The sequence below is a fragment of the Paraburkholderia bryophila genome, from assembly GCF_013409255.1.
GTDB lineage: Bacteria > Pseudomonadota > Gammaproteobacteria > Burkholderiales > Burkholderiaceae > Paraburkholderia.
Genome location: NZ_JACCAS010000001.1, coordinates 3,680,882 through 3,911,567 on the forward strand (window position 1 = coordinate 3,680,882; position 230,686 = coordinate 3,911,567).

General features: G+C 63.0%; 202 protein-coding genes, 6 tRNA genes and 1 other annotated feature (1 of these 209 only partly in view). Of the genes, 106 read left to right on the forward strand and 102 right to left on the reverse strand.

All coding sequences use genetic code 11. The features are described from left to right. Positions 1–412: 412 nt before the first annotated feature. Both GGD40_RS16505 and GGD40_RS16510 read left to right on the forward strand, forming a co-directional pair. Positions 413–1,867 carry a hypothetical protein gene (locus GGD40_RS16505; RefSeq protein WP_179744264.1) on the forward strand — a complete coding sequence of 485 codons (1,455 nt, stop codon included), beginning with the start codon at positions 413–415 and terminating at the stop codon, positions 1,865–1,867. Continuing rightward, the gene (locus GGD40_RS16510; protein WP_179744265.1) at positions 1,864–3,345 is read left to right on the forward strand and encodes an ATP-binding protein; all 1,482 of its coding nucleotides are present in this window, start codon (positions 1,864–1,866) and stop codon (positions 3,343–3,345) included. The genes GGD40_RS16505 and GGD40_RS16510 overlap by 4 nt, the downstream gene beginning before the upstream one ends. Before the next feature lie 10 nt (positions 3,346–3,355). On the opposite strand, the gene GGD40_RS37355 is transcribed toward GGD40_RS16510, so the two are convergent. Continuing rightward, a complete protein-coding gene (locus tag GGD40_RS37355; protein WP_373565290.1) occupies positions 3,356–3,901 on the reverse strand; it encodes a TnsD family Tn7-like transposition protein in 546 nt (181 codons plus the stop codon). Here GGD40_RS37355 and GGD40_RS16520 point away from each other — a divergent pair. Continuing rightward, positions 3,795–5,026 (forward strand): IS3 family transposase gene (locus tag GGD40_RS16520; RefSeq protein WP_179703322.1). Its coding sequence is split into 2 segments (ribosomal slippage): positions 3,795–4,083 and positions 4,083–5,026, totalling 1,233 coding nucleotides; the frame shifts between segments, so codons are not numbered across the junction. The genes GGD40_RS37355 and GGD40_RS16520 overlap by 107 nt on opposite strands. Continuing rightward, positions 4,073–4,189 (forward strand) — a sequence feature (AL1L pseudoknot). (Overlaps the previous gene by 117 nt.) Here GGD40_RS16520 and GGD40_RS16525 read toward each other — a convergent pair. Continuing rightward, a complete protein-coding gene (locus tag GGD40_RS16525) occupies positions 5,023–6,180 on the reverse strand; it encodes a TnsD family Tn7-like transposition protein (protein WP_179744267.1) in 1,158 nt (385 codons plus the stop codon). The two genes, GGD40_RS16520 and GGD40_RS16525, sit on opposite strands and share 4 nt — an antisense overlap. Before the next feature lie 41 nt (positions 6,181–6,221). Between GGD40_RS16525 and GGD40_RS16530 the strand changes: the two genes are divergently transcribed. From GGD40_RS16530 to GGD40_RS16575, 10 genes are all read left to right on the forward strand, one after another. After that, the gene (locus GGD40_RS16530; protein ID WP_179744268.1) at positions 6,222–6,578 is read left to right on the forward strand and encodes a helix-turn-helix domain-containing protein; all 357 of its coding nucleotides are present in this window, start codon (positions 6,222–6,224) and stop codon (positions 6,576–6,578) included. Continuing rightward, on the forward strand, positions 6,578–7,549 hold the full coding sequence (locus GGD40_RS16535) for a TniQ family protein (RefSeq protein ID WP_179744269.1): 972 nt from the start codon (positions 6,578–6,580) through the stop codon (positions 7,547–7,549). The genes GGD40_RS16530 and GGD40_RS16535 overlap by 1 nt, the downstream gene beginning before the upstream one ends. Positions 7,550–8,313: 764 nt before the next feature. Beyond that, a complete protein-coding gene (locus GGD40_RS16540; RefSeq protein ID WP_257030420.1) occupies positions 8,314–11,679 on the forward strand; it encodes a DEAD/DEAH box helicase family protein in 3,366 nt (1,121 codons plus the stop codon). Between the two features lie 13 nt (positions 11,680–11,692). Next, the gene (locus GGD40_RS16545) at positions 11,693–13,237 is read left to right on the forward strand and encodes a type I restriction-modification system subunit M (protein WP_179744271.1); all 1,545 of its coding nucleotides are present in this window, start codon (positions 11,693–11,695) and stop codon (positions 13,235–13,237) included. Next, positions 13,234–14,385: a restriction endonuclease subunit S gene (locus tag GGD40_RS37360; protein ID WP_179744272.1), complete on the forward strand. Its 1,152-nt coding sequence runs from the start codon at positions 13,234–13,236 to the stop codon at positions 14,383–14,385. Before GGD40_RS16545 ends, GGD40_RS37360 begins: the two co-directional genes overlap by 4 nt. Positions 14,386–14,430: 45 nt before the next feature. Next, positions 14,431–16,086 (forward strand): AAA family ATPase, encoded by a 1,656-nt coding sequence (locus GGD40_RS16555; RefSeq protein WP_179744273.1) that lies wholly within the window; start codon positions 14,431–14,433, stop codon positions 16,084–16,086. Then, positions 16,086–16,946, forward strand: a complete 861-nt coding sequence (locus GGD40_RS16560) for a hypothetical protein (protein ID WP_179744274.1) — start codon at positions 16,086–16,088, stop codon at positions 16,944–16,946. Before GGD40_RS16555 ends, GGD40_RS16560 begins: the two co-directional genes overlap by 1 nt. Positions 16,947–17,109: 163 nt before the next feature. After that, complete coding sequence (locus GGD40_RS16565) at positions 17,110–18,375, forward strand: SIR2 family protein (protein WP_179744275.1); 1,266 nt, start codon at positions 17,110–17,112, stop codon at positions 18,373–18,375. Next, entirely contained in the window at positions 18,372–20,105 is a 1,734-nt protein-coding gene (locus GGD40_RS16570) for an ATP-binding protein (RefSeq protein ID WP_179744276.1), read from the forward strand. Before GGD40_RS16565 ends, GGD40_RS16570 begins: the two co-directional genes overlap by 4 nt. Positions 20,106–21,021: 916 nt before the next feature. Further along, positions 21,022–23,481: a tetratricopeptide repeat protein gene (locus tag GGD40_RS16575; RefSeq protein ID WP_179744277.1), complete on the forward strand. Its 2,460-nt coding sequence runs from the start codon at positions 21,022–21,024 to the stop codon at positions 23,479–23,481. Between the two features lie 264 nt (positions 23,482–23,745). Here GGD40_RS16575 and GGD40_RS16580 read toward each other — a convergent pair whose 3' ends face one another. Next, the gene (locus GGD40_RS16580; RefSeq protein ID WP_179703232.1) at positions 23,746–24,030 is read right to left on the reverse strand and encodes a hypothetical protein; all 285 of its coding nucleotides are present in this window, start codon (positions 24,028–24,030) and stop codon (positions 23,746–23,748) included. 390 nt (positions 24,031–24,420) lie between these two features. Between GGD40_RS16580 and GGD40_RS16585 the strand changes: the two genes are divergently transcribed. Both GGD40_RS16585 and GGD40_RS16590 read left to right on the forward strand, forming a co-directional pair. Continuing rightward, positions 24,421–24,990 (forward strand): glycine zipper family protein, encoded by a 570-nt coding sequence (locus GGD40_RS16585; RefSeq protein WP_179703233.1) that lies wholly within the window; start codon positions 24,421–24,423, stop codon positions 24,988–24,990. A gap of 371 nt (positions 24,991–25,361) precedes the next feature. Beyond that, positions 25,362–27,062, forward strand: coding sequence for a PQQ-binding-like beta-propeller repeat protein (locus tag GGD40_RS16590; RefSeq protein WP_257030520.1), 1,701 nt, complete (start codon positions 25,362–25,364; stop codon positions 27,060–27,062). A 221-nt stretch (positions 27,063–27,283) separates the two neighbouring features. Here GGD40_RS16590 and GGD40_RS16595 read toward each other — a convergent pair whose 3' ends face one another. Together GGD40_RS16595 and clpP are read right to left on the reverse strand one after the other, a co-directional pair. Then, complete coding sequence (locus tag GGD40_RS16595) at positions 27,284–28,792, reverse strand: NYN domain-containing protein (protein ID WP_179703235.1); 1,509 nt, start codon at positions 28,790–28,792, stop codon at positions 27,284–27,286. Between the two features lie 174 nt (positions 28,793–28,966). Beyond that, complete coding sequence (gene clpP / locus GGD40_RS16600) at positions 28,967–29,614, reverse strand: ATP-dependent Clp endopeptidase proteolytic subunit ClpP (RefSeq protein WP_179703236.1); 648 nt, start codon at positions 29,612–29,614, stop codon at positions 28,967–28,969. 279 nt (positions 29,615–29,893) lie between these two features. Here clpP and GGD40_RS16605 point away from each other — a divergent pair, with 279 nt between their 5' ends. Further along, positions 29,894–30,919, forward strand: a complete 1,026-nt coding sequence (locus GGD40_RS16605) for a sigma-70 family RNA polymerase sigma factor (protein WP_179744279.1) — start codon at positions 29,894–29,896, stop codon at positions 30,917–30,919. On the opposite strand, the gene GGD40_RS16610 is transcribed toward GGD40_RS16605, so the two are convergent. The 3 genes from GGD40_RS16610 to GGD40_RS16620 form a co-directional block, all read right to left on the reverse strand. Further along, complete coding sequence (locus GGD40_RS16610) at positions 30,875–32,149, reverse strand: EAL domain-containing protein (protein WP_035548158.1); 1,275 nt, start codon at positions 32,147–32,149, stop codon at positions 30,875–30,877. The two genes, GGD40_RS16605 and GGD40_RS16610, sit on opposite strands and share 45 nt — an antisense overlap. A gap of 284 nt (positions 32,150–32,433) precedes the next feature. Further along, complete coding sequence (gene mdtD, locus GGD40_RS16615) at positions 32,434–33,924, reverse strand: multidrug transporter subunit MdtD (RefSeq protein WP_179744280.1); 1,491 nt, start codon at positions 33,922–33,924, stop codon at positions 32,434–32,436. Between the two features lie 99 nt (positions 33,925–34,023). Further along, positions 34,024–35,442 carry an aminotransferase-like domain-containing protein gene (locus GGD40_RS16620; protein WP_179744281.1) on the reverse strand — a complete coding sequence of 473 codons (1,419 nt, stop codon included), beginning with the start codon at positions 35,440–35,442 and terminating at the stop codon, positions 34,024–34,026. A gap of 173 nt (positions 35,443–35,615) precedes the next feature. Here GGD40_RS16620 and GGD40_RS16625 point away from each other — a divergent pair, with 173 nt between their 5' ends. Beyond that, positions 35,616–35,921: a DUF2917 domain-containing protein gene (locus GGD40_RS16625; protein WP_179744282.1), complete on the forward strand. Its 306-nt coding sequence runs from the start codon at positions 35,616–35,618 to the stop codon at positions 35,919–35,921. 14 nt (positions 35,922–35,935) lie between these two features. Here GGD40_RS16625 and GGD40_RS16630 read toward each other — a convergent pair whose 3' ends face one another. Further along, complete coding sequence (locus GGD40_RS16630; RefSeq protein ID WP_179744283.1) at positions 35,936–37,159, reverse strand: citrate/2-methylcitrate synthase; 1,224 nt, start codon at positions 37,157–37,159, stop codon at positions 35,936–35,938. A gap of 128 nt (positions 37,160–37,287) precedes the next feature. Here GGD40_RS16630 and GGD40_RS16635 point away from each other — a divergent pair, with 128 nt between their 5' ends. After that, the gene (locus GGD40_RS16635) at positions 37,288–38,676 is read left to right on the forward strand and encodes a CoA transferase (RefSeq protein WP_179744284.1); all 1,389 of its coding nucleotides are present in this window, start codon (positions 37,288–37,290) and stop codon (positions 38,674–38,676) included. 31 nt (positions 38,677–38,707) lie between these two features. Here GGD40_RS16635 and GGD40_RS16640 read toward each other — a convergent pair whose 3' ends face one another. Beyond that, positions 38,708–39,454, reverse strand: coding sequence for a GntR family transcriptional regulator (locus GGD40_RS16640; RefSeq protein ID WP_111929571.1), 747 nt, complete (start codon positions 39,452–39,454; stop codon positions 38,708–38,710). A gap of 141 nt (positions 39,455–39,595) precedes the next feature. Between GGD40_RS16640 and GGD40_RS16645 the strand changes: the two genes are divergently transcribed. Further along, positions 39,596–40,441, forward strand: a complete 846-nt coding sequence (locus GGD40_RS16645) for an aldo/keto reductase (protein WP_179744285.1) — start codon at positions 39,596–39,598, stop codon at positions 40,439–40,441. A 12-nt stretch (positions 40,442–40,453) separates the two neighbouring features. Here the strand turns inward: GGD40_RS16645 and GGD40_RS16650 are convergent, their stop codons facing one another. Continuing rightward, positions 40,454–40,945 (reverse strand): hypothetical protein, encoded by a 492-nt coding sequence (locus GGD40_RS16650; RefSeq protein ID WP_179703243.1) that lies wholly within the window; start codon positions 40,943–40,945, stop codon positions 40,454–40,456. Between the two features lie 293 nt (positions 40,946–41,238). Then, positions 41,239–41,886, reverse strand: coding sequence for a hypothetical protein (locus tag GGD40_RS16655; protein ID WP_218900908.1), 648 nt, complete (start codon positions 41,884–41,886; stop codon positions 41,239–41,241). A 20-nt stretch (positions 41,887–41,906) separates the two neighbouring features. Between GGD40_RS16655 and GGD40_RS36680 the strand changes: the two genes are divergently transcribed. Continuing rightward, positions 41,907–42,131, forward strand: a complete 225-nt coding sequence (locus GGD40_RS36680) for a hypothetical protein (RefSeq protein ID WP_218900910.1) — start codon at positions 41,907–41,909, stop codon at positions 42,129–42,131. A gap of 503 nt (positions 42,132–42,634) precedes the next feature. Here GGD40_RS36680 and GGD40_RS16660 read toward each other — a convergent pair. The 9 genes from GGD40_RS16660 to GGD40_RS16700 form a co-directional block, all read right to left on the reverse strand. Beyond that, on the reverse strand, positions 42,635–44,860 hold the full coding sequence (locus GGD40_RS16660; RefSeq protein ID WP_179744287.1) for an ABC transporter ATP-binding protein: 2,226 nt from the start codon (positions 44,858–44,860) through the stop codon (positions 42,635–42,637). Continuing rightward, on the reverse strand, positions 44,857–45,732 hold the full coding sequence (locus tag GGD40_RS16665) for an ABC transporter permease (protein ID WP_179703246.1): 876 nt from the start codon (positions 45,730–45,732) through the stop codon (positions 44,857–44,859). Before GGD40_RS16665 ends, GGD40_RS16660 begins: the two co-directional genes overlap by 4 nt. Further along, entirely contained in the window at positions 45,729–46,766 is a 1,038-nt protein-coding gene (locus tag GGD40_RS16670) for an ABC transporter permease (RefSeq protein ID WP_179703247.1), read from the reverse strand. Before GGD40_RS16670 ends, GGD40_RS16665 begins: the two co-directional genes overlap by 4 nt. Positions 46,767–46,796: 30 nt before the next feature. Beyond that, positions 46,797–48,461, reverse strand: coding sequence for an ABC transporter substrate-binding protein (locus GGD40_RS16675; RefSeq protein ID WP_179744288.1), 1,665 nt, complete (start codon positions 48,459–48,461; stop codon positions 46,797–46,799). A 263-nt stretch (positions 48,462–48,724) separates the two neighbouring features. Next, entirely contained in the window at positions 48,725–49,240 is a 516-nt protein-coding gene (locus GGD40_RS16680; protein ID WP_179703249.1) for a cupin domain-containing protein, read from the reverse strand. Positions 49,241–49,471: 231 nt separating this feature from the next. Continuing rightward, a complete protein-coding gene (gene fusA / locus GGD40_RS16685) occupies positions 49,472–51,577 on the reverse strand; it encodes an elongation factor G (protein ID WP_179744289.1) in 2,106 nt (701 codons plus the stop codon). A 322-nt stretch (positions 51,578–51,899) separates the two neighbouring features. Further along, positions 51,900–52,406: a DUF192 domain-containing protein gene (locus GGD40_RS16690; RefSeq protein WP_111929581.1), complete on the reverse strand. Its 507-nt coding sequence runs from the start codon at positions 52,404–52,406 to the stop codon at positions 51,900–51,902. 142 nt (positions 52,407–52,548) lie between these two features. Beyond that, entirely contained in the window at positions 52,549–52,746 is a 198-nt protein-coding gene (locus GGD40_RS16695; protein WP_179703250.1) for a hypothetical protein, read from the reverse strand. A 459-nt stretch (positions 52,747–53,205) separates the two neighbouring features. Further along, a complete protein-coding gene (locus tag GGD40_RS16700; protein ID WP_179744290.1) occupies positions 53,206–53,775 on the reverse strand; it encodes a pseudouridine synthase in 570 nt (189 codons plus the stop codon). A gap of 371 nt (positions 53,776–54,146) precedes the next feature. Between GGD40_RS16700 and icd the strand changes: the two genes are divergently transcribed. Next, positions 54,147–55,403, forward strand: a complete 1,257-nt coding sequence (gene icd / locus GGD40_RS16705; RefSeq protein WP_035548103.1) for an NADP-dependent isocitrate dehydrogenase — start codon at positions 54,147–54,149, stop codon at positions 55,401–55,403. A gap of 238 nt (positions 55,404–55,641) precedes the next feature. On the opposite strand, the gene GGD40_RS16710 is transcribed toward icd, so the two are convergent. Next, complete coding sequence (locus GGD40_RS16710; RefSeq protein ID WP_179703253.1) at positions 55,642–55,848, reverse strand: cold-shock protein; 207 nt, start codon at positions 55,846–55,848, stop codon at positions 55,642–55,644. Between the two features lie 547 nt (positions 55,849–56,395). On the opposite strand from GGD40_RS16710, the gene clpS reads away from it, so the two are divergent. Both clpS and clpA read left to right on the forward strand, forming a co-directional pair. Further along, positions 56,396–56,710, forward strand: coding sequence for an ATP-dependent Clp protease adapter ClpS (clpS, locus tag GGD40_RS16715; protein WP_012434130.1), 315 nt, complete (start codon positions 56,396–56,398; stop codon positions 56,708–56,710). Then, a complete protein-coding gene (gene clpA, locus GGD40_RS16720) occupies positions 56,707–59,004 on the forward strand; it encodes an ATP-dependent Clp protease ATP-binding subunit ClpA (protein ID WP_179703254.1) in 2,298 nt (765 codons plus the stop codon). The genes clpS and clpA overlap by 4 nt, the downstream gene beginning before the upstream one ends. A gap of 112 nt (positions 59,005–59,116) precedes the next feature. Here clpA and dut read toward each other — a convergent pair whose 3' ends face one another. The 6 genes from dut to GGD40_RS16750 all read right to left on the reverse strand — a co-directional run bounded on the left by dut (position 59,117) and on the right by GGD40_RS16750 (position 66,538). Next, positions 59,117–59,563: a dUTP diphosphatase gene (dut, locus tag GGD40_RS16725; RefSeq protein WP_035548097.1), complete on the reverse strand. Its 447-nt coding sequence runs from the start codon at positions 59,561–59,563 to the stop codon at positions 59,117–59,119. Between the two features lie 35 nt (positions 59,564–59,598). Further along, on the reverse strand, positions 59,599–60,603 hold the full coding sequence (locus tag GGD40_RS16730; protein ID WP_179744291.1) for an LLM class flavin-dependent oxidoreductase: 1,005 nt from the start codon (positions 60,601–60,603) through the stop codon (positions 59,599–59,601). Positions 60,604–60,687: 84 nt separating this feature from the next. Then, positions 60,688–61,902: a bifunctional phosphopantothenoylcysteine decarboxylase/phosphopantothenate--cysteine ligase CoaBC gene (gene coaBC / locus GGD40_RS16735; protein ID WP_179744292.1), complete on the reverse strand. Its 1,215-nt coding sequence runs from the start codon at positions 61,900–61,902 to the stop codon at positions 60,688–60,690. A 125-nt stretch (positions 61,903–62,027) separates the two neighbouring features. Further along, entirely contained in the window at positions 62,028–62,537 is a 510-nt protein-coding gene (gene lspA / locus GGD40_RS16740; protein WP_035548088.1) for a signal peptidase II, read from the reverse strand. Further along, complete coding sequence (gene ileS, locus GGD40_RS16745) at positions 62,537–65,374, reverse strand: isoleucine--tRNA ligase (protein WP_179744293.1); 2,838 nt, start codon at positions 65,372–65,374, stop codon at positions 62,537–62,539. Before ileS ends, lspA begins: the two co-directional genes overlap by 1 nt. A 168-nt stretch (positions 65,375–65,542) precedes the next feature. Continuing rightward, positions 65,543–66,538, reverse strand: a complete 996-nt coding sequence (locus GGD40_RS16750) for a bifunctional riboflavin kinase/FAD synthetase (protein WP_179703258.1) — start codon at positions 66,536–66,538, stop codon at positions 65,543–65,545. Between the two features lie 116 nt (positions 66,539–66,654). On the opposite strand from GGD40_RS16750, the gene purN reads away from it, so the two are divergent. The 6 genes from purN to nadC all read left to right on the forward strand — a co-directional run bounded on the left by purN (position 66,655) and on the right by nadC (position 73,578). Then, positions 66,655–67,308 carry a phosphoribosylglycinamide formyltransferase gene (purN, locus tag GGD40_RS16755; protein WP_105512087.1) on the forward strand — a complete coding sequence of 218 codons (654 nt, stop codon included), beginning with the start codon at positions 66,655–66,657 and terminating at the stop codon, positions 67,306–67,308. Further along, on the forward strand, positions 67,305–68,564 hold the full coding sequence (locus tag GGD40_RS16760; protein ID WP_179703259.1) for an RsmB/NOP family class I SAM-dependent RNA methyltransferase: 1,260 nt from the start codon (positions 67,305–67,307) through the stop codon (positions 68,562–68,564). Before purN ends, GGD40_RS16760 begins: the two co-directional genes overlap by 4 nt. A gap of 78 nt (positions 68,565–68,642) precedes the next feature. Further along, positions 68,643–69,998 carry a mechanosensitive ion channel family protein gene (locus GGD40_RS16765; protein WP_179744294.1) on the forward strand — a complete coding sequence of 452 codons (1,356 nt, stop codon included), beginning with the start codon at positions 68,643–68,645 and terminating at the stop codon, positions 69,996–69,998. Positions 69,999–70,200: 202 nt separating this feature from the next. Then, positions 70,201–71,397 (forward strand): DesA family fatty acid desaturase, encoded by a 1,197-nt coding sequence (locus GGD40_RS16770; protein WP_179703261.1) that lies wholly within the window; start codon positions 70,201–70,203, stop codon positions 71,395–71,397. A gap of 130 nt (positions 71,398–71,527) precedes the next feature. Continuing rightward, complete coding sequence (gene nadA / locus GGD40_RS16775) at positions 71,528–72,667, forward strand: quinolinate synthase NadA (protein ID WP_134962004.1); 1,140 nt, start codon at positions 71,528–71,530, stop codon at positions 72,665–72,667. Further along, complete coding sequence (gene nadC, locus GGD40_RS16780) at positions 72,667–73,578, forward strand: carboxylating nicotinate-nucleotide diphosphorylase (protein ID WP_179703263.1); 912 nt, start codon at positions 72,667–72,669, stop codon at positions 73,576–73,578. The genes nadA and nadC overlap by 1 nt, the downstream gene beginning before the upstream one ends. Positions 73,579–73,676: 98 nt before the next feature. Here nadC and nadB read toward each other — a convergent pair whose 3' ends face one another. The 4 genes from nadB to radC form a co-directional block, all read right to left on the reverse strand. Further along, positions 73,677–75,275, reverse strand: coding sequence for an L-aspartate oxidase (gene nadB, locus GGD40_RS16785; RefSeq protein WP_179703264.1), 1,599 nt, complete (start codon positions 75,273–75,275; stop codon positions 73,677–73,679). 259 nt (positions 75,276–75,534) lie between these two features. Further along, on the reverse strand, positions 75,535–75,702 hold the full coding sequence (gene rpmG / locus GGD40_RS16790) for a 50S ribosomal protein L33 (protein WP_006050116.1): 168 nt from the start codon (positions 75,700–75,702) through the stop codon (positions 75,535–75,537). A 10-nt stretch (positions 75,703–75,712) separates the two neighbouring features. Continuing rightward, positions 75,713–75,946: a 50S ribosomal protein L28 gene (rpmB, locus tag GGD40_RS16795; protein WP_035548063.1), complete on the reverse strand. Its 234-nt coding sequence runs from the start codon at positions 75,944–75,946 to the stop codon at positions 75,713–75,715. A 261-nt stretch (positions 75,947–76,207) separates the two neighbouring features. Then, complete coding sequence (gene radC / locus GGD40_RS16800) at positions 76,208–76,972, reverse strand: RadC family protein (RefSeq protein WP_179744295.1); 765 nt, start codon at positions 76,970–76,972, stop codon at positions 76,208–76,210. Between the two features lie 200 nt (positions 76,973–77,172). Here radC and GGD40_RS16805 point away from each other — a divergent pair, with 200 nt between their 5' ends. The 7 genes from GGD40_RS16805 (at position 77,173) to GGD40_RS16835 (ending at position 84,210) form a co-directional block, all read left to right on the forward strand. Then, positions 77,173–77,628, forward strand: coding sequence for an FKBP-type peptidyl-prolyl cis-trans isomerase (locus GGD40_RS16805; RefSeq protein ID WP_105508083.1), 456 nt, complete (start codon positions 77,173–77,175; stop codon positions 77,626–77,628). Between the two features lie 2 nt (positions 77,629–77,630). Next, on the forward strand, positions 77,631–78,590 hold the full coding sequence (ispH, locus tag GGD40_RS16810) for a 4-hydroxy-3-methylbut-2-enyl diphosphate reductase (protein WP_035548057.1): 960 nt from the start codon (positions 77,631–77,633) through the stop codon (positions 78,588–78,590). Positions 78,591–79,129: 539 nt separating this feature from the next. Beyond that, entirely contained in the window at positions 79,130–80,329 is a 1,200-nt protein-coding gene (locus tag GGD40_RS16815) for a branched-chain amino acid ABC transporter substrate-binding protein (protein ID WP_179703266.1), read from the forward strand. 229 nt (positions 80,330–80,558) lie between these two features. After that, entirely contained in the window at positions 80,559–81,509 is a 951-nt protein-coding gene (locus tag GGD40_RS16820) for a branched-chain amino acid ABC transporter permease (protein ID WP_035548051.1), read from the forward strand. An 18-nt stretch (positions 81,510–81,527) separates the two neighbouring features. Then, positions 81,528–82,697 (forward strand): branched-chain amino acid ABC transporter permease, encoded by a 1,170-nt coding sequence (locus tag GGD40_RS16825; RefSeq protein ID WP_179744296.1) that lies wholly within the window; start codon positions 81,528–81,530, stop codon positions 82,695–82,697. Positions 82,698–82,714: 17 nt separating this feature from the next. Next, positions 82,715–83,488 carry an ABC transporter ATP-binding protein gene (locus tag GGD40_RS16830; RefSeq protein ID WP_179703268.1) on the forward strand — a complete coding sequence of 258 codons (774 nt, stop codon included), beginning with the start codon at positions 82,715–82,717 and terminating at the stop codon, positions 83,486–83,488. Between the two features lie 17 nt (positions 83,489–83,505). Continuing rightward, positions 83,506–84,210 carry an ABC transporter ATP-binding protein gene (locus GGD40_RS16835; RefSeq protein ID WP_373565336.1) on the forward strand — a complete coding sequence of 235 codons (705 nt, stop codon included), beginning with the start codon at positions 83,506–83,508 and terminating at the stop codon, positions 84,208–84,210. Positions 84,211–84,325: 115 nt separating this feature from the next. Here GGD40_RS16835 and GGD40_RS16840 read toward each other — a convergent pair whose 3' ends face one another. Next, complete coding sequence (locus GGD40_RS16840) at positions 84,326–84,799, reverse strand: GNAT family acetyltransferase (RefSeq protein WP_179703270.1); 474 nt, start codon at positions 84,797–84,799, stop codon at positions 84,326–84,328. Positions 84,800–84,816: 17 nt separating this feature from the next. Beyond that, complete coding sequence (locus GGD40_RS16845; RefSeq protein ID WP_035548038.1) at positions 84,817–86,001, reverse strand: acetylornithine transaminase; 1,185 nt, start codon at positions 85,999–86,001, stop codon at positions 84,817–84,819. Positions 86,002–86,548: 547 nt separating this feature from the next. On the opposite strand from GGD40_RS16845, the gene GGD40_RS16850 reads away from it, so the two are divergent. Then, a complete protein-coding gene (locus GGD40_RS16850; RefSeq protein WP_179744297.1) occupies positions 86,549–86,788 on the forward strand; it encodes a hypothetical protein in 240 nt (79 codons plus the stop codon). On the opposite strand, the gene GGD40_RS16855 is transcribed toward GGD40_RS16850, so the two are convergent. Continuing rightward, complete coding sequence (locus GGD40_RS16855; RefSeq protein WP_179703271.1) at positions 86,740–87,771, reverse strand: CDP-6-deoxy-delta-3,4-glucoseen reductase; 1,032 nt, start codon at positions 87,769–87,771, stop codon at positions 86,740–86,742. The genes GGD40_RS16850 and GGD40_RS16855 overlap by 49 nt on opposite strands. Positions 87,772–87,850: 79 nt before the next feature. On the opposite strand from GGD40_RS16855, the gene GGD40_RS16860 reads away from it, so the two are divergent. After that, positions 87,851–88,909, forward strand: coding sequence for an NAD-dependent epimerase/dehydratase family protein (locus GGD40_RS16860; RefSeq protein ID WP_179744298.1), 1,059 nt, complete (start codon positions 87,851–87,853; stop codon positions 88,907–88,909). A gap of 19 nt (positions 88,910–88,928) precedes the next feature. Here GGD40_RS16860 and GGD40_RS16865 read toward each other — a convergent pair whose 3' ends face one another. Together GGD40_RS16865 and GGD40_RS16870 are read right to left on the reverse strand one after the other, a co-directional pair. Further along, positions 88,929–89,117 (reverse strand): hypothetical protein, encoded by a 189-nt coding sequence (locus GGD40_RS16865; RefSeq protein WP_179703273.1) that lies wholly within the window; start codon positions 89,115–89,117, stop codon positions 88,929–88,931. Between the two features lie 167 nt (positions 89,118–89,284). Continuing rightward, positions 89,285–89,995: a 16S rRNA pseudouridine(516) synthase gene (locus GGD40_RS16870; RefSeq protein ID WP_179744299.1), complete on the reverse strand. Its 711-nt coding sequence runs from the start codon at positions 89,993–89,995 to the stop codon at positions 89,285–89,287. Positions 89,996–90,090: 95 nt separating this feature from the next. On the opposite strand from GGD40_RS16870, the gene GGD40_RS16875 reads away from it, so the two are divergent. The 10 genes from GGD40_RS16875 to poxB all read left to right on the forward strand — a co-directional run bounded on the left by GGD40_RS16875 (position 90,091) and on the right by poxB (position 103,012). Beyond that, positions 90,091–91,350 (forward strand): MFS transporter, encoded by a 1,260-nt coding sequence (locus tag GGD40_RS16875; protein WP_179744300.1) that lies wholly within the window; start codon positions 90,091–90,093, stop codon positions 91,348–91,350. 180 nt (positions 91,351–91,530) lie between these two features. Continuing rightward, the gene (locus GGD40_RS16880; protein ID WP_179744301.1) at positions 91,531–92,568 is read left to right on the forward strand and encodes a MurR/RpiR family transcriptional regulator; all 1,038 of its coding nucleotides are present in this window, start codon (positions 91,531–91,533) and stop codon (positions 92,566–92,568) included. After that, positions 92,565–93,602, forward strand: coding sequence for an isoaspartyl peptidase/L-asparaginase family protein (locus GGD40_RS16885; protein ID WP_179744302.1), 1,038 nt, complete (start codon positions 92,565–92,567; stop codon positions 93,600–93,602). The genes GGD40_RS16880 and GGD40_RS16885 overlap by 4 nt, the downstream gene beginning before the upstream one ends. Before the next feature lie 94 nt (positions 93,603–93,696). Continuing rightward, a complete protein-coding gene (locus tag GGD40_RS16890) occupies positions 93,697–95,619 on the forward strand; it encodes a dipeptide ABC transporter ATP-binding protein (protein ID WP_179744303.1) in 1,923 nt (640 codons plus the stop codon). A gap of 79 nt (positions 95,620–95,698) precedes the next feature. Then, a complete protein-coding gene (gene gsiB / locus GGD40_RS16895; protein WP_179744304.1) occupies positions 95,699–97,261 on the forward strand; it encodes a glutathione ABC transporter substrate-binding protein GsiB in 1,563 nt (520 codons plus the stop codon). A gap of 115 nt (positions 97,262–97,376) precedes the next feature. Beyond that, entirely contained in the window at positions 97,377–98,297 is a 921-nt protein-coding gene (gsiC, locus tag GGD40_RS16900) for a glutathione ABC transporter permease GsiC (protein WP_179744305.1), read from the forward strand. A gap of 7 nt (positions 98,298–98,304) precedes the next feature. Further along, complete coding sequence (gsiD, locus tag GGD40_RS16905; protein ID WP_179744306.1) at positions 98,305–99,210, forward strand: glutathione ABC transporter permease GsiD; 906 nt, start codon at positions 98,305–98,307, stop codon at positions 99,208–99,210. Continuing rightward, positions 99,207–100,286, forward strand: a complete 1,080-nt coding sequence (locus tag GGD40_RS16910; RefSeq protein WP_179744307.1) for a DmpA family aminopeptidase — start codon at positions 99,207–99,209, stop codon at positions 100,284–100,286. Before gsiD ends, GGD40_RS16910 begins: the two co-directional genes overlap by 4 nt. Next, positions 100,286–101,119, forward strand: a complete 834-nt coding sequence (locus GGD40_RS16915; protein WP_179744308.1) for a M55 family metallopeptidase — start codon at positions 100,286–100,288, stop codon at positions 101,117–101,119. Before GGD40_RS16910 ends, GGD40_RS16915 begins: the two co-directional genes overlap by 1 nt. A gap of 168 nt (positions 101,120–101,287) precedes the next feature. Next, complete coding sequence (gene poxB, locus GGD40_RS16920) at positions 101,288–103,012, forward strand: ubiquinone-dependent pyruvate dehydrogenase (RefSeq protein WP_179744309.1); 1,725 nt, start codon at positions 101,288–101,290, stop codon at positions 103,010–103,012. Between the two features lie 129 nt (positions 103,013–103,141). Here poxB and GGD40_RS16925 read toward each other — a convergent pair whose 3' ends face one another. Beyond that, entirely contained in the window at positions 103,142–104,122 is a 981-nt protein-coding gene (locus GGD40_RS16925) for an alpha/beta fold hydrolase (RefSeq protein WP_179744310.1), read from the reverse strand. 215 nt (positions 104,123–104,337) lie between these two features. Here GGD40_RS16925 and GGD40_RS16930 point away from each other — a divergent pair, with 215 nt between their 5' ends. Further along, positions 104,338–105,723, forward strand: coding sequence for an amino acid permease (locus tag GGD40_RS16930; protein WP_179744959.1), 1,386 nt, complete (start codon positions 104,338–104,340; stop codon positions 105,721–105,723). Positions 105,724–105,742: 19 nt separating this feature from the next. Next, on the forward strand, positions 105,743–106,156 hold the full coding sequence (locus GGD40_RS16935) for an ACT domain-containing protein (protein WP_179744311.1): 414 nt from the start codon (positions 105,743–105,745) through the stop codon (positions 106,154–106,156). Positions 106,157–106,238: 82 nt separating this feature from the next. On the opposite strand, the gene GGD40_RS16940 is transcribed toward GGD40_RS16935, so the two are convergent. Further along, positions 106,239–106,323: transfer RNA gene (locus GGD40_RS16940), tRNA-Leu, on the reverse strand. Positions 106,324–106,431: 108 nt separating this feature from the next. Then, positions 106,432–107,817: an oxygen-independent coproporphyrinogen III oxidase gene (gene hemN / locus GGD40_RS16945; RefSeq protein WP_179744312.1), complete on the reverse strand. Its 1,386-nt coding sequence runs from the start codon at positions 107,815–107,817 to the stop codon at positions 106,432–106,434. Between the two features lie 370 nt (positions 107,818–108,187). Between hemN and GGD40_RS16950 the strand changes: the two genes are divergently transcribed. The 3 genes from GGD40_RS16950 to GGD40_RS16960 all read left to right on the forward strand — a co-directional run bounded on the left by GGD40_RS16950 (position 108,188) and on the right by GGD40_RS16960 (position 110,061). After that, positions 108,188–108,523 (forward strand): YkgJ family cysteine cluster protein, encoded by a 336-nt coding sequence (locus GGD40_RS16950; RefSeq protein ID WP_179708501.1) that lies wholly within the window; start codon positions 108,188–108,190, stop codon positions 108,521–108,523. 28 nt (positions 108,524–108,551) lie between these two features. Continuing rightward, entirely contained in the window at positions 108,552–109,145 is a 594-nt protein-coding gene (locus GGD40_RS16955; RefSeq protein WP_179703286.1) for a DUF1439 domain-containing protein, read from the forward strand. A gap of 79 nt (positions 109,146–109,224) precedes the next feature. Then, positions 109,225–110,061: an undecaprenyl-diphosphate phosphatase gene (locus tag GGD40_RS16960; RefSeq protein WP_179703287.1), complete on the forward strand. Its 837-nt coding sequence runs from the start codon at positions 109,225–109,227 to the stop codon at positions 110,059–110,061. Between the two features lie 106 nt (positions 110,062–110,167). On the opposite strand, the gene trmB is transcribed toward GGD40_RS16960, so the two are convergent. The 7 genes from trmB to GGD40_RS16995 all read right to left on the reverse strand — a co-directional run bounded on the left by trmB (position 110,168) and on the right by GGD40_RS16995 (position 115,643). Continuing rightward, entirely contained in the window at positions 110,168–110,950 is a 783-nt protein-coding gene (gene trmB, locus GGD40_RS16965) for a tRNA (guanosine(46)-N7)-methyltransferase TrmB (RefSeq protein ID WP_179744313.1), read from the reverse strand. A 375-nt stretch (positions 110,951–111,325) separates the two neighbouring features. Further along, positions 111,326–112,705 carry a type II toxin-antitoxin system HipA family toxin gene (locus GGD40_RS16970; protein WP_179744314.1) on the reverse strand — a complete coding sequence of 460 codons (1,380 nt, stop codon included), beginning with the start codon at positions 112,703–112,705 and terminating at the stop codon, positions 111,326–111,328. Positions 112,706–112,715: 10 nt separating this feature from the next. After that, complete coding sequence (locus GGD40_RS16975; protein WP_218900914.1) at positions 112,716–113,057, reverse strand: helix-turn-helix transcriptional regulator; 342 nt, start codon at positions 113,055–113,057, stop codon at positions 112,716–112,718. Positions 113,058–113,358: 301 nt separating this feature from the next. Next, positions 113,359–113,432: transfer RNA gene (locus GGD40_RS16980), tRNA-Gly, on the reverse strand. Between the two features lie 84 nt (positions 113,433–113,516). Continuing rightward, complete coding sequence (locus GGD40_RS16985) at positions 113,517–114,080, reverse strand: YggT family protein (RefSeq protein ID WP_179703289.1); 564 nt, start codon at positions 114,078–114,080, stop codon at positions 113,517–113,519. Between the two features lie 229 nt (positions 114,081–114,309). After that, on the reverse strand, positions 114,310–114,630 hold the full coding sequence (locus GGD40_RS16990) for an EthD family reductase (RefSeq protein ID WP_179703290.1): 321 nt from the start codon (positions 114,628–114,630) through the stop codon (positions 114,310–114,312). 77 nt (positions 114,631–114,707) lie between these two features. Beyond that, complete coding sequence (locus tag GGD40_RS16995; RefSeq protein WP_179703291.1) at positions 114,708–115,643, reverse strand: Rossmann-like and DUF2520 domain-containing protein; 936 nt, start codon at positions 115,641–115,643, stop codon at positions 114,708–114,710. A 244-nt stretch (positions 115,644–115,887) separates the two neighbouring features. Here GGD40_RS16995 and GGD40_RS17000 point away from each other — a divergent pair, with 244 nt between their 5' ends. The 3 genes from GGD40_RS17000 (at position 115,888) to GGD40_RS17010 (ending at position 117,863) form a co-directional block, all read left to right on the forward strand. Further along, entirely contained in the window at positions 115,888–116,049 is a 162-nt protein-coding gene (locus tag GGD40_RS17000) for a hypothetical protein (protein ID WP_176058684.1), read from the forward strand. 380 nt (positions 116,050–116,429) lie between these two features. Beyond that, entirely contained in the window at positions 116,430–116,747 is a 318-nt protein-coding gene (locus GGD40_RS17005) for a hypothetical protein (protein ID WP_179744315.1), read from the forward strand. A 150-nt stretch (positions 116,748–116,897) separates the two neighbouring features. Continuing rightward, positions 116,898–117,863, forward strand: coding sequence for a threo-3-hydroxy-L-aspartate ammonia-lyase (locus GGD40_RS17010; protein ID WP_179703293.1), 966 nt, complete (start codon positions 116,898–116,900; stop codon positions 117,861–117,863). 90 nt (positions 117,864–117,953) lie between these two features. Here the strand turns inward: GGD40_RS17010 and GGD40_RS17015 are convergent, their stop codons facing one another. Continuing rightward, entirely contained in the window at positions 117,954–118,631 is a 678-nt protein-coding gene (locus tag GGD40_RS17015) for a LysE family translocator (protein WP_176058682.1), read from the reverse strand. Between the two features lie 53 nt (positions 118,632–118,684). Next, positions 118,685–120,253 (reverse strand): UbiD family decarboxylase, encoded by a 1,569-nt coding sequence (locus GGD40_RS17020; RefSeq protein ID WP_179744316.1) that lies wholly within the window; start codon positions 120,251–120,253, stop codon positions 118,685–118,687. 606 nt (positions 120,254–120,859) lie between these two features. Here GGD40_RS17020 and GGD40_RS17025 point away from each other — a divergent pair. Then, positions 120,860–122,041, forward strand: a complete 1,182-nt coding sequence (locus tag GGD40_RS17025; protein WP_179703296.1) for a lytic transglycosylase domain-containing protein — start codon at positions 120,860–120,862, stop codon at positions 122,039–122,041. A 114-nt stretch (positions 122,042–122,155) separates the two neighbouring features. On the opposite strand, the gene GGD40_RS17030 is transcribed toward GGD40_RS17025, so the two are convergent. The 5 genes from GGD40_RS17030 to GGD40_RS17050 form a co-directional block, all read right to left on the reverse strand. Then, on the reverse strand, positions 122,156–123,352 hold the full coding sequence (locus GGD40_RS17030; protein ID WP_179744317.1) for a pyridoxal phosphate-dependent aminotransferase: 1,197 nt from the start codon (positions 123,350–123,352) through the stop codon (positions 122,156–122,158). Between the two features lie 98 nt (positions 123,353–123,450). After that, a complete protein-coding gene (gene nusB, locus GGD40_RS17035) occupies positions 123,451–123,885 on the reverse strand; it encodes a transcription antitermination factor NusB (protein WP_179744318.1) in 435 nt (144 codons plus the stop codon). Beyond that, positions 123,882–124,388, reverse strand: a complete 507-nt coding sequence (gene ribH, locus GGD40_RS17040) for a 6,7-dimethyl-8-ribityllumazine synthase (protein WP_054037335.1) — start codon at positions 124,386–124,388, stop codon at positions 123,882–123,884. Before ribH ends, nusB begins: the two co-directional genes overlap by 4 nt. A gap of 51 nt (positions 124,389–124,439) precedes the next feature. Continuing rightward, complete coding sequence (gene ribBA / locus GGD40_RS17045; RefSeq protein WP_179744319.1) at positions 124,440–125,573, reverse strand: bifunctional 3,4-dihydroxy-2-butanone-4-phosphate synthase/GTP cyclohydrolase II; 1,134 nt, start codon at positions 125,571–125,573, stop codon at positions 124,440–124,442. Between the two features lie 210 nt (positions 125,574–125,783). Continuing rightward, a complete protein-coding gene (locus tag GGD40_RS17050) occupies positions 125,784–128,075 on the reverse strand; it encodes an NADP-dependent malic enzyme (RefSeq protein WP_179703300.1) in 2,292 nt (763 codons plus the stop codon). 143 nt (positions 128,076–128,218) lie between these two features. Between GGD40_RS17050 and GGD40_RS17055 the strand changes: the two genes are divergently transcribed. Together GGD40_RS17055 and GGD40_RS17060 are read left to right on the forward strand one after the other, a co-directional pair. Next, positions 128,219–129,196: a LysR family transcriptional regulator gene (locus GGD40_RS17055; protein ID WP_179744320.1), complete on the forward strand. Its 978-nt coding sequence runs from the start codon at positions 128,219–128,221 to the stop codon at positions 129,194–129,196. A 180-nt stretch (positions 129,197–129,376) separates the two neighbouring features. Continuing rightward, on the forward strand, positions 129,377–129,688 hold the full coding sequence (locus tag GGD40_RS17060; protein WP_179744321.1) for a hypothetical protein: 312 nt from the start codon (positions 129,377–129,379) through the stop codon (positions 129,686–129,688). A gap of 56 nt (positions 129,689–129,744) precedes the next feature. Here the strand turns inward: GGD40_RS17060 and GGD40_RS17065 are convergent, their stop codons facing one another. The 3 genes from GGD40_RS17065 to GGD40_RS17075 form a co-directional block, all read right to left on the reverse strand. Further along, positions 129,745–130,764: a D-cysteine desulfhydrase family protein gene (locus tag GGD40_RS17065; protein ID WP_179744322.1), complete on the reverse strand. Its 1,020-nt coding sequence runs from the start codon at positions 130,762–130,764 to the stop codon at positions 129,745–129,747. A gap of 96 nt (positions 130,765–130,860) precedes the next feature. Then, entirely contained in the window at positions 130,861–132,051 is a 1,191-nt protein-coding gene (locus GGD40_RS17070; protein ID WP_179744323.1) for a DUF3443 domain-containing protein, read from the reverse strand. 8 nt (positions 132,052–132,059) lie between these two features. Then, positions 132,060–132,575, reverse strand: a complete 516-nt coding sequence (locus tag GGD40_RS17075; protein WP_184000854.1) for a DUF2844 domain-containing protein — start codon at positions 132,573–132,575, stop codon at positions 132,060–132,062. Between the two features lie 535 nt (positions 132,576–133,110). On the opposite strand from GGD40_RS17075, the gene GGD40_RS17080 reads away from it, so the two are divergent. The 5 genes from GGD40_RS17080 (at position 133,111) to GGD40_RS17100 (ending at position 140,494) form a co-directional block, all read left to right on the forward strand. Next, positions 133,111–133,347, forward strand: a complete 237-nt coding sequence (locus tag GGD40_RS17080; protein WP_179744325.1) for a hypothetical protein — start codon at positions 133,111–133,113, stop codon at positions 133,345–133,347. 70 nt (positions 133,348–133,417) lie between these two features. Then, entirely contained in the window at positions 133,418–136,213 is a 2,796-nt protein-coding gene (locus tag GGD40_RS17085; protein WP_179744326.1) for an autotransporter outer membrane beta-barrel domain-containing protein, read from the forward strand. Between the two features lie 143 nt (positions 136,214–136,356). Then, complete coding sequence (locus GGD40_RS17090) at positions 136,357–138,447, forward strand: tetratricopeptide repeat-containing sulfotransferase family protein (protein WP_373565291.1); 2,091 nt, start codon at positions 136,357–136,359, stop codon at positions 138,445–138,447. Then, positions 138,444–139,598, forward strand: a complete 1,155-nt coding sequence (locus GGD40_RS17095) for a glycosyltransferase family 9 protein (protein WP_179744328.1) — start codon at positions 138,444–138,446, stop codon at positions 139,596–139,598. Before GGD40_RS17090 ends, GGD40_RS17095 begins: the two co-directional genes overlap by 4 nt. A gap of 56 nt (positions 139,599–139,654) precedes the next feature. Continuing rightward, positions 139,655–140,494 carry an alpha/beta fold hydrolase gene (locus GGD40_RS17100; protein ID WP_179744960.1) on the forward strand — a complete coding sequence of 280 codons (840 nt, stop codon included), beginning with the start codon at positions 139,655–139,657 and terminating at the stop codon, positions 140,492–140,494. 122 nt (positions 140,495–140,616) lie between these two features. Here the strand turns inward: GGD40_RS17100 and GGD40_RS17105 are convergent, their stop codons facing one another. The 4 genes from GGD40_RS17105 to GGD40_RS17120 form a co-directional block, all read right to left on the reverse strand. Beyond that, positions 140,617–141,252 (reverse strand): riboflavin synthase, encoded by a 636-nt coding sequence (locus GGD40_RS17105; RefSeq protein ID WP_179744329.1) that lies wholly within the window; start codon positions 141,250–141,252, stop codon positions 140,617–140,619. Positions 141,253–141,267: 15 nt separating this feature from the next. Beyond that, positions 141,268–142,425 (reverse strand): bifunctional diaminohydroxyphosphoribosylaminopyrimidine deaminase/5-amino-6-(5-phosphoribosylamino)uracil reductase RibD, encoded by a 1,158-nt coding sequence (gene ribD / locus GGD40_RS17110; protein WP_179744330.1) that lies wholly within the window; start codon positions 142,423–142,425, stop codon positions 141,268–141,270. 5 nt (positions 142,426–142,430) lie between these two features. Then, the gene (gene hemL, locus GGD40_RS17115) at positions 142,431–143,714 is read right to left on the reverse strand and encodes a glutamate-1-semialdehyde 2,1-aminomutase (protein WP_179744331.1); all 1,284 of its coding nucleotides are present in this window, start codon (positions 143,712–143,714) and stop codon (positions 142,431–142,433) included. Between the two features lie 131 nt (positions 143,715–143,845). Then, positions 143,846–144,379: a hypothetical protein gene (locus GGD40_RS17120; protein ID WP_179744332.1), complete on the reverse strand. Its 534-nt coding sequence runs from the start codon at positions 144,377–144,379 to the stop codon at positions 143,846–143,848. A 326-nt stretch (positions 144,380–144,705) separates the two neighbouring features. Here GGD40_RS17120 and GGD40_RS17125 point away from each other — a divergent pair, with 326 nt between their 5' ends. Continuing rightward, positions 144,706–145,926, forward strand: coding sequence for a Bcr/CflA family multidrug efflux MFS transporter (locus tag GGD40_RS17125; RefSeq protein ID WP_179744333.1), 1,221 nt, complete (start codon positions 144,706–144,708; stop codon positions 145,924–145,926). A gap of 166 nt (positions 145,927–146,092) precedes the next feature. Continuing rightward, positions 146,093–146,323 (forward strand): hypothetical protein, encoded by a 231-nt coding sequence (locus GGD40_RS17130; protein ID WP_179703308.1) that lies wholly within the window; start codon positions 146,093–146,095, stop codon positions 146,321–146,323. Here GGD40_RS17130 and GGD40_RS17135 read toward each other — a convergent pair. Further along, entirely contained in the window at positions 146,313–146,780 is a 468-nt protein-coding gene (locus GGD40_RS17135; protein ID WP_179744334.1) for a hypothetical protein, read from the reverse strand. The genes GGD40_RS17130 and GGD40_RS17135 overlap by 11 nt on opposite strands. A gap of 630 nt (positions 146,781–147,410) precedes the next feature. Between GGD40_RS17135 and GGD40_RS17140 the strand changes: the two genes are divergently transcribed. The 3 genes from GGD40_RS17140 (at position 147,411) to GGD40_RS17150 (ending at position 150,136) form a co-directional block, all read left to right on the forward strand. Then, positions 147,411–147,848: a hypothetical protein gene (locus GGD40_RS17140; protein WP_179744335.1), complete on the forward strand. Its 438-nt coding sequence runs from the start codon at positions 147,411–147,413 to the stop codon at positions 147,846–147,848. Positions 147,849–148,202: 354 nt separating this feature from the next. Continuing rightward, positions 148,203–149,396 (forward strand): tyrosine-type recombinase/integrase, encoded by a 1,194-nt coding sequence (locus tag GGD40_RS17145; RefSeq protein ID WP_179744336.1) that lies wholly within the window; start codon positions 148,203–148,205, stop codon positions 149,394–149,396. 329 nt (positions 149,397–149,725) lie between these two features. Beyond that, a complete protein-coding gene (locus GGD40_RS17150) occupies positions 149,726–150,136 on the forward strand; it encodes a hypothetical protein (protein WP_179744337.1) in 411 nt (136 codons plus the stop codon). Between the two features lie 110 nt (positions 150,137–150,246). Here GGD40_RS17150 and GGD40_RS17155 read toward each other — a convergent pair whose 3' ends face one another. The 10 genes from GGD40_RS17155 to rph all read right to left on the reverse strand — a co-directional run bounded on the left by GGD40_RS17155 (position 150,247) and on the right by rph (position 158,413). Beyond that, positions 150,247–150,831: a hypothetical protein gene (locus GGD40_RS17155; RefSeq protein ID WP_179744338.1), complete on the reverse strand. Its 585-nt coding sequence runs from the start codon at positions 150,829–150,831 to the stop codon at positions 150,247–150,249. Between the two features lie 110 nt (positions 150,832–150,941). Further along, positions 150,942–151,445, reverse strand: coding sequence for a hypothetical protein (locus GGD40_RS17160; RefSeq protein WP_179744339.1), 504 nt, complete (start codon positions 151,443–151,445; stop codon positions 150,942–150,944). Next, the gene (locus GGD40_RS17165) at positions 151,442–153,973 is read right to left on the reverse strand and encodes a DUF3631 domain-containing protein (protein WP_179744340.1); all 2,532 of its coding nucleotides are present in this window, start codon (positions 153,971–153,973) and stop codon (positions 151,442–151,444) included. Before GGD40_RS17165 ends, GGD40_RS17160 begins: the two co-directional genes overlap by 4 nt. Beyond that, entirely contained in the window at positions 153,970–154,260 is a 291-nt protein-coding gene (locus GGD40_RS17170; RefSeq protein WP_179744341.1) for a hypothetical protein, read from the reverse strand. Before GGD40_RS17170 ends, GGD40_RS17165 begins: the two co-directional genes overlap by 4 nt. Beyond that, positions 154,257–154,529 carry a helix-turn-helix transcriptional regulator gene (locus GGD40_RS17175; protein ID WP_179744342.1) on the reverse strand — a complete coding sequence of 91 codons (273 nt, stop codon included), beginning with the start codon at positions 154,527–154,529 and terminating at the stop codon, positions 154,257–154,259. Before GGD40_RS17175 ends, GGD40_RS17170 begins: the two co-directional genes overlap by 4 nt. A 215-nt stretch (positions 154,530–154,744) precedes the next feature. Further along, a complete protein-coding gene (locus GGD40_RS17180) occupies positions 154,745–155,491 on the reverse strand; it encodes a hypothetical protein (protein ID WP_179744343.1) in 747 nt (248 codons plus the stop codon). A gap of 161 nt (positions 155,492–155,652) precedes the next feature. Further along, positions 155,653–155,742 (reverse strand) — tRNA-Ser (locus GGD40_RS17185). A gap of 55 nt (positions 155,743–155,797) precedes the next feature. Next, positions 155,798–157,027 carry a radical SAM family heme chaperone HemW gene (hemW, locus tag GGD40_RS17190; RefSeq protein WP_179744961.1) on the reverse strand — a complete coding sequence of 410 codons (1,230 nt, stop codon included), beginning with the start codon at positions 157,025–157,027 and terminating at the stop codon, positions 155,798–155,800. 5 nt (positions 157,028–157,032) lie between these two features. Next, positions 157,033–157,680, reverse strand: coding sequence for an RdgB/HAM1 family non-canonical purine NTP pyrophosphatase (gene rdgB / locus GGD40_RS17195; RefSeq protein WP_179703343.1), 648 nt, complete (start codon positions 157,678–157,680; stop codon positions 157,033–157,035). Further along, positions 157,673–158,413 (reverse strand): ribonuclease PH, encoded by a 741-nt coding sequence (gene rph / locus GGD40_RS17200; protein WP_179703344.1) that lies wholly within the window; start codon positions 158,411–158,413, stop codon positions 157,673–157,675. The genes rdgB and rph overlap by 8 nt, the downstream gene beginning before the upstream one ends. A gap of 242 nt (positions 158,414–158,655) precedes the next feature. Between rph and GGD40_RS17205 the strand changes: the two genes are divergently transcribed. The 5 genes from GGD40_RS17205 to GGD40_RS17225 all read left to right on the forward strand — a co-directional run bounded on the left by GGD40_RS17205 (position 158,656) and on the right by GGD40_RS17225 (position 163,708). Then, positions 158,656–159,579 carry a YicC/YloC family endoribonuclease gene (locus GGD40_RS17205; RefSeq protein WP_179744344.1) on the forward strand — a complete coding sequence of 308 codons (924 nt, stop codon included), beginning with the start codon at positions 158,656–158,658 and terminating at the stop codon, positions 159,577–159,579. A gap of 18 nt (positions 159,580–159,597) precedes the next feature. Further along, a complete protein-coding gene (gene gmk, locus GGD40_RS17210) occupies positions 159,598–160,278 on the forward strand; it encodes a guanylate kinase (protein ID WP_179703346.1) in 681 nt (226 codons plus the stop codon). 60 nt (positions 160,279–160,338) lie between these two features. Beyond that, the gene (rpoZ, locus tag GGD40_RS17215; RefSeq protein WP_006025620.1) at positions 160,339–160,542 is read left to right on the forward strand and encodes a DNA-directed RNA polymerase subunit omega; all 204 of its coding nucleotides are present in this window, start codon (positions 160,339–160,341) and stop codon (positions 160,540–160,542) included. A 141-nt stretch (positions 160,543–160,683) separates the two neighbouring features. Continuing rightward, positions 160,684–163,041: a RelA/SpoT family protein gene (locus GGD40_RS17220; RefSeq protein ID WP_035547757.1), complete on the forward strand. Its 2,358-nt coding sequence runs from the start codon at positions 160,684–160,686 to the stop codon at positions 163,039–163,041. A 175-nt stretch (positions 163,042–163,216) separates the two neighbouring features. After that, the gene (locus GGD40_RS17225) at positions 163,217–163,708 is read left to right on the forward strand and encodes a phage protein NinX family protein (protein WP_179744345.1); all 492 of its coding nucleotides are present in this window, start codon (positions 163,217–163,219) and stop codon (positions 163,706–163,708) included. Positions 163,709–163,835: 127 nt separating this feature from the next. Here the strand turns inward: GGD40_RS17225 and GGD40_RS17230 are convergent. Further along, positions 163,836–163,912 (reverse strand) — tRNA-Arg (locus GGD40_RS17230). A 79-nt stretch (positions 163,913–163,991) separates the two neighbouring features. Further along, a tRNA-Arg gene (locus GGD40_RS17235) sits at positions 163,992–164,068 on the reverse strand. A gap of 120 nt (positions 164,069–164,188) precedes the next feature. Here GGD40_RS17235 and greB point away from each other — a divergent pair. Next, entirely contained in the window at positions 164,189–164,758 is a 570-nt protein-coding gene (greB, locus tag GGD40_RS17240) for a transcription elongation factor GreB (protein ID WP_179703348.1), read from the forward strand. Positions 164,759–164,893: 135 nt separating this feature from the next. On the opposite strand, the gene GGD40_RS17245 is transcribed toward greB, so the two are convergent. Both GGD40_RS17245 and GGD40_RS17250 read right to left on the reverse strand, forming a co-directional pair. Then, positions 164,894–166,042, reverse strand: coding sequence for a porin (locus GGD40_RS17245; RefSeq protein WP_179708515.1), 1,149 nt, complete (start codon positions 166,040–166,042; stop codon positions 164,894–164,896). Positions 166,043–166,578: 536 nt separating this feature from the next. Further along, positions 166,579–166,851 (reverse strand): hypothetical protein, encoded by a 273-nt coding sequence (locus GGD40_RS17250; protein WP_179708517.1) that lies wholly within the window; start codon positions 166,849–166,851, stop codon positions 166,579–166,581. Positions 166,852–167,292: 441 nt separating this feature from the next. On the opposite strand from GGD40_RS17250, the gene GGD40_RS17255 reads away from it, so the two are divergent. Further along, positions 167,293–167,496: a cold-shock protein gene (locus GGD40_RS17255; protein WP_035547750.1), complete on the forward strand. Its 204-nt coding sequence runs from the start codon at positions 167,293–167,295 to the stop codon at positions 167,494–167,496. 356 nt (positions 167,497–167,852) lie between these two features. Further along, positions 167,853–169,004 (forward strand): exonuclease domain-containing protein, encoded by a 1,152-nt coding sequence (locus GGD40_RS17260; protein ID WP_179744346.1) that lies wholly within the window; start codon positions 167,853–167,855, stop codon positions 169,002–169,004. A gap of 47 nt (positions 169,005–169,051) precedes the next feature. On the opposite strand, the gene GGD40_RS17265 is transcribed toward GGD40_RS17260, so the two are convergent. From GGD40_RS17265 to GGD40_RS17275, 3 genes are all read right to left on the reverse strand, one after another. Beyond that, positions 169,052–169,648: a chorismate mutase gene (locus GGD40_RS17265; RefSeq protein WP_179703350.1), complete on the reverse strand. Its 597-nt coding sequence runs from the start codon at positions 169,646–169,648 to the stop codon at positions 169,052–169,054. A 276-nt stretch (positions 169,649–169,924) separates the two neighbouring features. Beyond that, positions 169,925–170,074, reverse strand: a complete 150-nt coding sequence (locus GGD40_RS17270; protein ID WP_028200145.1) for a hypothetical protein — start codon at positions 170,072–170,074, stop codon at positions 169,925–169,927. Positions 170,075–170,547: 473 nt separating this feature from the next. Further along, on the reverse strand, positions 170,548–173,232 hold the full coding sequence (locus GGD40_RS17275; RefSeq protein ID WP_179744347.1) for an excinuclease ABC subunit UvrA: 2,685 nt from the start codon (positions 173,230–173,232) through the stop codon (positions 170,548–170,550). A gap of 374 nt (positions 173,233–173,606) precedes the next feature. On the opposite strand from GGD40_RS17275, the gene GGD40_RS17280 reads away from it, so the two are divergent. Together GGD40_RS17280 and GGD40_RS17285 are read left to right on the forward strand one after the other, a co-directional pair. Further along, positions 173,607–173,789: a hypothetical protein gene (locus GGD40_RS17280; RefSeq protein WP_179703352.1), complete on the forward strand. Its 183-nt coding sequence runs from the start codon at positions 173,607–173,609 to the stop codon at positions 173,787–173,789. A 51-nt stretch (positions 173,790–173,840) separates the two neighbouring features. Continuing rightward, a complete protein-coding gene (locus tag GGD40_RS17285; RefSeq protein WP_179744348.1) occupies positions 173,841–174,032 on the forward strand; it encodes a hypothetical protein in 192 nt (63 codons plus the stop codon). On the opposite strand, the gene GGD40_RS17290 is transcribed toward GGD40_RS17285, so the two are convergent. The 6 genes from GGD40_RS17290 to pepN all read right to left on the reverse strand — a co-directional run bounded on the left by GGD40_RS17290 (position 174,017) and on the right by pepN (position 180,488). Then, positions 174,017–175,138: a hypothetical protein gene (locus GGD40_RS17290; protein ID WP_179744349.1), complete on the reverse strand. Its 1,122-nt coding sequence runs from the start codon at positions 175,136–175,138 to the stop codon at positions 174,017–174,019. The two genes, GGD40_RS17285 and GGD40_RS17290, sit on opposite strands and share 16 nt — an antisense overlap. 407 nt (positions 175,139–175,545) lie before the next feature. Further along, positions 175,546–175,621, reverse strand: a tRNA-Thr gene (locus GGD40_RS17295). Between the two features lie 56 nt (positions 175,622–175,677). Then, positions 175,678–176,694, reverse strand: coding sequence for a class 1 fructose-bisphosphatase (locus tag GGD40_RS17300; protein ID WP_179703354.1), 1,017 nt, complete (start codon positions 176,692–176,694; stop codon positions 175,678–175,680). A gap of 123 nt (positions 176,695–176,817) precedes the next feature. Beyond that, positions 176,818–177,273 carry a HigA family addiction module antitoxin gene (locus tag GGD40_RS17305; protein WP_105507994.1) on the reverse strand — a complete coding sequence of 152 codons (456 nt, stop codon included), beginning with the start codon at positions 177,271–177,273 and terminating at the stop codon, positions 176,818–176,820. A gap of 16 nt (positions 177,274–177,289) precedes the next feature. Then, entirely contained in the window at positions 177,290–177,571 is a 282-nt protein-coding gene (locus tag GGD40_RS17310; protein WP_179744350.1) for a type II toxin-antitoxin system RelE/ParE family toxin, read from the reverse strand. 220 nt (positions 177,572–177,791) lie between these two features. Beyond that, entirely contained in the window at positions 177,792–180,488 is a 2,697-nt protein-coding gene (gene pepN, locus GGD40_RS17315) for an aminopeptidase N (protein WP_179744351.1), read from the reverse strand. 225 nt (positions 180,489–180,713) lie between these two features. Between pepN and GGD40_RS17320 the strand changes: the two genes are divergently transcribed. The 19 genes from GGD40_RS17320 (at position 180,714) to GGD40_RS17410 (ending at position 199,509) form a co-directional block, all read left to right on the forward strand. Beyond that, on the forward strand, positions 180,714–181,421 hold the full coding sequence (locus GGD40_RS17320) for a DUF4136 domain-containing protein (protein ID WP_179744352.1): 708 nt from the start codon (positions 180,714–180,716) through the stop codon (positions 181,419–181,421). Between the two features lie 638 nt (positions 181,422–182,059). Beyond that, entirely contained in the window at positions 182,060–182,824 is a 765-nt protein-coding gene (locus GGD40_RS17325; RefSeq protein WP_179744353.1) for a beta-ketoacyl synthase chain length factor, read from the forward strand. Beyond that, a complete protein-coding gene (locus GGD40_RS17330; RefSeq protein ID WP_179744354.1) occupies positions 182,808–183,602 on the forward strand; it encodes a lysophospholipid acyltransferase family protein in 795 nt (264 codons plus the stop codon). Before GGD40_RS17325 ends, GGD40_RS17330 begins: the two co-directional genes overlap by 17 nt. Continuing rightward, positions 183,577–183,876: a phosphopantetheine-binding protein gene (locus tag GGD40_RS17335; RefSeq protein WP_035547715.1), complete on the forward strand. Its 300-nt coding sequence runs from the start codon at positions 183,577–183,579 to the stop codon at positions 183,874–183,876. Before GGD40_RS17330 ends, GGD40_RS17335 begins: the two co-directional genes overlap by 26 nt. A 3-nt stretch (positions 183,877–183,879) precedes the next feature. Next, on the forward strand, positions 183,880–184,131 hold the full coding sequence (locus GGD40_RS17340) for an acyl carrier protein (protein ID WP_035547711.1): 252 nt from the start codon (positions 183,880–183,882) through the stop codon (positions 184,129–184,131). Then, positions 184,131–184,826 (forward strand): hypothetical protein, encoded by a 696-nt coding sequence (locus GGD40_RS17345; protein ID WP_179744355.1) that lies wholly within the window; start codon positions 184,131–184,133, stop codon positions 184,824–184,826. Before GGD40_RS17340 ends, GGD40_RS17345 begins: the two co-directional genes overlap by 1 nt. Beyond that, positions 184,823–186,589 (forward strand): AMP-binding protein, encoded by a 1,767-nt coding sequence (locus tag GGD40_RS17350; protein WP_179744356.1) that lies wholly within the window; start codon positions 184,823–184,825, stop codon positions 186,587–186,589. The genes GGD40_RS17345 and GGD40_RS17350 overlap by 4 nt, the downstream gene beginning before the upstream one ends. Further along, positions 186,589–188,340 carry a glycosyltransferase family 2 protein gene (locus GGD40_RS17355; protein WP_179744357.1) on the forward strand — a complete coding sequence of 584 codons (1,752 nt, stop codon included), beginning with the start codon at positions 186,589–186,591 and terminating at the stop codon, positions 188,338–188,340. The genes GGD40_RS17350 and GGD40_RS17355 overlap by 1 nt, the downstream gene beginning before the upstream one ends. Then, positions 188,327–189,940, forward strand: coding sequence for an HAL/PAL/TAL family ammonia-lyase (locus GGD40_RS17360; RefSeq protein WP_179744358.1), 1,614 nt, complete (start codon positions 188,327–188,329; stop codon positions 189,938–189,940). Before GGD40_RS17355 ends, GGD40_RS17360 begins: the two co-directional genes overlap by 14 nt. After that, on the forward strand, positions 189,937–190,368 hold the full coding sequence (locus tag GGD40_RS17365; RefSeq protein ID WP_179744359.1) for an acyl-CoA thioesterase: 432 nt from the start codon (positions 189,937–189,939) through the stop codon (positions 190,366–190,368). The genes GGD40_RS17360 and GGD40_RS17365 overlap by 4 nt, the downstream gene beginning before the upstream one ends. After that, complete coding sequence (locus tag GGD40_RS17370) at positions 190,356–191,063, forward strand: outer membrane lipoprotein carrier protein LolA (RefSeq protein ID WP_179744360.1); 708 nt, start codon at positions 190,356–190,358, stop codon at positions 191,061–191,063. The genes GGD40_RS17365 and GGD40_RS17370 overlap by 13 nt, the downstream gene beginning before the upstream one ends. Next, complete coding sequence (locus GGD40_RS17375) at positions 191,063–193,561, forward strand: MMPL family transporter (RefSeq protein WP_179744361.1); 2,499 nt, start codon at positions 191,063–191,065, stop codon at positions 193,559–193,561. The genes GGD40_RS17370 and GGD40_RS17375 overlap by 1 nt, the downstream gene beginning before the upstream one ends. Next, positions 193,558–194,742: a beta-ketoacyl-[acyl-carrier-protein] synthase family protein gene (locus tag GGD40_RS17380; RefSeq protein WP_179744362.1), complete on the forward strand. Its 1,185-nt coding sequence runs from the start codon at positions 193,558–193,560 to the stop codon at positions 194,740–194,742. Before GGD40_RS17375 ends, GGD40_RS17380 begins: the two co-directional genes overlap by 4 nt. 47 nt (positions 194,743–194,789) lie before the next feature. After that, positions 194,790–195,290, forward strand: a complete 501-nt coding sequence (locus tag GGD40_RS17385) for a hotdog family protein (RefSeq protein WP_179744962.1) — start codon at positions 194,790–194,792, stop codon at positions 195,288–195,290. Then, positions 195,287–196,012: a 3-ketoacyl-ACP reductase FabG2 gene (locus GGD40_RS17390; RefSeq protein WP_179703369.1), complete on the forward strand. Its 726-nt coding sequence runs from the start codon at positions 195,287–195,289 to the stop codon at positions 196,010–196,012. Before GGD40_RS17385 ends, GGD40_RS17390 begins: the two co-directional genes overlap by 4 nt. Further along, complete coding sequence (locus GGD40_RS17395; RefSeq protein WP_179744363.1) at positions 196,012–197,238, forward strand: beta-ketoacyl-ACP synthase; 1,227 nt, start codon at positions 196,012–196,014, stop codon at positions 197,236–197,238. Before GGD40_RS17390 ends, GGD40_RS17395 begins: the two co-directional genes overlap by 1 nt. Further along, positions 197,235–198,488, forward strand: coding sequence for a beta-ketoacyl-[acyl-carrier-protein] synthase family protein (locus tag GGD40_RS17400; protein WP_179744364.1), 1,254 nt, complete (start codon positions 197,235–197,237; stop codon positions 198,486–198,488). Before GGD40_RS17395 ends, GGD40_RS17400 begins: the two co-directional genes overlap by 4 nt. Positions 198,489–198,525: 37 nt before the next feature. Then, entirely contained in the window at positions 198,526–199,014 is a 489-nt protein-coding gene (locus GGD40_RS17405) for a signal peptidase (protein ID WP_179744365.1), read from the forward strand. A gap of 51 nt (positions 199,015–199,065) precedes the next feature. Beyond that, on the forward strand, positions 199,066–199,509 hold the full coding sequence (locus tag GGD40_RS17410) for an excinuclease ABC subunit A (RefSeq protein WP_179744366.1): 444 nt from the start codon (positions 199,066–199,068) through the stop codon (positions 199,507–199,509). 169 nt (positions 199,510–199,678) lie between these two features. Here GGD40_RS17410 and GGD40_RS17415 read toward each other — a convergent pair whose 3' ends face one another. Next, positions 199,679–200,407 carry a class I SAM-dependent methyltransferase gene (locus GGD40_RS17415; RefSeq protein WP_179744367.1) on the reverse strand — a complete coding sequence of 243 codons (729 nt, stop codon included), beginning with the start codon at positions 200,405–200,407 and terminating at the stop codon, positions 199,679–199,681. A gap of 109 nt (positions 200,408–200,516) precedes the next feature. Here GGD40_RS17415 and GGD40_RS17420 point away from each other — a divergent pair, with 109 nt between their 5' ends. Then, a complete protein-coding gene (locus GGD40_RS17420; RefSeq protein WP_373565292.1) occupies positions 200,517–201,788 on the forward strand; it encodes an NAD(P)/FAD-dependent oxidoreductase in 1,272 nt (423 codons plus the stop codon). Between the two features lie 90 nt (positions 201,789–201,878). Here GGD40_RS17420 and guaD read toward each other — a convergent pair whose 3' ends face one another. The 10 genes from guaD to GGD40_RS17470 all read right to left on the reverse strand — a co-directional run bounded on the left by guaD (position 201,879) and on the right by GGD40_RS17470 (position 214,871). Next, entirely contained in the window at positions 201,879–203,243 is a 1,365-nt protein-coding gene (guaD, locus tag GGD40_RS17425) for a guanine deaminase (RefSeq protein ID WP_179744369.1), read from the reverse strand. Between the two features lie 105 nt (positions 203,244–203,348). Further along, positions 203,349–204,401, reverse strand: a complete 1,053-nt coding sequence (locus GGD40_RS17430; RefSeq protein WP_179744370.1) for an adenosine deaminase — start codon at positions 204,399–204,401, stop codon at positions 203,349–203,351. An 82-nt stretch (positions 204,402–204,483) separates the two neighbouring features. After that, positions 204,484–205,500, reverse strand: a complete 1,017-nt coding sequence (xdhC, locus tag GGD40_RS17435) for a xanthine dehydrogenase accessory protein XdhC (RefSeq protein WP_179744371.1) — start codon at positions 205,498–205,500, stop codon at positions 204,484–204,486. Continuing rightward, positions 205,481–207,982, reverse strand: coding sequence for a xanthine dehydrogenase molybdopterin binding subunit (xdhB, locus tag GGD40_RS17440; RefSeq protein WP_218900916.1), 2,502 nt, complete (start codon positions 207,980–207,982; stop codon positions 205,481–205,483). The genes xdhC and xdhB overlap by 20 nt, the downstream gene beginning before the upstream one ends. Further along, entirely contained in the window at positions 207,982–209,529 is a 1,548-nt protein-coding gene (gene xdhA, locus GGD40_RS17445; protein ID WP_179744372.1) for a xanthine dehydrogenase small subunit, read from the reverse strand. Before xdhA ends, xdhB begins: the two co-directional genes overlap by 1 nt. Positions 209,530–209,902: 373 nt before the next feature. Then, a complete protein-coding gene (locus GGD40_RS17450; RefSeq protein ID WP_179703379.1) occupies positions 209,903–210,412 on the reverse strand; it encodes a disulfide bond formation protein B in 510 nt (169 codons plus the stop codon). 102 nt (positions 210,413–210,514) lie between these two features. Further along, a complete protein-coding gene (locus tag GGD40_RS17455) occupies positions 210,515–211,894 on the reverse strand; it encodes an amidase (RefSeq protein ID WP_179744964.1) in 1,380 nt (459 codons plus the stop codon). Between the two features lie 85 nt (positions 211,895–211,979). Then, complete coding sequence (locus GGD40_RS17460) at positions 211,980–212,660, reverse strand: GntR family transcriptional regulator (RefSeq protein ID WP_179703380.1); 681 nt, start codon at positions 212,658–212,660, stop codon at positions 211,980–211,982. 164 nt (positions 212,661–212,824) lie between these two features. Beyond that, on the reverse strand, positions 212,825–214,177 hold the full coding sequence (locus GGD40_RS17465) for an MFS transporter (RefSeq protein ID WP_179703381.1): 1,353 nt from the start codon (positions 214,175–214,177) through the stop codon (positions 212,825–212,827). 7 nt (positions 214,178–214,184) lie between these two features. Then, on the reverse strand, positions 214,185–214,871 hold the full coding sequence (locus GGD40_RS17470) for a DUF2848 domain-containing protein (protein WP_179744373.1): 687 nt from the start codon (positions 214,869–214,871) through the stop codon (positions 214,185–214,187). A 209-nt stretch (positions 214,872–215,080) separates the two neighbouring features. Here GGD40_RS17470 and GGD40_RS17475 point away from each other — a divergent pair, with 209 nt between their 5' ends. The 3 genes from GGD40_RS17475 (at position 215,081) to GGD40_RS17485 (ending at position 219,598) form a co-directional block, all read left to right on the forward strand. Continuing rightward, a complete protein-coding gene (locus GGD40_RS17475; protein WP_179703382.1) occupies positions 215,081–216,838 on the forward strand; it encodes a cation:proton antiporter in 1,758 nt (585 codons plus the stop codon). A 132-nt stretch (positions 216,839–216,970) separates the two neighbouring features. Beyond that, a complete protein-coding gene (locus GGD40_RS17480; RefSeq protein WP_179744374.1) occupies positions 216,971–218,572 on the forward strand; it encodes a gamma-glutamyl-gamma-aminobutyrate hydrolase family protein in 1,602 nt (533 codons plus the stop codon). 300 nt (positions 218,573–218,872) lie between these two features. After that, positions 218,873–219,598 carry a DUF2968 domain-containing protein gene (locus GGD40_RS17485; protein WP_179744375.1) on the forward strand — a complete coding sequence of 242 codons (726 nt, stop codon included), beginning with the start codon at positions 218,873–218,875 and terminating at the stop codon, positions 219,596–219,598. An 80-nt stretch (positions 219,599–219,678) separates the two neighbouring features. On the opposite strand, the gene GGD40_RS17490 is transcribed toward GGD40_RS17485, so the two are convergent. From GGD40_RS17490 to GGD40_RS17500, 3 genes are all read right to left on the reverse strand, one after another. Then, on the reverse strand, positions 219,679–220,080 hold the full coding sequence (locus GGD40_RS17490; protein WP_179744376.1) for a hypothetical protein: 402 nt from the start codon (positions 220,078–220,080) through the stop codon (positions 219,679–219,681). Then, complete coding sequence (locus GGD40_RS17495; RefSeq protein ID WP_179744377.1) at positions 220,077–220,463, reverse strand: hypothetical protein; 387 nt, start codon at positions 220,461–220,463, stop codon at positions 220,077–220,079. The genes GGD40_RS17490 and GGD40_RS17495 overlap by 4 nt, the downstream gene beginning before the upstream one ends. Positions 220,464–220,764: 301 nt before the next feature. Continuing rightward, positions 220,765–221,289, reverse strand: coding sequence for a GNAT family N-acetyltransferase (locus GGD40_RS17500; RefSeq protein WP_179744378.1), 525 nt, complete (start codon positions 221,287–221,289; stop codon positions 220,765–220,767). Between the two features lie 330 nt (positions 221,290–221,619). Between GGD40_RS17500 and GGD40_RS17505 the strand changes: the two genes are divergently transcribed. Further along, a complete protein-coding gene (locus GGD40_RS17505; protein ID WP_179744379.1) occupies positions 221,620–222,921 on the forward strand; it encodes an MFS transporter in 1,302 nt (433 codons plus the stop codon). A gap of 120 nt (positions 222,922–223,041) precedes the next feature. Here GGD40_RS17505 and GGD40_RS17510 read toward each other — a convergent pair whose 3' ends face one another. Beyond that, positions 223,042–224,889 (reverse strand): tetratricopeptide repeat protein, encoded by a 1,848-nt coding sequence (locus GGD40_RS17510; RefSeq protein WP_179744380.1) that lies wholly within the window; start codon positions 224,887–224,889, stop codon positions 223,042–223,044. A 77-nt stretch (positions 224,890–224,966) separates the two neighbouring features. Here GGD40_RS17510 and GGD40_RS17515 point away from each other — a divergent pair, with 77 nt between their 5' ends. The 3 genes from GGD40_RS17515 to GGD40_RS17525 all read left to right on the forward strand — a co-directional run bounded on the left by GGD40_RS17515 (position 224,967) and on the right by GGD40_RS17525 (position 228,345). Beyond that, entirely contained in the window at positions 224,967–225,383 is a 417-nt protein-coding gene (locus GGD40_RS17515) for an ArsR/SmtB family transcription factor (RefSeq protein ID WP_218900919.1), read from the forward strand. Then, positions 225,380–226,528 carry a cation diffusion facilitator family transporter gene (locus GGD40_RS17520; protein ID WP_218900921.1) on the forward strand — a complete coding sequence of 383 codons (1,149 nt, stop codon included), beginning with the start codon at positions 225,380–225,382 and terminating at the stop codon, positions 226,526–226,528. Before GGD40_RS17515 ends, GGD40_RS17520 begins: the two co-directional genes overlap by 4 nt. 92 nt (positions 226,529–226,620) lie before the next feature. Next, a complete protein-coding gene (locus GGD40_RS17525; RefSeq protein ID WP_179744382.1) occupies positions 226,621–228,345 on the forward strand; it encodes an FAD-dependent monooxygenase in 1,725 nt (574 codons plus the stop codon). A gap of 27 nt (positions 228,346–228,372) precedes the next feature. On the opposite strand, the gene GGD40_RS17530 is transcribed toward GGD40_RS17525, so the two are convergent. Together GGD40_RS17530 and fdhF are read right to left on the reverse strand one after the other, a co-directional pair. Beyond that, entirely contained in the window at positions 228,373–228,624 is a 252-nt protein-coding gene (locus GGD40_RS17530; RefSeq protein ID WP_179744383.1) for a formate dehydrogenase subunit delta, read from the reverse strand. 8 nt (positions 228,625–228,632) lie between these two features. Beyond that, positions 228,633–230,686, reverse strand: partial view of a formate dehydrogenase subunit alpha gene (gene fdhF / locus GGD40_RS17535; RefSeq protein WP_179744384.1) — the 3' portion only. 907 nt of this gene lie beyond the right edge of the window; only the last 2,054 of its 2,961 coding nucleotides appear in the window; its start codon lies off the right edge, out of view; it ends in the stop codon at positions 228,633–228,635.

The window sequence follows — 230,686 nt, forward strand, 5'->3', positions numbered from 1 at the left end:
CGAACGACGTGCCAGTGTGCATCGCATATATGAAGTGCTCTACCGCTTCTGGGCGGCTGGGTCCATTCCATCGGCAGTTCTACCGGCGACGTCGCGGTGCGGGGCGCGGGGTAGACCGCGTGCGGGTGGGGGCTTTTCGCTTGGCCGCAAGAAGTTGTTGATCGGGAGTGACTCGGCTGTCGTATCGAACTTCAAGCTTACGGAGAAAGACATCGCACGCCTTCAATTCGGATGGAGGCAATATTTAGAACCAGGGAGCGACGTCTATGACGCGTATAACAAAACGATAACTGCGTTTTACTACAGTCACTTTGAGGACGACGGTGGCACTCCTCGGGCCGTTCAGCTGCCGCCAGAGAAACGGCCATCCGTTCATCAGTTCAGGTACCACGGACCACGCCAGCCTGGTGGTATGTCCGCATCGCGTCAACTGATGGGGCAGCGCGAATGGTTCCTCAACTATCGCCCTCTGGGCGGGTCGCCTCCGAGGGGCTTTAGACACATCGGCGCGGTAGCACAGGCGGACGCGGCTACGAACGATCTCCATCTGTTATCTGTATTTGACCGTTCGAAAAACGTCGGAACGTGTCACTGGATTTTGATGGTCGATGAGTTCACGTCCGTCATTGCGGGAGTACACGTTTGCTGGAACGTGAGCGGCGAAGCAGCGCAGCTCGCAATGCTGAATGCCGCGTCATCGAAGGTCGAGTTTGGTGCTCGATATGGAATCAAGATCACGGACGACGACATTCCGGCCATTGTTTTTTCGCACGTACGATGCGACCGGGGAGAATTCCATAACGATTCGACGCGCAAGAAGTTTGCGGCGATCAATTCTGGACTTGAATATGTGCAAACCGGTCGAGCTGATCTTAAGGGGCTATGTGAAACAGACCACGGTGCCATGCACGGCGCGACAAGTCACAAACTGCCAGGAACGACTCGCGGGCGGCCGCGTAAGCGCGGCGAGCCTGATCCGGCTCTCGACGCCTGCCTCAATATTTACGAGTTCACTGGTGAGCTATTGCGTGCTGTCATCATCCACAATACCGTTGCGACGGTGGAAGATCGCCTGACGACCGAAATGATCCGCGATGGGGTCAAGCCGACACGCATGAGTATCTGGAAGTGGGCAAAGCAGAAGGGATACGTGTCTTCTGCGCCCTGCGATTACGAACACATGATAGTCAACTTGTGTCCACAAGTTGAAGCAGTCGTGAAGCCGAACGGTATCTTTCTTGTTCACTCCAGCGCTGAGTCAGGAGGGTATTCGATCGTAATTAGTCGATTGAGGTACGTTGGGGCGATAGCCGAAAGGCGCGAATGGTTTGAAACATCACGACGTAGCGGCAGCTTCAGGATTACGGTTTTTCACAATCCGTTCGATTTGCGGAAGGTGTGGTTTGTCGATACGGAGTATGGTCTTCAGACTCTGGATCTTGTGACCGACGACCCGTTATTGGGCAGATTGGCGAATCTTCGCGACTTGGTAGTTGCGGAGACTGAGCTCGCAGCAGTCGGTAGGGACATCGATCAGCGCGAGGGTCTTCAATTGCGAGCAGACGCAGAAGCGTATCGCAAAGTAACGGTGAAAAAGGCGCAAGCGGAAAAGAAGGTTGCGCTCGAGAGGTTAGGCAAAGCAGCGAGCAAGAGCGCCCGGCTTCGAGGTCGGCGCGAGAACCGCGTGAGCGAGCTCGCATCTACCGGCAATGCCCCGATGCTCAACCCGGCAAGCAACAACATTCTCGCGCATGAAGGTGATGACGCCGCGTCCACCGTTGTGTCACTGATGTCACGTCAGAAATCCGGGCGAGACCAGTGCAGACAGGCGATCGAAGAGTGGCTTGATTCCGGAGACGATACATGAAGCCGGGCATTCGTATCGTAAGTACGGCGCCGGGCGTCGGTGGCGATTCCGTCGAGATGAATCCCTTGCTGATTGGATTTCCTGATCCTCTGGATGACTCCTCGTTGGTGCAGAGGTTGGCCTTCAACCCGTTTTATAGTCGAACTTGGCGAGAACGCAATCGTGATCCGAGCCGGTTAAGGGACTATCTGCAGAGTGTCTTTGTACCAACGCCGACGACAATTGAAGCAACGCGGCGAATGCTGTTAAGCATTCGCAATGGCTATCTACGCCGCGACCCCGCGCAGCCAAACTGCTGGTCAGAGTATTTCCGTGACGAACGCGGCGCGCCTCCCTCCGTGCAGTTTGATCCAAGACACCCCGCGCCGATTGCGATCATAGGGATCACGGGTGTGGGTAAAAGTCATCTGGTTGGCCGAGCGTTGAGTCTGCTTCCCCCGCCACGCAAACATGAAGCCTTGTCGACGCACCTTGCCTCCGTCGTGCAGATTCCTTTCATTTACATCCACTTGGGGACGGTCGATAGTCTGTTGGGACTGATTGTAGCGATTCTGACCCAGATCGATGAAGTACTGGGTGTGAGCAGCTATGGAGATGTTGGCAGGCAACCAAACGTCGATGTCTTGATCGACCGGGCGATCCGTATACTGAAAACGCATTTTTGCGGAGCGGTTGTCCTTGAGGAAGTACAGTACCTGAATTTCGGCCACACAAGCGCTTCGGCTCGTGTACGCAATTTTATGCTGAAGCTTTCGAACGCTGGGATTCCGTTGATCCTTGTAGGAAATCCGCTTGGATTCCAGTTCAAAGAGAAGAATGGAACCTCGAGTCAACTTCTGCGCCGGTTGAAGGACAACGCAATAAGGCTTGAGCCAGCGGAGGCAGCTAGCGATGACGAGTGGAGGTATTTGATTCGCGGTTTGTGGCCTTGTCAGCTTCTCGAGAATCGCGCTAAGCTGACGGACGAGTGGTACGACCTGTTATATCGCATCACCGGAGGATTTCCCGCCTTTCTTATAAGTTTGCTTGACGCTGCACAGCAGCTGGCAATGCGCCGGGGTCATAGGTCCCTAAGCTCCGAGATAGTCGTCGAGGCAGCTAACGCCGATCGATGGCTCAAGCGTCAAGAGAGAATGATGATCGACGCTTTTGTGGCGAAGGATCCGGTTCGGTTGCGAGAATTTAGCGATATAGATCACCTTTACTATCGCGATAAGTGGACGTCCAACAGCGATCCGCTTCCGCTGGCCGACATGCCACGAACACATGAAACGAGCCAGCGATACGTTGAGGCTGGCAAGATGGAGTTGTCCTTGAAACCCGCTTCGAAAGCGCCGCGGGAAAAAGTTAGCGCTGATCCGGCCGCGGTTCAAACCCGACAGTTTTTCCTGGGCGCGTTAGATCAGATGTTGGGCCAGCACGACGAGTCATCGCTACCGAGCGTCGATGCGACTCCGAAGCGAGATCGAACAGCCTGAGTGAAAGTGTTCACGGAGCACGCGTCAGCCAGAGGCTGGGTAGATTTTCCCCGAGCCAGTCCCTGTCGTGACGGTAGAGCCACATGTATCCGCTACCCCTCATTCGACGCAGTTCTGATCGAGTCGCATGTGGATGGTCCGCGATAAGCCGTAGCATACGAGCCCTATAGTAGTCACGCTGACGCAGAGCAAACTTCGTTCTCCACGCTGCGGCGATGTCGGGGTGGGCCTTGATGAAGTTCGTCACACTTCTTCTGGGTACCCCAACAGTTTGCGCGAGTTCATCAGGACCGGCACCGGCTAGCAGGCCAGCGATTAGGGATCCCATGTTCTGAGGATGAATCGCCCGCGGCCGGCGACGATAAAACACGCCGTCCAGCTTTGCCCAATAGATCGCGGTGAACCGCCCCGGATTTGGTGGAGGCTCCAACTCTTGAGAGAATGGAGCCATGAACAAGTCGAACAAATTTTCTGCTGAAGTCCGGGAACGTGCAGTGCGCATGGTGCAAGAGCATCGGGGCGAGTATCCGTCACAGTGGGCAGCGATCGAATCCATCGCCCCGAAGATCGGCTGCACGAGCCAGACATTGCTGGGGTGGGTCAAACGAGATGAAGTCGATAGTGGCGAGCGCGAGGGCGTGAGCACGTCGGAACGCGAACGTCTTAAAGCACTGGAGCGCGAGGTCAAGGAACTGCGCCGCGCCAACGAGATTCTGAAACTGGCGAGCGCGTTTTTCGCCCAGGCGGAGCTCGACCGCCGCCTGAAGTCCTGAAGGCCTTCATCGATCAGCATCGCGACACCTTCGGGGTCGAGCCGATCTGCAAGGTCTTGCGGATTGCCCCGTCGGGCTACCGGCGCCATGCTGCGCAGCTTCGCGATCCGTCGCGCCGCTGCGCTCGCGCTATACGCGATGAACGCCTGCGGCCCGAGATCCAGCGTGTCTGGCAAGCCAACCTGCGTGTCTACGGAGCGGATAAAGTCTGGAAGCAGATGAACCGGGAGCATATCGCGGTGGCTCGCTGCACGGTCGAACGGCTGATGAAGCAACTGGGTTTGCGTGGCGTAATGCGAGGCAAACGTGCTCGCACGACGATTGCCGATGCGGCGGCCGCTCGCCCGCTGGATCGGGTCAACCGGCAGTTCAGGGCGGACCGGCCAAACGAGCTCTGGGTTTCTGATTTCACCTATGTATCGACGTGGCAGGGCTGGCTCTACGTGGCCTTCGTGATCGACGTGTTCGCCCGACGGATCGTCGGTTGGCGCGTCAGTTCGTCGATGACTACAGACTTCGTTCTGGATGCACTTGAACAGGCACTTTGTGCGCGGCGCCCAGGCGGCGATGGAACGTTGATACATCACTCCGACAGAGGCTCGCAATACGTTAGCATTCGCTATAGCGAGCGACTGGCCGAAGCAGAAATCGAGCCCTCGGTTGGTAGCCGTGGCGACAGTTACGACAATGCACTGGCCGAGACAATCAACGGTTTGTACAAGGCCGAACTGATTCATCGCCGCAACTGGAAAACACGGGAGTCCGTCGAGTTGGCAACGCTGGAATGGGTGGCCTGGTTCAATCATCATCGATTGATGGCACCCCTCGGCTACATCCCGCCTGCTGAAGCTGAGGCAAACTACTATCGGCAACTTGAAACACCGGTCGCCGAACCCGCATTAACTTAAACCAACCAGCCTCCACGATTCCCGGGGCGGTTCACGGTATCCAGATCGAGTCCTATGTTGCGGGCGACCTGAGTGATGGTGGGGCCACTTGGTTTCAAGAGCAATGCCAGTTCCTGGCGACGCGGATCGCTGGCACGCGCTCTTCCTACTCGGATCGTCGGTTCCGAGCCTGGAGCTAAGGACATACTGTGGTATGTGTGTAAAAAATCGTCACAGTCGTTAAAAAGAAATGCCATGAGCAGTATGTGTTTTGCCGGATGTTTGTCTCCGCGTACTGCGCGCAACAGTTCACCGAGAAATCCGCCGTTTTCTTCGTAGACGCCCTGTACGAAATGGAACCCCGGAACAGTCTCGATCCCGCGGACGCAGAAGAGGAAGCTATCGCGGAGCTCTCGCAGACGGATGTTGCCTTTAGGTCGCATCAATCCCATTCTTTTTACGCCGGCCAGATAGGTGAGTCGAAGCAGGTTTCTGTCAAGCCATAGGGCTTCCTGTGCCACGAGCCCCCTTGTGATTGCCTGCATTCGCTCCAGCACAGGACGGGCATCGGCGGCCCGGCCGACATCACGCCAGTGCTCACCGGCTACGGTATTCGGTAAAAGCCATTGCTGACCGAGCACTCCTTTGAGCTTGGCGATCGAGTGCCGCAACCAACAACGATGTCGATGGCAGATCCACACGGATGGCCATTGATGTTCCATGTGCCAAAAGGCATGCCCTAGATGTGTTTGATCCTCGTCAGCGCAAACTGCGCACGCCTTTAATGGATGAACTGCAGAGACTCGGCTTGAGGGCAACCCCAAACTGAATTTTATACGCGCTGCAGACGACCCCGTCATTGCCTCGATTGAACGCGCAACGACCTGATCTTGCTTGAACGGCGCGTAGAACCCCAACAGCGTGTGTTTCATGGCCAACGTGGAAACGTCGCCGAATCGCCCGGCTGTCCGGACGACGAACGAACCGAGATGTGAGGGGAAATCATGAATGACGCCGGAAACTGGTGGGCCGAACAGTTGCAAGGCGGTATCCATGGCCAAACGATTCGCTGTCAGTGCATGATACCGGGCACACCAGCTATACAGCGTTTCGTCCCGGTGCATATCCGGCAACACAGTCAACGCATTGTCGAATAATTCGCCAGACTTTGACACCTTGCCTCCCTTCGATACTTGGTAGCTACGATGATATTTGCATGGTGTATTATGCAAATATGCAAAATGGACTGTCTCCCGGGGAAGTGCAGGCTCTTGACTACTTGCGTCAAGCCGTGGCGCTTCGCACGATAACGCAGTCAGAGATTGCCGCTGCGACTGGAGTCGATCAATCGCAGGTATCCCGTATTCTTGCTGGCCGTATAAAGCGGGCTTCGGCAAACGTGTCGCAGTTATGCAGATTTGCATCGCAGGTGCAAGGCGTCGCGACTGTTGATCCGGCCCGCAACATGATCCTCATGGAAGCTTTGCGCATCGTGTGGGACGGCACCGTTGCGCACGCCGAAGCCATCGCGCAAGTAATTCTCAGCTTGCGCCATTTCAAGGAAAGTCGTTAATGAACGCTACTCGACGTTCGCCGCTTAGCTTCTTTCCAGTTCCCCAGGCAGATGAGCTACTCGATAGCATCGTTTACCGCTTTCACAGGTTGTCTGGAAGAAGGAAGGTCGCGGAGACGTTGAGTGCGCTGTTCGGCGTCAACCAACGGACGCTGCCGCGCCTCATGTGCACTCGACTCAGCCACATGGCCGCGTTGCTGCCGATGAGCGTTTGTCCTGACGCGGAGGAGCTGGTACGTCGCCACACTTTGTTACCGGCGCTGGGGCGGCATTTCAATGGCGAGCAATTCCGTAGTGCAATCACAGGATGCCTCAGTTCCGTCAGCGTCGGCACTCCCAAGATCTGTGCCGGGCACCAGACAGTTTTTCATTCCAATTTTGCCTGTTGCCCGATATGCGTTGCGGAAGAGCAGGAGCAGCTTGGTTTCGCGTACTGGCATCGAAGTCATCAGCTAGACGGTGTCGCGACGTGTCATCGTCACGGCTGTGATCTGATTTCTCGCTGCCAGTATTGTCGCCGAGCGATTCACGCAGCTGGATCGGACGAATTGCCTCAACGCCAATGTCGCGCGTGCGGCAGGAACACGCTACCCGTACACGGTCATGACACGTCGGTCGGACGCCTAGCCCGACTCGCTCATGAGGCCCTGCACGGGCCCTTGCGCGGCACAGATCAGGTCGGCCTGCTGCAGGCTGTCCTCGAGGTGACGGGTGACAACACTGAAGAGGTCTGCCGCGAGATGGCAGATATTTATGGAACCGGCTTTCTGCCAAACGTGGTCAGGGCAGGCTCCGAGGATTGGCTGCGAAGTGGTATACGGTCTGTGCGAAAGAACTGGCGCTATGGACCGCGCCAATTGAGATTTTGGCGATATGCACATACGCTTGCCGTCGCAGATTTCATTTTTGGCTCGTGGGAGTACCTGGATCGCGAGATTCAGAGGGTGGCCGACGTATCAGCAATGCGATGAAACGTCGCTGGCAGACTAATTGGACGCGTGATTCGTTGGGACAGGCCAGTGGACTCTCCGCAAGGCATCGACCCTCATTAACGCATCCTGCAGGCCGATTCCCGGCGCTTATTCGAGCTTTTTGGAGCTTTGCAGCGGCCATAGCTCCAGTTGAATAGCCGATATAATGTGCGAGCCAGTTTTTCGGGTCACCAAGATATGGATATTCGAACCGGGGGTATTCGTGCGTGCTGACCCGGCGTCGTGACGATCATGGACGTGAATACTGGATCGGGCGACTTGTCAGCAACCCGACCTTGAGCACGCTTGGGCCGGCAATGTTCGCGAGCTCTATCACTCGGTGCTGACGGCAGGCAGCCATCTGGTCTCGAAGCGGGTAGATTCGGCTGATGATGTGCGTTCTTCGTTACTGGACTTGAAACCTCAAGCAGATCCCGTTTTCAACAGGCAAGCGGACACAAGGCGTTGATTCGCAGGCGCTTTTTGACGGCGCCGCGCTGCGGTTCTTGCTGACGCATCGAGCCAGACGGATGAGCGCAAGAGTGCGGCAGCCAGGCAACTGGGGTTCAGCGGCCACCAAGCGCTGAGCAAACGGATGGAGAGACTGGGTGTTGAAACCGGTCGGCAGGACTAACACGGGAGGTTGGCAGGGCTTTCGCGGCTAGAAGTACATGTAAAGCGCAAACGCCAGCCAGATAAGGATGCTAGATCTAAAGTCCCTGAACTTCGAACCCCTGCGTTCGTTGGCAGCGGAGCTTGCCAACATGGGCGGCTACGCCGAGCATTACGCACACTCGGATCCGGAAGGATCCTTGGTAAAGTTACGCTCCTTTGCTGAACGTCTGGTCGACCTCCTCTACTTGCGGCTTCGCCTGCCCAAGGCCCCGAACTCCAAGTTCTCGGACCTGCTCGCAAACGGCAGCTTCGAAGTGGTCGTCGATCGTGACGCACGCGACAAGTTACACCTCCTGCGCAAGCTGGGAAACAAGGCGGCTCACGGAGAGTCCGTCAACTCCGCAGACTCCGCACGTGGTGTCTACGAGGCGTGGCAGCTTGCGCGTTGGTTCCACGTCGCCTTCCTCGGTGGAAAGATCGCCGACTTTCAAGACTACAAGGCGGCACCTCCCGAAGGCATCGACAACAAAGCCGAGCTCAAGCGCAAGGTCAAAGATCTGGCAGAACGCAACGCGAACGTCGAGGCACGCCTCAAGCAGAGCCTTGAAGAGCTCGAACAGTTGCGCGCCGCCGATGCCGCCCACGCGAAGCTTGAGAGACTGGTGACTTTGCCGACGGAAGCCCAGACGCAGACCCTAGTTACACAAAGCCACCAAGTCGCTCAACAGCTCCGCTTTACAGAGGACCACACTCGCCGCTGGATGATCGACCGCGATCTGCATGCGGCCGGTTGGGTCGTCCCTGTCAAAGGAAGGAGCAGCGATCAAGTGGGTCAGGAGGTCGAAGTCCAGCACCAGGGTACACCCACAGGTCTGGGTTATGCCGACTACGTCCTATGGGACGATAACAACAAGCCGCTTGCGGTCGTTGAGGCAAAGAAGACCACGATCGATGCTCGCGTCGGCCAGCAGCAGGCTAAGGACTACGCCGACGGATTGGAGAAGATGTACGGGCAACGCCCGATGATATTCTGCACCAACGGTCACGAGATCTGGGTGTGGGACGATGAGCAGGGCTACCCCCCACGCAAGATTTACGGCTTCTATTCGAAGGACACATTGCAGTACCGCGTCGCGTTCCAGCGGCGCGAGCGGAAGGATCTGCTCTGCATTCATCCCGACCCGGCAATCGCGAACCGGCTCTATCAGCTCGAAAGCATTAAACGCGTCACGGAGCGCTTCAGCTCGAGCCATCGCAAGGCGCTCATCGTCCAAGCCACGGGTACCGGCAAGACGCGCGTGGCAATCGCTCTGGCAAAGCTGCTGATTGAGGCCAAGTGGGTCAAACGGGTGCTGTTCCTGTGCGATCGTAGGGAACTTCGCAAGCAGGCCAAGAACGCTTTCAACGAGTTTCTAAAGGAGCCCATCTACGTCATCGGCATGGCCAATGACGTCAGCAAGCTCGACGCCCGCATCTACATTGGCATCTACAACGGGCTGATCAACGACCTAGACAGCTTCGATGTCGGTTTCTTCGATCTCGTCATCGCCGACGAGTCTCATCGCTCGATCTACAATACCTACGGTGACATCTTCAGGTACTTCGATGCGCTGCAGATCGGCTTGACCGCTACTCCAATCGAAATGGTCAGCCGCAGTACCTGCCAGATCTTCGGCTGTGACTACAAATTGCCGACTGCTAACTACCCGCTGGAAGACGCGATTCGAGAAAGGAACTTGGTGCCGTTCAAGGTGATGGCGCATACCACGCTATTCCTCCGCGAAGGCATCAAGGCGTCACGCCTGACCGACCAGCAGATAGCCGAACTTGAGGACCAGGGCGTCGACCCGAACACGCTCGAATTCGAGGCCGCAGCCATCGACGACGCGGTGTTCAACAAGGGCACCAACCGAGTGATCTTGCGCAACCTGATGGACAATGGCATCCGAGATGCCGACGGCCAACTTCCCGGCAAGTCCATCATCTTTGCGCGAAACATCAAACACGCCCGGCTACTGGCCGAGCTTTTCGACGAAATGTATCCGCAGTTCGCTGGCAAATTTTGCCAGGTCATTCACTCCGAGGAGCCACGCGCCGAGCAGCTGATCGACGACTTCAAGGGCGCCGAGAACTGCAAGAACGATCAGCTTCGTATCGCCATCTCGGTCGACATGATGGACACGGGCATCGATGTGCCTGAGGTGTTGAACCTCGTTTTCGCCAAGCCGGTCAGGTCTAAGGTGAAGTTCTGGCAGATGATCGGTCGCGGGACTCGACTGTGCAAGAATCTGTTTGGGCCCGGCAAGGACAAGGTTCAGTTCCTTATCTTCGATCACTGGGGTAACTTCGATTACCACGACGTCCACGCAGACGATGTCGAGCCCAATAATCCCAAGTCGCTGATCCAACGCCGCTACGAGGCGCGGCTGGAGCTGGCGCAGCTTGCCCTAACAGCCCACGAGCCCTCGGTGTTCGATCAATTGATCGTGCAGATCCAGCTCGACGCAGAGACGTTGCCGGACAACAGTATCGCCGTGCGCGACGCATGGAAGGATGTTCAACTGGCACGTGACGCGACGCTGCTGCATCAATATGCGCCCGCTACGCGCCAGACACTGCTCGATCGCGTTGCACCGTTGATGAACGCTGTGGACATGCGCGGGCAGGGCGACGCACTGCGTTGGGATCTGTTGATGCTTAAGGCGCAGCGACATGCACTATTGTCGCCCAAGGCACAAAACGCCTGCCGTGCCGACATAGAGGAGTGGCTGAGGCGCTTGCCCCCGCATCTGAACCCAGTACGCGCCAAAGCCGCGGCGCTGAAGCGGGTCACGAGCAATGACTTCTGGCTGCAACCCTGCCATACCGATCTGGAGTCGGCGCGCTTGGAATTGCGTGATATCGTCCACTTGGCCGCGCGCTCGTTGTACCCGCCCGCACCTTCCCCCACTGTTCTCGACGTGCGCGAGAACGCGGCCGAGATTGAGGCCAATTGGCGCACCACTAAGATCAAAACGGTGGACTATGAGAACTACCGCCGCGCCGCGCAGGCAGTGCTGGAACCCTTGTTCGAAACCAGCGCTGTGCTACAGAAGATTCGCAAGGGCGAGGTGGTGAGCGATGCCGATTTAGATCAGCTCAACAGCCTGATTCACACTCACCATTCAAGCGTCGATCTGAGTACCTTGCGGGAGTTCTACCCGGACACCGCCCTACCACTCGGCCTGATCCTGCGCAGCATCATCGGCATGGACGATGCCGCGGTTACCGATCGCTTTACGGGTTTCGCCCAGAAATACCACCTGAACAGCGATCAACTTCGTTTTCTGTCACTGCTGAAGGACCATATCCGACAGTATGGTGCCATCACGACGGATGCGCTGTTCGGGCCGCCCTTTACCCGAATCCACACGGAAGGCCTGCTCGGCGTCTTCTCCAACGAGGACCAACTCGACGAACTGGTCCAAATCGTCCACACCTTCGGCGAGCCCATTCAGCCGCCGACCTCGAATTGAGAACTAGAATCACATGATTACCGGTGAGCTCAAAAGCCGCATCGACGGCCTCTGGACCGAATTCTGGACCGGCGGCATTACCAATCCGCTAACGGTGATCGAGCAGATCACCTTCTTGATGTACAGCCGCATGCTTGACATGATGGAGCGCCGCGACGAGAAGCGAGCCGAACTCAGCAAGAGAACCTTCGCTAGTCATCGCTTCATTGCCGATGAGCAGAATTGCCGCTGGGAGACTTGGCGCCACTATGGCGCGGAAGAAATGCTGCCCCACGTGCGTGACCACGTATTCGCACACTTCCGAAAGCTGGCTGCACGTAGCACCGGCGAGGACAGCCACTTTGCGTCATTCATGAAGGACGCGCAACTGATGATCCAGAAGCCCTCGCTTCTGGTGAAGGCTGTCAACGCGGTGCAGGCCCTGCCGCTGGACCGCGGTGATATTAAGGGCGACCTGTACGAGTACCTGCTGAGCAAGCTCACCACTGCGGGCATCAATGGCCAATTCCGCACGCCACGCCATATCATCCGTCTGATGGTGGAGCTAATGCAGCCTCAGCCTACCGATCGCATCTGCGACCCCGCCTGCGGCACCGCTGGTTTCTTAGTGGAGGCCTACGACTACCTGTTGCGCCAATACACCAGTTCTGCCGGTCGTCACGTGGAGGTGTTGGACGGCGAAGAGCAGATCACATACGGCGGAGACCTGCTGGCCGGGTACCGCCACCACGTAGACCACGACATGTTCCACGGCTACGACTTCGATGCCACGATGCTTCGCATCGCCAGCATGAACCTGATAATGCACGGTGTGGCCGCACCTGACATCCACTATCAGGACACGCTGAGCCAGAGCTTCGAGGAGCGGCACCCCGAGGGTTCAAAAAATGCATTCGATCTAGTGCTGGCCAACCCTCCTTTCAAGGGAAGCCTAGACGAGCTCGACGTAGCGCCAGACATCCTGCGCACCGTCAAAACCAAGAAGACCGAATTGCTCTTTGTCGCACTGATAATGCGCATGCTGAAGGTTGGGGGGCGCAGCGCCACTATCGTGCCAGACGGTGTGCTCTTTGGCTCCAGCAAGGCGCATTTGCAACTGCGCCGACACCTGATCGAGGACAATCAGCTAGAGGCGGTGATCTCGCTGCCCTCGGGTGTGTTCAAGCCCTATGCGGGCGTGTCCGCGGCCATCATCATCTTCGCCAAGGGTGGGAGGACGGACAGCGTGTTTTTCTACGAGGTGGCATCGGACGGCTACACACTGGATGACAAGCGGGCTAAGATCGGCGACGGGCGGGGCGATCTACCCGACGTTCTGGCGCAGTACGCGCGGTGGCGCGAGGGAAGCGGGGACTTCAGTGAGCGGACAGCGCGGTCCTTTGAAGTGCCGGTGGGCGAGATTCAGAGCTGCGGATACGAACTCTCGATTAACCGCTACAAGCAAGTGAAGAAGTCGCTTGTAGCACATGGCGATCCCCGCGAAATCCTGGTTCGACTGGAGGAACTGCAAGCGCAGATTTCCAGTGAATTGCTCGACCTGAAGGAGTTACTTAAGTGAGTTGGCCTCATGTTCGACTCGGCGATTGTTGTGAGGTCGTCTCCGGTGCCACGCCGAAGACCACCATCGAGGCTTATTGGGGTGGGGAGATATTTTGGGCAACGCCTAAAGACATTTCCAACCTTGACTCATCAACGCTAGTCGACACTCCCGACAAAATCACACACGAAGGCTATCGCAGTTGCTCGACCAAGTTGGTTCCTGTCGGCGCAGTGTTGGTGAGCTCGCGCGCGCCCATTGGATTGGTGGCCATCGCCGGAGTAGAGATGTGTACCAATCAGGGTTTCAAGAGCCTAGTGCCTGGACCGAAGGTTCATTCAGAGTATCTCTACCATTGCATGAAGGTGAATGCTTCCCGCCTCGCCTCACTCGGCAACGGAGCTACGTTCAAGGAAGTCTCAAAGTCTGTTGTCGAGGACTTCGAAATCCCATTGCCGCCGCTGGCGGAGCAAATACGGATCGCTACCATCCTCGACAAGGCAGACGGGGTACGCCGCAAACGCCGGGAAGCCATCCGGCTTGTCGACGAATTCCTGCGGGCGGCCTTTTTCGAGAAGTGTGGCGACCCAGTTTCGAACTCGATGGCGTGGCCAGAGAAACGCATTTCCGATGTTGGGAGCGTAACGACGGGGAACACGCCGTCTCGAGAGGTGGCTGCTTACTACGGCGACGCTATCGAGTGGATCAAATCGGACAACATCAACACACCGAGTCACATTTTGACCAAAGCGCGCGAGGGTCTTTCTGAACTTGGCGTCAGCGTAGGAAGGATCGTGGCCGAAGGGGCGACGTTGATGACGTGCATCGCCGGCAGCCCGGATTGCATTGGAAATGTTGCTATGACCGATCGCCGGATCGCTTTCAATCAGCAGATCAATGCAATCACGCCTGGCCCCGGAATCGAGCGGGAATTCTTGTACACCCTTCTGCTCTTCTCGAAGCCAAGAATTCAAGCGTCGTCTACAAACTCCATGAAGGGCATGGTCAGTAAGGGGGCGCTCGAAAAGGTCAAGCTCATATGGCCTAGCGAGAACACGCAGAACGAGATCGCTGCTTTGTTTCGTCAGGTGCAACAAGTTGTCGGCCACATGGAGGACGCTGACCCAGCGTCTTTGCTGGAGGCGCTTCAGAGCAAGCTGTTCGTATGAGCGGCTCCTCGAAACACCCAAACTTACTTCACTACTCTGCATTCGATGACCGCCTCCATTAGATCGCTCGCCCTCAAGAACTTCAAATGCTTCTCGGATGAAGTCCGCATAGAGCTGCGCCCGATCACCCTGCTTTTCGGCGTCAATAGCGCCGGCAAGAGCAGCGTACTTCAGGCGTTGCAGTACATGCGCGAGATCCTCGATCGCCACAACACCAATGCCGACAGGACACTCCAAGGCGGCGAGGTGGTGGACTTGGGCGGCTTCCTGAATCTGGTCCATGGCCGGGATCTTCAGCGGACCATCGAAATCGAGGTGGGCATGCAGCTGGGCGTCACGTCGATTCCAGAACTCGTGCCTGAATCCTTCGACGAGTGGCAAACCAGCGACGAGGGTGTTTGGGGGGTGTACAACACGCTGCAGTCCGTACGGACCAAGGTTGAGTCGGTAAGCGTGCGACTGAGCGTGGCGTGGAATGAGCAGCGTGAGCAGCCCATTGTGCAGAGCTACCAGGTCATCACCAACGGAGTGTGGTGCGTCCATATCGAGTCATCGGGTGACGGTCGCGACGTGCGGATGCGACTCAACCGCGAGAACCCGATCTTCATGGCCGAAGCCCCGGATCCCGATGCGGAGCTCGCCGAACTACTTGACTTCGTCGATCCGTTGGACCTGGGTGGGGACAGCGATCCGACCTCCGAGCCGGAAGTAGAAGGCAATGCGACGTCGTCCACTTCCGCAGGATTGCGGTCGGTTCTGCCGGACATCTTCTTGGCCGTCGAGGAGGCTGGCATGGAGCGCCCCGGTGATGGTCTTCGGGGATGGCTGAGCGGCTTTCGCGGTGCACTGCCTCAACTGAATCGAGTGCTCAATATCCCTGCTCCAGGCGCGAAGGGTGCGGAGAATGTCTATATTGTCCGGGAGTTCACGGCATTTCTGTCGTGGCTCACTGTTGGCCCGGCTCTGTTGCTGCGGAACGAACTGCGAGAACTTCGATACATCGGCCCGCTGCGCCGCATCCCGCCCCGCGGCTTCGATGTCGCACTCACCAAGAGCGAGTCCGCTTGGTCTAACGGTATGGCCGCCTGGGAAACCCTGTTGACCGGCAGCGAGGACCTGGTGGAGCGGGTTAGCGACTGGATGCAGTCAGCAGACAAGCTGGCCACCGGCTACGCGGTGACGCGTGAACCCGTCCAGGAGTTCAACCCCGCCCAACCAGTGCCACAGCCCGTCGGTCCCGTCCGCAAGCGCACACGGCTGGTGGATGCCGCGGGCCTTGCGCACCAGCCGCAGGACGTGGGCGTGGGTATTTCGCAGGTGTTGCCCGTGGTCGTGGCCGCGCAGGATGGCAACGCGAGCGTGGTATGTATCGAACAGCCGGAACTGCACATCCATCCTGCCGTGCAAGTGGGCTTGGGCGACCTCTTCATAGATGGGGCGATGAATCAGGAACTGTCGTTCTTGATAGAGACGCATAGCGAGCACCTAATCTTGCGTCTGCTGCGCCGCATTCGCGAGGCCGCCGAGGTTACAAGTGAGACATTGGGCCAGCAGCTGACGCCCGAACTGTTGGGGGTGTACTGCCTTAATAAGCGCAACGGCGTCGTTTGGATCGACAAGGTGCCGGTGACCAGCACCGGCGACTTTGCCAAGCCTTGGCCGCAAGGCTTCTTCGATGAGCGCGGCGCGGAGCTGTTCTAATGTTCAAGGAGATTGCGGTCGAGCCTGCAGCGGTAGCGACGTCATATCGGGACTTCAGTTACATCACCGAGAAGTTCGGTATTGCTGAAGGGCGCCTGATCGCGGCCTTTCCGAGCAAATGGAAGCGCTTCGTCTATCAAGAAGCACAGGCAAGGCTAAAGGGGACGGCCGAACTGTCCAGGTTGGAGGTACGGTTAAGGGCGCTGGCCGACGATACGTTCCTGGCACGCGGTCGGCCGGGCGAGGGCTGCGCGGAGAACTGGCTCGCAGCTGCTCTCGCGGAACATCGTCGTGAGCCATTCGACGGAATAATTACTAACGCACAGGTAGACGGGCCATTTTTTGTCGCTGCAATAGACTTAGATGGTGAGCACCCTGTAATGAGGCCTAATCGGCAGTGGCACATCCAGCGCGAAGCAGTCGTGATGGCAGCCTGCTGTGGACCGCTTCTTGCACGGGCTCAGCATGTGAAGCTGGTGGACCCGCATTTCGATCCAGGGACGACGCGATTTCGTCGGCCGTTAGTCGAATTCGTGAAGCTAACGCGCCCAGGGGTTCGAATCGACATCTTCCGCGGAGACAACGCAGATGCTGCCTATATAGAGCAAAAACTCCGAGAGGCGCTCGCAGGAGCATTACCACCTGGGGCTGAAGTACGGGTTTTCATGAGGCCACAGGATGCTCTGCACAACCGATACGTGCTTACCGATGCCGGTGGCATGTACTTTCTGACCGGTTTGGATGACCAAGGACAAGGTGGGCTTACGACTGATGAGGTTGGTCTACTCGAGGCTGACGTGTGGTCTGTGCAATGGAGCAGGTACAGCGGGGACGACCCGATCGCGCGATGGCTTGGCTAAGGCGACGTTGGCATTCGTGCCCACTGTGTGCACTTGTCAATACTTTATTGCTTGGATCGAGGATGATTTGACGCGGTTTCAGTGGGATAGGCATGAGTCTGTAGAGAACCCGTTTCGATAGCTCAGGCAGGTACTCAAAAAATAACGGATCAGAGGGACCAACATGAATGATACGGTGGACAGAATTGTTCCAGAACCGCTCGCTTCTGATTACAGCGGAAAACTGGCCTACCGTCGACCCGGCGATTCGAGGTGGAGGGCCCTCTCTGAAGCCGCATATTGCGTGATCCATCAAGTCGAAAACTTGGAAGAGGCTGCACGTACCCAGATTGCGGAAAATCGGCAGTCAGTGACGGAGTTGCTGTCCGGGGCCCTGCAGTACACGAATTTAGGTTTTTTTGCGGGAAGCGGCACTTCGCTTGGCGCGGCAAACGGACCAAGCATGTGGAAATTGTGGACGAGTGCAATGTGCACCGACGCCAGCGGAAAGGAGCTCACTGCGCAAGGGGAGATGGTCTGTAGCAAGATCCACTATGGTGAGCGCGAGAATCCTAACATCGAGCACTTCCTGTCCCAGTGTGATGCGTATCTCTCGTTCTCGGCCGATGCGGACGTTGGCTCGTTCGTCAACGACGTGAAAGCACAGATACTCGAACTGTGCAGCGCATTCCTCACCCAAGAGGGATCCGATATCTCGGCTTACCGGTATCTGTTACAGAAACTCGCGCGGCGAAGGGTACGTGATCCGCGCCTAAAAGTGTTCACGACAAACTACGACATGTGCTTCGAGATGGCCGCTTCGGATCTCGGGATTACCGTCATAGATGGCTTTTCCTATACGCGCAATCGCCGATTCGACGGACGGCACTTCAATTATGACGTAGTGCGCCGCGACGCGGACCGGCAGGACTTTGTGGAAGGGGTATTTCATCTTCACAAGCTCCATGGATCTGTCAGCTGGGAGCGCGATGGAAATGAAGTCTTCGAAGTCACCAGCCCGACGGCAGACAAGGCCTGCCTGATTTATCCGGCCAAGGGGAAATACCAGCAGGCGTTCCTGCAGCCCCATCTTGAGCTTCTTTCGCGCTTCCTAGACTTTCTACGGCAACCGAACACTTGCCTTATTACCGCGGGTTTCGGCTTCAATGACGATCATCTCTCGGAGCCCATTTTCTCAGCGGTGCAGGCCAATCCAAGCCTCAAACTGATTCTGACAGACCATCGCTGTATCGAACATGTCCACAACGAGGGGCATCACGGGTCGAGTCCCTACTGGGGACGATTTGCAGATCTGGCCGCGCGAGGATTTGATATTCATTTCGTTGGCGGGTCGTTCGCCGACTTGGTCGACATAATTCCCTCGCTTCGGGCCATGTCGCCGGCGGAACAGCTTGCTGAGGCCGTCCGCAGGATAGGGATGCGGACATGACAGACGACGATTTGGGGAAAAACGGGGCGCTTCGGGCCGAACTGCGAGTTGGAGTTGTGTCGAGCGTGCAGGCTCAATCGGTCAAGGTCAATCTCGCCCATGCCGGGGACGTCGGCGGTCAGTACATCCGTTCCCATCGCTACGGCCGTGGCGAAGTAGGCGAGCTGGTGTTGATCGAGGCGCAGCAAGGTCTTCTCTTGGGGCGACTCACGGAAGTGTCTCTCCCCGACCGCGATCGCACAGAGATAACGCAGGATTTCGAAGGATCACGCCAGGTCGACGCGATCGGCTTCATCCGTCTTTTGGGCTCCGTGCATGCTGTGACGTTGCGCATTCAGGCGGGTATAGCGGCATATCCGAGACTTGGCGATCGAGTTTTTTCTGCGCCGGCTGCGTTTGTCGCCCGCATACCCGATCTCACCGACTCGGGACTCGATACTGAGCCGCCTGCCGTCTCCCTAAGACTTGGGCAGGTGTCGGGAGAATCGGGATTTCCTATTGCGGTAACCCCAGAAAAATTGTTCGGGCGACATTGCGCGATCCTCGGATCTACTGGCGGCGGTAAGAGCTGGACCACTGCCCGCATTCTGGAGGAATGCCGGCGATACAGGTCGAAGATAATCCTTCTGGATGCAACTAGTGAATATCGCTCACTTGCGGGCGACGATATGTATCACTGTCATGTGGGAGCGCCGCTCAACACCGCAGATGGCTCCAGAGAGGTGAGCATCCCGCCCACGGATTTTTCGGAGGGTGATCTGATTGCGCTCTTTCAGCCTTCGGGAAAGACGCAGGGGCCGAAGTTGCGAGAGGCAATGAAAAGCCTTCGACTTGCCCGTCTGGTTCCGACTATCGCTACAAACGGTATTGTCAGAAAAGTCAATCAACCGAAGGCCGCATACCGCCAGGCGCTGAACGACGGGAACAACGCGGCTCTGGTGGATGATCCGAACCAGCCGTTCGACGTAGCCGTCTTGCACCGCCAGATCGTGCAGGAATGTTGCTACCCGGATGCAACAAATAGCTCTGACGCATGGGGGGCACCTTCAAACGAACTGTCGTACTGTTCGTCGCTGCTGACCCGTATCATCGGGGTAGTGAACTCACCGTCGATGGCCTGCGTGTTTCGTCCGTCACCGGATACGTTGATGCTTTCGGATGCACTCACTTCATTTCTTTTGGATGAAAACAAAACGATCTTTCGGTTGTGCCTTAGTTCGATCGGTTACGAGTTCAGTGCGCGAGAAGTGATTACAAATGCGATTGGCCGCATGCTGCTTCTGAAGGCGAGACGCGAAGAATTCCGCGAGCGTCCCATCCTTGTTGTTCTCGATGAAGCGCATAATTTTCTTGGCAAGTCAGTCGGCACTGAAGATTACGCAATGAGTCTTGATGCGTTCGAGCTTATTGCGAAAGAGGGCCGGAAATATGGTCTCAACGTCTGTCTTGCAACACAACGTCCTCGAGACATTACAGAAGGGGTCCTCAGCCAGATGGGCACGTTGCTGGTCCATCGTTTGACGAACGACCGCGACCGGGATGTCGTTGAGCGGGCATGTGGCGAAATTGACAGATCCGCTGCTGCGTTTATCCCCAACCTCAAACAGGGAGAAGTGGCGCTTGTCGGCGTTGATTTCCCGATTCCTGTCACCATTCAGATCATTCCGCCGTCTCAACCACCTAAGTCCGATGGACCGAGTTTCCAGAGGTTGTGGCGTCGTGGCGCCTGAATGATTGTTTAACACGGCGATTTGGCTTGGCGTTCAACGTTGCGCAAAGCCGGACGATGCAGCTACGGATTCTCGGCGGGGAGAACGGATATGCCGATCATGACGAGCACCCGTCGCGGCAAGACCTTGACTTGTCAACACTTTATTGTTTGCCTTGCGGATGATTTGAGGCCTTTTTTGAGCTTTGTCAAAAGTTTATGCTTAGCGGAGGTCTCCTTGTTCGCCGATAACTAATTGATTTTAAAGGAATCGTTTTTCAGGACTTTATTGCGATGGAACATTGTAGCGTGAGCAACCAGGTTGGTCACGCTGGTATGAAAGAAAGCCCTCCACTGTGAGGGCTTTTTGTTTTTGCAGCGTGTCGTTTCCCTGTTTCCCTGAACGGATGCCGATGCAAACGTGGCAGGTGGGCATTCCGTCGTATTCCCGCCTCAGTTTGGAACGTCTACACGCACTATCAGCACGGACTATTACTTACGGTTTACCGGGTATTTCTTCCAAAGGGCAAGCTTCGTCAGGCGATCGCATCATGGGGCGTCTCTTGCCGAAAGCCCCGCGTTTCAGCATCGAAAGATTCGTCGCTTCCGACCCCATCGGTTGAGCGAGGCTCGCGCCTTGCTGGCTATGTCCGCAGCGCCTGCTGCCGCTTGCTTGCGATTACCCGCCGCCTGCCGCGTCGCGTGAATTCCGCGCTCCTGTCCTGCTCATCTCTCCGCACCGTCAACCTGTTTCACGATGTTCCCGCCGGTGCGAACCGGTAAACATCGGTAAGAGCCGGCTCGCTATCGTTCCCGAGCGTTCGTCCCCGTTCGCTCAGCCGACGTTTCGTCTCGCTGACGGCATGACGGGGACGCCATCCGGACAACCGTCCGGGTCGACGCGCAATCGATGAAAAAGCGTTACGCCCGGGGGCACGATGGACAGCAAGCAGATTCTGGAACTCGCGACAGCACACCACGTCGCGGGCGAGTTCGGTCCCGCGCGCAAGTTGTACGAAAGCGGGCTCGCCATCGAGCCCGGCAACGCGAACTGGGCGTACCGCCTCGGCGTGCTCGACATGCAATGCGGCGCGTACGACGCCGCGCTCGGCTGGCTCGACAGCGCGTTAAGCCTGGTTCCCGATAACGCGCGTTACCACTTCGTGCGCGGCCAGGTGCTTGCCGGCGCACAACAGTTCACGGCCGCGATTGCCGCTTACCGGCAAGCGCTGGCGCTCGAACAAGAGGCATCGGTCGACGTGCTGTTCGCCTTGGCCGCCGCGCAGCAATCCGTCACCGATTACCCCGCCGCGATCGACACGTACACGTCGGTACTCGCGCTCGATGGCACGCACGCCGACGCGCTCAACAATCTCGGCAACTGTCACCGTCAACAAGGCGACGCGGAGCACGCGGAAGCCGCGTACCGGCGCGCGCTCGACGCACAGCCCGGCGACGCCAACGCGCTGACCAATCTCGGCACGCTGCTCGAAGCGCTCGGCCGTCTCGACGAAGCGCTCGTGCTGCTCGAAGCGGCGGTGCAGGCCGCGCCTGAGTCGCCGTGCGGACTCGTGAATCTTGGCGTCGCGTTGCATCGGCGCGGCGATTTCGCGCGCGCGGTGGACTTGCTGACGAGCGCGATCGAGATCGATCCCGTGTTCCCGGAGGCGTCGTATAACCTCGCCAATGCGCTGCACGCGCTCGGCAAGAAGCGCGAAGCGGTGATCCACTATCAACGCGCCATAGCGCAGGCGCCCGCCCACGCGGACGCGTACAACAACCTGGGCATCGTCTATCAGGAAGCCGGATCGCGTGTCGAAGCCGCCAACGCGTTCATCACGGCGATTCAACTGCGCCCAGGTTTCGTCGCCGCGCTTAACAACGCCGCGACGCTGATGCGCACACTCGGCCGTTTCGCCGATGCCGAAGCGCATCTGCGCGAAGCGCTGGCCGTCGAGCCGCATCATTCCGTCACGCATAACAATCTCGGCAACGTGTTGAAAGACCAAGGGCGTCTCGCGGATGGCATCGACAGTTATCGTCGAGCGTTGACCTGCGACCCCTGCAACGTCGTCGCGCACAGCAATCTGGCGTACGCGCTCACGTTTCAGGCGGAACACTCACAGCCGCTGCTGCACGAATGCCGCCGCTGGTCGGCGCGCCATGAAGCGCCGTTTCGCAGCGCGCATCAGCCGCATTCGAACGACCCGACGCCGTCGCGCCGCTTGCGTATCGGCTACGTATCGCCGGATTTTCGCGATCATTGCCAGACGCTGTTCACGCTGCCGCTGCTGTCGCATCACGATCACGAACGCTTCGAGATTTTCTGTTACGCGAGCGTCGCGCGGCCTGACGGTCTGACGCAACGCGTGGCCAGCCACGCCGACGTCTGGCGCGACGTGCGCAACCTCGACGACGAACAACTCGCGCAGACGATCCGCGACGATCGCATCGACATTCTGGTCGATCTGACCATGCATATGGCGGATGGCCGGCCGCTGTTATTCGCGCGCAAACCCGCGCCGGTGCAGATTGCGTGGCTCGCGTATCCGGGGACGACCGGCATCGGCGCGATCGACTATCGCCTGACGGACCCCTGGCTCGATCCGGTCGGCGCCGACACGATGTATAGCGAGCGTTCGATCCGCCTGCCCGATTCGTTCTGGTGTTACGACCCGTTGACGGATACGCCGGAGGTCAACGCGCTGCCCGCGCTATCGAACGGTTATCCGACGTTTGGCTGCCTGAACAATCCGTGCAAGCTGAGCGACACGACCTTTGCGATGTGGGGCAGCGTGATGCGCGAAGTGGCCGATGCGCGTTTGCTGCTGATGGCGCCGGAAGGGGCGGCGCGCGCGAGTCTGGTCGAGCGGCTCGGCCGGCAGGACATCGCAGCGGAGCGGATCGCCTTCACGCCGTTCCGGCCGCGTGCTGACTACTTGCGCACGTATCACCTGATCGACGTGGGCCTCGACACGTTTCCGTATAACGGCCATACGACGAGTCTCGATTCGTACTGGATGGGCGTGCCGGTTGTCACGCGGGTCGGCGAGACGGCTGTGGGGCGCGCGGGCTTGAGCCAGTCGGCCAACCTCGGACTGCGCGAGCTGGTTGCGGATAGCGACGCGCAGTTCGTCGACATTGCCGTTCGGCTGGCCCGCGATCTGCCGCGTTTGGGCGGTATCCGCGCAGGCTTGCGGGCGCGTCTCGCCGCGTCGCCGTTGATGGACGGCGCGCGCTTCGCGGTGCATGTCGAAGCGGTGTACCTCAAGGTCTGGCACGCGTGGTGCGATCAGTCGCGCCGTCTCGCGCGAAGCAAGCGTGAGCGGGCGGGTGACGTTGAGATCGGCGGTGAGGCGTGGTCGTTGCCGAGCGTCGGGATTCATCGCCCGTATTGAGGGGCGGCGTCTGTTTTTTGCGTTGGGTGGGTCGCGTGCGATGCTAGCCGCTGCATGTGGGGAAAAAGGGCGGCGTCGCCGTTCGGAGCTTTTGCGGAGTGTCAGTCACTGAACGGACTGGCTCGCTCGGGAATTCTGCTGGTTGGCCCTCCGCCGTGCCGCTTTGGGATGCAAGCTTTGTCACAGTTGGTAACTGCGACGCGACGGTCGAACGGCTGCGTGAGAGCGTCTGAGGCTCCGATGCGTACGGACGAGCGCCACGCATTACGGTTGCGTTGACCCGCTGCTGTCCGTGCTGGCATCCGTCGACGTTTGCCGGTGCCGATGGCCGCCACGGCCCCCGCCGCTGGGCGCGACCGCGCTAGCCGGTGCGGGTGCCGGTGGATGATTGATGTATTGGAAGTTCTGCGCGACGGAGGCGCTGGGGAACGTCGTGGTCGTTGCCGGTTGCGCGAACACCGAGTTCTGCAAAGCCGGATTCGACTGCGCGAAGGCCGGCGGAATACAGGCCGCGCAAGCCGTGCCCACTACGAAAACAAGCCGTTTCATCGTGTCGTTCCTGATGTGTCGTTGACGGGTTTCCGTCGAGCCGGAGTTGTGTGTACGCGTGCTGCACGCGACGCGTCCGCAATCTGCACGACGCCGTTCGGATGCGCTTCTGAACGTGTCGCGCCCGCCGCCGTAGCCACGCCATTGCGCGGCACGGCGGAGGCCAGTCTAGGCCGCTCACGTCGCAAACAGGTTGCGGATGCGCTTACAAGCGTTACCCGATATGTCTGCGCAGCACGCGTGTAATGAACCACCCCGCTGTGCTACGCGCGGCCGGTGCGAGGCAACGCCAGGTTGTAAGCGAAAAAACGATCTGTAACGATCCCGTAACCAAGCGTTGCCGCTATTGGCCTAACGTTTAAATTCCCATAGCTTCTGAAGCGCCCCAAGATGATCTCCAGCACTAAATCGATTGGCATCGCGATACCGGTCGCCGTCATGGCGCTTGCGCTCGGTGGATGCGCGGTGATGCCGCCGAGCGGCCCGAGTGTGGTCGCAATGCCGCGCAGCGGTGAGCCGCTCGGCCAGTTCCAGCAGGACGACTACGCCTGCCGCGACTACGCGAACCGGTCCACGGACCCTAACGGCACGGCCTCCCAGGCCGCTACGACGAATAGCGTGAACAGTGCCGCGCTCGGCACGCTCGGCGGCGCCGCGGTCGGCGCGCTGATCGGTGCGGCTGCCGGCAATGCGGGCGCGGGCGCGGCGATCGGCGCGGGTAGCGGTTTGCTGCTCGGCGGCGCGAATGGCGCGAACGGCGCGCAGTATTCCGCGGCGGGCTTGCAGGCACGCTACGACGCCACCTACGCGCAGTGCATGACATCGAAGGGCAATACGATTTCGCAGCCGCAGCCCGCTTATCAGCCGGTGTATGTGCAGCCGCAGCCGTACTATTACGCGCCGCCGCCGAGGTACTACGCACCGCCGCCGGTGATGTACGCGCCTTATCCGTATTACTGATCGACCGACCGCTTCGATCAGCATGCCGGCCCTGTCGAATGGCAGGGTCCGCGCGGCAGAGCGGGCCGGTTTATTGCTGCCAAACATTTGTCAGATCTGGCGGAAAGACGCGAAGGGATGGCGGCAAAGCCGCCGGCAAAACGCCTAGGTTTGAAGGGACGTTTTGCGGCCGCCGGTTGTCTGACGGTCTTGCGTAGTCAGCACCCTTAGTCAGCACCATCAGTCCTTTCCGGCAGGTACATCAGCTTGTTGACTTCGCTACCTTCGTTGCGGAGCGAGCCGGATTTCGCGCGAACGAGGCGAATATGCGGCGACTGCAAACCGGCCTGGTCAATCCGAGCGTGGGGTCGCGCTTGCGCGCGTGGCTGGCGATGGCGTTTGTCACGGCCTGTTTCGTTTCGTGCGGCGGCGGTTCGGGCGGCTCGTCGACGGTGGCGTCGGGCTCGGCGAGCGGTAGCGGTGGCGGTACGACGGGCGGTACCGGTTCGGGATCGGGCAGCACGGGTAGCGGCTCGACCGGCACCACGCCCGCACCCACCACCACGCCCACGGCGACCACGACGATTGCCTTCGCGACCGACGTGCTGATGCATCACAACGACCTCGGCCGCACCGGCCAGATGCTCGCCGAAACCACGCTCACGCCTGCCAACGTCAATTCCACGAGCTTCGGCAAGGTCGCGTTTCTTGCCGCCGACGGCAAAGTCGACGCGCAACCGCTCTTCGTCACCAGCCTGTCGATTGGAGGCACGTCGCACGATGTGGTCTACGTCGCGTCCGAGCACGATAGCCTCTATGCGTACGACGCCAATACCTTCGCGCTACTGTGGCAGGTCTCGCTGACCGGCCGCGGCGAAACCTCCAGCGACAATTTCAGTTGCCAGGACTTCACACCGGAAATCGGCATCACGTCGACGCCGGTGATCGACCGCAACCGTGGACCGAACGGCGTGCTGTACGCGGTGGCGATGACGAAAGACGGCAGCGGTAACTATCACCATCGTTTGCATGCACTCGATCTGGCGACCGGCGCGGAGTTGTTCGGCGGGCCAACGGAGATCGCGGCGAGCTTTCCGGGCAACGGTGCGGGCAGTGTCAACGGCGTCATCACTTTTAGCGCGTCGATGTATACGGAGCGCGCGGCGCTGACGCTGGTGGGCGGCAACATCTATATGGGCTGGACTTCGCACTGCATGTCGGGCGCTTACACCGGCTGGATCATGGCGTATAACGCCGACACGCTGCAGCAGACGGCCTCGCTCGACGTGACACCGAACGGCAGTCAGGGCTCGTTCTGGATGGCCGGTTCGGGGATGTCGTCGGACGGCACGTCGCTGTACGCCGTGGGCGCCAACGGCACGTTCGGCACCACGCTGAACGCGCAGGGTTTTCCGGTGGACGGCGACTATGGCGACTCGGCGATCAAGATGACCTTGGGCACGCTGCAGATCACCGATTACTTCGCGATGGACAACGTCGTAGCCGAGGCAAGCGCGGACAACGATTACGGCTCGGGCGGCGTGATGTTGTTGCCGGATCAGACCACTGCGGCGGGTGTCGTCAAGCACCTTGCGGTGACGGCGGGCAAGGATAACAACATCTATATTCTCGATCGCGATTCGATGGGCAAATTCAGTCCGACCGCGAACAATATCTGGCAGGAGTTGGTCGGGACTTTGGCGGGCGGGATCTGGGGATCGCCGGCTTATTACGGTGGGGTGGTGTACTACGGCGGATGGAACGATAGCCTGAAGGCGTTGCCGATCACGGGTGCGTATCTCGCGACGACGGCAGCGTCGAAGAGTTCGACTATGTTTGCTTATCCCGGGGCGACGCCGGCTGTGTCGGCCAACGGGTCGAGCAATGCGATCGTGTGGGCGGCGGAGAACGGCACGGTCGGCGCTTTGCATGCGTACAACGCCAGGAATCTCGCGAGCGAGTTGTACAACAGCAACCAGGCGGGGACGCGCGATCAATGGGGCGCGGGCAACAAGTTCATCACGCCGATGATCGCGCGTGGGAAGGTTTATGTTGGGGCGACGAATGGGGTGGCGGTGTTTGGGTTGTTGTGAGGGGTTGGGGTTGGCGGGAATTGCTGATGGTGGTTGCTTGGTGGTTTGCTTTGTGGGCCGACTCGCGGGCTGACTCGGAAGAGAAAAGCCCCTGCTCATTGCATGAGCAGGGGCTTTTTTGTTGCCGCTGTTGCCGCTGTTGCCGCGGCGCTCCTATTGCGGCGCTCTTATCGCGGTGAGTAGCGCATTTGGATTTAATGCGCGGCCCCACCGAGATGCGCTTATTCCGCGTCGCTCGCGGCAGCTTTACGCGGACGACGACTACGCGGTGCTGCTTTGCGCGCGGCTTTCTTCGCGGCCGGTTTGGCTGCCTGTTTTGTGGCTTCAGACGCTTCTTCCACTTCAACGCGCTCAACGGGCGCTGCCGATGCTTCAGCAGGCGCGGCGATTGCCGGTACGTCATCAATCGTTCGCGGCGCGCTCTGCTTCGCTTTCTTCGCCGCAGTCTTGCGCGGCGCGCGTGTCTTGCGACGCTCGGTCGGCTTGCCGGTCGGTTCCTGGTTCTTTTCCTCTGCTTCTTCCTCTTCGTTGTCTATGGCGTTCGGGGCAGGCTCAAAGTTCTGCGGGCCGGGCCACGGGAATACCGGCTGCTCGAAGAAGGCCGGCTCGCCGGCGGACAGAGCGTAGTCGTCTGTACTGTCCGCATTGTCCGGATTGTCCACATTGTCCGGTTGAGCTTGCACGGCGACGGTACGTTCGACGCTAGCGCGCTCTTCCTGGGCACCTTCCTGCTGACCACGGCCTGGCTTGCGATTGCCGCGGCCTCGACGACGCGATTCGTGTTTTCCACCTGACTCGGCCGACGCCGTTTCGGCGACCTGCGTTTCATCCAACTGCTCGGCGGACTCGACGATTTCAGCCAGTTCCTGCGCATTTTCGCTCACCGCGTTCGCGGCTGCGCTCCGATACACGTACGCGCCGGACTTCTCGTCGCGACCGAATTCGAGCAGACCGCGCGCATGGGCTTCTTCCAGCAGATTGCCGAAGGCGCGAAAACCGTAGTACGTCTCGTTGAAATCCGGCTTGCGGCGCTTGATCGCATTTTTCAGCACGGACGCCCAGATCTTGCCGCTGTCGCCGCGTTCGGAAGCGAGCGCGTCGAACGTTTGCACGGCGATCTCGACCGCTTTCGTGCGTCGTTTTTCGAGGTCGTCCTTGTTGCGGGTTTTCTCTTCGTCGGGTGCGCGTTTGGCTGTCGGCTGGGCGGCCTGTTGCGGGCGCGACGATTCGCGTTTGTCGACCGCGCGCTGACTCTCGCGCACGAGGTCGTCGTAAAAGAAAAACTCGTCGCAGTTCGCGATCAGCAGATCGGACGTGGATTGCTGCACGCCGACGCCGATCACCTGCTTGGCGTTCTCACGCAGCTTCGACACCAGCGGCGAGAAATCCGAATCGCCGCTGATAATCACGAACGTATTGACGTGCGATTTGGTGTAGCAGAGGTCGAGCGCGTCGACCACGAGCCGGATGTCGGCGGAATTCTTGCCCGATTGGCGCACGTGCGGAATCTCGATCAATTCGAAATTGGCCTCGTGCATTGCGCCTTTGAAACTCTTGTAGCGATCCCAGTCGCAATAGGCTTTCTTCACGACAATGCTGCCTTTGAGCAGCAGACGTTCGAGCACCAGCTTGATATCGAACTTGTCGTACTTCGCGTCGCGCACGCCGAGCGCGACATTTTCGAAGTCGCAGAATAGCGCCATGCTGACGGTTTCGTTGGATGACGCCATGTATATCTCCATTGAAGCGATTCGTCGAATTCGACGAATCGCGACCATGATAGCGATTCCAGCGGAGGTGATCAGCTTTTGTGTTCGTGGCGCACCGATGCGGGACGGGAAAATGTGCGGGTGACTTGGGTTTTTCGGCGGCGTGCCCAGCGCCGCTTCGCACCCGGCGCCGGGCTACATCTCCTGATGGCGGGTCGGACTACCGAGCGCCGCCCGCGTTTCCAGCACTTCATCGACAAGCCCATAGGCCTTCGCGTCATGTGCCGACATGAAGTTGTCACGGTCGGTGTCGTGCTCGATTTCCTCCACGCTGCGCCCGGTGCGTTCGGCCATCATGGCATTCAGTCGACCGCGCTGATAGAGCACCTCTCTAGCCTGAATCTCGACGTCTGCCGCCGTGCCCTGGCTGCCGCCGGACGGCTGGTGAATCATGATGCGCGCGTTCGGCAACGCATAGCGCTTGCCACGTTGCCCCGCGGTCAGCAGAAAGGTGCCCATGCTCGCGGCAAAGCCCGTGCACAACGTGGAGACTTCCGGCTTGATGAATTGCATAGTGTCGTAAATCGCCATGCCGTCGTACACCGATCCGCCCGGCGAATTGATGTAAAAAGAAATATCCTTGTCGGGATTCTCGGATTCCAGAAACAGCAACTGCGCGACGATCAGGCTGGCCGACTGATCGTTCACCGGCCCGACCAGAAACACAATCCGCTCGCGCAGCAGACGGGAATAGATGTCGTAAGCGCGCTCGCCGCGGCCGGACTGTTCGATGACGGTAGGCACGAGGCCGAGACCGGTGATGGAAGGGTAGCTGGATTGCATAGGTGCCTCGTGCTAGGCGGCGCGGCACCGTGGCCCGGTAGCGCGGCGGCTGATTCGTCGAACCGCGCGCCCGATGCGCCGGTTTCTGCTCATATGACGACGGCGCGGCCAGAAGCGTGACAGAAATATTTTTGCGTGCCGCTGTCACATCGGGGATAGCTGGGACGTCAAGCTGAAAAGGATGCCGATTTGCAGCGCGCGCCTGACCATCCCGCAGGCAGGCAGGCAGGCAGGCAGGCGCCGCGCGCTCACCACTACGCACGATCTGGAGGTCCACGCATGACAGAACAAGTAATCGACAAGGCATCCAGCTTCCAGGCCGCCCGCGCCCGCCTGTTCGCGCTGGCGTACCGAATGCTCGGCAGCCGCGCGGAAGCGGAAGACGTGGTCCAGGACGTCTGGCTCAAATGGCATCTCGCCGCCACGCAAGAGGTGCAGACGCCGGCGGCCTGGCTCACCACGCTCACCACGCGCACGGCGATCGATCGGCTGCGGCACGTGCAGCGCGAGCGGGCGTCGCAAGCTACCGGCTGGTTGCCGGAGCCTTGGCTCGACGAGGTGGCGCCGTCGGCGGAGGAGCTGGCCCTGCGCGCCGCTGAGATGTCATATGGCGTGATGCTGCTGCTCGAACGGCTGAAACCCGACGAACGCGCAGCTTTCGTGCTGCACGAGGCCTTCGACTGCGATTACGCGGAGATCGCGAAGATTCTCGAGCGCACGCCGGGCGCCTGCCGGCAGATCGTCCATCGGGCGAAGGAGCGTCTGCGGCGTGCCGGCGCACCGTTGGAGCGACCCGACCCGGCCGCACACGCACAGATCGTCGAGCGGCTGCGTTGCGCGCTGGAGGCGCAAGATCGCGTCGGCTTGCTGCGGCTCTTTGGCGAAGCGCCGGAAGTGGTCAGCGACGCGTACGCGTCGGCATCCGCACCCCAAGGGCTGCCCACATCCACTGCAACCCCTGTGTTCGCAACACGCGAACCAGCGGTGGCGGGTTGGATCGAGAAAGTCACGTCGCTGGCGCGGCACGCACGCCATGCGGAGATCGTGTCGGTGGGCGGCGCCACCTGCATCGCGCTGATCTGCGAGGGTGAGGTGGTCGGCGTGATCGACGTGTCCACGGGCGGTCTGCCGAGCGACTCGCCGAAGATCGTCGCATTGCGCGCGGTGACCAGCGCGACGCGTCTGCAATCGGCCAACCGTGCGCTGGGACGCGCGGCGATCATCCAACTGCTCGCGCGAATCCAGCGGGAAGCGGTGGTGTCAGTTGCGGTGCGCCGCGACTTCCCAGTTGATGTCTACGCATAGCACCTGCGTGCCGTTCGGCGTATGCGCGGCGATCGAGGCGGTCACGCAGAGGTGGGCTTCGTTAATCGACAGGTAAGGCGGCGTCAGATGCACGCGCCCGGGCGCGCGCATCGCCTGGATGAAGTAAGGCCGGCGCTCCCAGCTTGCGCCTTCCGAATGCAGCAGCGGCCGGAATCGCTTCGCGCGTTGCGATGCGCGACCCGGCGGCAGCACGTTGTCGCCGATCTGCCGGCCTGAGCCGTCCAGCACGAAGCAGCGCGCCGTCTCGCCGAGCGTGAGCAGCGGCGCGGTGGCCTGCGCAACCGACTCGCCCGCAACCAGTTGCGCGGCGGCGGTCTCCAGCGCCGTGACATAAGGGGCGAGGCGGGCCGACTGGGCGCGTTCGCGTGCCGCGACGCGTTCGCGCAGCGCTGCGGAGAGCGAGTCCATCAGGCCGGCCGCGGCCTGCGGCTTGACCGGTTCGACGCTCGCGCCCGCGAAGAATGCGCCCTGTACGAAGTCCACGTTGCATTCGAGCGCGATCAGCGCGTCGCGCTCGGTGCTGAGGCCGCCCATCAGCACCAGTTGCCCGGATTCATGCAGCAGCGAGACGAGGCCCGGCAACACCCGCTCGATGTGCGAGTGTTCGCTGGCTTGCGCGAGAATGCAGCGGTCGAGCGTGACGATGTCCGGCCGCAGATTCCACACGCGGTCAATGTTCGAGTGCTTGGCGCCGAAGCCGTCGAGCGCGATCAGGAAGCCGGATTTGCGCAGCGAGTCGATGATTTCGGCAAAGCGCGTGGTTTCGCCGCCGGCCTGCTCCGATACTTCCAGCACGACGCGTTGCGGCGGCAGCCCCAGCGCCTTGAGGCCGGCGAGCAGTGCGTCGCCGTAACTGGTGTCCATCAGCGCGGCCGGGTGCAGGCTCAGAAAGAGCCATTCGTCGTGACTGTCGAACGCGTTGAAGTTGCCCAGATGCAGCGATTCGGCGAGCCGCCCAAGTTCCAGCAGGTCGCCGCGCCGCGCGGCCTGCGTGAAGACTTCGTGCGAAGGCACTTGCTTCGCGTGCTCGTCGTGCGCGCGCAGCGAAGCGTGGTAGCCGATAGCGCGCCGGTGCGACACCGAGAAAACGGGCTGAAACACGCTGAAGACGGTGTAGCCGCCGTACAGAACGGTGCGCCGGGAGCCTTCGTCGCCGGCCATCGGGCGCGGGGGCTGGAAGCCGGGAGGATCGAGTTCGATCATGCTCATCTTGTCAGTCGTGTGGAGGTGGCGGTGCGCCTGCATGCTCGACACGAGTCCGCACGCGCTAAATGGGAGTTTACAGGATAGGCGAGCAAGAACTATGCGCGCGCGGAAACACACTACGCGTGCTCGCTTACCACGGTCTCCAGCGGCGATTGTGCGCCAGCGCGGGCGCGAAGGCCACGATTCGCACTTCGCTGGTGCGGCCCGCGCCCTGTTGCGGGTCGACGCTTCGGCTTTGGCGCCATGCCACGCGGTGCGCTCCCCTCAGGCGTGCTCCGCTTAGCCCCTCAGGTCCGCTCCGAAGGATCCGTCTTTCTCGCCGGCGTGCGAATGTCCGGCGCCAGTTGCGCGAAGATCCACGACGAGCCCGCCGTGATGATCCCCACGCACAAGAAGGTCGCGTGAAACGCGGGCAGCGAATTGGCCGCCGTCACGCGTGGCAGCAAGCCGGTGAAGGTCGCGAGCAGGGCGCCGGCTATCGTCACGCCGAGGCTCATCGACAGCATCTGGACCAGCGAAAACAAACTGTTGCCGCTGCTCGCGCCGCCGGTGCCCAGGTCTTTGAGCGTCAACGTGTTCATCGCGGTGAACTGCATCGAGTTGACGCCGCCGAAGAACGCCAGTTGCACGAGCCGCAGCCATAGCGGCTGATCCGCGCTGGTGAGCGCGAAGCTCGCCATGGTCAGACCGACCAGCACTGTGTTGACGATCAGTACGCTGCGATAGCTGTATTTCACGATCAGCTTTGTTACGAGCCGTTTGGACGCCATGCCCGCAGCCGCCACCGGCAGCATCATCATGCCGGCTTCGAAGGCGCTGTAGCCGAGACTCACCTGCAGCAGCAGCGGGATCAGATAAGGCATCGCGCCGCTGCCGATCCGCGCGAACAGATTGCCGAGCAAGCCGACGCTGAACGTGTGAATCTTGAAGAGGTCGAGCGAGAAGATCGGCGCAGGTTCGCGCACGGCATGCAGGCCATACGCGACGAACGCGGCGAGACTCAGAATCAGCAGCACCAGCACCGTGGCGTGCTGAATGCCGAACTCGGTGCGGCCGTCGAGCGCGAACGAGATGGCGACCATGCCCACCACTAGCAGCAGGTAACCTTTCATGTCGAATTTGCCGACGTGTTCGTTGCGGCTGTCCGGCATGAAGATGAACGTAGTGATGCAACCGACAATACCCACCGGCACGTTGATCAGAAAGATCCAGTGCCACGAGGCGATCTTCACGAGCCAGCCGCCGAGCGTCGGGCCAATCAGCGGTCCGATCAAACCGGGAATCGCCACGAACGACAACGCCGCTAAATAGCGCTCCGCAGGAAAAGTGCGCAGCACCGCGAGCCGTCCGACCGGCAGCAGCATCGCGCCGCCCACGCCTTGCACGATACGGAAGGCCACGAGCTGGTTCAGCGTATGCGCGTTCGCGCACAGCAGCGAGCCGATCGCGAACACGAGGATCGCGCTGAAGAAGACGCGCCGCGTGCCGAGCTTATCCGCAAGCCAGCCTGAGACCGGGATCATGACCGCCATCGTCAGCGAATAGGCGATCACGACCGACTGCATGCGCAGCGGCAATTCGCCGAGGCTTGTCGCCATGGCGGGCAGCGCGGTGTTGACGATGGTCGAGTCCAGCGTCTGCATGAAGAAGCCGGTGGCGACCAGCCACAGCATCACGGTCAGCGAGCGGGGAGAGGGCGAGGGCGAGGGCGAGGGCGAGGGCGAGGGCGACGGTGCAGCGTCGGAAGGGGCGGCGGGCAGGGTCGGCGGCGTGGTCATGGAGAGCGGCTGGGAGCGCGGAGACCCGCTGGAACGGGCAGGGACTCGCTATTCTAGGGAAAAGCGCGGGGCGACGCAGTGGGCATGCCGCACACGGCCTCACTCCGACGCCGGCAACGCCGCTGCCGCGCGAAAAAACGCCTGCGCCAGCGGGTCGTTGCCGAACGCGATATGGATCCGCGTCCACGGACTCATCTCCATACCCGGCCGGAAATAGTGGCCCGGCGCGACCGTCACGCCCATCGTCGCGCCGCACTCCACCAGCCGCTGCGCATTGCCGACATGCGGCACGCGAGCCCAGACGAACTTGCCGCCTACAGGCTTATCGAACAGCTCCCAGCCGGCGCTTTCGAGCGTCTGGATGGTCGAGCCGAGCGCCTCGCGCATGCGGCGGCGCAGACGTTCCAGGTACTTACGGTACGCGCCGCGCTCCAGCAGCGTGGCCGCGACCGCTTCGGCGAAGCGCGAACCGCCGATGGTCGTCAGCATCTTGATGTCGACCAAATCCTTGATGATCGCCGGGCTAGCCACCACGCAGCCGATTCGTAGCGACGACGACAGCGTCTTCGACAACCCGCCTACGTAGATCACATGTTCGAGTTGATCGAGCGTGGCGAGACGATCGGTGATATCAGTTTGAAGATCGGCGTAAATATCGTCTTCGATAATCGAGAAGCCGTGTTCGCGCGCCAGTTGCAACAGCCGGAAGGCGACCGGCGGCGCGACCGTGGTGCCGGTCGGATTGTGGAACACGGTGTTGATGAACAGCAGCTTGGGCCGGTGCAACTTCAACTGCGCTTGCATGACGTCGAGGTCGGGCCCGTTGCGGGTGCGCGGAATGCCGATCAGTTTCACGCCGTGCATCTTCAACAGACCGTACAGATTGTAGTACCCGGGGTCTTCGACAAAGATCGTGTCGCCGGCCTTGAGCAAGTAGCGCATCAGCAGATCGAACGCCTGGCTCGCGCCGTTGGTGATCACGATCTGCGAGGTGTCCGCCTGAATTCCCAACTGGCCGATGCGCGCCTGCAGATGCTCGCGCAAGGCCAGGTTGCCGAACGGGGTGGCGTAGTCGACCATGCTCGCGGGGTCGGTGCGCGAGACGTGGCGAATCGCCTGCGCGATGCTGTCCGTGTCGCGCCACGCTTCCGGAATGAAACCGCTGCCGAGCTTGAGCGTTTCGCCGGGGTGGTTGAACTGCTGTAGCAGGTGATCCGTGTCCTCTTCGGCGCGGCGCGGATCCGAGGTGCCCTGGCAAGACGCGCCCACCGGCTGCCGATCGGCGACATAGAACCCCGAGCCGTGGCGCGAGTCGACATAGCCGAGCGACACCAGCCGGTCATACGCCTCGATCACGGGGAAGCGGCTCACACCGTAGTCGGCAGCGAACTGGCGGATCGACGGCAGTTTCGAGCCGGGATGCGCGGTGCGCGTCCGGATCCACCCGGTAACGCCGGTGACGATCTGCTCGGTCAGCGGCACGCCGTTGTCCCGATCGAGCTGAATGTCGAGTTTCATACGGTTATCTCCTTCACCGTTGGGCGAGGCGATCCTTCGACCTCTCGACCTGACAACTGTCCGGTTTTTTGACTGAACAGTTCCGATGAAAGTGTTCGGAACTGTGCATGGGTATCCGATGATCCTACGTCAATAATCGGTACAACAGAAAAGTTCTTTGAAGGAGAACGGCGATGCGTGAAGTCCGGATTTTTGAATTGGAACAGGGCGAACCCGTGGCGGCCTGGCGTGTCGCGCGTCCGTCGATTTTCAAGGTGATCTCGGGCGAGATCTGGCTGACCGTCGAAGGCGAAACCATGGATCATTGGCTCGCCACCGGCGAATCGGTCGAGTTGCCGCGGCATGCGGTGGCGTGGATCAGCGCCGGTCAGGCCGGCGCGCGTTTCGCAGTGGCGAGCGGCTCGGAACACGTGGCGGCCAAGCTGATTCCGGGGCTGTCGGCGTTCAGTTGGCTGCCGCGCTGGTTGAGCGCGGCTTGATGGGCTGAGCCAGCCTAATAATCCCCAACGTAGCGCGCGCGTGGCCGGATCAAGCGGCCGTCGCGCGCCTGTTCCATGGCGTGCGCGATCCAGCCGACCACCCGGCCCACGGCAAACAACGTGAACGCCGCGCCGGCCGGCAAGCCGAGCACGCGTTCGATCGCGACCAGCGCATAGTCCACGTTCGGTTGCGCGCCAGTCGTGTCGTGCACCGTGCGCGCCAGCGCGAGCACGTCGTCGAGCGGCGAGCGGGCCGGCGCGCAGTCGGCGAGCAGGCTCAGCAGGACGCGCGCGCGCGGATCGCCATCCGGGTACAGCGGATGCCCGAAGCCCGACAGCGTCGGTCCGTGCGCGCCGTGTTCGAGGCGCGCGAAGCGGTTCGCGAGATACCGGTCGAGATCGGGCGCGCGCGACGCTTCTTCGAGCAACGCGGCGATCCGCACGGTCTCGCCGCCATGTCGCGGCCCGGACAACGCGGCGAGTCCCCCACCCACCGCGCCGAACAAATGCGTTCCTGTCGACGTGATGCAGCGCACGGTAAACGTCGACGCATTCAGCTCATGATCCGCGCAGGCCACGAGAGCCGCCCTCAACAACCCGGCCTGCTGACGGTTGCGCACCTGCCACGCCGTCGCGAGTTGCCGGTGCAGCGGTTCGTTCGACGGCGCCGCCGAGATCATCGCGGCGGCCAGCAGCCGCATCACGGCGCACGCGGTGTCGAGTTGCGCATCGCGGCCGAGCGCCCACACGCGCGGCATCTGCGCCGCGGCGGCCGGCAACAGCACGAGCGCGCGGTCGAGCGGCGTGCTGTCGCCCCACAGTTTCAACCATGCGCTCCATTGCGCGGCGGCGAACGGTACCGCTGGCGCCTGAGCGATGCGGCGCTCGCTGCATTCCCATAGCAACGCGGCGACGTCCTCCAGCGACGCGCTACCCGCCAGTTCCATCGCATCACGCCCGCGGTACAGCAGGCGGCCGTCCGCCACCAGCGTGATCGACGATTCGAGCACCGGCACGCCCCAGTCCAGCACCTTCTGCGCGACCTTGCCGGCGCGCTTGCCGTCTTCCTTGCGTTTCGCGAGGCGGCGCACTTCGGCGGCGTCGTAGAGGCGGTGCTTGCTTTGCGCATCCGGCGTCGATTGAAGCATGCCGCGGCTCACGTACGCGTACAGCGTGGGCAGGCTGATGCCGAGCGCGGCGGCGGCTTCCGGTGCGGTCAGAAAATTCGGGGCGGGCATGGGAGCGGGCATGAAAACCGGTAAGAACCGAAGAAATCAATATATATTGATTATCATAATCAAGGTTGATCGCGAAGGGATGAAATTCTAGACTCGGTTTCACTTTCCCTCGCTTCGGTACGAACGCCATGACGCCTGAACTTGCTCTCAAACAGATCTGGACGCTCGCGGGCTGCGACCCGACTGCGCTGCACGCCGTCACCCTGAGCGGTGACGATCCGGGCTTGCCGTCGGTCTTCCGGGTTGGCAGCCTGGCGTCGGCGACCATCGCCGCGACCGGCCTCGCGGCGGCCGAATATCACCGCTTGCGCACGGGCCACCGGCAGCATGTCGCGGTGCAGATGCGGCGCGCGCTCGCGTCGTTTCGCAGCGAACGGTATTTGCGTATCGACGACGGGCCGCCGCCCGCGTTGCGCGATCCGGTGATGGGTTTCTACGAGACGCGCGACGGCCGCTGGATTCAACTGCACACGAATTTCCCGCACCACCTGCAGGGGGTGTTGACGGTGCTCGGTTGCGAGAACAGCCGTGCCGCGGTGGCTGCCGCGATCCACGAGTGGGACGGCGCAACGCTCGACCAGACGCTCGCCGATGCGGGCCTCTGTGCGGCGCTGATTCGCACGCCCGAGGCGTGGGCCACGCTCGACCAGGCGCAGGCCATCGCGGGCTTGCCGCTGTTCGAGATCGAGCGCATCGGCGACGCGCCGGTCGAACCGCCGCGCATCGGCGACGCGAATCGGGCATTGGCGGGGGTGCGGGTGCTGGATCTGTCGCGCATCATCGCGGGGCCGGTGGCGGGCCGCGCGCTTGCGCAACACGGCGCGGACGTGCTGATGATCAACGGTCCGCATTTGCCGAACATCGCGCCGCTGGTGATCGACAACGGACGCGGCAAGCGCTCGGCGCTGGTCGATCTGCGCGAGGCGGCCGGGCGTGAAACCTTGCGCGGCCTAGCCGGCGGCGCCGACGTATTTTTGCAGGCCTATCGCCCCGGCGCGCTGGCGGCGCGCGGCTTCGGTCCCGAAGAACTGGCGCGGATCCGGCCGGGCATCGTGTATGTGTCGGTGTCCGCATATGGACACGAAGGTCCGTGGTCGCAACGGCGCGGCTTCGACAGCCTGGTGCAGTCGGCGAGCGGCATTGCGTCGACCGAGCGGCAGGCGGCGGGCTGGACCGAGCCGAAACATCTGCCGTGTCAGGCGCTCGATCACGCGACCGGCTATCTCGCCGCGTTCGGCGCGATGGTCGCGTTGGCGCGGCGCGCGACCGAAGGCGGAAGCTGGCACGTGCGGCTCTCGCTGGCGCAAACGGGACGCTGGTTGCAGTCGTTCGGGCAGATTGCCGATGGCTGGAAAGCGCCCGATGTGTCGATCGACGACGTGCGCGATTGTCTGGGGACGGTGGCCTCCGACTTCGGCCGCGTGCTGGGCGTGTTGCCCGCAGAAGAGCTGGACGAAACGCCGGCGTTTTTCGCCATGCCGCCGGCCCGGCTAGGCGCGCACGAGGCCAGGTGGTAGGGGCCGCGCTCGGCGCTAACGGTCGCGTGGCCTACTTCCGCAACTCCGCGACGAAGTCGTAGTAATCGTTGCGGCAATACGTGTCGGTCAATTCGATGGCCCGCTGGTCGGCGGTGTAGCCCACGCGGGTGATCAGCAGTAGCGCGTCGTTCGGCGCGATGCTCATTTGCTGCGCGATTTCGTCGCTGGCGTTCACGGCGCGGAAGTGCTGCAGCGCGCGCACGATCGTCAGTCCGCGCTGTTCGAGGTACGTGTACAACGAATCGCCGATAGCTTGCGGATCGGGAATCACCGCGGAAGGGAAAGTGGAATTCTCCACCGCCATCACGATGCCGTCGGCCAGCCGCAATCGCCGCAAACGCGTGACCGCGGCGGCGGGCGACAAGCCGAGCTGAATCACTTCGTCGCGATTGGCCGGCAGGATTTCGCGCGACAGCCACTTCGAACTCGGCGTGAAACCCCGGCGCCGCAGCATTTCGCTAAAGCTCGACAGACGCGACAGCGGATCTTCATAGCGCGGTGTGATGAAACTGCCCGCGCCCTGCGTGCGCCGGATCAGGCCTTGCTCGACCAGCAACGCGATCGCCTTGCGCGACGTGATGCGCGATACGCCGAGCGCTTCGGACAGCACGCGCTCCGAGGGCAGGGCCTCGCCGGCGTTCCAGCGGTTTTCGTGAATCGCGGTGCCGAGCTTGCGGGCAAGTTGCAGATACAGCGGCGTGTCGTTTTCCGGGTCCGGGCGCAGATCGCGCCAGCGGTCTTCCGAGGCAGAGGTCATGGGGCTCACGCAAGAAGGGCAAGCGGCAATTCTATGACATCGGCGCGCTGCGTTATAGCGGGCTTTTGCCTGGTGCCTGATCGAATGCCCGTTCAGCCGCTAAACTCGTCGTGTAATTTCCGGCCACTTCGAGGAGTCAGCATGACGAGCGATATCGCAAGCGTGAGCCTGCCCGACGGCGAACGCATTCCAAAACTGGGGCAGGGCACGTGGGAGATGGGCGAGGCGCCGACCCGGCGCGCGGCCGAAATCGCCGCGCTGCGCTGCGGGATCGAACTGGGCATGACGCTGATCGATACGGCGGAAATGTACGGCGACGGCGCGACCGAACAGCTACTCGGCGAAGCGCTCGACGGCTTGCGCGATCAGGTGTTTCTGGTCAGCAAGGTGTATCCGCATAACGCCAGCCGGCGCGGCGTGATCGCGGCCTGCGAACAGAGCCTCAAGCGCTTGAAGACCGACCGGCTCGATCTGTATCTGCTGCACTGGCGCGGCTCGGTGCCGCTCGCGGAAACCGTCGAAGGTTTCGAGGCGCTGCGTCAGGCGGGCAAGATTCGCCATTGGGGCGTCAGCAATTTCGACACCGACGACATGGAAGAACTGGTCGCGACGCCTGGCGGCGATGCGTGCGCGACCAATCAGATTTTGTATAACGTGGCGCGTCGCGGGCCGGAGTTCGACCTGCTGCCGTGGCTCGCCGCGCACAAGATGCCGGCGATGGCCTACAGCCCGGTCGATCACGCGCGTTTGCCGAAGCGCTCGCCGCTCGACGATATCGCCGACGCGCGCGGCGTCTCGGTGTTTCAGGTGGCGCTCGCGTGGGTGTTGCGCGAGCCGGGCGTGTTCGCGATTCCGAAGACGGGGCGCGTCGAGCATGTGCAAGACAACTATCGCGCGTTGCAACTGCGGCTCGGCGCCGATGAGCTCGCGACGCTCGACGCCTACTTCAAACCGCCGCGCAGCAAGCGGGCGCTCGAAATGCTGTGAGCGCGGCCGTCCTCAATTGCAACTGTGATGCAAGTGCACGGAGCCTAGCACTGCGACTTCCGCGGGGGTGTGCTTGAGCGAATCGTCGCTGACTTGCGCGGCGTCGGCGATGAAATCGTCGACGATCGACGACACCTGCGTGTTGCGCAGGCACAGCGACACGCGCTGGGTTTCATTGGCCGGCAACGCGGAACGCTGACCGAGGAACAGCACGCCGTACTGATAGCCGTGGATGATCCCGCGGATCGCGCCGACACATTGACCCTGCGCGACGTTGTCGTTCTTCTGCTTGCAGGTTTGCGCGAGCGAGTAGGCGGAAAAACTGGGGTCGACCGGCGGCGCGGCTTGTGACAGCGTGGGTGACAGCGGCGCGGCCGCCTGTGCGGGTTGCGCGGGTGTTTGCGCCGGTGTTTGCGCGTGAGCGAGCGATGCGAGGCCCAGCGCGGCGGCCATCAGCAGACCCGTTGCCACGCGTGTTGCGAAGGGGGGGACGTTTCGTTGCATGTTGTGGTGCCCTCATATCGAACGTTGAATCTGATATGAGGCGATCGATGCGGTTTGGTTCCAGGCGGGCGCCGAGTTTGCCTGTTCGGGTTGTTGTCGCCGACGAGCGCACTGGCGTGCCGCGCTGTGCGTGACGAGGCGGATTGCCGGCCGCTTCGCATGGAGGTGCCGCCTGTTTGAACCGGCCTCGTGCGGTGACGCTCGACCGGGGGATCGAGACATCACCGCCGATGCCAGCGGACAGCGCACGGTAGCCGGCCGTGTCGTTGGCGAGAGTAGGGCGCGGGGGCCCCCTACCCGTGAAACGGGCGAATGCTAGTGCCCGCTTCCTCCGCCGTTGCCACCGCCGTTACCGCTGCCACCCTTGCCTCCGTGACCGCCGCCGAAGCCTCCGCCAAAGCCACCGCCGAAACCGCCACCGAAGCCACCGCCAAAGCCACCACCAAAGCCACCACCAAAGCCACCACCGAAACCACCGCCTTTGCCACTGCTTGGGCCGCCGCTGGAGCCGCCGCAACCACAGCCGCCGCTCCCGCTGCCGCTGCTGCCGCCACCGCTGCTGCTTCCACCACTGCTGCTTCCACCGCCACTGCTTCCACCGCCGCTGCTTCCACCGCCACTGCTTCCACCGCCACTGCTTCCACCGCCACTGCTTCCACCGCCGCTGCTTCCACCGCCACTGCTTCCACCGCCGCTGCTTCCACCGCCGCTGCTTCCGCCGCCGCTGCTTCCGCCGCCGCTGCTTCCGCCGCCGCTGCTTCCACCACCGCTGCTTCCGCCGCTATTTCCCTTACCGCCCGTACCGGAAGAACTTCCGCTGCCGCTACCACTGCCCGATCCAGTCGCACCACCCGCCGCACCACCCGCCGCACCGCTACCATTCGCACCCGCGCCGCTGCTGCCGCCGCTCGCCGCACCGTTGCTGCCGCTTCCGCCGCCATGATGGCCGCAGCCGGCAATATTGACGCTCTCGCAGCCTTGCTGCTGGAAGATCGCGGCCGCGTCGTCGGCGGCGGTCGTGTCGCCCGTCGCCGATTCGCCGGCAGCCATGCCGGTCGTCGATTCGCCGGCCGTCGCGCCGTCGGCTTGCGCGAGCGAACGCGTCGTGCCTTGCGTGCCGCTGGCCGGCAGCGGTGCATCGGCGAGTACGATCCACTTCGGGATCACATCGGTCGATGCCGGATAAGCGAGTTGAGTGGCCAACGCGGTGACGCCTGCTACGATTGCCGCGCTCCGCAGGACCCCGAAGTAATACCGGTTATATCTGGTGGTCTTCATCACATCTCTCCCGAGGGAACGCCGGCGCCTCGCTGCCGCCATCTCTCATGCTGATTCCGCGGCGGCGGACCTGTCTGTTGCGGGCTTCGCCGCGCCCCCGAGTCTGTTTTGCCGATACTCGTCAACGGCTCGTTTGTTGTCGTTCGAAGCGCGCGTGCGCAGCCGTTACGCCGAGATGCGCTCGCCGGTTTTTTTATCTGATTGCCCATCGGTTGCCGTGCCCGGTTGCCGGGGCGCTGGCGCTCCTGTGTCTGGACACTACTTAGCGATATCCATGCCACTGACCGCAAAGCCTTGCGGCGACAGGCGTCGAATAGGGGTATGCGATGCCGGCGTTGAAAAAACACCGGAAAACGTTTCGGCGATGAAACGCGCGGCCCCGAAACTCTGGGGACACCGCGCGATGCCGCGTTATTCGCTGCGTCCGGCGCTTTCCGGCGCGCTGTCGGCGCCGTTGCCTGGGAGCGTGCCTGCGTCGTCGCGCGAGGCGGCTTGCAGGGTGCGCAATTGATCGATGGGGATATGACAGCGGATGCGATGCGCGGCCGGTTGTCCACCGTTCACGTCGACGCCGCCGGCATCGACGAACGGCGGGTCCTGCTGTTCGCAGATCGCGCCGAGCTTGCGCGGGCAGCGCGTGTGGAACACGCAACCGGACGGCGGCGAGGCCGCGCTCGGCAGATCGCCGGACAACCGGATACGCGCGCGAGCGGGGCGGCCGGTGCCGTCAGCCTGACCGTCGTGGGTATCGAGCGTCGGCACGGACGACAGCAACGCCTCGGTATAAGGATGATGCGGCCCGTCGAACACCGCGGCCGCCGGTCCGATTTCCAGCAGTCGGCCGAGGTACAGCACGGCGATACGATCGGCCAGATAGCGCACCACGTGCAGATCGTGCGAGATAAAAACGTAACTCACGCCGCGCTCGCGCTGCAAATCGGCGAGCAGGTTGAGGATTGCGGCCTGCACGGAGACGTCGAGCGCGGAGGTGGGTTCGTCGCAGACCACCACGCGCGGTTCGCCGGCAAACGCGCGGGCAATCGCCACGCGTTGTTTGAGTCCGCCGGACAGTTGCCGCGTGCGCGAGCCGAGATAGCGCGCCGGCAAACGCACGGCGGCCGTCAGCGTGGCGAGCCGTTCGTCGATCGCGGGCCCGCGCAACGGCGTGAGCCGCGACAGCGCGCGGCCGATCAAACGCTTGACCGAATGCGCACGATTGAGCGCCGAGTCCGGATTCTGGAACACGATCTGCAGCGACTTGACCTGTTCGTCGTTGCGCCGGGTCACGCGCGCGGCGAGCGGCGTGCCGTCGAGTTCGAGCACGCTGCCGGCGTCCGGCGTGAGCAGCCCGAGCATCAGCTTGGCGAGCGTCGTCTTGCCGCTGCCCGATTCGCCGACGAGGCCGAGCGTCTCGCCGCTCGCGAGGTCGATGGAAACGTCGTCGACCGCGCGCAACGGTGCGCCGCCCACATGAAACGTCTTCGAGAGTTTGTCGGTGCGCAGCACGAGCGGGCGCGCGTTGCCGTCGAGCGACTCAAGACGGCGTTCCGACAACGGGGCCTCGGTGGCCACGACCGCCTCGGCGGCAGCGCGCGGCAATTCAAGCGCGCGTTCGTGGTAATGGCAGCGCGACATCTGATCGCCATGCGCGGCGCTCACCCGGTACGGCGGCGGCGCTTCGCGGCGGCAGCGGTCGTCGGCGAGACGGCAGCGCTCCGCGTAGATGCAGCCCTGCATGACCGAGCCCGGCAGCGGCAGGCTGCCCGCGATCGTATCGAGCCGCTCGCTGTCCTTGCTGCGCCCGGCGGTCGGCAAACAGCGCAACAGCCCGACCGTATAAGGATGACGCGGCCGCGTGAAGACGTCCTGAGTGGCACCTTCCTCGACCAGCTTGCCCGCGTAGAGCACGCCGACGCGCTCGCACATCCGCCCGATCACCGCGAGGTTATGGCTGATGAACAGCACCGCGGTGCCGAGTTCTTCGCGCAACTGCGCGACGAGGTCGAGCACTTCGGCTTCGACGGTCGCGTCGAGGCCGGTGGTCGGTTCGTCGAGAATCAGCAAGGCGGGGTTCGACGCGAGCGCCATGGCGATCACCACGCGCTGTTGCATGCCGCCCGACAGTTGATGCGGATAGCTCTCCATCACGCGCTCGGGCGCCGCGATGCGCACGCGCTGCAGCATCTCGCGCGTGCGTCGCAGCGCTTCGTCGCGCGCGACGCCGGCTGCCTCGAATGCTTCGGAGACTTGCCGCGCGATCGTCAGCGACGGATTCAGCGCGCGCCCCGGGTCCTGATAGACGATCGAAATCGCGTTCGCGCGCAGATGACGCAGCGCGTCGGCGTCGAGCTTCTGCACGTCTTCGCCGGCGATCACGATCTTGCCCGCCTTCACCTTGCCGTTGCGCGGCAGATAGCGCAGCGTGGCCATCGCGACCGTCGATTTGCCGCAGCCCGATTCGCCGACGAGGCCATACGCCTCGCCGCGTCGCACGCGAAACGACACGTCCTGCAGCACTTCGCGATCGCGTCCGCGCATTCGGTATGTCACGGTCAGGCCGACGACGGTCAGCGCGTCGGTGCGGTCGCTCTTCGACACATCGAAGGCGGGGAACGAGGAGGGCGGCGGGCCGTTCATCGGTCGAGCACGCCTTGCACGCTGTCGGCGATCAGATTGACGCCGACCACCAGAGAAGCGATCGCACCCGCCGCGAACACCACGGTCCACCAGGCGCCGCCGGCCATCAGCGTGTACGACTCGGAGAGCGCGAGGCCCCAGTCGGCGGAAGGCGGTTGAATACCGAAGCCGAGAAACGACAGCGTGGCGACCGCGAAGATCGCATAGCCGAGCCGCACGGTGGCCTCGACGATGATCGGCGGCAGCACGTTCGGCAGAATCTCAACGAACATGATGTACGGCGCGCGCTCGCCACGCAGTTGCGCGGCGGCCACGTAGTCGAGATGGCGTTCGGCGAACACGGCGGCGCGCACGGTGCGCGCGGTGATCGGCGTGAAGGTGATGCCGATCACGAGGATCACCGTGAAGTTCGACGCGCCGACCGCGGCCAGCGCGAGCAGCGCGACGATCACGAGCGGCAGCGCGAGCACGGCGTCGATCGCGCGGCCGACCACGTTGTCGACCCAGCCTTCGAAATAGCCGACGATCAGACCCAAGGTCGTGCCCGCCACGGTGCCGAGCAGCGTGGCCAGCGGCGCGATGGTCAGAATGTCGCGCGCGCCGACGATCACGCGCGAGAACACGTCGCGGCCGAGCTGGTCGGTGCCGAACCAGTGCGTGCGGTCGGGCGGCATCAGCGAGTTGAGCGGATCGGACGCATACGGATCGATCCGCACGATCCATTGCCCGGCGAGCGCGCAGACAATCCACCACGCGACGATCACCACGCCCACCACGAAAGTGGGCGAGCGCAGCAGCACGCGCAATTGATCGAAGCGCGGCTCGGCGAGCGCGCGTGGGGTAGAGGGTGTCGGCGGAACGATCGTGCTCATTCGGCGCTCCTCACGCGCAAGCGCGGATTGAGCAGCACGTGCAGTGCGTCGGCGACGAGATTCGCCACCGTGTACACCACGCCGATGGTCAGCACACCCGCTTCGAGCATCGGAAAGTCCTTAGCCTTGGCGGCGTTGTAGATCAGCGAACCGATACCCTGGTAGTGGAACAGCGTCTCGACCACCACCAGCCCGCCGATCATGTAGCCGAGCTGCGTCGCGGCCACGGTAATGGTGGGCAGCAGCGCGTTGCGCAACACGTGCCGCCAGATCACGACACGGCGCGGCAGGCCCTTGAGAATCGCGGTGCGGGTGTAGTCGGCGTCGAGCGCTTCGACGGTGCCTGCCCGCGCCATGCGCGCGATGTAGCCGAAGAACACCAGCACCAGCGGCAGCACCGGCAGAATCAGATGGCGCAGTTGTTCGAGCACGCTCGCGTCGGGCGGATAGGACGCTTCGATCGGCAGCCATTGCAGCCAGATGCCGAACACCAGAATCAGCACGATCGACGAAACGAACTCCGGCACCACGGTCGCCGACAAACCGGCAATGCTGATCGTACGATCGAGCCAACGCCCTGCGTGCATGGCGGACCACACGCCACCCGCAATGCCGAGCGGCACGACCACGATAAAAGCGAGCAGGCCGAGCCTGGCCGAATGCGCGAGCGCGTCGGCGATAAACGGCCCGACCGGTTCACGATACGCGTACGAGAGCCCCATATCGCCGCGCACGAAATGCGAAATCCACTCGACGTATTGCGTGAGCAGCGGCCGGTCCGCGCCGAGCTGATGATTGAGCGCGGCGACCGCGCGCGCATCGGCGAGCGGCCCGAGCACCGCACGGCCGATATCGCCGGGCAGCAACTGGCCGCCCGCGAACACGATCACCGAGAGCAGCCACAGCGTGATCAGCGACAAGCCCACGCGCGTCGCGAGAAAACGCACGACGCGCACCGCGTTGCCGCCGGAGGCTGAACGCGTGGGCGGGGTGGGCGAAGCGGGTGAGGTGGGCGGGGTCACCGTGGTCGACATCGTGAGCTCCTGCCGAAAACGCGCCGGCGCTTACGCGCTCAACACCGCACGGTCGAAATAGAGTTGCGCGAGCGCGGTGAAGCGCACGCCGTTCACGCCCTTACGCATCGCGATCAGTTGATCGTAGAAGAACGGAATAATGACGGGCGTTTCGTCGAGCAACAGCGTCTGGATCTGCCCGGAGATTTTCTTCTGCGTGCCGAGATCGACCGCGGCGACGAATTGCGCGACCAGTTGATCGTATTGCGGGTTCTTGAAGTGGGCGGCGTTCCAGGTGCCGGTACTGGTGAGCGGCGCATTCAGGAACACGTTCGGCACGCCGCGATGACCGTAGTCGGTGATGCCGAGCGGCGAGTCGAGCCAGTCCGATTTTCCCGGCGTGCCGGCGCCGTAATACAGCGACTGGCTCTCGACCTTCAGGTTGATGCGCACGCCGATCGCCTTCGCCGCGTTCTGCACGACGACCGCGAGATCGGGAATCTCCATGTACTTTTCGGTGGTCAGCGTGACGTCGAAGCCGTTTGGCACGCCGGCTTGCGCGAGCAGTTGCTTCGCTTTGGCGACGTCGAGCTTGCGTTGCGGAATGCCCGCGTCCGACGACGGAAACACCGGCGCGAACGGACTGTCGTTGCCGAGTTGCGCGCGACCCTTGAAGAGCCCACGCACCAGCACGTCGCGATCGAGCGACAACGCCAGCGCCTGGCGCACGCGCTTGTCCTTGAACAGCGGACTGTCGTTGCGCATGTGAATCTGCCGGTGCGCGCTCGACTTCACGCCGACGGCCTTGTATTCCGGATTGTTCAGAATGCTGGCGCCGCCCTGCACGGTGAAGGTGCCCATCACGTCCGCCTGATGGCCTTGCAGTGCGAGCAACTGCGCCTGTTCGTCGGCATAGAAGGAGAACTGTACGCGTTGCGGTAACGCTTTATCGCCCCAGTAATCCGGGTTGCGCACGAACGACGCGCCGACCTTGGCCTGATACTTTTCGAGCTTGAACGGACCGGTACCGATGAAGCTCTTTTCATAACCGCCCGCGTAATTGGCGGGCAGGATCACGGCGTTGTAATTGTCCGAGGAAACGTAGTACGGGAAGTTGCCGTTGGGCGCGTCCAGATGAAACGCGACCGTGTGGTCGTCGACCACTTTCGCGCCGCCTTTCGACAGCACGCCCTTGAGCACCGAGAGCGCTGCCGAGCCGCTCGCCGGATCGGCGAGGCGATCGAAGGTGGCGACCACGTCTTTGGCGCCGAACACCTGGCCGTCGTGGAACTTGACGTTGGGGCGCAGCTTGAAGGTCCACACGTCGCCCTTGTCGTTTGCCTTCCACGACAACGCGAGCGCCGGCTTCAGCACGAGTTTCTCGCCGTCGTCGTCGACCAGGAATTCGCCGGTCTGGTTCAGCAGCGCGAGGCTCGCGGCGTCCGTGACGGTGAGCGGATCGACCGCGCCCGCGGGCGTCAGGTGGGCCACGCGGATCGTCTGATTAGATGCGGCCGCATTGCCCTGGGCGCGGGCACGCGGTGCGTTCAGGATGCCGCCGCCCACCAGCGACAAACCGATCACGCTCGCATAGCGCAGCAGTTCGCGGCGCGTCAGGCGGCCGGCGACGAATTCGTCGAGGGCGTGGTGGCCGTACGCGTCGGCGTTTAAGCGGGCTGCGTCGAGGTCGGGGAATCGGTCCGCGGGAGTCTTCATCGATGGAGTGTCCAGTCCGTTTCTGCTGCCGGTTCTGAAGGACCGCACAAGACGCGCGCGCGCGGCGGCGTTAAGGCGGTGAAAAAAGCGCAGCGGCGTACGCGGGGTAGCAAAAAGCTGCGTAAAACGGTTTCAGTGTAAGCGATTGCTCTGCGATCCGGCGCGCTTGCCGCGCTGCCGGGTTGTGGATTGACGGATAAAAGGGCCGCTGTGTATCGCCATCACAACGTTCTGCGAAGCCGCTTGGCGACGGCTGCCGCGAGTCAATGATCGTGGGGATGCTTGTGAATCGGATCGACCCAGAATACGGTTTCCGGCGCTTCCACCGCGTCGATGTTCAGATTGACCACCACCGCCTCGTTGTCGCTGCGTACCAGCACGCATTCGAGCGGGTCGTCGGTGCTCGCGTTGATCTCCTGATGCGGCACATACGGCGGCACGAAGATGAAGTCGCCGGGACCGGCTTCGGCGGTGAACTCGAGGTGTTCGCCCCAACGCATGCGCGCCTGGCCGCGCACCACGTAGATCACGCTTTCGAGCGCGCCATGATGATGCGCGCCGGTCTTCGCATTCGGATGAATCGTCACGGTGCCGGCCCAGATTTTCTGCGCGCCGACCCGCGCGGCGTTGATCGCCGCCGCGCGATTCATGCCCGGCGTCTGTGCGGTATTGCTGTCGAGCTGATCGCCCTTGATGACCTTCACGCCGTGCTCGCGCCAATCGACCGGCGCCGCCGGCTGGTCGGCCTTGTAATGCGGATGTTCGTGATCCTGGCTCATGATGGGTCTCCTCGTGGGCGTCGGTCCCGCCGATCGGCATGGCGCCGTCCTGTATTTTTGCACGTTCGGAAACGTTCGGAAACCGGCGGGTGAATGTGCGGCTGTGCGTGCGTCCATGAATGAAAAAAGCCCGTCCACCTGGGACGGGCTTGTTCGAGTCGTTCGTCTATGAACTGCCCGCTTGGTGCATGGCACGACATAACGCGCACGACGTGCCTGCTAACGCAACGCTTACTTATGCTTCGCGTTGATCACCGCTTCGGCGACGTTGTTCGGCGTTTCGGCGTAATGCTTGAACTCCATCGTGTACGTGGCGCGACCTTGCGTGGCCGAGCGCAGCGACGTGGAGTAACCGAACATCTCCGCGAGCGGCACTTCGGCACGCACCAGCTTGCCGCCGCCACCGGCGATGTCTTCCATGCCTTGCACCAGACCGCGACGGCTCGACAGATCGCCCATCACGTTGCCCATGAAGTCTTCGGGCGTTTCCACTTCGACGGCCATCATTGGTTCGAGCAGCACCGGTTTGGCTTTACGCATGGCTTCCTTGAAGGCCATCGAACCGGCCATACGGAATGCGTTTTCGTTCGAGTCGACGTCGTGGTACGAACCGAAAGTCAGCGTCACCTTCACGTCGACCACCGGATAGCCCGCCAGCACGCCGGCCTTCAGCGTTTCCTGAATGCCCTTGTCCACCGCCGGAATGTACTCGCGCGGAATCACGCCGCCCTTGATCGCGTCGACGAATTCGTAGCCCTTGCCTTGCGCCGCCGGTTCGAGCGTCACCACCGCGTGGCCGTACTGACCGCGCCCGCCCGACTGCTTGACGAACTTGCCTTCGACGTCTTCGACCTTGTTGCGCACCGTTTCGCGATACGCGACCTGCGGCTTGCCGACCGTGGCTTCGACGCCGAACTCGCGCTTCATCCGGTCGACCAGAATTTCCAGGTGCAGCTCGCCCATCCCGGAGATGATCGTCTGGCCGGATTCCTCGTCGGTCTGCACGCGGAACGACGGGTCTTCCTGCGCCAGACGGTTCAACGCAATGCCCATCTTTTCCTGGTCGACCTTGGTCTTCGGCTCGACGGCCTGCGAAATCACCGGCTCCGGGAAGATCATCTTTTCAAGGATGATCACGTGGTTCGGATCGCACAGCGTGTCGCCCGTGGTCGCTTCTTTCAGGCCGACGGCCGCGGCGATGTCGCCCGCGTAAACCTCTTTGATTTCCTTGCGCTCGTTGGCGTGCATCTGCAGGATCCGGCCAAGGCGTTCCTTCTTTTCCTTGATCGCGTTGTAGACCGTGTCGCCCGAATTCACCACGCCGGAATAGACGCGGAAGAAAATCAGCTGGCCGACGAACGGGTCGGTCATGATCTTGAAGGCGAGCGCCGAGAACGGATCGGTGTCGGTCGGATGACGCTCGATCTCCTTGTCGTATTCGTCGTGGCCCTTGATGGCGGGCACGTCGACCGGCGACGGCAGATAGTCGATCACCGCGTCGAGCATGGCCTGCACGCCCTTGTTCTTGAACGCGCTGCCGCACAACATCGGCACGATTTCATTGGCGATACAGCGGGTGCGAATGCCGTGCTTGATTTCCTCTTCGGTCAGCGTCTCGCCGCCGAGGTATTTCTCGAGCAGTTCCTCGTTCGCTTCCGCCGCGGCCTCGACCATCTTGTCGTGCCATTCCTTCGCGGTGTCCGCGAGTTCCGCCGGGATATCGCGGTACTCGAACTTGATGCCCTGGTTCTCTTCTTCCCAGTAGATCGCCTTCATCTTGACCAGATCGACCACGCCCTGGAAGTGATCTTCCGCGCCGACCGGAATCTGAAGCGGCACCGCGACGCCCTTCAGGCGATCACCGATCTGCCGCTGCACGCGGAAGAAGTCCGCGCCGACGCGGTCCATCTTGTTGACGAACGCAATGCGCGGCACCTTGTACTTGTTCGCCTGACGCCAGACGGTTTCGGATTGCGGCTGCACGCCGCCGACCGAGTCGTACACCATGCAGGCGCCGTCGAGCACACGCATGGAGCGCTCGACTTCAATCGTGAAGTCGACGTGTCCCGGCGTGTCGATGATGTTGATCCGATGCTCAGGGTAGTTGCCGGCCATGCCCTTCCAGAAAGCGGTGGTCGCCGCCGACGTGATGGTGATGCCGCGCTCCTGCTCCTGTTCCATCCAGTCCATCGTTGCCGCACCGTCGTGAACCTCGCCGATCTTGTGGGTCACGCCTGTGTAGAACAGGATGCGTTCAGTGGTGGTGGTTTTGCCGGCGTCGATGTGAGCGCTGATGCCGATATTCCGGTAGCGCTCGATGGGAGTCTTGCGGGGCACGTGAACCTCCTTGGAATGGCGCGCCAGAAACACTTGCCGGGGGGCAGTCTTGTGCTACCCGGCAAGCTGGGTGCTGCTTTACTAAGATTACTAGGATAGCGCGTCGGCCCGGCTTTTGCAGGAATCTTGCCAGGCAGGTCAACGGCCTTGCCGGCGGGGTTCCGGCGGTTGCTGTCCAAACGCGTGGCTACGATATGGGGACACGCGGCCAATAAAAAAGCCGGTGCCTGTTTTGCAGGCACCGGCTTTTTCGAAAGCGGTGGGATCGACCGGCGGCGCTAACCACCGCGATCGAGGTAATCGATGTGATCGATCCGGTGGCTTATTGCGCGGCCGGCAAACCCTGGATCTTCATCCCCGGCTTGATGCCCTTCGATGTGAACCAGCCTTTGCTCATTTCCAACGCGTACATGCCGTTGTTCTTCGGGCAGTGATTGTCGGTGGTCTCGGCCTGCATTTCGTCGATGTCGGTGACCGTGCCGTCGGCGCGCATGAACGCGATCGACAACGGGATCAACGTGTTCTTCATCCAGAAGCAATGCACGGCTCGTTCGTTGAAGACGAACAACATGCCTTCGTTCGGCGCGAGGGTCGTGCGATACATCAAACCTTGCTCACGGTCCGCGTCATTCGAGGCGACCGCCGCGTCAATCACGAACATGCCGGCGGTCAGCTTGGCGCGCGGAAATTCGCTGGGCTGCTTCGCACCGGGCGGCATGTCCTGCGCGTGAGCCGGGGCGGCGGTGCTGGCGGCGAACGAAAGCGCGGCGAGCGGCAGTGCAACGGCAACAGCGAAGCGCGCAATCAACGAGCGCATGGGAAATCGCACGGCATGACTCCTTGCTGGAATTTAACCCGCGAATGTTACGCGAGCGCGTCAAAAACAAAAAGGCAGATCGCCTTGCGGTGATCTGCCTTTCAACGCCGTAAGAACGGCAATGAAGCTAGTTCTTGACTGCGTTTTTACAAACTTACTCCGAAGCGCCCGAAGCTGCTGCTGCAGCAGCTGCCTTCTTGTGCGACTTCTTGTGCGTTGCTTTCTTCGTGGTCTTCTTTGCCGACGAAGCAGCTGCTGCCGGAGCTGCCGAAGCTGCCACCGGTGCCGAAGCTTGTGCGAATGCTGCCGTTGCGAAGAGGCCAGCGACCAGAGCGGCGATCAGTTTGTTCATTTTGTGAATCCTCAGCTTTAGTAAATTAACCAAATGACCCGGTTATATGTAGAGTCATGTCGGTAAACGTGCCATCCACCTTTCGGTTGACAGCGCATCGAACAAATTTTTCGACGCGTCTGTTTAGCGCTCAGACTCCCCGCGTCGTCCGCGTGAGCGGCTTGTGCAAAGGCCCTTAAGGCTGAATGCCGGATAGCTTCGGGCGGCATCTGCGTCGAATAACGCGTGAGCTCACAGTGCGGTTGACGTAATTTTTCTGAAAAATTTATAGGCCGTTAAGCTGAAGCAAATAGATTAGCGCGAGCGTGTTGCGAGCTCACTTGTTTCACGCTTTTTTAATGACGGTTTCACGCGATTATTTGTTTGCGGATACAACGAGTTAGTCTTCTTATCCACAGCGTGTGAGTCAGGCTCGATGCGCGGATTCGATGCCTGCGTTCGATGTCCGCGTTCGATGCGTCAGGCGACACCTTCCCATGGCGCCTTCAGCGGCAATTCGACGCTTTGCCCCGGTTGGAGTCCGAGTGAAAGAATGTCGAGCGCGCCGATGCCCACGCGCACGAGACGCAGTGTCGGGAATCCGACCGCGGCCGTCATGCGGCGCACCTGGCGGTTCTTGCCTTCGGTGATCGACAACTCGATCCACGTGGTGGGGATCGCGGCGCGATAGCGGATCGGCGGCGTGCGGGTCCACAGTGTGTCGGTCGGTTCCACGTAGTCGGCGCGGCAGGGCTGCGTCACGTAGTCGCCGAGGTCGACGCCGCGCGCGAGCTTCTTCAACGTGGCGGGGTCCACCGCGCCTTCCACTTGCGCCCAATAACGTTTGACGAGCTTGTGACGCGGTTCGGCGATGTGGGCTTGCAATGCGCCGTCGTCGGTGAGGAGCAGCAGGCCTTCGCTATCGGAATCGAGCCGGCCCGCCGGATAGACGCCCGGCACCTTGACCCAGTCGGCCAGCGACGCGCGCGTCTCGTGAGGGGAAAACTGGCAGATGGTGCCGAACGGTTTGTTCAGAGCGAGCAGACGCATGGAGGGGGCAGGATAAAAGTCACGCTGAGTCACGCGGCGCGAGTGGGGCGGCGGGCCGTGCCGCTTAAGCCTGGCAGGGCGTTTGGCCGGATAGTCAATGGCGGGATGATAATGCATAATGCGCGGCGCTAAGCCTCTTGTCTTATATAAGACATAAGACCTATGCCTCGCCGATTAGCGTGCCGCGAACATACCAACAACGTGCCGTCATGTTGGAAAACCCCGAGCCGCAGCGGCCGTGTTGCGCCGGCTGCGTGGGCTAGAATAACGGCCAGGCCGCTTGCAGGCGTCCGGCATTGCGCGTAGCGAGGAAGCGCCCATTTTCGCAGTCTCCCATCAGCTTTCAGCCTAGCCTTCACTGGAGTCCGATCATGCCGTATCAGCACATCAAGGTCCCCACCGACGGTGACAAAATCACCGTCAACGCCGATTTCTCGCTCAACGTTTCCGACCAGCCGATCATTCCGTTTATCGAAGGCGACGGCACGGGTCTCGACATCACGCCGGTGATGATCAAGGTGGTGGATGCCGCGGTAGAAAAAGCGTACGCAGGCAAGAAGAAAATCCACTGGATGGAAATCTATGCCGGCGAGAAGTCGACCAAGGTGTACGGTCCGGACGTGTGGCTGCCGGAAGAAACGCTGCAGGTGCTCAAGGAATACGTCGTGTCGATCAAGGGGCCGCTCACCACGCCGGTCGGCGGCGGCATCCGTTCGCTGAACGTCGCGTTGCGTCAGGAGCTGGATCTGTATGTGTGCCTGCGGCCGGTGCAGTATTTCAAGGGCGTGCCTTCGCCGGTGCGCGAGCCTGAGAAGACCAACATGGTGATCTTCCGCGAGAACTCGGAAGACATCTACGCCGGTATCGAGTGGGCCGCCGAGTCGGAGCAGGCGAAGAAGGTCATCAAGTTCCTGCAGGAAGAGATGGGCGTGAAGAAGATCCGCTTCCCGAACACGTCGGGGATCGGTATCAAGCCGGTGTCGCGCGAAGGCACCGAGCGCCTGGTGCGCAAGGCAATCCAGTACGCGCTCGACAACGACCGCCGCTCGGTCACGCTGGTGCACAAGGGCAACATCATGAAGTTCACCGAAGGCGCGTTCCGCGACTACGGTTATGGACTGGCGCAGAAAGAGTTCGCCGCGGAACTGATCGACGGCGGCCCGTGGATGAAGATCAAGAATCCGAAGACGGGTAGCGATATCGTCGTTAAAGATGTGATCGCGGATGCGTTCCTGCAGCAGATCCTGTTGCGTCCAGCCGAATACGACGTGATCGCCACGCTGAATCTGAACGGCGACTACGTGTCGGATGCGTTGGCCGCGCAAGTCGGCGGGATCGGTATCGCGCCGGGCGCGAATATGTCGGATTCGGTCGCGATGTTCGAAGCCACGCACGGCACCGCGCCGAAGTACGCGGGCAAGGACTACGTGAATCCGGGTTCGGAAATTCTCTCGGCAGAAATGATGTTGCGCCACCTCGGCTGGTTCGAGGCGGCGGAACTGATCATCAAGTCGATGGAAAAATCCATTCTGCAAAAACGCGTCACCTACGACTTCGCGCGCTTGATGGAAGGCGCGACGCAGGTGTCGTGTTCGGGTTTCGGTCAGGTGCTGATCGAGAATATGTAAGCGCGGTGGGAGCGCCTCGCGCGTTCCGCAGCGGTCCGGCAAACCCCGATGGGCACGATGTGCCGTCGGGGTTTTTGTTTTTCGGGGAGCGGCGGGGCGAGAGGGCGGACTCTAAAGATGCAGCGCGCATCAAAGCGATCAGTCGTCCGATAATTGGGATGCCCGCGACTCGTGCGTCGGCCCCAAAAAAAGAAACCCGGCACGAAGCCGGGTTTCAAAGGACGGGTAACGAACCGTATCAGGCAGGTGCCTGGATGTTCGATGCCTGTTTGCCTTTCGGGCCTTGCACGACCTCGAAGGTCACCTTTTGGCCTTCCTTGAGGGTTTTGAATCCATTCATCTGGATGGCCGAGAAGTGTGCAAACAGATCCTCACCACCTTCGTCAGGCGTGATGAATCCGAAACCTTTTGCGTCATTGAACCATTTGACCGTACCGTTTGCCATTCCAACTTCCCCTGTAACTCATGTCACTACCACGAGCCCTCGAAAAGCTCGACGACCGCGCGAGCAGCCGCTCCCTCCTCACAAGCTCACCATCGGCATTTTTTCGATTTATGGCTCAGTGAAAAAAGTGCCAGCTTGATTGTTGAGGCTCTTTATTCGAGTGTCAAGAAAATTTTGAGACGCTAGCTGAGGCGTTGCAAACAGGCGCTTTCCAGGGTTTTTCCCGCTTTCGTTATGTGCGGTTGCGCAAGCGGGCTGTCTTGAAAAGTCGCATAATCGACTCACATGCTGTTCTGCGGGTCGCCCGCCGCCGATTGGCACGGGGCGAGCCTTCCAGCCAGCTCCGGCAGGTTGTGCGATACTCGATCCGACTGCGGTGCAGCAAGGCCGCGAAGCATCAGGATAGGGGCCGGCTCCGCAAACGGCTCGTCGAATGGCGCACGCATGGCGGGTAGTTACTCATCAGGCGGTGGCGAACGGGCTCACCGGCCGGTCGGCCGGGTTTTGACAGGATTGCGGGCCTGTCCTAGTTGTTTAGAATGGGTGTATGGCGATTATCCCGGACAAGCAGGACGGCACCGTACTGGAGCGGCAGGAGAAGAAACTCAAGCCGCCGTCCATGTACAAAGTGGTGCTGCTGAATGATGACTTCACGCCAATGGAATTTGTCGTGATGGTCGTGCAGGAATACTTCAATAAAGATCGTGAAACCGCAACACAGGTTATGTTGAAGGTGCATCGCGAAGGCAGGGGAGTTTGTGGGGTCTATACGCGGGACATCGCGTCGACCAAAGTCGAGCAAGTCGTTACCCACGCACGGCAGGCCGGGCATCCGCTGCAGTGTGTGATGGAGGAAGCATGATTGCCCAGGAACTGGAAGTCAGCCTGCACATGGCGTTCATGGAAGCACGCCAGGCGCGGCACGAGTTCATAACGGTCGAACATCTTTTGCTGGCACTGTTGGACAATCCGACAGCGGCGGAGGTGTTGCGTGCATGCGCGGCCAATATCGAGGATCTGCGCCAGAACCTGCGCAACTTCATACATGACAACACGCCGACCGTGCCTGGCACGGACGACGTCGACACGCAGCCCACGCTGGGTTTCCAGCGTGTGATCCAGCGCGCGATCATGCATGTACAGTCCACCTCGAACGGCAAGAAGGAAGTAACCGGCGCGAACGTGCTGGTTGCGATCTTCGGCGAGAAGGATTCGCATGCGGTGTACTACCTGCAACAGCAGGGCGTGACGCGTCTGGACGTGGTCAATTTCATCTCGCACGGCATCGCCAAGACGAGCAGCACGGACGCCGCGAAAGCGAGCGACGCGAATGCCGAGTCCGACGAAGCCGCCGCGCAGAAGGAAACACCACTCGCCCAGTTCACGGCGAACCTGAACCAGATGGCGAAAGACGGCCGCATCGATCCGCTGATCGGGCGCGAGTCGGAAGTCGAGCGTGTGGTGCAGGTGCTGTGTCGCCGGCGCAAGAATAATCCGCTACTGGTTGGTGAAGCGGGCGTCGGTAAGACCGCGATCGCTGAAGGCCTTGCATGGCGAATTACGCGCGGCGAAGTGCCCGACATCCTCGCGGATGCTCAGGTGTACTCGCTCGACATGGGCGCGCTGCTGGCCGGCACCAAATATCGTGGCGACTTCGAACAGCGTCTGAAGACGGTCCTCAAGGAATTGAAGGAACGTCCGCACGCGATTCTGTTCATCGACGAAATTCATACGCTGATCGGCGCGGGCGCTGCATCGGGCGGCACGCTGGACGCGTCGAACCTGCTGAAGCCGGCGCTGTCGTCGGGCACGCTCAAGTGCATCGGCGCGACCACGTTCACCGAATATCGCGGCATCTTCGAAAAAGACGCGGCACTGTCGCGTCGTTTCCAGAAGGTCGACGTGACCGAGCCGACCGTCGAGCAGACGGTAGCGATTCTGCGTGGCCTGAAGTCGCGTTTCGAAGAGCACCACGGCGTGAAGTATTCGTCGGGCGCGCTGTCGGCGGCGGCTGAGTTGTCGGCACGCTTCATCACGGATCGTCACTTGCCGGACAAGGCAATCGACGTGATCGACGAAGCGGGCGCCGCGCAACGCATCCTGCCGAAGTCGAAGCAGAAGAAGACCATCGGCAAGAACGAGATCGAAGAGATCATCTCGAAGATCGCCCGCGTCCCGCCGCAAAGCGTGTCGCAAGACGATCGCAGCAAGCTGCAAACGCTGGATCGCGATCTGAAGAGCGTGGTGTTCGGGCAAGACCCGGCTATCGACGCGCTGTCGGCCGCGATCAAGATGGCGCGTGCGGGTCTCGGCAAGCTGGACAAGCCGATCGGCGCGTTCCTGTTCTCCGGTCCCACGGGCGTCGGCAAGACGGAAGTGGCGAAGCAGCTGGCGTTCACGCTGGGCATCGAGCTGATTCGCTTCGACATGTCGGAATACATGGAGCGTCATGCGGTCAGCCGCTTGATCGGCGCGCCGCCGGGCTACGTCGGTTTCGATCAGGGCGGTCTGCTGACCGAAGCCGTCACGAAGAAGCCGCATTGCGTGCTGCTGCTCGACGAAATCGAGAAGGCGCATCCGGACATCTACAACGTGCTGCTGCAGGTCATGGACCACGGCACGCTGACGGATAACAACGGCCGCAAGGCGGATTTCCGCAACGTCATCATCATCATGACGACGAACGCGGGCGCCGAGGCAATGGGCAAGTCGGTGATCGGCTTCACGAATCGTCGGGAAACCGGCGACGAGATGGTCGACATCAAGCGCATGTTCACGCCGGAGTTCCGTAACCGTCTGGACGCAACGATCAGCTTCCGTTCGCTCGATGAAGAAATCATCATGCGCGTGGTCGACAAGTTCCTGATGCAGCTGGAAGATCAGTTGCACGAGAAGAAGGTCGACGCGCTCTTCACCGACGCGTTGCGCGCGCATCTCGCCAAGCACGGTTTCGATCCGTTGATGGGCGCACGGCCGATGCAGCGTCTGATCCAGGACACGATCCGTCGTGCGCTGGCCGACGAGTTGCTGTTCGGCAAGCTGATGAACGGCGGCCGCGTATCGGTCGACGTCGATGCGGAAGACAAGGTGCAGTTGACCTTCGACGAGCATCCGGCGCCGCGCAATCCGAATCCGGAAGCGGTCGAAGTCGAGTAAGTTTCAGGCGTTACTACACGGCTAAGCCAGGCAAAAAAAACGGCGCGGGTTTTTAACCCGCGCCGTTTTTTTATGTGCGCCCCGGTTTCGGTGCCGGTTGGCGACTACGCGCTCAATGCTTGCCCGTGCTACCGAACCCACCCGCACCGCGATCGCTCGTCTCGAAGTCGTCGACGATATTGAACTCGGCTTGCACGACCGGCACGATCACGAGTTGTGCGAGGCGTTCCATCGGATTCAGCACGAACGTGGTCTCGCCGCGATTCCACGTCGAGATCATCAACTGACCTTGGTAATCCGAATCGATCAGGCCGACCAGATTGCCCAGCACGATGCCGTGCTTATGTCCCAAGCCCGAGCGCGGCAAAATCAACGCCGCATAACCCGGATCGCCGACGTGAATCGCCAGCCCGGTCGGCACCAGCGCCGTCTGGCCGGGTTCGAGCGTCAGCGGTTCGTCGAGGCACGCGCGCAGATCGAGGCCGGCGCTGCCGGTCGTGGCGTAGGCCGGGAGTTGGTCGCGCATGCGCGCATCGAGAATCTTGAGGTCGAGTTTCATGCAGGTTGGAGAGGGTGGAAAGTAGAGGTTAGGACTCAATGCGCCAATTGGAACGCATCGGCAAGGAGTTCATAAGAGCGCCGGCGGGCGCGATAGCTGCCCGCCACGGTCAGCACGATCAGCTCATCGGCCTGGAACTGCTCCTGCAGCGCATGCAGGCGTTCAGTGACGATCTCCGGCGTACCGACAATGCTGCGCGGCCGTTCCCGCGCGATCACCAGTTGCTCGCGCTCGCCGTACTCCTGCGCGACGCCTTGTTCGATCGACGGAATGGGTTCGTTCAGGCCGTACGCCATTTGCACGCGGCGCAGATCGACGGCTTTTTCCAGATCGGCGGCTTCCTGTTCGGTGTCCGCGCAGATCACGAAAACTGCCGCAGCGAGATAAGCCTGCTGCGCTTCCCGACTGGCCTTGAAGCGCTCACGATAGGCCAGCGCCACCTGATGCCCGAAATGAGCGTTGATGAAATGCGCGAACGCGAAGCGAATGCCGAGTTGCGCAGCGAGCAAGCCGCCGAATTCGCTCGAGCCGAGCATCCACAGTTGCGGGCGCGTCTCGATCTGGGGCTGCAGCAGCACGCCGTGTGCGACGTGATCGTCGGGCAGCGTGCCGTGCATCAGCCCGACCAGATCCGCGACCTGCTGCGGGAAAATATCGCCGCGGTTGTAGTCGCCGGCCGCGACCGCTTGCGCGGTGCGCATGTCGCCGCCCGGCGCGCGTCCTACGCCGAGGTCGATCCGATTTGGAAACAGCGCCTCGAGCATCATGAATTGCTCGGCGACTTTGAACGGACTGTAGTAAGGCAGCATCACCCCGCCGGAGCCGAGGCGAATGCGCTTGGTCACACTGCCGAGGCGCGCCAGCACCACTTCCGGGCAAGGATTCGATACGCCGCGCAAGCCATGGTGTTCGGCGCACCAGTAGCGCGTGTAGCCGAGGTCGTCGGCGAGTTGCGCGAGTTCGACGGTGGCGGCGATTGCGTCCGCCACCGAGTGCCCGGCGATCACGGGCGTTTGATCGAGCACGGATAGTAGCGTCATGTCGGCACGGCTCCAGATGAATCACGTCGCTGCGCGTTGACCTCCTGAAGGCGAACTTGCCGGGAGGTCAAACGCGAGCGGCGTTCAGCGAATCAGACTTGAATCGGCCAAGCGCTTCGCGATCTCCGCGATCAGCGTGCGCGCGAGCGTCTGCTTGTCGGCGCGCGGCAGCTTGGTGGCGCCGCTGGCTTCGAACAGGATCACTTCATTGTCGTCGAGACCGAAAGTCAGCGGGCCGAGATTGCCGATCAGCAGCGGCACATTCTTGCGCGCGCGCTTTTCTTCGCCATGCACTTCGAGGTCGCCGCTTTCCGCCGCGAAGCCGACCGCGAACGGCGGATGCGGCAGCTTCGCAACCGTGGCCAGAATGTCCGGATTCTCGATGAACGTGAAGGTAGGCAGTGTGCGCTCGGCGGTCTTCTTGATCTTGTGCTCGCTGGCGTGATCGGCGCGCCAGTCGGCCACGGCGGCCACGCCGATAAAGATGTCGGCCTCCGCGACCGAGCGCATCACCGCATCGTGCATTTGCTGCGCGGTTTGCACGTCTTCGCGGAACACGCCCCACGGCGTTTCCAGCGCGACGGGGCCGGCCACCAGATGCACCTCGGCGCCGGCCTGTTGCGCGGCGCGCGCCAGCGCGAAACCCATCTTGCCGCTCGACCGGTTGGTGATGCCGCGCACCGGATCGAGCGGTTCGAAGGTCGGTCCGGCAGTCAGCAACACGCGCCGGCCGGCCAGAATCTTGGGCGAGAAAAACGAGGCGATCGCTTCATACGTGGCGGCCGCTTCGAGCATGCGCCCGTCGCCGATTTCGCCGCACGCCTGGGGGCCGGAGTCGGGGCCCAGCACCTGCACACCGTCCGCGCGCAGTTGCGCGACGTTGCGCTGCGTGGCCGGGTTCTGCCACATCTGCCGGTTCATCGCCGGTACGACCAGCAGCGGACAATCGCGCGCCACGCACAGCGTGGACAGCAGGTCGTCGGCCATGCCGTGTGCGAGCTTGGCGAGGAAGTCGGTGGAGGCGGGCGCGATCACGATCGCATCCGCTTCACGCGACAGATCGATGTGCGCCATGTTGTTCGCCATACGCGCGTCCCACTGGCTCGTGTAGACCGGACGGCCCGAGAGCGCCTGCATGGTGACGGGCGTGATGAACTGTGTGGCCGCTTCGGTCATGACGACCTGCACGGTCGCACCGGCCTTGGTCAGCAGACGCGTGAGTTCGGCGATCTTGTAGCAGGCAATGCCGCCCGTCATGCCGAGGACGAGATGTTTTCCTGCAAGTTCTGCGGTTGCCAACGAAGCCTCCGACAAAGCGTGGTGGCGGGCGGCGCGGTGAGGCATTGCACCCCGGGCCGCCGCGTCTTTCGAACCGGACCCCGGCGCGCGGATTCTGACGAACCCAGGCGCCGGCGTCTGCGGCGTTAGCGTGACGCGCCGCGGACGCGCCGCAACTCGTCGAGCACCAGCAGGATCGCGCCGACGGTAATCGCGCTGTCGGCGAGGTTGAATGCCGGCCAGTGCCACGTGCGCACGTGAAAATCGAGGAAGTCGATCACGTGGCCGTACGCGAGCCGGTCGATCACATTGCCGAGCGCGCCACCGAGAATCAGCGAGAGCGCCGTGCAGAACATCTTCTGCCCGCCGTGGCGCTTGAGCAGATAGCAGATCACGAGCGCCGCGATCACGCCGAGCGCGGTGAAGGCCCAACGTTGCCAGCCGCCGGCCATGGCGAGGAAGCTGAACGCCGCGCCGCGGTTGTACACGAGGATCAGGTTGAAAAACGGCGTGATCTCATGCGGGACACCGTACGCGAACACCTTCTGGATCGCGATCTTGGTCAGCTGATCGAACAGGATCACGATCAGCGCGACGCCCAGCCAGGGCGCCAGCGAACTATGGCCGCTCGATGCTTTGGACAGGGTTCGTGCCATTATGCCGCGCTCCTCGTTTCACCGTCGCCGAACAGATTGCTGAAGCAGCGGCCGCACAGCGTGGGGTGATCGGCGTGCGCGCCGACGTCCTCGCGGTAGTGCCAGCAGCGCTCGCATTTCAGATACTTCGACGCGATCACTTCGACGCCTTCTTCCGCTTCGCTCGCGACCTTCACGACATTCGCCGCCGACGTGATCAGCACGAACTTCAAGTCTTCGCCGAGGCTCGCGAGCACGTCGTAACGCGCGCCGCTCGCGCGGATTTCGACTTCCGCCTGCAGCGACGAACCGATCAGGTTCGCGCCGCGGGCTTCTTCCAGCGCCTTCGTCACGTCGCCGCGCGCGGCGCGCAGCAGCGTCCACTTGTCGAGCAGTTCGCCCGCTTGCGGCACGGCCGGGAACGCGTGATACGTCTCGGTGAAGATGGTTTCGCTATTCGGCTGGAACACCTTCCACGCTTCTTCGGCGGTGAACGACATGAACGGCGCCATCAGGCGCAGCAGGCCGTGTGCGATGTGATACAGCGCGGTCTGTGCCGAACGGCGCGCGACCGAATCCGCCGCGGTGGTGTACAGGCGATCCTTCAGCACGTCGAGGTAGAAGCCGCCGAGGTCTTCCGAGCAGAACGTCTGTAGCTTGGCGACCACCGGATGAAACTCGTACTTGTCGTAGTGCGTGAGGATGTCGTTCTGCAGATTCGCCGACAGCGCGACCGCGTAGCGATCGATCTCGAGCCAGTCTTCGACCGGACGCGCGTGCTGCGCGAAATCGAAGTCCGACAGGTTCGCGAGCAGGAAGCGCAGCGTGTTGCGGATCCGGCGATAGCTTTCCGTGACGCGCTTCAGGATTTCTTCCGATATCGCCAGTTCGCCCGAGTAGTCGGTCGACGCGATCCACAGGCGGATGATTTCCGCGCCGAGGCGGTTGGCCACTTCATGCGGGTCGATCCCGTTGCCGAGCGACTTGCTCATCTTGCGGCCTTCGCCGTCGACGGTGAAGCCGTGGGTCAGCAGCGCGTTGTACGGCGGACGGCCGTCGAGCATCGAGGCGGTCAGCAGCGACGAATGGAACCAGCCGCGGTGTTGATCTGAGCCTTCCAGATACAGATCGGCCGGGAATTGCAGTTCGTCTTTATGCGAGCCGCGCAGCACATGCCAGTGCGTGGTGCCGGAATCGAACCAGACGTCCAGCGTGTCGCGGTTCTTTTCGTACAGGTTGGCTTCGTCGCCGAGCAGTTCGCGCGGGTCGAGCGTTTGCCACGCTTCGATACCGGCCTTCTCAACGCGTTGCGCGACTTCTTCGAGCAGTTCCACCGTGCGCGGATGCAGCTCGCCGGTTTCCTTGTGCACGAAGAACGCCATCGGCACGCCCCATTGGCGTTGACGCGACAGCGTCCAGTCCGGGCGGTTGGCGATCATGCTGAACAGACGCTGCTTCCCCCACGCCGGATAGAACGCGGTGTTTTCGATGCCTTCCAGCGCGGTTTCACGCAGCGTCTTGTCGCTGTCGTTCGGCTTCACGTCCATACCGGCGAACCATTGCGAGGTAGCGCGGTAGATGATCGGCGTCTTGTGGCGCCAGCAATGCATGTAGCTGTGCGTGTACTTCTCGGTACGCAGCAGCGAGCCGGCCGTTTGCAGGGCCTCGACGATTTGCGGATTGGCTGCCCAGATCGACAGGCCGCCGAACAGCGCGAGCGATTCGATGTAGCGGCCGTCGCCCATCACCGGGCTGATGATGTCGGAATCGGCCATGCCGTGCGCCTTGCACGACACGAAGTCTTCCACACCATATGCCGGCGACGAGTGCACGACACCCGTACCGGTTTCGGTCGTCACGTAGTCGCCGAGATAGACCGGCGCGGTGCGCTTGTAAGCCGGATGCGCGGCCGCGAGCGGGTGATTGAAGCGCAGGTTGACGAGCTTCGCGCCCGGCGCCGTGGCGACGATCGTGCCTTCCAGACCGTATTGCTTCAGGCACGCTTCAACGCGCTCTTCCGCGAGGATCAGCAGACCGCGCGGCGTATCCACCAGCGCGTAGACGATTTCCGGATGCAGGTTCAGCGCCTGGTTGGCGGGGATGGTCCACGGCGTGGTGGTCCAGATCACGATGCCGCCTTCTTCGCGCGGCAGTGCGTTCAAGCCGAAGGCGTGCGCGGTCTTTTCCGGTTCGGCGAAGCTGAACAGCACGTCGATGGTCGGATCGTTCTTGTCCGCGTATTCGACTTCCGCTTCAGCCAGCGCCGAGCCGCAGTCGAAACACCAGTTGACCGGCTTCAGACCACGGAACACGTAGCCTTTTTCGAGGATCTTCGCGAGCGCGCGGATTTCGCCGGCTTCGTTCGTGAAGTTCATGGTCTTGTACGGATTGTCCCAGTCGCCGAGCACGCCCAGACGACGGAAGCCGATCTTCTGCTTCTCGATCTGTTCGGTCGCGTAGGCGCGCGCCTTCTGCATCACTTCAGCGGCCGGCAGCGATTTGCCGAACTGCTTTTCGATCTGGATTTCGATCGGCATGCCGTGACAGTCCCAGCCCGGCACGTAGACCGCGTCGAAGCCTGCCAGATTGCGCGCCTTGACGATCATGTCCTTGAGGATCTTGTTCACCGCGTGACCGAGGTGGATGTCGCCGTTCGCATACGGCGGCCCGTCGTGCAGGATGAACTTCTTGCGGCCCTTGCTGGCGGCGCGGATCTTTTCGTAGATCTTGCCTTCCTGCCATTCCTTGACCCATTGCGGCTCGCGCTTGGGCAGGTCGCCGCGCATCGGGAACGGCGTGTCGAGCAGGTTGACCGGATAGCGTGACTGCGGTTTCGAATCGGCTTTCTTGTTGCTCATGATGTGGTCGCGGTGAATTCGTTCTGTGCACAGCGGGGCGCGGAATGCGCACGCTGCGCGTGGGCGTGGGGCGCGCCCGGCAGGCATGTCGCGTGTTCCACGGACGCCCTTCGATGCGCGCGGCGAGGGTCCAGGCGGCGTACGGCATGCGCGCATGGACCACGGCGGCTATCTAATTCGGTCGGTGGCCGAGGTGGCGAAGCCGGTGGACCGGCTGCCCGGCGCGCCGACGCCGACGGCCGCGAACCAGGCGCGGGCGTTGACGACGTCGCGCGCGATCGCGGCGGTCAGCGTTTCGAGGTCGACGTACTTTTCCTCGTCACGCAGCTTCTTCAGGAATTCGACGCGCACGAGTTTGCCATACGCGTCGCCGTGCCAGTCGAGCAGATGCACTTCGAGCAGCACGCGGCCGGAATCGTCGACGGTGGGGCGCAGCCCGAGGCTCGCGACGCCCGGCAGCGGCTCGTCCGCCACGCCGTGCACGCGCACCACGAAAATACCCGCGAGCGCCGGCCGCTTGTGGGCGATCGGCAGATTCAACGTGGGGAAACCGAGATCGCGGCCGAGCTTCATGCCGTGCACGACGTGGCCGCTGATCAGATAATCGCGGCCCAGCGCGGCCCGCGCCGAATCGAGGTCGCCCGCCACCAGCGCGGCGCGCACGCCCGAGCTGGAAATGCGCGCGCCGGACGGATCGGCGACGGTGGCCATCTGCTCGACTTCGAAACCGTATTGCTGGCCCGCGGCCTTGAGCGACGCGAAATCGCCGGCGCGTTTGGCGCCGTAGCGGAAGTCGTCGCCGATCATCACCCAGCGCGCGTGCAGCCCGTTGACGATGATCCGTTCGACGAACGTATCCGGCGACTGGCTCGCGAACGTGTGGTTGAAATGCTCGACCACCACGCGATCGACGCCGTTGGTGCGCAGCGCCTCGAGCTTGTCGCGCAGCATGGCGATACGCGGCGGCGCGCCGGCGGGATTGAAGAACTCGCGCGGGTGCGGCTCGAAGGTCATCACGCAGACGGGCAGGCCGCGCGCGTCGGCCGCTGCGCGCACGTGCGCGAGCAGAGCCTGATGGCCGCGGTGGACACCGTCGAAGTTGCCGATGGTCAGTGCGCAGGGCGCACGGCTTTCAGCATTGGGAAGACCGCGGAAGACTCTCACGATAGCGCGTTGGAATAGGGCGGGCGGGGTGCCGCAAAACAAACGATTATAAACGCTCGGCGCGTGAGACGGCGGCGCGTCGCGGTTTCAGGGTCCCCGAATGATAAAATCCGCGGATGAAAAAACTCGTCATCCTGATTTCGGGGCGGGGAAGCAACATGGAAGCCATCGTTCGAGCCTGCTCGGACGAGGTTTGGCCGGCGCAAGTCGCCGCCGTGATTGCCAACCGTCCTGACGCCGCGGGCCTTGCGTTCGCGGCGTCGCACGGTATTGCCACGGCGGTGGTCGACCACCGCCAGTATCCCGACCGCGACAGCTTCGACGCGGCGCTCGCCCAGCAGATCGACGGCTTCGCGCCCGATCTCGTGGTGCTCGCGGGCTTCATGCGCGTGCTGACGGCCGGTTTCGTCGACCGTTACGCCGGGCGCATGCTGAACGTTCACCCGTCGCTGCTGCCGAGCTTTCCGGGCCTGAAAACCCATCAACAGGCACTGGACGCCGGCGTGCGGCTGCACGGCGCGTCGGTGCATTTTGTTACGTCGCAACTGGATCACGGGCCAATCGTCGCGCAGGCGGCGGTTCCCGTGGAAAACGGCGACACCCCCGCCATGCTCGCGGAACGCGTGCTGGCAATCGAACACATTATTTATCCACGCGCGGTGCGCTGGTTCGTCGAAGGGCGCCTTGCTCTAGATGGCCTGCGTGTCACGCTTACGCCGTCAGAGCCGCAATGGCTCTTTGCCGGTCACACCGCCGGAGAGGGCGCATGAGATTACATGGTTTTTTGATTGGACAAACTGAGACTTTGCTGGCTGAAGTCCTGAAACTTACCGGCCCGGCCGATGCCACGACCAGCCGCTTTTTCCGCGCTCATCCGAAGCTTGGGCACGGCGAGCGCGGCGTGATCGCGGAAGCGGTGTTCGCGGTGCTGCGTCGCCGGATGGAATTCGCCCATCTGGCCGAAAGCGGCGCCGGCAGCCCGGCTCGCCGCATGGCTTTGCTCGGCCTGATGCAAACGGCGGGGCGTAACGCGCTCAAGCCGTTCGTGTCGGAACAGGAGTTGAGCTGGCTCGAACACGTGTCGAAGATCGACCCGCAAAGCCTGCCGCTGCGAATTCGCCTGAATCTGCCTGACTGGATCTATCAGGCGTTAGCCAAGCGTTTCGAACCCGCCGAGTTGGCCCAACTGGCCGCCGCGCTGAACTACCCGGCGCCGCTGGATTTGCGCTCGAACCCGATCAAGGCGAGCCGCGACGACGTGCTCGACGCGCTGTCGAAGGCCGGCATCGAAGGCGGCGCCACGCCGTTCGCGCCGTTCGGTGTGCGGGTGGTCGGCAAGCCGCCGCTCACCAAACTCGACGCGTTCCAGAACGGCTGGGTCGAAGTGCAGGACGAAGGCAGCCAACTGTTGTGCTCGCTGGTCGCGCCCAAGCGCGGCGAGATGATCGTCGACTTCTGCGCGGGCGCGGGCGGCAAGACGCTGGCGCTGGGCGCGGCGATGCGCTCCACCGGCCGTCTGTATGCGTTCGACATCTCGGAGCGGCGTCTCGCCAAACTCAAGCCGCGCCTCGCGCGCAGCGGGTTGTCGAACGTGAATCCGGTGCTGATCGATAGCGAACACGACGCCAAGATCAAGCGTCTGGCCGGCAAGATCGACCGCGTGCTGGTCGATGCGCCGTGCAGCGGGCTGGGCACGCTGCGCCGCAACCCGGATCTGAAGTGGCGTCAGTCGCCGGACTCGGTCGCGGAACTGGCGCCGAAGCAGTTGTCGATTCTGGCGAGCGCCTCGCGTCTGGTGAAGAAGGGCGGCCGCCTCGTCTACGCGACCTGCTCGATTCTGGAAGCGGAAAACGAAGTGGTCGTGCAACAGTTCCTCGCCGATCATCCGGACTTCGTTCTGGTGCCCGTACGCGACGTGCTGGCCGAGCAGCGCATCGAACTGGAAATGGGCGACTACCTGTCGCTGTGGCCGCACCGCCACGCAACCGACGGCTTCTTCGCCGCCGTGCTGGAACGCCAGAGCTAAGCAACGCGACAGGCTTTTTGCCGACGTGCCGTGGGTTGGTTAGTTGACCCGCGGCACGCCGGCGATTTCGGCGACATCATGCAAAACCGTATTTTTTCTCATATGTTCGGCGACCTCGCGCGCGACTTCGGCCAGCCCGTCATGCTCTGGCAGGTCGGCGTGCTGCTGGGGACGCTCGCGCTCGCGTGGCTGCTCGCGCGCCTGTTGCGGCGCACGCTCGATCTGCGTCGGCAAACGCGTTACCAGACGCTGCGCTTCGGTGCGGAAAGCCTGAACCGCGCCTTCTTCCCGCTGATCGGCGCGGTGCTCGTGTGGCTCGCGCGCACGATCACCGCGCCATTCATGCATACCGCGCTGCTCGATCTGGCCTTGGTGCCGCTGTTTGGCATCGGGCTGATCTACATCGTGTTTTTCATCGCGCGACGGGTTTTTAGCCACGACGGCGTGACGCATCCCTGGCTGTTCCTGGTCGAAAAACTGGTCTCGCTGGTCGTCTGGATCGGCATGGTGCTGACCGTGATGGGCATTCAGGACGACGTGATCTCGTGGATGGGCAGCGTCCATTTCCGTGTTGCCAATGCGCACATGACGCTGCTGTCGCTCACCACGGGCCTGCTGTGGGTCTGCGTGACGATGATCGTCGCGATGTGGCTCGGCTCCACGTTCGAGGACCGCCTGATCCGTTCGACCACGCTCGACGCCAATCTGAAGGTGGTGGTGGCGCGCGTCGGTCGGGCAGCGTTGATGCTGGCGGCGATTCTGATCAGCCTGTCGCTGGTCGGCATCGACATCACCGTGCTGGGCGTGTTCGGCGGCGCGTTGGGCGTCGGGCTAGGGTTCGGGCTGCAGAAGATCGCCAGCAACTACGTGTCGGGCTTCATCATCCTGATCGACCGGTCGCTGCGGATCGGCGACACGATCAACGTGAGCGGCTTGCAAGGCATGGTCACGCAGATTCGTACGCGCTACACCGTGGTGCGTGGGCTCGACGGTATCGAAACGCTGATCCCGAACGAAAAACTGATCACGGACGTAGTGCAGAACCAGTCGTCGTTCCTGACGCGCGGGTATTCGAAGGTGGTCGTGCAAGTCGCCTATTCGTCGGACGTCGAGCAGGCCATGGGTCTGCTCGCGCAAGCGGCCGAAGGCGTGCCGCGCGTGCTCAAGGAGCCCGCGCCCACGCCCTATCTGGCGAGCTTCGGCACCGACGGCATCAATCTCGAACTGGGTTTCTGGATCGAAGACGCGGCAACCGGCACGTCGGGTGTGCGCTCCGCCGTGAACCGCAATATCTGGCGTCTGTTCTCCGAACACGACATCTCGATTCCGTTCGCGCAACGCGAAGTGCGGATCGTGGGCAATGTGAGTGCGGCCATGCCGCAACCGGTAACAATGACCGCCCCTGCGGCCAATCAGGCGGACGGCGCCCTCTGACGGGTGTTTCGAACCCGCCGACAGCGGTAAAAACCCTGTCGGCGTTTTCCATCCCATTGATATCGCACAAAAAATCCCCATTTGTTACAAACGCTTGGAACGGTTCAAGTAGAATGACGTCCAATCCCGCTGTATGCTTTCACTTTCTTGACATGCGCATGTTGCGTGTGTCTGGTGTCTCTCGTTCCACAGGTAAATTGCCTTGTTGAATTCCTTGCTCGACTTCCTTGCCCACGGTCTGCTGCGCTTCTCGTGGTGGCAACTCGTGGTGTACACGCTGATCGCGACGCACATCACGATTATCGGCGTGACGGTCTATCTGCATCGCTGCCAGGCGCATCGCGCGCTGGAGCTGCATCCGGTCGTCAGTCATTTTTTCCGTTTCTGGCTGTGGATGACCACTGGCATGCTGACCGGCCAATGGGCCGCGATTCATCGTAAGCACCATGCCAAGTGCGAGACCGAAGAAGATCCGCATAGCCCGCAAACGCGCGGCATCTGGAAGGTGTTGCTCGAAGGTGCGGAGCTGTACCGCACCGAGGCCAAGAACGAAGAAACGATGCGCAAATTCAGCCACGGTACGCCGAATGACTGGATGGAACGCAACGTCTACACGAAGTACCCGATCCTCGGCGTGAGCCTGATGATGGTGCTGAACATCGCGCTGTTCGGCGTGGCCGGTCTGACGATCTGGGCCGTGCAGATGGTGTGGATTCCCTTCTGGGCCGCGGGCGTGGTCAATGGCCTCGCGCACTTCTGGGGCTATCGCAACTTCAACTCGTCGGATGCGAGCACCAACATCTTCCCGTGGGGCATCCTCATCGGCGGTGAAGAGCTGCATAACAATCACCACACGTATGCGACGTCGGCCAAGCTGTCGAACAAGTGGTACGAGTTCGATATCGGCTGGATGTACATTCGCATCATGTCGGCGTTCCGTCTTGCCAAGGTGAAGAAGGTCGCGCCGACGCCGCGTCTGACCACCGGCAAGCTGGTGCTCGATCAGGACACGCTGCAAGCCGTGCTGGCCAACCGCTACGAAGTGATGGCGCGTTACGGCAAGGCGCTCAAGCGCGCCTATCGCCAGGAATTGGCTCATCTGAAAGAAGTGGGTGCGCGCGAGAAGTATCAGGTCATGCGCGGTGCGCGTAGCTGGTTCCACAAGGAAGAAGCCGGTTTGAACGAGCCGCAGAAGCGCCAATTGCCGCAAATCTTCGCAAACAGCCAGAAGCTCAAGACCTACATCGACATGCGCAACGAACTCGCGTCCATGTGGGAGCGGTCGAATGCGTCGCGTGACCAGTTGCTGGTTCAGTTGCAGGACTGGTGCCATCGTGCTGAGCAGAGCGGTATCAAAGCGCTGCAGGAATTCGCTTTGCGACTGCGCCGTTATGCCTGATTGCGAAATCCATTAAAATCTCGTTACGTCACAAAACCCCGCGTTGGCGGGGTTTTGCTTTTTGGGCCGCGGAAATTGCAACGACACGTCGTTGACCGCCCGCGGCGGCAGAGCGAAGGCAGAGGAGATCATGGATCAGCAGGCGATCAGGACCGTCGAATACGATCGGCCGCAAGCGCAGGGCATGACCTGCGGCATCGGGCAGGCTTGGGCGAAGGTGCCCGACACGCCGTCGGCGCAGGAAAAAGCGGCACTGAAGACACGCATCCGCGCGCTGCTTGAGCGCGAGAAAGCGGTGCTCGTCGCGCATTACTACGTCGACGCGGAGTTGCAGGAACTCGCCGATGAAACCGGCGGTTGCGTGGCCGATTCGCTGGAAATGGCGCGTTTCGGCCGTGATCACGATGCGCAGACGCTGGTGGTGGCCGGGGTGCGTTTTATGGGCGAGACGGCCAAAATTCTGAGCCCCAACAAGCGCATTCTGATGCCCGATCTCGACGCGACCTGTTCGCTCGATCTGGGCTGTCCTGTGGACGAATTCTCGGCGTTCTGCGACGCGCATCCTGATCGCACGGTGGTCGTGTACGCGAACACCAGCGCGGCGGTGAAGGCGCGCGCGGACTGGATGGTGACGTCGTCGATCGGTCTGGAGATCGTCGCCGATCTGCATGCGCGCGGCGAAAAGATCATCTGGGCGCCGGACCGGCACCTCGGCAGCTACATCCAGAGCAAGACCGGTGCGGACATGCTGTTGTGGCAAGGCTCGTGTCTCGTGCACGACGAATTCAAAGGCATTGAACTCGATCTGCTGCGCGCGGAGTATCCGGGCGCGAAAGTGCTGGTGCATCCGGAATCGCCGGCGAACGTGGTTGCGCAAGCGGACGTGGTGGGGTCGACCACGCAATTGATCGACGCCGCGCAAAAACTCGATGCCACGCATTTCATCGTCGCGACCGATCTCGGCATTCTGCACAAGATGCAACTCGCCGCGCCCGGCAAGACCCTGATTGCCGCGCCGACGGCCGGCAACAGCGCGACCTGCAAGAGTTGCGCGCACTGCCCGTGGATGGCGATGAACGGCCTGGCGAATCTGGCCGACGTGCTGGAACGCGGCCATAACGAAATTTTCGTCGACCGTGCGATCGGCGAGCGGGCGCGTCTGCCGATCGACCGGATGCTGGATTTCGCCGCACGCCAGAAGAAACGCGTGCAGGCGAGCGGTGATCTCGCGCGCGACGCGCAACTGTATTCGAATGTGGGAGCAGCGTGATGGGGGCGGTTGAGGGCATGGTGGAGCACGATCTGGGCGACGCAGTGTCGCCGCTGTTCGCTGAAATTCACGCGCAATACGGTGCGGCATTCGACGCCGCGCTCACGCGCAACGTCGCCGATGCGCTGGCCGAAGATATCGGCGCAGGCGATCAGACCGGCCGCCTGGTGTCCGCGGACGACGTACGCAACGCGCGCATTATCGTGCGGGAAGATGCGGTGCTCTGCGGCGTGCCGTGGTTCAACGCGGTGATGCGCGAGGTGGATTCGCGCATCGACGTGCGATGGCTCTACCGCGAAGGTGATCGCATGACGGCGGACGCGCCCGTTTGCGAACTGCGCGGACCGGTGCGCGCGTTGCTGACGGCCGAACGCAACGCGCTGAACTTTTTGCAGTTGCTGTCGGGCGTGGCGAGCGCAACGCGCCGTTATGTCGACGCGATCGCCCATACGCGAACGCGCATTCTGGACACGCGTAAGACGCTGCCCGGTTTGCGGCTCGCGCAGAAATACGCGGTGCGTGTGGGCGGCGGCGCGAATCAGCGGCTCGCGCTGTACGACGGCATTCTGATCAAGGAAAACCACATTGCCGCAGCCGGCGGCGTGGGTGCGGCAATGGACGCGGCACTTGCGCTGAACGCGGGCATCACTATCCAGATCGAGGTTGAGACGCTGGAGCAACTGGAAACGGCGTTGGCGCATCGTGCGCAATCCATTCTGCTGGACAACTTCTCGTTCGACGCAATGCGCGAGGCCGTTCGCGTAACAGCGGGACGGGCGGTGCTGGAGGTGTCGGGTGGCGTGAACTTCGACGCGGTACAGACGATTGCGGAAACGGGCGTCGATCGGGTGTCGATCGGCGCATTGACCAAAGACGTGCGCGCAACCGATTACTCGATGCGGATTGTTTGAGGCAAGGGCTTACGCGTTCAAGCGTTAGCTGCACTAGAGAAAAGGCCATCGCCAGTGTGTTCACCGGCGATGGCCTTTTCGTTTCAACTCACATTCAATCACACATTGCGGTTGCGCACATGCTCCGGCGATAGAACCGACGGCAACGCCTTCGGCAACGTGGCCGGCCAGTCGCGGCTGAAGTGCAGGCCGCGGCTCTCGCGCCGCGACCGCGCGCCTTCCACGATCAGCGACCCCACGTCCACCAGATTACGTAGCTCAAGCAGATCGCGGCTGACCTTGAAGTTCGCGTAGTACTCGTGGATCTCGTCACGCAGCAAGGCGAGCCGGTGTTTGGCGCGCATCAGACGCTTGTCGGTGCGCACAATGCCGACGTAATTCCACATCAGCCGGCGCAACTCGTCCCAGTTGTGCGCGACGACCACTTCCTCGTCCGGATCGGAGACGCGGCTCTCGTCCCAGTCGGGCAGCGGTGCATGGACGGCGGCGCTGAAGCCTTCTGCCTCGATAGCCTGCGCGGCGGAGCGCCCGATCACGAGGCATTCGAGCAGCGAATTGCTCGCCAGCCGGTTCGCACCGTGCAGACCCGTGCAGGACGTTTCACCGACCGCATACAGGCCCGCGAGATCGGTGCGGCCCGCCAGATCCGTCACGACGCCGCCACATGTGTAATGCGCGGCCGGCACGACCGGAATCCCTTCTTTGGTGATGTCGATGCCGAATTCGAGGCAGCGCGCGAGGATCGTCGGAAAATGCTCGCGCAGGAATTCAGGCGATTGATGGCTGATGTCGAGATACACACAATCGATGCCGCGCTTCTTGATTTCGAAGTCGATTGCACGGGCGACGATGTCGCGTGGCGCGAGCTCGGCGCGCTCGTCGTGATTCGGCATGAAGCGGGTGCCGTCGGGCAGCTTCAGAATGCCGCCTTCGCCGCGCACGGCCTCCGAGATCAGGAACGACTTCGCGTAGGGATGGAACAGGCAGGTTGGATGGAACTGGATGAATTCCATATTCGACACGCGGCAGCCGGCGCGCCACGCCATCGCGATGCCATCGCCCGTCGCGGTGTCGGGGTTCGTTGTGTACAGGTAGACCTTGCCGGCGCCGCCGGTGGCGAGCACGGTATGCGGCGCCTCGATCGTGACGGTGCGGCCGCTCTGCAGATTGAGCGCGTACAGACCGTGACACCGACGGCCCGGCAAGCCGAGGCGGTCGGACGTGATCAGATCGATCGCGTAGTGATCTTCGAGCAGCGTGATGTTCGGGTGACGGCGCACGCGTTCGCTGAGCGTGGCGACCACGGCGTGACCGGTTGCGTCCGCGGCGTGAATGATGCGCCGATGGCTATGGCCGCCTTCGCGCGTCAAATGGAAGCCGAGTTCTGCGTCGTCGTCTTTGGTGAACGGCACACCTTGCTCGATCAGCCATTCGATCGCGGCACGCCCGTGTTCGACGATGAAGCGTGTCGCCGCTTCGTCGCATAAGCCGCCGCCGGCAATCAGCGTATCGCGCACATGATTTTCGATGCTGTCTGCCGAGTCCAGCACCGCGGCGATGCCGCCCTGCGCCCAATCGCTCGCGCCTTCGGTCATGGATCGCTTGGCGACCACTGCAACCCGCCGGGTCTCGGCGAGATTGAGCGCGACGCTCAAACCAGCCAGACCGCTACCGACAATCGCCACATCGAATTCCATTACCCGCATCTCCCACTGTCGTTTTGCCATGACGGCGAAACATGCGTTCGCCGCTAAAACGAGAAAGGATACGCGTCGCGATGGAGTAGGGAAAGCTAGCCGAACGGGTTAAGACTATCTCAGTGCGCGAAGGGAATGCTGCGACGTGATCGTTGAGATTGGAGCAGCGGAAAACAGGCCCCGTAGAAAACAAAAAAGCCTCGCATGAATGCGAGGCTTTTTGCGCCTGTCTTTGCCTTCGTCAGGCAGGAGCCAAGATTTATTTAATCTTGGTTTCCTTGTAGTCAACGTGCTTACGGACGACCGGATCAAATTTCTTGATCAGCATCTTTTCCGGCATGTTGCGTTTGTTCTTCGTCGTCGTGTAGAAATGACCCGTGCCTGCGGTCGATTCCAACTTGATCTTGTCGCGTGCGCCTTTCGCCATGATTTACTCCTTAGGCTTGGCCGCGTGCGCGCAGATCTGCGAGCACAGCGTCAATACCGTTTTTGTCGATCAGGCGCAGGCCGGCGTTCGAAACGCGCAGACGCACCCAACGGTTTTCGCTTTCCACCCAAATACGGCGGTTTTGCAGGTTCGGCAGGAACCGGCGCTTGGTTTTGTTGTTCGCGTGGGAAACGTTGTTGCCGCTCATCGGCGCTTTCCCAGTTACTTGGCATACGCGTGCCATGAGAGCACTCCTAATACGCTAATTCTGAGTTCGAACGCCGTGAAAGTTTCCCGAAAAGAGCCACGCTTAAGTTATGAAACTAGAGGCGCTTGGTCCTTTCCGGAACGCCTTGGTGGCTTCGGAACAGGGGGTTGGAAATAGGCAAACCGGAATTATAGCGGAAAAAAAGCCGCAAAATCAAACCTTATTTGCGATGCCTGACTGCGCTCAACGCCCGTGCGGTCCAGGTTCAGGCCGGATTCGGCCCGGGTTCAAGCCCTGTCACGGCCAGCCGGCGCGGGCGAACGAGTAAACCTGGTCGGTGCCGATCACCAGATGATCGATCAGTTGCACGTCGATCAGCGCGAGGGTGTCGCGCAGTGTGCGCGTCAGGCGGCAATCGCTCGCGCTCGGCTCGACGACGCCGGAGGGGTGATTATGCGCGACGATCAGGCTGGCTGCATTCAAAGTTAGCGCGCGGCGGGCGATTTCGCGCGGATACACCGCCATCCGCGTGAGCGTGCCCTGGGCACTTTCCTCGCATTCGATCAACCGATGACGGGCGTCGAGATAGAGCGACATGAACACTTCCTGTTGAAGTGCGCCGATCCGCAGGCGCAGAAAGTTCTCCACGGCTTCCGGCGAGTTCATCAGCGAACGCTCGCGCATGCGGGCGACCAGCGAGCGGCGCGCCATCTCCATGATGGCCAGCAACTGGGCGATTTTCGCCGGCCCGATGCCGCGGATGCCCTCGAAGTCCGAGTAGGACCCGTCGAGCATCGCGCGTAACGAGCCGAAGCGCTCCAGCAACGCGCGCGCGACGCTGAACACGTCGTGTCCGGGCAAGCCCGAACCCAGCACCAGCACGATCATCTCGGTGTCCGACAATACGCCGGGTCCGTGGTCGATCAGGCGCTCGCGCGGCATGTCCTGCTTTAGCCACTTGCCGCTGATCAGCCGCGGGCGTGGCCGTTTGCCGCGTACCGGCGGCGGCGGTAGCACGGCAGGCAAGGGTGTTTCGTCGATCATGCTGGCGTAATCGGCCATATATAGAGAGTCCTCCGGTTCGGTTTGAGGGCGGCGCCAATGCTGCGGCGCTCTGCGACGCAGCCAAGCCAGCGCAGACTATGTGGCTTACAATAGGCGCTTTGCGCACGGCACCCCCGACGGTCTGCCACACGCGTACTGCGGCGTCGACTGTGCCCGCGGCGCACGCGTGCAGCGCGCTTCGACTGAGCGAGCATTGCATGAGCATCATCGACATTTCCGAAGTGAAACCCGGTTCACACGTGACGCTTCATTACCGGCTTTCCCTTGCCGATGGCGCCGAAGTCATCAACACCTTCACTGAGAAGCCGGCCACGCTGCTGCTCGGCGCCGGTCAACTGGCGCCGCCGCTGGAAGATATTTTGCTGGGTTTGAAGGTGGGCCACCACTCGACCTTTCAGCTAATGCCCGGTCAGGCGTTCGGTCCCCGCAATCCGGAATTGATCCAGCGCGTGTCGCTGGCCACGCTGCGAGAAAACAGCATGATCGGCGAGGATTTTTCGCCCGGTGATCTGGTCGAATTTAATGCGCCGGGTGGCGGCCGCTACGCCGGCGTCCTGAAGGAGGTCGGCGAAACCTCGGCCCTGTTCGATTTCAACCACCCGCTTGCCGGCCAGGCGCTGGCGTTTGAAGTGAAAATCATCGGGATTTTGTAAACATGAGCATCACGGATACGACTCTTGCCGAAACCGAGATCCTGCTGGCGCAGCCGCGCGGGTTCTGTGCCGGCGTCGATCGGGCGATCGAGATCGTCGAGCGGGCTATCAAGCTGCACGGCTCGCCGATCTACGTGCGTCACGAAATCGTCCACAACGCGTATGTCGTCGAAGATCTGCGCAAAAAGGGCGCGATTTTCATCGAACGGCTGGAAGAGGTGCCGGCCGGCAATACGGTGATCTTCAGTGCGCACGGGGTGTCGAAAGCCGTGCGTTCGGAAGCCGAGTCGCGCGGGCTGCGGGTGTACGACGCCACGTGCCCGCTCGTGACCAAGGTGCATATCGAAGTGGCGAAGATGCGCCAGGACGGTTTCGACATCATCATGATTGGCCACAAGGGGCATCCTGAAGTCGAGGGCACCATGGGCCAGGCCGGCGAGGGGATGCACCTGGTCGAAGATATCGAAGACGTGCAGGCCTTGCAGCTCGACGATCCGGAGCGGATCGCGTTCGTCACGCAAACCACGCTGTCGGTGGATGACGCCGCCGAAATCATCCGCGCGCTGAAGACCAAATTTCCGTCTATCCGTGAGCCGAAGAAGCAGGACATCTGCTACGCGACGCAAAACCGCCAGGACGCGGTCAAGTTCATGGCGCCGCAGTGCGACGTCGTGATCGTGGTCGGCAGCCCGAACAGCTCGAACTCCAACCGCTTGCGCGAACTGGCCGAAAAGCTCGGCGTACCGGCCTATATGGTGGATTCGCCGGATCAGATCGATCCGGTTTGGGTCGAGGGCAAGCGCCGTATCGGCGTGACGGCGGGCGCCTCGGCGCCGGAAGTGCTCGCTCAGGCGGTGATCGCCCGCTTGCGCGAACTCGGCGTGCGCAACGTGCGCGCGCTCGAAGGCATCGAGGAAAACATCGCGTTTCCGCTGCCGCGCGGGCTGGGTCTGCCCGCCTGACAATTAGCTGACCATGAAAGGAAAGCGCACCCGAGGGTGCGCTTTTTTTATGTCCATCGACCAGGCCATCTAACAATAAATAAAGTGCCAGATCACGGGTCACACCTCGTTTTGGTGGCCTTGCGCACAAATTCTTTTGAAAACCGATCTGGTTTTTAAACTCATCTTCAGTGATGCGGCCCCGTTTATTTCGAGCAAAAGCGCTTGCGTCGATTTTTGACGCACTAAAATAGTGCGTGATCGTTGAATCGATAGAAACGTAATACCTAACGCGAAACGCGCTGCAATCGGGGCTTGGGCCAATTCGCCGCAACACTTGATGCCACGGGGCGCGGCGCTGGTGCAACTGATGCACGAAAAATAGTCGCAACCGGGTTGCGCCTTTTAGTGAATTTCGCTCTCAAAATAAGGTTGCAATGCAGGAAAACCCTGCCGGTTCAACAATATTGCCCGTCGCAAAATTGGAGTTACAATGCGCGCGTTCTCAAGGCCTCCGGGTCCCGAACACGAGATTTTGCAAGGCGCAGGAGACCTACTTAATGCGAGTCAAATTTGCTTACGCCGTGTCCATCGCGGCCGCGGTTGCGATGCTGACCGCGTGCGGCAAGAAACAGGATGGCGAGGCAGGAGCAGGTGCATCGGCGGCCGTGACGGCAGCGGCGCCGGCAAGCGAAGCGACGGTCGTGAAAATTGGTCATGCGGCCCCATTGACGGGCGGCATTGCGCACCTTGGCAAAGACAATGAGAACGGCGCGCGTCTGGCGGTCGAGGAAATCAACACACAGGGTTTAACGATCGACGGCCACAAGATCCAGTTGGAGCTCGACGCGCAAGACGATGCAGCGGATCCGAAAACGGGCACCGCCGTCGCGCAGAAGCTGGTCGACGATCACGTAGTCGCGGTGGTCGGGCATCTGAACTCGGGGGTGTCGATTCCGGCTTCGAAGATCTATAGCGATGCAGGCATCGTGCAGATCTCGCCGTCGTCGACGAACCCGGCCTACACGCAGCAGGGTTTCAAGACGACCTACCGGGTCGTCGCCACGGACGCGCAACAAGGTCCGGCGCTCGCCGATTACGCCACGAAGGCGTTGGGCGCCAAACGCATCGCAATAGTGGACGATGCAACCGCCTACGGTAAGGGGCTCGCGGACGAATTCGCGAAGACCGTACAGGCGAGCGGAGCGAAGATCGTCGCGCGGGAAGCGACGAACGACCGGGCCACGGATTTCCGGGCCATCCTCACAAAGATCAAGAGTGTTCGGCCGGACGTGATTATGTTCGGCGGTATGGACGCGACGGGCGGGCCGTTCACCAAACAGGCGGCGGCGCTCGGTATCAGGGCAAAAATCCTTGGCGGCGACGGTGTGTGTACCGACAAGGTGGGGGAGCTGGCGGGATCCGCCGTGCAAAACCTGGTCTGCTCGGAGGCGGGACTCGCGCTTTCGAAGATGGACAAGGGAGCGGACTTCGAAAAGAAGTACGTGGACCGCTTCCACACACCGGTGCAGATTTACGCACCGTTCACGTATGACGCTGTGTACGTGATTGTCGATGCGATGAAGCGCGCTAATTCGATCGAGGCGCCCAAGGTGCTGGCTGCGATGCCGTCCACCGATTACAACGGGGTAATCGGGCACATCGCGTTCGACGACAAGGGTGATTTGAAAGAGGGCGCCATTACGCTTTACGACTTCAAGGACGGCAAAAAAGCGGTTCTCGACGTCGTGAAGATGTGATGACGGGACGTTCAGCCTGACGGCACCGAAACCACCCAACGGTGCCGTTTTTGCATCCGCTCAAGGCGAGCCTGCGACCGCATCCCGGTCGTCATGGCAAACCGGCGGCGGATAACCCTTACCGGTCTTTTACATCAGTACCCGCAGTGCCGTTGAGATTCCGTGACGCATCACCGCCCACCGGCTGATGAAGAACGCGAATCCAGTCGCACGGGCTAAGGAGCATTAAATGGATATCTTCATCCAGCAGGTCCTCAACGGGCTGGTGCTTGGCAGCGTTTACGCCATCATCGCACTGGGCTATACGATGGTTTACGGCATCTTGGGCATCATCAACTTCGCTCACGGCGATGTGTTGATGGTGGGCGCGATGGTTGCGCTCTCAGCCATAGGCGTGCTTCAGAACCACTTCCCCGGCCTCGGCAATGTGCCGACGCTCATCATCGCGCTGATCATCGCCGCTATTGTGTGCGCGGCGGTCGGCTACACGATCGAGCGGGTGGCCTACCGGCCGTTGCGTAAAGCACCGCGTCTCGCCCCGCTGATCACCGCGATCGGCGTGTCGATCCTGCTGCAGACGCTGGCCATGATGATCTGGTCGCGCAACCCGCTGCCGTTCCCGCAGCTGCTGCCCACCGACCCGATCAACGTGATCAAGGCCACCGACACGACGCCGGGCGCCGTGATCTCGATGACTGAAATCGTGATCATCGTGGTGGCGTTCCTCGTGATGGCCGGCCTGCTGCTGCTGGTGCACAAAACCAAGCTCGGCCGCGCCATGCGTGCCATCGCCGAGAACCCGGGCAATGCCAGCCTGATGGGCGTGAACCCGAACTTCGTGATTTCGGCGACGTTCATGATCGGCTCGGCGCTCGCCGCTCTGGCCGGCGTGATGATCGCGTCCGAATACGGCAACGCGCACTTCTACATGGGCTTCATCCCCGGTTTGAAGGCCTTTACGGCGGCGGTGCTAGGCGGTATCGGCAACCTCGGCGGCGCGATGGTGGGCGGGGTGATCCTCGGCCTGATCGAGCAGTTGGGCGCCGGCTATATCGGCAACCTCACCGGTGGTGTGTTCGGCAGTAATTATCAGGACGTGTTCGCTTTCATCGTGCTGATCATTGTGCTGGTGTTCCGTCCGTCGGGTCTGCTCGGCGAACGCGTTGCGGATCGCGCCTGATTCTGGGAGAAAATAAACATGACCTCAATTCAACCGATCGAGCCGTCCACGACGCTCATCCCTGAAAAGAACCTGGCCAAGACATTGACGGTCGGCATCATCACCGCGATCTTCGTGATCGCCGCGCCGATGATCATCGGCGCGGCTGGCGGCAACTACTGGGTCCGCGTGCTCGACTTCGCGATGCTGTACGTGATGCTCGCGCTCGGCCTCAATGTGGTGGTCGGCTTTGCCGGCCTGCTGGATTTGGGCTACATCGCGTTCTACGCGGTCGGCGCCTACACGGCCGCTCTGCTGAGTTCGCCGCACCTGTCGTCGCAGTTCGAGTGGATCGCGCATCTCGCGCCGAACGGGCTGCATGTGCCGTTCCTGCTCATCGTGCCGTGCGCGATGGCTGTCGCCGCGTTCTTCGGCGTGATTCTCGGCGCACCGACGCTGCGTCTGCGGGGCGATTACCTCGCCATCGTGACGTTGGGCTTCGGGGAAATCGTGCGGATCTTCCTGAACAACCTCGACCGTCCGGTGAACATCACCAACGGCCCGAAGGGGATCACGGCGATCGACCCGGTGCATTTCGGCGACTTCAGCCTCGCGCAAACGCACACGCTGTTCGGCTTCCAGTTCCCCACGGTGTACTCGTACTACTACCTGTTCGTGATCGCAGCGTTGGCCGTGATCTGGGTGTGTACGCGTTTGCAGCACTCGCGTATCGGCCGTGCATGGGCCGCGATCCGCGAAGACGAAATCGCCGCCAAGGCGATGGGCATCAACACCCGCAACGTGAAGTTGCTGGCGTTCGCGATGGGCGCGTCGTTCGGCGGTTTGTCGGGCGCGATGTTCGGCTCGTTCCAGGGCTTCGTGTCGCCGGAATCGTTCACGCTGCCGGAATCGATCGTGGTGCTGGCGTGCGTGGTGCTGGGCGGTATGGGCCATATCCCGGGCGTGATTCTCGGCGCGGTGCTGCTCGCGGTGCTGCCGGAATTCCTGCGTTCGACCATGGGTCCGCTGCAGAACATGGTCTTCGGTCATGAAATCGTCGACACGGAAGTGATCCGTCAGTTGGTCTACGCACTCGCCATGGTGCTGATCATGCTGTATCGCTCGGAAGGTTTGTGGCCATCGCCCAAGCATGAAGACAAGATTGCGAAACTGACGAAGCGTGGCGGCAAGAAGCCGGTTCGCGCCTAAGCCGGGGAGAGAGAAAAATGAGCGACAACATTCGACTGTCGGTGAAGGGTGTCAACAAGCGCTTCGGCGGCTTGCAGGCGCTGTCCGACGTCGGGCTTGAAATCAAGTCCGGCCAGATTTACGGTTTGATCGGCCCGAACGGCGCCGGCAAGACGACGTTCTTCAACGTGATCACGGGCCTGTACACGCCGGATTCGGGCGACTTCAAGCTCGACGGCACGCCGTACACGCCCACAGCGGTCTATCAGGTGGCAAAAGCCGGTATCGCGCGCACGTTCCAGAACATCCGTCTGTTCGGCGGCATGACCGCGCTGGAAAACGTGATGGTCGGCCGTCACGTGCGCACCAAACACGGCCTGATCGGTGCGGTGTTCCAGACGCCGGCCGAACGCAAGGAAGAGCGCGAGATCAAGGAACGCGCGATCGAACTGCTGGAGTACGTCGGCATTGCGCAGTACGCGGACTACACGTCGCGCAATCTGTCGTACGGCCATCAGCGTCGTCTGGAAATTGCCCGTGCCTTGGCAACCGATCCGAAGCTGCTCGCACTGGATGAACCGGCGGCCGGCATGAACGCGACGGAAAAGGTCGATCTGACCAAGCTGCTCGACAAGATCCGCAGCGACGGCAAGACGATCCTGCTGATCGAGCACGACGTGAAACTCGTGATGGGTCTGTGCAACCAGATGACGGTGCTCGACTACGGCAAGGTAATTGCGCAAGGTCTGCCGCAAGACGTGCAGAAGGATCCGAAGGTGATCGAAGCTTATCTGGGTGCGGGAGTCCACTGATGTCCACAACGCAAGCAATGTTGAAAATCAAGGGCCTGCAGGTCAATTACGGCGGCATCCAGGCAGTCAAGGGCATCGACCTCGACGTGCAGCAGGGCGAGCTGGTCACGCTGATCGGCGCGAACGGTGCGGGCAAGACCACGACGATGAAGGCGATCACGGGTCTGAAGCCGTACACGATCGGCGACATCGAGTACATGGGCGAGTCGATCAAGGGCGTGCCGCCGCATCTGCTGCTCAAGCGCGGTCTGGCGATGGTGCCGGAAGGCCGCGGCATCTTCGCGCGCATGTCGATCATCGAGAACATGCAGATGGGTGCTTATCTGCGTACCGACACCGACGGCATCAAGGCGGACGTGGATCGCATGTTCGGCTTTTTCCCACGTCTGAAGGAACGGGCCACGCAGTACGCGGGCACGCTCTCCGGCGGCGAACAGCAGATGCTGGCGATGGCGCGCGCGATCATCAGCAAGCCGAAGCTGTTGTTGCTGGACGAACCGTCGATGGGTCTGTCGCCGATCATGGTCGAGAAGATCTTCGAAGTGGTGCGGGCGATCTCGGCTGAAGGCATGACCGTGCTGCTGGTCGAGCAGAACGCGCGTCTCGCGCTGCAGGCCGCGAACCGCGGCTACGTGATGGACTCGGGTCTGGTCACGATGTCGGGCGACGCGAAGCAGATGCTGGACGATCCGAAGGTGCGTGCGGCTTATCTGGGTGAGTAACCTGGTTTAGCGGGACGAGACCGATAAAAAAGGCTGCATGCGCAAACGCATGCAGCCTTTTTCTATTCCGACGCGACGTGTTGTCTCGTCTCGACTCGTCAGGAAGCTTAACGGGTCAGTTTGCCACCGCCGCCGGCTCCGCGAGTTCGCCCAGCCGCTTGCCCAAACTGATCACCGCGTCGGCGCGATACCCGAGCGCCTCATAAAACTCACGGATATCCGTCTTGGCGGACAACACCTGCAGATTCAGCTTCGGGCAACCCAGCCCGGTCAATACCTGCTCGACGTGCGCGACCAGCCGCGTACCGATTCCGTGACGTCGCAACGATTCGTCGACGGCCAGCGAATAGAGCCAGCCTCGGTGACCGTCGTAGCCGCCCATCACCGTGCCGACGATGCGCTCGTCGAGTGTCGCGACAAAGAACAGTTCCGGTTGCGTCGCCAGCTTGTTGGCGATCGACAGATGCGGGTTGCGCTGCGGCCTCGTCACGTCCCGATACTCGGGGAAGGCTTCTTGCCACAGCGCGACCACGGCATCGGTGTCGCGCGCGTCGAAGCGGCGGATCGATAGCGTGGAGGTCGTCGTCATAGGTGCGTTCCTTTGAGTTACAGCGTGTCGAGAATCGAACGCAGCATCGCCATCATCTGATCGATTTCTTCGTTCGTCACGTTCAGTGCCGGCATGAAGCGCAGCAGGTTCGGGCGCGCCGCGTTCAGCAGCAGACCGTCGGGTTGCATCACACGAGCCTTCTCGACGATCTGGTTGCCGATGTCCTTGCCGAGCAGCAGCGCGCGCAGCAGGCCTTCACCGCGTTCGCCCTCAAAGCCGCGTTCCGCCGACAGCTCCAGCAGCTTCGCGCGCAGATACTCGCCGCGCGCGCGCACGCCTTCGAGGAAGCCCGGCGCCACCAGTTGCGAGATCACCGAATAGCCGACCGCGGTCATCAGCGGATTGCCGTTATAGGTGCCGCCCTGATCGCCGGCTTCGAACACGGCGACCTCCGCCTTCGACAGCAGCGCCGCGAGCGGCACACCGCCGCCGATGCCCTTGCCGAGCGTCATGATGTCCGGCTCGATGCCCGACAGTTCGTACGCGAACAGTGTGCCTGCGCGGCCGCAACCGCTTTGCACTTCGTCGACGATCAGCAGCAGGTTGTGCTGTTGGGTCAGCGCGCGCAATTGCTTCATGAATTCGGGGGTGGCCGGAATCACGCCGCCTTCGCCCTGAATCGGTTCGAGCATCACGGCAACGGTCTTTGCGTTGATGAGCTTTTCCACCGACGCGATGTCGTTCAGATCCGCCTTCGGGAAGCCCGGCACTTGCGGTGCGTAGATCGTGTCCCAGCCCGGTTTGCCGCTGGCCGACATGGTGGCTAGCGTGCGGCCGTGGAAGCTGTGATCGAAGGTGATGATCTCGAACGCGCCGTCCTTGAACTTCTTGCCCCACTTGCGCGCGAGCTTGATCGCGCCTTCGTTGGCTTCGGCGCCGCTGTTGGTGAAGAACACCTTGTCGAAGCAGCTGTGTTGCGTGAGCAGACCGGCGAGTTGCGCCATCGGCTCGTTGTAGAACGCCGGCGACGGATTGAACAGCAGCTTGGCCTGCTTGTTCAGCGCTTCGATCATGCCTTCGTTGCAATGCCCGAGGCTATTGACCGCCCAGCCCTGGATGAAGTCCAGATATCGCTTGCCGTTATTGTCGTAGAGCCACGAGCCCTTGCCGTGCGTGAAAACGATTTCGGGCCGGTTCGTGATGTACATCAGCGACTCGATCGGGTACTCAGTGAAATTCATGACGGCAGGCTCCAGACAACGGGTGAAGGGGGATGAAAGTTGGCCGGATACGCAACAGAGCGGCCGGGGATACAACGGAACGGCAAAAACAAAAAAGCCACGGCATGCCGTGGCTTTCATGATTCGAACTGCGTGCGCCTGTGTGTGGCGCGAATCCGTGACGAAGCCAGCGGCGTCCCTAGGGGAGCGGCGAGCGGCGACGTCGGAGTTCGGACTGGATGCGGTTCATGCGCGAAAGAATACGACAAGGAAAGCGCTGGTGTAAACCATGAATTTGCATCGGACGGATTTTTTCTCCGACGCGCAAGCTTATGCGGCTTGCCGATTATGAGACCGGCCGCTGACTAGAATGTGACGGCGGTTGTTTTTGGGCATTGTTCGCACGGGCGGCAACTCACGACAAACCGTCGCCGCAAAAGCAAATGGGCGCTCAACTGAGCGCCCATTCCGAATCAGGAAGCCGGGGGTCCGCCCATCCGAAGATAGCTGCCGACGCTGATCCCGACTTATCGCCAAGAAGTCTAAAAGCCGAGGAGGCGCACGTCTAATGGACCGACTGACAGATGATGAAATTTCAGCAATTACCGCGCTGCTCTCTGAAGATCGTCTCAGCACTTTTCAGACAATGGCCGGCACGACTCGCGCCGCCATCGCGCTTCATCAGCAGATGCTGCAACTGGCCGGGGCGCTGATGAGTACGTTGCGAGCATCGGCGCATCTGCACCGACGCCGCTCACCTCAAACCGCGTTCGCCAGATCCGCGGCACTCGTGAACGAGTCCGCATAAAACTCATCTTGCGGCAGGCCGTGATGCTGGGTGAAATCGCGCTGGGCCGATTCGACCATCACCGGTGCACCGCAGGCATAGACCTGGTACGCCGACAGATCGGGCAAGTCTTCGATCACCGCGCGATGCACAAAGCCGACGCGGCCCGTCCACGCGTCGTCCGCGTCCGGCTCCGACAACACCGGCACGAACTTGAAGTTCGGAATCTCGCGTGCCCATTGCTCGGCGAGTTCGAGCAGGTACAGGTCTTTCTTGCGGCGTGCGCCCCAGTAAAGCGTCATGGGACGATCCAGGTTCTTGAACACCGCATGCTCGACGATCGCCTTCAGCGGCGCGAAGCCCGTGCCCGAAGCCAGCAGCACGATCGGCCGGTCGGAATCTTCACGCAGGAAGAACGTGCCGAGCGGCGCTTCGAAGCGCAGAATGTCGCGCTCTTTCAGCGTGTTGAACACGTGGTCGGTGAATGCGCCGCCGGGCATGTGGCGAATATGCAGTTCGACCGGGCCTTCCGCGTGCGGCGCGCTCGCCATCGAATAGCTGCGGCGCTTGCCGTCCTTCAGAATGAATTCGAGGTACTGGCCGGCCAGATATTGCAGACGTTCGTTGGCGGGCAGTTGCAGCTTCAGCACGACGACGTCGTCGGCTTTGCGCTCGATCGCGCTGACGCGGCACGGCAGCTTCTTGACCTGCACGTCGCCGACACCGGCCACTTCGCGGACGTCCACTTCGAGATCGGAGCAGGCGGTCGCGCAGCACAACAGCGCCATGCCGCGAGTCTTCTCGTCGTTCGACAACGCCGACGACGAATGCGCGCGCTGTTCGACCTGACCGCTGAGCACCGTGCCCTTGCATGAGCCGCAAGCGCCGTTCTTACAGCCGTACGGCAGGCCGATGCCCTGGCGCAACGCGGCGCTCAGCACCGGTTCGTCCTGTTCTACCTGAAACTGCCGGCCGCTTTGCCGGAGCGTGACGTTGAATGCCATAAAGTGTGCGGAAATCGAAAAGTCGGTAATCGTTATCGGACCCGCCGCGTTCGCGGCTGACGGCTACAATGCGTCCACCATGAAAGCGACACGAAACTTCCGCCGGCCGCGCGTGTTGATCGTAGGTTGCGGCGATGTCGGCATGCGTTGCGTGCCCTTGCTGCAGCCACGTGCACACGTCTTTGCACTGACCAGCCATGCCGGGCGCTGCGCCGAACTGCGCGCCGCAGGCGTCACGCCGCTGGTCGGCGATCTGGATCAGCGCCGCAGCCTGAAACGACTCGCGGGCCTCGCGCCGACGGTGCTGCACCTTGCGCCGCCACAAAAAAATGGCAACGACGATCTGCGTACCCGCGCCTTGCTCGCGACGCTCGGCGCTCGTGGCGCCCGCGCGCTGCGCGCTGCGGCGGCGCCTGCCGTGGCGCCGGTTGGGCGGCTGCGTCGCGAACGGGCCGCGCGTGCCGGGTTTGCTGATTTTGCCCTGTGGGACGGATCCGGGAAAGCCAATATTGTACCCGACGGGGTCAGCCGTGCCGCCGCTTCGCGCGCGCCGGTCCGCCTCGTGTACGCGAGCACGACGGGCGTCTACGGCGACTGCGGCGGCGCCTGGATCGACGAGACGCGCGTCACGCAGGCGACCAATGCGCGCGCCAAACGTCGTGTGTCGGCCGAGCGGCAACTGCGGCGCGCGACCGCTCGCGGCGCGGTCCGCGCCAGCATCGCGCGGATTCCCGGCATCTATGCGGGCAACCGTCTGCCGCTCGCGCGGCTCGAAAAACGCACGCCGGCCTTGATCGATGCCGACGACGTCTACACCAACCATATCCACGCCGACGATCTCGCCGCGATCCTCGTGCGGCTCGCCACACACGGCCGGCCGGCGCGCGTGATCCACGCGAGCGACGACTCGTCGTTGAAAATGGGGGAGTACTTCGATGCGGTCGCCGATGCGTTCGGCGTCGCGCGTGCGCCGCGTATCACGCGTGCGCAGGCCGAGCAGGCGATCGAGCCGACCATGCTGTCGTTCATGCGTGAATCGAGGCGGCTGATAAACCGGCGGCTCAAGACGGAATTGCGCGTGCAATTACGCTACCCGAGCGTGGAAGATTTTCTGCGCGAGGTCGCCGCGCAAGCGTGACCTCGCGCGCCCCGCTGACCTAAGTCAGCGCGGGCAATGCCTCCAGCAGCAGGAAACACAGCATCGCGCCGATCAATGCGCCGATCAGATTCGGATGATAGGTGTGCCGCAGCCGCATCGTGATCAGCAGTCCGCCGATCAGAACCAGTCCGAGACACAGAAAAGCAATCATCACGGACGAGATCCGGATAGTGTCGTGGATCATCATGGCGCGCCTCCTTGAACCCTTTGTTGTCTTTGTTTAAAGGAGTATAGGGCGAGCTGTAAGCAAGAGCATGCTGCGGCGCAGCGCATGAACACGGCCCGCCACGCCTTATGTGCGGCCGCGCACAGGCTTTTCCTGCCGCATCAAGGCCTTGGTGCGCGGCTACCGGTTTACCCGCTCCGTAAAGATCCGAGGTCGGTTTCGTCGAGCCATTGCCATGCGCCCGGCGCGAGCGTCGCGGGCAGCGCGAGTCCACCGATCCGCTCGCGATGCAGCGCCTCGCAGCGGTTGCCGGCCGCGGCAATCATCCGCTTGACCTGGTGGTACTTGCCTTCCATGACCGTGAGCGCCAGCGCGTGCTCGCTGCGCGCGACGGCCTCAACTGCGGCGATCGGTTTCGGCTCGCCGTGCAGCAGCACGCCGTCGCGCAGCGCGCCTAGTTGCGTGTCGTCGAGCGGATGGCGCGTGGTCGCGACGTACACCTTCGGCACCTTGCGTTTTGGCGAAGTCAACAGATGGACGAACTTGCCGTCGTCGGAGAGCAGCAGCAGGCCGGTGGTGTCCTGGTCGAGCCGGCCCACGCATTGCACGCCGCGCTCCGCGAACTGCGGCGGCAGCAGGCTGAATACGCTCGGATGATGCTGCGGGTCGCGCGAACATTCGTAGCCGGCCGGCTTGTTCAGCAGCAGATAGGCGTGCTCGCGATACGGCCAGACGACGCCGTCCACACTGAAGTGGAACGCGTTGCCGGTGACGGGGAAATCGGCGTCGGCGTCGGTGCAGACAGCGCTTTCGATGCTCACGCGCGCGTCGCCGATCAGCGCGCGGCATTGGCGGCGCGAGCCGAAACCTTGAGTAAAGAGAATGCTTTCGAGATTCATGGCGAGCGAAGAATAACACCGCAAGAAGCGGAGCGCCCCACGGCGCGAGTCGGACGACGATGGGCTCCTCATCACCGAGCCCAAGGAGTGCTTCGATGCCCACCGCTTCCTCTTCTTCTCCCTCGATCCGATCCCGCTTGCCGGCCGCGTTCCAGCGCCTCGCGTGGTCGAACCTGGTCGCGCAGTCGGCCGAACAGATCAGCCTCGCCGCCGCGCCGCTCGTCGCGGTGTTCATGCTCGGCGCCGACGCGCGCGACACCGGTCTGCTGCAAACCGCGCAGACGCTGCCGTTCCTGTTGCTGTCGATCCCGCTCGGCGTCTGGGCCGACCGTCGCTCGCGCCGGCTGTTGATGACGCTCGCCGAAAGCGTGCGGGTAATCGCAATGCTGTGTGTGCTACTGCTCGTGTTGACGCACGCGCTGAGCTTGCCGCTGCTCGCCGCGCTCGGCTTCGTGGCGGCGACCGGCACAGTGGCCTACAACGTCGCGGCGCCTTCGCTGGTGCCCGCGCTGGTGCCGCGCGAGGCGTTCGCCAGCGCCAACGGCCGGCTTGAACTCGCGCGCAGCGTCGCGTATTCGGCGGGGCCGGCGCTGGGCGGTTTGCTGGTCGGCTGGATCGGAGCAGGGTGGGCGTACGGCTGCGCGGCCGGGCTCTCGGCGCTGGCCGTCGCGCTGCTGGCCGGACTGCGCGAACCGCCGCGCGCGGCGATGCCGCAGCGCCACTTCCTGCTGGAGTTGCGCGACGGCACGCGCTTCGTGCTGCGCGATGCGCTGCTGCGTCCCATGCTCGCGACCGCCGTGTTCTTCAACCTCGGCTTCTTCATCCTGCAAGCGGTGTATGTGCCGTACGCGGTGCATCGCTTGGGGCTGAGCGCGTCGATGGTCGGCGTGACGCTCGGGGCCTATGGCGTCGGCATGGTGTGCGGCGCGCTGGCGGCGCCGGCGATCGCGCGGCGTCTCGCCTTCGGACGCGTGCTGATCATCGGGCCGTCGTGCGGCCTGCTCGCGTCGCTCGTGATGGTGGCGACGCTCGTCGCGCCATCGTTCTGGCTGGCGATGCTGAGTTTCTTCCTGGTCGGCGCGGGGCCGATTCTGTGGGTGGTCGGCTCGACCACGCTGCGTCAGGCGATCACCCCCGAACGGATGATGGGCCGCGTGTCGGCGCTCAACAGCACCGCCACCTACGGCGCGCGTCCGCTGGGCGCGTTGCTCGGCGCGGCGATCAGCGCGCGCTGGGGCATGGACGCTTGCCTCGTCGCGGCCGCGGCGGCATTTGTCGTGCAGGCGCTGATCATCTTCATGTCGCCGGCGGCGCGGCTCGAGCGCATTCCCGAACAGAGCGCCACCGCCTGCTGAAAAAAGGTTTTCATCCGGTCGCATCATGCCGGGCGGCGGTGCGTGGACGTGCCGCATGAGCCAATACGCATCATCCGGAAAAACCCTCGAAAATGAAAATGAATTTTTTTCGGCGTGATTTCTATGTAAATATACTTTCATTCATTTTCATTACAGCATCGGCCCAGCCAACTCGCTCGCATGATTCATCAACCGTCCGTTGCCCCCAATTCCGCCGAGCAGGCTATCGCGGCGCGCATCGCCGCCGCGATGCCGACGCTCACGCCGATTCACCGGCGTATGGGCGATTACGTGCTGGCCAATCTGTTCCGCGCGGCCACCATGCGGATCGACGAACTGGCTAGCGTGGTGGGCGCGTCGGTGGCGACGGCGAATCGCTTCGCGCGCGCGCTTGGCTTCGACGGCTATCCGCAGTTTCGCGACGCGCTCGTGCGCGGCTTCGAAGCGACGCTCGCGCCGGTCGAGCGTTTGCGCAGCGCGCAGGAGTCGCTCGCGGCCGGCGACGCTGTGCTCGACGCATCGCTCGAACAAGCCGCTAATAATCTGCACGCCACCCGCACGGCGATCGACAAGAACGCGGCCGAAGCCGCCGTCGAAGCGATCATCGCGGCCCGTCGCGTGTTCGTGCTCGGCTACGGCGCCAGCGCGTTCCTCGCCGGGCTGATGGAGCACGGCCTGATGCCGTATCACGACAACGTGCAGTCGCTCGCGCTGATGGGCGGCCCGTCGCACGCCGCGCGGCGTCTGTTCGCCTCCAACGAGGACGATCTCGTGATCGGCCTCGCGTTTCCGCGTTACGTCGAAGACACGATCGAACTCGCGCGCCGCGCCGCAAGCCGTGGCGCTCGCGTGCTTGCGCTGACCGACAGTCCGCGTTCGCCGCTCGCGCAATTCGCGGATCTCTCGCTCTACATTCGCGCCGACCGGCGGCTCGCGGCCAACGCCGATTCTGCCGTGCTGGCCGTGATCGAAGCACTGTGCGACGCGGTCGCGTACCGGGCGAAACGCTCGGTCAAGGCCGCCGCCGAAGTCAGCGAATTCGTGCTGCCGTGGCTGGTCGATCCGCACGCCGAGAGCGCCGGCCCGAACGAGCGACCCGCGCGCGCGGTCAGCCGTAGTGCGGGCGATGCCGGCAAGCCCCGCAAGGCCAGCGAGCCAGCCGTTGCGGCCACGCCCCGACCCACCCGAACCCTCAGCAAGACCCAAGCTAAACGATGAACTCCAACGCAGTCATTGCCATTCATGGCGGCGCCGGGACGATCCTGCGCGCGTCGATGTCGGCCAGCGCCGAAGCCGATTACCACGCCGCGCTGCACGCGGTGCTGAGCGCCGGCCAGCGCGTGCTGGCGGACGGCGGCAGTGCGCTCGACGCGGTGAGCGAAGCGGTGCGCCTGCTCGAAGATTGCCCGCTGTTCAACGCGGGCCGCGGCGCGGTGTACACGGCGGCCGGCACGCACGAAATGGACGCCGCGATCATGGACGGCAGCACGCTCGAAGCCGGCGCGATCTGCTGCGTGAAGCGCGTGCGCAATCCGATTCTGGCGGCGCGCAAGGTGCTGGAACGCAGCGAGCATGTGCTGTTCACCGGCGAAGGCGCGGAAGCGTTCGCCGCCGCGCAGGGACTCGAATTCGCCGAACCCGAGTATTTCCATACCGAAGCGCGTCATCGTCAATGGCTGCTCGCTCGCGGTCAGCACCGCCCGATGCTCGATCATGATGGTGCGTCGCTCGCCGCCACGCCGTCGGCGGAGCATGACGACAGCGGCAACGGAAGCAACGACAAAGGCAACGGCAGCAACGACGACCCCACGCCGCACGAACCCATCGACCCGAACCGCAAGTTCGGCACGGTCGGCGCGGTCGCGCTCGATCGACACGGCCATGTGGCCGCGGCGACCTCGACGGGTGGCGTTACCAACAAGCAGGTGGGCCGGGTCGGCGACACGCCGCTGATCGGCGCGGGCTGCTATGCGGACGATGCCACCTGCGCGGTCTCCACCACCGGCTCCGGCGAAATGTTCATGCGTATGGTCGCGGCCTACGACGTCGCCGCGCAAATGGCCTACCGCCAGGTGTCGCTGCAGGAAGCGGCTCACGACGTGGTGATGAACCGCTTGCCGAAGATCGACGGACGTGGCGGTCTGATCGCCGTCGATGCGCGCGGCAATATCACGCTGCCGTTCAACACCGAAGGCATGTATCGCGGCTTCGCGCGTCTCGGCGAAACGCCGGTGACGGCGATCTATCGCTAGCAGGCCTCGCCGGATCTAACTGATTCATGGTTCGAACGTTCGCGCGCCTGCGCTTGCGTTCTGGCTAGTCGCGTTCGAATTCAAAGGAACCACCGTGCCGACTTCATTGCACACCGCCCGTCCGCTTATCGAAACCCTGCCGCCGCAACGCGTGCTCGCGGTCGACGATCTGTCGGTCGCGTTTCGACGCGGCGAACAGGCCTTCAACGCGGTGCGCAATCTGTCGCTGACAGTCGAGCGCGGCGAGACGCTCGCGATCGTCGGCGAATCGGGTTCCGGCAAATCGGTGACTTCGCTCGCGTTGATGCGGCTGATCGAGCACGGCGGTGGGCGCCTTGCCGGCGGCAGCATCGCATTCCGGCGCCGCGACGGCAGCGTGCTCGACCTCGCGAAAGCGTCGTCCGGCACGATGCGTTCGATTCGCGGCGCCGACATCGCAATGATCTTTCAGGAGCCGATGACCTCGCTCAATCCGGTCTTCACGGTCGGCGATCAGATCAGCGAAGCGATCGCGTTGCATCAGGGCAAGAGCCGTTCGGCGGCGCTCGCCGAAACGTTGCGGCTGCTTGACCTCGTGCGGATTCCCGAGGCGCGCCGCGTAGCCGCGCGCTATCCGCATCAGTTGTCGGGCGGCATGCGCCAGCGCGTGATGATCGCGATGGCGCTGTCGTGCAAACCCGCGCTGCTGATCGCCGACGAACCGACCACCGCGCTCGACGTGACGATCCAGGCGCAGATTCTGCAACTGATTCGCGGCTTGCAGGACGAGATGAACATGGGCGTGATCTTCATCACGCACGACATGGGTGTCGTCGCCGAAGTGGCTGACCGCGTGCTGGTGATGTATCGCGGCGAGAAGGTGGAAGAGGGCGCGTCGGACACGATCTTCACCGCGCCGTCGCATCCCTATACGAAGGCGTTGCTCGCCGCCGTGCCGCGTTTGGGCGCGATGCAGGGCACCGATCAACCCGCCAAGTTTCCGATTCTGACCGTCGAGCAGGCCAGCTTGAGCGGCGCCGAACAAGCGGTGCGTGCCGCGTCCGCCGTCGCCGAAGAAGCGCAGCCGCCGGTGCAGGAGAGCACGCCGCCAATTCTGCGCGTGCGCGATCTGGTTACGCGTTTTCCGGTCAAGACCGGTGTGTTCGGCCGGCTCACGGGCCGCGTGCATGCGGTCGAAAAAGTCAGCTTCGATCTGCGGCCGGGCGAAACGCTCGCGCTGGTCGGTGAGTCGGGCTGCGGCAAATCGACCACGGGTCGCTCGCTGCTGCGTCTGGTCGAAAGTCAGAGTGGCTCGATCGAGTTCGCCGGCAAGGAAATCAGTTCACTGACGGGGCCCGCGTTGCAGGCGCTGCGCCGCGATATCCAGTTCATTTTCCAGGACCCGTTCGCGTCGTTGAATCCGCGTTTGACGGTCGGCTTCTCGATCATGGAGCCGCTGCTCGTGCATGGCGTCGCGCAGGGCGCCGAAGCGCAGGCGCGCGTCGCGTGGCTGCTCGATAAGGTCGGTTTGCCGCCCGAAGCCGCGCGCCGTTATCCGCATGAATTCTCCGGTGGCCAGCGGCAACGGATCGCGATTGCCCGTGCGCTGGCGTTGAACCCCAAAGTCGTGATCGCCGACGAATCCGTCTCCGCGCTCGACGTGTCGGTGCAGGCGCAAATCGTCAACCTGATGCTCGATCTGCAGCGCGAACTCGGTGTGGCCTATCTGTTCATTTCGCACGATATGGCCGTGGTGGAGCGCGTCAGCCATCGCGTGGCGGTGATGTATCTCGGCCAGATCGTCGAAATCGGTCCGCGCCGCGCGGTGTTCGAAGCGCCGCAGCATCCGTACACGAAGAAGCTGATGGGCGCGGTGCCGGTTGCCGATCCCGCGCGCCGTCACGCCAAACGCATGCTCGCCGCCGATGAAATTCCAAGCCCGATCCGCGCGCTGAACGACGAGCCGACGGTCGCGCCGCTGGTGGCGGTGGGCCCGGATCACTTCGTCGCGCAGCACCGCGTTGGCGGCGCTTACTAGACCGACAAGCCAAAGAAAAAAACCGTTTCCTCTCGCAGCCCCTTAACCCGTTTTCATTTCGCAGCCTGGAGCCAACCTCATGAACCTGCTGGTCCCGTCTTCTCCGTTTCGTTTGCGCGCGCTGGTCAGCGGCGGCGCGGTGGTGTTCGCGATGCTCGCGGGCAATGTGGCGCATGCCGAGACCACGGCCGTGATGGCCGTCGCATCGACCTTCACGACGCTCGATCCGTACGATGCGAACGACACGCTGTCGCAAGCTGTCGCGAAGTCGTTCTATCAAGGGCTGTTCGGTTTCGACAAGGACATGAAGCTGGTCAACGTGCTGGCCGACAGCGTTGAAGCCAGCCCGGATGCGAAGGTTTATACGTTCAAGCTGCGCCACGGCGTCAAGTTCCAGGACGGCACCGACTTCAATGCGGCAGCGGTGAAAGCGAACTTCGACCGCGTGACCGATCCGGCCAACAAGCTGAAACGCTACAACATGTTCAGCCGTATCGAGAAGACCGAAGTGGTCGATCCGTACACGGTGAAGATCACGCTGAAGGCGCCGTTCTCGGCCTTCGTCAACGTACTGGCGCATCCGTCGGCGGTGATGATTTCGCCGGACGCGCTGAAGAAGTACGGCAAGGACATCGCGTTTCATCCGGTGGGCACGGGGCCGTTCGAACTGGTCAAGTGGGATCCGGCCGGCGACCTGACGGTGAAGAAGTTCGCGGGTTACTGGAAGAAGGGCTATCCGAAGGTCGACGCGATCGACTGGAAGCCGGTGGTCGACAACAACACGCGCGCCGCGCTGATGCGCACCGGCGAAGCCGATTTCGCGTTCCAGGTGCCGTTCGAACAGGCCGCGCAATTGCAGGCGAGCCCGAAGGTCGATCTGATCGCGTCGCCGTCCATTATTCAGCGCTATATCAGCCTGAACATGAACCAGAAGCCGTTCGACAACCCGAAGGTGCGTGAGGCGCTGAACTACGCGGTCAACAAGGACGCGCTGACCAAGGTCGCGTTCGCCGGTTATGCGACGCCGGCCGACGGCGTGGTGCCGCAAGGCGTCGACTACGCGGTGAAGCTCGGGCCGTGGCCGTACGATCCGGCGAAGGCGCGTGAACTGCTGAAGGAAGCGGGCTATCCGAACGGTTTCGAAACCACGCTGTGGTCCGCGTATAACTACTCGACCGCGCAGAAGGTGATCCAGTTCGTGCAGCAGCAACTCGCGCAAGTGGGCATCAAGGCGCAGGTCGAAGCGCTCGAAGCAGGGCAGCGCGTCGCCAAGGTGGAAAGCGCGCAGGACCCGGCCACCGCGCCGGTGCGCATGTATTACGCGGGCTGGTCGTCGTCGACGGGTGAAGCCGACTGGGCGATCACGCCGTTGCTCGGCTCAGTATCGTTCCCGCCGAAGATGGTCAATACCGCGTACTACAAGAACGACACGGTCGACAACGATCTGAAGCAGGCGCTCGAAACCACCGACCGCACGCAGAAGGCCGCGCTCTACACCGACGCGCAAAAGCGCATCTGGGCCGACGCGCCGTGGATCTTCCTCGTCAAGGAGAAGGTCGTGTACGCGCGCAGCAAGCGTCTGTCGGGTGCGTACGTGGCGCCGGACGGTTCGTTCAATTTCGACGAGATCGCGATCAAGTGATCGGCTGACCGTTCGTGCTCCGGCGTGTTCGATGAATACGCCGGAGTGTGAACAGTCCTGCCTCACGGGCCGCACCGGATCATTCGTTACCCGCATCATTGCCGGATTGGGTTTCATGCTGAACTTCCTCGTCAAACGTCTCTTTGGCCTGCTGCCGACGCTCTTTATCGTCGCCGTGCTGGTGTTCCTGTTCGTGCATCTGTTGCCGGGCGATCCGGCGCGGCTCGCCGCCGGTCCCGAAGCGGACGAGGCGACCGTCGCGCTGGTGCGCACGGATCTCGGTCTCGACAAACCGATGCCGCAGCAGTTCGTCAACTTTTTCGTGAAGATCGCGCACGGCGATTTCGGTGTCTCGACGCGCAGCAAGCGGCCGGTCAGCGAGGAAATCGGTGAGCGCTTCATGCCGACACTGCTGCTCACGCTCGCCAGCATGGTGTGGGCGGTCGTGCTGGGTATGGGCATCGGCATTGTCTCGGCGGTGTGGCGCAACCGCTGGCCCGACCGGCTCGGCATGACGCTCGCGGTGTCGGGCATTTCGTTTCCGGCCTTCGCGCTCGGCATGGTGCTGATGGAAATTTTCTCGGTGAAGCTCGGCTGGCTGCCGGTGGTCGGCGACGGTTCGTGGCAGAGCTACGTGCTGCCTTCGCTGACGCTCGGCGCGGCGGTCGCGGCGGTGATGGCGCGCTTCACGCGGGCTTCGTTCGTCGAGGTGCTGAACGAGGACTTCGTGCGGACCGCGCGCGCCAAGGGCGTGCCCGAACGTCTCGTGATCCTCAAACACTGTCTGCGTAACGCGCTGATTCCCGTCATCACGATGATGGGGCTGCAATTCGGTTTTCTGCTGGGCGGCTCGATCGTGGTCGAGGTGGTGTTCAACTGGCCGGGCCTCGGACGCCTGCTGGTGGACGCTGTGTCGATGCGCGACTATCCGGTGATTCAGGCTGAGGTACTGTTGTTCTCGCTTGAATTCATCATCATCAATCTGATCGTGGACGTGTTGTACGCCGTGATCAATCCGACCATCCGTTTCAAGTGAGGCCCGCATGAGCATCTCCGCAACCGAGGCGAATGCGGCCAAGGCCGCTATCGTCGAGAAAACGATCCGCACGCCGTGGAGCGAGTTCTGGCGCAAATTCCGTAAGCAGCATGTGGCGCTCGGCGCCGGCATTTTCGTGCTGCTGCTGATCGTGGTCGCGATCGCCGCACCGCATCTGGTGCCGTACGACCCGGAGAATTTCTTCGACTACGACGCGTTGAACGCGGGGCCTTCGGCGGCGCACTGGTTCGGCGTCGATTCGCTGGGCCGCGATATTTTCAGCCGCATTCTGGCGGGCTCGCGCATTTCGCTCGCGGCCGGGTTTCTCTCGGTCGCGATCGGCGCGCTGATCGGCACGTTCTTCGGCCTGCTGGCCGGCTATTACGAAGGCTGGTGGGATCGCGTCGTGATGCGGGTGGCCGACGTGCTGTTCGCGTTCCCCGGCATTCTGCTCGCCATCGGCGTGGTGGCGATTCTCGGCAACGGCATGATCAACGTGATCTGCGCGGTGGCGATCTTCAGCATTCCGGCGTTCGCGCGGCTCGTGCGCGGCAACACGCTGATGCTCAAGCAGCTCACGTATATCGAAGCGGCGCGCAGTATCGGCGCGTCGGACTGGACCATCATCGTGCGCCATATTTTGCCGGGGACGATTTCGTCGGTCGTGGTGTACTTCACGATGCGTATCGGCACTTCGATCATTACCGCCGCGAGTCTGTCGTTTCTCGGACTCGGTGCGCAACCGCCCACTCCCGAGTGGGGCGCGATGCTCAACGAAGCGCGCGCCGATATGGTCACCGCACCGCATATCGCGCTGTTTCCGAGTCTGGCGATCTTCGTGACCGTGCTTGCGTTCAACCTGCTCGGCGACGGTTTGCGCGATGCGCTCGATCCGAAGCTCGACCGCGCATGAGCGTGTCCTCTGCTGAAAACGCGCCGCATATCGGCGCTTTGCCGCGCGGTCCGCTCGGCACGATTGCCGATGTGCCGGGCGTAACCGTCGGACATTGCACGCTCGACGAAGGCGCGCTGCAAACCGGCGTGACCGTGATTCGCCCGCATGGCGGCGATCCGTTTCGCGACAAGGTGCCCGCCGCGGTGTCGGTGATCAACGGCTTTGGCAAGAGTATCGGGCTCGTGCAGGTCGAGGAACTCGGCACGCTGGAAACGCCGATTGCGTTGACCAATACGTTCGGCGCCGCCGCCGTTGCACAGGCGCAGATTCGCGCGGCGATTCGTGCGAATCCGCGAATCGGGCGCGAGTGGTCGACGGTCAGTCCGTTGGTGTTCGAGTGCAACGACGGCTATCTGAACGATATCCAGGCAATGGCGGTTGGCCCGCAACATTTCGACGACGCGTACGCGGCCGCGAGCGCCGAGGTTGCCAGCGGTTCGGTGGGGGCGGGGCGCGGTATGTCGTGCTTCGATCTGAAGGGCGGTATGGGCAACGCGTCGCGCGTGGTGGAGGCCGCAGGGCAACGTTATACCGTCGGCGCGCTGGTGCTGGCGAACTTTGGCCGCTTGCCGATGCTGACGCTCGACGGCGTGCCGCTCGGCCGCATGCTGAGCGAACGCGCGGCTGCAACTGCGAACGCTTCGACCACGACGAAGCCCGAGCAAGGCTCGATCATCATGATCGTCGCCACCGATGCGCCGCTCGACGCACGTCAACTCAAGCGTCTCTCGCTACGCGCGGCAGCCGGTCTTGCGCGCACCGGCTCCGTGTACGGCCACGGCAGCGGCGATATCGCGCTGGCGTTTTCGACCGCGTACACCGTGCCGCACGAAGCGCAATTCGTCACGCTGCCGCCGCTACTCGCCGATGAACGTCTGGACCCGCTGTTTCGCGCCTGCGCGGACAGCGTCGAGCAGGCCATCGTCGACGCGTTGTGGAACGCTGTGTCGGTGACCGGACGCGACGGTCATCGACGTCTGTCGCTCCACGACAGCGCGCCCGATCTTTCCCAACTACTCAACTCCGCTCGCTGATGAAAGTCCTCATTTCCGCCGACATCGAAGGCGTGGCCGGCGTGTTTCATCCCGAGCAAACGCGCGCGGGCAACGGCGAATACGAAGCCGCGCGCCGCTGGATGACGCTCGAAGCCAACGCCGCGATCGAAGGTGCGTTCGCCGGCGGCGCCACGCAAGTGTGGGTCAACGACTCGCACGGCGGCTTCCGCAATCTGCTGCCCGATCTGCTCGATCCGCGCGCGCTGGTGGTGCTCGGCAAACCGCGCACGCTGGGCATGATGGCCGGCCTTGAATATGGCGCGGCGCTGGTCTTCATGATCGGCTATCACGCCAAGTCGCAAACGCGCGGCATCCTCGCGCATACGATCAACAGCTTCGCGTTCGCGCGCGTGTCGCTGAACGGCGTGGAAGTCGGCGAGGCGGGTATTTATGGCGCGCTGGCGGAAGAATATGGGGCACAGGTAGCGCTTTTATCCGGCGACGATGTGTTCGCCGAGGAAACTGCGCCGCGTTTTCCCGGCGCACGTTTTGTCGTCACCAAGAGCGCGACGGGCCAGTCGAGCGGTGTCACGCAGTCGCCGGCGAATGCGCGCGAGGCGATCGAAACGGCGGCGCGCGAAGTGGTCCGTCAACATCTCGACGGTGGCCGCGCGCCGCAGGCCACGCGTGCGGCGGTGCAGCCGGTTGCGTGCGAACTGCGCGTGCAGACCAGCGCGCTCGCCGATCTGTTCTGCCAATGGCCGACGCTTACACGCGTCGACGCGGTCACGTTGCGTTTCGACGCGGCGTCGGCGGAGCACACAGTGCGTATGCTGAACTGCCTGTCCGCGATGTCGTTCATGCTGCGCTAGCCGGGCAGCCCGCGCTACGGTTGCGCGCAAATCACGTGCGGCCATTTTCAACTCGTTTACGGATTGCTGCCGACTGTAAAGAAGTACACGCAGCGCACACGTTCGGTGAGGACGCGGTACTCTCTGTTTTCCAAAAAGTACCGTCTTTCTCACTGAGCGGAGTACAGCATGGGTAAGCAGACTATCGCGGATTATCTGGCCAAAACCCTGGCGGCAGCAGATGTCGAGCGGATCTGGGGCGTGACGGGCGACAGCCTGAATGGCCTGTCGGACAGCTTGCAGCGGGTCGGTTCGATTCGCTGGATGCACACGCGTCACGAAGAGGTCGCGGCCTTCGCCGCCGGCGCCGATGCCGCGGCGACCGGCAAGCTCGCCGTCTGCGCGGGCAGTTGCGGTCCCGGCAACCTGCATCTGATCAACGGTCTCTACGACTGTCACCGTAATCATCAACCTGTGCTCGCGATCGCCGCGCACATTCCTTCGTCGGAAATCGGTCTCGGCTACTTTCAGGAAACGCATCCGCAAGAGTTGTTCAAGGAGTGCAGCCACTTCGTGGAGCTCGTGACGAATCCGTCGCAGTTTCCGCGCGTGCTGGAGCGCGCCATGCGCACCGCGATCGAAGAGCGCGGCGTCGCGGTGATCGTGCTGCCGGGAGATGTTGCGCTCAGCGACGCACCCGACATCACGCCGGCATGGTCCGGCACGCTGGAACGTTCGACGCTGACGCCATCCGAGCCCGATCTCGCCCGTCTCGCCGATCTGCTGAATCAGGCCGGCGCGGTGACGCTGCTGTGCGGCAGCGGCTGCGAGGGCGCGCACGACGAAGTGGTCGCGTTCGCCGATCAGCTCGGCGCGCCGACCGTGCATGCGTTGCGCGGCAAGCAGTTCGTGGAGTGGGACAACCCGTTCGACGTCGGCATGACGGGGTTGATCGGCTTCAGCTCCGGCTATCACGCGATGATGTCGTGCGACACGCTCGTGATGCTCGGCACCGACTTCCCGTATCGCAACTTCTATCCGTCGCACGGCTCCGTGGTGCAGATCGACCGGAACGGCTCCGCGCTCGGCAAGCGCACGCCGTTGAAGCTGGGTCTGGTCGGCGACGTCAAGGCGACCTTGCAGGCGTTGCTGCCGAAGCTCCAGCGCAAGACCGACCGGGGCTTCCTCGATAACGCGCGCAAACACTATACGGAAGCACGCAAAGGGCTCGACGATCTGGCGCGTCCGTCCGCGCCGGGGCGCGCGATTCATCCGCAGTACCTCGCCAGCATCATCGACAAGGTCGCGAACGAAGACGCCGTGCTGACCGCCGACGTCGGCACGCCGACGCTCTGGGCCGCGCGCTATCTGACCATGAACGGCAAGCGCAGTCTGCACGGCTCGTTCAATCACGGCTCGATGGCGAACGCGATGCCGCAGGCACTCGGTGCGCAAGCCGCCGAGCCGGGCCGTCAGGTAATTTCGCTATCCGGCGACGGCGGGCTGTCGATGCTGCTCGGCGATCTGCTCACCGCGCGTCAGCTCAATCTGCCGATCAAGGTCGTGGTGTTCAACAACAGCGTGCTCGGTTTCGTCGCGATGGAGATGAAGGCCGGCGGCTATCTGGAAGCTGGCACCGATCTCGCGACCACCGACTTCGCGGCGATTGCGCGCGGCGCGGGCATTTACGGTGTTCGTATCGAACTGTCGGAGAACATCGAACCGGCGCTGCGCGAAGCCTTCGCGCATCCGGGACCGGCGGTGATCGACGTGACGACCGCGAAGCACGAACTCGCGATGCCGCCGAAGATTCAATGGGCGCAGGCGAAGGGCTTCAGTCTTTATATGCTGAAGGCGGTGCTGAACGGACGCGGTGACGAGATCGTCGAATTGGCGACGACGAATCTGCGCTGAGGTGGTGAGGCGCTGAGTTGCTGAGTTGCTGAAGTGCTTTGCGACCGCTAATGCGCGGTCGGATTGCGAAAGAAGTTAGCGTATGCACGGCCACGCTGCCGCGCATACGCACGCACCACGCGTTAGCCGCTACTGCTGCCGGCTCAATTCCCGCGCCGCGCGATCGATCACGTCGGCAATCGCACCCGCATGCGACACCGGCGCGAGATGGCTCGACGCCATCGGCACGATCTTCGCGCCCATCCGGTCGGCCATGAATTTTTCGACGTCCGGCGACACGGCGCGGTCTTTCGTCGTCAACACATACCACGACGGTTTTTCTCTCCACGCGACATGACTGACCGTTTCGCTGAACGCCTTTGCGGCGATCGGCACTTGCGCGGTGGCGAGTACGCGCGTGAGATTCTCGGGTACGTCGGCGGCAAAGTCCGCATGATATTTGGTGCGATCGAGCCACAGAAAACCGCTCGCATCCGGAATGATGGCCTGCGCCGCCGGCATCGGCTGGGCGCGCTTCATCAGGTCCTGGGTCGATTCGTGAAGGTCCGGCGCAATCGCCGCGATGTACACGAGACCCGCTACATTCGGCGCATTCGCGCCCGCCTCGGTGATCACGACGCCGCCCCACGAATGGCCCACCAGCATGGTCGGTCCGTCCTGACGCGCGAGCACGCGGCGGGTCGCGGCGACGTCATCCGCTAGGGACGTCAGCGGGTTTTGCACCGAACTCACGTGATAACCCTTCTGCTGCAATTTGGCGACCACGCCATTCCAGCTCGACCCGTCGACGAACGCGCCGTGCACCAGCACGATGTTGCGCACGGGGCCGGTCATCGGCGCGGCGGGCGGCGTGGGCGCAGCGGCGGTGGGTGTGGGAGCAGGGGCTTGCGCCGCAGGCGTGGGCGGCGTCATGGGGGGCTGGGCTGCGGGCAAAGCGGGCGCTTCGGGCGCGCTGGCTTCCATGCCGGGCTCGTCGGCGGGTTCGGGAGAGGGCGCCATGTTGGGTGTCGCCATGGGCGCCTCGGCAGGCGCCGCGGTTTGGGCGAGTACGCCCGTCCCCGTGAAACAGAGACACAAAGCAGCGGCGCAAAGCAGGCGTTTGGGCAACATGTTGAATCTCCGGAGGCGGGAACCTCGACTAGGCGACCATACAGAAGCCCCAGGCCAGTGACAATCCCTAACCGCGCCGTTAAGTGCGGCGCTGAACGAAGCGCGGGTTGGTCCCAGTATTTGACTTATATCGGCCACGGTAAAATTTCCGGTTCTGCCCGGCAGGGACCATAAGTCCGATCGGGCGATCGATATCCATACACTGGGGCGCAATGTTGAATAGTGCACAGCAGCAAGACGGCCTGAAGCGCGGGCTGAAGAATCGCCATATCCAGTTGATCGCGCTGGGCGGCGCGATCGGCACCGGCTTGTTTCTCGGCTCCGCCAGCGTGTTGCAGGCAGCGGGCCCGTCGATGATTCTCGGCTACGCGATCGGCGGCATCATCGCGTTCATGATCATGCGGCAGCTCGGCGAAATGGTGGCGCAGGAACCGGTGGCCGGCTCGTTCAGCCACTTCGCGTACAAGTATTGGGGCGATTTTCCCGGCTTTCTGTCGGGCTGGAATTACTGGGTGCTGTACGTGCTCGTGAGCATGGCCGAGCTGACCGCGGTCGGCACCTACGTGCATTACTGGTGGCCAGGTGTGCCGTCGTGGATCTCGGCGCTGGTGTGTTTCGTCGCGATCAACGCGATCAATCTTGCCAACGTCAAGGCGTATGGCGAGACCGAATTCTGGTTCGCGATCATCAAGGTGGTCGCGGTGATCGGCATGATCGTGTTCGGCGGCTATCTGCTGTTCAGCGGTCACGGCGGCCCGCAAGCGTCGATCACCAATCTGTGGAGCCATGGCGGCTTCTTCCCACACGGCTTTCACGGCCTCTTCATGATGCTCGCGGTCATCATGTTCTCGTTCGGCGGGCTGGAGTTGATCGGTATCACGGCAGCCGAGGCCGATCAGCCGCAAAAGAGCATTCCGAAAGCGGTGAATCAGGTGATCTACCGGATCCTGATTTTCTACATCTGCTCGCTGACGGTGTTGCTCTCGCTGTATCCGTGGAATGAAGTGGCGGCCGGCGGCAGCCCGTTCGTGATGATCTTCTCGCAGATCGGTTCGACGCTGACTGCGAACGTGCTCAACGTGGTGGTGCTGACGGCGGCGCTGTCGGTGTACAACAGCGGCGTGTATGCGAATAGCCGCATGCTCTACGGTCTCGCGGAGCAGGGCAATGCGCCGCGCTCGCTGATGAAAGTCGACCGTCGCGGCGTGCCGTATATGGCGATCGGTTTGTCGGCGCTCGCCACGTTCACCTGCGTGATCGTCAACTATCTGATTCCCGCCGAAGCGCTCGGTCTGCTGATGGCGCTGGTCGTTGCCGCGTTGGTGCTGAACTGGGCGCTGATCAGCCTGACGCATCTGAAGTCGCGCAAGGCGATGGTGGCGGCGGGCGAGACGCTGGTGTTCAAGTCGATCTGGTTCCCGGTTAGCAACTACATCTGCCTCGCGTTCATGGCGCTGGTGCTCGTGATTCTGGCGATGACGCCGGGGCTGTCGGTATCGGTGTGGCTCGTGCCGGCGTGGCTGGTGGCGATGTGGGTCGGCTATCTGTTCAAGCGTCGGCGCGCGGCGCTGCAGGGCGGGGCGCGAGTGGCCGGGCAATAAGGCAATAAGGAGCAGAGCGATGGAAGCGAGCCGAGATCTCGAACAGTTGCTGCGTGACATGACGCCGGTCGTTGCTGCACCGGCTTATGTTTTCTGTAGCTTTGCCGATCGCCGTCTGCCGGCGGGCGTCAATGCGGTCTGTCTGTTCAACGAAGCCGAAGGTCTGACGGCGATTCTCGATCAGTCGGATGCCGATCGCCTCGGCATCGCCTACGACTTCACCGCGCGCATGATTACGTTGACGGTTCATTCGGATCTTGCCGCGGTGGGTTTTCTGGCCGTTATCTCGACGAAGCTGGCGCAAGCGCGAATCGCGTGCAACGTGGTGTCGGCCTTCTATCACGACCATCTGTTCGTGCCGGCCGAGCGTGTCGATGACGCGATGAACATATTGCGTGCGTTGTCGGCGCCGTTGGGCGCGGCAGAAGCATAAACACGCGCGCATAAAAAAACCCGCGAAGCTTTATGCTCTCGCGGGTTTTACTCAAACTAGCTGGTCAAACTCGAATTCGATTTGGTGCCCAGGGCCGGAATCGAACCGGCACGCCTTGCGGCGGGGGATTTTGAGTCCCCTGCGTCTACCAATTTCACCACCTGGGCAGGTCTTGCAGCACACGCGTCAGAAACATGGCGCGCGGCGAAGACGCAGATTATGGCAAAAAATCGGACGACGGGCAAGCCGGTTGCTCGATTCGAGCCGCGATGCCGTCAAACCGTCCGCGAAAATCGTTCGAGTGTCTGCTGGCCGAGGTAGCGATCGAACACCATCGCGATGTTGCGCACCAGCATGCGTCCGGCCATTCGCACTTCGAGCTTGCCGGCGCCGAGCGTGACCAGTCCATCGTCCTCGAAACCGCGCAGACGCTCCAGCTCGGGCTCGAACGTGTCGGCGAAGCGAATGCCGTAGGCCGCTTCGAATTCGTCGAAGCGGAGTTCCAGATTGCACATCAGTTGCGTTATTACGTCGCGGCGCAGACGGTCGTCGGCAGTGAGGCGCACGCCGCGTGTGATCGCGAGCCGGCCTGCGTCGATCGCCGCGGCGTAGCCGGGCAGGTCCTTGATGTTCTGCGCGTAGACATCGCCGACCTTGCCGATCGACGACGCACCGAAGCCGATCAGATCGCATTCCGCGCGCGTGCTGTAGCCCTGGAAATTGCGGTGCAAGGTACGCTGCGCCTGGGCGCGCGCGAGCTCGTCGGTGGGTAGCGCGAAGTGATCCATGCCGATGTACACATACCCTGCGCCGGTCAGGCGCTCGACCACCCGCTGCAGGATCGCGAGCCGCGCTGTCGGTGACGGCAGCGTGGCCGGGTCCATCTGCCGTTGCATCTTGAAGATCTGCGGCATATGCGCGTAAGCGAACACCGAGAGGCGATCCGGCGCAAGTTCGAGCATCGTGTCGAGCGTGCGGCTGAAGCTCTCGACCGTTTGATGCGGCAGGCCGTAGATCAGATCGACGCCGATCGAATGAAAGCCGGTTTCGCGCGCGGCTTGCATGACCGACGCGGTCATGTCGAGCGGCTGAATGCGGTTGATGGCCTGCTGCACGACCGGATCGAAATCCTGCACGCCGAGGCTGAGCCGGTTGAAGCCGAGCTGGCGCAAATGCGCGATCGTATCGGGCGATGCCTCACGCGGATCGACTTCGATCGAATACTCGCCTTCGGCTTCGGGCAGCAGCGCGAAGTGTTCGCGCGCGGCGGCCATCAGCTCCGCCATTTCGTCGTGCGACAGGAAGGTCGGCGTGCCGCCGCCTAAATGCAGTTGCGACACCGGACGTCGCGTGTCGAAACAGGCGGCTTGTAACGCCATCTCGCGCTTCAACTGGTCGAGGTAGGGCCGCGCGTGGGCGCGGTTTTTTGTCGCGACCTTGTTGCAGCCGCAGTAGAAGCACACGGTGTCGCAGAACGGGATGTGGAAGTACAGCGAGAGGTCCGTCGTGGCGGCGCCCGGGTCGGCGGCGGCGCGCAGGTAGTCGGCGGGATCGAACTCGTCGCGGAACTGCAGCGCGGTCGGATAGGACGTATACCGTGGACCGTTCGCGCTGTATTTGGCGAGCAGGTCGGGGCGAAACAGCGTCTCGGCGGTGGTCATGAGGGGCTCGGGTTGGTTGGCCACCTTGGAAGAGGCATGCTCGGGCGCACTTTGCCTGAGCGGATCGGGATCGGACACCACCGGTCTGTGCCTCTTGAGCGTGGCCTTTGTGATCCTCTGAGTTTACGTGAGCGGCCGTTTGCTGGATTGCGTAAAAAGGTCGCATGGAATGCGATGGCACAATGCGGGTCTACGGGATGTTGGCGGTGGGTGAGTTTAGGGAAATGGTGTGAGTGCGGCGGTGGATGAGGTTGTCGATGACGCGACGAATGACGTGGTGGGCGAAGCGGTGAACGAAGTGAAAGATCAAGTGCGAAACGAAGGGCAAAACGAAGGGCAGATCGACGTGCGGAACCCGGCGCAAAACGCCGTGGCGGGCAGCGCGGGGAAACGCGAGTCGCCGTTTCGCGTCGCGGGTCACGCGTGCCGGCCCGATTGCGGCGCGTGCTGTATCGCGCCGTCGATTTCGAGTCCGATTCCCGGCATGCCTGACGGTAAGCCGGCAGGCGTGCGTTGCGTGCAACTCGGCGACGATCTGCGCTGCGCGATCTTCGGTCAACCGGAGCGGCCGGCGTGCTGTTCCGGTCTGCAACCGCAGATGGACATGTGCGGCACGGAGCGCGACGAAGCCCTCGCCTGGCTGACGCAACTCGAAGTGCAAACCCGGCCGCGTAATGACGCAACCGCCCCGACTCCTACCGCGTGAACAACCAACCTTCTTCAGGAGATTCCGCATGATTGAACCCACCGCGCCGGCCCGGCGCCGTTTTCTGCTCGCCGCGCTGACAAGCTGTAGCGCGCTGGGCATCACCATCTCGCTGGCCGCCTGCGCGACGCCGACTTTCCCGTTCATCCCCTCGCACTACACGTTCTCGCAGCAGCAGGTGCAGGACGCGGTGCAGCGCAAATTCCCGTATCAGCGCACGGTTTCGCAAGTGTTCGACGTCGCGCTATCCAACCCGGTGGTCGGCTTCCTGCCGGACGCGAACCGCATCTCGGTGAAGCTCGACGCGCGTTTCGCAAGCCCGTTCATGCCGCAGCCGGTCGACGGCGTCTTCACGCTATCGAGCGAACTCGCCTACGACGCCGCCAGCAAGTCGGTCGTGCTGAAGTCGCCGAACGTCGACAACGTCAGCGTGAGCGGCCAGGCGCAGGTCTATACGCAACAGATCAGCGCCGCGGCGGCGGTGCTCGCCACCCAATTGCTGACCAACTATCCGATTTACACCTTCAAGCCCGAACAGTTGCAATTTGCCGGCGTGAATTACGAACCCGGTACAATCACGATCCTTACAAACGGCATACGTGTGCAGATCGTCGAGAAATGACGTGGCGCGCGGCCGTCAGGGCCGCGCCTGACCGTGCAGGCCCTGTCGTTCCGACTATTTACCGCGATGAGGGTCACGGATGGACTGGCTAATGGCTTGCAAGGCGCTGATTCTGGGCGTCGTCGAAGGGTTGACGGAATTTTTGCCGGTGTCGAGCACCGGGCATCTGATCGTCGTGGGCAGCCTGCTGAATTTCACGGACGCGCACGCGAAAACCTTCGATGTCGTGATCCAGCTCGGCGCGATTCTCGCTGTGTGCTGGGAATTCCGGCGGCGTATCGGCAGTGTGGTGACCGGCTTGCCGAGCCGTCCCGACGCGCGCCGCTTCACGCTGAACGTGATCATTGCGACGATTCCGGCGATCGTGCTCGGCTTGCTGTTCGAGAAGTCGATCAAGGCGGCGCTGTTTTCGCCGGTGCCGGTCGCGTTCGCGCTGGTGGCGGGCGGTGTGGTGATTCTGTGGGCAGAAGCGCGGCAGCGCGCGCGTGGCAATGCGCCGGCGCGCGTGCAAAACGTCGACGAACTGAGCCCGCTCGACGCGTTGAAAGTCGGCCTCGCGCAGTGTTTCGCGCTGATTCCGGGCATGTCGCGCTCGGGCTCGACGATCATCGGCGGGATGTTGTTCGGTCTCGAACGGCGCGTCGCCACCGAATTTTCGTTCTTCCTCGCGATTCCGATCATTTTCGGCGCAACCGCTTACGAGCTCTATAAAGACTGGCACCTGCTTTCCGTCGATGCGCTCGGCAGCTTCGCGCTCGGCTTCGTGGCGGCCTTTGTCAGTGCGTTCGCGTGCGTGCGCTGGTTGCTGCGCTATATCGCCGCGCACGATTTCACGGTGTTTGCGTGGTATCGGATCGGCTTCGGTTTGTTGATTCTGCTGGTTGGTTATAGCGGCGCGTTGAGTTGGGCGGATTGAGTTTTCTCGCGCCTTGCTTTTAGCCTCAACCATGAAAAAAGGTCCGCGTTTGCGGACCTTTTTGCTTGGCGACGGCGGTTTTAGCGCCCTGTCTGAGACGTTGCCGTCAGCCGCGTTTGCGGAATACGAGATCCCATACACCGTGGCCGAGCCGCAGCCCGCGGCGCTCGAACTTCGTCACCGGACGATAGTCGGGACGTGGCGCATAACCGTCGGCGGTATTGGCCAGCGCCGGTTCGGCGCCGAGTACTTCGAGCATCTGCTCGGCGTAGTTTTGCCAGTCGGTCGCGCAGTGCAGATACGCGCCCGGTTTCAGCCGCGACACCAGCAACGCGACGAACTTCGGCTGGATCAGCCGGCGTTTGTGATGACGCGCCTTGTGCCACGGATCCGGAAAGAAGATGTGCACGCCGTCGAGGCTGTCCGGCGCGATCATCTGCTCGAGCACTTCCACCGCGTCGTGCTGAATGATGCGGATGTTCGACACGTTCTGCTCGCCCATCAGTTTCAGCAGCGCACCGACGCCAGGCTCGTGTACTTCAACGCCGAGGAAATCGTCGTCAGGCCGGTGCGAGGCGATCTCCGCCGTGGTCGCGCCCATGCCGAAGCCGATTTCCAGTACGCGCGGCGCGGCACGACCGAACACGCTGTTCCAGTCGGGTTGTTGCGGCGTGTACGGCACCAGGTAGCGCGGGCCAAGTTCGTCCATTGCGCGGCGCTGGCCGGTCGAGACGCGGCCGGCGCGCGTCACGAAGCTGCGGATGCGGCGCAGGTGCAGGGCTTCGCCTTGCGGCGCGGCGGCGTCGCCGGTGGCGGGGTGGTCGTCGGCTGCGCTGGATGGCGTAGGGAGGTCGTCCGGCAGGCCGGCGTCGTTGGGATCGTGGATCATTGTCGATGCTGCTACAAGGGTCAGGGCTGCGCGGCTCGGGCGGCGTATCGCTACGCGGCGCTCCGCGCTCGCGGTGTATTGCGCGTGACATGGGCCATGGGCCGCCGTGGTTCGCACGCGCGGTTTGTCAGCACCGTGCGCGGCGAATCGCGCCGCCGGGCCGCCGCCACTACAAAAAAGCCGCCTTCGTGGAGGCGGCTCGTGCTGGATTCTGCTGAGGTTCAGCAGCAAGGTGGAGCGGGCGTTGCAAGTGCGCGTAAGGTAGCACAACCGAAAAGGGTGCGTCCAGACGGACAGGAGCTTGCTTTGCGCATGGAAAACGTCGGGCACATTGCATTTTAATAACCATGATGCGTTGTGCGATGCGCCGTGGTTCTAGATGGTACGGCGCAATTCGTGTTCGAGCTTCGCGCTGGCAATCTCGTTCAAAGGCCGAATGGCTTGCTCGAGAATCCGGATGAGCGACGGGGTCGCGCCCTGGGCTTCGAAGACGGTCTTCCAGCTTCGAACCGCGCCCCAGACGCGGCGGATAACGCCGAGGGCGGCGGGGCGATCCGGCACGAAGGCCGCGAATTCGCTCATGGCGTTGTCCAGTGTGGCCAGTTTTCCCTGGGTTCCAACGCTCAGATGCAAGCGCCTCTCCTGTGATGCGGACGGTCGCGGGACCACGTCGTACAAGGGGCTCAGCCGCCAGCCCTGTAACTGCGCGTCGTAGGAGAACGCGTGATTGCGCAAGTGGTCGTCGTCGTTGGTCACGAAGATGTTGAGCACCATCCGGGCGAACAGCTCTTCGTTGTCGCGCGCAATGCACTGGGGATGAACCTGCTCGCGGATGGTCTGCGCGAGATCCTTGTAGCCCTTGGCGATCGATTCCATCTCCGGGCAAGCCATCAAGGTCAGCGCGCTGACTTGCGGAATGCGTCCTTCGGTGAATCCCTCCTGCGGCTCGGTGTCGTAGCCGCGCGCCATGGCCGTGAGCGGCTGGCCCGCCGGCGCCCAGAAACGGTCGAACCGGCGAATCAGCAGAACCGGATGGTCGCCCACGGCGATGATCCGCACCGGCGGCACCGTCAGACCGGCCGCACGGGCCAGTTCCAGAGCGCCTGCCTCGACAATCGCCAGGTTGTAGGCGTCGTTTTTTGCCGGAAATTTGGCGAGCCACAGCACGCCTTGTTCGTCGCGTACAGACGCTTTGGGACGCGCGCCGCCGGCCGACGGTGCGCCGCCCAGGTAGGGCAGGAGATTCGCCGGAATCGGTTCGCCTGCTTCGACGGCCGCCGCTGCCTGGAGCAGATACGGCAAGCCCAGCATATTGCCGGCGGCCTGTCGGGGCGGTGTGTCGAGGCGTTCGCGAACGTCGAGCGCGCCGACCCGATCGCTGCCGGCTTCCAGCAGATAGGTGAATTCGTCGAGGCTATTCGGCGCGGCATGGAGCTGGGCCTCGATGACGCGCCGGCCCCAGGCGTCCGGAGCGGCGTCGCGAATGCCGCCAAATTCTCCGACCGCCGGCAGTGGATACCGCCGTGTGCCCGGATTTTCGCGAGCCTTTGCCAGGTTTAGCGCGAGCGGGTCCACCTCGAAGGCTTCCGGGCGTTTTACGTAGCGCGTGCCGTAAGCAAAACTGACCGTCCGCTGGTCGGTCGCGGCTTTCTCTCTGTCCAGCAGGCCGGCCGGCACGAATTGATGCGCGCCTTCCGCCTGGTCGGGCACATGAGCAAAAACGGCTACCCGGTCAGGGACGCGGCGAGTTGCCAAGTATGGCTCCTTAAAAATCGAGATCGCGAAGTTCGGTTTTGGTCGCGCTACGCACGCGCTGCGGCAGCTTGCGCGAGTGCAGCGCAATCAGGGCGGGCACGTCGCCAGCGAGTAACGCTTGCAACGACACCTCCGGCGCCATGGCGTGCACGTAGCGCAGGACTTGCGCCAACGTGCGTCCAGGATCGCCTTTTTCAATCAGAATCGCCGTGGACCGGGACAGTCCGGCACGCGCAGCCGCGTCGGACTGGCGCAGCTTGACGCCTTGCCTGAGTTGGGCGATGCGCTCACCCAACATTTGCGCTTCGGTGAGACGGACGGACGGCACGAGAGGCGTTTCGTTGCGCTTCATAATGTCTGCAATCGTAGTCTTAAAGTGACTTATGGCTTGTGATTGAGAACATGCTATGCCACTCAAGTTTTATCGTCAAGACCGGAATCACAGACCTTAAGCGCGTTAAAGACTGGGATTGCAGACATTTTTGGGGGCAATGGTCGCGGATCGATCCAGGCGCGCCAATTTCGCCAGACGACGGATTAACCCGACCGGAGCGGCCTTAGCAAATGATTCTGGTGGATGTCGACCCAGTCCAGCACGGTCTTGATGGGAGAGGTGGATGAACCACCTTGCAACGCTTCACGAACGGAAGCGGTGGAGCGGGCGATGGGAATCGAACCCACGGCTCTAGCTTGGGAAGCTAGGGTATTACCATTATACGACGCCCGCAGAGCGCACGATTTTACTCGGGAAAGGGCGGTTAGCGCAAATCGCACCGCCATTTCCCGCCCAAGCCGAGGCTGCGCCCCAGCTTCAGATCACGAAGTAAGTCAGCTGAACCGCCGCGCGCGTCACCACCATCAGCAGCACCTGCACGATCACGAAGAGCAAAATCGGCGAGAGATCGATGCCCCCGAGCTGCGGCACGACCCGGCGCAGCGGATTCAGAAATGGCGCGGTCAGTTGATACAGAATCGGCATGGCCGGCGAACGCGGATTGAGCCACGACAGCAGCGCCATCAGGATCGTCATCCAGATGATCAGATTCAGCGCCCACTTGATCAGCGTCAGCACCGAGACGATCAGCAGCGTCGGTACGAGGGTCAGCGGATCGGCGCCGGTCAGGACCACCATCAGCACCACATAGACGATCGCCGCGATCAGCGCCGCGACGAGGCTCGCCCAGTCGATGCTGCGGGTACTCGGCAGAATGCGCCGCAGCGGCAGCACGATCCAGTTGGTGGCTTGCAGTACGGCGTTCGTGACCGGGTTGTACGGCGGCATGCGCACGACCTGCAGCCAGGCGCGCAGCAGCAACGCCGCGCCGAACAGCGTAAAGACGGTATTGAGCAGAAAACGGGCGATATCGCCAAACATCGTGTGTCCTTATCCTTCTGATGGCGGCCGTCGATCGGCCGCCGGGAGCCGGCGCGAGCCGATCGGTGCGCCGGCGGTTTCATTCGGTTTCCATGCGCCGATTGCGCGGAAGGGCACGTCATGCGCGGTTTCGGGCTTGCCCAGCTTACTTCGATTGCGCGACGTTCCAGCGAGCTTGAGCGCGGTTAGTGCAACGATAGATCGCTGCCTTGTCCGCCTCCGCTCGCCATCACACGGAAATCTTGATCTCGCTGATCAGAATCGTGCCGTTGCCGCCGTCGGTGTAATTGGGAATGTCGGCTGTGAGTGGTTCGGCGGCCGATTTGAAGACTTTATAGAACTCGTCCGCGCTGTCGAACAGGAAGTGGCCTGCGGCGACATACGGCGGCGGCGTTCCCGGCGGCCCGGCGTTGATGCCGACGTCGACCGACCAGCCTTTCAGCGACGGCCCGAACAGCTTGGCCGCCAGCGGCATGTGCGTGACGCAGTAATAGTCCACGTCGAAGTGGCCGTTTTCCCGGTACGGATAAAGGATGCTGACCTTGATCATTGTGCGTTCTCGTCTGTTGGTCCCGAAGCGCGGCGCTGGCGGATTGCGCGCGGCGCCGGACGTCACATTATCACGGCTTACTTGACGCTTGCACCTGCTGCCGCCTGATTCAGCGAGCGGTTGAGCGATTCTTCGACAGCCTCGGCGATGGCGTCGATGGCGGCGGGCGGCGTGGCGCGGCGTTCGGCGAGTCCGACCGCGCGCCGCGTCAGCAAACCGTACAGCGCGGCGTGGTCGCCGCCGAGCCCTTCCAGCAGCGCCAACTGCTTTTCGACGACACCCGTGTCGCCGCGCGACACGGGGCCCGCGAGCGCATTGGACAGGCCCTTGTCGCGCGCCGTTTCGATGGTGCCGGCGAGCATCGGCAGCAGCGCGCGCAGCGCGTCGTCCTCGGCGAAACCGAGCGTGCGCCACAGCGCGACGCATTCGGCGAGGCTGCACAGCGCGAAGCTGGCGGCATAGTGCGCGGCCGCGTGATACAGCATGCGGCCGCCCGCCGGAATCGACAGCGGATGGCAGCGTAGCGCGACGGTTAGCGCCGTCAGCGCGTCTTTCAGCGCGCCGTCGGCCTCGATCGTGACCGAGCAGCCGGCAATCCGTTCGAGGTCGGCGAGGTCACCGCCAAAGAGGTACAGTGGATGAAAGCCGCCGATCGCCGCGCCCTGGTCGCGCGCCGGGGCCAGCAGCTCGACCGGCGAGGCGCCGCTGCAATGCACCAGCGCCTTACGCGGACCACTCACCGTCGCCGGGTCGAAGCGCAGAGTGTGGGCTGACGAACCGATATGGTCGTCCGGAACGGCTAAAAAGATGATGTCGGCGGCGTCGACAACCTGTTGAGGGTCGTCACAAGCCGCGCAATGCTCGATTTGACTGGCGAGCCGGCAGGCTGAAGCCGCCGTGCGGCTCGTCACCGCCGTGACCGGATAACCGGCGCGGGAAAAGCTCAGCGCAAGGCACCGCGCGAGCCGGCCTGCACCGATAAAGCCGAGGCGCGGCAGAGAGGACTGGGACATGGTTGCCTGCTCCAGACGGAACATTGGGACGGGAAAGCAGAAGTATCGCGCATCCGGCCGCTCGCGCGCGGCCTTGGCGCCTGGGCTTTCCTCTGATCAGTTGGCGCGCCGTATGGCGCGGCTGGCCGGTTATCCGGCGGCACGCGCCCCGCAGGCTTGAAAACTGCTCACAATTTCTTCATGTGCCGCTTTAGCCGTTGCAGTTCCGGGTATTTCGTCTCGCAGTCAGATTCGGGAGGTCACGATGAGCATTTTTTCTTACCGAAAGCACTTGCGGTTCCTCACCCACGCCCAGCGTCGCCGCTGGTGGGACCAGAAAAAACGCCTGACGCCGCGCGTGCGGATTAGCGGCGCCTACGTCCCGCCAAGCGTGTCGCGCGAATTCGCCTACGTGAAGGTCGGTTGACACACCGCTGCTAGCGCTGTTTGCAGGTAAGAGATGCCCGGCCTCGAACGCCGGGCATTTTTCGTTGTGGCGCTTCAATCGGGCCGTCAGGATTGAAGCGAATTTGTAATCAAAGATTACTGAAAAGCGCGCGTTCGACGCCGTGCGCTTCATCAAGCGGCCAATCCGATCCCGCGGCCGCGCGGAAACCCTTAGTTTTCAGCCCGCTACACCGCCCGTTCGGCATTTCTTGCGCACGGACGAATTGCGATGTATTGCCGCCAATTGCAATTTGCAACAAATGCGAACAAATACGATTGGGCTTTTTCGATACATTGATTTCATGGCATGCAACGCATGCGAAGTCGGCGACCTTGGTGGGCCGCGCTAGGAGAATACAAGTGAAAAAGATCGTTCCGTTTGTCGTTGCCGCCGCACTCGGTCTGGGACTCGCCAGTGCAGCCGAAGCGCACGTGTCCGTGGGTATCGGTATCGGGGTGCCGATCGCGCCGGCGTATCCGGTTTATGCCGCGCCGCCGCCGGTTTACTACGCGCCGCAGCCAGCCTATGCGCCGCCGCCGGTTTATTACGCGCCGCCGCCGGCAGTCGTGGTGGGCGGGTATTACGGCGGCTATGGCCGTCCTTATTACCATCACGGTTATTATGGCCGCGGCTATTACGGGCACGGTTATTACGGCCACGGCTACTACCGCCGCTAATCGCGCAAGCGCTTAGCGCAGGTTCAACGGCGTAACGCCGGCTTGATCGCCGGGTTACGCCGTTTGTGTTTTGTTGGCGCGGCGGTGATCCAAAACATCGGTGAAGCTGGGAGAATGGTTGTTTAACCATCGCTCTGGAGAGTTTCGCCGATGCATGCGCTTCCCGCTCCCACTTTCGACGACGTCCTCGACGCCGCTGCGCGCCTCGAAGGCGTCGCGCACCGCACCCCTGTTTTGACCTCGAGCACGTTCAACGAACGCACGGGTGCGTCGGTATTCTTCAAGTGCGAGAATTTTCAGCGCATGGGCGCCTTCAAGTTTCGCGGCGCCTATAACGCGATTTCGCACTTCGACGCGGAGCAGCGCAAAGCCGGCGTGCTGACGTACTCGTCGGGCAATCATGCGCAAGCCATCGCGTTGTCCGCGCGGCTCGCCGGCATTCGCGCGACGATCATCATGCCGCACGACGCCCCCGCGGCCAAAGTTGCGGCGACCAAGGGTTACGGCGGCGAAGTCATCACCTACGACCGCTACACCGAGAACCGCGAAGAGATCGGCCGCCGCCTCGCCGAAGAACGCGGCATGACGCTGATTCCGCCTTACGACCATCCGCATGTGATCGCGGGGCAGGGCACCGCGGTGAAGGAATTGATCGATGAAACCGGCCCGCTCGACATGCTGTTCGTTTGTCTCGGCGGCGGCGGATTGATCGGCGGCAGCGCGTTGTCGGCGGCGGCGTTGAGCCCGGCATGCACGGTGATCGGCGTCGAGCCGGAAGCCGGCAACGACGGCCAGCAATCCCTCGCGCGCGGTGAGATTGTGCGCATCGACACGCCCCGTACTATCGCCGACGGCGCCGCCGCCACGCATCTCGGCGACTACACGTTCGCTATCATTCGCAAGCTGGTCGCGCGAATCGAAACGGTCAGCGACGCGCAGTTGATCGACACGATGCGTTTTTTCGCGCAGCGCATGAAGATCGTGGTCGAGCCGACGGGTTGCCTCGCGGCGGCCGCGGTGCTGAACGGCATTGTTCCCGTGGAAGGCAAACGCGTCGGCGTGGTGATCAGCGGGGGTAATGTCGATCTGGAAAAGCTCGCGCAATATCTCGCTTGATAGATCGTCGGCGCTGGCGCTAACGCTTGCTGAACGGAATAGAGGGTCGCAGATGGAAAAACGGCTCGCCTAACGCGAGCCGTTTACGTATCAGCTCACCGCGTGCGCGGTCTGCACGATCAGATCGCGATACCCGTTGACGATCACGCTATATGAGAAGTACGCGAACAGCAGCGCGGACAGCACATGACACGCGCGCAGCAAACCGGTGCCGGCGCGCTTGCGGCCGTGACTGCCGAGCCCGCAGATAAAGATTGTCCAGCACAGTCCGCCGAGAAAGAAGCCGCCGAGAAACACCGGCGCTGTTGTGACGCTCGTCGCACCGGCTTTCGCGATCAACGCGCCGCCGACGGCTGCGAACCACAGAATCGCCGAAGGCGACGACACCGCCAGCAAGACGCCGCGCAAAAAGCCGCGCCATGCGGACAGATGCGGCGCATTCGCGTCCGCCTCGCCGGCGACTGCGGGCGCCGACGCCGGGAACATTGCCTCACGCGCCATCTTCCACGTGAGAAACAGCAAAATCGCCGCGCCGCCGATCCACACCACCCAGCGCACCGATTCGAACTGCAGCAGCGCGGCCATGCCCGCGAGCGCGAGCGCCGCGTAAATCAGGTCGCCGATGCACGAGCCGAGGCCGAGCCAGAAGCCGGGTTTGAAGCCGTGCGAGAGCGTCAGCGAAATCATCGCGACGTTCACGAGACCGATATCCAGACACAACGACAACGACAGAAAAAAACCATCCGACATCATTGAAAAAGCATGCATCCGCGCAACCACTCCCTCGGTGTTTTGTTATTTGAACTTGTCGTGCGTCTCACCTACAGGCCGAACTCGTTCCACAACGAGTCGATGCGTTGTTTGACCGCCTTGTCCATCTCGATCGGTCGGCCCCATTCGCGATCGGTTTCGCCGGGCCACTTGTTGGTGGCGTCGAGACCCATCTTCGAACCGAGCCCCGCCACCGGCGACGCGAAATCCAGATAGTCGATCGGCGTGCGGTCCACCAGCACCGTGTCGCGCGCGGGATCGATGCGCGTGGTGATCGCCCAGATCACCTCTTTCCAGTCGCGAATATTGACGTCTTCGTCGACCACGACGATGAACTTCGTATACATGAACTGGCGCAGAAAACTCCACACGCCGAACATCACGCGCTTGGCGTGGCCGGGGTAGCTTTTCTTCATCTGCACGATGGCCATGCGGTAGCTGCAGCCTTCGGGCGGCAGATAGAAATCGGTGATCTCGGTGAACTGCTTCTGCAACAGCGGCACGAACACTTCGTTGAGCGCGACGCCGAGCACCGCGGGTTCGTCGGGCGGTTTGCCGGTGTAGGTGGAGTGATAGATCGCATCGCGGCGCATGGTGATGCGTTCGACGGTGAAGACGGGGAACCACTCCTGCTCGTTGTAGTAGCCGGTGTGGTCGCCGTACGGGCCTTCCAGCGCATGTTCGTAGCCGGCCGATGCACCTTTGGCGGGCCGGGGCGGCGCGCCGGCCGGAGCGGGTGAGGGCGTGCCTTCCTGCGGATAGATGAACCCCTCGAGCACGATCTCGGCGCGCGCGGGCACCTGCAAACCGTCGACGCCCGGCGTGATGCATTTGGCGAGTTCAGTGCGCCCGCCTCGCAGCAGTCCGGCGAACTGGTATTCGGACAAGGTATCGGGCACCGGCGTGACCGCACCGAGGATCGTGGCCGGATCGGCGCCCAGCACGACCGCCACCGGATAAGGTTTGCCCGGATTCTGCAGCGCGAATTCGCGGAAATCGAGCGCGCCGCCGCGATGGGCGAGCCAGCGCATGATCAGTTTGTTACGCCCGATCAGTTGCTGGCGATATATGCCTAAATTTTGTCGGCTCTTATTTGGGCCTTTTGTGACGGTCAGGCCCCACGTGATCAGCGGGCCGGCGTCGCCCGGCCAGCAGGTCTGAATCGGCAGCTTGGCGAGGTCCACGTCGTTGCCTTCCCAGACGATTTCCTGGCAGGGCGGCGCGCTCACTGTTTTGGGCGCCATGTCCCACACCGCCTTGGCCAGCGAGAAGAGTTTGCCTGCGTCCTTGAGGCCTTTCGGCGGCTCCGGTTCCTTCAACGCGGAGAGCAGCCGGCCGACGTCGCGCAGCGACTCGAGTGCGGCGCCGTCGCCTTCACCGGCCTGCGCGTCGACACCCATGCCGAGCGCCACCCGACGCGGCGTGCCGAACAGGTTGCCGAGCACCGGAAACGCATGCTCAGCCTTGCTCTCGAACAACAATGCCGGGCCGCCGGTGCGCAGCACGCGGTCGCACAGTTCGGTCATTTCCAGGACAGGCGAGACGGTTTGCGAGATACGGCGCAGCTCTCCGATCGATTCGAGACGGCCGACAAAATCACGCAGGTCTTTATATTTCATCTGGGGCGGTTCAGTGCCGCGCGAGCGGCGGGAAAGAGGGGCGCGGCAGGCTGCCACCGCGCCAAAACGATTGTCGATTTTACCTGCGTTGACTAGCGCACGTAGCTCAGCCGAACGGCCTAGGTAGAGGAAACCATTTGAGATAGCTCAAAAGGCGCATGCTGCGTGGTTCTTGACCGACTGAACACTGTTCATTATTACAATTAGTTATACTTTTGCCCGTCTATAGTGTTGACGATCTATAAAACCCTGCATAGAATCCGTCCACATTGGTTGCAGGGCGTGAACCTTTTTACCACTGCCCCCGGTCCCTTTAGACGCAACGCGTCACCGTTTACCGAACCCCTGCACGGTATCTGACGGCCTTACTGAAGTCCTCGCCAGCGCCAACTGACGCTGGTTTTTCGCGTGGGAGCCATCGCCTGCATACTTTTTTGGTATGCCGCGTCCACTTTTCAGGACGGCTCCCCACAGACGGTATTTGCCGTTTCCCGACGTCGCTGCTGCCCTAACCAGACAGAGCACGCGATGTCTTGACTCTTCGAACGTGTGTTACCGCCTGTTCACATGGCGGAGTTCGGGGATCATGCAACATGGGAGATCTGAATGAACGCCTGGTTATCGTGGCGTCCCGATGAGCGTATTGCGCAGGTTGTGCGTGGTGTGCTGCGTCGCGGGACGCGAATGAGTCATCACCTGTTCAGCATCGTCGGCGGAATCGCTGTCGTGCTGGCACTCGTACTGTGGCTGATGCCGGCCTTGCGCGGCACACTCGCCGCCAAGCTGATGCCGGTTGTGTCGGCCGCCGTGCAAGCCGGGCCTGCCCGGTTGCTGCAGGGCAACCCGCTGCCGTCGTTCGGCCCGCCGGGTAGCCCGTCTTCCGACGAATCGCTGTCCGCCAATTCGAACGGTGCCGACAGCGCGAGCGGTGCGAGCAACGGCAACACCGCCGCCACCGTGAGCAACACCAGCTTTGACGGCGCCTTCGACGGCTCCGGTTCGGCCGGTATGGGCGTCGCGGCCCTCAACGGGCTCGACCCGCGCACCATGCAAAGCGTCAGCGCGCTGGCGCGTCTGATCCCGTCGCAGCGCGTCTCCGCCGACGCCCGCGATGACCGCGTGCTGGTGTCGACTCGTGAGCAGGATCTGGTCGCGTCTTACCTGGCGCGGCGTTATCGCGTCGCTCAGGAGCCCGTTAGCGAGCTCGTCAAGGCCGCGTTCGACACCGGCCGCGAAGTCGGTCTCGATCCGCTGCTGCTGCTGTCCGTGATGGCGATCGAATCCGGCTTCAACCCGTACGCCGAGAGCGGCGTGGGCGCGCAAGGCCTGATGCAGGTTATGTCGAAGGTGCATTCGGACAAGTTCCAGTACTTCGGCGGCCAGGGCGCGGCGCTCGAACCGGTCGCGAACATCAAGGTGGGCGCGCTGGTGCTGAAGGATTGCATCGCCCGTGGTGGTTCGTTGCCGGGTGGCTTGCGCCTGTACGTGGGCTCGACCTCGCAGGACGACGGCGGTTACGGCGCCAAGGTGATGGCTGAGCGCGGCCGTCTGCGTGACGTGGCGCGTGGCCGCAAGGTGCCGATCAATGCGCCGCAATCGCCGGTTCTGACGACTGCGTCGGCGAATACGACGGCTGCGGCGGCTGCCAGCGGCAAGCGCGTGCAGGTGACGCTCGACGGCGGTCATCCGCTGAGCGCGGCACCGGTGAAGACGCCGGTGTCCGAGCAGGACGACGCCAGTTCCAACGCGCCCAAGCATGTTGCTTCGAATTCGGAGTTCGGTGCTTAAGGTTGGCGATATGAGCTGGACGCGACCGGGCTGATGCAAGGGCAAGGCCACGGCCATGAAAAAAGGACACTCAGGGGTGTCCTTTTTTACGTCTGGCGAGCCGACCCAGAAGAATCAATGCCGCCCGAACAGCTTCGCCAGCCGGTCGACGGCTTCTTCCAGCTTCGGATAAGCCGTTGCATACGACAACCGGATGTAGTCCTTCGGCGCATGCGTGCCGAAATCCATTCCCGGCACCAGCACCACGCCCGCATCGTGCAGCATCGCTTTGGTCAACGCGGCGCTGTCGCCGGCGGCCGGATGCGCGACCGTGCGGCAATCCGCGTAGACGTAGAACGCGCCGTCGGGCATGACCGGCACCGAAAAACCTAGCGCTTCCAAAGCCGGCGCGATGAAGTCACGCCGACGCTTGAACTCCAGCCGCCGGCTTTCGTAGATGGCGATGGTGTCCGGTTCGAAGCACGCGAGCGCCGCGTGCTGGGCGAGCGCCGACGCGCAGATGAACAGGTTCTGCGCGAGCTTTTCGAACGCGCCGACCATGTTCGGCGGCACCACCAGCCAGCCGAGCCGCCAGCCGGTCATGTTGAAGTACTTCGAGAAACTGTTGACGGTGATCACGTCGTCGCCGAACGACAGCGCCGACACCGGCTTCGCGTCGTAGCTCAAGCCCTGGTAGATTTCGTCGACGATGGTAAAGCCGCCGCGCGAGCGCACCGCTTTGACGATGCGCTCGAGTTCGGCGGGTTCGATCGACGTGCCGGTCGGATTCGACGGCGAGGCCAGCAGCACACCACGGGTGTGCTCGTTCCACAGACGTTCGACGTCGGCGGCGGTCAGCTGGAAACGCTCGGCCGGGCCGCTCGGCACCATGACCGGTTTGCCTTCGGCGGCGATCACGAAATGCCGGTTGCACGGATAGCATGGGTCGGGCATCAGCACTTCGTCGTCGCGATCGACCAGCGCCGCGCATGCCAGCAGCAACGCGGCGGAAGCGCCGGCCGTGACCACGATCCGGGCCGGGTCGACGTTCACGCCGTAGAAGTCGGCGTAGTGCGCCGAGATGGCTTCGCGCAGCGGCTGCAGGCCGAGCGCATTGGTGTATTGCGTGACGCCGCGGCGCAGCGCGTTCGCGGCGGCCTCGATAACCGGTTCGGGCGCGGTGAAATCGGGTTCGCCGATTCCCATGTGAATGATGTCGCGCCCGTCGCGCTCCAGCAGCGCGGCCTCCTTGGCCAGCTCCATCACATAGAAAGGCTGGATGGCATCGACGCGCGCGGCGAGCCGCACCAAGGGTTCGGTCACGGAGTTCATACGATCAGTTCAGATGCATTCAGAAGCAAAGACGGTCCAGATTCAGCAAACCCAGTGCATGGCCGCGGCTCACGCCGCAGCCATGCACTGCCTCAAGCTCAAGACTTGCGGGCCGCTTGCGTTTCAGCCGCGCGCAATTGCGCCGCCAGCTTGTCCAGCACGCCGTTCACGTACTTGTAGCCGTCCGCGCCGCCGAACGTCTTGGCGAGTTCGACCGCTTCGTTGATGACCACGCGATAGGGAATATCCACATGGTTCTTAAACTCGTAGGCGGCGACCAGCAGCACCGCGCGTTCGACCGGCGAGAGCTGTTCGAGCGGACGGTCGAGACACGGCGCGATGTCGGCGGAGAGCGCTTCCGAATCGCGGATCACGCCTTCCAGCAGCGCGTTCAGATGTTCGTGATCGGCCTTGTCGTAGCCTTGCGCGCCGCGCAGTTGCGCGTCGATTTCGGCGCCGGGCGAACCCGACAGCAGCCACTGGTAAAGCCCCTGCGTGGCCAGTTCGCGGGAGCGTCGGCGTGCGCTCTTCATGCCTCTTCCTCTTCTTCGTCTTCTTCTTCGTCGTCGCCGCCGAGTTGTTCGAGCGCGACGGAGAGGTTCGCCATTTCGACGGCCACACGCGCTGCGTCACGACCCTTTTCGGTCATGCGGGCGACGGCTTGCTCGTCGTTTTCAGTGGTCAGCACGGCGTTCGCGACCGGAATGCCGAAGTCGAGACCGATACGCGTGATGCCCGCGCCGCTTTCGTTCGAGACCAGTTCGAAGTGGTACGTCTCGCCGCGAATCACCGCGCCGAGCGCGATCAGTGCGTCGAATTGCGCGCTTTCGGCGAGCTTTTGCAGTGCCAGCGGAATTTCCAGTGCGCCCGGCACGGTGACCAGCAGCACGTCTTCGCCGGTCACGCCAAGGCGTTCGAGTTCTTCGATGCAGGAGTCGGCGAGGCCGTTGCAAACGGGTTCGTTAAAGCGCGCCTGGACGATGCCGATGCGCAGTCCGTCGCCGTCGAGATTCGGTTGGTATTGTCCGATTTCCATTGTGAATTCCGTAGTGTTTTGAGTGGGCGCTAATGCGCGAGAGTGGTCGGATCAGCCTTGTGGAGCTTGTGCCTTGCTGCCCGGCATCGGAACGAAGCCGGTGACTTCGAGACCGTAACCCGACATGCTGCCCAGCTTGCGCGGGTTCGACAGGACCTGCATCTTGCCGACACCCAGCTCGCGCAAAATCTGCGCGCCGATGCCGTACGTCTTGAAGTCGACCGGACGGCGTTTGAGCGCCTCGGCTTTTTCCTTCGAATCGAAGGCCTTGAACACGTCGATCAGATGGTCTTTCGTGTCGCCGCAGTTCAGCAGCACGATCACGCCGCAGTCGCGCGCGGCGATTTCTTTCATGGCCGCGTCGAGGGTCCATGAGTGGGTGGATTCGCTGACTTCCAGCAGATCCAGCACCGACAGCGGCTCATGCACGCGCACCAGCGTGTCCTGATCCGTGCACGGCGTGCCGCGCACCAGCGCGAGATGCGGCTGGCCGCTCGGCTGGTCGAGATACATGACCGCGCGGAACGCGCCGTGCGCCGTTTGCATGGTGCGTTCGCAAATACGCTCGACGATCGACTCGGTGCGGCTGCGATAGTGGATCAGATCCGCGATCGTGCCGATCTTGAGATCGTGTTCTTTCGCGAACTCCAGCAGGTCCGGCAGACGCGCCATGGTGCCGTCGTCTTTGATGACTTCGCAGATCACCGCGGCCGGCGTGAGGCCTGCCAGCGCGGTGAAGTCGCAACCGGCCTCGGTATGGCCGGCGCGCACCAGCACGCCGCCCGGCTGGGCCATGATCGGGAACACGTGGCCCGGCTGCACGATGTGCTCGGCCTTGGCGTCCGCCGCGACCGCTGTAGCGATCGTGCGGGCGCGGTCTGCCGCGGAGATACCGGTGGTTACGCCTTCAGCCGCTTCGATGCTGACCGTGAACGCCGTGCCGTACTGCGTGCCGTTACGGTACGTCATGAGCGGCAGGTTCAGCAGCTTGCAGCGCTCCTGGGTGAGCGTCAGGCAGATCAGGCCACGGCCGTAGCGGGCCATGAAGTTGATCGCTTCCGGCGTGACGAATTCGGCGGCGATCACGAGGTCGCCCTCGTTTTCGCGATCTTCTTCGTCGACGAGGATCACCATCCGGCCGGCTTTCAGTTCGGCGATGATCTCTAGAGTGGAGGCGAGCGTCATGTTGGCGGAGATTTTCGGGAAAGCGCGTATTTTACGCCACGCGCGGTTCCAAGTCGCCTCCGCCGGAAGGGATAGGCCGTTTGGCCGACTGGCGGACGGCTGCGGATGCCTCCCGAGCCGGCCCGCCAACGCGCGCCGGCGCCGCGGCGGGTTCCCGCCGCCCGCCCCGCGCCGGAACTCCCGCGGGCGTGGATTCAGCAGTGGAACCGCTCAGTGATCCGTCAGGTTCGCCTGCAGCACGGTCAGCGCCGTCATGTTGACGATCCGCCTGACCGTGGAGCTCGAGGTCAGGATATTCACCGGCGCGTTGACGCCGAGCAGGAACGGGCCCACGGCGACATTGCTGCCCGCGCCGGTTTTGAGCAGGTTGTAGGCAATGTTGCCGGCGTCCACGTTCGGGCAGACCAGCAGATTGGCCGCGCCCTTGAGCGGCGAGTTGGGCAGAATGCGCAGGCGCAACGCTTCGTCCAGCGCGCAATCGCCATGCATTTCGCCGTCCACTTCGAGCTCGGGCGCCTGCGCCCGCACCAGTTCCAGCGCGCGGCGCATCTTCGCGCCGGAGGCCGCGGCGCCCGAGCCGAAGTTCGAGCGCGACAGCAAGGCGGCCTTGGGCGTCAGGTTCAGCCACGCCATCTGCTTCGCGGCGGCGATCGTGTATTCGGCGATCTGTTCGGCGGTGGGGTCGTCGTTGATGTGCGTGTCGACCAGCGCGACCGTGCGCTCGTCGAGCAGCAGAATGTTCATCGCCGCGTAGGTGCGCGCGCCGGGTTTCTTGCCGATCACTTCGTCGACGAAGCGCAGGTGGTCGTGATACGCGCCCACCGTGCCGCACACCATGCCGTCCGCGTCGCCCAGGCGGACCATCATCGCGCCGATCAGCGTCAGGCGCCGGCGCGTCTCGACGCGCGCCATTTCCTTCGTGATGCCGTCGCGGCACATCAATTCCCAGTAAGTCGTCCAGTACTGCGTGAAACGCTCGTCGTACTCGGGATTGGTGACTTCGACGTCCTGGCCGAGTCGCAAGCGCAGACCGAATTTCTCGATGCGCGCGAGCAGCACCTCCGGCCGCCCGACCAGAATCGGCCGCGCCAGCTTTTCGTCGACGACCACCTGCACCGCGCGCAGCACGCGTTCGTCCTCGCCTTCGGTGAAGACGATGCGCGCCTTGCCGCCGTCGCGCACGAATTGCCGTGCGTTCGAGAAAAGCGGCTTCATGAACGCGCCCGAGTGGTAGACGAACTGTTGCAACTGTTCGACGTAGGCGTCCAGGTCCGGCAGCGGTCGGGTCGCGACGCCGCCTTCCATCGCCGCCCGCGCGACGGCTGGTGCGATCCGCACGATCAGGCGCGGGTCGAACGGCTTGGGAATCAGGTATTGCGGGCCGAACGCCACGTCGTAGGCGCCGTAGGCGGCCGCGACCACTTCGTTCTGTTCTTCTTCAGCGAGGCCGGCAATCGCGTGCACGGCGGCGATTTCCATCTCCCGCGTGATGGTGGTGGCGCCCACGTCGAGCGCGCCGCGGAAGATATAAGGGAAGCACAGCACGTTGTTGACCTGATTCGGATAGTCCGAGCGGCCGGTCGCGATCACGACATCGTCGCGGGTCGCGTGTGCTAGTTCCGGGAAAATCTCCGGCGTCGGATTGGCCAGCGCGAGGATCAGCGGCCGCGCGGCCATGGCTTTCAGCATGTCCGCGCTCAGAATGCCGCCCACCGACAGGCCGAGGAACACGTCCGCGCCCTCGATCACCTCGGCCAGCGTGCGCGCCGGGGTTTCCTGCGCGAAGCGCGCCTTGTCCGGGTCCATCAGCGTTGTGCGGCCGCGATAGACGACGCCTTCAATGTCGGTCGCCCAGATGTTTTCCACCGGCAGGCCGAGGTCCACCAGCAAATCGAGGCAGGCCAGCGCCGCGGCGCCCGCGCCGGAGGTGACGACCTTGACCTCGGCGATGGACTTGCCCACCACCTTCAGGCCGTTGATAAACGCGGCCGACACGGTGATCGCCGTGCCGTGCTGATCGTCGTGAAAGACCGGAATCTTCATGCGCTCGCGCAGCTTGCGTTCGACGATAAAGCACTCCGGCGCCTTGATGTCTTCGAGGTTGATCCCGCCGAAGGTCGGCTCCAGGCCGGCAATGATGTCGACCAGCTTGTCCGGGTCGGTTTCATTGATCTCGATGTCGAACACGTCGACGCCGGCGAACTTCTTGAACAGCACGGCTTTGCCTTCCATGACCGGCTTGGAGGCCAGCGCGCCGATATTGCCGAGACCCAGCACCGCGGTGCCGTTGGTGATCACGCCGACCAGGTTGCCGCGAGCGGTAAAGCGGTAGGCCTGAAGCGGATCTTCCGCGATGGCCGAGCACACGCTGGCGACGCCCGGCGTATAGGCGAGCGCGAGGTCGCGCTGGGTCGCGAGCGGTTTGCTGGCCACCACGGAGATCTTTCCCGGGGTCGGGAATTCGTGATAGTCGAAAGCGGCTTGCTGGTCGGTCGGATTCATGTTTTTCGCCTTGGTGCGCGCCGAGCCGGTCCCGGTGCGATCTGTTAAGGCGATTCTAGAGAGCCGTCATAATCTGATCATTCTGTTTTAATATCGGTCCATCATTTTTTTGTGATGGGTGCGGGCTAACCGACGACTTTGCGATGACATTCGAATCGAACGATCTGGTCAGACGCTTGAGCGCGCGGCTGAAAATGCGGCATCTGGTGCTGTTGCTGCAAATCGAGCAGCACCGGTCGCTCACGCGAGTCGCCGAGCATATGGCCAGCAGCCAGCCCGCCGTGACCAATGCGCTGGCGGAACTGGAGAGCATGTTCGGCACGCCGCTGTTCGAGCGCTCGTCGCGCGGCATGCTGCCGACCGCATTGGGTACTGTGGTGCTCAGGCGCGCGCAGGCGATGGTCCACGATCTCGACCACCTCGCGCGCGATATGCAGGCGGTGGCGTCCGGGCATGCGGCGCATCTGCATGTCGGGGTGATTCCGTTCATCTCCGGGCAGATGCTGTCGGCGACCTTGCGGCGCCTGAAATCCGGTATGGCGCGGCGCTTGACCGTGACGATTCACGAAGGCACCAGCGAGCAATTGCTCTCGCAACTACACGACCATACCGTCGACATCGTGATCGGGCGCGCGTCGGCGGCGCTGGATCTGTCGCAGGTCGGCTTCGAGGTGCTGTACCAGCAACAGCCCCGGCTGATTGCGAACCGGCGGCTGGCCGCGCAACTGGCGCGCGTGAAGCTCGACTGGAACACGCTGCGTACGCTCGACTGGATTCTCGGCGCCCCGCAGACGCCAATGCGCGAGCAGGTGTCGGATCTGTTTCTGGCTGCGGGCGCAGCGCCGCCTGTGCCGATGGTGGAGAGTTACTCGTCCAAGCTGATCGGCGAAATGATTGCGTCGGGTGAAAACGCCGTGTCGATCGTTCCGGCCGATATCGCCGAAGAGCTGGTTCGAATCGCGGGCGTGGCGATCGTGCCGTATTCGTTTCAGTGGACGCTGCCGCCGATCGCCGTGTTCACGCATTCGCAACGGCCGCGTCCGGAGGCGCTGACTCTTTTCATTGCGTCGTTGCAGGCGATCTGCGCAGAGACCTATGTGGAACGGCGGCGGGAGGGCTGAGTCGAGAGTGGGATACTTAGTTAGTGTCGTTGCGCGGGCGGGTAGCTTGCCAAACCACTCGCGAGCCCAGTGAAAAGGCGGCAATTCCCCGCTCTATTCGCCGCGTTCGCTGCCATCGGAGCACGATATAGTCGGTCGGCATGGCTGTTTAAGCCACCTCTTCTCACGACGGACGTCGAAATGATTCCAATCGGTCTAGCCTCAACGCTGCTCAGCAATGTAGGCAGCGCAATCCGTTCCGGTCTGTCGCAACTGGCCGGCAACAAGAGCAGCGCGAGCGCTTCGGGCGCCAGCGCCAGCCAGCAACCGACTTTTGCTACGCACCTGAAGGCGGCTACCTCGTCGACCAGTACGACGGGAAGCCATCACCATCATCTGCATTCCAAGGGAATCGTGTTGAGCGCGTCGGCCGATGCCGTGCCGTCGACGTCGACGTCTCAAGCGAGCGGCGCTAACGCCGCGGTCGGCAAGAGCATCGATATCAGCGCGTAAGCGTTTGATGGTTCAACGGTTTAACCGTCGGCTTTTTCTGGCCGACTGTTAAACCGTCAGAACTCGCTTCGGTAGGCGAAGAGCCCGGGCAGACCACCCGTCATGACGAACAGGATGTTCTGTCCTGCGCGATAGTGTCCGGCGGTGGCGTTTTCCACCAGACCCGCGAAGGCTTTTCCACCGTAGACCGGGTCGAGCAGCAATCCTTCCGTCGACGCCATCAGGCGAACTGCTGCGCGCATGCCATCGGTTGGGATGCCGTAGCCGGCGCCGAGTTGCGCTTCATCGATTGAAATCGCGCTGCTGTCCACGCGGAGAGTCGCGTTGATGAGTTGCGCCGTCTGGTTGGCTTTATCGAGCGTGGTCGAGCGGGCCTGTTCGGCCTTGCCATACACCGTGAACGCGCTCACGAGCGACGGATCCCGTCCCATCGCAACCAATCCGGCGACGAGTCCGGCGTGCATCCCACCGCTCCCGTTGGGAACCACGATGCGATCGAACGATATGCCATCTACCTTCGCCTGGCCGACGATTTCAGCCGCGCAATCCGCATAGCCCAAACAGCCCACCGGACTCGAGCCGCCCAGCGGACAGACATAGACGCGACGGCCTTGCGCGCGCAACTCGCTCGCGCGGTCCTCGGCGAATTGCAGCGCGTTGGCCGAGCCAGGCAAATCGTGCACGTGCGCGTCGAACAATGCGTCGAGCAGAATGTTGCCGTTGTCGACGTAGTCGGGGTCGTCACGCGGCACCGCTCTCGTCAGAACCAGCTCGCACTCGAGGCCGACACGCGCCGCGGCCGCGGCCGTCAGGCGCGCGTGATTCGACTGCCGCGCACCGACGGTAATGATCGTGTCCGCACCGCTCGCTAGCGCTTCGCCTATCAGGAATTCGAGCTTGCGCAACTTGTTGCCGCCACCGCCCAGACCATTCAGATCATCTCGTTTGACGAACACGTTCGCGCCGCCTAAGTGGGCGCTCAGGCGAGGCAGATGCTGGATCGGCGTCGGCCCTTCGAGGAGGGCGCGGCGCGGAAACTTCGACAGATCGAGTTGGGGTGTGGTTGAGGTAGTCATTGCCGTTGCGCCGTCGATAACATTCGCTCCCCGCGCGGCTCAATGAGATTGAGCCCGGCCGGAAACGCTCGCACTCCCGGGATTGCGTGGACCTGATCAATAGGCATAATACGGCCCCGCGCCGCCGGGCGTGCTTCGTCCGTTGAACGCAACGAACAACGAGCGGCCGTAAAAGAACGGCAGCCCCCAATCGAAGCTGGTCGAGAGGAAACTCGCTGCACCCAGGGCGGAGATCGGCCCGGCGCGATCGTTTTGCGCGAAGTTGCCGGCGCCGAACAGGCTGTTGACATTGGCGACGTTGAAATTGACCGTGCCGTTGATTCCATTGCCGCCGACATTGACGGCGGATAGCGCGGTCGGTGAAGCCGGACAGTAGTCCACAGTGCCAGCACAAAGCGGCAGACTGCTGTCGTTGAAGCTGTAGCGATTCGTTCCACTGTCGATAAAGCTATCCGGATAAGACGTGCCGTTATAGACCGTCGTGATATCCCCATTCAGGTTGGTGGCATAGACCTGTGCGCTGCCCAGGGCGTTGTCCGCCTGCGTGCCGATACCGAAGATCAACTGCCCCGTCGCATTGACCGCCCCAGCGCTCGAAATACTGGGCAGTTGCATGATGACGCCGTTATTGTCCTGAGCGAATTGCGCCACCGGATTGCCGACTTGTTGTGCCAGCGGGACGGCGGTCGACGTGCACGAAGTCGCGCCGCAGGTGTAGTAACGGTTATTGGCCGGGTTGAGGGAACATCCCGAGCCGCAATCGGCTGGCGTGACGCCGATGCCCATAATGCCGTTGGCGTTCATCGCCGCGCTGGTGCTTTGTGCGGCGCCGCCGGTACTGGAGCAATAATTCGGCGCGGCCGGCATGGCGGGGTCGGCCACGATATGAACAGCGATATTGCTAGCGGTTTCTCCACCCATTTTGACGTCCGCCAACCTGGCCGAGCCCCAGACATAACTGCTCACATAAAAATAGCATTCGCCGAGTTGATTGCCGGCACTGGTGTTTTGACTGGCAAGATTCAATGCTGCGATGGCAGGGGTCGACAACAACCTTAAACCGACCGAGCCGGTATCGATCAGCACGTGATCGATGGTCTGGCAATTATTGGTGCCCGGCGCGCAAATCGTGACGTTAGTATAGGCGCGATTAACGACGCCGAACGTGCCATCCACTGAAATCGCGGCCTTATTCTGACCGGACGTTCCGGTTGAGACCGAGCTCCCGGAGCCGCCGCCACAGCCTGCCAGCAGCAGCAAGAGCGCTGCAATAAAAAACCTGCGCATAGAGGTCCTTACTGAATAGCCTGAGCCGTTACGCCTTGCGGCAGCAGTGCGGGCAGGAAAGCCTGGCCGAAGAATGAGTTCATATGACCGCCCGTGGAGACAACCATCCCGGCAGCCTGAAATGCGATGGGACCTCGCTCGCCGTTCTGATTCGCGCTCTGGATGCCTGCGGCGTAAGCCGGAAAATAATTGCCGAGCAGCTGTCGTAGATTCGGGGGCGTCGGGCCTCGCCACGCGATGCCGAATACGCTGCCGTTCGATAGGAACTCTTTAATGACGGTCCCATCCGTTTGAGTCAATTGCTGGACCGAGACGCCGGCCGGTAAAACGGTGGGCGCGTTGGTTGTATTCGCGGCGCTGCTGGCATTCGCCCGGATCGCCGAGGATGTCGATTGCTGAGTGCTGGCTTGCAATTGAGTCTGGTCGGCGACGATGCTCGACATATTGCCGCCGAGAGTGGCGAATGCAGGCAGAGGCATGATGACAACTACCGAGACAAGTGCAATCCTGGTTCTATAACCCATATTAGTTATCTGCAAGAGTGGTCAGTCTGGGAAAAGCCGTCGCCGTAAGATGCGACCGCGAATACAGGCGCAGCGAAAATATTTTATTTATTGCTGTTTCGGACTATTCAGCAGAGGCGATCTTCAATAGCAGTTTGCAGCTTTCATTTGCGTGAAGTTGCCCGGCCAGAGACGATTTCATCGTACCAATTGTTTCTTTCAGTTGTATTTTCTTCTGGTTCGGAAAGCGCTAATCGGCAAGCGCTTCCTGGGGACTAACGGATACGAATTGCGGAGAGCGGTCGTATGGCGGGGGCGGCGTAGACCACTTTTGTGCCGGGTTTGACGTACGTCGTTGACTCGGACTTTGTCGTGTTTTGATGCACGTTCGGATGCGGGTACGTCTATGTGAATCAGGTTGCCGCTTAACCCGTTGGCGTCCACTCATCTCGACGGACCTCAGGAAGCCCGGCGAGTGCGTCGAGCGGAGGCTCCGCAACGTCTCACCCTAAAGTTTAGAGCCTACCTGCCGATATTCAGGCATCCGCAATGTTTCATGTTTCTGATCATGAGTCAGTACTACGATTGCGTTCCCATCGGTCCAAATATCGGTGGCGTTACCCTCGCCTCGCCCACGAGATGGCTGAAGCTTCCGGTGGGGGCAGGGAAAGTGCTCTGGGGAAGAAAAAATATGCCTAACCAGGCCTATTTTTCAGGGAAGTTGTTGGTGGCGTTCAGGGCAGCGCCGCATCGGCGCCGTGATCAATTTAAACAGAATCAACTCAATGCCTAAATCAATGGCTCCACGTCGTTCGCGTGCTGTTCGCTCAAGTCATCTCCCCCATTCGACTTTGCAGGTCGGTGTGCTGAACCTGGCACTCGTGGCGGCATCTTCTTCCATGCTGTCTTCGCATGCCTGGGCCGATACCACCATTACGGGGCTTACCACCGGTTATAACAACACCGACACCACGAATGTGACCGTGGTGAGCATTAATGCGCCAAGCGCTACCTATGGTGTTAACAACACCATCTCGATGGGTACGCTGAACGTCACGGACTCGATTACCGCCGGATCGGCGATCAGCAACTACGGCATCGAGAACTTCGGCACCATCTCGGCCCTGCTCAACTCGGGAACCATCACGGGTGGTTATGGTTTGTATCTTCCTGCCGGGACCATCGGCACTATCACCAACAGCGGAATAATCCATGGGCTGGCCGGAAATGGTATCTACAACAATGCCACTGTCGGTTCACTAACCAATGCTTCCAGCGGCACCATCAGTTCGGCTGCCTACAACGGCATATATAGCGGTGGCTCGATCGGCACGCTGACCAACCAGGGCTTGATTACCACAAGCAGCACTACCAGCGGCTTGGACAGTGGTATCTACGGTGGTGGGACGATTACCTCGCTGGTTAACAGCGGCACCATCTCCGGTGGTGGCGCCGGCAGCGGTATCTACAACGTTGGGCTGATCACTTCCTTAAACAACAGCAGCGGCACTATCAGCAGCGGCACCGCCAGCGGCGGCATCGCGCTCTACAACGCCGGCACCATCGGTACGCTGAACAACGGCGGCGCGATCAGCGGAGCCACCGATGGGATCAGTAATGCGGGCAGCGGTCACCTGAACACGGTAACCAATAGCAATCTGATCAACGGCTCCATTGCCGGAATACTCAATAGCGCCACCATCGGCACGCTGACCAACAACAACGGCGGCACGATCAGCGGCGCCACCGGACTCCGCAACAGCGGCACCATCGGCACGCTTAGCAACAGCGGCATCATCACCGGCACCAGCTTTGCGCTTTACAACGCGAGCAGTGGCCTGAGCACGATCACCAACAGCGGCACGATCGCCGGCGCGATCACCAATACCAGCAGCACGACGCTGACCATCAACGGTGGCACCGGTGCGGCCTTCGGAACCTTGACCGGCAACAGCGGCGCCATTGGCAGCTTCACCAATAGCAACGGCAACCTGGCGTTCGGTTCCGGCAACCTGCTGCTTAACGACAATATCAATGTCGGCAGCAACACGGTGACCAATGTAGCGGCGACGCTGCAGGTGAACAGCCCGATCGCCATCACGGGTAATTACAGCCAGGGCAGTGGCGCTACGCTGCAGATCGGCGTGGCGAACGGCGCGGTGGCGGGCGGCGCGCCCGGTACGGATAGTGGCTATGGCAGGCTCGTCGTGTCCGGCAATGCCACGATCGCTTCGGGGTCGTCGGTTCATCTGGCGGCCTTGAGCAGCTATGGTTTTGCCCCCGGTCAGCGTTTCGTGGTGGTGGATGCCGGCGGGGCGAGTACGTATAACCAGACCAGTCTGAATTATTCGGCAAGCGGTTATGGCGGGGCGATTACGGGGCAAAACGTGTCCAACGATGGTCGCAGCGATCTGGTCCTGACGCTGAGCACGCCGACGCCGACGCCGACACCCACACCGACGCCAACGCCAACACCCACACCCACACCCACACCGACGCCGACGCCGACACCCACGATCCCGGCAACCACGCCGAATGCCATCTCGTCGCTCACCGGGCTGTCGCGCTACACCGGCATCAGCAACCTCGCGCTGCTGAACCTGTTCGATGCTTCGCTCGCGCTGAACCAGCAGGGCTCGGCCGCGCAGTCGAACCAGGCCGGTGCGAAACTCAGCCCGATCAGTCAGGCCTCGACGGCTCAGGCGGCGGCAGCGCCCACGCTAGACGTGCTCAATATCATTGCCGCGCACTCCGACTCTCTGCGTCTTGCGCAGGCTGGCGGCACGAGCGGCGTGTCGACCGGCGAGAGCGGGCCGGCATGGGGCGTGTGGGGCCAGGCATTCGGCGGTCATGCCAGCCAGGACCAGCGCGACAACGTGGACGGCTACAGCGCCAACTTCGGCGGCCTGCTGTTCGGCGTAGACCGTGCCATCAGCGACGCGTGGCGTGCGGGTGGCGTGTTCAGCTACAGCAACGCCGCGATCAGCAACACGGGCGACACCGCAGGCGATACGACCCGGGTGAACTCATACAGCCTGTTCGGCTACGCCAGTTTCACCGGCCGGACGTGGTACGCGAACCTGTCCGCCGGCGCGGTGCAGCAGCGCTACGACACGAACCGTGTGGTCGACTTCCCCGGCTTCTCGGGTAACGCGAACGGCAGCTTCAGCGGTACGCAGTACGTGGCGCGCGCCGAAGCGGGCTATCCGCTGGCGCTGGGCGTGGCAACGCTGACGCCGCTGGCAAGCCTGACCTACAGCTACCTGCACCAGAACGGCTACACGGAAAGCGGTGGTAACGGTGCGGCGCTGTCGATCGGTGCGGCACACACGACATCGGTGAACAGCGACGTGGGCGTGAAGATTGAACGCGAATGGGCGACGTCGTACGGTGGACTGGTGCCGGATCTGCAGATCGCGTGGCGTCACGAGTACGACAACACGCGGGCGCAGACCACCGCCAGCTACGCAGCGGACCCGACCGGCCAGACGAGCTTCACGTCGCTGGGCGCAAGTCCTGTGACGAATTCGGCGGTCATTTCCGTGGGCCTCTCGCTGTTGCGTGCCAATAACCTGAGCATCACGGCGCACTACCAGGCCCAGCTCGGCTCGGGTTACGTGGCTCAGGGCGGCACGGTGCGTCTGCGTCAGCTGTTCTAAGCCGCAGGGGCGGTCACTACCTGTTGTACCAGCAGTCGAGCGCATTCCCTCATCGACGAGGGAATGCGCTTTTTCTTTAGGCCATGGCGATCGTAGTACGATCGCGTGCATCGAATTGCCAAGCTATTTACCGGAGTAACAGCATGCCAAGCGCGCCTGATTCCGCCGGCTCAATGACTATTCCAGTCGCGCTCGATCGGGCTCATGCGCACTGGAACGCCGGTCAGGCTGTCCAGGCGGAACAACTCTGTCTGCGGGTGTTGGCCGCATGGCCCGGCCAGTCCGATGCGCTCCACCTGCTCGGGCTGATCGCGCATGCCTACGGCAATCTGGATCTCGCGATTTCGCATCTGCGCGAGGCGTGCAAGGTGCCTGGCGCGCCGGCGATCTACTTCAGCAACCTCGCCGAAATGTGCCGCCAGAAGGGCCTGTTGTCCGAAGGCGAGGCTGCCGCGCAGCGCGCGGTCGAGTTGGACCCCACGCTCGTGGCCGGCTGGAACAACCTGGGGATCCTGCTGCAGGAAGCGGGCAAGATGGAACAGAGTCTGGCGTGCCTCGAGCGGGTGGTCGCGCTCAAGCCCGACTGGGCCGACGCCCACAACAACCTGGGCAACACCTGGCGGCGGCTCGGCCGGCTGGATCACGCAGAGGTGCATTACCGGCACGCGCTGGCGTTGAACCCGTCGTATGCGATCGCGCACAGCAACCTCGCGTTTCTGCTCTGTTCGAAGGGGCATTACGACGACGCGGCCGCCGAGGCGCGCTTCGCCATCGATCTCGATCCGAGTCTGGCCGACGCGTATCTGAACCTGGCCGAAGTGGAACTCTCGCGCCGCCGAACCGATGCCGTGCTCGCCACGCTGAACGCGCTGCACGCCTTTGCGCCCCAGCATCCACAGGGGCTGGTGGCGCGCGCGCGAGCTTTGACGCAATTCGGGCGCATCGATGAAGCGCTCGAGTTTGCCCGTCAGGCCGTGGCGCTCGCCCCGCATCACGCCGAGGCGCACAACGTGCTGGGCCAGGCGCTGCAGAGCCAGGGCAGGATCGACGAGGCGCTGAGCGCCTTCGAGACAGCAGCCGGCTTACCCGGCACGGTGGCGGAAGAGGCCCTGATCAGCCGCGCGCACCTGTTGATGGAAGCGGGCCGCAAGGAAGAAGCCCTGGCGGGCTTCGAACGCGCGCTGGCGACTTTCCCCGGTTCCGTGCGAGCGCTGGCGAGCCGTGCGCACGTCAAGACGTTCGAGGCGGACGACGCCGACATCGTGGCGATGGAAGCCGTGCTTGCCGAAACGGAGGGGCGTCCGCTACCCGAGCGGATCGACGCGCATTTTGCGCTGGGCAAGGCCTATCTCGACACCGGCGACGCGCAGCGCGCCTTTCACCACTTCGATAGCGGCAACCGTCAGAAGCGCGCGAGCATTACCTACGACGCCACTGCTACCGCTGGCTGGATGAAGCGCATCGCCGAGACGCTGACGCCCGAACGTCTGGCCGGGTTTCAGGGCGCCGGCGCACCATCGGACTTGCCGGTGTTCGTGATCGGCATGCCGCGCTCGGGCACGACGCTGATCGAGCAGATCGTGTCGTCCCATCCGCAGGTGACGGGGGGCGGCGAACTGTCGGTGCTGCGCTCCGTGATCGAGGGTCGCGGCGCATTTCCCGACTCGATCGGCACGATGACACGCGACGACGCGGCGCATCTCGGCCATGCCTACCTCGCGCGGGTGAACCCGCTTGCGCTGGGGCGCCTGCGCCTCGTCGACAAGATGCCCGCCAATTTCTTCTACACCGGCCTGATCCCGGCGATCCTGCCGGGTGCGCGCATCATCCATTGCCGGCGAGATCCGGTGGATACCTGCTTGTCCTGCTACACCAGACAGTTCGGCGGCGAGCAGCCGTTCACATTCGATCAGGCCGAACTCGGCGCGTTCTACCGCAGTTACGAAGGGCTGATGGCGCACTTGCGTGACGTGCTGCCCGCGGAGCGTTTCATCGAGGTCGACTACGAATCCGTGGTGGACGATCTCGAGGGCGAGGCCCGGCGTCTGATCGCGTTTCTGGGTCTGCCGTGGGACGACGCCTGCCTGAATTTCCATGAGAATCGACGGGTGGTGCGTACCGCGAGCGTCGACCAGGTGCGCCAACCGATCTATAAAACGTCGCGGGGCCGCGGGCGGCAGTATGCCGACCATCTTGGCCCGCTCCTGTCAGCGCTGGGTGTCGACATACAATGAATCCGGACTTTGGAACGATCGACCGGCAGGCTCGCGAGTTCATCGCGGCCGGTCGCTTCGCTGAGGCCGAGGCGCTGGTGCGCCCCTACCTCGCCTCGGGCAGCGGACCGCTGCCGCTGTGGAAGCTGCTGGTCGCGGCAATCCGTCCGCAGGGGCAGATCGCGGAAACGCGCGTGATTCAGGAGATGCTGGTCGCGACCGTGCCAGGCGATCTCACCGAACGCTTCCATCTTTCTGAAACCCTCCTGTTGCTCGGCGAGTTCGAGCGGGGCTGGCGCGAGTACCACCATCGTTACAGCATGGCGCACACACACGCGATCGGGCGACGGGTGCAACGGCCGCGCTGGGACGGCCGGCCGATTCCCGGCCGGACCTTACTGATCCACGACGAGCAGGGCTTCGGCGACACCTTCCAGTTCATGCGGATGGTGCCGTGGGCCAAGGCGCGCAGCGGCGCGCGGGTGGTCCTCGAAGTCAACGAGGAAACGCTGTCGCTCGCCCAGCGCACGGCGGGCTTCGATCACATCGTCGCACGGGGCAACCTGCCGCCTGCATTCGACATGCATTGCGAAATGATGAGCCTGCCGATGGTCATGGGCCTGAAACCGGCCGACCTGCCTGGGCAAATTCCCTATCTGTCAGCCGACCCGCAACGCCTCGACAAATGGCAGCGGCGGCTGGCCGGGTTGCCACGCCCCCTGGTCGCGCTGGTGTGGGCCGGCCGGCCGACTCATGTCAATGACGCAAACCGTTCGATGACGCTCGATCAACTCGCGCCGCTGGGGCACGCGGGAGTCACGTTCCTGTCGATCCAGAAAGGGCCGGCTGCGGACGAGGCGGTTTCGCCACCGGCCGGCATGTCGCTCGTGTCCCTGAGCGACGAGATCGAGGACTTCGAAGATACGGCGGCGATCCTGAGCATTGCCGATCTGCTGATCTCGGTGGATTCGTCGCCCGTGCACCTGGCCGGCGGGCTGGGGCGGCCGGCATGGGTGATGTTGCCGATGGTGCCCGACTGGCGCTGGATGCTCGATCGAAGCGACACCCCCTGGTATCCCAGTGTGCGTCTGTTTCGGCAAAGGCAGCGCGCGGACTGGAGCGATATCGTGGCCGCGATGGCGCTCGAACTGACGCGCTTCAAGGGCCGATGACGGCGACATCGTTCATGCAGCGATCGTGCCGTTCATGGCCCAAGGGCTGTCAATGCATGGCCGCGGTGTTGTCGGCGTGGTTGCTGACCGGCGCCATGGCAGGTTGCACTGCGCTGGACCCCAATGCACATGCCGCCGCGCTGGCGGAGCCAGCCGGCTTGCAACGTGAGTTGATCGACAGCGGCCCCTTCGTGCTGACTGCTTTTTCGCGAATCTCGCAACCCGACAAGCCTCTGCACCTCTACATCGAAGGCGATGGCCAGGCATGGGTTTCGCGCACCGAGCCCTCGCTGGATCCGACACCTCGTCAGGCTGAGGGTCTCGCGCTGGCCGCGGCGGACCCTGCGCCGAACGTTGTGTATGTGGCCCGCCCCTGCCAGTTCACACCGATGGCGATGAATCCGCGCTGCGGCATTCCTTACTGGACCGGCAAGCGCTTTGCGCCCGAGGTGGTGGCGTCGATGGACGGGGCGGTGAGCCAATTCGCTGCGCGATTACCGGGGCAAGCCGTCGAACTGATCGGCTATTCAGGAGGTGGTGCGCTGGCCGTGCTGGTCGCGGCGCGGCGCGCCGACGTCGCATCGATCCGTACGGTGGCGGGCAATCTCGACGATGAGTTCGTCAATCGCCTGCACGGCGTCTCGCGGATGCCCGAATCGGAGAATGCAGTCGATTTTGCGAGCCGGGTCGCGGCGATTCCGCAGATTCACTTCAGTGGGGCTGAAGACGAGGTGGTACCACCCACTGTCGCGCAGCGATTCGCAAACGCAGTGGGTCAGCGGTGTGCACGCGCACTGACGATCCCGAAACTCGCGCACGCCAGCGACTGGAGCAGTCGCTGGCCGGCTATGCTGGCGATCTCACCGGTGTGCGCGCTCACAACGCCAGAGCAGTAGATTGCTGCCTTTGTCATGAATCCGCCGATGCGGCACGCCGCGCCGGTTGTGAGTATCCCGAACTGTCAGCTGAGGGTGAATTCAGGTAGACGGCAGTAGACGCTGATTTTTGGAAAATAAAATTATTTCAACGACTTATCGCCGTCCTGAGACGTGCTGAGCATCCGCTCCACATACCGCGCAATCAAATCAATCTCCAGATTAACCGCCGACCCTTCGCGCAGATTCTTCAGCGACGTCACCTGCACCGTGTGCGGAATCAGATTGATCGAAAACTCGCAGCCATCGTCGCGATCTTTAACCGAGTTCACCGTCAGGCTCACGCCATTCACCGTGATCGATCCTTTAAAAGCCAGATACCGGCCAATCTCACGCGGCGCCAGCACGCGCAGTTCATGCGATTCACCCACCGGCGCGAAATGCGTGACCGTACCGAGCCCGTCGACGTGACCGGAAACGATATGCCCGCCCAACCGATCATGCGCGCGCAGTGCCTTCTCGAGATTCACCTCGCCAGCCTCGCCAAGCCCTGCCGTGCAGTTCAGACTTTCGCGCGACACGTCGACTTCGAACGAATGCGCGGTCAGCGCGACCACGGTCATGCAGGCGCCCTGGATCGTGATGCTGTCGCCGAGTTGCACGTCGCCGAGATCGAGCCCGCCGGCTTCGACGTTCAGGCGCACGCCCGCGTCGCCGTCGGTGCCGAGCGGCTTGACTGATTCAATGCGGCCCACTGCCGCAACGATTCCTGTGAACATCGTGCTAATCCTCGATCAATTTGAAATGGGTTCAGACGTGGAATCGGTGCCGGGCTCGCCCGCGCCGGGAGGCGTGAAGCGCGCGAGAATCCGCAGATCGTCGCCGATCCGGTCGATCGCATGGAAATTCAGTTTGACGCGGCCTTCCAGCGTGTCCGGTGCGCTCAGATTGAACATGCTCATCGAGTCCATGCCGAGCAGGCTCGGCGCAAGATAGACGAGCAGTTCGTCGACGCAGCCTTCACGCAGCAGCGAGCCGTTCAGCTTGTAACCCGCCTCGACATGCAGTTCGTTCACGTTGCGCTGACCGAGCACGTTCAGCACGGCGGGCAGATCGACCTTGCCGGCTGAGTTCGCCAGTTGGACGATCTCGGCGCCACGATCGCGCAACGCGTTGGCGCGCTCGGTATGACGCTGATCCAGATTGCCGCAAAAAATCAGTGTGGGCGCGCCGGCCAGAATCTGCGCCTCGGGCGGCACGTCGAGCTGACTGTCGATCAACACGCGCTGCGGCTGGCGTGGCGTGTCGACGGCGCGCACGGTCATGCGCGGATCGTCTTCCCTGACGGTGCCGATGCCCGTCAGAATCGCCGACGCCCGGGCGCGCCACGCGTGACCATCGGCGCGCGCTGCTTCGCCCGTGATCCACTGACTGACGCCCGAAGGCAAGCCCGTGCGGCCGTCGAGCGACGCCGCCACCTTCATGCGCACCCAAGGGCGGCCACGCGTCATGCGCGACACGAAACCGATATTCAGTTCATGCGCTTCCTGCGCGAGCAGTCCGCAACGCACTTCGATACCGGCGTCGCGCAAGATCGCGAGGCCGCGTCCGGACACTTGCGGATTGGGATCTTCCATCGCCGCGACCACGCGCGCGACCTGCGCTTCGATCAACGCGTTCGCGCACGGCGGCGTGCGGCCGAAGTGGCTGCACGGTTCGAGCGTGACGTAGGCCGTGGCGCCGCGCAGATCGTGACCGCGCGAACGCGCGTCTTTCAATGCGCGGATTTCCGCATGATCCTGGCCTGCCGGTTGCGTGAAGCCTTCGCCGATCACTTCGTCGTTCTTGACGAGCACGCAGCCGACCCGCGGGTTGGGATCGGTGGTGTACATGCCGCGCTTGGCGAGAGCGAGCGCGCGTTCCATATGGACGAAGTCGGTTTGCGAGAACATCGGCTTCAGGCCGCGAGCGAAGCGAACGCGCCACGCGCCGCGTCGATCGTGGCGTCGATAATCGCGTCGTCGTGAACGATCGACACGAAGCCCGCTTCGTACGCCGACGGCGCGAAGTACACGCCGGCGTCGAGCATCTTGTGGAAGAACGCGTTGAAGCGCGGCACGTCGCTCTTCGTCACTTCGGCGAAGCTCGCGGGAATCGCTTCTGCGAAGTACAAGCCGAACATGCCGCCGAGCGAATCGGCCGCGAACGGCACGCCGGCTTCATGCGCGACCTTCACCAGACCTTGCGCGAGGCGCGTGGTGCGGGCGGTAAGCGTGTCGTAAAAGCCCGGTGCCTGGATCAGTTGCAAGGTTTTCAGGCCCGCGGCGACCGCGATCGGATTGCCCGACAGCGTGCCGGCCTGATAGACGCCGCCGAGCGGCGCGAGGTGCGCCATGATGTCGCGCCGACCGCCGAATGCCGCGGCCGGCATGCCGCCGCCGATCACTTTGCCCAGACACGTCAGGTCCGGCGTGATGCCGTAGACCTGCTGTGCGCCGCCCAGCGCGACGCGGAAACCGCACATCACTTCGTCGAAAATCAGTACGGTGCCGTATTCGGTGCAGAGGCGCCGCAAGGTTTGCAGGAATTCCGGCGTGGCGCGCACGAGGTTCATGTTGCCCGCCACCGGCTCGACGATCACCGAGGCGATCTCGTTGCCGAACGCCTTGAACGCTTCTTCGAGTTCCGCGACGTTGTTGTATTCGAGCACTGTGGTGTGCTTCGCGATATCGGCCGGCACGCCCGCCGAGGTCGGGTTGCCGAAGGTCAGCAGGCCCGAGCCGGCCTTGACCAGCAGGCTGTCCGCGTGGCCGTGATAGCAGCCTTCGAACTTGACGATGCGGCTGCGATCTGTGAAGCCGCGCGCGAGGCGCAGTGCGCTCATGGTGGCTTCCGTGCCGCTCGACACCATACGAACCTGTTCGATCGACGGCACCAGCTTGCAAATTTCTTCGGCGATTTCGATTTCCGACTCGGTCGGCGCGCCGAACGAGAAGCCGTTGCCCAGCACGCGCTGGACCGCTTCGAGCACCTCGGGGTGAACGTGGCCGAGAATCATCGGGCCCCACGAGCCGATGTAGTCGATGTAGCGCTGGCCGTCCGCGTCCCAGAAGTACGGGCCTTGCGCGCGCTCGATGAAACGCGGCGTGCCGCCGACCGAGCGGAACGCGCGTACCGGCGAGTTCACGCCACCGGGGATGGTACGTTGCGCGCGTTCGAAGAGAGTTTCGTTGTTGGACATGGCGATAGCTGGAATAGAGGTTGCGCAGCGGCGCGGGTTGCCGGAAGGCGGTTCGCGCGGCGCTGGGATCGGTGAGGAAATTGTACCGGAGTCAGCGTGAAGCGGCTTTGCGGCGGGCCTTGTTCGTGAGCTCAGGTTTTGCGCGCGGTTTTTGCCGCCACCGCGGCGTGCGCGCTGACTTTGCTGGAACGCGGCGGTATGGTCGGCGGTTCGAGCACTGGCGACGGACGTGCGCCGGTGAGTTCGCGCCAACGCTTTTCCAGCGCGCCTTCGGCGATCGGCTTGATGACGGTGCCGGAACTTTGCGCGTCCCATGTCTGCACCGAGAATGGATGCACGCGCAACGTCTCGCGCGGGATCACCACGCTTGCATGCGCGTCGACCAGCCAGTCGTACACGAAGTCGATACACAGCCGGTAGCCGCGCTTCGTCGCTGCGTCCGGGACCTCGTAAGGCGCGCGCGTCACGTAGCCGGAGCCGAAGATGCCCTTGGGTTCCATGGCGACACGGTGCAGAAACACCCGATCACCCGGCAGGATGCCGCGCGCGAATCCGCACCCCCAGACGTCGGCCACCGCGACACCCGCGGCAACGCGCTTCGCCACGTCAGGCAGTTCGGGCCATGGCCATTTCTTGGGGCTCCAGATCAGCAGGAAGGCGGTCATTGCGTGGTCGTTGCGGGAGGGGAGAGTAGGGCGGTCCGGGTGCGCTCATGCGGCTTCCGGATCGGTCTCGCGGCAGCTTAACCGATCGGCGGCACAGTCGCCGCGGTGGGCCGGCGCCTACGCTTGCGGTTCGGCATGGGCGCGCATTGTTCGCCGATGCGGCAGGGCGTGCGGCTTCGCGGTGTGTGGCGGTATGTCGTGGCGTCACGTGGTGTTGCACGGTGTTCAGATTAACCGTCGCGTACAATTGAGGCGGTCAAGTCGTTGCCTTCCCCGTTTCACCTGTTCCGCCGCCGGTCACGGCGCGGCGCATCATCTGGATTCCCATGTCTCACGTCATCAGACGCCGGCCCGATGGCCGGCTGATTCTGTTGCTCGGTGCGCTCGCCGCATGCGGGCCGATCTCCATCGATATGTATCTGCCGAGCCTGCCGACCATCGCGCAGGCGTTCGCGATCACCAACGGCGCCGCGCAGACCACGCTGACCAGCTTCATGTTCGGCTTCTCGATCGGCATGCTGCTCTACGGTCCGCTGTCGGATACCTATGGCCGTCGGCCGGTGCTGCTCGGCGGCATCATCATGTATGCGCTGGCGAGCGTGGCCTGTGCGTTGTCGTTCTCGATCGGCTCGCTGGTGACGTTCCGCTTCGTGCAGGCGCTGGGCGCGGGCGCGGCGTCGGTGCTCGCGCGGGCAATCGCGCGCGACGCGCACGGTCCGACCGACGCCGCCCGCGTGCTGTCGATGCTCGCGATCGTCACGTCGATCGGCCCGCTGCTCGCCCCGCTGATCGGCGGCCAGTTGCTGCTGCTCGGCGGCTGGCGCGTGGTGTTCGTGGTGCTGACGCTGTTCGGTACGCTGTGCGCGGTCACCGCTTTTCTCAAGGTGCCGGAAACGTGGCCGCGCGAGAAGCGGGCCGAGTCGGCGCTACTGAAATCGTTCGGCGCGTACGGCAAGCTGCTGCGCGATCCGGTGGCGTGGGGGCACATGCTGTGCGGCGGCATGGCGTTCGCGTCGATGTTCGCGTACATCACGGCGACGCCGTTCGTTTATATCGAGTACTTCCATGTGTCGGCTCAGCATTACGGCTTTCTGTTCGCGCTGAATATCGTCGGCATCATGTTCGGCAACTTCATGAATACGCGGCTCGTCGGGCAACTCGGGTCGCTGCCGATCATCTCGTTCGCGGCGACCGTCAGTTGTATCGCGTCGCTGTTCGTGTGTTTCGTGTCGCTGACCGGGCTCGGCGGATTGTGGTCGATCGTGTTCGGTCTGTTCTTCGTGGTCGGCGTGGTGGGGCTGTTGTCAGCCAATTGCACGACGGATCTGATGCATCGCTATCCGGTCAATGCCGGCGCCGCGGCGGCCGTGTTCGGCGCGGTGCAGTTGGCGCTCGGCGCGGTGTCGAGTCTTGCGGTCGGATTGTGGCAGGACGGCTCGCCGAAGGGCATGGGTATCGTTATCGGCGTCGCGGGCGTGTTGTGTTATGTCGGCCGGATTCTGGTGGTCAGATGGCACGGGACGAAGGTGCCGGTCGCCGCTGTGTGAACACTGCATTACGCAACGGTGACAAAGGCTCTTGACGCGGCGCGCACGCTTGCTCACGTCGCGCAATGCGATGTGTCTACGGAAAACACCAGGTGTTGCACGCGCGCGACCCTGCGTTTCAATTTGCATTGCTATGATGGGACCACTGTTCCTCGGAGCGGCAATCATGGCGATCAGAGATTTGATGAATAGCGAACGGCAACACGCCGCTTTCGCTGAAGCGCAGAAGCTGGCTGACAGCGGCGCCTATCACGATTACACGGACATCGAATACGTCCTGCGCTTTGATTTCGGTTTGTCTGATGTATCGGCGCTGCTCGACAGCCAGTTGATGCATCGCGACCTGAATCGCCGGTGTGCGGACGCGCGCGAAAGGCTGGAAGCGCTTAGTGTGTGAGATGGACCACGAGTCCATTGAACTGCGCATTGCCCGCGCCGGCGGCGATATTGACACCGAGGTTGCCGCTCGCACTGGCTAATGCATGAGCGCCGAGTTCCGCGCTATCGTTGCCGCTCAACTGCGCGATGGCATGCACATTCTGCTGCGAGGAAATCTCCGCGCGAGGCGTGTCGATCACCGCGATTTCATTAGCTTGCGCGTTCAGCGCACCGGCGGCGAGATTGACGCCGAGGTTGCCGCTGGCGCCGCGCAACGCATCCGTACCCACTGCCGCCGACACCGAGCCGAGTTTCGCGCTGCCGCCGATATCCTGCAGATTTGACAATGTCGCCGAGCCGAACACGGCGGCGCTGTCATCGTCGGACAAAGCCGTTGATACCCCCGCGAACGCGAACGATGCGCCCGAACCCGCGGCCACGTAAATCAACGCAACGACTAACGAACGAACTTTCATGGGCGCCTCCTGGCGTGTGCGGACAGCATCGATAAACGGGATATCGACCGGGAAAGCGGGAAGTTGAGGGGCGTGGTCGAGCTGAGTTTTCAATCGGAAGAGCGACACGCCTGTTTGAATCGGGGCGAACACAGTGAGCGTTGCTGGACCGATGGAGGCTGACGAAGCAATTTGCCCGATATAAGACTACGACCTCGTGCCGGCGCTCCGGTGATTCAATGGACTGGCACTTCTGCAATGGAACGTGCTCGGCGAAGCCGATTCGACTTTTCACGTATTCACGTATTCACGTAGATAGGGATAGCGAAATGAGAGTCCAGTCAGCCAACAGTCAAATGAACGTATCAACTCAGGCGCAGGCACAGTCGACGCAAGGCGCCGGGCCGGCGGCAACGCCGGGTGAGGTACCCGCGGTGTTCGATACGTCGGCGCACGGGGCATCGGATGGGGAAGGGCACGCGAGCGGAGTCAGCCAGGACGGGTCGCGGCCGTTCATGAGCAACGCGCGGTTCGGTGTGCCCGCGCATTACGCCATCGAACCAGTCGGTCAGCTACGGGCCGATCCATCGAGGCGTGTACAAGGACGACAGCGGGGCTGCATACATCAGGCAAGGCACTCAGGCTTACCCGGTGAAGTACGACAAGGACAACGGTACCTGGCGAGTCCACCGGCCGGATAGCCCGACGAAGTACGCGTATCCCGTCAAACCGGACGATAGCGGTAGCTGGCATGCGCACGGTGAGGTCGGGGTGCCGGGAGGCTGGCGTGGTGGGGCGCCTGGGGGGATGAGTTTTGGGCACCATGCCATCGGACAGTTGCAGCAGCAGGTGCAACAGTTGCAGTTCCAGAGGCAGGACTTACTGCAGCAGCGCCAACACTTGCAAGATCAGTTGCATCAGTTTCCTGGGCCTCAGCACGCGAACCGGTCGCCACTGGAACTGGCGTTTCTGCAGAGCGCGTTGAGCGCGCAGCTTGCTAACATCAACAATCAATTGCATGGGGTCGAGCAGCAGTTGCAACAGGCGAATCAGGCGTTACAACAACTTCAAAACGAGTTGCAGCCATAGCGGTAACAGCGTCGTCGAGAGTGAGCCGGTCGCGAGCAATCCAGACTGGACCATCGGACTAAGATGGCTGTCGGTGCATTCGGCGTTTGAGGTTCTACGGAGGGAAAGACAGTACTGTCGATGCCGGGAAGCGCAACCTGCGAGGCTTCCCGGCCCAGGAATCAGAGTGATTCCGAAGAGATAAAACCATTGTCCTGGCGGAGGCGGTGACCGCCTTAAATTAATCCGGAGCATTCCGAGCCACACCTCGAAACGCCATATAGATAAAGGGTTGTGGAAAAAACGTAGGCCGCATCAGGCTATACTATTCCGGCGCTATCCGGCTCTCGCCGATGGGCTGAATGATGGGCTGAAATGGCACTCACTGACAAGCAGGCAAAGGCACTGCAACACGGCGACAAGCCGGTTTTTGACGGTAAGGTAACGGGGCTCATGCTTAGCCCCGGCAAGGCGGGCTGCAAATGGACATTGCGCTTTACGAGTCCCGCAAGTGGTAAGCGTCGCGACGCGGGCCTTGGCACTTACCCGGAAGTATCGATTGCTGACGCGCGCGACAAGGCGCTGAAGATGCGCCGCCTTCTCGATGCAGGCAAAGACCCCATTGACACACGCGACCGCGAGCAGGAAGCCGCCAGCATCGTCGAAGCGGCTCTTACGTTCGAGAAGGCTGCGCGCAAGGTTCACGACGAATTGAAACCCGGCTGGAAGAACGCGAAGCACGCCGCGCAGTGGCTCAGCACGCTCGAAACCTACATCTTTCCGAAGATCGGCGCGAAGAAACTCGACGCGGTGACGCCCGCCGACTGCGCGGACGTGTTGCGACCTATCTGGCTTGAGAAAGCAGAGACCGCGAGCCGCACGCGTCAGAGGATGCACGCCGTCATGCAATGGGCGTGGGCGCACGGTCACATCGCGGCAAACCCCGTGTCCGTTGTCGATCACATCTTGCCGAAGCAGAGCGCCAAAAAGGAACATCAACCGGCTATGCCTTGGCGCGACGTGCCTGCGTTTATCGAGAAGCATGTTGCCGAGTTCAAACAGGGCGAGGCCACCCGCGCCGCCATGCTGTTTCTGATATTGACGGCGGCGCGTAGCGGTGAAGTACGCGGCGCGGTGTGGGATGAGTTCGACTTGAAGAAAGGCATTTGGGCAATTCCTGCCGTACGGATGAAGGCGAAGGAGCCGCATCGCGTTCCGCTGTCTGAGCCCGCACTCAGGCTTGTCACAGCGCTCAAAGAACAGAAGCTACATGAGACGCTTGTATTTCCGTCACCGCGCGGGAAGGTTCTGAGTGACATGGTGCTTACGTCGTTTCTGCGTCGCGTCGATGCGAAAAGTGACACGTCTGGACGTGTGGCGACAGCACACGGTTTCCGCTCCAGCTTTCGCGATTGGGCAAGTGAACAGGGTTATGCGCGCGATCTTGCCGAACGCGCGCTCGCGCATACGGTTGCAAACCGGACCGAAGCCGCATATCACCGAACTGATTTGCTGGAACAACGCCGATCATTAATGGAAGCATGGGCAAAACACGTTTGCGGGCATTGACGGAGTGCTGAATCTGACGGCGCGTTGATCGAAGCTATAATTTGCAAACTGCCGCGCGTTGTCATCGTCTCAAAAAAATACGCGGTTAAGATTGTTCTTGCCGTTAGACAAAACGGCGCGGGTTTGACAGCCCGTTGCGATGCACCGCACTGCCTACGAAAGTAGGTGGTGCTCACCTATGCACGTCTTTTCTATGGGCGGGTCGTGGTGAGGGAGCCGAAAGGCTCGCCGGTTTGGTGCATCGCCCGGTCTGTCAACCTTGCTACGTGCCCGCTCACCAATCAGCTAGCGAGTGTCGGGCGATTCAGGAACATACCGGAATCCGCACCATGACAAGATCGGTTCAAGCAACGTCCATCCACAAACCCCGCCGCACCTACACCACCAAAGAAATTCAGGTTCAACGCATCGCGAAAGAAGCGGCGGAGTTGAGCAAACAGCACTGCGCCCAATTCGCCACTCTCGCCGCGTTGGCAAGAGCAGTTCAGGCGTTCATCCCGGTCGTGCAAAAACAGCAAGGCGACTATGCCCTGCTCGCAAGCGCGCTCGTTGACTCTGCCGAGCATTACAGGTCCCTGGCAGAAGTTCACGACATAGCGTTCTCGCTTGTCGCAACCGATAACGTGCATCTACTCGATCCCGACGTGCAGGCCGACATTTTGCGGCGGGCCAGGAATACAGGCAAACCGTCAACGAAGCGGGCCAAAGCGGGCACGCCGTCATCAGCGGCACATCACTAACAGCAACAGGCAAGGCGTCGTTGAACAGGCCTTGCCTGTCGAGGTATTGTCGCAGTGTGAGCGGCTGGCGGCGCGCTCTGATTCTTTGATAAAGAATCAAAATAAGTCAATTAGCTACCACCAATGAAGCTGGCTTCCGACTCGCCAAGTTCGGCGAGTTGTCGGTAGACGTACTCGCTTAAACGCGTGGTTATCAAGTCAACATCAACTCCAAGGTCGGCCGCGATCAGGGGTCCAACCCGCGACGGCCACGCGAGCCATGCGTCGCGTTGCTCACGGCACAACTCAAACACAACTTCTTTCGCGACGCTCATTTCGATCAGCGCGTCGGCCTTCTGTTCATACTCAAGCTGGCGAAGCAACGCGAGATAGGTCTCTTTTTTTGCGAGCGCGGCCTTGTAATCGAGCAGTTCGACACCGCCAGAATCAACGAACCGGCGTGCGACGAACGCCCCCGTTTCAACGTCGCCGACAGTTTCGGACAACGTGGGGTTATTCTCGCCCGTGCGCTGGTTGTTCGCACCTTTCGCAAGCGTGCGGCGGTTCGGTTTGCGCCAGTTCGAGCCGATTAGCGTGGCGTCAAGCAGACCATCGGTGTCCTTGCGCAGCAGACCTTTTGTAATCGCGCGCCGGACCTGTTTTTCGTCACAGCCTTCGCGACGCGCAAACTCACTGACGTTAAGACGTTCGGACATTTCGCACCTCGGACAACTTTTTGAAACCCGCTGCTGGTGTTGCAATGCGCTGTGCAATAGCCCGTTGAATCTTGATGCTTGGCAAGGACCCGCTGCGGCCCGTTTCGGGGCTATCGCACCCGTGGGTCATACTTCCACGTCCGCGCCGCCAGCGCGGCGCGTGCCGCCGCCTCATCCCGCGCAGCGGCCAGCCGCTCACCGAAATATCGAACGTCGGGCAACAGCGCCGATAGCGGAGCACGCGTCGCGCGCGATGTGATGTCGTCAAGATCGACATGCGCCCAACCTTCAAGCCGCGACAACTCGGCGATTACGTCGGCGAGCACCGCACGCAGTCGGCGCACATCGTCAGCCGACATATACGGACCCCACGGCAGATACAAGCCGTTACTTTCGTCGCGCAACATCAGGGCGTGATCGGCTGGGGGTTTATCGGCGTCCTTCGCGGCGGCGCGCAGATACGCGACAATCTCGGACTTGAACGGCGCGAGCTTCGGCTTGGTCGCCGCGATGGCGGCGGCTGGCCCGCGTAGCCTCACTATTCCACCCTCCAGACTGACGCTTACCCCCGCCGCATTCGCCATGCCGAGCAGATCGCGCGCGTTCGTATTCATAGCGCGTCCTCGGCATTGTTATCGCCTGCGTGATCGTGTTCTTCCCCGATTCCCCTGTTTTTCGCCGCTACGCCGCTACATTCGCTGTCAGCCTTGACTGGTATGGGTTTCAGCGTAGCGGGTGCGTTTTTGCCGTGCCCCTGTAGCGGCGCACCCGCTACGCTGTACGCCTTGCTGGTACTAGGTTGTAGCGGTGTAGCGGCAAAATCGTCCAAAAACAAGTAGCGGGCGAAGGTATCTGAAAAATCGGCGCGGTCGTAGCCCTTGGCGACGGCATAGCCGCTACGGATGTTCCTGCTTTTGATACCAAACTGGCCGAGCCGTTTTGCAAGCTGCTTCAGACTCAACGGCTTACCGTGATTCCATGTCGCCCACAACTTCTCTTCATCATCGAGCAACGCGCGTAACAGATCGGCCGATGCAATCCGAACGGCTTTCTGGGTCTCGAAAATTTCGTGAATATCGGCGAGCAGTTCGACGCTTACACTCTGCTCCTGTCCTCTGTCGCCGGATAGCGCGAGCGCCGCGCGCCGTGCGAGTTCGGGCCACACGCCGCCAGCGGTATGAGCAATCTGAAATAGCGGTTCCCAGTTATCGGCGGCGCGGTCGTTTAGAGAGTCGGGCAGATCGACACGAGCGCTGCGCACCGTTGGCCCGTTATCGTCGGCCCAGCGCGCCAGCTTCGACGCGAGCATGTCGAACAGGCCGGGTTCAGCATGGCGCAACTTATCGACCTTCTCATGTGGCAGCCGTCGCCGTAGCTCGAAACAGATCGAGCGATCCACAATTGTGTCAGCCAGCTTGCCGATCCCGGCTATCGCTTTCGCGCCCCATACCGAAAACTGTTTCGGCCTGAAATCGTCGCCGACGACACGCACAACATAGGCGGTGTCGCGGGTATGCCCAGCGTTCAGCAAGCCGCGCAATTCCTCATTGTCTTTTGCGAATGCGTCGGCTTCGTCAATGACCAGCGTCGGCCGCCACGCTTCAATCGAGCGAAACAACGCGGCTGGAGAAATGTTCGACGCCGCGAGCGGCCGACAGGTCAGGCGAGCAAACAAGCCAAGCAATGTGCTTTTTCCGCACCGCTTTTCTGGCGAGCTAATCGCCGCAAGCGGCGCGATATTCACGTCGTCAATCAGCCATGTCATGGCGATCCACAACGCCGCAGCGTGCGCCGTCACCGGATCACACACGACGAAGCGCCGCACGACAACGGCCAGTTCGGACAACAGCGCCGCGCCGTCAACCGGTTCGGACCACAGATCAATTTCCGCAAATGGGAAGTCGCCGCCGTTGTTGCGGATAGCGGCTACGAGCCTGTCGAGCGTGCCAACCTGCACGCCAAGCCGCTTTGCTTCGACACGGCGCACACGGTCATAGCTCATGGTGCCCAGTGCGGCAAGTCGCGCGATTGCGTCGTCGTCGCTTTCGTTGTCTGTCCCGCTGCCGCAGTCGGCTTGTTTACCGCTTCCGTTTGCGTCTGACACGTCGTCGTCGCTGTTTGTCGGCTGCGCCGTGACGGCGGCTTGCGCGCTCACTTTGCCGGTGTGGTGTGCGCGCCCGTCAGGGGTGTCGGCCTTATCCTGCGCGCTCGCCAAATACGCGGTCTCAATACATGCGGCCACGGCATCAGGACCGGCGAAGGCTTGCAGATCGTTGAAGTCGGATGCGTTGTCCGGTCGGCCGTCGCCAAAACGGGGAATTGCGAGCGCGCCGCCGATGGCGTGCGTTGCCGCCCGCGCGGCCGTCACTCCTGGATTACCCGCCGTCATGTGGTCATCGTCGGCGGCCAGCACGATTTGAGCAGAAGGCAGACGTGCGCGCCACGCGCGAGCCACGGACAACAGATTGTTGCAGTTGAATGCGACGACGGCGGGGGCACCAGTTGCCGCGTGCACACTAGCGCATGTCGCATAACCTTCGCCGATGAGCAGCACGCCGTCAGCTTGCGGCTCGCCGCCAAACTGATACGAACAACCGCTCACTTCGCAGCCGCCCTTGAATCGCTTTTCGCCGCGCCCGTTGATGAACTGTAGATTCACAATCACACCAGCCGCGTTGTGCAACGGCACGATCAGCGTGCGATTGTCGTCGGTCTCTTTAACGCCGTATGACTTGACGGACTTGTGCGAGAGATACGGATTAGTGTCGTCGGCGTCGTGTGCGTTCTCCCATATCCGGCGTGCGGCCGTGGCGGCGCGCTCGCGAATCTTCGCCCGCTCGGCGGCCGCCGCGCTTTGCGCGTTCTCTATGCGCTCGCGATTGAGCTTATGTTCAGCCGCGCTCAAGGTGCGCTGCGGCCTTGCACACCACTTTTCCGACAGGCCGGTTTTCCAGTAACCGAATGCACCAGCCGACACGCTTCCATCGCCGTAAAGCACATACCAGGCGTTGCGCTGGCCGCGCTTGTCGTCGGGTCCGTCGAAACGGCGTATGCGGCCATCACTGACAATTTCTGATGGTGTGAGATCGTGCGCGGCTAGCGCGGCGGCGAAGGTGGCTTCGGTTTTTCTCGGCCCGCTCATTTCGACTGCCCCGGCTGGAACAGGTCGATTTCGGCGTTGTCATGCGCGCCGCCCCGCTGGCTGTGAAACTCACACTTCGACGGCGCAACATCGGCATCGGGGTAGCCGATATAGCATGCCGGTATCAGGTCACTGACGGGTTTCTTCTTGCCTTGTGCATCGAAACGTACTTCAACGAAACCGTGTTCGCCGAAATCCGGTAGTACCCGGATAACCTTGACAGTTGCATCGGCGTATTGGCCCGCCGTAATGCGGACCTTCATATCCTGGTAAGGATGCGAGATCATGACGCGCCTCCATGCTGGCGCACGGTGCGGCGCGTGCGGCTTCTGACTCGGGGCGTTTCCACGTCCGCCGTTTTGCGGCCCGCGTCAATCTGCTGTTGCACCCATGCAATGACTTCGGCCTCGATCCAGCGCACCGCTGCGCTACCGATGGTGACAGGCTTCGGGAAATCACCGCGTGCGATGCGCTCATAGAGCGCACTGCGTTGCAGGCCTGTTATTTCCGAAACGCGATAACGGGGAATGAGGATCGGGAAATGTTGGTCAGCCATGTCGTCACCTTCGATTCGTGAAGGCTCGCGCCGGAGTGGCGCGGCATGGCTTCGATTAAATGTTCACGGCGAGGCGTTGAAAAGGTGGGCCGGTTCAAAAAACCTGCCTTGGAAATGGCCGGTAGGGTGGGCCGGTTCGAGGGGAGCGGGTAGGCAGGTTTGCGCGACATTCGCCCTTACGACCTTGACTGGCAGGACTTTCGGGGGTGGGCAGGTTAGGCGCCTGGCGTCTTGGGCACGCCACCGCCGGGACGCCAGTTTGCCACCTTGGCGCACTCCTCGACGGCCTGCTGTACAGGATTTCCGTTGTCGTCTACCAGACCGTACGCGGCCGCGTGTTCGCGCAGCCATTTTTCAAGCGCTTGCTTGGCACTCTTTCCGCCGGGGTCTGTCACGGCCAGCCACGCATTGATGGCGGCGGCGAGCTTTGGGGCGTAGCGGAGATTGTTCGAGTCAAGGTAGCCGGGGGTATCAGCGGCAACATCGGGAAAGAAAAAACCGCTCGTGATACCTCTACTCTTCATCCACGCGATCAGGTCGGCGCGCTCGACGGTCGTCAGGTCCCAATCCGGCGAAACACGGTAGATGATGCCGCGCGGCCTGAATCGCGGCGGTTCGGTAGCCCACGCCTCGTTAGCGTCCTCATCCCGGATTGTCAGACTCTCGGCGTAGCGTTCACCTTCTTCGGGTTCTTCATCCCATCCACGTAGCCATGCAGCGCGGCGAATGACCGCTTTCAGTTTGCGTGCGTTGATTGCGTTCACAAGTGCCGCGAGCGCCGTGTGAACCCAAGCAATACCTTCGCTCTCGGTCCAGCCGCTTGAACTCACGAAAAAGTTTCCGCTCTGATCGACTGCGGTCGGATCAAACCCGGCAATCAACGCAGCCGCCTGCCGGACCGTTAGCGGATCAACTAAGCCCCACAGCGGCTTAATCGCCTGAAACGAATAGGGGTCTTCCATGTCGCCTCCTCGCCGTCACTAGTACATAGCGTACAAACGTCGATAACGTTCCGGCAAGCGGCGGCGCGAGAGTTCTTTGTGCTCGATGATGGGCTGCGTGATGGGCCGGAAAAACAAAAACCCCGCAAAGCATTGAATTTACGGGGTTTTTTTGAAGATTCTGGCGGAGGCGGTGAGATTCGAACTCACGGAAAGATTGCTCCTTCGCCGGTTTTCAAGACCGGTGCCTTAAACCACTCGGCCACACCTCCAAGCCCTAAATTGTAACCTGAAAAATCGGCGCTGCGGCACTCGCGCGATCCACTATCACAGTGGATCTTTCAGAAACAGCTCCTGCAAGTCGTTCAGGAACGCCTGACCGAGCGGTGTCGGTGCAATCTTTTCATGGTCGCGTGTGATCAGCTTGCGCCGCTCCGCTTCCTGCAAAGCCGGTTCGATCGACGTCATCGACAGCCCCGTGCGCTCGACGAAGCGATGAACCGGAAACCCTTCCACCAGGCGCAGCGCGTTCAGCATGAATTCGAACGGTAGATCGCGCGGCCCGACTTCGTTCTCTTCCTGCACCGCCGTACCGGCCATGGCCTGCTCGATGAAGGTGGACGGATGCTTGTAGCGCACCTGGCGCAGCACGCGATTCGGAAACGACAGCTTGGTATGCGCGCCCGCGCCGATGCCGAGATAGTCGCCGAAGCGCCAGTAGTTCAGATTGTGTTTGCTCTGCTTATGCGGCTGCGCATACGCCGACACTTCATAGCGACCGTAACCGGCGGCCGTGGTGCGCTCGTGAATCCAGTCCTGCATATCCGCGGAGGCGTCGTCGTCGGGTAGCGCCGGCGGGAACTTCGCGAACAGCGTGTTGGGTTCGAGTGTGAGGTGATACAAGGACAGATGCGGCGGCGCGAACGCCAACGCCGTATTGATATCGGCCTGGCATTCGGCGAGCGTTTGCCCCGGCAGCGCGAACATCAGGTCGAGATTGAAGTTGTCGAACGTGGTGGCCGCCACTTCGACCGCGTGACGCGCCTGCGTCGAGTCGTGAATCCGGCCGAGCGCTTTCAGATGCGCCTCGTTGAAACTTTGAATCCCCACCGACAGCCGGTTCACCCCGCTCGCGCGAAACTGCGCGAACTTGTCGGCTTCGAAGGTGCCGGGGTTCGCTTCGAGCGTGATTTCCGCATCGGCGTCGAGCGGCAGCAGCGCGCGCACGTCCGACAGCATCCGGTCGAGTCCCGCCGCCGACAGCAAGCTCGGCGTGCCGCCGCCGATAAACACCGTATGCACCTGGCGTCCCCACACCAGCGGCAGCGCCATCTCCAGATCGGCGCGCAACGCGTCGAGATACTCGGTTTCCGGGAACGTGTCGCCTTTCCACTCGTGCGAGTTGAAATCGCAATACGGACACTTGCGCACGCACCACGGGAAATGCACGTATAACGCCAATGGCGGCAGCGACGTCAGCCGGATACTGCCCGGCGACGTGAATGCCTTGATGACGCCATTGCCGATGTCGGCCGGCGCCGGTTTGGCCGGTTTGATCGGAATCACGCTTCCTCCGTCAGGCGCGCGAGCAGTTGCCGCAACGCCATCGCGCGATGACTGCCGGCGTTCTTCACCGCCGGCTCGAGCTGCGCGGCGCTCGCGTTCAGCGACGGCAGGAAGAAGTGCGGATCGTAGCCAAAACCATGCTCGCCGCGCGGCGTGTCGAGAATCTCGCCATGCCAGCGGCCTTCGGCGATCAGCGGTTCGGGGTCGTCGGCGTGACGCACCAGCGCCAGCACGCAGAAGTAATACGCGCGACGATCGGTCTCGCCTTGCAACGCGGCGACGAGTCGCGCGTTGTTCGCGGCATCGCTTTTCTCGCCGCCGGCCAACTGTGCGTAGCGCGCCGAATAGACGCCCGGCGCACCGCGCAACGCGCGCACGCACAGGCCGGAGTCGTCGGCGAGGGCGGGCAGGCCGGTCAGCTTCGCCGCATGGCGCGCCTTGGTCAACGCGTTTTCGACGAACGTCGGGTACGGCTCTTCCGCCTCGGGCACGTTCAACTCGCCTTGCGGAATCAGTTCGATGCCGGCCGCGCCGAGCAGCGCCGCGAACTCGCGCAGCTTGCCAGCGTTATTCGACGCCAGCACCACCTTTTTCAACGGCGAATCTGAGCCAACTTCGCCGCCGCTTTGACGAACCTCATTCACTCTTTTGCTCCAGCGCTTCTTTCTGCTTCGCGATCAGCGTGTTGATGCCGTCGCTCGCCAGGTCCATCAGCGCGTTCATTTCGTCGCGCGAGAACGGCACGCCTTCGGCCGTGCCCTGAACTTCGACGAAACCGCCCGCGCCGGTCATCACGACGTTCATGTCGGTGTCGCACTGCGAGTCTTCGTCGTAATCGAGGTCGAGCACCGGCAAGCCGTCGTACACGCCGACCGAAATCGCCGCGACGTAGTCGTTGATCGGCGAGCTTTCGATGCGGCCCGTGGCCAGCAATTTGGCCACTGCGTCATGCGCGGCCACGAAAGCGCCGGTAATGCTCGCCGTGCGCGTGCCGCCGTCGGCCTGGATCACGTCGCAATCGATATGCAGTGTGCGCGCGCCGAGCTTCTCGAGATCGAACACCGAGCGCAGCGCGCGGCCGATCAGCCGCTGGATTTCCTGGGTGCGGCCGGTCTGTTTGCCGCGCGCGGCTTCACGGTCGTTGCGCGTGTTGGTGGCGCGCGGCAGCATGCCGTATTCGGCGGTCAGCCAGCCCTGGCCGCGGTCGCGCAGGAACGACGGCACGGATTCGGCGATGCTTGCCGTACAGATCACCTTGGTGTCGCCGAACTCGACCAGCACCGAGCCCTCCGCATGCTTCGTGTAGTGGCGCGTAATGCGCACGTCGCGCAGCTGGTTGGCCTGGCGGCCGCTGGGGCGATGGGTGGTCTGGGTCATGTTGGGATCGGTCTGGAAGAAAAGCGGGAGGGAAAGCAAGATTTTACCGCCGATCGCGCGGCGGCGGTCGCGCGCGGAACGCCGGCACGCGTCGCCGTGCGCCGGTCGACGGCGAGCGCGACAGGACGGCCCTTCCGGCAAAAATGGGATAATGCCGGTTCTCCGCCCCGCGCCTCGTACACGCCGGGCGATTCGACTCTCCGGCCATCGTCGAGCGCATGGCCACAATCGCGAGAAATACGATGATCTACAGCATGACTGGCTATGCGAGCGCCACGCGCGAACTCGTCGCGGCCTCGGGCACCGGCGGCGTGAGCGTATCGGTCGAACTGCGCACGGTGAATTCGCGCTTTCTCGATCTGAACTTCCGCATGCCGGAAGACGTGCGCGTCTGCGAACCGACGCTGCGCGAAATGCTGATGAACAAACTGTCGCGCGGCAAGGTGGATATCCGTATCAATCTGCAGCGTAGCGAACAGACGGCTAGCGCGGGCTCGGTCAACCATGAAGCGCTGACTCAACTCGCGTTGCTCGAACGCACGGTGCTGTCCACGTTTCCGGAAGCCGGCCGTCTGCGCACCGGTGAAATCATGCGCTGGCCGGGTGTGCTGGCCGAAACCGGCGTGGCGCAGGACGTGTTGCGTGACGCGGTGCTCGCCTGCGGCAAGCAGGCCATTACCGACCTGATCGACGTGCGCGGCCGTGAAGGCGCGCAACTGGCCACCATGCTGCTCGCCAACGTCACCGAGATGGAAGCGATCGTCACGAAGATCACGCCGCTCGTGCCGGAGCTGATCGCCAAGCACCAGCAGAAGATCGTCGAGCGTCTGCAGGAAGCGCTCGGCATCGCCGCGCCGGACACGGCCGCGACGATCGTGTCGCGCGAAGAGATCAACGAGCGGATTCGCCAGGAAGTGACGATGTATGGCATCCGCATCGACATCGCCGAAGAACTGTCGCGCCTTACCGCGCACCTGAACGAAACGCGCCACGTGATCGAGAAGGGCGGCAAGGTCGGCAAGCGCCTCGACTTCATGATGCAGGAACTGAATCGCGAAGCGAACACGCTCGGCTCGAAGGCCGCCGCGAAAGAACTGGCGGATTCGTCGATGACCCTGAAGCTGCTCATCGAACAGATGCGCGAGCAAGTACAGAATCTGGAATAAGGCGGGAGCAACACGAACATGACCGACCACACACGCGAAAGCGGCGCTCCGCGCAATCCCTACGCCGGTGCTTATCCGGGCAATCTGTTCATGGTGGTGGCGCCGTCGGGCGCGGGCAAGTCGACGCTCGTGAACGCGCTGCTCGCCGGCGACGACGCGATCCGTCTGTCGATCTCCTACACGACGCGCCCGCCGCGTCCGAAGGAGCAGGACGGCGAGCACTATCACTTCACCACCGTCGACGATTTCATGGCGCGTCACGACACCGGCGAGTTTCTCGAAAGCGCGGAAGTGCACGGCAATTACTACGGCACGTCGCGCGTCTGGATCGAGGATCAGATGAAAAGTGGCCATGACGTGCTGCTCGAAATCGACTGGCAGGGCGCGCAGCAGGTGAAGAAACAGTTTCACAACGCGGTCGAAATTTTCATCCTGCCGCCGTCGCTCGAAGCGCTCGAAGAGCGTCTGAAGAAACGCGGCCAGGACGAGCCGAATGTGATCACGCGGCGTTTGCTCGCAGCGGGTAGCGAGATGGCGCATGCGGCCGAAGCGGAGTACGTGGTGATCAACGAGAATTTCGATCGCGCGCTCGGCGAACTGCAGTGCCTCGTGGCCGCAACGCGTTCGCGCTTTGCGTCGCAATACGCGCGCCACACGCAGCTTTTCGTGCAGCTCGGCATTCACCTGCCACACGCGTGAACGCGGCGGCGTGTCGAGCACATAAGGTAGAATAAGCAACATACTGAGAAGGAACCCAACATGGCCCGCATTACCGTCGAAGACTGTCTCAAACAGATCCCGAACCGTTTCGAACTCGCGCTTGCCGCGACCTATCGCGCGCGTCAGCTCGCACAAGGTCACACGCCGAAGATCGAAAGCCGCGACAAGCCCACGGTCGTCGCACTGCGCGAAATCGCAGCCGGCCAGGTCGGCGTCGAAATGCTGAAGAAGGTGCCGGTTTAAGGCGCACCGTTTTCCGGTTTCGATTGCCCGCTTGCTTCACGTGCTTTTTGCTTCACCGCTACACTCGCTTTACCAACTTGCTACACGTAATTGCATCAACGTGCAGACCGGCGTCCAACCCCAACCGCTGCGGAGGCGACCATGAGTACCACCCCGCCCACCGCCACGGAAGTGGAACACGACGCCGACTCGCCCTCGTCCGCACGCAAGTACATCGACGCGGTCCTCGAGCAGTCGTTTCGCCATCTGTTCGGGCCGACCGCCACGCCGGAGCAACCGCGCCGGCATGACGTCGTCTCGATTGCCAAACTGACGTCCGCCTTGTCCGGCTATCTGCAGCCGGAAGAGATCAAGGACATCAAGGCGGCCTTCCATTTCAGCGACGAAGCCCACCTCGGCCAGTACCGCCAGAGTGGCGAGCCTTACATCACGCATCCTGTCGCCGTCGCGGAAATCTGCGCGGGCTGGAATCTCGACGCCCAGTCGATCATGGCAGCGCTGCTGCATGACGTGATGGAAGACCAGGGCGTGACCAAGGCCGAACTCGCCGAGCGTTTCGGCGCCAAGGTCGCGGAACTGGTCGACGGGTTGTCGAAACTCGACAAGATGGAGTTTCGCAATCGCGAAGAAGCGCAGGCGGAAAACTTCCGCAAGATGCTGCTCGCGATGGCGCGCGACGTCCGCGTGATTCTGGTGAAGCTCGCCGACCGGCTGCACAACATGCGCACCCTGGGTGCGGTGCCGCACGAGAAGCGCCGCCGGGTTGCGCGTGAAACGCTGGATATCTACGCGCCGATCGCCCATCGGCTCGGTCTGAACAATACCTATCGCGAGCTGCAGGACCTGAGCTTCGCGAACTTCAACCCGCACCGGTACGCCACGCTCGAAAAAGCCGTCAAGGCGGCGCGCGGCAACCGGCGCGAGGTGGTGGGCAAGATTCTGGAGTCGGTGCAGCGCGCGATTGCCGACGCGAAGATCGACGCCGAAGTCACCGGCCGCGAGAAAACCATCTTCAGTATCTACAAGAAGATGCGCGACAAGCAGTTGTCGTTCTCGCAGGTGCTCGACGTGTACGGCTTTCGCGTGGTGGTCGAAAGCGCGCTGGAGTGCTACACCTGCATCGGCGCGCTGCATGCGCTGTACAAGCCCGTGCCGGGCAAGTTCAAAGACTACATCGCGATCCCGAAGGTGAACGGCTATCAGTCGTTGCACACCACGCTGGTCGGCCCGTTCGGCGCACCGATCGAGTTTCAGGTGCGCACGCGCAAGATGCACGAGATCGCCGAAGCCGGCGTGGCCGCGCACTGGCTGTACAAGAACGGCAGCGCCGACCTGAACGACGTGCAGAAGCGCGCGCACCAGTGGCTCAAGTCGCTGCTCGATATTCAGAGCGAAGCCGGCGACTCGAGCGAATTCCTCGAACACGTAAAGATCGATCTGTTTCCGGATGCGGTCTACGTGTTTACGCCGAAGTCGAAGATCATGGCGTTGCCGCGCGGCGCCACCGCGCTCGACTTCGCGTATTCGATCCACAGCGACCTGGGCAACCAGTGCGTCGCGGTGAAGATCAACAATGAACTGCTGCCGCTTCGCACCGAGCTGAAGAGCGGCGACATCGTGGAAGTCATCACGGCGCCGTATTCGAAGCCGAATCCGGCGTGGCTCGGGTTCGTGCGCAGCGGCAAGGCGCGCTCGGCGATCCGTCATTATCTGAAGACGATGCGTTTGAACGAGTCCGTGCAGCTCGGCGAGCGGCTGGTCGATCAGTCGTTGAAGGGCTACGGACTGGCGCTGTCGGACGTTACGCCGGAAGCGTGGGAAAAGCTCGTGCAGTGGACGGGCAACAAGAACCGTCAGGAAATTTTCGCGGACATCGGCCTCGGCCGGCGTGTCGCAGCGGTCATGGCCAAGCGCATCGAGGTGCTGATGAGCGGCCGCGACGCCGACGACGACGGCTCGCGCTCCAACTCCGATTTGCCGCATGCGCCGCCGGTGGTGATCACGGGCACCGAGGGCATGTCGGTGCAACTGTCGGCCTGCTGCCGTCCGATTCCGGGCGACGACATCATGGGCTATATCGGCATCGGCCTCGGCATGGCGATCCACACTACGGATTGCCGCGTTGCGCAGCGTATCCATAAGCGCGACCCGGGTCGCTGGATCGACGTCGCGTGGGCACCGCAGCCGGGGCGCCTGTTCGACGTCGCCGTCAAGGTGCTCGTCCAGAACACCAAGGGTGTGTTTGCCCGCGTGGCGGCCGACATCACGTCGGCGGACGCGAACATCGTCCACATCGCGATGGACGAAGACCTGTCGCAGGAGTCCACGGTGCTGCGCTTCGTGATTCAGGTCAGCGATCGCGTCCATCTTGCTAACGTGATGCGCCGTGTGCGCACCAACCCGGACGTCATGCGTATTTCGCGCGAGCGGCCGAGCGAGGAAGGTCATCACCGTCACGACGGTGGGATGCGGATTGATCGCGAGAGGGCGGATTACTGATTTTGTTTCGCGCACCGCGCGCGATGTGTGATGCGCGGTGTGCTTGAGATGTGGTCGAAGGCGTGCGCGAGCGCGCCTTTTGTTTTTTGCCGCTAGCTTGTCCCAAGCGTCATCCGCGTCAATCTGAACGCCCAGCGCGCCTGTGAGTCTCACGTGTTCCCCAGGGAGAACGCTCATGAACGTAGCTGACCTCACCGGCCTTGCGCTCGACTATTGGGTCGCGCGCAGCCTGCACGACTTCGTGCGCGAAATCCACTTTACCGACAGCGGCGAAACCGTTTCGATTCGCGGCAATGATCGCGGACGTCCGTGGGACGGCCGGTTCACGCCGTCCACGTCATGGGAGGCTGCGGCTGCGGTACTGGAGCGCGCGCAACGGCTGGAAGTGCGCGAGCGGACTGATCAGGGTGCGGCGCACTGCGTCGCGGATTTTGAAGGTAGTCACCGGACGGTGGAAGGGCGAGGGGACTCGCTGCGGGAGGCTTTGCTGAGGGCGTTCGTCGAAAGCCGGTATGGCGAGACGGTGGACGATGTGCTGCACGAGGCGCAGGTGCTGAGCGGCGAGCGAGCGCAGCCGATCGGTGAGGAAACGGCACAAGGTTCGTATGGTGGCGATATGCCGAACCCGGATGGGCAGATTGGGGATATTCAGTCGGCGCCGCGGTAACTGAAGGGCTGGCCGCCGCTGCCAGCTCCGCGAACTCATCAGCCCATGGGCTGGCCTGCTCGACGCAATTGAGCAAAATCCGTCGGACAAAAACAAAGGGCCTTCCGATCGGAAGGCCCTCTATAAGTGGTGCGGCTGGCAGGATTCGAACCCACGACCCCTTGGTTCGTAGCCAAGTACTCTATCCATCTGAGCTACAGCCGCACGCTAAACGGGTGATGCAATACTGCAATGAAACCGGGTAAAACGTAAGGGCCTCCCGGGAGGGAGGCCCTCGAATAAGTGGTGCGGCTGGCAGGATTCGAACCCACGACCCCTTGGTTCGTAGCCAAGTACTCTATCCATCTGAGCTACAGCCGCACGCAGAAACGAGATTATAGCAAAGGTTTTCAAAAAGGGAAGGGTGTAACTGCGATTTGTCTCATGGTCATGATCGTGTACCCTTGATAGGCAGTCGTTTGCTGCAGTCAACGGATGATCATGAACAAGGCCTTTGTCAAAGAGTCGAGTGAAGAGAATGACGACGACCTCGACGTCGCCCAGCCGGATGTCCCCGCGGGTACCAAAAATTACCTCACGCCCGCCGGCTATCGGCGCATGCGTGACGAACTGCTGCATCTGATCGACGTCGTGCGGCCCGAAGTGGTCAGGCTGGTGTCGTGGGCGGCGTCGAACGGCGATCGCTCGGAAAATGGCGATTACATCTACGGCAAGCGTCGGTTGCGTGAGATCGACCGGCGCATCCGCTTTCTGACCAAGCGCCTCGATCTCGCGGAAGTGGTCGACAGCAGCAAGCAGGAGAACATCGATCAGGTGTTTTTCGGCGCGACTGTCGAGTACGCGACCGAAGACGGCGAGGATCACGTCGTGACCATTGTCGGCGTCGACGAGGTCGATCTGGATATCGGCTACGTGAGCTGGATCTCGCCGGTTGCACGCGCGCTGATCAAGGCGAAAATCGGCGATACGGTGACCTTGTACACGCCTGCCGGCCCGCAGCCAATCGACATACTTAACGTCACCTATCCGCCGCCGGACACGGGCGGCTAGGGCGCTGAGCCGTCACGTTGTCGCAACAGATACTGGGATGCGATCGTGACATTGACCCGGCGCGCCTGCGGTACGACAACATAAAAAAAGGCGCCGCAAACGGCGCCTTCGATACTACGAGACCTGCGTGCCGCTTTAGAAGCGGTGACGCAGACCTGCAGTGACAGCCACTTGCTTGTTGTTGCCCGAAGCAGCCAGACCGTTGATGTCGGCGTCGACGATCGCGCCGTCGTTGACTTGCTGGTATTCGCCTTGCAGGTACACGTCGGTACGCTTGGACAGTGCGTACGCGGTTTGCAGGTTGAACTGGTTCCAGTGCGGACGCGTACCGGCCAGGCTCGCCTTGGTGTACGTGTACGAACCGGCGATGCTCACTGCCGGCGTCAGAGCATAACGGGCGTTCGCTTCAAAATTCTGGAAGTGAGCGCTGCCACCGCCGAAGCCGCCGACACCAGCCGATTGACCCGACGCACCCGCGCCGATGCCAGCCAGACCCGACAGGTTGGTTTGCGAGTACACCAGGCCGACTGTTGCCGGGCCGAACGCGTAGTTAGCACCCGCGCCCCACGTCTGCTGGCGACCAGCAAAGAACGTGTTGTCGCTCGACACCGCGCCACCCGAGTTAAACGCGGCCTGTGCGCCGGTCGCACCGTTGCTGTTCAGTTGCAGGTAAGCGGCAGCGACGTTCAGGCCGCCCCAGTTGTACGACGCGCCGGCGCTGTACGCGCGGTTGTTCGCAAAGCCGTCAGCCTGGTTCGAGAAGCCGTACAACGCGCCGAACTTGAAGCCGCCGTAGTTCACGCTCTGATACTTGACCGAGTTGTTCACACGGAACGAGTTGTTCAGGTTGTCGTTGTCGAACGGGTGCGCGAACTGCGTGCCGCCGTATTGCGTACCGGTCAGCGCCAGCGGGCCGACGTAGTCGACCATGCTGTCGTATTGACGGCCGAGCGTCACGGCGCCGAACTGGTCGCTTGCGAGGCCGACGAACGCTTGACGGCCGAATTCGCGACCGCCTTGCTTCAGCGTGCCGTCATTGATACCGAAGCCGTTTTCCAACGTGAAGATGGCCTTGAGACCGCCACCCAGATCTTCAGCGCCGCGCAGGCCCCAACGGCTGCCGTTCACCGAACCACTGGTTTCCTGCCAGTTGCTATGGCCGTGCTGGTTGTTCGTATAAGTAATGCCGGCGTCGATCAAGCCGTACAGCGTGACGCTGCTTTGAGCTTGCGCAGCCGTTGCAAAAACGCCCGTGAGGGCAGCGACCATGAGTGTCTTCTTCATCATTTTGTAACTCCGAGAGCGAGAGTGGGTATTGAACCCAGGCTTTAGGGAGACCTTCACGCGGGCCGCTGCGAGAGGCGTGATCCGTGTGAGCTGCGCGCAGAACAAAAAACGCGCTGGTTTCCGGTTACGCAAAGTGTAGAGAGACGGCTTGCGACATGGACATTCCGATTTTCGCAATAAAGTATTACGCGATCGGAAACGATGTGTGAATGCCGTGCGAGCCTTATAGATAAAGGCTGTCGGCGTTATTCATGGAATGGGGAAAGCGGTTCGGCGCGATTGGCGTTGCTCATTTGCTACAGTAATCGATGAAAAAAAACAACGAGATAATTCGTAAAAATTGATTGTTGTCTCGAATGAAATAGATGATTGTTGATTGTGTAGATAATCGAAATCTTCTCAACCGCTATACTCAACTTTCTGCTTTCCGAAGCAGACTTTTTCGTTGACGAAAAAGATCTCCAAACCTTTGTCGGCGCGACTTCCCAGTCGCGCTTTTTTTTCGTCCGTCGGCGTGCGGATGCGCGCGCCGGTTAGTGCGCGGGCGCTGCGTCGTCAGCCAGATCCCATTCGGTGGTGGCCGGCACGCTCCAGTCTTCCATCACATAGCGGCGCGCGTCCATGGGCGACGACAACAGGTTCTGCCAGTGATCGCCGTGCCAGGCGGGAGACACGGGAAACATAGGATCAAGCTGAAAGGCGGACGAGCCTGTCATTTCCGCGCGTGCTTCGGACTGACCGTCCGTTGCCCTGAGGTGCGACTGCGTGAGCCACGTCATCAACCGGCGGATTTCATTCAACAGCATGACATTCTCCTGATCTGCATCACAACATTTGCTATTTTCAATGATGCTGACGGGAGTGCGGCGCAACAAGTCGGAAAAACACTTACTAAAAACATCATTTGTTACACAAATGGGCGACGTGTAGAAATTTTTCCCGCTATTACGCATCTTACGTCCTTGAGTCAGTAATATTGACGCGAAATTTATTCGGTATTTACCGAGATATTCGATAAACATTGCCGATTGAGTTTGCATTGCGCATAGTTTGTTGCAAGCTAAACGAATATTAAAAATTTGCTTGACGACGATTCTTCGTCCCCCGTATAACGGCAAAGCTGAATTCACTTAACCGATCTGATTTCAGATGGGTTGTCAGAAATAATCCATGGCGGATAGTTTGACAGTGGTATTCGGCGTGAGGGCATTGCCCGATTTTTATAAATCCTCGAGGGAAACTGGAACATGGAAACTGGTATCGTCAAATGGTTCAACGATGCTAAGGGCTTTGGCTTCATCACATCGGATTCGGGTGGCGAAGATCTGTTCGCGCACTTCTCGGAAATTCGCGCCGACGGCTTCAAGTCGCTGAAGGAAAACCAGCGCGTCTCGTTCGAAGTCAAAGCCGGCCCGAAGGGCAAGCAGGCTGCGAACATCCAGCCGCTGTAAGAAGCCGCGCACGGCTGTATCGCGCAGTGGATCGGAAAGGAGCCCTCGCATGAAAGCGAGGGCTTTTTTAATGCCTGTTTCGTTATCGTGCCGCTATCGCGGTGCTGGATCGAATTAACTATCCGGTTCGAATGGTTGTCGCTGAACGAACAAAATCAACGCACAACGGTTTTTGAGTCGGTGCAGCGTTTATCCGAAAAATATAATCGTGATGAATTTTATCGGTCGCGCAAAGCATCGGGAAATGTGGCGCGCCGCGCTGCTGCTCAACACAGATCATTCGATGCAATCCGGGTACAGGGCAGCCAACTGGTGCATACTTGCCGCAAAGTCACGCGTCCAAAGTATCCCTTTCCATGTCTGAACAGTTTTTGTCGGAGCCGGCCCTGGATGGCCCGATCGTTTTCGTCGACCTTGAAACCACCGGCGGCTCGACCAGCGAACATCGCATTACCGAAGTCGGCGTGGTCGAAATCGGACCCGCCGGCGTCTCGCGCTGGAGCAGTCTGGTCGACCCTCAGCAGCCGATCCCGTCCTTCATCCAGCAACTCACCGGTATCACCAATGCGATGGTGCGCGGCGCGCCGACCTTCGACGCAATCGCGCCGGCGCTGTTCGAGCGCCTGAACGGCAAACTATTCGTCGCTCATAACGCGAGTTTCGATCGCGGTTTTCTGCGCGGTGAGTTTCGCCGCGCCGGACTGGCGTTCGATCCGGACGTGCTGTGCACGGTGCGTCTGTCGCGTGCGTTGTTTCCGGCGGAAAAGCGCCATGGACTGGATGCATTGGTCGAGCGTCATGCGCTGGTGCCATCCGATCGTCACCGCGCACTCGCCGACGCCGATCTGATCTGGCAGTTCTGGCAGCGCCTGCACGGCCTCGTGCCGTTAGATGTGTTGCGAAGCCAGATCGAGCGCACCACGCGGCGCTACCGGCTCGCCGGCGACATCACCGAAGACCTGCTGGACAGCGCGCCGGCCGGATGCGGCGTCTACGCGTTCTATGGGGAGGAGGATCTGCCGCTGTACGTCGGACGAAGCGTGCGGGTGCGTCAGCGTTTGCGCTCGCATTTGACCGGCGAAAAGCGGTCGTCGAAAGATATTCGACTTGCGCAGCAGGTACGGCGCGTCGAGTGGCGCGCGACCGGTGGCGAACTGGGCGCGATGCTGGCGGAAGCGCAGTGGATCGCGACTTTGCGTCCCGGTCACAACCGAGTGCCGCGAGTCACGAAAAGCGATCCGGCGGACGCGCCTTGGCCGTTTCAAGGCCCGATCGTTTTCGAGGAGCGCGAGGAAGAGTCACAGGCGCGCACGTTTCATGTGGTTGATCGCTGGCGCTATGTGGGTCATGCGCCATCGCTCGCGCAGGCGGCGGATTTGTATGCATCGAGCGTCGCGGGGCCGTTCGAACTGTCGACCTACCGCATCCTCCAAAGTCACCTCGCGCGCGGTTTGCGCGTGATGCCGCTGAGCGTGACGAGCGGCGCATCCGCGCCGAGTCTCGCCTAGCCCAATCAGCCGGTTGAGCCGGGCGGCGTTCTATCACGCCGCGCCGCTCAACCCGTCGCGCCTACGCCGCCCGTCTCGCACACATGACCCAGCGCGCGAGTCAGCGCGCCCGAGCGGGCCGAGTCGTAGCGTGTCAGCGATTTCCAGTTGGCCAGCGCTTGTGCGACGCGCGACGGACAATCCGGCGCCGTGCGCAGCGACTGCACGCGCGCGAGGCTGGCCACTAGCGATTGCGTCAGCCGGTCCAGTTGCGGCCTCGTCGTGGTGGCGAGATCCGGTGCCGGGCCTTGCGGTGGTTGCGTAGCGCGCCAGTTGGCAAACAGCGCGTTCTGCACGTCCTTGCTCGCGTCGATCTGATCCTGGAAGAACGCATGAGCGAACGCGGGGTCGACATTGGCGGCCGCCGCGCGTTTCTCGACATCGGCGAGGAGTGTGTTTTCGCGCGGCGTATCGGTGATCGCCTGATGATTCGCCCACTTCCAGCGTGCGACCGGCTCCGCCAGCGCAAGGCGTTGCGAGGCCAGCGCGATCAGATTGGTGAGCGCCGTGTCGTCGCCATCTGCGACAGCGGGAGCGGACGTAAATGCAAGCGCGGCGAACAACGTCAGCGCACAGAACGCGCCAAAGCGAAACGAACGATTCATGGAGGAGGCAGTGGCCGGACGGCCGCGGAAGAAAAACCAGAAGAATAGACGATGCCCGGCGCTGCGGGCGTATTCATCGGCGAAAAGCGGCGCGCGAAACACAACCCGTGGCGCGCATTAAAGCTTGAGGGCGAACGTAGCCGGACGCCGGGCGTCGAACTCAGACGGTTTTAACCCGCGTCACCCGCAAAGCGTGAAACTTATCGTGACGCGCGTGCGAATCCGCGCCGCGCGCCGAATGCGCGGACGCCGATGCTGCATCGCGCCACTGACTCATTACTTCGAGTCGCACGACTTTCGTTGTTCGTCGAAAAAGGCGCGAACGTGCTCCGGCAGTTCTGCACCCAGAAACTCGACGCCAGCGGGTTCCGGATCCGGGCTGAAAACTTTGTCCGGGGTCGGAATCTTCGGTGGTTTGGCATCCATGATCATTCTCCTTTACAAACCGATTATCTGCCTCGGTCCCCGTTTTGCACCAGCAGCTGATGCAGCTCACATGTTGTTTGTTGCTTTAACGGCACAGGCCAACATTTGAACAGAGTGTTTGAATAAAATTTGTCGGTTGCCTTGCGAGTGTTCGGCTTTTCATACACCCGTTCAAACCAGTCCGATACTCCTCACCGTTTCCCTGTCAGCCTTGTCGCACGGGCATTTCGCCGCAGTGCTTCTCATGCTTCGTGCGTCACGCGTTCAACGCAGTTGATATGAACAAACCGCAGTGATTTTTGTGCACTGCCGCATCGACAGGAGTTTCCCGTTAAGAGGCCGAACGTTCGTTAATTACCGGTCCGTTGGTCTGCTCATTCAGCCGCCTAATCTTTTCGTAAACGATTGATTCTCCGATTTCGTTGACGCCTAACCGGCGGTTTTAAGTTTTTTTTGCAAAAATTAAAGAAGCTTCACACTTCCAGCAGTGGCCGCAGATAAACAGCCGTGCGGCTATCCTTCGCGCGCGCGACTTCAGACGGCGTGCCGCTCGCGACGATCGTGCCGCCGGCGTCGCCCGCGCCGGGCCCGACGTCGATCACCCAATCGCTTTGCGCGGCCACCCGCATATCGTGTTCAACGACCACGACGGTGTTGCCGGCGTCGACGAGTCCCTGCAACTGCACCATCAGCCGGTCGACGTCGGCGGGATGCAGGCCGGTGGTCGGTTCGTCGAGGATGTACAGCGTGTCGCCGCGCTGTGTGCGTTGCAGTTCGGTGGCGAGTTTGATGCGCTGGGCCTCGCCGCCGGATAGCTCGGTGGCGGGTTGTCCGAGCCGCAAATAGCCGAGTCCGATGTCGCGCAGCACGCTCAACGCGCGCATCACGCCGGGTTCCTCGGCGAAGAAGGTGCAGGCGGCGTCGACGGTCAGGTCGAGCACCTCGGCGATGTTTTTGTCGCGCCAGGTGACTTCCAGCGTCTGCGGGTTGTAGCGCGTGCCATGGCAGGTCGAGCAGGGCGCGTAGACGCTCGGCAGAAACAGCAATTCGACGCTGACGAAGCCTTCGCCTTCGCAGGTCGGGCAACGGCCCTGGGCGACGTTGAACGAGAAGCGGCCCGCGTTGTAGCGGCGTTTGCGCGCTAACGGCGTGTCGGCGAACAGCTTGCGCACGTGGTCGAACAGACCCGTGTAAGTGGCGAGGTTCGAGCGGGGCGTGCGGCCGATCGGCTTCTGATCGACGCGCACGAGCCGCCGCAACGCGTCCATGCCGTCGGCGATATGGCCGCCGGTCGGCAGCGTGGCATCGGCGAGCAAGGGGTCGCGTTCGTCGTCATCCGCGCTTTCGATGATTCGCCCGAGGTGGCTCGCGACGAGTTCGGGCAGCGCCTGACTCACCAGGCTCGATTTGCCGGAACCCGATACGCCCGTGACGGCCGTCAGGCAGCCGAGCGGAAACGCGACGTTCAAGCCGTGCAGATTGTTGCGCGTGATACCGGCGAGCTTCAGCCAGCCCGCGGTCTCGCGCGGCGTGCGATCGACGGGCGAGGGCGGCGCGAACAGATGCCGGCGCGTCTGCGAGGCCTCGATCTTCGCGAGCCCGGCGGGCGGTCCGCTATAGACCACATGGCCGCCGGCTTCACCGGCCGCGGGGCCGACGTCGACCAGCCAATCGGCGCGCCGCATCGTCTGCAGATCATGTTCGACGACGAACAGCGAATTGCCCGCCGCCTTCAGCGATTGCAGCGCGGTGAAAAGCGCTTCGCCGTCGGCGGGATGCAGGCCGGCCGAGGGTTCGTCGAGCACATACACCACGCCGAATAGTTGCGACGACAACTGCGTCGCCAGCCGCAAGCGCTGCAGCTCACCGGACGACAGCGTCGGCGTGCTGCGTTCCAGCGCGAGGTAACCGAGTCCCAGATCGATCAGCGTGGTCAGCCGCTCCAGTAGTTCGGCGGCAATGCGCTGCGCGGCGACGCGTTTTTCTTCGGACAGGTTCGGCGTGCGCCGCACGTCGCGGGACGCTTTGTGCGCCGAGCCACCGGCGGCGACTCTTTTGGCGATGGCGTCGCGCATCGCGTTCTCGCTGAGTACGGCGCCTTTGCGTTTTCCCATGTTCGCCGCAGCGCCCGACTCCGGCCATTCGCCGCGAGCGATCGGCTGAAGCATCGCCGCCAGCCCCGCCAGCGGCAACTGCGAAAACTCGCCGATATCGAGCCCGGCGAACTTCACCGACAGCGCTTCCTTCTTCAGCCGTTTGCCATGGCAAGCCGGACACACGCTGCCGATCATGTACTGCGACACGCGCTTTTTCATCAGCGCGCTTTGGGTGTTCGCGAAGGTGTGCAGCACGTAGCGACGCGCGCCCGTGAACGTGCCCTGATAGCTCGGCTCGTCCTTGCGTTTGAGCGCGGCGCGGGTTTCCTTCGGCGTGAGGCCGGCGTAGACGGGCGCCGTCGGTTGCTCGTCGGTGAACAGAATCCAGTCGCGGTCCCGCTTCGGTAGATCGCGCCATGGCGTGTCGACGTCGTAGCCGAGCGTTACCAGAATGTCGCGCAGATTCTGTCCGTGCCATGCCGGCGGCCACGCAGCGATCGCCCGCTCGCGGATGGTCAGCGAGTCGTCCGGCACCATGGACTTCTCGGTGACCTCGTACACGCGGCCGAGTCCGTGGCAGGTTGGGCAGGCGCCTTGCACCGTGTTCGGCGAGAAGTCCTCGGCGAACAGCATGGGCTGCTTCGGCGGATAGTCGCCGGTGCGCGAGTACAGCATGCGCACGAGGCTCGACAAGGTGGTCACGCTGCCCACCGACGAACGCGCGCTCGGCGTGCCGCGCTGTTGCTGCAACGCGACCGCGGGCGGCAGCCCTTCGATCGCGTCCACTTCGGGCACGCCGACCTGGTCGATCAGCCGCCGCGCATACGGGGCGACCGATTCGAAGTAGCGCCGCTGCGCCTCGGCGTACAACGTGCCGAAGGCGAGCGACGATTTGCCCGAGCCCGATACGCCGGTGAACACGACGAGCGCATCGCGCGGAATGTCGACGTCGATGTTCTTCAGGTTGTGTTCGCGTGCGCCGCGCACCCGGACGAAGCCGGTGGGCGCGGGAGTATCGGAGGATGTTGCTGTCGAGCGAGGCGGTTTGCGGATGGCGTCCATGGGGATGAATAGCGGGTTGGTGCGGCGGCCCGACTGCGGGCGTTGAACGCGGGAGTGGCCGCACGGACCGTGCCCGGCGAAGGGGGGATTCTGTTTGAGTCATCGCGGCGCGGCACCGTTGCCGGCGTCGCGACGACTGACAGCGTAGCCGATACCCGCCGGAAAGCAGAAATCCACGCTGCTGTTCCGGGCGGCGGCGTGGTCGTGTTTTTGCGCCAGAGTCGCGTCACCGGATGACATCCCGCAGCATGCGCGGGCGCGCCGCCTATCATGGATCGAATGAGTCGAATGGATAGCGCTTTCGCGTGCGGTCGCGAACGGACGCGGTTGCGCGAGCGCGGAAGATGGCTGCTTTACCTCACAAGGAGTCCGCCATGGAAAACGCTGTGTACTGGAAGGGACGTCAGGTCGGCATCGAGTGCGCGGGCCGGATTTTGTGGTTCACGTCGGCGCCGCCCGAAGCGGTGGTTGCGTACGGGACGCAGCGAAGCGAACCGGTCAGTGTCGAGCAGTCGATGCTGGCTCGCAATCTCGTCACGACCGCGTCCTACAGATAGCGAGCTGCGCGCGACGGTCCGGCGTCTTGAAGCGATCGGTCCTGGAGGTCGATGCCGCGACTCGCATCGTCGGCCGCGCAGCGCAGTGCAGTGCTTTCGATCCGCTTTCGCCACGCAAGCGCTAAAAAAAGACGGCAAGCGGCGATGCCGCTCACCGTCGTCGTCATCCCCGGCGCCTATCGGCACGCCGGAGATGTTCGCCAGCAGGCGAAAGCGAAATTCGCCAATCAGGACGGCAGATAGTTGATGAAGTAAAGCTGGCCCTTACTCTGACCGCACTGGAACAACGCCACGTTGCCGGCATTGATGACGCCGGACATTTGCCCGCTCAAGTCGCCGCTTGCCGTGCCCACTTGCTGCTGGCCTTTCCAGAAGCTCGTCGACGCCGTGTTCTGCGATAGCAGCACGACTTGCCCCGGATTGGTCTGCGACTGGTAAATCAATTGCGGCGTGCCGGAGTTGCTGAGCATCAGCGGTGCCGAGGTGGTGATCGGCGAGTCGGCCAGTGTGAGGTTCACCCAGGTGCCGTTGGAATACGAACCGCTCGAATACATCAACGGGTTCGCCGATACACCGGATTGGCTGTTGAAGCCGGAGAACACCGAATACGACGTGCCGGGATTGAACGCGGCCGCCGTGCCGAGCGTGAATTGCGGCGCGACGCTCGGGAGCGTACCGACCAGGGCCGGTGCACTCCAGCCGTCGCGGCCACCGCCCTGATATTGGGTCATCTGATAGATCTGGTTATTCGTGCCGATGGCGACCGCCTGCAGCGCGCCGGTATTCGTGTTCAGGAACACCTGGAACGAGGCGCCGACGAGGAAGGTGCTGCCGAGTACCGACCAGTTGCTCCAGGTCGGGTTGGTTCCCACGCTCGTCTGATAGGTGTGCCACATGTTGCCGTTGCCGTCGAGCATGAATGCCTCGAGCCGGTTGTTGCTGTTGACGGTCATCACCGGCGCGCCAGACCAACTGACGCCCGACGGCGTGCCGCCAGCGAAATTGCTGAAGCCGGTTTGCGTGCCCTGGAACGGATTGACGTAGTTGATTTCGACCACGTTGCCTTGCATGAGTCCGAGCACGCCGAGCGTTCCGTTCGGTGAAATCGCCGACGCCGGGCTGTTCGTCAGTTGGCCGCCGAGTTGCATCCAGCTACCGCTCGTCGGCGACGTCACCGTACACATGCCCAACGTGTTGTCCGTATTTCGCGTGAAGGCGTAGAGGCTTCCGCCGTAGTAGACGGGCGCCGCGATGCCGCGAAACGCGCCGCCTAGAGACGTCCAGGTCGAACTGGCAGCCGGGACCATAGCTTCGAGGTTTTTTGTGTGAAGTTCGCCGACGGTGGTCATGGGAATTGATCCTTAAGTTGGTCTGGAAAGCGGTGTGGCCCGGGACGTTTGCGCATGGACACCAGTCGGAATACCGGCGGCCGGCGCGTGCTGCGGGTCCATCGACATGGCGAGGATCAGCGGCTGCCAGCAAGCAACACTGCGTGGATCGCCCTTATGGGTTTAGTGAAAGGGCGCCGGACCAGCTAGAGCGAGACGCGTGCCAGGCGGCCGAAGACCCATGGATCAACGGCGCGACGAAAAAAACGGTGGATGAATGGGCGTTCCCGTCCGATGCTTCGGCGGGCAATGGACGGGATCGTCCATTAATCGATGGCGCTTGAGCGAGTGCTGAAACGCGTGCTGAAACAAGCGCCGAAAAGCAAAAAGCCCAGTCACGAGGACTGGGCTTTTTGCTTGAATCTTGTTGGTGCCGGAAAGAGGAATCGAACCCCCGACCTTCGCATTACGAATGCGCTGCTCTACCGTCTGAGCTATTCCGGCATCAGGAGAAACGAGATTATAGGGACTTCTTTACGAGCTTGGCAAGCCCCTCACGCTCATTTTTTTGCTTCGAGATGGTAGCGGGTAACCCGGTCGACCTCGTTCTTCGACCCGAGGAACACCGCCACGCGCTCGTGCAGGCTCTTCGGCTGGATGTCCAGAATGCGCTTTTCGCCATTTGTCGCAGCGCCGCCGGCCTGTTCGACGATGAACGCCATCGGGTTCGCTTCGTACATCAGGCGCAGCTTGCCCGGCTTGTCCGGCGTGCGTTTGTCGGCCGGATACATGAAGATGCCGCCGCGATTCAGGATACGGTGCACGTCTGCCACCATCGATGCGATCCAGCGCATGTTGAAGTCGCTCTGGCGTGAACCGTCCTTACCGTCTTTCAATTCGCCGATGTACTGCTCGACCGGCGCATACCAGTGGCGTTCGTTCGACGCGTTGATCGCGAATTCACGGGTTTCCACCGGAATGCGCATATCGCTTTGCGTGAGGACCCACGAACCGAGTTCGCGGTCGAGCGTGAAGCAGTTCACGCCGTTGCCAGTGGTCAGCACCAGCACGGTTTGCGGGCCGTAGACCGCATAGCCCGCGGCGACCTGCTGCGTGCCCGGTTGCAGGAACGATTGTTCGGTGGGCTGCTGGCCGTCCGGGCAGCGCAGCACCGAAAAGATCGTGCCGATCGACACGTTGACGTCGATATTCGACGAGCCGTCGAGCGGATCGAACACCAGCAGGTATTCGCCCTTCGGATAGTTGGCCGGAATCGGGAAGAACTGCTCCATTTCCTCGGACGCCATGCCGGCCAGGTTGCCACCCCATTCGTTCGCCTCGAGCAGAATCTCGTTCGACAGAATGTCGAGCTTCTTCTGCACTTCGCCCTGCACGTTTTCGCTGCCCGCGGTGCCGAGCGCATCGCCCAGCGCGCCTTTGCTGACGTGGTAACTGATCGCCTTGCACGCGCGCGCGACGACTTCGATCAAAAGGCGCAGGTCGGCCGGCAGGTTGTTGGTCTCGCGCTGCTGCTCGATCAGGTACTTCGTGAGAGTGGTACGACGTTGCAAAGCCATTGCTGTACTCCGGGAAGGCTTGAGGAATATCTGGATTTTAACCGTTCGTTGTGTCCGCTCCGTGCTTTTGACGAGGACCGCTCCGGTCGATGCCGCAACGCGCCGCGCGCGGCGTGCCGGGAGTCAGGCTGCGCGCTGTGCCCGGCCGTCTTCGACGCTGCTGCGCAAGCTGGTGGCCAGCGCCGCTGCGCGGGCGTGTTCGGCGGTGATTTTCGGCATTTTCGGCCGGTCCGCCTTGGGCATGGGCTCGATTTCGCGTTCAATCTGCTCGCCGGCGGCCGCAGCGGCGACGCGCAGGTCGTAAGCGATTTGCAGATTGAGCCAGAATTGCGCGCTCGCGCCGAAGTAGCGTTCGAGGCGCAACGCGGTGTCGGCCGAGATTGCGCGCTTGCCGCGGACGACGTCGTTGATGCGCGGCGCCGGCACCCGCAACGCAAGCGCGAGCGCATTGACGGACATGCCGAGCGGTTCGAGGAACTCGCCGCGCAGAATCTCGCCCGGATGGATTTCCGGCATGCTCTCGCCGGTATCGATATCCGAGAAATCGATGCGGTCCAGATCGGAGCGTTTGATGACCATGCTGGTCTCCCAATAATCAGTGATAGTCGACAATCTCGACATTCAGCGCGTGCTCGCCGACAAAGCCAAAACAGATACGCCACTGCGCGTTGATACGAATGCTCCATTGCCCACTGCGCTCGCCTTGCGACGCTTCGAGCCGGTTGCCGGGCGGCGCGCGCAGCGTGTGGATGGAGTGGGCGGCGTCGATCATGAGCAGTTTGCGCCGTGCGAGTGGTTGCATTTGAAGCGGCAGCGATCGCACAAACTCGCCCTGAAAGATTCTCGCCGTAGCTTTGTCGTTGAATGTCGTGATCATCGAATGATATAACGCCTTGCGTTAAACGTAAACCGTTAAAAGAGTACGTTTACTTTCATCCTTTCAGCGTCATTCGAACAGTCGGCCAGATGGCTAACGTTGAGCACCGCGCGCGCGGCCGCCTCGTCCCATGCAAGACAAATTCAGAACAAACTCAGAACGAAAAAAAGCCGGCAACGCGTGCCGGCTTCCCGATGCGAAAACAGCGTTCAGACGAGCCTCACGCCAACGCTTTCTCCACGATCTCGCGCACGTCGCGCGATTTCACCTGGGCGGCCACTTTCTCCAGCGCGGCGCGCATGCCGTCGCGCAGCGTCGGCGTGAAGCGGCGCCACAATTCGAGCGAGCGGGCGAGGCGGGCGGCCACCTGCGGATTGATGGCGTCGAGCGCGATCACCTGCTCGGCCCAGAACGCATAACCCGAGCCGTCTTCGGCATGGAACTGCGCCGGGTTTGCCGCGCAGAAGCTGAAAATCAGCGAGCGTGCGCGGTTCGGGTTCTTCAGGTTGAACGCGGGGTGCGCCATCAGCTTGCGTACGACGTCGATCACCGGACGCTGCGCGCTGCCGCGCTGTACGGCTTGCAAGGCAAACCATTTGTCGATCACCAGCGGCTCTTTCTCAAAGCGCCGGTAGAAATCGTCCAACGCGCGCTGTGCGTCGGCGCCGCCGCCGTTCGCCGCTGCCGAACTGAGCAGCGCCGACAGCGCCGCCGCGCGGTCGGTCATGTTGTTGGCGGCGTCATATTGCGCGGCCGCGAGACGGACGGTTTCCGCCGGGTCGTCCAGTTCGGCGAGATACGAGAGCGCGAGATTCTTCAACGCGCGATGACCGGACGCCTCAGGCGTCGCTTCGTACGCACCCGGCGTGCGATGTTGCTCGACCACCTTGAGCCAGTCGCTCTTCAGCGCATTGGCGAGACGCTTGCGCACGAACTGGCGCGCCGCGTGCACGGCGGCCGGATTCGATTCCGGCATCTGCTCGGCCAGATACGCCTCGGACGGCAGCATCAACGCCAGTTCGCGGAACGCCGGCGAGAGCGTTTCGTCGGTCAGCACACGAGCAAACGCGGCGACGACCGAGTCGTCGAGCTGCAGCGGTACGCCGGTCGCGGCGCGGGCGGCGAGCGTCAGCAGCTCGCGCGTTGCGAGGCGTTGACCCGCTTCCCAGCGGTTGAACGGATCGTTGTCGTGCGCGAGCAGGAACGCCAGTTGATCCGCCGAGTAGTCGTATTCGACGATCACCGGCGCCGAGAAATTGCGCAGCAGCGAAGGCAGCGGTTCTTGCGCCACGTTGACGAACGTGAAGGTCTGCTCGGTCTGCGTGAATTCCAGCACGCGCGTGGTGTTATCCGAAGCCTGCGCCTCGCCGTCAAGTTGCAGCGGCAGGTCCGCACCCTCGCGGCCGATCAGGCCGATCGCGAACGGGATCAGCAGCGGTCCCTTTTGCGTCTCGCGCGCGGCCGAGGCCGCTTCACCGTAGCCTTGGGACAAAGTCACGCTATAGCGCTGCTGGGCGGCGTCGTAACGGGTGCGCACCGACACGCGCGGCGTGCCGGCCTGGCTGTACCAGCGTTCGAACTGCGCCAGATCGCGGCCGTTCGCGTCGGCGAGCGCGTGACGGAAGTCGTCGCAGGTCACGGCCTGGCCGTCGTGACGCTGGAAGTACAGGTCCATGCCCTTGCGGAAACCGTCGCGGCCGAACAGCGTCTGATACATCCGCACGACTTCTGAGCCTTTCTCGTAGACCGTCATCGTGTAGAAGTTGTTGATCTCGACGTAGCTTTCCGGACGCACCGGATGCGCCATCGGACCCGCGTCTTCGGCGAACTGCATCTGGCGCAGCACGCGTACGTCTTCGATGCGCTTGGTGGCGCGCGCGGCTTCGTCGGTCGCGCCGCCGGCCATGTCGGCCGAGAACTCCTGATCGCGGAACACCGTCAGGCCTTCCTTCAGGCTTAGCTGGAACCAGTCGCGGCAGGTCACGCGGTTGCCGGTCCAGTTGTGGAAGTACTCATGGCCGACCACCGCCTCGATGTTCGCGAAGTCGGTGTCGGTGGCCGTTTCGGGGTTCGCCAGCACGTACTTCGTGTTGAAGATGTTGAGGCCTTTGTTCTCCATCGCGCCCATGTTGAAGTCGCTCACCGCGACGATCATGAAGCGGTCGAGATCGAGTTCGAGCCCGAAGCGTTCCTCGTCCCAGCGGATCGAGTTGATCAACGAATCCATCGCGTGACGGGTCTTGTCCAGATCGTGCGGCTCGACCCAGACCTGCAGCAGCTTTTCCTTGCCCGAGCCGCTCTTCACGCGTTCTTCGACCGCCACCAACTTGCCCGCGACCAGCGCGAAAAGATAGCTGGGCTTGCGGAACGGATCTTCCCAGCGCGCGAAGTGACGGCCGTCCGGCAGATCGCCTTCTTCGAGCAGGTTGCCGTTCGACAGCAGCACCGGATAATCGGCCTTGTCGGCGCGCAGCGTGACCGTGTAGGTCGCCATGACGTCGGGGCGGTCGAGGAAGTAGGTGATACGGCGAAAGCCCTCGGCCTCGCACTGCGTGAAGAAGTTGCCGCCCGACACATAGAGGCCCGACAGCGTGGTGTTCTCAGCCGGATTGCAGACGCTGGTGAGCGTGAGTTCGAAGTCGTCCGGCACATGATCGAGCAGCAGGCCGTGTTCATGCGCATGCACGTTGGCGAACGGCTTGCCGTCGATCTCGGCGCTGACGAACTCGAGCTGCTCGCCCATCAACGCGAGCTGCGTGGCGTGCGACGCGTCCGGATTGCGGCGCACCCGCATGGTGTTCTTCACGATCGTGCGTTCGGGGACGAGATCGAACTCGAGTGCGACGGTGTCGATCAGGAAAGCGGGCGGCGCGTAATCGGCGCGGCGGATCACATTGGGCGTAGCGGTATCGGCCATGGCGTTCTGTAGGATGGGAACTCGAGTCGGCAAGCTCGCTTCTGGCGTGCGAGCCGGGCTTGTCGAGCCATTGTACAAAGCCTCGGCCATTCGTGCGGCGCGAACTTTTTACCGAATCGCCTGGTCAGCGTATTATCGGGCGCCGACGCGGAACACGGCCCGCGCGTCGACGAATCCGCTCAAGACGGGCGATAACGGGCAACACAGAGCTTCACGAGGTAGACCATGACAATCAATCGATGGACCCGCCGCGCCGCGCTGCTGCTAGCGTCGCTGGCGGCGCTGCTGTCCGGCTGCACGACTTACGTGACCACCCAGGTCACGGCCTTCTCCGACTGGAGCGGCAACGACGCGACCCGCACCTATGCCTTCACGCGGGCGGCGGATCAGCAGAACAATCTGGAACTCAGCACTTACGAGCGCGTGGTCGCCAATGAACTGGCCACGCATGCGTTCCGTCAGGTGGACGCCGCGCAGGCGCGCTATCTGGTCGGGCTCTCGTACGGGATTCGCTCGGACATGGTGACGGTCTCCCAGCCGGTGTACTACAACCCGTGGCCAGCGCCTTACTGGGGGCGGCCGTTCGATCCGTGGGGCCCGTGGGGTCCGTATGGCCCGTTTCCGAACGCGTATGTGAACCAGAGCTATCCGATCTTCACGCATCTGCTCGGCGTGCGGATCACCGAGCGCGCGACCGGCAAGGAAGTCTATAACGTGACCGCGCGCAACTCGGGCGCCGAGTCGTCGCTGGTCAGGGCCATGCCGTATCTGGCGCGTAGCGCGCTGGCGGATTTTCCGCTGGGCAACGGCATCGTGCATACCGTCAAGATTCCGCTCGACAAGAACGGCGCGGCATCGAACGAAATGGCCGCAACGGGCGCCGCGCCCGCTGCGATGCCGGCGCCGAGTTCGGCGCCGAAGGTCGTGCAGTAAGTAGTAAGCGGGTGCGCCGAAGGGCAGCCCGTGAGGACGCGCTCCGGCAATCCAGGCGGAAGAAACAGAACGGCCCGGCAGGGATGACCTGTCGGGCCGTTTCGTTTTACCGCCCGCCAGCATGCATGGCCCGTAGCGCGGATTAAAACGAGGCGCCGCCTGAAGTTAGAGAATTCGTCAAATGAAACAGTTATTAAGAAAGTTAAATGAAAGTATTGGGGCGTAAGGATATCGTCCCTTGCATCGCCGCCGGCGGCCGAGCCCGGCGGGGCAGGGCGCGGGGCGCAAGCGCGGCGCGGGGAAGTGCCGCCGGAGCGGCCTGCCGCGCATTTGACGATCCGTCGTGCAGGCGATACGGATACAGATGGATACGTCTTTTGTGGCTGATTTAATCCACAATATTCAGTATGATTCGGCCACCGTACGGGGGCTCGGGACAATTTGTCACATCAATTGTCAACGGTGCCTAAATAAATGGGGCGCGGTGCCGTTAATTCGCTGAACCCTATATAAGAAAACTGGATCTGGATTGACTCCCGGCTGGAGATTGCCGGACCGCGCGGCGCCCGCACGCTGCGACGGCTGCGTATTCCGTCAGGCGCTTCAGCCTCTCCTCGCATCAACGCGCGAACACCGATATGCCCGATCTGCACTGGACCATTCCGGTCGCTCGCTGGTCTAGCTGGCCTGCTGCCGCATCTGCCGCACCCGACATCGGCTTTATCGAGCCGATCGTACGGCGTCGTCTCAGCACTCTGTCCCGAGTCGCGCTGAAGGTTGCGCACGAGTGCGTCGCGCAGGAGCCGGCACGGGTCGTGTTCGCGTCTCGTCACGGCGAACTGCGTCGGACCACCGACATTTTGCGCGCCATCAGCGCGGGCGAGCCGGTGTCGCCGACCGCGTTCAGCCTGTCGGTGCTCAACGCGATGACCGGCGTGTTCGGCATTGCGCGCGGCGACCGGTCCGCGGCCAGCGCGATTTCGGCCGGCGCCGAAACGCTCGGCTACGCGCTGCTGGAAGCGCATGCGCAATACGCGGCGCAACCCGGCTCGCCGGTGCTGCTGGTATATGCCGACGAGCCGGCCGATCCGGCCTACGGCACGATCGAAGACGAAGTGCCGGGCGGCGCGCTGGCGATCCTGCTGGATAGCGACGCAGCGACAGGGCGACTGATGTGCAGGTTGTCCGGCAGTGACGGCGCGGGCATGGCTGATGCGTCTGACCCGGCGCACGCGTCAGGCAGCGCAGACAGTCCGACCGGCGGCGCAATCCACCCCGCCCCCAAGACTACTTTCGCGACGCAAAGCCAGGCACTGCTGCACTGCCTGGAAACCGGCAACCCGGGCGCCTGGCAACACGCCGACGCCACCTGGCACTGGAGCTGGCATGACCTCGCGGCTTGATCACGGCTGGCGCCTCTGCGCGACAGGCATGGCCTTCGTGGTGTTCGGCGTATGCGGCACCCTGTTTTCGGTGCTGGTGTTTCCGCTTGCATGGCTATGGCCGCACCGCGCGTCGCGACAGTTCGCGGTGACGAGCGTGATCCACTGGTTTTTCCGCGCGCTGGTCGAGGTGCTGCAGCGCGTCGGCGTGATGGAGCTCGACGTGTCGAACGTCGAGGCGTTGCGCGCGGGCGGCCCGGCGATCGTGGTCGCGAATCACCCCACTTATCTCGACGTGGTGGTGCTGCTGTCGCTCACGCCGCACGCCTGTTGCGTGGTGAAAAACGCGCATTGGAGTAACCCCTGTTTCTGGGGCATCGTGCGCTCGGCGGAATACGTCAGCAACGCCGATCCCTCGGAACTCGTCGAGGCCGGTGCGCGGCAGCTGGCGGCCGGCTACACGATGATTATTTTCCCGGAAGGCACGCGCAGTCCCGCGCCGAACCGCTTGCATGCGTTTTCGCGCGGTTTCGCGCACATGGCCCTGAAGGTCGGCGCGCCGATCGTGCCGGTGCTGATGGACTGCAATCCCCCCGCTTTCACCAAGCAGATGCGCTGGTACGACGTGCCGGCGCGCGCATTCCGGATACGCGTGAACGTCCTCGAACCGCTCGACGTCGAGCAGCTCGCGGCGCACGACGCGACACCGGCCCTTGCGGCGCGCAGCGTGACGAGCGCCATCGAAGCACACATTACTCAGCACCTGTTCGATTATGGATTCTTTAAAACTGGAAATTAAACAGCTTCTGATCGAGGCCCTCGATCTGGAAGACCTGAGCCCCGCCGATATCGACGACGACGCCCCGTTGTTCGATACCGACGGCATCGGTCTCGATTCGATCGATGCACTCGAAATCGGCATCGTGCTGCGCAAACAATACCAACTGACCATCGCAGCGAACGACGAACGCACGCGCGAACATTTCCGTTCGATCAGCACCCTGGCCGCGCTCGTCGCGAGCCAGCGCGAAGCGGCGCACGCTGTGAATGAAACCACCAGAAAGGGGGAATAAATCGTGTCCGAGGCTGAGATTCTTGAGCGCATCCGCGCCATTTTCAAAGAGAACTTCGCGATCGAACCGGAGCGCGTGACGCCCGAAGCGAATCTGTTCGAAGAGCTCGATCTCGACAGCATCGACGCTGTCGACCTGGCGATCAAACTGCAGGAAATGACCGGCCGCCGTATCAAGCCGGAAGAGTTCAAGTCGGTGCGCACGGTCGGCGATGTGATCGGTGCGGTCGAATCGCTGCTGGCGGCACAAGGCTGATGTTCGCCACGCGCTCGCGTAGGCAAGCGGCGGCGGATCAGGCCGGCGCCGACGTTCACGTCACGACCGCCGGGACCGTCCCGGTTTCGTCGGACGCCGGGCGCAACTGGGCCAAAACCGTCGTACAGGTGCTGTTGAAGCTCGCCTATCCCGCGCTGATTCTGTGCGCGTGGCGCTGGGACACGCCGCGTTACGTCGGCTGCATGCTGTTCGCGATCCTGTGGTTGCAGCGCTGGGCCGGCAGCGGTCCGGTCGCGACTTCGCTGCGGCGGCTTTCGTCGATCGATTGGACCGTGGTCGGCTTGCTGAGCGGCGCGTCGGCGGCGATCGTGCTGACCAATAGCGAACTGCTGTTGCGCCTGTATCCGTCGCTCGTCAATCTGGGGCTGTTGATCGCGTTCGGCGCGACGCTCGTGCGCGGGCCGTCGATGATCGAAAAATTCGCGCGGCTCGGCAATCCTGATCTGCCGCCGCGCGCGGTGCGTCATACGTGGCGCGTGACTCAGGTGTGGTGCGGTTTCTTCGCGCTGAACGGCGCGTTTTCCGCTTATACGGCGCTGTACTGGAGCCGCGCGAGCTGGTCGCTGTATAACGGCGCGATCGCGTATGGGCTGATCGGCGTGCTGCTGGTGGCCGAGATTGTGTGGCGCTATCTGGTGGTGCTGCCGCGAGCCGCGCGTTCGGAGGCGGCATGATTGCGTTGCACGATGTGTTGTCGGTGGCCGGCGATGCGGCCGGGTTGAAAACGCCGGTATGTCGCGATGGCGGCGTGGTGCTAGATCGCGCTGCGTTTCGCGCGCGTGTGGCGGGGTGGATCGCGCTACTGCAAACGCGCGACGCGCAACGCTACGCGCTGTGTATCGACGATCCCTTTGATTTTGCCTGCGCGTTGTTCGCGCTGTTCGCGTGTGGAAAAGAGCCGGTGATTCCGGCGAATGCGACGCCGGGGTATCTCGCCGATCTGGCCGATGCTTATGACGCGGTGCTGACGGATGCGGATTTGCCGCTGTTCGTGGCGAGTGATAGCGCCGAGGCTGGCGCGAATGCTGCGGCGAATGTGAACGCTGCGACCAACGCCAACGCCAACGCCGAGGCAACCCCCACGGCCTACGCAGCTCACCCCATCGATCCGCAAGCCCCGCTCACGCTTTACACCTCCGGCAGCAGCGGCACCCCGAAGCCGATCCGCAAAACGCTCGCACAATTCAACGCCGAAGTGCACACGCTCGAACGCCAATGGGGCGCACTCGTCGGCGATGCGACGATGCTCGCGAGCGTGCCGCATCACCACATCTACGGTTTGCTGTTTCGCGTGTTGTGGCCGCTCGCGGCGGGCCGCGCATTCGACCGCGCGATCAGCCTGGAACCCTTGCATCTGCAACAGCAGATCGACCAGGGCGGCGCGACGGTCGTGGTGTCGACGCCCGCGCAACTGTCGCGTTGGCCCGCGCTGCCCGGCTTTGCCGCATTGACGCCGGCGCCGCGCGCGTTCTTCTCGTCGGGCGGTCCGCTCGCGCTGGACGCCGCGCAGGAATACGCCGCGGCCTACGGTGCCGCGCCGCTCGAAATCTACGGCAGCACGGAGACCGGCGGCATTGCGTGGCGGCGTCAGGATCAGACGGACGCCTGGCAACCGGTCGCCGGTATCGAAGTGCGTCGCGACGAAGACGGCGCGCTGAACGTGCGCTCGCCGCATCTCGACCACCGCGGCTGGCATCGTACCGACGACCAGATCGCGCTCGACGCCGACGGCCGTTTCCGTCTGCAAGGACGGCTGGATCGCGTGCTGAAGCTGGACGGCAAGCGCGTGTCGCTGCCGGAACTGGAAGCGCGTCTCGCGCGGCATCCGTATGTCGCGCAAGCGGCGCTGGTGCCGCTGGAAGGCGCCACGCGCGAGCGCGTCGGCGCGGTGGTGGCGTTGACCGAAGCGGGCAGCGAGGCGTTGCGCGACGAAGGCCGCGTGGCGCTTGCGAAGACGCTGCGCCGTTATCTCGCCGACTATTTCGATGTCGTCGTGCTGCCGCGACACTGGCGGTTTCGCGCGACGCTGCCGTTCGACGCACGCGGCAAGCTGCCGGTCGCGGCGCTCGCCGCCGCGTTCGAGCCGCGCAGCGAAGGCATGGAAGTGCTCGCCGAAGCGCGCAGCGGCGACACGCTGCACTACGACCTGCGCGTGCCGCCCACGCTCGTGCATTTCGCCGGCCATTTCCCGGGGCTGCCGATTCTGCCCGGCGTCGTGCAGGTCGACTGGGCGATCCGCCTCGCCGCCGATCATGTACCGGCCGCGCGCGCGATTGCATCGGTCGACCGTTTGAAGTTCATGGCGCCGGTTGCGCCGGGCGCGGTGCTGAAACTCACCCTGGCCCACGACGCCGAGCGTCGGCGCGTGCAGTTCGTCTACAAACTGAGCGGTCGTGAATGCGCGTCCGGGGTGATCGTCTACCGGGAGCCCGCGTGATGAAATTCGCCGCGTGCATCGTCATTCCGATCTACAACCATAAAGACGCGATCGGCGCGACCGTCGCTCATCTCGCGGTGCATGGCTTGCCGCTGTTCGTCGTCGACGATGGCAGCGACGAGCCGACCCAGCAGGTGCTCGCCGCGCTCGCGCAGCAGTACGCGGGTCAGTTGACGCTGTTGCGTTTGCCGGTCAACGGCGGCAAAGGCGCGGCGGTGATGGCGGGGCTGCGCGCTGCGCGTCGCGCCGGTTTCACACACGCGTTGCAGATCGATGCCGACGGTCAGCACGACGCCACCGACGTGCCGCGTTTCATCGAAGCCGCGCAAGCCGAACCCGGCGCGGTGATTCTCGGTCGCCCGGTCTACGACGAGAGCGTGCCGAAAGCGCGCCTCTACGGCCGGTATCTGACGCACGTGTGGGTGTGGATCGAAACGCTGTCGCTGACCATTCGCGATTCGATGTGCGGATTCCGTCTGTATCCGCTGGCGCTCGTCTGCGAGTTGATCGACCGTGTGCAGTTGCCCACGCGCATGGACTTCGACATCGAGATCCTCGTGCGCCTCTACTGGCGGCGCGCGGCGTTCCGCTCCATTCCGACGCGCGTCACGTATGCCGCCGACGGCGTGTCGCATTTCGACGTGCTGTGGGACAACGTGCGTATCAGTCGCAGCCATACGCGGCTCGTGTTCGGCATGCTGTGGCGTCTGCCGATGCTGCTCGCGCACAAGGTGATGCCGCGCCGTGCGGTACTCGCGGATGCCGGAACTGACCAAAGCGCTGCAGGCCACAAGCACGACAAAACCCAGCAGGACTGGTGGCGTATCGCCGAACGCGGCAGCCACCTCGGCATGTCTTTGCTCGCGCTCAGTTGCAAGCTGTTCGGCCGCCGTTTCACCGCGCTGTGGCTGCATCCGATCGTCGCGTATTTTCTGCTGACGGGCCGCGCCGCGCGCGAAGCGTCGAGAAACTACTTCAGACATCTCAGCGAAGCCGCGCCGCATGGCGACACGCCGCGTCCCGGCTGGCTGTCCGCGTACCGGCACATGCTGGCGTTCGCGCAATCGGGCTTCGACAAGCTCGCGGCGTGGTCCGGCCGCGTCAACAACGCCGACGTCAAATTCGAAGACCCCGCCGCCTTCCAGGCCCTGACCGCGAGCGGCAAGGGTGCGCTCGTGATCGGCGCGCATCTCGGCAATCTGGAAATGACCCGCGCGCTCGCCGCGCAGGGCGCCTATGCGAAGGTCACCGCGGTGGTCTATACCGAGCACGCGCGCCGCTTCAACAGCGTGCTGGCGTCGGCCAATAGCGAGTTCGCGCGCCATCTGCTCGAAGTCCGCGACTTCGGTCCCGAGACCGCGATGCTAATGCAGGAACGCGTGGATAACGGCGAGTTGCTGGTGATCGTCGGCGACCGCGTGCCGGCGCACGAAACGGGCCGCACGACCGAAGCGCAATTTCTCGGCTCGGCCGCGCCGTTCGCGCAAGGCCCTTATGTGCTCGCGCACGCGCTGGGCTGCCCGGTCTATCTGTTTTTCTGTCTGAAAGAACAGGACGGTTACCGTCTTTATTTCGAGCCGTTCGCCGAGCGCATCGAACTGCCGCGTCGCGAACGCGCGCAACATCTCGCGGCATGGGCGCAACGGTACGCCGCGCGGCTCGAATACTATTGCCGCAAGGCTCCTTATCAATGGTTCAACTTCTTCGATTTCTGGGCCAGCCCCAAGCGAGGCGCGAATGGCCGAACATGATCTGATCGATGCGTCGGTAGCCGACGCGAAAGTGAACGCAAGCGCCAATGCCGATGCAAACGCCGTCGTGGTCGGCGGCCGCAAGCTGACGATCGAAGAGGTCGTCGCGATTGCACATCAGCGTGCGCCGATCGCGCTGAGCGCCGATCCGGCGTGGCGCGCGCGTATCCAGCGCGGCGCGGATTTCCTGCGCCGTCATCTGGCGGAGGGCGCGACCGTCTACGGCGTCAACACCGGTTACGGCGATGCCTGCGTGGTCGACGTGCCGATGGAACTGGTCGAAGCGCTGCCGCTGCAACTGACGCGTTATCACGGCTGCGGCATGGGCCAGTATCTCGACGACGCGCAAACCCTCGCGGTGATCGCCGCGCGTTTGAACTCGCTCGCTTATGGTTTTTCCGGCGTGCGTCCCGTGTTGCTCGAACGGCTCGCCGATCTGGTCAATCATCGCGTGCTGCCGCGCATTCCGTCGGAAGGCTCGGTGGGCGCGAGCGGCGACCTGACGCCGCTGTCGTATGTGGCCGCCGCGTTGGCGGGCGAGCGCGACGTGATGTTCGCCGGGCAACTGCGCGACGTGCGCGACGTCTGGAGCGAACTCGGTCACGCGCCGCTCACGCTCGCGCCGAAAGAAGGCCTCGCGCTGATGAACGGCACCGCGGTGATGACGGGCCTCGCCTGTCTCGCGTTTGCGCGCGCCGATCATCTGACGCGTCTCACCGCGCGTCTCACGGCGCTCTGCACGGTGGCGCTCGACGGCCGCGCCGCGCACTTCGACGCGATGCTGTTCGAAGTGAAACCGCACGCGGGCCAGGCCGAAGCCGCAGCCTGGATTCGCGACGATCTGAGCGGGCGCGACGATACGCCGGGGCACCGGCTGCAGGACCGCTATTCGATTCGCTGCGCGCCGCACGTGATCGGCGTGGCGCGCGACGCGCTGACCTGGGTGCGTCGCGACGTCGAGAACGAGTTGAACAGCGCGAACGACAACCCGCTGATCGATCCCGACAACGGACGCGTGCTGCACGGCGGCAACTTCTACGGCGGCCATATCGCGTTCGCGATGGACTCGCTGAAAGTTGCGGTGGCCAATCTCGCCGATCTGATGGACCGGCAACTCGCGTTGCTGGTCGACGTGAACTTCAACAATGGCTTGCCGCGCAATCTGTCCGGCGCGGCGCCCGCGCGGGCGGCGATCAATCACGGCTTCAAGGCGGTGCAGATTTCGTCGTCCGCTTGGACTGCCGAAGCGTTGAAGAACACGATGCCCGCGAGCGTGTTCTCACGCTCCACCGAGGCGCACAACCAGGACAAGGTCAGCATGGGCACGATCGCCGCGCGCGACTGTTTGCGCGTGCTGGAATTGACCGAGCAGGTCGCCGCCGCGCATACGCTGGCAACAGTGCAGGCCGCGCGCCTGCGCCTGAGGCTCGACAGCGCGACGCCGGTGCCGGCGCCGCTGCAGGGCTTTATGGACAGCGTGACGGCGGCGTCGCCGTTCGTCGACGAAGACCGTGCGCTCGAACACGAGTTGCGTGCGCTGACTGCGCGCATTGCCGATTGCGACCTGCTGCACGACTATCGCGGAGGGGCGCACGCATGAGCGAGTCCCGCAAAGTTCCGAGCGCGAGCGCCATGGTCGAAGTGCCGTTCCACGACGTCGATGCGATGAACGTCTGCTGGCACGGCCATTATCTGAAGTACTTCGAGATCGGCCGCGCGGCGCTGCTGCGTACCTTCGATTACGACTATCGCGAGATGCAGGCGTCCGGCTATCTGTGGCCGATCGTCGAGGTGCATCTCAAGTATGTGCGGCCGGCCATTTACGGCCAGCAGATCGAAGTGCGCACGCAACTGCTCGAACACGAAAATCGCCTGAAAATAGGCTATGAAATCGTCGATTGCGCGTCCGGTACGCGGCTGACCAAAGGCTATACGATCCAGGTCGCGATCGATGCCGCGACCCAGGAACTGCAGTTCGTGTCGCCGCCGGTCGTGTTCGACAAGCTGGAGCGCGCATGGGGACAATGAGCTTGCGCGCGGCGCTGGTGAGCGGCTGGGTCGCACTCGGTGCGTGCGGCGTGCTGGGTGCGCTCGCATGGCCGCTGTCCGTCGTGGCCGCGCAATCGTCGCAGACATCGGAGACATCGCAGTCATCCGCTGCGGGCAATCCCGCGCTGGTCTCGCAGATCGCCGCACATCTCGCGCAGGCCAAGGGCGTGCGCGCGCAGTTCACGCAGACGCAGACGCTCGCCGCGATGAAGCAGCCGCTCGTCAGCAGCGGCTCGCTGCTGTTCTTCCGCGAACGCGGCGTGATCTGGCAGATCGACACGCCGTACAAAGCCACCTACGTGATCACCGATGCCGGTGTCACCGAACTCAACGCCGCCGGCCAGCGCGTGACGACTCACAGCGCAAAAGGCGCACGCGGCGTCGCGCAAGTGTCGAAGATGATGCGCGCGATGCTCGGCGGCGATCTGTCCGCGCTGTACTCGCAATTCGACGTGCAAGCCGAAGGCAGCGCCGCGCAATGGCGCATGCAACTCACGCCGAACCAGCCGCAGATTGCGCAATCGATCAAAGGCCTGGAGATGAGCGGCGGCGACTATCTGCAAAGCTTGCGCATCACGCTCGCGAACGGCGACGTGACGAAGCTCGACTTCACGAAGAGCGCGGCGGTCGCCGAACTCACGCCGGCTGAACGCAGCCTGCTCGGAGCGCCGTAATGGACATGCTGCAACAGCGGTCCGCGAAACAGGCGTGGAGCGTGCGCGCCGCATGGCTGCTGCTTGCGCTGATCGCGACGCTGTATTGCGGCTGGCGCTTCGCGGGACCGTCGCCGTTGCAGACCAATCTGCTCGCGCTGTTGCCGGCCACCGAGGCCGACCCGGTCGCCGAACAGGCCGTTGATACGCTGGCGAGCGCGCTCGGCGATCGCACGGTGTTCCTCGTCACCAGCAAGGACGACGCGCATGCGAAGGCCGCGGCCCGGCAATTGGGCGCGTCGCTGCGGCGGAGTGGGGCGTTTGGTTCGGTGACGGCGGAGTTGCCGCCGTTCGATCTGTCGCAGATCGGCGCGTTGTATATGCCGTATCGCTTTGGGCTGCTGACGCCGGCCGATCGTGCGGCGCTGTCGGGCGCCGCCAGTGACGCGATCGCCACGACGCCGCACGACGCACCGCAGAGTGCCTCCGAGACGGGCGCCTCGCAGCAATCCACCCTGCACGACGCGCTCGCGCAACGCATCTACAGCCCGCTGCACGGCGCCCTGACGACGCCACTCGCCGACGATCCCTTCGGTTGGCTCGAACACTGGCTAAGCAACCTGCCGCTCGCCACCACGAATCTCGAACTCGAAGACAACCTGCTGGTATCGCATCGCGGCGCCGCGACCAGCGTGCTGATCGTCGCGACCTTGCCGGGCTCGGCGTACGAAACGAAGACGCAGCACGCCGTGCTCGCCGCGCTCGCCCGAGGCGAACAGCAACTCCAGTCATCTTTCCCCGACGTCTCGGTCGCGCGAACCGGCGCGGTGTTCTACGCGGAATCGGCGCGAAGCGCTTCCGAACATGAGGTGCATCTGATCGGTATCGCGTCGCTGTGCGGCATCGCGCTTCTGATGATGTGGGTGTTCCGTTCGCCGCGTCTGCTGCTGCTCGGTTTTGTGTCGACGGCGCTCGGCATTGTCTGCGCGCTCGCCGTGACGATGCTGGTGTTCGGCAAACTCCATCTGTTGACGCTGGTGTTCGGCGCGAGCCTGATCGGCGAGGCCGTCGACTATTCGATCCAGTATTTCGTGGTCTATCTCGGCGCGGGCCGCGATTGGGATGCCCGGCGCGGCGCGCGCGCGGTGCGTCCCGCGCTCACGGTCGCATTGACGACCAGCCTGCTCGGCTACGCGATCCTCATGTGGGTGCCGTTCCCCGCGCTCAAGCAGATTGCGTGCTTCGCGATGGCGGGCATCACGACGGCATTCGCCTCCGTGCTCTGGCTGTTGCCCGCCTTGCTGACGCGTCCGCCGAAGCGCAGTCCGCGGCGCCTGTTCGCGGGCGCGGCACGTGGGCTGACGGTCTGGCATCGCACGATCGGCGGCCGGCGCGCGTGGTTCGTCGCGGCGCTGCTGCTGATCGTCGCGATTCCCGGCTGGCTGCGTTTGACCAGCGACGACGATATCCATCTGCTGATCCAGCGCGATCCGTCGCTCGTCGCGCAGGAGGACAAGGTGCGTGACGCGATCGGCGTGGACAACAGCGCGCAGTTTTTCGTCGTGCGTGGCGAGACGCCGGAGTTCGTGTTGCAACGCGCCGAAGCGCTGGGCACGAAACTGGATGCGTTGAACGGGACCGCGAACAAGGTGGGCAGCTATCAATCGGTCGCGCAATTCGTGCCGTCCGCGAAACAGCAGAACGACGATCATGCGTTGCTCGCGCAACACGTCTTCAATGACCCGGCCGCGTTGCGCGCGACGCTGCTGCAAGCCGGCTTCAAGGACGAAGTCGCCGACGCGTGGCTCGCCGCGTTCGCCAAACCGCAAGCGCCGTTGACCGTGAACACATGGCTCGCCGCGCCCTGGTCGCAACCGTATCGGCATTTGTGGCTCGGCGAAGTCGATCCTGCAACGAAAGCGTATGCCGCCGTGGTGATTCCGCAGGGCGTGACGCCACAGAACGAACCCGTGTTGATCGCGACCGCGCAAAGTCTGCCGGGCGTGGTGTTCGTCGACAAAGCCGCGAGCGTGTCGAAGCTGTTCGGCGCGTATCGCGTGGATAGCGGCTGGTGGCTCGGCGGCGCGCTTGCGCTGGTGCTGATTCTGCTGGTGGTGAGATATGCCCAGAAAGAAGCCCGCCTGGCCGATCGCCTGCGCGGCGGCGTTGCCGTGACCTTGCCGGTGTTACTCGCCGTGGGCGTCACGCTGGCCGCATTCGGCTATGCGCACGTGCCGCTCAACCTGTTCAACTGGCTCGCACTCATGCTGGTGCTCGGCGTTGGCGCAAACTATGCCGTGTTTCTGCGCGAAGGCTGTCTGCGCGCGGATGCGGATCTCGGCGCGGTCTGGACCGGCGTGTTGCTCTCGTCGGCCACAACGCTGTTGTCGTTCGGCATGCTCGGCATGAGCGCCATGCCCGCGCTGAAAAGTTTCGGCGCCACGCTCGCGCTCGGCATTCTCGTCTCGGTGCTGCTCGCGCCGATCGGCATGCCATCGGAATCAAGGAGGGTCGCATGAAGGCGCCATCAGTTTATTTGCACGCGCTCGGCATGATCAACGCGCTCGGCGGCGACCTCGACCACATCGCTCCTGCGCTCGCCGCCGCGCAGTCGCCCGGCATGGGCAGCGCGCATACGGGAATCGGCGAGGCGTTCGTCGGCAGCGTGCTCGCGCCGCTCGATCTGGCGCCGCCCGCCGAGCTCGCGCGTTACGACTGCCGCAACAACCGCCTGCTGCTCGCCGCGTTGACGCAGATCGCCTCCGCCGTCGACCTCGCGCGCGAACGTTACGGCGCGCACCGGATCGGCGTAGTGCTCGGCACCAGCACGTCGGGCATCGAAGCGGCCGAAGCCGCGTTCGTCTATCAGGCGCAGGCCGGCAGCTTGCCCGCGAACTTCAATTACCGGCAGATGGAAATCGGCACGGCCGCGCCATTCGCCGCCGCCGTGCTTAGTTTGCGTGGGCCGGCGTTCACGATTTCGACGGCCTGCACGTCGAGCGCGAAGGCGTTTGCGTCGGCGCGTCGTCTGCTGCAATTGCAGTTGTGCGATGCGGTGGTGGTGGGCGGTGTGGATTCGCTGTGCGAGTTGACGGTGCAGGGTTTCGCCTCGCTTGAATCGACCAGCGCCGTGCGCACCAATCCGATGAGCCGCAATCGTTGCGGGATCAACGTCGGCGAAGGCGCGGCGGTGTTTCTGATGAGCCGAGACGAAGCGACGGTGCGGCTCGCGGGCGTCGGCGAGTCGAGCGACGCGCATCACATTTCGGCGCCGGACCCGCAAGGCGTGGGCGGCGAACTCGCGCTGCGCGAAGCGCTCGCGGATGCGGGCGTCGCGTCGTCGGCGATCGGCTATGTGAATCTGCATGCCACCGCCACCCGCAAGAACGACGAGATGGAAGCCGGCCTGATGGCGCGCGTGTTCCCCGACGGCGTCGCGGCGAGCGGCACCAAGCCGTTGACCGGCCATCAGCTCGGCGCGGCCGGCGCCACGGAACTCGGCTTCGCGTGGCTGACGCTGTCGCGCGACGACGTGCCGTTGCCGCGTCATGTGTGGGACGGCGAGGCCGATCCTTCACTACCGGCGTTGGACCTCGTCGAGAACGAGCGTTTTCTGTCGCGCGGCGCGGACTCGCAGTACGTGATGAGCAATTCGTTTGCTTTCGGCGGCAGCAATGTCAGCCTGATTCTGGCCCGGTAATGCGCACCATGACTACGACGACGCTAACCCCGACCACGCCGGCTGCGATGCCAACGCCAACGCCAACGCCAACGCTGACCCACGAGCAATTACTGCAACAGCCGATCGAAGCGATCATCCCGCATCGCGGCACCATGCTGCTGATCGACGCCGTGGAAGCCTTCGACGACGACACGCTGAGCGCGCGCGCCACCGTCCACGCCGACGCCTGGTACGCGGACGCCGACGGCGCGATGCCCGCATGGCTCGGCATCGAACTGATGGCGCAGGCGATCGCCGCGCACGTCGCGTTGCTGGCCATGCGCGGCGGCGGCCGGGCGCGGCCCGGTGTCCTGCTCGGCTCGCGCAGTTACAAAGCGCTGGAGACGTCGTTCAGCGGCGGCGCGCAGTTGCGCGTTCACGTCACCGAACTGCTGCGCAGCGAAGAAGGCCACGGCGCGTACGAATGCACGATCCATCACGGCGATCTGCACTGCGCGGAAGCCGTCATCAAGGTGTTTCAACCGCCCGATTTTCAGTCATTCATTGAGGGGAGTTTCAGTTCATGAGCCGGCGTGTTCTCGTTACCGGCGCAAGCCGTGGCATTGGCCGTGCAATTGCGTATAAGTTGGCCGCCGACGGCTTCGCCGTCTCCGTGCATTGCCGCACGGGACGCACCGAAGCCGAAGCGGTTGCGACGGGCATCGCCGCGCAGGGCGGCACGGCACGCGTGCTGCAATTCGACGTGCGCGAACGCGCCGTGTGCCGCGACGTGCTCGAAGCGGATGTGGCCGCGCACGGCCCGTACTACGGGATCGTTTGCAGCGCGGGCGTGACCCGCGACGCCGCGTTTCCCGCGCTCACCGAAGAAGACTGGGACATTGTGATCGAAACCGGTCTCGACTCGTTTTACAACGTCGTGCATCCGCTGACCATGCCGATGGTGCGCGCCCGCAAGGGCGGCCGGATCGTCACGATCGCGTCGGTATCCGGCGTGATGGGCAATCGCGGCCAGGTCAACTACAGCGCGGCGAAAGCCGGCCTGATCGGCGCTAGCAAGGCGCTCGCCGTCGAACTGGCGACGCGCAATATCACCGTCAACTGCGTGGCGCCGGGTCTGATCGAGACCGGCATGCTCGAAGAACTGCAACTCGAGCACGCGCTGAAGACGGTGCCGATGAACCGCGTCGGCCAGCCTGCCGAGGTGGCGTCCGTGGTCAGCTTCCTGATGTCGGATGCGGCCTCGTACGTCACGCGTCAGGTGATCGGCGTCAACGGTGGGATGGTGTGATGAAGCGTGTCGTCATTACCGGCATGGGCGGCGTCACGGCGTTCGGCGATAGCTGGGACGCGATCGAGCCGCGCCTGAGAAGCGGCGTGAACGCGGTGCGCCGCATGCCCGAATGGGATTACTTCGAGTCGCTGCATACGCGGCTCGCGTGTCCGTTGCCGGAATTCAAGCTGCCCACGCACTATCCGCGCAAGAAGACCCGTTCGATGGGCCCGGTGTCGATGTATTCCGTGCGCGCCAGCGAACTCGCGCTCGCCGACGCCGGCCTCGCCGATAACGACACGATCAAGGACGGCCGCATGGGCGTCGCCTACGGTTCGTCGTCGGGCTCGGTGCAGCCGATCCGCGCGTTCGGCACGATGCTCGAAACCGGCTCGATGGGCGACGTCACGTCGAACAGCTACGTGCAGATGATGCCGCACACCACGGCGGTCAACGTGAGCCTGTTCTGGGACCTCAAAGGTCGGATCATTCCCACCTCGTGCGCGTGCGCGTCGGGCAGTCAGGCGATCGGCTACGCGTATGAGGCGATCCAGAGCGGCAAGCAGACGCTGATGCTGGCGGGCGGCGCGGAAGAGTTGTCGGGCCCCGCGGTCGCCGTGTTCGACACGCTGTACGCGACCAGCACGCGCAACGACGAGCCGCATCTGACGCCGCGTCCTTTCGATGCCGCGCGCGATGGCCTCGTGGTCGGCGAAGGCGCGGCCACGCTGGTGCTCGAAGAATACGAACATGCCATGGCGCGCGGCGCGCGGATTCACGCGGAGATCGTCGGCTTCGGCTGCAATTCGGACGGCGCGCATATGACCCAGCCGACCGCCGAAACCATGGCGCTCGCCATGCAACTCGCGCTGCGCGACGCGCAACTGCCGCCTGAAGCAATTCAGTATGTGAACGCGCACGGCACGTCGACGGATCGCGGCGATATCGCCGAAAGCCATGCGACCGCGCAGACCTTCGGCGCGCACATGCCGATCAGTTCGCTGAAGAGCTATGTCGGCCACACGCTCGGCGCGTGCGGCGCGCTCGAAGCGTGGTGGACCATCGAAATGATGAAGCGCAACTGGTATGCGCCGACCCTGAACCTGAACAACGTCGACCTGGCTTGCGCGCCGCTCGATTACATCGTCGGTACGGGCCGTGAGATCGACGCCGACTACGTGATGAGCAACAACTTCGCGTTCGGCGGCATCAATACGTCGCTGATTTTCAGGCGCGTTCGATGAGCGTGGCGCTGCAACGGGTCGTCGTGACCGGCATGGGGATCGTGTCGTGTCTCGGCAATACGCTCGACGGCGTGTCCGCCGCGTTGCGCTCGGGCCGCTCGCGGATCGAGCGGATCGACGCGTGGCGCGAGCGCGGCTTCGGCTCGCAGGTGGCGGGCGTGGCCTCGGTCGCGCACGAGCCGCCGTTCGAGCGCAAGCTCGAGCGCTTCATGGGCGACACCGCGCGTTTTGCGTGCCACGCCGCGCGCCAGGCGATCGACGACGCCGGGCTCGTTCAAGCCACGCTGCGTTCACCGCAAGCGGGCACGGTGATCGGCTCGGGCGTCGGCAATATGCTGAGTTACGACGCGGCCATGCTGATCGCCAACGCGCGCGGCGTCGACAAGGTGCCGCCGTACGTCGTACCGCACGCCATGAGCAGCACCGCGTCGGCCAATGTTGCGCAGGTGTTCGGGCTCGAAGGCGTTAGCTATTCGCCGTCGTCGGCGTGTACCACGTCGGCGCTGGCGATCGGGCAGGCCATGCAGCTGATTCAGAGCGGCCGCCAGCAGATCGTGCTGGCCGGCGGCAGCGAATCGCTGCACGACAACATGACGCTGATGTTCGATTCGATGGGCGCGTTGTCGCGGCGCTTCAACGACACGCCGCAGCACGCGTCGCGGCCGTACGACACGGCGCGCGACGGTTTCGTGATCGCCTCGGGCGCCGGCGTGCTGGTGCTCGAAGCGCGCGATCACGCGCTGGCGCGCGGCGCGCGCATCTACGCGGAGCTGACCGGTTTCGGCGACTGCACCGACAGCGCCGGCATGGTCACGCCGCGCGCGGCCGGCATCGCGCGGGCCATGCGCGGTGCGCTGAGCGAAGCGGGCAAGCGGCCGGACTACATCAACGCGCACGCGCCGTCGACACCGCTCGGCGACGTCGAAGAACTGCGCGCGCTGAGCGACGTGTTCGGCGCCGCGTCCGACCAGTCCTTCGGCCACGGCGTGCCGGCGTTCTCGTCGACCAAGGGCATGACCGGACATCCGCTCGGCGCGTGCGGCGCGCACGAGGCGATCTATACGTTGCTGATGATGCGCGACGGTTTCATCGCGGGCACGGCGGGCATCGAGACGCCGGAGCCGGCGCTGGGCGATTTGCCGCTCGTGCGTACTACGCGCGACGCGCGGATCGACACGGCGATGTCGGTTTCGTTTGGGTTCGGCGGCAGTTGCGCGAGCCTGATGTTTGAAGCGTGGCAAGGCGGCTGAGACGGCCGCTAACTTAAAAAAACCGAGGGCGATAACAATGAAAAAGATGATGGGTGTGCTGGGCGCGCTGGCCGTCGTGGCGCTGACGCAGGCAGGTTGCGCGACGCAGGTGCTGTCGGTGCCGCTGAGTGCGGCCGGCGGTCAATCGGGCGGCGGCGGGCCGGTTCATCTCGGCAAACCGGCGTCGCTGAACGCGGCAGGCGGTCAAGCGGGTGACAGCGTGCAGGTGTATTTCGGCCAGCAGGATCACCCGGCGGTGACGAGCCAGTTGGGTGAGGTGTCGTATTCGGTGCGGATCGCCCGTCAGGTCGCCACGCCGGACGCCGCGTGCCACATGGCGCTCGCCGAGGCGGTGCGCAAGCTGCGCGCGGCGGCGCTCGAGCGCCACGCGAATGCCGTGATCGACGTCGAGACTCGCTTTCATAGCACCGAGACCCGTTCGTCGACGGACTTCACTTGCGGCGTGAGTCCCAGCGCCGCCGCGATCGCGGTGAAGGGCCAGCTCGTCGTGCTGGACTCGAATTAAGTCGAATTGAAATAGAACTCACATAGCAACAACAACCACCAAGGAGTCTCCATGAAACGCCATCTGATGTGTGCTGCACTGATCGCTTCGTTTGCCACGTTGTGCGCCGCGCCGGCCTTCGCGCGCGACACCGTCGACAACTATCCGATCGACGCCGCCTTGCACAGCGAACCGGGCAAGGTCAGCGACGACATCGGCCTGTATTTCGCGGGTCAGCACCATGCGGCCGTTGTCAAATCGATGGGCGAATTCGCCACCAACAAGAAGACCAACGCATTCGGCAAGAGCGACCTGCAGGCTTGCCAGCACGTGTTTCTGTCGGCGGTGATCGAATTGCAGGAACGCGCGCGCAAGGAAGGCGGCAACGCGGTGATCAACATCAAGAGCAACTACAAGAACGAACTGCGTGAAAGCGCGACCGAGTTCACGTGCGGCGCGGGTGCGGTGATCGCGGGTGTGGCATTGACGGGTGACGTGGTGACGTTGCGCAAGTAGGCGCAGGTGGTTGGAAGCGGCGCCTCGCGGCGCGGCGAAGCATGAAGGCGGCAAGGCGGCGGCAGTGCATGTCGCCGCCTTGCGCCGCTAAAGCAGATAAGCAGGGAAGTGGGTAGCAGGTTTGATTCGTGCTGGAACGGTTTTGACTTGGCGAGCTTTAAAGCGCGCCTCAACCGACCTTGACCGCCGCCACATTGACCAGCGTCTCACGACGCTTGCCGGGCCGCGGATGGGACAGACCGATGCGTTCGAACAGACCGAAGTCTTTCGCGCGGCTCCACCACAGGTAAGGCAGCGAAACGTTGCGCTGGGTGAAGCTGAAGCCGCCACGGCGGATCATGTCGAGGTAGCCGTCGGCGCTCTTTTGCACCTGCATCGGATGACGGAACAGCAGCCGGATTACCCACGACTTGATGTACGCGTCGGTGGATTCGGCGAACAGCAGCACGCCGCCCGGTTTGAGCACACGGCGGAACTCGGCGAGCGCGCGGTCCTGCTCGACGAGATGATGAAAGGTTTGGTGGCAGAACACGATGTCGGCGCTTGCATCAGGCAGCGGCAGTTTCGCGCAGTCGCCGTGCAGCACGTCGATATCGGCGCACTGGGCGCGGCACGCGTTGGCCGCGTTCGTGGCGAGCGCCAGCGACGCCTCGTGAAAATCGACCCCGACAATGCGCCGCGGCCTGAATGCCTCGGCGAGCAGCCGGAACGAAATGCCCTGTCCGCAGCCGACGTCGACGATAACCGGCGCAGCCGGTAACGGCGTGTCGATCAGGCGTTTGAGGTCGTTGATCGCGACCCGCAGGACATGGTGTTCCCACGTGTGGGTACGCAGGAACCAGATCCCGAAGGCCGTTTCGGGCACGTACGGCACGCTGGATGTTTCGGATGGCGACACGCTGGGCTCCGCGGCGAAATTTTGTTTTTGCTGTGCCCCGGGCGCATTTTATGCGGGGCGTTTAGCAGGCAATTGTAACGAGACGTAAGGATGCAGCGTAACGCTGCACATGGCAAGCAAACGATTTGAGGCAAACTTGACTACACACACGTCAGAGCGCACTAGCGTCGATGTCGCGATCATCGGCGCGGGTCCGGCGGGCGCGGTTGCAGCAGCGCTGCTGCGCAAAGCGGGTCGTTCCGTGCTGGTGCTGGAGCGCCAGCATTTTCCGCGTTTCTCGATCGGCGAAAGCCTGCTGCCGCAGAGCATGGCCTACCTCGAAGAAGCCGGCATGTTGCAGGCCGTGGTCGAAGCCGGCTTCCAGTACAAGAACGGCGCGCATTTCATCTGCGGCGACAAGTCGTCGGCGTTCGACTTCCGCGACAAGCATTCGCCGGGCTGGGGCACGACCTACCAGGTCGAACGCGCGGTGTTCGACGACATTCTGATTCGCTGCGCGGCGCAGCAGGGCGCCGACGTGCGCTTCGGTCACGCGGTGCGCGCGGTTCACACCGGCGCGCGGCCATTGGTCGACGTGATCGACGAGGCGGATCGCGCGTATCAGATCGAAGCGCGTTTCGTGCTCGACGCGAGCGGCTTCGGCCGCGTGCTGCCGCGCCTGCTGAACCTCGAAGCGCCGACCGGCATGCCGACGCGCGCCGCGATCTTCACTCACGTGCAGGACGGCATTCCCGCCGGCGTTACCGACCGCAACAAGATCTGCGTGGCGACCCATCCGGAGCGCCGCGATGTGTGGTTCTGGATGATTCCGCTGGCGGGCGGCCGTTCGTCGGTGGGCTGCGTGGCCGAGGCGAGTTTTCTCGAAGTGCCGGAAGCGGCGCGTGACGCGAAGTTGCGCGAGTTGATCCAGCAGGAGCCGACGTTCAACCGGCTGATCGGCAACGCGCCGTTCCTGATGCCGGTGCGGCATATCGGCGGTTATGCGGCGAACGTGGAGCGCTTGCATGGGCCGGGTTACGCGTTGCTCGGCAATGCGGGCGAGTTTCTCGATCCGGTGTTCTCGTCGGGCGTGACGATCGCGTTGCGCTCCGCGCATCTCGCGGTCGAGACCTTGAACCGGCAACTGGATGGCGAAGAGGTCGACTGGTCCGCCGCTTACGACGTGCCGCTGCGCAAGGGGATCGATACGTTCCGCGCGTTTGTCGAGCGCTGGTACACCGGCGCGTTGCAGGACATCATCTTCTATCCGGAACAGGCGCCGTCGATCCGGCGGATGATCGCCGCGGTGCTGGCGGGTTATGCGTGGGACGAGTCGAATCCGTATGTCGCCGATCCGGTGCGACGGCTTAATGCGTTGCACGAGGTGTGTACGCAGCGTTGAGCGGGTTGTCCCGTGCGGTAAAAGGTTGAGCCAAAGAAAAACGGCGCTTCGAATCGAAGCGCCGTTTTTTCATTCAACTGGGGGCGGTTGTTATGCCGCGATCCTCGCCGTACGCGGTGCATGCACCCGCACGTCGTCGCGGCGATGCACGCGCTTGCCGGCCGCATACGTTTCATAGATCGCGCGATCGTCGCCGAGCAGCGCGAACGCGAACAGCAACTCTTCCAGCGATTCGGTGCGCGCGGTGCGGCGTGCGAGCAGCGGTGTCGCTTGCGGATCGAGCACCACGAAGTCCGCTTCCGACTTCGGCTTCAACGTGCCGACCTTATCCGCGAGGTCGAGTGCTTCGGCGGCGCCGGCGGTCGCCAGATAGAACATCCGCGTGGCGGTCAGATGGTGGCCGGTGAGGCGCGCAACCTTGTGCGCCTCGTTCATGGTTTGCAGCATCGAGAACGACGTGCCGCCGCCGACGTCGGTGGCGAGTGCGATCGGCATGCCGGCTGCGTCGGCCTTGTCGAAGTCGAACAGACCGCTGCCGAGGAACAGATTCGACGTCGGGCAGTGCGACGCGACCGCGCCGGTTTGCGCCATGCGCTTGCGGTCTTCCTCGTCGAGGTAGATGCAATGGCCGTACACCGCGCGGCGGCGCAGCAAACCGTAGTGATCGTAGATGTCCAGATAGCTGCGGTGGCCCGGGAACAGATCGGCGACCCACTTCACTTCGTCGGTGTTTTCCGCCACATGGCTCTGAATGAAGATGTCCGAATGCTCTTTGGCCAACACACCGCATGCTTCGAGTTGCGCTTCAGTCGAAGTCGGCGCGAAACGCGGCGTGAGCGCGTACATCTGGCGGCCACGGTTATGCCAGCGGCCGATCAACTCGGCGCTGTCGTCGTAGCCCGATTGCGGCGTGTCCTGCAGGAACTCGGGGCAATGGCGGTCCATCAGCACCTTGCCGGCCACCATCCGCAGATTGCGGGCTTCGCTTTCGGTGAAGAGCGCGTCGGCCGATTCCTTATGGACCGTGCAATACACCAGCGCGGTGGTGGTGCCGCAAGCCAGCAGTTCTTCGACGAAAAAGCTCGCGGTGTCTTGCGCATACGCCGGATCGCTGAAGCGGCGTTCGGTCGGGAACGTGTAGGTGTCGAGCCACGGCAACAGACCCGGCGCCGGCGAGGCGATCATGTCGGTCTGCGGATAGTGGATGTGCGTGTCGATGAAGCCCGGCACGATCAGCTTGTCGCGCATGTCCTGCACCTGGGTGCCGGGCGCGAGTTGCGACGCGAGCGCCGCATACGCGCCGGCCGCGACCACATGACCGTCTTCGACGATCAGCAAGCCGTCCTCGTTGAAGACCGCTGCGTTGGGCGATTGCGCGGGATCGCCGTTGAAGGTCAGCAGTTGCGCGCGAAATGCCGCTTGGCCTGCTTTAGCCGGGTTGGCCGAATGAGTCATGGAAAAACCGTCTCCGATTGTGGGAAGCTGAACAGCTCGGCGACGGTGTTCTGACTGCGCTCTCGGGAGAGCGTGCGCCGCCGCCGGCTGCTATACGTCGGCCCGTCAGTGCGGGCCGTCTGGGTGCCAGTGCGCGTCGAGCTTCGCGATCAGTTCGCTGCGTTGCTCGGGCGTGACGAACGACGCTTCGAAGCTGTTGCGGATGATCGTGTAGACCTCGGCATCGTTGAGCTTCAACGCGTCGATAGTGGCGAAATAATTGGCGTTCACGTAACCGCCGAAATAAGCGGGATCGTCGGAATTCACCGTCACGGCGACGCCGCGATCCAGCAGGTCTTTGAGCGTGTGTTTGGTCAGATCGTCGAACACGCACAGCTTCAGGTTGGACAGCGGACACACGGTCAACGCCACGCGCGAATCGGCCAGACGCGCGACGAGCGCCGGATCTTCGATACTGCGCACGCCGTGATCGACGCGGTCCACTTTCAGCAGATCGAGCGCTTCATAGATATACGACGGCGGACCTTCTTCGCCCGCATGCGCGACCAGTTTCAGGCCGAGCGCGCGCGCCTTCGCGAACACGCGTTCGAACTTCGAAGGCGGGTGGCCGCGCTCCGACGAATCGAGCCCCACGCCGATCAGGCGATGCTTGTACTGCTCGAACAGCGGCCGTGCTTCTTCGAAGGTGGCGAGCGCCTCTTCTTCCGACAGATGGCGCAGGAAACACAGAATCAGCTTGCTGGTCATGCCGCGCTTTTCAGCGTCGGCGAGCGCGCGTTCGATTCCGGCGACGGCCGTCGCGATCGGCACACCGCGTTCGGTGTGTGTCTGCGGATCGAAGAAAATCTCGCTGTGAATCACGTTGTCGGCGAGGCAGCGTTCCACATACGCCGTCGTCATGTCGTAGAAATCCTGCTCGTGCAGCAGCACGCTCGCGCCGGCGTAATAGATGTCGAGGAACGATTGCAGATCGGTGAACGCGTACGCGGCGCGCAACGCGTCGATCGAGTCGTACGCGAGCTTCACGCCGTTGCGCTCGGCGAGCGCGAAAATCAGCTCGGGTTCGAGCGAGCCTTCAATATGAATGTGCAACTCGGCCTTCGGTGCCCGCGCGGTTTTGTCGGCGAGCGTCGTGGGGGTAGCGGTCGTTGTAGTCATGGTCGGTCAGGGGTGGTGTTGGAGTCGGTTCGCACTGGATGCCATCGCCTTATCTGAGGGCTGTCGGACAAGGCGCCTTGTGTCAAACCGTCGGCGTCGCGTGATGCAGGCCGGCGTTCGCCTCGACGGCTTGCAGCACCTGCGCCGCCGCCGAGATCGCGATGATCTCCGGCGACTTGTCGACGATGCCGTCCACGCCGAGCGGGCATTTCATCCGCCCGATCAGCGCCGGGTCGAGGCCGCGCGCGGCGAGCCTGTGTTCGAACTGCTTGCGCTTGCTATGCGAGCCGATCATGCCGAAGAACGCGAAATCGCCACGCCGCAGAATCCGCTCGGCCAGTTCCAGATCGAGCGTGTGGTTATGCGTCATCACGATGAAGTACGTGTTCGGCAAAGCCTGGTCGATGGCTTCGTCGGGGGCGTCGTTCGGATCGATTTTCACGTTGGCCGCGTGCAGCAATTCGGCCGGTGGAAACTGTGCGTCGCGCTCGTCCACCCAACGCACCGCGCAGGGCAGCGTGGCCAGCACGCGAACCAGCGCCGCGCCCACGTGACCGGCGCCGAACAGCACGACCGAAAAGTCGCCTGGCGCGATGGTCTCGGTGAGCAGCGCGCCGCTGTCGTCGAAGCCGGCGCCGTCCCACAGCAGGCAGTCGGCGGCGTCGACACCCGGCTCGGGGTCGGACAGCATCACCGCATCCGGTGCGGGGCCGAATGATACGCTACGCACCGTCGATTGGCCCGCGGCCACGCGTTTCGCGAGCGACGTGATCCAGCCGAGATCGCCGATATCGAGCCGCTCGAACGCGAGAATCACCGCGCCGCCACAGCATTGGCCGAGGCTTGGGCCGAGCGCGAAACGCTCCAGCCGGCGCATGTGCGGCGAGCGCATGCCGTCGCGCAAGACCTGGCGCGCGGTCTCGATTGCTTTCCATTCAAGGTGGCCGCCACCAATCGTATGTTTCGCCGATTCGCGCGTGACGATCATCTTGGTGCCGGCCTCGCGGGGCGCCGACCCTTCGACGCGCGCGACCGTCACCAGCACGGCAGCGTCGCCGTGCGCGAGCAGTTGTTGCAGGTCAGGTAGCCAGGCTTGCATCCGGCGGTTCTCCATACAGGGCCGCGCGGGGTGTCCGTGCGGCCGGTTGAGTGTGGTCCGACGCGTTCGTGTCGCTTGCCGCATGTAAGGCGTCCAGCGCGTCGAGAATCGCCTCGGGCGTGGCCGGCGCGCGTAAGGGCGGCGCTTGCTCCGCGTTCGGCACGGCAGCCGCGATGGCGTCGCGAATCGCCAGAAACACCGAGAACGGCAGCAACAACGGCGGCTCGCCGACCGCCTTCGAGTGGAACACGGTCGGCTCGGCGTTGCGGTTCTGATAGAGCTGCACGTGGAATGCCGCCGGCGTGTCGCTCACCGCCGGAATCTTGTACGTGGACGGCGCATGCGTCATCAGACGGCCGTCGCGGTTCCACCATAATTCTTCGGTGGTGAGCCAGCCCATGCCCTGAATGAAGCCGCCTTCCACCTGGCCGATGTCGATCGCCGGATTGATCGACTGACCGGCGTCGTGCAGCACGTCCGCGCGCACCAGTTTCCATTCGCCGGTCAGCGTGTCGATCACGACTTCCGACACCGCCGCGCCGTACGCAAAGTAATAAAACGGGTGACCGGTCAGCGTTTTCGCATCCCAATGCACCTTCGGCGTGGTGTAGAAACCGTCCGACCACAACTGCACGCGCGCCAGATACGCGGCGCTCACCAGTTGTTCGAACGGCATCGCGCCGCCGTTCACCGACACCTCGCCGTTGGCGAAGCGCACGTCGTTCGCGTGGCCGCCGAGTTGCTTCGCCGCAAGTTCGGCGAGCCGCGCGCGGATGGTGTGCGCGGCGGCTTCGGCGGCTTTGCCGTTCAGATCGCTACCCGTCGATGCCGCAGTCGCCGAGGTGTTGGCGATCTTCGACGTGTCGGTTGCCGTGACCCGCACGCGCGTGAGCGGCAAACCCAATGCATTGGCGACGACCTGCGCGACCTTCGTGTTGAGCCCCTGGCCCATCTCGGTGCCGCCGTGATTGACCAGCACCGAGCCGTCTTTGTACACATGCACCAGCGCGCCGGCCTGGTTCAGAAACGGCACATTGAACGAAATGCCGAACTTCACCGGCGAGAACGACAGACCGCGTTTGAGCACCGGGCTCGTTGCGTTGAAGGCCGCGATTTCCGCGCGGCGTGCGCGATAGTCGCTGGTGTCGAGCAACTCGTTGGTCAGCGGCGCGATCACGTTGTCTTCGACGCGCTGTCCGTACGGCGTCGTATTGCGCTCGCCGATCCCGTAGTAATTGGCGACGCGCACGTCGAGCGGATCGCGCTTCAATTCACGTGCGATGCTGTCGATCATCACCTCCATCACGAGCGCGCCTTGCGGACCGCCGAAGCCGCGAAACGCGGTGTTCGACTGCGTGTTGGTCTTGCAGCACAGCGCGACGATATCGACGTCGGACAGGTAGTACGCATTGTCGAAGTGGCACACGGCGCGCGTCGCGACGGCGCCGGAGAGGTCGGCGGAATAGCCCGCGCGCAAAGCGATTTCGACGCGCGCGCCGAGAATGCGGCCGTTGTCGTCGAAGCCGGCTTCGTACGTATAGACTGCGTCGTGGCGCTTGCCGGTGATCATGAAATCGTCGTCGCGATCGGCGCGCAGTTTGACCGGGCGGCGCAGCAGTTTCGCCGCCAGCGAAGCCACGCACGCGAACACTGCCGATTGCGATTCCTTGCCGCCGAAGCCGCCGCCCATGCGCCGGCATTCGCACACCACGCTATGCGCCGGCCAGTCGAGCATATGCGCGACCACCTGCTGCATTTCGCTCGGATGCTGCGTCGAACTGTAGACCAGCATGCCGTCCATTTCTTTCGGCACCGCGTAGGCAATCTGGCCTTCGAGATAAAACTGTTCCTGGCCGCCGACTTCGAACGTGGCGGCGATTCGGTGCGGCGCGGCGGCGATTTTCGCGGCCGGCTCGCCGCGCTTCAGATGCAGCGGCGGCAGCACGTATTGCTGCTTCGCCTTGGCTTCGGCGGGTGTGAGGATCGCTTCGAGCGGCTCGTAGCGGATCACGTCGTCGCTTTTCGCGAGTGCGGCGGCGCGGCGCGCGAGGTCGTGGCTTTCGGCGATCACGGCGAAGACCGGCTGGCCGAGATACAGCACTTCGTCGACGGCGAGAATCGGGTCGTCGTGCAGCACCGGGCCGCAATTGTTTTCGCCGGGGATATCTTCCGCGGTGAGCACGGCGATCACGCCGGGTGCGTTTCTTATCGCGTCCAGATTCATCGAGACGATCCGCGCGTGCGCGTGGCGCGACAGGCCAAGCGCGGCGTGCAGCGTGCCGTGCAGTTCGGCGATGTCGTCCGTATAGGTCGCTTCGCCGCTGACGTGCAGCGCCGCGGATTCGTGCGGCAGCGAGACGCCGATTGCCGTGTCTTTGTCGAGCGAGGCGACGTGTCTGGCGGCCGGATTCGCGGCGTGCCTGGCAGCCTGATTCACGATCGGTTTCACGGCCGGATCGACGAAAGCATCGGTGCGGTTCATCACGACGGCTCCTTCGCCACGAGGGCGTCCGGTGCGCCGGTCTCGAATGCGAACGCATTCACGTCGCACAGCGCGAGCGGCGCGTCGTCGCGGGTTTCGAGGTGGAAGCGCCACAGTACGTTGCGCGCCACCTTCAGCCGGTAAGCGCTCGACGCGCGCATGTCGCTAAGCGGCTGGTAATCGGCGACGAGTGCGTTCATTGCTTGCCGCGCGGTGCTTTCGTTCCATGGCGCGCCGCTCAGCGCGGCTTCGGTTTGCGCGGCGCGCTTCGGCGTGGCCGCCATGCCGCCGAACGCGATTCGGGCTTGCCGGATCGTGCCGGTTTCGTCGATCTGCAAGGCAAAGGCCGCGCACACCGCCGAGATGTCCTGATCGTAGCGTTTCGCCACCTTGTAGGTGCGAAAGCGCAGCGTGCCCGCCGGCCGCGGCACGCGCAGCGCCGCGACGAATTCGCCGGCCGCCAGCGCGGTTTTCTGATAGCCGAGGTAGAGCGCGTCGAGCGGCAGCGTGCGGGTTGTCGGGCCGTGACGCAGCACGACTTCGGCGTCGAGCGCGAGCAGCGCCGGCATCGAATCGCCGATCGGCGAACCGTTCGCGACATTGCCGCCGAGCGTGCCGGCGTTGCGGATCGGCAGCGACGCGAAGCGGGTCCACAGTTCGGCGAGTTCGGGGTAATCGACGGCGAGCGCGGCGTACGCGTCTTCGAGCGTGACGGCGGCGCCGATCGTCAGCGTTTGCGCGTCGCGCTCGATCGTCTTCAATTCGGCGACGTTGCCGATATACAGAATGTCGCCGAGATCGCGGAACTGTTTGGTGACCCACAGGCCGACGTCGGTGCTGCCGGCCAACAGGCGCGCCTGCGGATGCTCGGCACGCAGACGGGCGAAGGCGTCGAGCGAAACCGGCGCGTGGAAGGCGGGCGAGCCAAACGCGGCGCCGCGTGCGTCGGGCGCGCGATATTCGAAGGTGTCGCTGCGTTGCAGCGCGCGCAGTTGCTGCGCGATGGCCCGGCGGTCCAGCGTCACGCGCGGGTACTGCGGGTAATCGAACATTTTCTGCGACGCGTCGACGATTGGCCGATAGCCGGTGCAGCGGCACAGATTGCCGGATAGCGCGGCGTTGATCTCGTCGCGGGTGGGCAGGCCGGCGGCGGCCGGCTGGTTTTCGTACAGCGCCCACATCGACATCACGAAGCCGGGCGTGCAGAAACCGCATTGGGAGCCGTGGCAATCCACCATGGCTTGCTGGACGGGGTGCAGCGTGCCGTCGGCGGCGCGCAGGTCTTCGACGCTGAAGAGGGCGCGGCCGTCGAGCGTGGGCAGGAACTGGATGCAGGCGTTGACCGCTTTCAGCGCCAGCTCGCCGTGCGCGTCCAGTTCGCCGATCACGACCGTGCAGGCGCCGCAGTCGCCTTCCGCGCAGCCTTCCTTGGTGCCCGTGCAATGCAGATCCTCGCGCAGGTGCTGAAGCACGGTGCGCGTTGCCGGGACGTCCGCGATTTCACGGACGGACCCCTGGTGATAAAAGCGGATGGTTTGCGATGTCATGGCGAATCCAGAAGACAGTGCGGACCGGGCGCGCGTTACGCGTGGGGTCGCGCCAAAGCCGGCCTCGCGCACGTAGATCGCCATCCAGTTCCGAATTTAGCACTACCCAGTCTCAAAAATATTTCCCATGGCGCATGACGCTTATTCGGATGCGGTCATGAATAAGTACGATTCGCGCCGCGCCGGGAAGTTGCGTGGCGATGGAAATGGCGCAAAGGCAGATGGGGTGGGGTGCGGCGGGGATGTGTTGCGGAATGCGTGCGGGCACGGCGCGGTAGGGAGGGCGAACGCAATTGGCGCAAAAAAACGCCGGAGTTCGCGCCGCCGCGAACGGCGGCCGGCACTCCGGCGCTATTTCAATACCGCGGGTGGTTCAGGCGAACCGGCGGCGATTCTTCGTCAGTGTCAGCGCCAGCGGGATGAACGCCACCACGAAGGCGACCAGCGACCACATCGGCAGCGTCAGGCCCAGAATCGGCGGATAGGCCGTTTCGCACAGCCCGGCGACCTTGAACACGCCCGGCAGCCAATGCGCGGGCGGCAGGCTGTCGACCACCGGCTGCAACGCGTCGAAACCGCAGCTAAAGCCCGGATTTGCCTGCACGTAGACGTGGCGCGCGGCCGTCAATGCGCCGGCCAGCGCCGACAACGCCGCCATCACTTCCAGCAGCCGAACGCCGCGCCAGCTATTAAAGCGCGCACCGAGGAACGCGAAAATCGCGATCAACAGGAAGAAATAGCGCTGGATGATGCACAACGGGCACGGGTCTTCGTGCAGGAAGTATTGCAAATACAGCGCGCCGGCCACGAGGGCGACGCAGATCAGGCCAAGCAGAAGCAGCAGGGAGCGCTCGCGGCGCAGCATCGCAGTGTCGTTATTCATGGATTATGTGGCTGTCTTGGAAACGGAAAGGGCGGGTGCCCGCGATTCTAGCGCGAACCCCCGCCCCGCCGCTTATCGCGGTATTACGTCCTCTTCACCCGCTCAACGAATCGCGTTCAGCACCGCCTCCGCAGCCCGGCCGATGGTGAGCAACGCGTCGTCGGCATGCGGCGCGCCGGCCAGCATCAGCCCGACCGGCGCGTCGCCGCGCAGATGGCAGGGCAACGACAGCGCGCACGAATCGAGGAAGTTGAACACGCTCGGATTGCGCAGGATCAACGCATTGGTGCGGCCGAACGCGTCGTCGTCGTGCACCAGGTCGGCCACGCGCGGCGGCAGCACCGGCACGGTCGGCGCGACCACCGCGTCGAAACGCTGCCACAGCGTGCGCGCGGCCTCGTCCAGCAGCGCCTGGCGCTCGGCGAGCAGGTCCAGATAGTCGACGGCGCTGGCCGGCTGGCCTTTGAGAATGCGCACCAGCACGCGCGGATCGTATTGCTCGCGGTGCTTCTCCAGCAACGGACGGTGCCACGCATACGCTTCGATCGGCGAAAAGCCGAAGCGGTTGATCTCCGGCAGACGGTCGAGCGGCGCGAACCGCACTTCGGTGACGATTGCGCCGGCCGCTTCCAGATGCTTGAGCGCGGTGTCGATCGCGGCGGCGACGGCCGGTTCGACGCCGTCGGTGACGAAGTTGGTCAGCACGCCGAGGCGCACGCCTTCGAGCGGCCGGGCGGCCGGAATGCGCGGCTCGAGGCCCGCCAGCATCCGGTCCACCAGCGCGCAGCACGCCACCGAGACGCCGATCGGGCCGAACGAATCGAGCGTCGACGACAGTGGCACGCCGCCTTGCCTGGGAATCCGGTCGGCGGTCGGTTTGAAGCCGGTCAGCCCGCACAGCGCAGCGGGGATGCGGATCGAACCACCCGTGTCGGTGCCGAGCGCGATCGCCGCCATGCCGTCCGCGACCGAAGCCGCCGCGCCCGACGACGAACCGCCCGAAATCCGCTCGTCACCCTTTACGCCGCGCTGGTACGGCGACAGCGGGTTGCCGTAGTGCGGATTCAGGCCGAGTCCGGAGAACGCGAACTCGCTCATGTTGGTGCGTCCGACCAGCACGGCGCCCGCCCGCTTCAGACGCGCGACCACCACCGCATCCGCTTTGGCGGCGGGTGCGTGGGCGAGCACGACGGAGCCGGCGCGGGTCGGCTGGCCTTCGATATCGAACAGGTCCTTGACCGACACCGGAATCCCGGCGAGCGGCGACAGGACCGTGCCGGCGGCGCGCAGGCGGTCGTGCGCGTCGGCGGCGGCGCGGGCGTTGTCCGCGTCGACGTGCATGAAGACGGCCGCGCCCTGGCCGGCCGGATCGGCGATCCGTTCGAGCGCGGTTTCGACCAGCGCGCGGCTGGTGGTGCGGCCGGCGGCGAGATCGGCGGTGAGCTGGGCAAGCGGTGGGAAGGGCGTGAAGGCAGTGGCCATGATGTCGGTATGAATCCGGTTGAACCGGGCAAGCCGGTTGAGTTCGATTGAGAGCGCGCCGTTCAAGGCGTTCGGTCGAGGGCGCTTACATCCGGCTGAACAGCGTCGCGCGGAACGCCTCGATATGCTTCTGCACCGACTCGCGCGCGCCTTCGGCGTCGCGTTCGCGCAGCAGACGAAACAGTTCGAGATGCTCCTCGTGAACATCTTCCAGATGATGCGGCTCGGACAGCGAAATGAACCAGAAGCGCAGTGAGCGCTCATGCAAGCCCCGCAGAATATCGGCCAGCACCGGATTGCGCGACGCCGCCGAAATCGCCAGATGGAATTCGCGGTCGATATCCATCATGCCTTCAATGTCGTGCGCGGCGACGCACACCGACGAGCGCTCCAGCAGCGCCTGCATCGCGTCGTAATCGTGCTGCTGCGCGTGGCGCGCGGCCAGCTCGACGCAGTAGCTTTCGTTCACGAGCCGCACGTCGATGATCGCGAGCACGTCGTCGAGCGAAACCGGGCGGACCATGATGCCTTTGCGCGGCATGATGGTCAGCATGCCTTCGTGCACCAGCCGATGCAGCGCCTGATGCACCGGCGTGCGGCCGATGCCGGTCAGCGCCATCAGCTCCGCTTCGTTGAGCACCTCGCTCGGCCGCAAACGCATCGTGATGATCTCGCGTTTGACGAACGCATAGGCCTGTTCGGCGAGGCTCGCGCTAGCGGTCTCGCGGGTGGGTCGGGAAGGGCGGGCAGTCTGCAAAAGCGTCATGTGTGGAACTGGCGGGCGATGTCGTCCGCATTGTAGAGCAAGGTTTTGCGCGGGCGGCGCGGCCAGGGCGGGTGGCCGCCGCATGCCGTGCCGCGTGGCGTGCATGCGCGCGTCCGCAAACAACGCGCACGTACGCAAACACAAACATCAAAGCCGCAAACGCATCAGGCGTTGCCCGGCATGGCGGCCGCCGCGTGCTGCACCTTCACGCGCGGCATCATCAGCGTCACCAGCCCGCCGACGATCAACGCCCCCGCGATCAGCACCAGCCCAAGCGTCACGCTATGCGTCGCGTCCTTGACGATGCCGAGCACATACGGACTTACATAGCCCGCCAGATTCGCGATCGAGTTGATCACCGCGATCCCGGCGACGGCCGCCGAGCCTTGCAGGAAGGTCGTCGACATCGACCAGAAGATGCCGAAGCCCGCGAGAATCCCGACATACGCAATCGACAAACCGGTCACGGCGAGCGGAATCGAGTTCGTGACCGACGCGCTGCCGAGCAGTCCCGCCGCGCCGATAAAGCAGCACACCGCGTAATGCCAGCGCCGTTCGCCGGTGATATCCGACGAGCGCCCGATCAGAATCATGCCGATGCCCGCCGCCAGATAGGGAATCGCGGTGACGAAGCCATTGGTGACGAGGTTCGTCACGCCGAGATCCTTGACGATCTGCGGCAGCCAGAACGAGAAACCCGCGTTGCCGGTGACGAGGCAGAAGTAGATCAGCGTCAGCAGCCAGAAGCGGCCCGAACGCAGCGCCACCGCGAGGCTATGCTCGGCGCCGGCCGCCGCGGCCGCGCTGTTTTCCCGCGCGAGGCGCTGCAGGATCACGCGCTTTTCGTCGTCGGTCAGCCACGCGGCTTCGGCCGGCGTGTTGCGCAACACGGCGAGCGCCCAGAAGCCGGCGAGGATCGACGGAATGCCTTCGATCAGAAACATCCACTGCCAGCCGCGCAAACCGTGCGTTTCATGCAGCGCCGACATCAGAAAGCCCGACAACGGCGCGCCGATAATGCCGGCCACCGGAATCGCCGCCATGAACACGGCGACCATCCGTGCACGCCGGTCGGAGGGAAACCAGAACGTCAGATAAAGCACCACGCCCGGCACCAGACCCGCTTCGGCGACGCCGAGGAAAAAGCGCAGCACGTAGAACATCGTTTCGCTATGCACGAACATCATCAGACACGACAGCAGGCCCCACAGCATCGTGATGCGGGCGATCGTGGCGCGCGCGCCGAACTTTTTCAGCAGCAGATTGCTCGGCACTTCAAACACGAAATAACCGAAGAAAAAGATCCCCGCGCCGAGTCCGTACGCCGCGTTCGTGAGGCCCAGGTCGCCGGTGAACTGCAGCTTCGCGTAACCGATGTTGACGCGGTCCAGATACGACAGCACATAGACCAGAAACAGGAACGGCATGATGCGCCACGTGATCTTGCGCAGGGCGGCGGCTTCGAGCCACGCGTCGGAAGACGCGTCGGCGCTGACGGAGTGCGAAGGGGAGCTCATGGGTGCCTCATTCGACGATAGGTAGCGCGCGCACGCGATAAGCGTGGCGCAGCGTGCGGTTCAGGATCGGGTCGTGCAGTTCGAGTTCGAGCGCGTCGCCGTCGAGCATGCCGACGATGCCGCCCTGTACCGCCAGCGTGCCGCAGTACATCGCCGCACCGGCCGCGAGCGGCGCGCGCGTGAGCAGATCGGCGGCCGGCAACAGCGACGCGACGCTGCCTTGCTGATAGACGCGCCGCTCGCCGTTCGTCACGGCGTACGCGCGCAATTCCAGTTGGTCCCAGTGACCGGCGACGTCGTCGAAACGCCAGGCGTCGCGGGCGAGCGGCTTCGGGCACACCTGTTTGGACACCGTGACGCCGTAGGCCTCGACCTCGCGATCGGTGTGATCGGAGCCGACCGTGACGAGCAGGCCCGTTTTGCCATTCACCAGCACGCATTCGGCCTCGCCGCTGGACTTCACGCCGACCACGTCGATCTGCTCGGCCTGCGTCAGCAATTCCGCGCCGAGCCGGTAGAAGCACGGCGTGGTGGACGGCCGCTTCACGCCGAGTTCGGCCAGCTCGGCGATGTGATGCTCGATCGCGGCCTGATCGCGCCCGGCCCAGCCGGCAATCGTCAGACGGTTCACTTCGACGATCTCGGCGCGGCTGGCGCCGCTACGGTCTACAACGTTGAAAGACACCTGCTGCATCACGCGACTCCCGTAAAAATATGCGTCAAATATTATTGTGATATTTCACAGGCGTCCAGCGTTTCAAAAACATTCCGGTTTGCGTGTTGCATCGAATCGTTCCGTGACCCGGCAAGCCCGTTCCGTGCGGATGTTCCGGCCGACAGGCGTGTCGCGATCCTTTGTTACACTGCGTTTTTGAGACATTACTTTCTGTAAGGATCGCATTCATGCACCATGGCATCGGCTTCATTCAGGACCTGGCGGTCGTGATGGCGCTCGCCGGCGTCGTCACCGTGCTGTTCCATCGCCTGAAGCAGCCGGTGGTGCTCGGTTACATCGCGGCGGGCGTGATCATCGGACCGTACACGCCGCCGTTCCAGCTGATTCACGACGAGCAGACCATTCAGACGCTGGGCGAACTCGGCGTGGTGTTCCTGATGTTTTCGCTCGGCCTCGAATTCAGTCTGCGCAAGCTCTTCAAGGTCGGCGCGACGGCGATCGTCGCGGCGCTGTCCGAGATCGTGCTGATGCTGTGGATCGGCTATGAGATCGGCAGCGCGTTCGGCTGGAGTTCGATGGACTCGCTGTTCCTCGGCGCGATCCTGGCGATCTCGTCGACCACCATCATCGTCAAGGCGCTTTCCGAGTTGGGGCTCAAGCGGGAGAGCTTCGCGCAACTGGTGTTCGGGATTCTGATCGTCGAGGACATTCTCGCCATCGCGATGCTCGTGCTGCTGTCCGGCATTGCGCAGACCGGACAGTTGAGCGCGGGCGTCGCGATGATCACGCTCGGCAAGCTGCTGCTGTTCATGACGGTGTCGCTGGTGGTCGGCATTCTGGTGGTGCCGCGCGCGCTGAATTACGTGGCGCGCGCCAAAAGCGACGAGATGCTGCTGGTGTCCGTGCTCGGCTTCTGCTTCGGCTTCTGTCTGCTGGTGGTCAAGCTCGATTACAGCATCGCGCTCGGCGCGTTTCTGATCGGCGCGATCATGGCGGAATCGCGTCATCTGCATCGCATCGAGCATCTGATTGCGCCGCTGCGCGACGCGTTTTCGGCGATCTTCTTCGTGACGATCGGTTTGATGCTGAACCCGGCCGTGCTGGTCGACTATGCGTGGCCGATTGCGGTGATCACGGTGGCGGTGATCGTCGGCAAGATCGTGTCGTGCGGGCTCGGGACTTTTCTGGCCGGCAAGGACGGCCGCACGGCGATGCGCGTCGGCATGACTGTCTCGCAGATCGGCGAATTCTCGTTCATCATCGCGTCGCTCGGCGTGACGCTGAAGGTGACGAGCGCGTTTCTGTATCCGATCGCGGTGGCGGTGTCGGCGTTGACCACGTTGTTCACGCCGTATCTGATCAAGGCCGCGGATCCGCTGACCCAGCGTCTCGGCCTGGCGATGCCGCGCACGCTCGCGAACGGTTTCGGCCTCTATGGACAGTGGTTGCGTAGCCTGAGCACCGGCAACGGTGAACCGACGCTGTTCAGCATGACGCGGCGGATCATTCTGCAAATCGCGGTGAATCTCGCGCTGGTCGCCGCTATTTTCCTGGCGGTGTCGTACAGCGCGCCGTACACCAGCGCGTGGCTCGCGCATTGGCTGGCTGTCGAACCGTTGCAGCGCGTGGTGCTGTGGAGCATTGCGCTGATCGTGTCGTTGCCGTTTCTGGTGGCGGTGTACCGGAAGACCAAATCGCTTGCGTTGCTGCTTGCCGAAGTCAGCGTCCAACCGGCGACGGCGGGGCGCTTCACGCGCGCGATCCGTTACGCGATTTCCGATCTGGTGCCGGTGGTGTCCATGGTCGGCGTGTTTCTGCTGCTGGCCGCGCTTTCGGGCGGGATATTGCCGCCCACGGGCTTGCTCACCGCCGTGCTGATCTGCGCGGCGCTGCTGCTGGCGCTCGTCTGGCGCTGGTGCGTGAAGATCCACGCGGCGATGCAGATCGCGTTGCGCGAAACTTTCGATGAACAGCCGGATCCCTGATCAGGTCGGACGAGATTGTGTCGCCTGAATCAACAATGTGAGCAATTGTGTGCGGGTTTGCGGGGCTTGGCCCGCTAGCGGATAATCAGGGCATATTCATTCGTTCGCGTGGAAGGCGCCTGTCTGACTGTCATGAGCGAAAACAAACCTGAAAACGCCGGTCAGCCCGGCAGCCCTCCGTCGCCTTCGGCGTCGCCCGCGCCGTCTGGTGCAAGTCCTTCTGGGGCAATTGCTGGGTCTGGTGCGGGTTCTGGCGCCGCGACCGGTGCACCCTCCGGCGCATCGTTCAAGCCCGCCGGGCCGCCGCCCGATCCGGCGGCCTCGTTGCCCCTCTCGCACGAAGATTCCATCCAGTCGCCGATCAAGGACGTGATAACGCCGTCCGCGGCGTCGGAGGCTGCGGCTGAGGAAGCCGCCGTCAGATCGTCCACCGACGATCCCGACAGCGCCTCCGCCGTGACGCCGGCCGATCCGCAAGCCGCACGGCAGCGCGATGCCGCCGAGGCGCGCAGTTCCGCTGCGGCATCGACGGCCAGGCAGGAGGCGGCGGTTCATGACAAAGCGGCGCACGACGCTCGCGCCACGCCCGCCCACGCAGCGCCCGCCGAACCGCAAGCCGCGCCGAAACACGAGACGACGCTTTCAAGCAGCGAGCCGCTTGCCGGCGAAGTGACGTCCTCAGTGGAAGTGGATAGCGCCGCCGCCATACCGGAAGCGGATAGCGCCGCCGCCATACCGGAAGCGGCCGCTGCCTCCACAGCGCGCCCGGCCGGCGCACCGCCGCCCGGTTTCGGCGCCGCGCCGGACTTTTCCGCGTCCAATCCGCCGCCGCCCAACGCGTTGCCGCCGTCGCCGCCGCGCTATCTGAAGCAGAACGATTCGGCGTGGACCGTGTTCGGCCGCATCATCGCGGCGCGCGCTCGCCAGTTGTTCGATCGCGCCGGACAACGGATCACGCAGCGCACGCTGCGCATCGGCGTGTCGGCGCGGATCTTTCACCCGGAGCCGGGTGCGAAGGGGTTGCGCGGCAAGACGCTGCAGTACCTCGAGGAATCGATCGCGCACTGGGTCATGTCGCGCGACGTGCTGGTGTTCATGATTCCGACGGTCGGTCATCAAGGCATGCTGCATCCGAGCAATATCCGTTTGCGCGACTATGCCAAGCATCTCGACGGCCTGTTGCTGCAAGGCGGCGCGGATGTCTCGCCGCAGTCGTACGCGGAAAGCGCGAGCAGCCACGAGTGGCCGGGCGATCGCGTGCGCGACATGTACGAGCTCGAATTGCTGCATGAATTTATCGAGTCGGGCAAGCCGGTGCTCGGTGTATGCCGCGGCTGCCAACTGATCAACGTGGCGTTCGGCGGCACGCTGTATCAGGACATCGCCACCGACGTGCCCACCGCCGGCGCGCACGTCAACGAGAACTACGATCAGCATCGGCACGGCATTCACTTTCCGGACGGCTCGACGCTGGCCAACATGTTCCCGGGCCGGCGCGATGCGATCGTCAACTCGATCCACCATCAGGCGGTCAAGACGCTGGGGCGCGACCTCAATATCGAAGCGGTGTCGGCGTCCGACGGCATCATCGAAGCGGTGCGTTACCGTCGTGCGCCTTTTGTGATGGGCGTGCAGTGGCATCCGGAGTTTCATCGCGCGGGCGGTCCGGAATTGCTGGATTGCACGCCGTTGCTGGATACATTCTTGCGGGTGGCGCGCGAAACGCGCTTCTAGTGGGCGGAGCGCCAGGTCTGCGTCTCGGCGGCGCGGCCTGGCCTTGACGCATTTGCCGGTTTCCGCCGGATTCACCTGAATCCAACGCAGATTCGGATTCGTCCTCACATGAGGCGGATCGTCGTGTTTTCGTGGAATCCCAACGCGTTTATTTCGCGATGCCCCCGCCTCATTCGGCGGAATGGTTCGCGATCTTTTTGTCTCAATTTAAATTCTAATTTCGGGACACGTGAGTGCTTCGCTTGACGGCTGATCCGCGCGATAATCGTCTGCTGTTTTGGATTCGCACGGAGCACCGGTATGAAGTACCCCTTAACTGTATGGCGCGCCATGTTGCTCGCAACCTCGTGCGTGCTGTTGCAGCCAAGTGGTTTCGTGCTGGCGGCGCAAGACGGCGAGGCCGCACCCTTGGCCGGCACGCGGCCAGCCATGAACGCCCTGACTGCGCAGTCTGTCGGCAACGCACAGGGCATCGCGGCATCGAGCACCTTGACCACGGCGACGCCAGTCGCCGAATCGCAAGGCAACGTCGCCGAATTGATGCAAATGATTCGCGACACAAAGTTGAACGAGCTGCGCACCACGTATAACGGCAGCTACGGCGCGAGTCTGTTTTTCTATCCGCAGGAAATGACGTACTACGTCGCGTTGTTTCAGGACAAACATTTCTGGCGCGTCATCAAGTCTGAAGACGCCGCGCGCGCGGAATTGATCTATGCGGACTTCGTCCAGCAAACGGCGCAACTCGCCGACGTCGAAATTCGTCGCACGCAGTTGCTGGCGCAGAAGGCTTATATCGAAGACATCATCGCGTTGTCTGAAGACCGCGCGAAACGTCTGCAGGCCGATCTCGACGTAGCGCGTGCGCAGCAGGCCAAGGTCAACGACTACCAGCGGCAAACGCAGACCGAAGCGGCCGCGTTGCATTTGGAAAAGGAAAAAGCGCAGGCGCAACTGCGTCAGGTGCAGGGCGAAGTACTGCAACTGCAGCGGCAAACCGAATCGGGGCTACCGCTGCAGAAGTAAGCGTCACGCTGCAAGAAAAGCCCGGCCGATTTTATCGGCCGGGCTTTTTTATCGCGTTGTTCTCGGCGACAGTGGTCTGCTTACTTCGAGAACTGATCCGGAATGTCGGTCACGCGACGCTGCGATAGATGGTTCATCCATTCGGTCTCGCTGGTTCCGGACGATTCGGTCGCGGAAGCGGAGCGGGGTGGTTGCGAAACAGCTCGAACGGGTGTTGCGGCCGACGGTTTGAGCAACGCTTGCGTCGCAATGGTCGAATCGATGGCGCCCGGTATGCGATCGTTCCGCGCCGCGGTGTAGGCGGGCTTGTAGGAAGCGGCGGCTTTTGCGTTGCTATGCCGAACCTCTTTGTGCAACTCGCCAGTCTTTTCGTGAAAATCTTCGCGCCGCCGCGAGGCCGAATAGTCGAATTCATTTGCTTCGGACTCCGCCGACTCCAGTGTCGACACGACGGTCTTTTCGGATGCGTCGCTAGACGTCAATGACTGTGCGTTGGCAGAGTCCACGCCAGTAGCGCCGCACCACTCACTGCGGAAGCGCCGCCTGCCAACGCGTTCCTGGGACCAGGCGCGCGCTGCGAAGACGCGGCCACCGCAGGTTGTTGGGCCGACGCGAATGCACGTGCGTCGGCGGGAAATTTCGCCGCCCGATCGAGCGGCGCATGGCCGAAAGCAGCCCCTTCCTCGCTCATACAGAAGGTGTGGACTACCGCGGCATAGAGCGCTTTGAGTTCGATTCGCAGACTGTAGCCCGGCGGCCGATACACCCAGTCGCGGCCGAAGGGTGCAGGCAAATGACGACCCAACGGGCGCATACGCGGCAGCGCCATCGAGCCTTCGATCAGGATAAAGGGAATAGCGGACATGGATATCTTCCAGCACCTCGAAAAGGAGCGACCAAATGGATGGCCCCATGAAACGGTGGGTCGGCAGGCTTCGGAAGAGGCGCGCGAGACGCCTTATGTGCGCACCTGAGTCAACCTCGGAAATCAGCAGCGTGCTGAAACCGAGCATCGGGGCGCGCAAGCGTTTTAACGTGAAGCCATCGGGATGAGGAAGATAATGCTCGGAAGCATCCAAAGTCGCGATCGGACGTTTCTGAAAATTGATATAGAAACGGCCTAGGTCCGACAAGGCCGGAACGACCTGCGGACCCGCCGAAGCCGTCTATTTTTCCAGTCTGTAGACGTAGCGCAGCGCGGTGATATCCCTGCCGCCCATGTGATCCGGCTCCGCGCCCACGAACTGCCAGCCTTGCCGTTCGTAGAAACCGATCGCCGGCGTATTGCCTTCGAGCACATACAGATACAACTGCGCCTCGCCTTGCGCGCGGGTCCAGTCTTCGGCGGCGCGCATCAGCAGCTTGCCGACTCCGATGCCCTGATAGCCCGGCAGCGCATGCAGGTTATCGAGCAGCACGCCCCACGCCGATTCCGGCTGACGTTCCGCGCAGACAAAGCCAATCGGCTCGCCATTGAGTTCGGCGATCCGGACGATGCGGCGCTCGCCGCCCGGTGCGCTCAGACGCGCTTCCCAATACGCCGCGCGTTCGTGCGTGACTTCGCCGTCGAGGAAGACGTCGGGCAATAAACCGCGATAGGTGGCTTGCCAACTGGCGGCGTGGATCGAAGCAATCAGAGCGGCATCGGCGAGGGTCGCGGGGCGCAGCGAGAGAGTGCGGTTGGCTTGCATCGGGGTGGCGATCAGCGCGAAGTGGCGGGACGCAAATTCTATCGGGACGACGGCTGTCGTCGGCGGCCGGCGGGGTCTGTAATGATTCTGTATGCATTACGCGACAACACCAACAACGGTAACATTACGTGGCAAGGGCTTGGCCTGTTTCACAACGTTTACCCTGATATCAGCAGAGTGCTTTCAGCATGAAAATTCAGCGCCCCCGGCGCGTTCCTGCTGCGTCCTGCTTCACCCTGCTGGCGGCATCTGCTTCACCGAATCCAGTGGATCGTTTCAACTGCCTGATCGCCGCCAGAACCGAGGGCGACGGGCTTTCCAGAGAATGTCATGTCTACAGCGACACACGCCACTTCCTCATCCCAGGAATCGAAAGTCAAGACAGTGTTCCGTGTCGTCAGCGGCAACTTTCTTGAGATGTACGACTTCATGGTCTACGGCTATTACGCGTCGGCCATCGCCAAGACCTACTTCCCTAGCGGCAACGAATTCGCGTCGCTGATGCTGTCGCTGTCGGTGTTCGGCGCGGGCTTCCTGATGCGGCCGCTCGGTGCGATCGTGCTCGGCGCGTACATCGACCATCACGGCCGACGCAAAGGCCTGATCCTCACGCTCGGCCTGATGGCGCTCGGCACGCTCACGGTCGCGGCAATTCCAGGTTACGCGACGATCGGTGTGCTGGCCCCGGCGCTTGTGCTGCTCGGCCGCCTGTTGCAGGGCTTCTCCGCCGGTGTCGAACTGGGCGGCGTGTCCGTGTATCTGTCGGAGATCGCGACCAAGGGCAACAAGGGCTTCTACTGCGCGTGGCAGTCGGGCAGCCAGCAGGTCGCGGTGGTGTTCGCTGCGCTGATCGGCGTGGTCCTGAACAAAGTTTTGCCGGCTGACCAGATGGGCGCCTGGGGCTGGCGCGTGCCGTTCCTGATCGGCTGCCTGATCGTGCCGTTCCTGTTCCTGATCCGCCGTTCGCTGCAGGAAACCGAGGAATTCATGGCGCGCAAGCATCGTCCGAGCATGGGCGAGATCATGAAGACCATGGTCGCCAACTGGGGCATCGTGCTCGGCGGCATGGGCATGGTGATCATGACCACCGTGTCGTTCTACATGATCACCGCTTACACGCCGACCTTCGGCAAGGTAGTGCTGAAACTGTCGTCGATCGATACGCTGGTGGTGACCGTCTGTATCGGTCTGTCGAATCTGGTCTGGCTGCCGCTCGCGGGCGCGTTGTCGGACCGGATCGGCCGCCGTCCGGTGCTGCTGGTTTTCACGATTCTCACCATCATTACCGCGTATCCGGCGTTGCAATGGCTGGTCGCCGAACCGTCGTTCGCGCGCTTGCTGGCCGTCGAGTTGTGGCTGTCGTTCCTGTACGGCAGCTATAACGGCGCGATGGTGGTGGCGCTCACTGAAGTAATGCCGGTTAAAGTGCGCACCGCCGGTTTCTCGCTGGCGTATAGCCTCGCTACGACGATTGGCGGCTTCACGCCGGCTATCTCGACGATGCTGATTCACACCACGGGCAACAAAGCGGCGCCGGGGCTGTTCCTCGGCGCGGCGGCGATCTGCGGTCTGGTCGCGACGTTGGTGCTGTATCGCACGCCGGAATCGCGCAATCAGTATCGAGCGGCCTGACGACCACCCTTGTCAGTTTGTGGGACAAGAAAAAACCCCGCGCTCCGAAAAAGCGCGGGGTTTTTTGTTTGTTGGGCGCGACGCTTGATAGCGCCGCCGCATTCAAGCGACAACCGCCGGCTAACCGCGGCGCAATTCATTCGCCACCGCTTCGACGACTTCCTGCCACGCACCCGGCTGCGGCTGACGCACGAGCGTCGCGCCCGGATACCAGGGGCTGCGTGCGTCGCCGGTAAACCAGCGCCAATCCGCCGCGAACGGCAGCATGACCCACAACGGTTTGCGTAGCGCGCCGGCCAGGTGAGCAATGGACGTATCGATCGACACCACCGCGTCGAGCCGTTCGATGATCGCGGCCGTATCCGCGAAATCGCCGATGCGTTTATCGAAGCGATGAATCGACGCCGCGCGCGGATGCGTGTCGAGCGCCGCGCGTTCGTCCGCGCTCAGTTCGGGTTGCAGCACGATCCAGTCGATGCCGTCGAGCGCGAACAGCGGATCGAGCGCGGCGAGCGGCATGGAACGGGTTTCGTTGGGCTGGATGCGCCCCGTCCACGCAATGCCGATCTTGCGTTTCGCCTGGCCGCCGAGCGAACCGCGCCATTTGCGGCCATAGGCGGCCGGCACGTCGAGGTAGGGCGTGCGCGCCGGAATGCTGTCGTAGGTCGTGCCGAGCGCGAGCGGCAAGCTGAGCAGCGGGCAGTGCAGATCGGCGGCCGGGCGCGGCGTGCCCTGGGCGATCAGCGTCACGCGCCAGGCTTGCGCTACGGGCGCCAGCAGCGGCAGCAGCGCAGGCTGCACTTCGAGCACCACGCGCGCGGCGCGTTGCGCGGCGAGCGGTACGAAGCGCGCGAACTGCAGCGTGTCGCCGAAACCTTGTTCGGCGTGAATCAGCAGCGTGCGTCGATCGATCGGTTCGCCGTGCCAGCGCGGCAGCGTCTGAATTGCCGGCTCGGCCATGGTTTGCAGCCGCCATTCGTATTCCGGCAGTCCGCGCGCGAAATCGCGCAGCGCGAGCCACGCCAACGCGCGGTTCATATGCGCGGACGCAAGGTCCGGACGCTGGCGCAACGCTTGATCGAACGCGCGTACCGCGGGCGCATGCGCGCCCAGCGCGAGGTGCGTGTTGCCGAGACTGAGCCACGCCAGCGCGAATTGCGGATCGAGACCGACCGAGCGTTCGAGATACGGCAGCGCCTGCGCGTGACGCCCCAACGCCGCCAGCGCATTGCCCATGCCGAAGATGGCCGGCGGCAGGTTCGGCTGCAAACGCAGCGCCGCTTCGAACGATTTGACCGCTTCGGCGTGGCGGCCGGTGGCGTCGAAGGTATTGGCGAGATTGAAGTGCGCGGCGACGAAGCGCGGTTCGGCGGCCAGCGCCTTCTGGAAGCAGGGAATCGCTTCGTCCGCGCGGTCGAGCGCGTTCAGCGACATGCCCATGTTGTTCAGCGCGCCGGCGTGGCCGGGGCGCAGTTGAAGCGCCCGCGTGAACGACGCGATCGCTTCCGTGTGCTGGCCGAGCGCGTGCCGCGCGTTGCCGAGATTGTTGTGCGACGACGCGTCGTCCGGTTGCAGACGCAACGATTTCTCGAAGGCGTCGGCGGCGTCTTCATGACGTCCCTGCGATGCGTACGCGTTGCCGAGGTTGTAGTGCGCCATCGGGAACGACGGCGCGAGCGTCAACGCGTTGCGAAACTGTTCGATGGCGTTGTCGATCTGGCCCAGCGCCTTCAGCGCGTTGCCGAGGTTCAGTTGCAGCGCGGCGTCTTCCGGGCGCAGTTTCACCGCGCGCCGCACGAGCTCGGCGGCTTCGGCGTGCTGGCCCTGCTGATGGCGCAGGACGCCCAGCAGGTGCAACGCATCGACGTGCGTGGGATTGCCCTGGAGCGTTGCGCGATAGTCGCGTTCGGCGTCGTCGAGGCGGCCGTCACGATGCGCCGCGAAAGCGCGGTCAAATACAGGTTGCATGACGGGGGATGGGATTCGGGTGAGGCAGAGGCCGCATTTTCCCACACTCGACGCACCGCGCTCCGATTTGACCAGTCATGTCGACGCATATAACATGTGAATATCTGTTCATATGTGTGCCGACCGTGACGACTGCCGTGGCTTCTACCGTTTCCGACGTTCCGTTAAGCCGTTTCGACGACCGCTCCGCGGACACCATCGTGCCGCTGGCGGATCTGTTTCGCCTGCTGGGCGACCCGACGCGTTTGCGGATCGTGCTGACGTGCGTCGACGGGCGTCGTCCGGTGGGGGCGATTGCCGAGGCGCTGGGCTTGTCGCCATCGCTGGTGAGCCACCATTTGCGGCTGCTGCGCGCGGCGCGGATCGTGCGCGCGGAGCGCCAGGGCAAGCAGGTGTTCTACCTCGCCGCGGATCGTCACATCAGCGCGATGCTGACCGGCATGCTGGAGCACGTGGCCGAACCCGCCAGCGATTTTCCCGTGGATGCGACATGAAGAATACGAATAACCCGAATCGGGCGGCGGAACAGCGCGAGGATGAGCACGCGCCGGTGTGGGTCGATGGAAGCGATGGCGATGATGTCCGCTCTGGTGGGACGCGCGACGCAGGCGGCGATGCCGCGGTGAAGGGCGGGCACGACCATGAAAGCCAGAGCCGCGAACATAGTGGCGATGACCACGGCAGTGATGATCACAGTCACAACGATCATGGCCACAGCGGCCATTCCCACAGCGGCCATTCCCACGCCCACGCCCCCATCCCCGGCCACGGCCGCGCGTTCGCACTCGCCGTCGCGCTGAACGTCCTGATCGTCGTGATCCAGGCGATCTACGGCGTGCTCGCGCATTCCACCGCGTTGCTCGCCGACGCCGGCCACAACCTCTCCGACGTGCTCGGCCTGCTGCTCGCGTGGGGTGCCGGCTGGCTCGCCACGCGGCGTCCCTCGGCGCGCTACACGTTCGGCTACGGCAGCTCGTCGATTCTCGCGTCGCTGGCCAATGCGGGGCTGCTGCTGTTCGCGTGCGGCGTGATCGTCGCCGAGGCGATCGGCCGTCTGATGAATCCGGCGCCGGTGGCCGGCCTCGCGGTATTCGTCGTGGCGACCATCGGCGTGGTCGTCAACGGTATTTCCGCGTGGCTCTTCATGCGTGGGCAGAAGGAAGATCTGAACATCCGCGGCGCATTCCTGCACATGGCGGCCGATGCCGGTATTTCGGCGGCTGTCGCGATCAGCGGCCTGGTGATTCTCTACACCAACTGGACGTGGCTCGACCCGGTGATGAGCCTGCTGGTCGTCGCGGTCGTCGTGGTCGGCACATGGGGGCTGTTGCGCGATTCGGTGCGCCTCGCGCTCGACGCCGTGCCGCCCGGTGTCGACCTGCAACGCATTCGCGACTATCTGGCGACCCAGCCTGGCGTTGTCGATGTGCACGACTTGCACGTGTGGGCGCTGTCGACCACCGGCAACGCGCTCAGCGCGCATCTGGTGATGCCGGCCGGCCATCCCGGCGACGAATCGCTCGACGCGATCGTCGTCGTGCTGCGGGAGCGTTTCTCGATGCTACACGCGACGCTGCAGGTCGATCTCGGCACCACCCAGCATCAATGCGCGATGGAGCACGCGGGGCACGCGCATTGACGCAGCGCATCGTAAACACCTCACCGGCAGCGCCTCCAGGGTGACTTCGTCAGGGCGTACACTAGAACGCACTGCCGCCTAGGGAGCCCCGCATGGACGTTGCTGCAAACAACGCGTCGCCGGTGCTGATCGTCGGCGCGGGTCCGACCGGACTTGCCGCCGCCATGAGCCTCGCGCGTGCCCACGTCCCCGTGCGTCTGATCGACAAGGCCATGCAGCCGAGCCCGTATTCGCGCGCCATCGGTATCCAGGCGCGCACGCTCGAACTGCTCGAGCAGCATCGTCTGGTCGAGCCGTTTCTCGCGCTCGGTCATCGCGCGCGCGTGGCCAATCTCTTTTCCAACGGCATGCGTCTCGCGCGGCTCGATTTCGATCCGTTGCACACGCGCTATCCGTATCTGCTGTTTCTCGACCAGGCCGTGACCGAGCGTTTGCTGACGGAGCATCTCGCGACGCTCGGTGTGACGATCGAACGCGGCGTCGAACTGATGAATTTCGCACAAGGCTCTGCCAGCGTTCAGGCGACACTGCGCCGTGCCGACGGTCACACGGAGACCATGCGTCCGTCCTATCTGATCGCCGCCGACGGCGCGCATAGCGCGGTGCGTCACCGGCTCGGCCTGAGCTTCGCGGGCAAGACCTTCGAACAGACCTTCCTGCTCGCCGATCTGCATGCCGAAACCGATTGGCCCGACGACGAATTTCATATGTTCGCCTCGAACGACGGTCTGGTCGCGCTGTTCCCGATGGGCCACGGCCGGCATCGGCTGATTGCCGATCATGCAATCGAGCCGTCGGCCATGGCGCCGCCCACCGCGCCCGCGGTGCTGGGTGAACCGCTGCTCAACCGCGTGCCGCCGCCGTCGCTCGACGATTGCAAGGCGCTGATCGCGCGCCGCGTGCGCGAACGCGTCGACGTGTCGGACCTCAAGTGGTCCGCGCACTTCCATCTGAACAGCCGGATGGTGGACCGCTTGCGTGTCGGCCGGATTTTTCTCGCGGGCGACGCCGCGCATGTTCACAGCCCGGCCGGCGCGCAAGGGATGAACACGGGCATTCAGGAAGCGTTCAATCTCGGCTGGAAACTCGCCCGCGTGCTGAAGAGCGCGGCGCCGGATCGACTGCTCGATACCTATCACGCCGAGCGGTATCCGATCGAGCGCGACGTGCTGCGTCAAACGGGCTTCGTGATGCAGATGGCCGAAGCCGATCATGGACCGCTGAAGCTGCTGCGCGAGCGCGTGATGCCGGTGCTCGCCGCGCTCGGTCCGTTGCGTGACGCCGCGCGTCTGACGATCAGCGAGTTGTCGATCCAGTACCGGCGTAGTCCGCTCACGCTCGAACGGGTGCTCGACGGCGGCCCGCGTGCCGGCGAAAGGGCGCCGGATGCGTTGGTGCATGTGGTGGATGGACCGCTGGGCCGCGCGCCGGGCGTCGGCTGTATTTTCGATCTGCACGACCCGGCGTTCTTCTCGCTGTTTCTGCTGGTGCCGCCGCTGCCGGTCGACGACACGCCGCTCGATCCCGCCGCGAAACATGCGTCGCCGCCGGACGCGGATCGGGATCGTATGGTTGCCGAAATCGAACGCCTGTTGCCGGGCGCGGTGCGTATCTGGCGCATTACCGACACGACCGGCGACGGCGGTCCGGCGCTGTCCGAATCGTATGGACGCACACGGCCTTCGTTTTACCTCGTGCGACCGGATGGCTATATCAGCGCGCGCGGGCGCACCGGCACCGATCTGCACGCCTTGCTGCGGCATTGCGAAGCATGGTTCGCGGTGGGCGGCGAGATCCCCGAGCAGACCGCGCTATGACGCGGGCGGCTGCAAAGCTGCAAAGCGTTAAACCGCCGCGGGCGCAGCAGGCGTCAATTGTTCGCGATGTTTGACCAGCGCATCCCTGACGATCGCCGACATCTCGACGCCGCCCGCTGCCGGTTCATCGAGCGACGCCAGCAACGCGCGCCGCATGCGTGGCTCCCAGAAGCGGTGGATATGATCGGCGATACCGCCCAACGCTTCTTCGCGGTCCGGCATCGAATCGAAGAAATCGCCGATCCGGTTCGCCATGTCGATCAGATTCTGAGTGTCCATGGCTCGCCTCACTTGCCCGAGGTGGCGTTGGCCAGCTCGCGTTGCTTAAGCAGATCGAGCTGTTCGGTGTTGAAGCGCGAATAATCTTTCTGCCATTGCGACGGCTGTTCGACCGGCATCACCTGCACCGCCGTCACCTTGTATTCCGGACAGTTGGTGGCCCAGTCGGAGCTATCGGTGGTGATCACGTTCGCGCCCGATTCGGGGAAGTGGAACGTCGTGTAGACAACGCCCGGCTGCATCCGCTCGGTGACCTTCGCGCGCAACACGGTTTGCCCCGCGCGCGATTCGATACCGACCCAGTCGTCCATCTTTATGCCGCGCTCTTCTGCGTCGTGCGGATGGATTTCCAGCCGGTCCTCGTCGTGCCAGCGCGAGTTCTCGGTGCGGCGCGTTTGCGCGCCGACGTTGTACTGCGACAGAATCCGCCCGGTGGTGAGCAGCAGCGGAAATTTGCGCGTGACCTTTTCCGGCGTCGCGATGAACTTCGTAATCACGAACTTGCCCTTGCCGCGCACGAACGTATCGATATGCATGGTCGGCGTACCGTCCGGCGCGTTCTCGTTGCACGGCCACTGAATGCTGCCGAGTTCGTCGAGCTTCTTGTACGACACGCCGTGGAACGTCGGCGTGAGACGCGCGATCTCGTCCATGATTTGCGACGGGTGCGTGTAGTCCATCTCGTAGCCAAGCGCACGCGCGAGCATCACCGTGACTTCCCAGTCGGCGTAACCCGGCACCGGCGGCATCACCTTGCGCACGCGCGAGATGCGGCGTTCCGCGTTGGTGAAGGTGCCGTCCTTTTCGAGGAACGACGAACCCGGCAGCAGCACATGCGCGTATTTCGCGGTCTCGTTGAGAAAGATGTCCTGCACGACGATGCATTCCATCGACGACAGCGCCGCCGCCACATGATGCGTGTTCGGATCCGACTGCACGATGTCTTCGCCCTGGCAGTACAGACCCTTGAAGGTACCGTGCACGGCGGCGTCGAACATGTTCGGAATCCGCAGGCCCGGTTCGGGCTGCAGCGTGACGTTCCACGCCTGCTCGAACAGCGTGCGCGTGACCGTATCGCTGATATGCCGATAGCCCGGCAACTCGTGCGGGAACGAGCCCATGTCGCACGAGCCCTGCACATTATTCTGGCCGCGCAGCGGATTCACGCCGACCCCTTCGCGGCCGATGTTGCCGGTGACCATCGCGAGATTGGCGATGCCCATCACCATCGTCGAGCCTTGCGCGTGTTCGGTGACGCCGAGGCCGTAATAGATCGCGGCGTTACCGCCGGTCGCGTAGATGCGCGCCGCTTCGCGCACGTGTTGAGCCGGTACGCCGCTCAACGCTTCGGTCGCTTCCGGCGCATTCTCGGGCAGCGCGACGAAATCGCGCCACTGTTCGAACGCGCGCGTATCGCAGCGCTCGGCCACGAATGCTGCGTTGAACAGGCCTTCGGTCACGATCACATGCGCCAGCGCGTTCACCACGGCCACATTGGTGCCCGGCCGCAATTGCAGATGATGCGAGGCCTTCACATGCGGCGTATCGACGATATCGATCCGCCGCGGATCGACCACGATCAGCTTCGCGCCTTCCCGCACACGGCGTTTCATCCGCGAGCCGAACACCGGATGGCCATCGGTCGGATTCGCGCCGATCACCATGATCACGTCAGCTTTATCGACCGACGCAAAGGTCTGCGTGCCCGCCGATTCTCCGAGCGTGGCCTTGAGGCCATAACCGGTCGGCGAGTGGCAGACGCGCGCGCAGGTGTCGACGTTGTTGTTGCCGAACGCGGCGCGCACCAGCTTTTGCACCAGATACGTCTCTTCGTTCGTGCAACGCGACGAGGTAATACCGCCGATCGAATCGCGGCCGTGCTGCGCCTGAATCCGGCGGAATTCCGACGCCGCGTAACTCAGCGCTTCTTCCCAACTGACTTCGCGCCACGGGTCGGTGATCTTCGCGCGGATCATCGGCTTCGTGATGCGGTCCTTGTGCGTCGCGTAGCCCCATGCAAAGCGGCCCTTCACGCAGGCGTGGCCTTCATTGGCCTGGCCAT

Coding starts and splice junctions, on each gene's coding strand:
- GGD40_RS16505 (WP_179744264.1), top strand. CDS start 413: ATGTCCGCATCGCGTCAACTGATGGGGCAGCGCGAATGGTTCCTCAAC.
- GGD40_RS16510 (WP_179744265.1), top strand. CDS start 1,864: ATGAAGCCGGGCATTCGTATCGTAAGTACGGCGCCGGGCGTCGGTGGC.
- GGD40_RS37355 (WP_373565290.1), bottom strand. CDS start 3,901: ATGGATTCGATCGCTGCCCACTGTGACGGATACTCGCCCCGATGCTCT.
- GGD40_RS16530 (WP_179744268.1), top strand. CDS start 6,222: ATGGTGTATTATGCAAATATGCAAAATGGACTGTCTCCCGGGGAAGTG.
- GGD40_RS16535 (WP_179744269.1), top strand. CDS start 6,578: ATGAACGCTACTCGACGTTCGCCGCTTAGCTTCTTTCCAGTTCCCCAG.
- GGD40_RS16540 (WP_257030420.1), top strand. CDS start 8,314: ATGGGCGGCTACGCCGAGCATTACGCACACTCGGATCCGGAAGGATCC.
- GGD40_RS16545 (WP_179744271.1), top strand. CDS start 11,693: ATGATTACCGGTGAGCTCAAAAGCCGCATCGACGGCCTCTGGACCGAA.
- GGD40_RS16555 (WP_179744273.1), top strand. CDS start 14,431: ATGACCGCCTCCATTAGATCGCTCGCCCTCAAGAACTTCAAATGCTTC.
- GGD40_RS16560 (WP_179744274.1), top strand. CDS start 16,086: ATGTTCAAGGAGATTGCGGTCGAGCCTGCAGCGGTAGCGACGTCATAT.
- GGD40_RS16565 (WP_179744275.1), top strand. CDS start 17,110: ATGAATGATACGGTGGACAGAATTGTTCCAGAACCGCTCGCTTCTGAT.
- GGD40_RS16570 (WP_179744276.1), top strand. CDS start 18,372: ATGACAGACGACGATTTGGGGAAAAACGGGGCGCTTCGGGCCGAACTG.
- GGD40_RS16575 (WP_179744277.1), top strand. CDS start 21,022: ATGGACAGCAAGCAGATTCTGGAACTCGCGACAGCACACCACGTCGCG.
- GGD40_RS16580 (WP_179703232.1), bottom strand. CDS start 24,030: ATGAAACGGCTTGTTTTCGTAGTGGGCACGGCTTGCGCGGCCTGTATT.
- GGD40_RS16585 (WP_179703233.1), top strand. CDS start 24,421: ATGATCTCCAGCACTAAATCGATTGGCATCGCGATACCGGTCGCCGTC.
- GGD40_RS16590 (WP_257030520.1), top strand. CDS start 25,362: ATGGCGTTTGTCACGGCCTGTTTCGTTTCGTGCGGCGGCGGTTCGGGC.
- GGD40_RS16595 (WP_179703235.1), bottom strand. CDS start 28,792: ATGGCGTCATCCAACGAAACCGTCAGCATGGCGCTATTCTGCGACTTC.
- clpP (WP_179703236.1), bottom strand. CDS start 29,614: ATGCAATCCAGCTACCCTTCCATCACCGGTCTCGGCCTCGTGCCTACC.
- GGD40_RS16605 (WP_179744279.1), top strand. CDS start 29,894: ATGACAGAACAAGTAATCGACAAGGCATCCAGCTTCCAGGCCGCCCGC.
- GGD40_RS16610 (WP_035548158.1), bottom strand. CDS start 32,149: ATGAGCATGATCGAACTCGATCCTCCCGGCTTCCAGCCCCCGCGCCCG.
- mdtD (WP_179744280.1), bottom strand. CDS start 33,924: ATGACCACGCCGCCGACCCTGCCCGCCGCCCCTTCCGACGCTGCACCG.
- GGD40_RS16620 (WP_179744281.1), bottom strand. CDS start 35,442: ATGAAACTCGACATTCAGCTCGATCGGGACAACGGCGTGCCGCTGACC.
- GGD40_RS16625 (WP_179744282.1), top strand. CDS start 35,616: ATGCGTGAAGTCCGGATTTTTGAATTGGAACAGGGCGAACCCGTGGCG.
- GGD40_RS16630 (WP_179744283.1), bottom strand. CDS start 37,159: ATGCCCGCCCCGAATTTTCTGACCGCACCGGAAGCCGCCGCCGCGCTC.
- GGD40_RS16635 (WP_179744284.1), top strand. CDS start 37,288: ATGACGCCTGAACTTGCTCTCAAACAGATCTGGACGCTCGCGGGCTGC.
- GGD40_RS16640 (WP_111929571.1), bottom strand. CDS start 39,454: ATGACCTCTGCCTCGGAAGACCGCTGGCGCGATCTGCGCCCGGACCCG.
- GGD40_RS16645 (WP_179744285.1), top strand. CDS start 39,596: ATGACGAGCGATATCGCAAGCGTGAGCCTGCCCGACGGCGAACGCATT.
- GGD40_RS16650 (WP_179703243.1), bottom strand. CDS start 40,945: ATGCAACGAAACGTCCCCCCCTTCGCAACACGCGTGGCAACGGGTCTG.
- GGD40_RS16655 (WP_218900908.1), bottom strand. CDS start 41,886: ATGGCGGCGGAAGCGGCAGCAACGGTGCGGCGAGCGGCGGCAGCAGCG.
- GGD40_RS16660 (WP_179744287.1), bottom strand. CDS start 44,860: ATGAACGGCCCGCCGCCCTCCTCGTTCCCCGCCTTCGATGTGTCGAAG.
- GGD40_RS16665 (WP_179703246.1), bottom strand. CDS start 45,732: ATGAGCACGATCGTTCCGCCGACACCCTCTACCCCACGCGCGCTCGCC.
- GGD40_RS16670 (WP_179703247.1), bottom strand. CDS start 46,766: ATGTCGACCACGGTGACCCCGCCCACCTCACCCGCTTCGCCCACCCCG.
- GGD40_RS16675 (WP_179744288.1), bottom strand. CDS start 48,461: ATGAAGACTCCCGCGGACCGATTCCCCGACCTCGACGCAGCCCGCTTA.
- GGD40_RS16680 (WP_179703249.1), bottom strand. CDS start 49,240: ATGAGCCAGGATCACGAACATCCGCATTACAAGGCCGACCAGCCGGCG.
- GGD40_RS16695 (WP_179703250.1), bottom strand. CDS start 52,746: ATGAACAAACTGATCGCCGCTCTGGTCGCTGGCCTCTTCGCAACGGCA.
- GGD40_RS16700 (WP_179744290.1), bottom strand. CDS start 53,775: ATGCGTCTGCTCGCTCTGAACAAACCGTTCGGCACCATCTGCCAGTTT.
- icd (WP_035548103.1), top strand. CDS start 54,147: ATGCCGTATCAGCACATCAAGGTCCCCACCGACGGTGACAAAATCACC.
- GGD40_RS16710 (WP_179703253.1), bottom strand. CDS start 55,848: ATGGCAAACGGTACGGTCAAATGGTTCAATGACGCAAAAGGTTTCGGA.
- clpS (WP_012434130.1), top strand. CDS start 56,396: ATGGCGATTATCCCGGACAAGCAGGACGGCACCGTACTGGAGCGGCAG.
- clpA (WP_179703254.1), top strand. CDS start 56,707: ATGATTGCCCAGGAACTGGAAGTCAGCCTGCACATGGCGTTCATGGAA.
- dut (WP_035548097.1), bottom strand. CDS start 59,563: ATGAAACTCGACCTCAAGATTCTCGATGCGCGCATGCGCGACCAACTC.
- GGD40_RS16730 (WP_179744291.1), bottom strand. CDS start 60,603: ATGACGCTACTATCCGTGCTCGATCAAACGCCCGTGATCGCCGGGCAC.
- lspA (WP_035548088.1), bottom strand. CDS start 62,537: ATGGCACGAACCCTGTCCAAAGCATCGAGCGGCCATAGTTCGCTGGCG.
- ileS (WP_179744293.1), bottom strand. CDS start 65,374: ATGAGCAACAAGAAAGCCGATTCGAAACCGCAGTCACGCTATCCGGTC.
- purN (WP_105512087.1), top strand. CDS start 66,655: ATGAAAAAACTCGTCATCCTGATTTCGGGGCGGGGAAGCAACATGGAA.
- GGD40_RS16760 (WP_179703259.1), top strand. CDS start 67,305: ATGAGATTACATGGTTTTTTGATTGGACAAACTGAGACTTTGCTGGCT.
- GGD40_RS16765 (WP_179744294.1), top strand. CDS start 68,643: ATGCAAAACCGTATTTTTTCTCATATGTTCGGCGACCTCGCGCGCGAC.
- nadA (WP_134962004.1), top strand. CDS start 71,528: ATGGATCAGCAGGCGATCAGGACCGTCGAATACGATCGGCCGCAAGCG.
- nadC (WP_179703263.1), top strand. CDS start 72,667: ATGGGGGCGGTTGAGGGCATGGTGGAGCACGATCTGGGCGACGCAGTG.
- nadB (WP_179703264.1), bottom strand. CDS start 75,275: ATGGAATTCGATGTGGCGATTGTCGGTAGCGGTCTGGCTGGTTTGAGC.
- rpmG (WP_006050116.1), bottom strand. CDS start 75,702: ATGGCGAAAGGCGCACGCGACAAGATCAAGTTGGAATCGACCGCAGGC.
- rpmB (WP_035548063.1), bottom strand. CDS start 75,946: ATGGCACGCGTATGCCAAGTAACTGGGAAAGCGCCGATGAGCGGCAAC.
- radC (WP_179744295.1), bottom strand. CDS start 76,972: ATGGCCGATTACGCCAGCATGATCGACGAAACACCCTTGCCTGCCGTG.
- GGD40_RS16805 (WP_105508083.1), top strand. CDS start 77,173: ATGAGCATCATCGACATTTCCGAAGTGAAACCCGGTTCACACGTGACG.
- ispH (WP_035548057.1), top strand. CDS start 77,631: ATGAGCATCACGGATACGACTCTTGCCGAAACCGAGATCCTGCTGGCG.
- GGD40_RS16815 (WP_179703266.1), top strand. CDS start 79,130: ATGCGAGTCAAATTTGCTTACGCCGTGTCCATCGCGGCCGCGGTTGCG.
- GGD40_RS16820 (WP_035548051.1), top strand. CDS start 80,559: ATGGATATCTTCATCCAGCAGGTCCTCAACGGGCTGGTGCTTGGCAGC.
- GGD40_RS16825 (WP_179744296.1), top strand. CDS start 81,528: ATGACCTCAATTCAACCGATCGAGCCGTCCACGACGCTCATCCCTGAA.
- GGD40_RS16830 (WP_179703268.1), top strand. CDS start 82,715: ATGAGCGACAACATTCGACTGTCGGTGAAGGGTGTCAACAAGCGCTTC.
- GGD40_RS16835 (WP_373565336.1), top strand. CDS start 83,506: ATGTTGAAAATCAAGGGCCTGCAGGTCAATTACGGCGGCATCCAGGCA.
- GGD40_RS16840 (WP_179703270.1), bottom strand. CDS start 84,799: ATGACGACGACCTCCACGCTATCGATCCGCCGCTTCGACGCGCGCGAC.
- GGD40_RS16845 (WP_035548038.1), bottom strand. CDS start 86,001: ATGAATTTCACTGAGTACCCGATCGAGTCGCTGATGTACATCACGAAC.
- GGD40_RS16850 (WP_179744297.1), top strand. CDS start 86,549: ATGGACCGACTGACAGATGATGAAATTTCAGCAATTACCGCGCTGCTC.
- GGD40_RS16855 (WP_179703271.1), bottom strand. CDS start 87,771: ATGGCATTCAACGTCACGCTCCGGCAAAGCGGCCGGCAGTTTCAGGTA.
- GGD40_RS16860 (WP_179744298.1), top strand. CDS start 87,851: ATGAAAGCGACACGAAACTTCCGCCGGCCGCGCGTGTTGATCGTAGGT.
- GGD40_RS16865 (WP_179703273.1), bottom strand. CDS start 89,117: ATGATGATCCACGACACTATCCGGATCTCGTCCGTGATGATTGCTTTT.
- GGD40_RS16870 (WP_179744299.1), bottom strand. CDS start 89,995: ATGAATCTCGAAAGCATTCTCTTTACTCAAGGTTTCGGCTCGCGCCGC.
- GGD40_RS16875 (WP_179744300.1), top strand. CDS start 90,091: ATGCCCACCGCTTCCTCTTCTTCTCCCTCGATCCGATCCCGCTTGCCG.
- GGD40_RS16880 (WP_179744301.1), top strand. CDS start 91,531: ATGATTCATCAACCGTCCGTTGCCCCCAATTCCGCCGAGCAGGCTATC.
- GGD40_RS16885 (WP_179744302.1), top strand. CDS start 92,565: ATGAACTCCAACGCAGTCATTGCCATTCATGGCGGCGCCGGGACGATC.
- gsiB (WP_179744304.1), top strand. CDS start 95,699: ATGAACCTGCTGGTCCCGTCTTCTCCGTTTCGTTTGCGCGCGCTGGTC.
- gsiC (WP_179744305.1), top strand. CDS start 97,377: ATGCTGAACTTCCTCGTCAAACGTCTCTTTGGCCTGCTGCCGACGCTC.
- gsiD (WP_179744306.1), top strand. CDS start 98,305: ATGAGCATCTCCGCAACCGAGGCGAATGCGGCCAAGGCCGCTATCGTC.
- GGD40_RS16910 (WP_179744307.1), top strand. CDS start 99,207: ATGAGCGTGTCCTCTGCTGAAAACGCGCCGCATATCGGCGCTTTGCCG.
- GGD40_RS16915 (WP_179744308.1), top strand. CDS start 100,286: ATGAAAGTCCTCATTTCCGCCGACATCGAAGGCGTGGCCGGCGTGTTT.
- poxB (WP_179744309.1), top strand. CDS start 101,288: ATGGGTAAGCAGACTATCGCGGATTATCTGGCCAAAACCCTGGCGGCA.
- GGD40_RS16925 (WP_179744310.1), bottom strand. CDS start 104,122: ATGTTGCCCAAACGCCTGCTTTGCGCCGCTGCTTTGTGTCTCTGTTTC.
- GGD40_RS16935 (WP_179744311.1), top strand. CDS start 105,743: ATGGAAGCGAGCCGAGATCTCGAACAGTTGCTGCGTGACATGACGCCG.
- hemN (WP_179744312.1), bottom strand. CDS start 107,817: ATGACCACCGCCGAGACGCTGTTTCGCCCCGACCTGCTCGCCAAATAC.
- GGD40_RS16955 (WP_179703286.1), top strand. CDS start 108,552: ATGATTGAACCCACCGCGCCGGCCCGGCGCCGTTTTCTGCTCGCCGCG.
- GGD40_RS16960 (WP_179703287.1), top strand. CDS start 109,225: ATGGACTGGCTAATGGCTTGCAAGGCGCTGATTCTGGGCGTCGTCGAA.
- trmB (WP_179744313.1), bottom strand. CDS start 110,950: ATGATCCACGATCCCAACGACGCCGGCCTGCCGGACGACCTCCCTACG.
- GGD40_RS16975 (WP_218900914.1), bottom strand. CDS start 113,057: ATGAAGCGCAACGAAACGCCTCTCGTGCCGTCCGTCCGTCTCACCGAA.
- GGD40_RS16985 (WP_179703289.1), bottom strand. CDS start 114,080: ATGTTTGGCGATATCGCCCGTTTTCTGCTCAATACCGTCTTTACGCTG.
- GGD40_RS16990 (WP_179703290.1), bottom strand. CDS start 114,630: ATGATCAAGGTCAGCATCCTTTATCCGTACCGGGAAAACGGCCACTTC.
- GGD40_RS16995 (WP_179703291.1), bottom strand. CDS start 115,643: ATGTCCCAGTCCTCTCTGCCGCGCCTCGGCTTTATCGGTGCAGGCCGG.
- GGD40_RS17000 (WP_176058684.1), top strand. CDS start 115,888: ATGAGCATTTTTTCTTACCGAAAGCACTTGCGGTTCCTCACCCACGCC.
- GGD40_RS17010 (WP_179703293.1), top strand. CDS start 116,898: ATGCATGCGCTTCCCGCTCCCACTTTCGACGACGTCCTCGACGCCGCT.
- GGD40_RS17015 (WP_176058682.1), bottom strand. CDS start 118,631: ATGCATGCTTTTTCAATGATGTCGGATGGTTTTTTTCTGTCGTTGTCG.
- GGD40_RS17020 (WP_179744316.1), bottom strand. CDS start 120,253: ATGAAATATAAAGACCTGCGTGATTTTGTCGGCCGTCTCGAATCGATC.
- GGD40_RS17025 (WP_179703296.1), top strand. CDS start 120,860: ATGAACGCCTGGTTATCGTGGCGTCCCGATGAGCGTATTGCGCAGGTT.
- GGD40_RS17030 (WP_179744317.1), bottom strand. CDS start 123,352: ATGAACTCCGTGACCGAACCCTTGGTGCGGCTCGCCGCGCGCGTCGAT.
- nusB (WP_179744318.1), bottom strand. CDS start 123,885: ATGAAGAGCGCACGCCGACGCTCCCGCGAACTGGCCACGCAGGGGCTT.
- ribH (WP_054037335.1), bottom strand. CDS start 124,388: ATGGAAATCGGACAATACCAACCGAATCTCGACGGCGACGGACTGCGC.
- ribBA (WP_179744319.1), bottom strand. CDS start 125,573: ATGACGCTCGCCTCCACTCTAGAGATCATCGCCGAACTGAAAGCCGGC.
- GGD40_RS17050 (WP_179703300.1), bottom strand. CDS start 128,075: ATGAATCCGACCGACCAGCAAGCCGCTTTCGACTATCACGAATTCCCG.
- GGD40_RS17055 (WP_179744320.1), top strand. CDS start 128,219: ATGACATTCGAATCGAACGATCTGGTCAGACGCTTGAGCGCGCGGCTG.
- GGD40_RS17060 (WP_179744321.1), top strand. CDS start 129,377: ATGATTCCAATCGGTCTAGCCTCAACGCTGCTCAGCAATGTAGGCAGC.
- GGD40_RS17065 (WP_179744322.1), bottom strand. CDS start 130,764: ATGACTACCTCAACCACACCCCAACTCGATCTGTCGAAGTTTCCGCGC.
- GGD40_RS17070 (WP_179744323.1), bottom strand. CDS start 132,051: ATGCGCAGGTTTTTTATTGCAGCGCTCTTGCTGCTGCTGGCAGGCTGT.
- GGD40_RS17075 (WP_184000854.1), bottom strand. CDS start 132,575: ATGGGTTATAGAACCAGGATTGCACTTGTCTCGGTAGTTGTCATCATG.
- GGD40_RS17080 (WP_179744325.1), top strand. CDS start 133,111: ATGTTTCTGATCATGAGTCAGTACTACGATTGCGTTCCCATCGGTCCA.
- GGD40_RS17090 (WP_373565291.1), top strand. CDS start 136,357: ATGCCAAGCGCGCCTGATTCCGCCGGCTCAATGACTATTCCAGTCGCG.
- GGD40_RS17095 (WP_179744328.1), top strand. CDS start 138,444: ATGAATCCGGACTTTGGAACGATCGACCGGCAGGCTCGCGAGTTCATC.
- GGD40_RS17100 (WP_179744960.1), top strand. CDS start 139,655: ATGGCCGCGGTGTTGTCGGCGTGGTTGCTGACCGGCGCCATGGCAGGT.
- GGD40_RS17105 (WP_179744329.1), bottom strand. CDS start 141,252: ATGTTCACAGGAATCGTTGCGGCAGTGGGCCGCATTGAATCAGTCAAG.
- ribD (WP_179744330.1), bottom strand. CDS start 142,425: ATGTTCTCGCAAACCGACTTCGTCCATATGGAACGCGCGCTCGCTCTC.
- hemL (WP_179744331.1), bottom strand. CDS start 143,714: ATGTCCAACAACGAAACTCTCTTCGAACGCGCGCAACGTACCATCCCC.
- GGD40_RS17120 (WP_179744332.1), bottom strand. CDS start 144,379: ATGACCGCCTTCCTGCTGATCTGGAGCCCCAAGAAATGGCCATGGCCC.
- GGD40_RS17125 (WP_179744333.1), top strand. CDS start 144,706: ATGTCTCACGTCATCAGACGCCGGCCCGATGGCCGGCTGATTCTGTTG.
- GGD40_RS17130 (WP_179703308.1), top strand. CDS start 146,093: ATGGCGATCAGAGATTTGATGAATAGCGAACGGCAACACGCCGCTTTC.
- GGD40_RS17135 (WP_179744334.1), bottom strand. CDS start 146,780: ATGAAAGTTCGTTCGTTAGTCGTTGCGTTGATTTACGTGGCCGCGGGT.
- GGD40_RS17145 (WP_179744336.1), top strand. CDS start 148,203: ATGGCACTCACTGACAAGCAGGCAAAGGCACTGCAACACGGCGACAAG.
- GGD40_RS17150 (WP_179744337.1), top strand. CDS start 149,726: ATGACAAGATCGGTTCAAGCAACGTCCATCCACAAACCCCGCCGCACC.
- GGD40_RS17155 (WP_179744338.1), bottom strand. CDS start 150,831: ATGTCCGAACGTCTTAACGTCAGTGAGTTTGCGCGTCGCGAAGGCTGT.
- GGD40_RS17160 (WP_179744339.1), bottom strand. CDS start 151,445: ATGAATACGAACGCGCGCGATCTGCTCGGCATGGCGAATGCGGCGGGG.
- GGD40_RS17165 (WP_179744340.1), bottom strand. CDS start 153,973: ATGAGCGGGCCGAGAAAAACCGAAGCCACCTTCGCCGCCGCGCTAGCC.
- GGD40_RS17170 (WP_179744341.1), bottom strand. CDS start 154,260: ATGATCTCGCATCCTTACCAGGATATGAAGGTCCGCATTACGGCGGGC.
- GGD40_RS17175 (WP_179744342.1), bottom strand. CDS start 154,529: ATGGCTGACCAACATTTCCCGATCCTCATTCCCCGTTATCGCGTTTCG.
- GGD40_RS17180 (WP_179744343.1), bottom strand. CDS start 155,491: ATGGAAGACCCCTATTCGTTTCAGGCGATTAAGCCGCTGTGGGGCTTA.
- rph (WP_179703344.1), bottom strand. CDS start 158,413: ATGACCCAGACCACCCATCGCCCCAGCGGCCGCCAGGCCAACCAGCTG.
- GGD40_RS17205 (WP_179744344.1), top strand. CDS start 158,656: ATGATCTACAGCATGACTGGCTATGCGAGCGCCACGCGCGAACTCGTC.
- gmk (WP_179703346.1), top strand. CDS start 159,598: ATGACCGACCACACACGCGAAAGCGGCGCTCCGCGCAATCCCTACGCC.
- rpoZ (WP_006025620.1), top strand. CDS start 160,339: ATGGCCCGCATTACCGTCGAAGACTGTCTCAAACAGATCCCGAACCGT.
- GGD40_RS17220 (WP_035547757.1), top strand. CDS start 160,684: ATGAGTACCACCCCGCCCACCGCCACGGAAGTGGAACACGACGCCGAC.
- GGD40_RS17225 (WP_179744345.1), top strand. CDS start 163,217: ATGAACGTAGCTGACCTCACCGGCCTTGCGCTCGACTATTGGGTCGCG.
- greB (WP_179703348.1), top strand. CDS start 164,189: ATGAACAAGGCCTTTGTCAAAGAGTCGAGTGAAGAGAATGACGACGAC.
- GGD40_RS17245 (WP_179708515.1), bottom strand. CDS start 166,042: ATGAAGAAGACACTCATGGTCGCTGCCCTCACGGGCGTTTTTGCAACG.
- GGD40_RS17250 (WP_179708517.1), bottom strand. CDS start 166,851: ATGCTGTTGAATGAAATCCGCCGGTTGATGACGTGGCTCACGCAGTCG.
- GGD40_RS17255 (WP_035547750.1), top strand. CDS start 167,293: ATGGAAACTGGTATCGTCAAATGGTTCAACGATGCTAAGGGCTTTGGC.
- GGD40_RS17260 (WP_179744346.1), top strand. CDS start 167,853: ATGTCTGAACAGTTTTTGTCGGAGCCGGCCCTGGATGGCCCGATCGTT.
- GGD40_RS17265 (WP_179703350.1), bottom strand. CDS start 169,648: ATGAATCGTTCGTTTCGCTTTGGCGCGTTCTGTGCGCTGACGTTGTTC.
- GGD40_RS17270 (WP_028200145.1), bottom strand. CDS start 170,074: ATGGATGCCAAACCACCGAAGATTCCGACCCCGGACAAAGTTTTCAGC.
- GGD40_RS17275 (WP_179744347.1), bottom strand. CDS start 173,232: ATGGACGCCATCCGCAAACCGCCTCGCTCGACAGCAACATCCTCCGAT.
- GGD40_RS17280 (WP_179703352.1), top strand. CDS start 173,607: ATGGAAAACGCTGTGTACTGGAAGGGACGTCAGGTCGGCATCGAGTGC.
- GGD40_RS17285 (WP_179744348.1), top strand. CDS start 173,841: ATGCCGCGACTCGCATCGTCGGCCGCGCAGCGCAGTGCAGTGCTTTCG.
- GGD40_RS17290 (WP_179744349.1), bottom strand. CDS start 175,138: ATGACCACCGTCGGCGAACTTCACACAAAAAACCTCGAAGCTATGGTC.
- GGD40_RS17300 (WP_179703354.1), bottom strand. CDS start 176,694: ATGGCTTTGCAACGTCGTACCACTCTCACGAAGTACCTGATCGAGCAG.
- GGD40_RS17305 (WP_105507994.1), bottom strand. CDS start 177,273: ATGGTCATCAAACGCTCCGATCTGGACCGCATCGATTTCTCGGATATC.
- GGD40_RS17310 (WP_179744350.1), bottom strand. CDS start 177,571: ATGATCACGACATTCAACGACAAAGCTACGGCGAGAATCTTTCAGGGC.
- pepN (WP_179744351.1), bottom strand. CDS start 180,488: ATGGCCGATACCGCTACGCCCAATGTGATCCGCCGCGCCGATTACGCG.
- GGD40_RS17320 (WP_179744352.1), top strand. CDS start 180,714: ATGACAATCAATCGATGGACCCGCCGCGCCGCGCTGCTGCTAGCGTCG.
- GGD40_RS17325 (WP_179744353.1), top strand. CDS start 182,060: ATGCCCGATCTGCACTGGACCATTCCGGTCGCTCGCTGGTCTAGCTGG.
- GGD40_RS17330 (WP_179744354.1), top strand. CDS start 182,808: ATGACCTCGCGGCTTGATCACGGCTGGCGCCTCTGCGCGACAGGCATG.
- GGD40_RS17335 (WP_035547715.1), top strand. CDS start 183,577: ATGGATTCTTTAAAACTGGAAATTAAACAGCTTCTGATCGAGGCCCTC.
- GGD40_RS17345 (WP_179744355.1), top strand. CDS start 184,131: ATGTTCGCCACGCGCTCGCGTAGGCAAGCGGCGGCGGATCAGGCCGGC.
- GGD40_RS17350 (WP_179744356.1), top strand. CDS start 184,823: ATGATTGCGTTGCACGATGTGTTGTCGGTGGCCGGCGATGCGGCCGGG.
- GGD40_RS17355 (WP_179744357.1), top strand. CDS start 186,589: ATGAAATTCGCCGCGTGCATCGTCATTCCGATCTACAACCATAAAGAC.
- GGD40_RS17360 (WP_179744358.1), top strand. CDS start 188,327: ATGGCCGAACATGATCTGATCGATGCGTCGGTAGCCGACGCGAAAGTG.
- GGD40_RS17365 (WP_179744359.1), top strand. CDS start 189,937: ATGAGCGAGTCCCGCAAAGTTCCGAGCGCGAGCGCCATGGTCGAAGTG.
- GGD40_RS17370 (WP_179744360.1), top strand. CDS start 190,356: ATGGGGACAATGAGCTTGCGCGCGGCGCTGGTGAGCGGCTGGGTCGCA.
- GGD40_RS17375 (WP_179744361.1), top strand. CDS start 191,063: ATGGACATGCTGCAACAGCGGTCCGCGAAACAGGCGTGGAGCGTGCGC.
- GGD40_RS17380 (WP_179744362.1), top strand. CDS start 193,558: ATGAAGGCGCCATCAGTTTATTTGCACGCGCTCGGCATGATCAACGCG.
- GGD40_RS17385 (WP_179744962.1), top strand. CDS start 194,790: ATGCCAACGCCAACGCCAACGCCAACGCTGACCCACGAGCAATTACTG.
- GGD40_RS17390 (WP_179703369.1), top strand. CDS start 195,287: ATGAGCCGGCGTGTTCTCGTTACCGGCGCAAGCCGTGGCATTGGCCGT.
- GGD40_RS17395 (WP_179744363.1), top strand. CDS start 196,012: ATGAAGCGTGTCGTCATTACCGGCATGGGCGGCGTCACGGCGTTCGGC.
- GGD40_RS17400 (WP_179744364.1), top strand. CDS start 197,235: ATGAGCGTGGCGCTGCAACGGGTCGTCGTGACCGGCATGGGGATCGTG.
- GGD40_RS17405 (WP_179744365.1), top strand. CDS start 198,526: ATGAAAAAGATGATGGGTGTGCTGGGCGCGCTGGCCGTCGTGGCGCTG.
- GGD40_RS17410 (WP_179744366.1), top strand. CDS start 199,066: ATGAAACGCCATCTGATGTGTGCTGCACTGATCGCTTCGTTTGCCACG.
- GGD40_RS17420 (WP_373565292.1), top strand. CDS start 200,517: ATGGCAAGCAAACGATTTGAGGCAAACTTGACTACACACACGTCAGAG.
- guaD (WP_179744369.1), bottom strand. CDS start 203,243: ATGACTCATTCGGCCAACCCGGCTAAAGCAGGCCAAGCGGCATTTCGC.
- GGD40_RS17430 (WP_179744370.1), bottom strand. CDS start 204,401: ATGACTACAACGACCGCTACCCCCACGACGCTCGCCGACAAAACCGCG.
- xdhC (WP_179744371.1), bottom strand. CDS start 205,500: ATGCAAGCCTGGCTACCTGACCTGCAACAACTGCTCGCGCACGGCGAC.
- xdhB (WP_218900916.1), bottom strand. CDS start 207,982: ATGAACCGCACCGATGCTTTCGTCGATCCGGCCGTGAAACCGATCGTG.
- xdhA (WP_179744372.1), bottom strand. CDS start 209,529: ATGACATCGCAAACCATCCGCTTTTATCACCAGGGGTCCGTCCGTGAA.
- GGD40_RS17450 (WP_179703379.1), bottom strand. CDS start 210,412: ATGAATAACGACACTGCGATGCTGCGCCGCGAGCGCTCCCTGCTGCTT.
- GGD40_RS17455 (WP_179744964.1), bottom strand. CDS start 211,894: ATGGCCACTGCCTTCACGCCCTTCCCACCGCTTGCCCAGCTCACCGCC.
- GGD40_RS17460 (WP_179703380.1), bottom strand. CDS start 212,660: ATGACGCTTTTGCAGACTGCCCGCCCTTCCCGACCCACCCGCGAGACC.
- GGD40_RS17465 (WP_179703381.1), bottom strand. CDS start 214,177: ATGAGCTCCCCTTCGCACTCCGTCAGCGCCGACGCGTCTTCCGACGCG.
- GGD40_RS17470 (WP_179744373.1), bottom strand. CDS start 214,871: ATGCAGCAGGTGTCTTTCAACGTTGTAGACCGTAGCGGCGCCAGCCGC.
- GGD40_RS17475 (WP_179703382.1), top strand. CDS start 215,081: ATGCACCATGGCATCGGCTTCATTCAGGACCTGGCGGTCGTGATGGCG.
- GGD40_RS17480 (WP_179744374.1), top strand. CDS start 216,971: ATGAGCGAAAACAAACCTGAAAACGCCGGTCAGCCCGGCAGCCCTCCG.
- GGD40_RS17485 (WP_179744375.1), top strand. CDS start 218,873: ATGAAGTACCCCTTAACTGTATGGCGCGCCATGTTGCTCGCAACCTCG.
- GGD40_RS17495 (WP_179744377.1), bottom strand. CDS start 220,463: ATGTCCGCTATTCCCTTTATCCTGATCGAAGGCTCGATGGCGCTGCCG.
- GGD40_RS17500 (WP_179744378.1), bottom strand. CDS start 221,289: ATGCAAGCCAACCGCACTCTCTCGCTGCGCCCCGCGACCCTCGCCGAT.
- GGD40_RS17505 (WP_179744379.1), top strand. CDS start 221,620: ATGTCTACAGCGACACACGCCACTTCCTCATCCCAGGAATCGAAAGTC.
- GGD40_RS17510 (WP_179744380.1), bottom strand. CDS start 224,889: ATGCAACCTGTATTTGACCGCGCTTTCGCGGCGCATCGTGACGGCCGC.
- GGD40_RS17515 (WP_218900919.1), top strand. CDS start 224,967: ATGTCGACGCATATAACATGTGAATATCTGTTCATATGTGTGCCGACC.
- GGD40_RS17520 (WP_218900921.1), top strand. CDS start 225,380: ATGAAGAATACGAATAACCCGAATCGGGCGGCGGAACAGCGCGAGGAT.
- GGD40_RS17525 (WP_179744382.1), top strand. CDS start 226,621: ATGGACGTTGCTGCAAACAACGCGTCGCCGGTGCTGATCGTCGGCGCG.
- GGD40_RS17530 (WP_179744383.1), bottom strand. CDS start 228,624: ATGGACACTCAGAATCTGATCGACATGGCGAACCGGATCGGCGATTTC.